At 52.3% G+C, this 229,957-nt stretch carries 214 protein-coding genes, 12 tRNA genes, 1 other RNA gene, 2 pseudogenes and 1 riboswitch (1 of these 230 cut by a window edge); of the genes and pseudogenes, 111 read left to right on the top strand and 118 right to left on the bottom strand.

Translation table 11 applies throughout. The features are described from left to right. On the bottom strand, positions 1-577 hold the 5' portion of the coding sequence (locus OGX66_RS10195; protein ID WP_049002024.1) for an adenosylcobalamin/alpha-ribazole phosphatase. It extends 35 nt beyond the left edge of the window; only the first 577 of its 612 coding nucleotides appear in the window; the start codon lies at positions 575-577; its stop codon lies beyond the left edge, outside the window. A 96-nt stretch (positions 578-673) separates the two neighbouring features. Between OGX66_RS10195 and cobD the strand changes: the two genes are divergently transcribed. Then, positions 674-1,768, top strand: a complete 1,095-nt coding sequence (gene cobD, locus OGX66_RS10190; RefSeq protein ID WP_061548856.1) for a threonine-phosphate decarboxylase CobD — start codon at positions 674-676, stop codon at positions 1,766-1,768. Here cobD and nadD read toward each other — a convergent pair. From nadD to leuS, 4 genes are read right to left on the bottom strand one after another with little or no spacing between them, the layout of a single operon-like run. Beyond that, complete coding sequence (nadD, locus tag OGX66_RS10185; RefSeq protein ID WP_088732472.1) at positions 1,743-2,384, bottom strand: nicotinate-nucleotide adenylyltransferase; 642 nt, start codon at positions 2,382-2,384, stop codon at positions 1,743-1,745. The two genes, cobD and nadD, sit on opposite strands and share 26 nt — an antisense overlap. 1 nt (position 2,385) lies before the next feature. Then, the gene (gene holA / locus OGX66_RS10180; RefSeq protein WP_057101290.1) at positions 2,386-3,417 is read right to left on the bottom strand and encodes a DNA polymerase III subunit delta; all 1,032 of its coding nucleotides are present in this window, start codon (positions 3,415-3,417) and stop codon (positions 2,386-2,388) included. Then, positions 3,417-4,016 carry an LPS assembly lipoprotein LptE gene (gene lptE / locus OGX66_RS10175; protein ID WP_048233265.1) on the bottom strand — a complete coding sequence of 200 codons (600 nt, stop codon included), beginning with the start codon at positions 4,014-4,016 and terminating at the stop codon, positions 3,417-3,419. The genes holA and lptE overlap by 1 nt, the downstream gene beginning before the upstream one ends. Before the next feature lie 14 nt (positions 4,017-4,030). After that, positions 4,031-6,613, bottom strand: coding sequence for a leucine--tRNA ligase (leuS, locus tag OGX66_RS10170; protein ID WP_048998184.1), 2,583 nt, complete (start codon positions 6,611-6,613; stop codon positions 4,031-4,033). A gap of 235 nt (positions 6,614-6,848) precedes the next feature. Here leuS and OGX66_RS10165 point away from each other — a divergent pair, with 235 nt between their 5' ends. Beyond that, positions 6,849-7,331, top strand: coding sequence for a zinc ribbon-containing protein (locus OGX66_RS10165; RefSeq protein ID WP_003022748.1), 483 nt, complete (start codon positions 6,849-6,851; stop codon positions 7,329-7,331). Positions 7,332-7,427: 96 nt separating this feature from the next. Here the strand turns inward: OGX66_RS10165 and rihA are convergent, their stop codons facing one another. From rihA to miaB, 10 genes are all read right to left on the bottom strand, one after another. After that, on the bottom strand, positions 7,428-8,363 hold the full coding sequence (rihA, locus tag OGX66_RS10160; RefSeq protein WP_003847389.1) for a pyrimidine-specific ribonucleoside hydrolase RihA: 936 nt from the start codon (positions 8,361-8,363) through the stop codon (positions 7,428-7,430). 116 nt (positions 8,364-8,479) lie between these two features. Continuing rightward, entirely contained in the window at positions 8,480-9,205 is a 726-nt protein-coding gene (gene gltL / locus OGX66_RS10155) for a glutamate/aspartate ABC transporter ATP-binding protein GltL (protein ID WP_003022754.1), read from the bottom strand. Continuing rightward, a complete protein-coding gene (gltK, locus tag OGX66_RS10150) occupies positions 9,205-9,879 on the bottom strand; it encodes a glutamate/aspartate ABC transporter permease GltK (RefSeq protein WP_003022757.1) in 675 nt (224 codons plus the stop codon). The genes gltL and gltK overlap by 1 nt, the downstream gene beginning before the upstream one ends. Next, a complete protein-coding gene (gltJ, locus tag OGX66_RS10145) occupies positions 9,879-10,619 on the bottom strand; it encodes a glutamate/aspartate ABC transporter permease GltJ (protein ID WP_058842514.1) in 741 nt (246 codons plus the stop codon). Before gltJ ends, gltK begins: the two co-directional genes overlap by 1 nt. A 159-nt stretch (positions 10,620-10,778) precedes the next feature. Beyond that, entirely contained in the window at positions 10,779-11,687 is a 909-nt protein-coding gene (gene gltI, locus OGX66_RS10140; protein WP_003022762.1) for a glutamate/aspartate ABC transporter substrate-binding protein GltI, read from the bottom strand. Positions 11,688-12,096: 409 nt separating this feature from the next. Then, positions 12,097-13,635, bottom strand: coding sequence for an apolipoprotein N-acyltransferase (lnt, locus tag OGX66_RS10135; RefSeq protein ID WP_136345844.1), 1,539 nt, complete (start codon positions 13,633-13,635; stop codon positions 12,097-12,099). 24 nt (positions 13,636-13,659) lie between these two features. Next, positions 13,660-14,538, bottom strand: a complete 879-nt coding sequence (gene corC, locus OGX66_RS10130) for a CNNM family magnesium/cobalt transport protein CorC (RefSeq protein ID WP_003847383.1) — start codon at positions 14,536-14,538, stop codon at positions 13,660-13,662. Between the two features lie 158 nt (positions 14,539-14,696). Beyond that, positions 14,697-15,170 carry an rRNA maturation RNase YbeY gene (ybeY, locus tag OGX66_RS10125; protein ID WP_003022773.1) on the bottom strand — a complete coding sequence of 158 codons (474 nt, stop codon included), beginning with the start codon at positions 15,168-15,170 and terminating at the stop codon, positions 14,697-14,699. Next, a complete protein-coding gene (locus OGX66_RS10120) occupies positions 15,167-16,213 on the bottom strand; it encodes a PhoH family protein (protein WP_003022776.1) in 1,047 nt (348 codons plus the stop codon). The genes ybeY and OGX66_RS10120 overlap by 4 nt, the downstream gene beginning before the upstream one ends. Positions 16,214-16,419: 206 nt before the next feature. Beyond that, positions 16,420-17,850, bottom strand: a complete 1,431-nt coding sequence (miaB, locus tag OGX66_RS10115) for a tRNA (N6-isopentenyl adenosine(37)-C2)-methylthiotransferase MiaB (protein WP_003847380.1) — start codon at positions 17,848-17,850, stop codon at positions 16,420-16,422. 145 nt (positions 17,851-17,995) lie between these two features. Between miaB and ubiF the strand changes: the two genes are divergently transcribed. After that, entirely contained in the window at positions 17,996-19,171 is a 1,176-nt protein-coding gene (gene ubiF / locus OGX66_RS10110; protein ID WP_136345846.1) for a 3-demethoxyubiquinol 3-hydroxylase, read from the top strand. Between the two features lie 120 nt (positions 19,172-19,291). Here ubiF and OGX66_RS10105 read toward each other — a convergent pair. The 12 genes from OGX66_RS10105 to nagB form a co-directional block, all read right to left on the bottom strand. Further along, positions 19,292-19,366, bottom strand: a tRNA-Gln gene (locus tag OGX66_RS10105). Between the two features lie 36 nt (positions 19,367-19,402). Then, positions 19,403-19,477 (bottom strand) — tRNA-Gln (locus OGX66_RS10100). Between the two features lie 43 nt (positions 19,478-19,520). Next, a tRNA-Met gene (locus tag OGX66_RS10095) sits at positions 19,521-19,597 on the bottom strand. 21 nt (positions 19,598-19,618) lie between these two features. Beyond that, positions 19,619-19,693 (bottom strand) — tRNA-Gln (locus tag OGX66_RS10090). A 37-nt stretch (positions 19,694-19,730) separates the two neighbouring features. Further along, a tRNA-Gln gene (locus OGX66_RS10085) sits at positions 19,731-19,805 on the bottom strand. Positions 19,806-19,828: 23 nt separating this feature from the next. Beyond that, positions 19,829-19,913, bottom strand: a tRNA-Leu gene (locus tag OGX66_RS10080). A 9-nt stretch (positions 19,914-19,922) separates the two neighbouring features. Next, positions 19,923-19,999 (bottom strand) — tRNA-Met (locus tag OGX66_RS10075). A 224-nt stretch (positions 20,000-20,223) separates the two neighbouring features. Next, positions 20,224-21,888: an asparagine synthase B gene (gene asnB / locus OGX66_RS10070; protein WP_003847376.1), complete on the bottom strand. Its 1,665-nt coding sequence runs from the start codon at positions 21,886-21,888 to the stop codon at positions 20,224-20,226. Between the two features lie 299 nt (positions 21,889-22,187). Next, positions 22,188-22,940, bottom strand: coding sequence for a ribonucleotide monophosphatase NagD (gene nagD / locus OGX66_RS10065; protein WP_003022792.1), 753 nt, complete (start codon positions 22,938-22,940; stop codon positions 22,188-22,190). A gap of 166 nt (positions 22,941-23,106) precedes the next feature. Then, positions 23,107-24,327, bottom strand: a complete 1,221-nt coding sequence (gene nagC / locus OGX66_RS10060; protein WP_003022796.1) for a DNA-binding transcriptional regulator NagC — start codon at positions 24,325-24,327, stop codon at positions 23,107-23,109. Between the two features lie 8 nt (positions 24,328-24,335). Beyond that, positions 24,336-25,484 (bottom strand): N-acetylglucosamine-6-phosphate deacetylase, encoded by a 1,149-nt coding sequence (gene nagA / locus OGX66_RS10055; RefSeq protein WP_003022800.1) that lies wholly within the window; start codon positions 25,482-25,484, stop codon positions 24,336-24,338. Positions 25,485-25,544: 60 nt separating this feature from the next. Continuing rightward, positions 25,545-26,345 carry a glucosamine-6-phosphate deaminase gene (nagB, locus tag OGX66_RS10050; RefSeq protein WP_003022803.1) on the bottom strand — a complete coding sequence of 267 codons (801 nt, stop codon included), beginning with the start codon at positions 26,343-26,345 and terminating at the stop codon, positions 25,545-25,547. Between the two features lie 342 nt (positions 26,346-26,687). On the opposite strand from nagB, the gene nagE reads away from it, so the two are divergent. The 4 genes from nagE (at position 26,688) to OGX66_RS10030 (ending at position 32,715) form a co-directional block, all read left to right on the top strand. Beyond that, complete coding sequence (nagE, locus tag OGX66_RS10045; protein ID WP_136345847.1) at positions 26,688-28,637, top strand: PTS N-acetyl glucosamine transporter subunit IIABC; 1,950 nt, start codon at positions 26,688-26,690, stop codon at positions 28,635-28,637. 186 nt (positions 28,638-28,823) lie between these two features. Continuing rightward, positions 28,824-30,491: a glutamine--tRNA ligase gene (glnS, locus tag OGX66_RS10040; RefSeq protein ID WP_003022809.1), complete on the top strand. Its 1,668-nt coding sequence runs from the start codon at positions 28,824-28,826 to the stop codon at positions 30,489-30,491. 435 nt (positions 30,492-30,926) lie between these two features. Next, on the top strand, positions 30,927-32,333 hold the full coding sequence (gene chiP, locus OGX66_RS10035) for a chitoporin ChiP (RefSeq protein WP_003835544.1): 1,407 nt from the start codon (positions 30,927-30,929) through the stop codon (positions 32,331-32,333). A gap of 49 nt (positions 32,334-32,382) precedes the next feature. Continuing rightward, positions 32,383-32,715 carry a ChiQ/YbfN family lipoprotein gene (locus OGX66_RS10030; RefSeq protein WP_003022817.1) on the top strand — a complete coding sequence of 111 codons (333 nt, stop codon included), beginning with the start codon at positions 32,383-32,385 and terminating at the stop codon, positions 32,713-32,715. A gap of 51 nt (positions 32,716-32,766) precedes the next feature. Here OGX66_RS10030 and OGX66_RS10025 read toward each other — a convergent pair whose 3' ends face one another. From OGX66_RS10025 to ybfF, 9 genes are all read right to left on the bottom strand, one after another. Beyond that, positions 32,767-34,062 (bottom strand): MFS transporter, encoded by a 1,296-nt coding sequence (locus tag OGX66_RS10025; protein ID WP_049003253.1) that lies wholly within the window; start codon positions 34,060-34,062, stop codon positions 32,767-32,769. A 53-nt stretch (positions 34,063-34,115) separates the two neighbouring features. After that, positions 34,116-35,255 carry a tricarballylate utilization 4Fe-4S protein TcuB gene (gene tcuB / locus OGX66_RS10020; RefSeq protein WP_049003255.1) on the bottom strand — a complete coding sequence of 380 codons (1,140 nt, stop codon included), beginning with the start codon at positions 35,253-35,255 and terminating at the stop codon, positions 34,116-34,118. Next, positions 35,242-36,645 carry an FAD-dependent tricarballylate dehydrogenase TcuA gene (gene tcuA, locus OGX66_RS10015; RefSeq protein ID WP_136345848.1) on the bottom strand — a complete coding sequence of 468 codons (1,404 nt, stop codon included), beginning with the start codon at positions 36,643-36,645 and terminating at the stop codon, positions 35,242-35,244. Before tcuA ends, tcuB begins: the two co-directional genes overlap by 14 nt. A 97-nt stretch (positions 36,646-36,742) precedes the next feature. Next, positions 36,743-37,669 carry a tricarballylate utilization LysR family transcriptional regulator TcuR gene (gene tcuR / locus OGX66_RS10010; RefSeq protein ID WP_016149789.1) on the bottom strand — a complete coding sequence of 309 codons (927 nt, stop codon included), beginning with the start codon at positions 37,667-37,669 and terminating at the stop codon, positions 36,743-36,745. Between the two features lie 129 nt (positions 37,670-37,798). Further along, complete coding sequence (gene fur / locus OGX66_RS10005) at positions 37,799-38,245, bottom strand: ferric iron uptake transcriptional regulator (protein WP_003022836.1); 447 nt, start codon at positions 38,243-38,245, stop codon at positions 37,799-37,801. Continuing rightward, positions 38,238-38,324 carry a ryhB-regulated fur leader peptide gene (locus OGX66_RS10000; protein ID WP_049259739.1) on the bottom strand — a complete coding sequence of 29 codons (87 nt, stop codon included), beginning with the start codon at positions 38,322-38,324 and terminating at the stop codon, positions 38,238-38,240. The genes fur and OGX66_RS10000 overlap by 8 nt, the downstream gene beginning before the upstream one ends. Positions 38,325-38,534: 210 nt before the next feature. Beyond that, complete coding sequence (gene fldA, locus OGX66_RS09995) at positions 38,535-39,065, bottom strand: flavodoxin FldA (RefSeq protein WP_003022839.1); 531 nt, start codon at positions 39,063-39,065, stop codon at positions 38,535-38,537. 155 nt (positions 39,066-39,220) lie between these two features. Continuing rightward, entirely contained in the window at positions 39,221-39,508 is a 288-nt protein-coding gene (gene ybfE / locus OGX66_RS09990) for a LexA regulated protein (RefSeq protein WP_003022842.1), read from the bottom strand. 128 nt (positions 39,509-39,636) lie between these two features. Continuing rightward, complete coding sequence (gene ybfF, locus OGX66_RS09985; protein WP_115489927.1) at positions 39,637-40,410, bottom strand: esterase; 774 nt, start codon at positions 40,408-40,410, stop codon at positions 39,637-39,639. 194 nt (positions 40,411-40,604) lie between these two features. Here ybfF and seqA point away from each other — a divergent pair, with 194 nt between their 5' ends. Further along, complete coding sequence (seqA, locus tag OGX66_RS09980; RefSeq protein ID WP_003022848.1) at positions 40,605-41,147, top strand: replication initiation negative regulator SeqA; 543 nt, start codon at positions 40,605-40,607, stop codon at positions 41,145-41,147. A gap of 24 nt (positions 41,148-41,171) precedes the next feature. Continuing rightward, positions 41,172-42,812: a phosphoglucomutase (alpha-D-glucose-1,6-bisphosphate-dependent) gene (gene pgm, locus OGX66_RS09975; RefSeq protein WP_136345849.1), complete on the top strand. Its 1,641-nt coding sequence runs from the start codon at positions 41,172-41,174 to the stop codon at positions 42,810-42,812. 100 nt (positions 42,813-42,912) lie between these two features. Here pgm and kdpE read toward each other — a convergent pair whose 3' ends face one another. Genes kdpE through kdpF form a run of 6 tightly spaced genes read right to left on the bottom strand, consistent with a single transcriptional unit; the run spans position 42,913 to position 50,694 of the window. After that, positions 42,913-43,590, bottom strand: a complete 678-nt coding sequence (gene kdpE / locus OGX66_RS09970) for a two-component system response regulator KdpE (protein WP_003022856.1) — start codon at positions 43,588-43,590, stop codon at positions 42,913-42,915. Continuing rightward, the gene (gene kdpD, locus OGX66_RS09965; protein ID WP_046669868.1) at positions 43,587-46,271 is read right to left on the bottom strand and encodes a two-component system sensor histidine kinase KdpD; all 2,685 of its coding nucleotides are present in this window, start codon (positions 46,269-46,271) and stop codon (positions 43,587-43,589) included. Before kdpD ends, kdpE begins: the two co-directional genes overlap by 4 nt. A gap of 10 nt (positions 46,272-46,281) precedes the next feature. Then, a complete protein-coding gene (kdpC, locus tag OGX66_RS09960; protein WP_032948832.1) occupies positions 46,282-46,848 on the bottom strand; it encodes a potassium-transporting ATPase subunit KdpC in 567 nt (188 codons plus the stop codon). 8 nt (positions 46,849-46,856) lie between these two features. Beyond that, positions 46,857-48,905 carry a potassium-transporting ATPase subunit KdpB gene (gene kdpB / locus OGX66_RS09955; protein WP_136345850.1) on the bottom strand — a complete coding sequence of 683 codons (2,049 nt, stop codon included), beginning with the start codon at positions 48,903-48,905 and terminating at the stop codon, positions 46,857-46,859. 20 nt (positions 48,906-48,925) lie between these two features. Continuing rightward, positions 48,926-50,605, bottom strand: a complete 1,680-nt coding sequence (kdpA, locus tag OGX66_RS09950; protein WP_136345851.1) for a potassium-transporting ATPase subunit KdpA — start codon at positions 50,603-50,605, stop codon at positions 48,926-48,928. Next, positions 50,605-50,694: a K(+)-transporting ATPase subunit F gene (gene kdpF / locus OGX66_RS09945; RefSeq protein ID WP_001670793.1), complete on the bottom strand. Its 90-nt coding sequence runs from the start codon at positions 50,692-50,694 to the stop codon at positions 50,605-50,607. The genes kdpA and kdpF overlap by 1 nt, the downstream gene beginning before the upstream one ends. 308 nt (positions 50,695-51,002) lie before the next feature. On the opposite strand from kdpF, the gene OGX66_RS09940 reads away from it, so the two are divergent. The 4 genes and pseudogenes from OGX66_RS09940 to OGX66_RS09925 all read left to right on the top strand — a co-directional run. Further along, positions 51,003-51,209: a YbfA family protein gene (locus tag OGX66_RS09940; protein ID WP_003022870.1), complete on the top strand. Its 207-nt coding sequence runs from the start codon at positions 51,003-51,005 to the stop codon at positions 51,207-51,209. Between the two features lie 89 nt (positions 51,210-51,298). After that, positions 51,299-52,252 (top strand): YbgA family protein, encoded by a 954-nt coding sequence (locus OGX66_RS09935; protein WP_003847351.1) that lies wholly within the window; start codon positions 51,299-51,301, stop codon positions 52,250-52,252. Between the two features lie 20 nt (positions 52,253-52,272). After that, positions 52,273-53,691, top strand: a complete 1,419-nt coding sequence (phrB, locus tag OGX66_RS09930; protein WP_136345852.1) for a deoxyribodipyrimidine photo-lyase — start codon at positions 52,273-52,275, stop codon at positions 53,689-53,691. Continuing rightward, positions 53,688-54,003: pseudogene (locus OGX66_RS09925) on the top strand (Rpn/YhgA-type helix-turn-helix domain-containing protein); the annotation flags it as partial. The gene phrB and the pseudogene OGX66_RS09925, both read left to right, overlap by 4 nt. 50 nt (positions 54,004-54,053) lie before the next feature. Here OGX66_RS09925 and dtpD read toward each other — a convergent pair. Then, entirely contained in the window at positions 54,054-55,535 is a 1,482-nt protein-coding gene (gene dtpD / locus OGX66_RS09920; protein ID WP_003847348.1) for a dipeptide permease DtpD, read from the bottom strand. Positions 55,536-55,824: 289 nt separating this feature from the next. Between dtpD and ybgI the strand changes: the two genes are divergently transcribed. The 8 genes from ybgI to nei are packed head-to-tail and all read left to right on the top strand — an operon-like array spanning position 55,825 to position 62,118. Next, a complete protein-coding gene (ybgI, locus tag OGX66_RS09915; RefSeq protein ID WP_003022887.1) occupies positions 55,825-56,568 on the top strand; it encodes a radiation resistance protein YbgI in 744 nt (247 codons plus the stop codon). A 15-nt stretch (positions 56,569-56,583) separates the two neighbouring features. Continuing rightward, positions 56,584-57,240 carry a 5-oxoprolinase subunit PxpB gene (gene pxpB / locus OGX66_RS09910; protein WP_003835457.1) on the top strand — a complete coding sequence of 219 codons (657 nt, stop codon included), beginning with the start codon at positions 56,584-56,586 and terminating at the stop codon, positions 57,238-57,240. Further along, the gene (gene pxpC / locus OGX66_RS09905; protein ID WP_032938517.1) at positions 57,234-58,166 is read left to right on the top strand and encodes a 5-oxoprolinase subunit PxpC; all 933 of its coding nucleotides are present in this window, start codon (positions 57,234-57,236) and stop codon (positions 58,164-58,166) included. Before pxpB ends, pxpC begins: the two co-directional genes overlap by 7 nt. Continuing rightward, positions 58,156-58,890 (top strand): 5-oxoprolinase subunit PxpA, encoded by a 735-nt coding sequence (pxpA, locus tag OGX66_RS09900; protein ID WP_044701024.1) that lies wholly within the window; start codon positions 58,156-58,158, stop codon positions 58,888-58,890. Before pxpC ends, pxpA begins: the two co-directional genes overlap by 11 nt. A gap of 53 nt (positions 58,891-58,943) precedes the next feature. Further along, positions 58,944-59,666, top strand: coding sequence for a DUF969 domain-containing protein (locus OGX66_RS09895; RefSeq protein WP_048233278.1), 723 nt, complete (start codon positions 58,944-58,946; stop codon positions 59,664-59,666). Further along, a complete protein-coding gene (locus OGX66_RS09890; RefSeq protein WP_088902591.1) occupies positions 59,663-60,658 on the top strand; it encodes a DUF979 domain-containing protein in 996 nt (331 codons plus the stop codon). The genes OGX66_RS09895 and OGX66_RS09890 overlap by 4 nt, the downstream gene beginning before the upstream one ends. A 9-nt stretch (positions 60,659-60,667) precedes the next feature. After that, positions 60,668-61,312 carry a pyroglutamyl-peptidase I gene (gene pcp / locus OGX66_RS09885; protein WP_088902590.1) on the top strand — a complete coding sequence of 215 codons (645 nt, stop codon included), beginning with the start codon at positions 60,668-60,670 and terminating at the stop codon, positions 61,310-61,312. Positions 61,313-61,326: 14 nt separating this feature from the next. Then, positions 61,327-62,118, top strand: coding sequence for an endonuclease VIII (nei, locus tag OGX66_RS09880; RefSeq protein ID WP_087879077.1), 792 nt, complete (start codon positions 61,327-61,329; stop codon positions 62,116-62,118). Here nei and OGX66_RS09875 read toward each other — a convergent pair. The 7 genes and pseudogenes from OGX66_RS09875 to OGX66_RS09845 form a co-directional block, all read right to left on the bottom strand. Continuing rightward, positions 62,115-63,161 (bottom strand): AbrB family transcriptional regulator, encoded by a 1,047-nt coding sequence (locus tag OGX66_RS09875; protein ID WP_048216696.1) that lies wholly within the window; start codon positions 63,159-63,161, stop codon positions 62,115-62,117. The two genes, nei and OGX66_RS09875, sit on opposite strands and share 4 nt — an antisense overlap. Positions 63,162-63,283: 122 nt before the next feature. After that, entirely contained in the window at positions 63,284-63,688 is a 405-nt protein-coding gene (locus tag OGX66_RS09870) for a DUF2251 domain-containing protein (protein ID WP_046669955.1), read from the bottom strand. Positions 63,689-63,764: 76 nt separating this feature from the next. Further along, positions 63,765-64,046 (bottom strand): bacteriocin immunity protein, encoded by a 282-nt coding sequence (locus OGX66_RS09865; RefSeq protein ID WP_046669877.1) that lies wholly within the window; start codon positions 64,044-64,046, stop codon positions 63,765-63,767. Between the two features lie 61 nt (positions 64,047-64,107). Beyond that, positions 64,108-64,446, bottom strand: coding sequence for a hypothetical protein (locus OGX66_RS09860; protein ID WP_003847324.1), 339 nt, complete (start codon positions 64,444-64,446; stop codon positions 64,108-64,110). Further along, positions 64,443-66,086: a type VI secretion system tube protein TssD gene (gene tssD, locus OGX66_RS09855; RefSeq protein WP_071684922.1), complete on the bottom strand. Its 1,644-nt coding sequence runs from the start codon at positions 66,084-66,086 to the stop codon at positions 64,443-64,445. The genes OGX66_RS09860 and tssD overlap by 4 nt, the downstream gene beginning before the upstream one ends. 220 nt (positions 66,087-66,306) lie before the next feature. Beyond that, positions 66,307-67,590, bottom strand: a complete 1,284-nt coding sequence (locus tag OGX66_RS09850) for a citrate synthase (protein WP_003831404.1) — start codon at positions 67,588-67,590, stop codon at positions 66,307-66,309. Positions 67,591-67,793: 203 nt separating this feature from the next. After that, a pseudogene (locus OGX66_RS09845) lies at positions 67,794-67,904 on the bottom strand (hypothetical protein). Positions 67,905-68,287: 383 nt separating this feature from the next. Between OGX66_RS09845 and sdhC the strand changes: the two are divergent. From sdhC to OGX66_RS09800, 9 genes are all read left to right on the top strand, one after another. Beyond that, complete coding sequence (sdhC, locus tag OGX66_RS09840) at positions 68,288-68,692, top strand: succinate dehydrogenase cytochrome b556 subunit (protein WP_003831406.1); 405 nt, start codon at positions 68,288-68,290, stop codon at positions 68,690-68,692. Continuing rightward, positions 68,686-69,033 carry a succinate dehydrogenase membrane anchor subunit gene (gene sdhD / locus OGX66_RS09835; protein ID WP_003022916.1) on the top strand — a complete coding sequence of 116 codons (348 nt, stop codon included), beginning with the start codon at positions 68,686-68,688 and terminating at the stop codon, positions 69,031-69,033. Before sdhC ends, sdhD begins: the two co-directional genes overlap by 7 nt. After that, the gene (gene sdhA, locus OGX66_RS09830; protein ID WP_003022919.1) at positions 69,033-70,799 is read left to right on the top strand and encodes a succinate dehydrogenase flavoprotein subunit; all 1,767 of its coding nucleotides are present in this window, start codon (positions 69,033-69,035) and stop codon (positions 70,797-70,799) included. The genes sdhD and sdhA overlap by 1 nt, the downstream gene beginning before the upstream one ends. Positions 70,800-70,814: 15 nt before the next feature. Further along, on the top strand, positions 70,815-71,531 hold the full coding sequence (gene sdhB, locus OGX66_RS09825; RefSeq protein WP_003022921.1) for a succinate dehydrogenase iron-sulfur subunit SdhB: 717 nt from the start codon (positions 70,815-70,817) through the stop codon (positions 71,529-71,531). A 403-nt stretch (positions 71,532-71,934) separates the two neighbouring features. Beyond that, on the top strand, positions 71,935-74,736 hold the full coding sequence (sucA, locus tag OGX66_RS09820) for a 2-oxoglutarate dehydrogenase E1 component (RefSeq protein WP_003022923.1): 2,802 nt from the start codon (positions 71,935-71,937) through the stop codon (positions 74,734-74,736). A 14-nt stretch (positions 74,737-74,750) separates the two neighbouring features. Next, entirely contained in the window at positions 74,751-75,974 is a 1,224-nt protein-coding gene (gene odhB / locus OGX66_RS09815; RefSeq protein WP_003022925.1) for a 2-oxoglutarate dehydrogenase complex dihydrolipoyllysine-residue succinyltransferase, read from the top strand. 90 nt (positions 75,975-76,064) lie between these two features. Beyond that, positions 76,065-77,231 (top strand): ADP-forming succinate--CoA ligase subunit beta, encoded by a 1,167-nt coding sequence (gene sucC / locus OGX66_RS09810; RefSeq protein WP_003022927.1) that lies wholly within the window; start codon positions 76,065-76,067, stop codon positions 77,229-77,231. After that, positions 77,231-78,100, top strand: a complete 870-nt coding sequence (gene sucD / locus OGX66_RS09805; RefSeq protein ID WP_003022929.1) for a succinate--CoA ligase subunit alpha — start codon at positions 77,231-77,233, stop codon at positions 78,098-78,100. Before sucC ends, sucD begins: the two co-directional genes overlap by 1 nt. Before the next feature lie 225 nt (positions 78,101-78,325). Next, positions 78,326-79,216 (top strand): PocR ligand-binding domain-containing protein, encoded by an 891-nt coding sequence (locus tag OGX66_RS09800; RefSeq protein ID WP_049014667.1) that lies wholly within the window; start codon positions 78,326-78,328, stop codon positions 79,214-79,216. Here OGX66_RS09800 and cobA read toward each other — a convergent pair. Further along, the gene (gene cobA, locus OGX66_RS09795) at positions 79,195-79,983 is read right to left on the bottom strand and encodes a uroporphyrinogen-III C-methyltransferase (RefSeq protein WP_003835432.1); all 789 of its coding nucleotides are present in this window, start codon (positions 79,981-79,983) and stop codon (positions 79,195-79,197) included. The genes OGX66_RS09800 and cobA overlap by 22 nt on opposite strands. A 405-nt stretch (positions 79,984-80,388) precedes the next feature. On the opposite strand from cobA, the gene OGX66_RS09790 reads away from it, so the two are divergent. Beyond that, entirely contained in the window at positions 80,389-81,291 is a 903-nt protein-coding gene (locus OGX66_RS09790) for a LysR substrate-binding domain-containing protein (protein ID WP_003022936.1), read from the top strand. An 82-nt stretch (positions 81,292-81,373) separates the two neighbouring features. Here OGX66_RS09790 and cobO read toward each other — a convergent pair whose 3' ends face one another. From cobO to glmS, 10 genes are all read right to left on the bottom strand, one after another. Beyond that, entirely contained in the window at positions 81,374-81,976 is a 603-nt protein-coding gene (gene cobO / locus OGX66_RS09785; RefSeq protein ID WP_003847316.1) for a cob(I)yrinic acid a,c-diamide adenosyltransferase, read from the bottom strand. Positions 81,977-81,985: 9 nt separating this feature from the next. Then, positions 81,986-83,638: a class I fumarate hydratase gene (locus OGX66_RS09780; protein ID WP_003835428.1), complete on the bottom strand. Its 1,653-nt coding sequence runs from the start codon at positions 83,636-83,638 to the stop codon at positions 81,986-81,988. Between the two features lie 60 nt (positions 83,639-83,698). Beyond that, the gene (gene glsA / locus OGX66_RS09775) at positions 83,699-84,700 is read right to left on the bottom strand and encodes a glutaminase A (protein WP_032942734.1); all 1,002 of its coding nucleotides are present in this window, start codon (positions 84,698-84,700) and stop codon (positions 83,699-83,701) included. Between the two features lie 125 nt (positions 84,701-84,825). Beyond that, positions 84,826-86,130, bottom strand: coding sequence for a dicarboxylate/amino acid:cation symporter (locus OGX66_RS09770; RefSeq protein ID WP_003022946.1), 1,305 nt, complete (start codon positions 86,128-86,130; stop codon positions 84,826-84,828). Positions 86,131-86,298: 168 nt separating this feature from the next. Further along, positions 86,299-86,616, bottom strand: coding sequence for a DUF4387 domain-containing protein (locus tag OGX66_RS09765; protein ID WP_008320068.1), 318 nt, complete (start codon positions 86,614-86,616; stop codon positions 86,299-86,301). Next, positions 86,613-87,983 (bottom strand): acyclic terpene utilization AtuA family protein, encoded by a 1,371-nt coding sequence (locus OGX66_RS09760; protein WP_003022951.1) that lies wholly within the window; start codon positions 87,981-87,983, stop codon positions 86,613-86,615. Before OGX66_RS09760 ends, OGX66_RS09765 begins: the two co-directional genes overlap by 4 nt. A gap of 3 nt (positions 87,984-87,986) precedes the next feature. Beyond that, on the bottom strand, positions 87,987-89,228 hold the full coding sequence (locus tag OGX66_RS09755) for a methylaspartate ammonia-lyase (protein ID WP_003022953.1): 1,242 nt from the start codon (positions 89,226-89,228) through the stop codon (positions 87,987-87,989). Further along, entirely contained in the window at positions 89,228-90,673 is a 1,446-nt protein-coding gene (locus OGX66_RS09750; RefSeq protein WP_003022957.1) for a methylaspartate mutase subunit E, read from the bottom strand. The genes OGX66_RS09755 and OGX66_RS09750 overlap by 1 nt, the downstream gene beginning before the upstream one ends. Before the next feature lie 18 nt (positions 90,674-90,691). After that, on the bottom strand, positions 90,692-92,080 hold the full coding sequence (glmL, locus tag OGX66_RS09745; protein ID WP_003831429.1) for a methylaspartate mutase accessory protein GlmL: 1,389 nt from the start codon (positions 92,078-92,080) through the stop codon (positions 90,692-90,694). Continuing rightward, positions 92,080-92,529 carry a methylaspartate mutase subunit S gene (glmS, locus tag OGX66_RS09740; RefSeq protein ID WP_003022963.1) on the bottom strand — a complete coding sequence of 150 codons (450 nt, stop codon included), beginning with the start codon at positions 92,527-92,529 and terminating at the stop codon, positions 92,080-92,082. Before glmS ends, glmL begins: the two co-directional genes overlap by 1 nt. Before the next feature lie 1,217 nt (positions 92,530-93,746). Here glmS and cydA point away from each other — a divergent pair. The 19 genes from cydA (at position 93,747) to pnuC (ending at position 105,753) form a co-directional block, all read left to right on the top strand. Next, the gene (cydA, locus tag OGX66_RS09735) at positions 93,747-95,315 is read left to right on the top strand and encodes a cytochrome ubiquinol oxidase subunit I (RefSeq protein WP_003022965.1); all 1,569 of its coding nucleotides are present in this window, start codon (positions 93,747-93,749) and stop codon (positions 95,313-95,315) included. A 15-nt stretch (positions 95,316-95,330) separates the two neighbouring features. Next, on the top strand, positions 95,331-96,470 hold the full coding sequence (gene cydB, locus OGX66_RS09730) for a cytochrome d ubiquinol oxidase subunit II (RefSeq protein ID WP_270921772.1): 1,140 nt from the start codon (positions 95,331-95,333) through the stop codon (positions 96,468-96,470). Between the two features lie 14 nt (positions 96,471-96,484). After that, on the top strand, positions 96,485-96,598 hold the full coding sequence (gene cydX, locus OGX66_RS09725) for a cytochrome bd-I oxidase subunit CydX (RefSeq protein WP_003022970.1): 114 nt from the start codon (positions 96,485-96,487) through the stop codon (positions 96,596-96,598). Then, a complete protein-coding gene (gene ybgE, locus OGX66_RS09720) occupies positions 96,598-96,891 on the top strand; it encodes a cyd operon protein YbgE (RefSeq protein ID WP_003022971.1) in 294 nt (97 codons plus the stop codon). Before cydX ends, ybgE begins: the two co-directional genes overlap by 1 nt. 150 nt (positions 96,892-97,041) lie before the next feature. Then, positions 97,042-97,446: a tol-pal system-associated acyl-CoA thioesterase gene (gene ybgC / locus OGX66_RS09715; RefSeq protein WP_003835413.1), complete on the top strand. Its 405-nt coding sequence runs from the start codon at positions 97,042-97,044 to the stop codon at positions 97,444-97,446. Then, positions 97,443-98,135 carry a Tol-Pal system protein TolQ gene (tolQ, locus tag OGX66_RS09710; RefSeq protein WP_003022976.1) on the top strand — a complete coding sequence of 231 codons (693 nt, stop codon included), beginning with the start codon at positions 97,443-97,445 and terminating at the stop codon, positions 98,133-98,135. Before ybgC ends, tolQ begins: the two co-directional genes overlap by 4 nt. A 3-nt stretch (positions 98,136-98,138) precedes the next feature. Then, on the top strand, positions 98,139-98,567 hold the full coding sequence (gene tolR / locus OGX66_RS09705; protein ID WP_003022978.1) for a colicin uptake protein TolR: 429 nt from the start codon (positions 98,139-98,141) through the stop codon (positions 98,565-98,567). 64 nt (positions 98,568-98,631) lie between these two features. Next, the gene (tolA, locus tag OGX66_RS09700; RefSeq protein ID WP_016149807.1) at positions 98,632-99,888 is read left to right on the top strand and encodes a cell envelope integrity protein TolA; all 1,257 of its coding nucleotides are present in this window, start codon (positions 98,632-98,634) and stop codon (positions 99,886-99,888) included. A 128-nt stretch (positions 99,889-100,016) separates the two neighbouring features. Then, on the top strand, positions 100,017-101,309 hold the full coding sequence (gene tolB, locus OGX66_RS09695) for a Tol-Pal system beta propeller repeat protein TolB (RefSeq protein ID WP_003022981.1): 1,293 nt from the start codon (positions 100,017-100,019) through the stop codon (positions 101,307-101,309). Positions 101,310-101,343: 34 nt separating this feature from the next. Beyond that, positions 101,344-101,862, top strand: coding sequence for a peptidoglycan-associated lipoprotein Pal (gene pal / locus OGX66_RS09690; protein WP_003022983.1), 519 nt, complete (start codon positions 101,344-101,346; stop codon positions 101,860-101,862). 9 nt (positions 101,863-101,871) lie between these two features. Beyond that, on the top strand, positions 101,872-102,663 hold the full coding sequence (cpoB, locus tag OGX66_RS09685; protein WP_088902588.1) for a cell division protein CpoB: 792 nt from the start codon (positions 101,872-101,874) through the stop codon (positions 102,661-102,663). A gap of 165 nt (positions 102,664-102,828) precedes the next feature. After that, a tRNA-Lys gene (locus tag OGX66_RS09680) sits at positions 102,829-102,904 on the top strand. Positions 102,905-103,041: 137 nt separating this feature from the next. Then, positions 103,042-103,117: transfer RNA gene (locus OGX66_RS09675), tRNA-Val, on the top strand. Between the two features lie 3 nt (positions 103,118-103,120). Further along, positions 103,121-103,196, top strand: a tRNA-Lys gene (locus tag OGX66_RS09670). A 45-nt stretch (positions 103,197-103,241) separates the two neighbouring features. After that, positions 103,242-103,317: transfer RNA gene (locus OGX66_RS09665), tRNA-Lys, on the top strand. A gap of 133 nt (positions 103,318-103,450) precedes the next feature. Continuing rightward, a tRNA-Lys gene (locus OGX66_RS09660) sits at positions 103,451-103,526 on the top strand. A gap of 22 nt (positions 103,527-103,548) precedes the next feature. Continuing rightward, a non-coding RNA gene (locus OGX66_RS09655) (RtT sRNA) lies at positions 103,549-103,682 on the top strand. Between the two features lie 281 nt (positions 103,683-103,963). Next, positions 103,964-105,007 carry a quinolinate synthase NadA gene (gene nadA / locus OGX66_RS09650; RefSeq protein ID WP_003837113.1) on the top strand — a complete coding sequence of 348 codons (1,044 nt, stop codon included), beginning with the start codon at positions 103,964-103,966 and terminating at the stop codon, positions 105,005-105,007. Between the two features lie 26 nt (positions 105,008-105,033). Further along, a complete protein-coding gene (gene pnuC, locus OGX66_RS09645; protein WP_003022990.1) occupies positions 105,034-105,753 on the top strand; it encodes a nicotinamide riboside transporter PnuC in 720 nt (239 codons plus the stop codon). On the opposite strand, the gene zitB is transcribed toward pnuC, so the two are convergent. Together zitB and OGX66_RS09635 are read right to left on the bottom strand one after the other, a co-directional pair. Continuing rightward, positions 105,750-106,691, bottom strand: coding sequence for a CDF family zinc transporter ZitB (gene zitB, locus OGX66_RS09640; RefSeq protein WP_286511464.1), 942 nt, complete (start codon positions 106,689-106,691; stop codon positions 105,750-105,752). The two genes, pnuC and zitB, sit on opposite strands and share 4 nt — an antisense overlap. Positions 106,692-106,804: 113 nt before the next feature. Next, positions 106,805-107,179, bottom strand: coding sequence for a YbgS-like family protein (locus tag OGX66_RS09635; RefSeq protein ID WP_003845358.1), 375 nt, complete (start codon positions 107,177-107,179; stop codon positions 106,805-106,807). A gap of 317 nt (positions 107,180-107,496) precedes the next feature. Between OGX66_RS09635 and aroG the strand changes: the two genes are divergently transcribed. Then, entirely contained in the window at positions 107,497-108,549 is a 1,053-nt protein-coding gene (gene aroG, locus OGX66_RS09630; RefSeq protein WP_003837108.1) for a 3-deoxy-7-phosphoheptulonate synthase AroG, read from the top strand. A gap of 67 nt (positions 108,550-108,616) precedes the next feature. On the opposite strand, the gene gpmA is transcribed toward aroG, so the two are convergent. The 7 genes from gpmA to modE form a co-directional block, all read right to left on the bottom strand. After that, complete coding sequence (gene gpmA, locus OGX66_RS09625; protein ID WP_003022999.1) at positions 108,617-109,369, bottom strand: 2,3-diphosphoglycerate-dependent phosphoglycerate mutase; 753 nt, start codon at positions 109,367-109,369, stop codon at positions 108,617-108,619. Positions 109,370-109,601: 232 nt separating this feature from the next. Further along, complete coding sequence (galM, locus tag OGX66_RS09620) at positions 109,602-110,642, bottom strand: galactose-1-epimerase (RefSeq protein ID WP_057102181.1); 1,041 nt, start codon at positions 110,640-110,642, stop codon at positions 109,602-109,604. Then, on the bottom strand, positions 110,636-111,784 hold the full coding sequence (galK, locus tag OGX66_RS09615) for a galactokinase (protein ID WP_003845362.1): 1,149 nt from the start codon (positions 111,782-111,784) through the stop codon (positions 110,636-110,638). The genes galM and galK overlap by 7 nt, the downstream gene beginning before the upstream one ends. A gap of 3 nt (positions 111,785-111,787) precedes the next feature. Continuing rightward, positions 111,788-112,834 (bottom strand): galactose-1-phosphate uridylyltransferase, encoded by a 1,047-nt coding sequence (gene galT, locus OGX66_RS09610; RefSeq protein ID WP_003837102.1) that lies wholly within the window; start codon positions 112,832-112,834, stop codon positions 111,788-111,790. A 9-nt stretch (positions 112,835-112,843) separates the two neighbouring features. After that, positions 112,844-113,860, bottom strand: coding sequence for a UDP-glucose 4-epimerase GalE (gene galE / locus OGX66_RS09605; RefSeq protein ID WP_003837100.1), 1,017 nt, complete (start codon positions 113,858-113,860; stop codon positions 112,844-112,846). Between the two features lie 217 nt (positions 113,861-114,077). After that, the gene (modF, locus tag OGX66_RS09600) at positions 114,078-115,550 is read right to left on the bottom strand and encodes a molybdate ABC transporter ATP-binding protein ModF (protein ID WP_088902587.1); all 1,473 of its coding nucleotides are present in this window, start codon (positions 115,548-115,550) and stop codon (positions 114,078-114,080) included. 67 nt (positions 115,551-115,617) lie between these two features. After that, the gene (gene modE, locus OGX66_RS09595; RefSeq protein ID WP_003023018.1) at positions 115,618-116,406 is read right to left on the bottom strand and encodes a molybdenum-dependent transcriptional regulator; all 789 of its coding nucleotides are present in this window, start codon (positions 116,404-116,406) and stop codon (positions 115,618-115,620) included. A 130-nt stretch (positions 116,407-116,536) separates the two neighbouring features. Here modE and OGX66_RS09590 point away from each other — a divergent pair, with 130 nt between their 5' ends. The 4 genes from OGX66_RS09590 to modC all read left to right on the top strand — a co-directional run bounded on the left by OGX66_RS09590 (position 116,537) and on the right by modC (position 119,409). Beyond that, positions 116,537-116,686, top strand: coding sequence for an AcrZ family multidrug efflux pump-associated protein (locus OGX66_RS09590; RefSeq protein WP_003023026.1), 150 nt, complete (start codon positions 116,537-116,539; stop codon positions 116,684-116,686). Between the two features lie 199 nt (positions 116,687-116,885). Beyond that, positions 116,886-117,659, top strand: coding sequence for a molybdate ABC transporter substrate-binding protein (gene modA, locus OGX66_RS09585; RefSeq protein ID WP_003023029.1), 774 nt, complete (start codon positions 116,886-116,888; stop codon positions 117,657-117,659). Next, positions 117,659-118,348: a molybdate ABC transporter permease subunit gene (gene modB, locus OGX66_RS09580; RefSeq protein WP_003023032.1), complete on the top strand. Its 690-nt coding sequence runs from the start codon at positions 117,659-117,661 to the stop codon at positions 118,346-118,348. Before modA ends, modB begins: the two co-directional genes overlap by 1 nt. 2 nt (positions 118,349-118,350) lie before the next feature. Beyond that, positions 118,351-119,409, top strand: a complete 1,059-nt coding sequence (modC, locus tag OGX66_RS09575; protein WP_003837092.1) for a molybdenum ABC transporter ATP-binding protein ModC — start codon at positions 118,351-118,353, stop codon at positions 119,407-119,409. On the opposite strand, the gene OGX66_RS09570 is transcribed toward modC, so the two are convergent. Continuing rightward, positions 119,410-120,228, bottom strand: coding sequence for a pyridoxal phosphatase (locus OGX66_RS09570; protein WP_270921773.1), 819 nt, complete (start codon positions 120,226-120,228; stop codon positions 119,410-119,412). Between the two features lie 165 nt (positions 120,229-120,393). On the opposite strand from OGX66_RS09570, the gene pgl reads away from it, so the two are divergent. Beyond that, on the top strand, positions 120,394-121,389 hold the full coding sequence (gene pgl, locus OGX66_RS09565; protein WP_003023041.1) for a 6-phosphogluconolactonase: 996 nt from the start codon (positions 120,394-120,396) through the stop codon (positions 121,387-121,389). A gap of 57 nt (positions 121,390-121,446) precedes the next feature. Here the strand turns inward: pgl and OGX66_RS09560 are convergent, their stop codons facing one another. After that, positions 121,447-122,397, bottom strand: coding sequence for a LysR family transcriptional regulator (locus OGX66_RS09560; protein WP_057063417.1), 951 nt, complete (start codon positions 122,395-122,397; stop codon positions 121,447-121,449). Between the two features lie 178 nt (positions 122,398-122,575). Here OGX66_RS09560 and OGX66_RS09555 point away from each other — a divergent pair, with 178 nt between their 5' ends. From OGX66_RS09555 to OGX66_RS09545, 3 genes are all read left to right on the top strand, one after another. Next, positions 122,576-123,628 (top strand): 4-oxalomesaconate tautomerase, encoded by a 1,053-nt coding sequence (locus tag OGX66_RS09555; protein ID WP_270921774.1) that lies wholly within the window; start codon positions 122,576-122,578, stop codon positions 123,626-123,628. An 82-nt stretch (positions 123,629-123,710) separates the two neighbouring features. Beyond that, entirely contained in the window at positions 123,711-125,144 is a 1,434-nt protein-coding gene (locus OGX66_RS09550; RefSeq protein WP_270921775.1) for an anion permease, read from the top strand. 188 nt (positions 125,145-125,332) lie between these two features. Next, a complete protein-coding gene (locus tag OGX66_RS09545) occupies positions 125,333-127,594 on the top strand; it encodes a hydratase (RefSeq protein ID WP_088902586.1) in 2,262 nt (753 codons plus the stop codon). Positions 127,595-127,646: 52 nt separating this feature from the next. Here OGX66_RS09545 and OGX66_RS09540 read toward each other — a convergent pair whose 3' ends face one another. Beyond that, positions 127,647-128,930, bottom strand: coding sequence for a putative acyl-CoA thioester hydrolase (locus OGX66_RS09540; protein ID WP_088903367.1), 1,284 nt, complete (start codon positions 128,928-128,930; stop codon positions 127,647-127,649). A 224-nt stretch (positions 128,931-129,154) separates the two neighbouring features. Between OGX66_RS09540 and hutI the strand changes: the two genes are divergently transcribed. The 5 genes from hutI (at position 129,155) to hutH (ending at position 135,467) form a co-directional block, all read left to right on the top strand. Next, positions 129,155-130,378: an imidazolonepropionase gene (gene hutI / locus OGX66_RS09535; RefSeq protein ID WP_003023053.1), complete on the top strand. Its 1,224-nt coding sequence runs from the start codon at positions 129,155-129,157 to the stop codon at positions 130,376-130,378. Next, positions 130,375-131,316: a formimidoylglutamase gene (gene hutG / locus OGX66_RS09530; protein WP_094544819.1), complete on the top strand. Its 942-nt coding sequence runs from the start codon at positions 130,375-130,377 to the stop codon at positions 131,314-131,316. Before hutI ends, hutG begins: the two co-directional genes overlap by 4 nt. Positions 131,317-131,403: 87 nt before the next feature. Then, positions 131,404-132,123, top strand: a complete 720-nt coding sequence (locus OGX66_RS09525) for a histidine utilization repressor (protein ID WP_003837073.1) — start codon at positions 131,404-131,406, stop codon at positions 132,121-132,123. 136 nt (positions 132,124-132,259) lie between these two features. Next, positions 132,260-133,945: a urocanate hydratase gene (gene hutU, locus OGX66_RS09520; protein ID WP_003837071.1), complete on the top strand. Its 1,686-nt coding sequence runs from the start codon at positions 132,260-132,262 to the stop codon at positions 133,943-133,945. Position 133,946: 1 nt separating this feature from the next. Next, positions 133,947-135,467 (top strand): histidine ammonia-lyase, encoded by a 1,521-nt coding sequence (gene hutH, locus OGX66_RS09515; RefSeq protein WP_088902527.1) that lies wholly within the window; start codon positions 133,947-133,949, stop codon positions 135,465-135,467. A 95-nt stretch (positions 135,468-135,562) separates the two neighbouring features. On the opposite strand, the gene OGX66_RS09510 is transcribed toward hutH, so the two are convergent. Both OGX66_RS09510 and bioA read right to left on the bottom strand, forming a co-directional pair. Then, positions 135,563-136,039, bottom strand: coding sequence for a kinase inhibitor (locus OGX66_RS09510; RefSeq protein WP_003845384.1), 477 nt, complete (start codon positions 136,037-136,039; stop codon positions 135,563-135,565). Positions 136,040-136,086: 47 nt separating this feature from the next. Then, positions 136,087-137,385 (bottom strand): adenosylmethionine--8-amino-7-oxononanoate transaminase, encoded by a 1,299-nt coding sequence (gene bioA / locus OGX66_RS09505; RefSeq protein WP_286511458.1) that lies wholly within the window; start codon positions 137,383-137,385, stop codon positions 136,087-136,089. A gap of 76 nt (positions 137,386-137,461) precedes the next feature. Between bioA and bioB the strand changes: the two genes are divergently transcribed. Genes bioB through bioD form a run of 4 tightly spaced genes read left to right on the top strand, consistent with a single transcriptional unit; the run spans position 137,462 to position 141,086 of the window. Then, a complete protein-coding gene (gene bioB, locus OGX66_RS09500) occupies positions 137,462-138,502 on the top strand; it encodes a biotin synthase BioB (RefSeq protein ID WP_003837062.1) in 1,041 nt (346 codons plus the stop codon). Next, the gene (gene bioF, locus OGX66_RS09495; RefSeq protein ID WP_270921776.1) at positions 138,499-139,656 is read left to right on the top strand and encodes an 8-amino-7-oxononanoate synthase; all 1,158 of its coding nucleotides are present in this window, start codon (positions 138,499-138,501) and stop codon (positions 139,654-139,656) included. Before bioB ends, bioF begins: the two co-directional genes overlap by 4 nt. Further along, positions 139,640-140,395: a malonyl-ACP O-methyltransferase BioC gene (bioC, locus tag OGX66_RS09490; protein WP_088902525.1), complete on the top strand. Its 756-nt coding sequence runs from the start codon at positions 139,640-139,642 to the stop codon at positions 140,393-140,395. Before bioF ends, bioC begins: the two co-directional genes overlap by 17 nt. Further along, positions 140,388-141,086, top strand: coding sequence for a dethiobiotin synthase (gene bioD / locus OGX66_RS09485; RefSeq protein ID WP_016149822.1), 699 nt, complete (start codon positions 140,388-140,390; stop codon positions 141,084-141,086). The genes bioC and bioD overlap by 8 nt, the downstream gene beginning before the upstream one ends. Here the strand turns inward: bioD and OGX66_RS09480 are convergent. Both OGX66_RS09480 and OGX66_RS09475 read right to left on the bottom strand, forming a co-directional pair. Continuing rightward, the gene (locus OGX66_RS09480) at positions 141,052-141,774 is read right to left on the bottom strand and encodes an ABC transporter ATP-binding protein (protein WP_003035181.1); all 723 of its coding nucleotides are present in this window, start codon (positions 141,772-141,774) and stop codon (positions 141,052-141,054) included. The genes bioD and OGX66_RS09480 overlap by 35 nt on opposite strands. Before the next feature lie 11 nt (positions 141,775-141,785). Next, the gene (locus OGX66_RS09475; RefSeq protein ID WP_136345716.1) at positions 141,786-142,133 is read right to left on the bottom strand and encodes a hypothetical protein; all 348 of its coding nucleotides are present in this window, start codon (positions 142,131-142,133) and stop codon (positions 141,786-141,788) included. Between the two features lie 410 nt (positions 142,134-142,543). Between OGX66_RS09475 and uvrB the strand changes: the two genes are divergently transcribed. Further along, entirely contained in the window at positions 142,544-144,565 is a 2,022-nt protein-coding gene (gene uvrB, locus OGX66_RS09470; RefSeq protein ID WP_003837055.1) for an excinuclease ABC subunit UvrB, read from the top strand. 122 nt (positions 144,566-144,687) lie between these two features. Here the strand turns inward: uvrB and yvcK are convergent, their stop codons facing one another. Continuing rightward, positions 144,688-145,596 (bottom strand): uridine diphosphate-N-acetylglucosamine-binding protein YvcK, encoded by a 909-nt coding sequence (gene yvcK / locus OGX66_RS09465; RefSeq protein ID WP_270921777.1) that lies wholly within the window; start codon positions 145,594-145,596, stop codon positions 144,688-144,690. 329 nt (positions 145,597-145,925) lie between these two features. Next, a riboswitch (molybdenum cofactor riboswitch) is annotated at positions 145,926-146,071 on the top strand. Between yvcK and moaA the strand changes: the two genes are divergently transcribed. The 6 genes from moaA to OGX66_RS09435 all read left to right on the top strand — a co-directional run bounded on the left by moaA (position 146,059) and on the right by OGX66_RS09435 (position 149,506). Next, positions 146,059-147,048, top strand: a complete 990-nt coding sequence (gene moaA, locus OGX66_RS09460) for a GTP 3',8-cyclase MoaA (RefSeq protein ID WP_032934386.1) — start codon at positions 146,059-146,061, stop codon at positions 147,046-147,048. (Overlaps the previous riboswitch by 13 nt.) A 19-nt stretch (positions 147,049-147,067) precedes the next feature. Continuing rightward, on the top strand, positions 147,068-147,580 hold the full coding sequence (gene moaB, locus OGX66_RS09455; RefSeq protein WP_003035187.1) for a molybdenum cofactor biosynthesis protein B: 513 nt from the start codon (positions 147,068-147,070) through the stop codon (positions 147,578-147,580). A gap of 2 nt (positions 147,581-147,582) precedes the next feature. Beyond that, on the top strand, positions 147,583-148,068 hold the full coding sequence (moaC, locus tag OGX66_RS09450) for a cyclic pyranopterin monophosphate synthase MoaC (protein WP_003035188.1): 486 nt from the start codon (positions 147,583-147,585) through the stop codon (positions 148,066-148,068). Continuing rightward, entirely contained in the window at positions 148,061-148,306 is a 246-nt protein-coding gene (gene moaD, locus OGX66_RS09445; protein WP_032948888.1) for a molybdopterin synthase sulfur carrier subunit, read from the top strand. The genes moaC and moaD overlap by 8 nt, the downstream gene beginning before the upstream one ends. Position 148,307: 1 nt before the next feature. Beyond that, complete coding sequence (moaE, locus tag OGX66_RS09440) at positions 148,308-148,760, top strand: molybdopterin synthase catalytic subunit MoaE (protein WP_032938561.1); 453 nt, start codon at positions 148,308-148,310, stop codon at positions 148,758-148,760. Positions 148,761-148,801: 41 nt separating this feature from the next. Continuing rightward, positions 148,802-149,506 carry a Bax inhibitor-1/YccA family protein gene (locus OGX66_RS09435; RefSeq protein WP_003831536.1) on the top strand — a complete coding sequence of 235 codons (705 nt, stop codon included), beginning with the start codon at positions 148,802-148,804 and terminating at the stop codon, positions 149,504-149,506. A gap of 100 nt (positions 149,507-149,606) precedes the next feature. Here OGX66_RS09435 and OGX66_RS09430 read toward each other — a convergent pair whose 3' ends face one another. The 3 genes from OGX66_RS09430 to OGX66_RS09420 are packed head-to-tail and all read right to left on the bottom strand — an operon-like array spanning position 149,607 to position 152,568. Next, complete coding sequence (locus OGX66_RS09430; protein ID WP_057102170.1) at positions 149,607-150,569, bottom strand: lysylphosphatidylglycerol synthase domain-containing protein; 963 nt, start codon at positions 150,567-150,569, stop codon at positions 149,607-149,609. After that, on the bottom strand, positions 150,569-151,810 hold the full coding sequence (gene clsB, locus OGX66_RS09425; RefSeq protein ID WP_003845400.1) for a cardiolipin synthase ClsB: 1,242 nt from the start codon (positions 151,808-151,810) through the stop codon (positions 150,569-150,571). Before clsB ends, OGX66_RS09430 begins: the two co-directional genes overlap by 1 nt. Further along, the gene (locus OGX66_RS09420) at positions 151,807-152,568 is read right to left on the bottom strand and encodes an endonuclease/exonuclease/phosphatase family protein (RefSeq protein WP_003035201.1); all 762 of its coding nucleotides are present in this window, start codon (positions 152,566-152,568) and stop codon (positions 151,807-151,809) included. Before OGX66_RS09420 ends, clsB begins: the two co-directional genes overlap by 4 nt. A gap of 131 nt (positions 152,569-152,699) precedes the next feature. Between OGX66_RS09420 and OGX66_RS09415 the strand changes: the two genes are divergently transcribed. Beyond that, the gene (locus OGX66_RS09415; RefSeq protein WP_003035203.1) at positions 152,700-153,110 is read left to right on the top strand and encodes a YbhQ family protein; all 411 of its coding nucleotides are present in this window, start codon (positions 152,700-152,702) and stop codon (positions 153,108-153,110) included. Here the strand turns inward: OGX66_RS09415 and OGX66_RS09410 are convergent. The 5 genes from OGX66_RS09410 to cecR form a co-directional block, all read right to left on the bottom strand. Next, on the bottom strand, positions 153,072-154,178 hold the full coding sequence (locus OGX66_RS09410) for an ABC transporter permease (protein WP_003837035.1): 1,107 nt from the start codon (positions 154,176-154,178) through the stop codon (positions 153,072-153,074). The genes OGX66_RS09415 and OGX66_RS09410 overlap by 39 nt on opposite strands. A 115-nt stretch (positions 154,179-154,293) precedes the next feature. Beyond that, positions 154,294-155,427 (bottom strand): ABC transporter permease, encoded by a 1,134-nt coding sequence (locus tag OGX66_RS09405; RefSeq protein WP_088902523.1) that lies wholly within the window; start codon positions 155,425-155,427, stop codon positions 154,294-154,296. Beyond that, positions 155,420-157,156 (bottom strand): ATP-binding cassette domain-containing protein, encoded by a 1,737-nt coding sequence (locus OGX66_RS09400; RefSeq protein WP_003845404.1) that lies wholly within the window; start codon positions 157,154-157,156, stop codon positions 155,420-155,422. The genes OGX66_RS09405 and OGX66_RS09400 overlap by 8 nt, the downstream gene beginning before the upstream one ends. Next, positions 157,149-158,144, bottom strand: a complete 996-nt coding sequence (hlyD, locus tag OGX66_RS09395; RefSeq protein WP_032938552.1) for a secretion protein HlyD — start codon at positions 158,142-158,144, stop codon at positions 157,149-157,151. Before hlyD ends, OGX66_RS09400 begins: the two co-directional genes overlap by 8 nt. Then, the gene (gene cecR / locus OGX66_RS09390) at positions 158,141-158,818 is read right to left on the bottom strand and encodes a transcriptional regulator CecR (RefSeq protein WP_088902522.1); all 678 of its coding nucleotides are present in this window, start codon (positions 158,816-158,818) and stop codon (positions 158,141-158,143) included. Before cecR ends, hlyD begins: the two co-directional genes overlap by 4 nt. A gap of 221 nt (positions 158,819-159,039) precedes the next feature. Here cecR and rhlE point away from each other — a divergent pair, with 221 nt between their 5' ends. The 4 genes from rhlE (at position 159,040) to OGX66_RS09370 (ending at position 164,879) form a co-directional block, all read left to right on the top strand. After that, positions 159,040-160,386 (top strand): ATP-dependent RNA helicase RhlE, encoded by a 1,347-nt coding sequence (gene rhlE, locus OGX66_RS09385; RefSeq protein ID WP_088902521.1) that lies wholly within the window; start codon positions 159,040-159,042, stop codon positions 160,384-160,386. A 96-nt stretch (positions 160,387-160,482) separates the two neighbouring features. Beyond that, the gene (dinG, locus tag OGX66_RS09380) at positions 160,483-162,633 is read left to right on the top strand and encodes an ATP-dependent DNA helicase DinG (protein WP_003837021.1); all 2,151 of its coding nucleotides are present in this window, start codon (positions 160,483-160,485) and stop codon (positions 162,631-162,633) included. 29 nt (positions 162,634-162,662) lie between these two features. Beyond that, positions 162,663-163,631: a DNA-binding protein YbiB gene (gene ybiB / locus OGX66_RS09375; RefSeq protein WP_003035227.1), complete on the top strand. Its 969-nt coding sequence runs from the start codon at positions 162,663-162,665 to the stop codon at positions 163,629-163,631. 162 nt (positions 163,632-163,793) lie between these two features. Continuing rightward, entirely contained in the window at positions 163,794-164,879 is a 1,086-nt protein-coding gene (locus tag OGX66_RS09370; protein WP_088902520.1) for a malate/lactate/ureidoglycolate dehydrogenase, read from the top strand. A 97-nt stretch (positions 164,880-164,976) separates the two neighbouring features. On the opposite strand, the gene ybiJ is transcribed toward OGX66_RS09370, so the two are convergent. The 5 genes from ybiJ to mcbA all read right to left on the bottom strand — a co-directional run bounded on the left by ybiJ (position 164,977) and on the right by mcbA (position 169,443). After that, the gene (gene ybiJ / locus OGX66_RS09365; RefSeq protein ID WP_003035231.1) at positions 164,977-165,237 is read right to left on the bottom strand and encodes a DUF1471 family protein YbiJ; all 261 of its coding nucleotides are present in this window, start codon (positions 165,235-165,237) and stop codon (positions 164,977-164,979) included. Positions 165,238-165,540: 303 nt separating this feature from the next. Then, positions 165,541-165,807: a DksA/TraR family C4-type zinc finger protein gene (locus tag OGX66_RS09360; RefSeq protein ID WP_003035233.1), complete on the bottom strand. Its 267-nt coding sequence runs from the start codon at positions 165,805-165,807 to the stop codon at positions 165,541-165,543. A 75-nt stretch (positions 165,808-165,882) separates the two neighbouring features. Further along, on the bottom strand, positions 165,883-166,560 hold the full coding sequence (gene ybiX, locus OGX66_RS09355) for a PKHD-type hydroxylase YbiX (RefSeq protein ID WP_088902519.1): 678 nt from the start codon (positions 166,558-166,560) through the stop codon (positions 165,883-165,885). A 43-nt stretch (positions 166,561-166,603) separates the two neighbouring features. Next, a complete protein-coding gene (locus OGX66_RS09350; RefSeq protein WP_088903361.1) occupies positions 166,604-168,889 on the bottom strand; it encodes a catecholate siderophore receptor Fiu in 2,286 nt (761 codons plus the stop codon). A gap of 293 nt (positions 168,890-169,182) precedes the next feature. Then, positions 169,183-169,443, bottom strand: a complete 261-nt coding sequence (gene mcbA / locus OGX66_RS09345) for a DUF1471 family periplasmic protein McbA (RefSeq protein WP_003035239.1) — start codon at positions 169,441-169,443, stop codon at positions 169,183-169,185. Positions 169,444-169,653: 210 nt separating this feature from the next. Between mcbA and rlmF the strand changes: the two genes are divergently transcribed. Next, the gene (rlmF, locus tag OGX66_RS09340) at positions 169,654-170,580 is read left to right on the top strand and encodes a 23S rRNA (adenine(1618)-N(6))-methyltransferase RlmF (RefSeq protein ID WP_088902518.1); all 927 of its coding nucleotides are present in this window, start codon (positions 169,654-169,656) and stop codon (positions 170,578-170,580) included. On the opposite strand, the gene ybiO is transcribed toward rlmF, so the two are convergent. The 6 genes from ybiO to rhtA form a co-directional block, all read right to left on the bottom strand. Beyond that, the gene (gene ybiO / locus OGX66_RS09335) at positions 170,577-172,814 is read right to left on the bottom strand and encodes a mechanosensitive channel protein (RefSeq protein WP_088902517.1); all 2,238 of its coding nucleotides are present in this window, start codon (positions 172,812-172,814) and stop codon (positions 170,577-170,579) included. The two genes, rlmF and ybiO, sit on opposite strands and share 4 nt — an antisense overlap. 118 nt (positions 172,815-172,932) lie before the next feature. Then, positions 172,933-173,655 (bottom strand): glutamine ABC transporter ATP-binding protein GlnQ, encoded by a 723-nt coding sequence (gene glnQ, locus OGX66_RS09330; RefSeq protein ID WP_003035246.1) that lies wholly within the window; start codon positions 173,653-173,655, stop codon positions 172,933-172,935. Beyond that, a complete protein-coding gene (gene glnP, locus OGX66_RS09325) occupies positions 173,652-174,311 on the bottom strand; it encodes a glutamine ABC transporter permease GlnP (protein WP_003035248.1) in 660 nt (219 codons plus the stop codon). The genes glnQ and glnP overlap by 4 nt, the downstream gene beginning before the upstream one ends. A gap of 137 nt (positions 174,312-174,448) precedes the next feature. Beyond that, positions 174,449-175,195 carry a glutamine ABC transporter substrate-binding protein GlnH gene (gene glnH / locus OGX66_RS09320; RefSeq protein WP_003837002.1) on the bottom strand — a complete coding sequence of 249 codons (747 nt, stop codon included), beginning with the start codon at positions 175,193-175,195 and terminating at the stop codon, positions 174,449-174,451. 365 nt (positions 175,196-175,560) lie between these two features. After that, positions 175,561-176,064 (bottom strand): DNA starvation/stationary phase protection protein Dps, encoded by a 504-nt coding sequence (dps, locus tag OGX66_RS09315; RefSeq protein WP_003035253.1) that lies wholly within the window; start codon positions 176,062-176,064, stop codon positions 175,561-175,563. A gap of 301 nt (positions 176,065-176,365) precedes the next feature. Then, positions 176,366-177,253: a threonine/homoserine exporter RhtA gene (gene rhtA / locus OGX66_RS09310; RefSeq protein WP_003035255.1), complete on the bottom strand. Its 888-nt coding sequence runs from the start codon at positions 177,251-177,253 to the stop codon at positions 176,366-176,368. A 353-nt stretch (positions 177,254-177,606) separates the two neighbouring features. Here rhtA and ompX point away from each other — a divergent pair, with 353 nt between their 5' ends. After that, complete coding sequence (ompX, locus tag OGX66_RS09305) at positions 177,607-178,122, top strand: outer membrane protein OmpX (protein WP_003035257.1); 516 nt, start codon at positions 177,607-177,609, stop codon at positions 178,120-178,122. A 64-nt stretch (positions 178,123-178,186) separates the two neighbouring features. Here the strand turns inward: ompX and OGX66_RS09300 are convergent, their stop codons facing one another. Both OGX66_RS09300 and mntS read right to left on the bottom strand, forming a co-directional pair. After that, positions 178,187-179,773, bottom strand: a complete 1,587-nt coding sequence (locus tag OGX66_RS09300) for a phosphoethanolamine transferase (RefSeq protein ID WP_270921779.1) — start codon at positions 179,771-179,773, stop codon at positions 178,187-178,189. A 276-nt stretch (positions 179,774-180,049) separates the two neighbouring features. After that, the gene (gene mntS / locus OGX66_RS09295; RefSeq protein ID WP_003035262.1) at positions 180,050-180,178 is read right to left on the bottom strand and encodes a manganase accumulation protein MntS; all 129 of its coding nucleotides are present in this window, start codon (positions 180,176-180,178) and stop codon (positions 180,050-180,052) included. Between the two features lie 186 nt (positions 180,179-180,364). Here mntS and mntR point away from each other — a divergent pair, with 186 nt between their 5' ends. Then, positions 180,365-180,838, top strand: coding sequence for a manganese-binding transcriptional regulator MntR (gene mntR, locus OGX66_RS09290; RefSeq protein ID WP_003035264.1), 474 nt, complete (start codon positions 180,365-180,367; stop codon positions 180,836-180,838). Then, entirely contained in the window at positions 180,835-181,944 is a 1,110-nt protein-coding gene (locus OGX66_RS09285) for an anion transporter (RefSeq protein ID WP_048241350.1), read from the top strand. The genes mntR and OGX66_RS09285 overlap by 4 nt, the downstream gene beginning before the upstream one ends. 94 nt (positions 181,945-182,038) lie before the next feature. Here OGX66_RS09285 and ldtB read toward each other — a convergent pair whose 3' ends face one another. Then, entirely contained in the window at positions 182,039-182,959 is a 921-nt protein-coding gene (gene ldtB, locus OGX66_RS09280; RefSeq protein ID WP_003845438.1) for a L,D-transpeptidase, read from the bottom strand. A gap of 232 nt (positions 182,960-183,191) precedes the next feature. On the opposite strand from ldtB, the gene OGX66_RS09275 reads away from it, so the two are divergent. After that, positions 183,192-184,787, top strand: a complete 1,596-nt coding sequence (locus OGX66_RS09275; RefSeq protein ID WP_003035269.1) for an ABC-F family ATPase — start codon at positions 183,192-183,194, stop codon at positions 184,785-184,787. Between the two features lie 143 nt (positions 184,788-184,930). Here the strand turns inward: OGX66_RS09275 and OGX66_RS09270 are convergent, their stop codons facing one another. The 4 genes from OGX66_RS09270 to OGX66_RS09255 all read right to left on the bottom strand — a co-directional run bounded on the left by OGX66_RS09270 (position 184,931) and on the right by OGX66_RS09255 (position 190,666). After that, the gene (locus OGX66_RS09270; protein WP_003035273.1) at positions 184,931-186,193 is read right to left on the bottom strand and encodes a DUF1479 domain-containing protein; all 1,263 of its coding nucleotides are present in this window, start codon (positions 186,191-186,193) and stop codon (positions 184,931-184,933) included. 153 nt (positions 186,194-186,346) lie between these two features. Further along, a complete protein-coding gene (locus OGX66_RS09265) occupies positions 186,347-187,162 on the bottom strand; it encodes a Cof-type HAD-IIB family hydrolase (protein WP_003836989.1) in 816 nt (271 codons plus the stop codon). 166 nt (positions 187,163-187,328) lie between these two features. Further along, positions 187,329-189,761, bottom strand: coding sequence for a glycyl radical protein (locus OGX66_RS09260; RefSeq protein ID WP_003845442.1), 2,433 nt, complete (start codon positions 189,759-189,761; stop codon positions 187,329-187,331). Positions 189,762-189,766: 5 nt separating this feature from the next. Next, complete coding sequence (locus tag OGX66_RS09255; protein WP_048998117.1) at positions 189,767-190,666, bottom strand: glycyl-radical enzyme activating protein; 900 nt, start codon at positions 190,664-190,666, stop codon at positions 189,767-189,769. 132 nt (positions 190,667-190,798) lie between these two features. On the opposite strand from OGX66_RS09255, the gene fsa reads away from it, so the two are divergent. Then, positions 190,799-191,461, top strand: coding sequence for a fructose-6-phosphate aldolase (gene fsa / locus OGX66_RS09250; RefSeq protein WP_049003174.1), 663 nt, complete (start codon positions 190,799-190,801; stop codon positions 191,459-191,461). 179 nt (positions 191,462-191,640) lie between these two features. Next, on the top strand, positions 191,641-192,570 hold the full coding sequence (locus OGX66_RS09245; RefSeq protein ID WP_088902500.1) for an Rpn family recombination-promoting nuclease/putative transposase: 930 nt from the start codon (positions 191,641-191,643) through the stop codon (positions 192,568-192,570). Positions 192,571-192,618: 48 nt separating this feature from the next. On the opposite strand, the gene moeB is transcribed toward OGX66_RS09245, so the two are convergent. Both moeB and moeA read right to left on the bottom strand, forming a co-directional pair. Further along, positions 192,619-193,368: a molybdopterin-synthase adenylyltransferase MoeB gene (gene moeB / locus OGX66_RS09240; RefSeq protein WP_049016251.1), complete on the bottom strand. Its 750-nt coding sequence runs from the start codon at positions 193,366-193,368 to the stop codon at positions 192,619-192,621. Further along, on the bottom strand, positions 193,368-194,603 hold the full coding sequence (gene moeA, locus OGX66_RS09235) for a molybdopterin molybdotransferase MoeA (RefSeq protein ID WP_044701113.1): 1,236 nt from the start codon (positions 194,601-194,603) through the stop codon (positions 193,368-193,370). Before moeA ends, moeB begins: the two co-directional genes overlap by 1 nt. Positions 194,604-194,778: 175 nt before the next feature. Between moeA and OGX66_RS09230 the strand changes: the two genes are divergently transcribed. From OGX66_RS09230 to gsiD, 6 genes are all read left to right on the top strand, one after another. Continuing rightward, positions 194,779-195,567, top strand: a complete 789-nt coding sequence (locus OGX66_RS09230; RefSeq protein ID WP_088902499.1) for an aminoglycoside adenylyltransferase family protein — start codon at positions 194,779-194,781, stop codon at positions 195,565-195,567. 192 nt (positions 195,568-195,759) lie between these two features. Further along, positions 195,760-196,725 carry a beta-aspartyl-peptidase gene (iaaA, locus tag OGX66_RS09225; RefSeq protein WP_003836974.1) on the top strand — a complete coding sequence of 322 codons (966 nt, stop codon included), beginning with the start codon at positions 195,760-195,762 and terminating at the stop codon, positions 196,723-196,725. After that, positions 196,712-198,583, top strand: a complete 1,872-nt coding sequence (gene gsiA / locus OGX66_RS09220) for a glutathione ABC transporter ATP-binding protein GsiA (protein ID WP_058842491.1) — start codon at positions 196,712-196,714, stop codon at positions 198,581-198,583. The genes iaaA and gsiA overlap by 14 nt, the downstream gene beginning before the upstream one ends. Positions 198,584-198,611: 28 nt before the next feature. Further along, entirely contained in the window at positions 198,612-200,150 is a 1,539-nt protein-coding gene (gsiB, locus tag OGX66_RS09215; protein ID WP_088902498.1) for a glutathione ABC transporter substrate-binding protein GsiB, read from the top strand. Between the two features lie 46 nt (positions 200,151-200,196). Beyond that, on the top strand, positions 200,197-201,117 hold the full coding sequence (gsiC, locus tag OGX66_RS09210) for a glutathione ABC transporter permease GsiC (protein ID WP_003836970.1): 921 nt from the start codon (positions 200,197-200,199) through the stop codon (positions 201,115-201,117). 2 nt (positions 201,118-201,119) lie between these two features. Beyond that, positions 201,120-202,031, top strand: coding sequence for a glutathione ABC transporter permease GsiD (gene gsiD / locus OGX66_RS09205; protein ID WP_094544822.1), 912 nt, complete (start codon positions 201,120-201,122; stop codon positions 202,029-202,031). A 55-nt stretch (positions 202,032-202,086) separates the two neighbouring features. Here the strand turns inward: gsiD and rimO are convergent, their stop codons facing one another. Continuing rightward, positions 202,087-203,412 carry a 30S ribosomal protein S12 methylthiotransferase RimO gene (gene rimO / locus OGX66_RS09200; RefSeq protein ID WP_003035305.1) on the bottom strand — a complete coding sequence of 442 codons (1,326 nt, stop codon included), beginning with the start codon at positions 203,410-203,412 and terminating at the stop codon, positions 202,087-202,089. Positions 203,413-203,641: 229 nt separating this feature from the next. On the opposite strand from rimO, the gene bssR reads away from it, so the two are divergent. Further along, on the top strand, positions 203,642-204,025 hold the full coding sequence (bssR, locus tag OGX66_RS09195; RefSeq protein ID WP_003845496.1) for a biofilm formation regulator BssR: 384 nt from the start codon (positions 203,642-203,644) through the stop codon (positions 204,023-204,025). Positions 204,026-204,127: 102 nt separating this feature from the next. Continuing rightward, the gene (locus OGX66_RS09190) at positions 204,128-205,225 is read left to right on the top strand and encodes a PQQ-dependent sugar dehydrogenase (protein WP_088902497.1); all 1,098 of its coding nucleotides are present in this window, start codon (positions 204,128-204,130) and stop codon (positions 205,223-205,225) included. A gap of 5 nt (positions 205,226-205,230) precedes the next feature. On the opposite strand, the gene OGX66_RS09185 is transcribed toward OGX66_RS09190, so the two are convergent. Then, positions 205,231-205,857: a glutathione S-transferase family protein gene (locus OGX66_RS09185; RefSeq protein WP_049003168.1), complete on the bottom strand. Its 627-nt coding sequence runs from the start codon at positions 205,855-205,857 to the stop codon at positions 205,231-205,233. A 328-nt stretch (positions 205,858-206,185) separates the two neighbouring features. Here OGX66_RS09185 and dacC point away from each other — a divergent pair, with 328 nt between their 5' ends. Continuing rightward, positions 206,186-207,388: a serine-type D-Ala-D-Ala carboxypeptidase gene (dacC, locus tag OGX66_RS09180; RefSeq protein ID WP_003035316.1), complete on the top strand. Its 1,203-nt coding sequence runs from the start codon at positions 206,186-206,188 to the stop codon at positions 207,386-207,388. 45 nt (positions 207,389-207,433) lie between these two features. On the opposite strand, the gene deoR is transcribed toward dacC, so the two are convergent. Continuing rightward, positions 207,434-208,192 carry a DNA-binding transcriptional repressor DeoR gene (gene deoR / locus OGX66_RS09175; protein WP_003836960.1) on the bottom strand — a complete coding sequence of 253 codons (759 nt, stop codon included), beginning with the start codon at positions 208,190-208,192 and terminating at the stop codon, positions 207,434-207,436. Between the two features lie 64 nt (positions 208,193-208,256). Then, positions 208,257-208,865, bottom strand: a complete 609-nt coding sequence (gene ybjG / locus OGX66_RS09170) for an undecaprenyl-diphosphate phosphatase (RefSeq protein WP_058842573.1) — start codon at positions 208,863-208,865, stop codon at positions 208,257-208,259. 298 nt (positions 208,866-209,163) lie between these two features. On the opposite strand from ybjG, the gene OGX66_RS09165 reads away from it, so the two are divergent. Continuing rightward, positions 209,164-210,396, top strand: a complete 1,233-nt coding sequence (locus OGX66_RS09165; protein WP_286511440.1) for an MFS transporter — start codon at positions 209,164-209,166, stop codon at positions 210,394-210,396. 28 nt (positions 210,397-210,424) lie between these two features. Here the strand turns inward: OGX66_RS09165 and OGX66_RS09160 are convergent, their stop codons facing one another. The 3 genes from OGX66_RS09160 to OGX66_RS09150 all read right to left on the bottom strand — a co-directional run bounded on the left by OGX66_RS09160 (position 210,425) and on the right by OGX66_RS09150 (position 212,837). After that, positions 210,425-210,706, bottom strand: coding sequence for a hypothetical protein (locus OGX66_RS09160; RefSeq protein ID WP_003035330.1), 282 nt, complete (start codon positions 210,704-210,706; stop codon positions 210,425-210,427). A 107-nt stretch (positions 210,707-210,813) separates the two neighbouring features. Beyond that, on the bottom strand, positions 210,814-211,629 hold the full coding sequence (locus tag OGX66_RS09155; RefSeq protein ID WP_003035335.1) for a Cof-type HAD-IIB family hydrolase: 816 nt from the start codon (positions 211,627-211,629) through the stop codon (positions 210,814-210,816). After that, entirely contained in the window at positions 211,629-212,837 is a 1,209-nt protein-coding gene (locus OGX66_RS09150) for an MFS transporter (RefSeq protein WP_003836950.1), read from the bottom strand. The genes OGX66_RS09155 and OGX66_RS09150 overlap by 1 nt, the downstream gene beginning before the upstream one ends. Positions 212,838-212,922: 85 nt before the next feature. Here OGX66_RS09150 and OGX66_RS09145 point away from each other — a divergent pair, with 85 nt between their 5' ends. Then, positions 212,923-213,471, top strand: coding sequence for a TetR/AcrR family transcriptional regulator (locus OGX66_RS09145; RefSeq protein ID WP_003035341.1), 549 nt, complete (start codon positions 212,923-212,925; stop codon positions 213,469-213,471). Between the two features lie 5 nt (positions 213,472-213,476). Here the strand turns inward: OGX66_RS09145 and OGX66_RS09140 are convergent, their stop codons facing one another. Further along, positions 213,477-214,391 carry a LysR family transcriptional regulator gene (locus OGX66_RS09140; RefSeq protein ID WP_003836947.1) on the bottom strand — a complete coding sequence of 305 codons (915 nt, stop codon included), beginning with the start codon at positions 214,389-214,391 and terminating at the stop codon, positions 213,477-213,479. Between the two features lie 102 nt (positions 214,392-214,493). Here OGX66_RS09140 and OGX66_RS09135 point away from each other — a divergent pair, with 102 nt between their 5' ends. Then, positions 214,494-215,408 (top strand): DMT family transporter, encoded by a 915-nt coding sequence (locus OGX66_RS09135; protein ID WP_270921780.1) that lies wholly within the window; start codon positions 214,494-214,496, stop codon positions 215,406-215,408. A 12-nt stretch (positions 215,409-215,420) separates the two neighbouring features. Here the strand turns inward: OGX66_RS09135 and OGX66_RS09130 are convergent, their stop codons facing one another. From OGX66_RS09130 to OGX66_RS09120, 3 genes are all read right to left on the bottom strand, one after another. Beyond that, on the bottom strand, positions 215,421-216,218 hold the full coding sequence (locus OGX66_RS09130) for an SDR family NAD(P)-dependent oxidoreductase (protein WP_103798143.1): 798 nt from the start codon (positions 216,216-216,218) through the stop codon (positions 215,421-215,423). A 165-nt stretch (positions 216,219-216,383) separates the two neighbouring features. After that, positions 216,384-217,595, bottom strand: a complete 1,212-nt coding sequence (locus tag OGX66_RS09125) for a multidrug effflux MFS transporter (protein ID WP_088902493.1) — start codon at positions 217,593-217,595, stop codon at positions 216,384-216,386. 484 nt (positions 217,596-218,079) lie between these two features. Then, the gene (locus OGX66_RS09120; protein ID WP_003035354.1) at positions 218,080-219,765 is read right to left on the bottom strand and encodes an aspartate:alanine antiporter; all 1,686 of its coding nucleotides are present in this window, start codon (positions 219,763-219,765) and stop codon (positions 218,080-218,082) included. 269 nt (positions 219,766-220,034) lie between these two features. Between OGX66_RS09120 and OGX66_RS09115 the strand changes: the two genes are divergently transcribed. After that, complete coding sequence (locus tag OGX66_RS09115) at positions 220,035-220,415, top strand: inner membrane protein YbjM (RefSeq protein WP_003035356.1); 381 nt, start codon at positions 220,035-220,037, stop codon at positions 220,413-220,415. A gap of 34 nt (positions 220,416-220,449) precedes the next feature. Here the strand turns inward: OGX66_RS09115 and OGX66_RS09110 are convergent, their stop codons facing one another. Further along, complete coding sequence (locus tag OGX66_RS09110; RefSeq protein WP_003035358.1) at positions 220,450-220,713, bottom strand: GrxA family glutaredoxin; 264 nt, start codon at positions 220,711-220,713, stop codon at positions 220,450-220,452. A 172-nt stretch (positions 220,714-220,885) separates the two neighbouring features. Here OGX66_RS09110 and OGX66_RS09105 point away from each other — a divergent pair, with 172 nt between their 5' ends. From OGX66_RS09105 to OGX66_RS09055, 11 genes are all read left to right on the top strand, one after another. Continuing rightward, entirely contained in the window at positions 220,886-221,176 is a 291-nt protein-coding gene (locus OGX66_RS09105) for a YbjC family protein (protein ID WP_003845523.1), read from the top strand. Beyond that, positions 221,160-221,882 (top strand): nitroreductase NfsA, encoded by a 723-nt coding sequence (gene nfsA, locus OGX66_RS09100; RefSeq protein ID WP_003836934.1) that lies wholly within the window; start codon positions 221,160-221,162, stop codon positions 221,880-221,882. Before OGX66_RS09105 ends, nfsA begins: the two co-directional genes overlap by 17 nt. A 59-nt stretch (positions 221,883-221,941) precedes the next feature. Continuing rightward, entirely contained in the window at positions 221,942-222,844 is a 903-nt protein-coding gene (gene rimK / locus OGX66_RS09095) for a 30S ribosomal protein S6--L-glutamate ligase (RefSeq protein ID WP_003836932.1), read from the top strand. A 90-nt stretch (positions 222,845-222,934) separates the two neighbouring features. Continuing rightward, positions 222,935-223,411, top strand: coding sequence for a type III secretion system chaperone family protein (locus tag OGX66_RS09090; RefSeq protein WP_003035368.1), 477 nt, complete (start codon positions 222,935-222,937; stop codon positions 223,409-223,411). 433 nt (positions 223,412-223,844) lie between these two features. Next, complete coding sequence (gene potF / locus OGX66_RS09085; RefSeq protein WP_003035370.1) at positions 223,845-224,957, top strand: spermidine/putrescine ABC transporter substrate-binding protein PotF; 1,113 nt, start codon at positions 223,845-223,847, stop codon at positions 224,955-224,957. 138 nt (positions 224,958-225,095) lie between these two features. Then, positions 225,096-226,229 (top strand): putrescine ABC transporter ATP-binding subunit PotG, encoded by a 1,134-nt coding sequence (potG, locus tag OGX66_RS09080; protein WP_003035373.1) that lies wholly within the window; start codon positions 225,096-225,098, stop codon positions 226,227-226,229. A gap of 9 nt (positions 226,230-226,238) precedes the next feature. After that, on the top strand, positions 226,239-227,192 hold the full coding sequence (potH, locus tag OGX66_RS09075; protein WP_003035374.1) for a putrescine ABC transporter permease PotH: 954 nt from the start codon (positions 226,239-226,241) through the stop codon (positions 227,190-227,192). Then, positions 227,189-228,034 carry a putrescine ABC transporter permease PotI gene (gene potI / locus OGX66_RS09070; RefSeq protein WP_003035376.1) on the top strand — a complete coding sequence of 282 codons (846 nt, stop codon included), beginning with the start codon at positions 227,189-227,191 and terminating at the stop codon, positions 228,032-228,034. Before potH ends, potI begins: the two co-directional genes overlap by 4 nt. A gap of 59 nt (positions 228,035-228,093) precedes the next feature. After that, positions 228,094-228,582 (top strand): YbjO family protein, encoded by a 489-nt coding sequence (locus tag OGX66_RS09065; protein ID WP_003035378.1) that lies wholly within the window; start codon positions 228,094-228,096, stop codon positions 228,580-228,582. A 41-nt stretch (positions 228,583-228,623) separates the two neighbouring features. After that, positions 228,624-229,751 carry a 23S rRNA (uracil(747)-C(5))-methyltransferase RlmC gene (rlmC, locus tag OGX66_RS09060; protein WP_044701666.1) on the top strand — a complete coding sequence of 376 codons (1,128 nt, stop codon included), beginning with the start codon at positions 228,624-228,626 and terminating at the stop codon, positions 229,749-229,751. 12 nt (positions 229,752-229,763) lie between these two features. Then, a partial coding sequence (locus OGX66_RS09055) for a hypothetical protein (protein WP_353655294.1) occupies positions 229,764-229,957 on the top strand: 194 nt, incomplete at its 3' end.

The following is a 229,957-nucleotide window of genomic DNA, read 5'->3' as shown; positions in this document are numbered from 1 at the left end:
GTACTTTCAGAACCGCAAAATCGTCGCAAAAATCAATCGCGCTCCAGCAACCTTGTTCGACGCGAAAATGCCACATTGCTGCTGCCGGCATGGACAACAAACGGGCGATCAACACGCTCAGTACACCCTGATGACTCACCACCAGCAGGTTTTGGCACATTTTGTAATCATCGAGTTGAGCAATGAAGCGTTCCACGCGCAGGGAAAATGCCTGAAAACCTTCGCCATTAGTGGGCGTCGCGTTCTGCCAGTCGTTACACCACACGGCGTAGTTTTCGGCGTCTTCGCGCGCCAGATCTCGATGGTGGCGCATTTCCCAGTCGCCAAAAAACATCTCATTGAGCTCAGGCATGTTACGCACAGGAATCTCGCGATCGGCTAAGATCAACTGCGTTGTATGGCGGGCGCGCTCCAGCTCGCTGCACAGAACGTTGTCGACAGGCACATTGCGTAACAGCGTACTCAGCGTTTGCGCCTGAGCTATTCCCCGTTCTGTTAGTGGTGTGGGAGCGTGGCCGCTATATAAACCCGCGACGTTGGCTTCGGTTTCGCCATGACGTACCAACCAGAGTCTCATTTTTTCCTCTCGGGGTTATTCGCACAAAACATGATGTTTGCCCTGATTGCGCAGAGATTTTTCACTAAAATACCTTTTTTTACGTGGAGCGGCACGATGTCTTTATTGAAGAGCGCGCATGGTGGTAATACCCGAGAAGCCGCCGAACTGTTGGGCGTCTCGCCTGAGCAATTGCTGGATTTTAGCGCGAATATTAATCCGCTGGGTATGCCAGCAGGTTTAAAACGCGCAATTATCGACAATATGGACTGCGCGGAGCGTTACCCGGATGTCGATTACGCGCAACTGCATGCAGCGCTGGCGGAGCATCATCAGATTCCGGCCTCGTGGATCCTGGCCGGAAACGGTGAGACCGAGTCTATTTTTACCCTGGTAGATGGCCTGAAGCCACGCCACGCGATGATCGTGACGCCTGGGTTTGCTGAATATCGTCGGGCGCTGCAATGGAGAGACTGTACGATCCATGAGTTTGCGCTGCGCGAAGGCGATGGCTGGCAGCTTACCGATGCGATCCTCGATGCGTTAACCTCAGAGCTGGACTGCCTGTTTCTCTGCACGCCCAACAACCCCACCGGGTTACTACCGGATAACCGCCTGCTACGTGAGATTGCCTCACGTTGTGAGCGGCTTGGGATCAATCTGATCCTTGATGAAGCGTTTATCGATTTTATTGCCGGGGAGCCGGGGTTTATTCCGCTACTTCGGGATAACCCGCATATTTGGGTGCTGCGCTCGCTCACCAAGTTCTATGCGATACCGGGGCTGCGTCTGGGGTATCTGGTCAACAGTAACGAGCAGGCCGTTGTACATATGCGCAGCCGACAAATGCCGTGGTCAATTAATGCGTTTGCTGCTCTGGCCGGCGAGATTATTTTACGCGACAGCGCTTATCAGCAGGCGACGTGGAAATGGCTGGAACAAGAGGGTGCGCGGTTTGAGCAACAGCTACAAAACCTGCCTGGCCTGACGGTGTATCCCGGCCAGGCAAATTATCGTTTATTACGCTGCGATCGCGCGGATATTGATTTGCAACGGATGTTGCTGGAACAGCATGTCTTGATTCGCAGTTGTGCCAATTACCCTGGGTTGGACGCGCGTTATTACCGAGTTGCTGTTCGCAGTCAGGAAGAAAATGACCGCCTGCTGGCGGCATTAAACAACACGCTTAGCGATACAACCCCTGCTGATTGATATAGTCAAGCACTGCGCCTGGCATCAGGTCGTCGCACGGCTCGCCTTTTTCCAGGCGCTCGCGAATGAGCGTGGCGGAGATGTTGAACCACGGCGTTTCGGCCAGGTAGATTTTTCCGCAAGGCAGGTTGTGCAGGTCATCCGGCGAATGAGTCAGGTGATCCTCCAGCCATTGCTGGTGCTTTTCCTGCGTCATTTCGAGAGGATAACCTGGACGTCGGCACACGATGAGATGGGTATTATCCAGAATCGTGTGGTAGTCGTGCCAGGAAGGGAAGGTCAGCAGCGAATCCTGACCAATGATAAACGCTAACGGCACGTTCGGGCCTTGTTCCTCGCGCCACTCTTTTAGCGTTTGCGCGGTGTAGGAGGCCGTGTCGCGTTTCAGTTCGCGTTCATCCAGGGAAAACAGCGGTTTATCAGCAATGGCCAGTTCAACCATGCGCTTACGTTGCTCACCGGACGCTTCAGGCTGCGCGCGATGCGGCGGCACGTTATTGGGCATGATGATGACCCGGGAAAGACCAATCAGATTCGCCAGAATTTCAACCGGTTTAAGATGACCATAATGCACCGGATCAAAGGTGCCGCCGAACATAGCCTGCAATGATTTCATATCAACCATCAATAAAAACATCGGCCAGTGATTTATGGCAGAGCAAAAGGGACAGTCCCTCAAGTTCCGCCCACACTGACTGACCATAGTCTTGTTTAAGCGTAATTTCCGTACGCGTTAACAGCGTTACCGCCTGACGCAACTGTGCCGGGTTCAGCCGGTTTAGCGCATCACCCATCATGCCCCGGCGATTTTGCCACACCCGGTGTTTATCAAACAACGTGCGCAAGGGGGTATTCGCCGACTGCCGTTTTAGGTTGACCAGCAACAGCAATTCACGCTGTATCGTACGCAGCAAAATAACCGGCTCACTGCCTTCCAGACGTAGCTGTTGCAGAATGTGCAGCGCGCGTTTGCTTTTGCCCATCAGCAACGCATCCACCCAGTGGAACGGGGTAAAGTGCGCTGCATCGTTAACGGCTTTCTCTACGCGAGGCAGCGTTAGTTTGCCATCAGGCCAAAGCAATGCTAACCGTTCCAGCGCTTGCGCCAGTGCTAACAGGTTACCTTCATAGCAATAGCACAACAGCTGATTGGCTGCGTCATCCAGTTGCAGGTTATTGAGTTTAGCCCTCGCGGCGACCCAACGCGGGAGCTGTGCTTGCTCCGGCGTCTGGCAGCTGACCTGCACCGCATTATTGGCAAGTCCGGTATACCATGCGGCGTTTTCCTGCGCTTTAGTCAGCTTGTTACCACGAACAATCAGCAGCAGGTCGTTATGTAGCAGTGTGACGAGTGAAGCAAGCTGTTCGTTAATGGCGGCATTGGGGCCATTTTCAGGCAGTTGCAGGAGCAGGGTTTGACGGTTGGCAAACAGGCTCATCGCCTGGCAGAGTGAAAAAATCTCTCCCCAGTCGGTGCTGTTGTCCAGAGTGAAGGCGTGGTGTTCTTCGAACCCTTGTGGGGCAGCAGCCTGACGGATGGCATCCTGGCTTTCCTGCAATAAGAGGGGATCGTTACCTAAGAGCAAATACGCCGCGCGCAGCCCTTCATTGAGCTGTGCGCGGAGTTGTTCAGGGTACAACTTGAGCATCAGTTACCCAGCGTGGTGGAGACACGCGCCGGAGATGACGCAGGCTCTGCGGCTTTTGTCGCAGCTGGCTTAGCATCATCATCAGCATTGGATGACAGAGTATCAGCCAGATGTACGCTTGGCAGCTTACGAATTAACTGTTCAGCAGCTTTGTCATACATCTCTTTGATGATCATGTCCTGCTCGTTATCCTTCGCCAGTGCAGCCTGTGGGTTGTCAAAGAACGAACGATAAACTTTGGCGCTGATTGGGTATATATCATGACCTGGAATCAGCACAGTAGCGCTAACGGACATCACCATCTGGTATTCAGCCGTTTGACCGTTCTGGAATACCGACGCCGTATCCTGCGAAATGCTGACCGCGCCAAGACGTAAGGATGTTACGTCTTTACGCATTGTACCGTCTTCAAGCAGCGTCACACCGTTCAGACGCAGCTGGTTACGGACCGCACGGCTTAACGGGCCGTTCGGATCGCCAGAGTTCAGGATCATGGTTTTCATTGAGGGTGGAACCTGCGTAGTACTACGCAGATGCCAGCCACACCCGGCGGTGACAAGCACCGCCAGAGATAACAACAATGTTGTCAGAAGTCGCACGCTTCCTCCCGCGCTTAGCCAACGACCAGATTGAGGAGTTTACCCGGTACATAAATCACTTTACGTACGGTAACGCCATCAAGATATTTTGCCACCAGATGCTCCTGGCCAGCACGTTCACGAACCTGCTCTTCAGTGGCATTTACCGGAACGGTAATTTTGCCACGGACTTTACCGTTCACCTGAACAACAACCAACGTCGAGTCTTCAACCATTGCTGCTTCGTCAGCTACCGGCCACGGCGCATTGTCGATATCGCCTTCGCCTTTCAGCGCCTGCCACATCGTGAAGCAAACGTGTGGGGTGAACGGGTTGAGCATGCGTACAACGGCCAGCAGCGCTTCCTGCATCAGGGCGCGGTCCTGCTCGTCTTCCTGCGGTGCTTTCGCCAGCTTGTTCATCAGCTCCATAATCGCCGCAATTGCGGTGTTAAAGGTCTGACGACGACCAATATCATCGGTCACTTTAGCAATGGTTTTATGCACGTCGCGACGCAACGCTTTTTGGTCTTCGCTCAACACATCAACGTTCAGTTCAGCTACATCACCTTTGGAGGTATGTTCGTAAACCAGCTTCCAGACACGTTTCAGGAAGCGGTTCGCCCCTTCAACGCCGGATTCTTGCCATTCCAGCGTCATATCAGCCGGAGAAGCGAACATCATGAACAGACGTACGGTGTCGGCGCCGTAACGTTCAACCATAACCTGCGGGTCGATACCGTTATTTTTCGACTTGGACATTTTGCTCATGCCGGTATACACCAGTTCATGGCCTTCTGCGTCCTGAGCTTTGACGATACGACCTTTCTCGTCGCGCTCAACGATGGCATCAACCGGAGAAACCCAGTTACGCTCACCGTTTGCACCAACGTAATAGAACGCATCGGCCAGCACCATACCCTGGCACAGCAGCTGTTTAGCCGGTTCGTCAGAGTTGACCATACCCGCATCGCGCATCAGCTTGTGGAAGAAGCGGAAGTAGAGCAGGTGCATGATGGCGTGTTCAATACCACCAATGTAGATATCAACCGGCAGCCAGTAGTTTGCAGCTTCTGGATCCAGCATCCCTTCGTTGTACTGCGGGCAGGTGTAGCGCGCGTAGTACCAGGAGGATTCCATAAAAGTATCGAAAGTGTCGGTTTCGCGCAGTGCAGGCATGCCGTTAACGGTGGTTTTTGCCCACTCCGGATCGGCTTTGATTGGGCTGGTAATACCATCCATAACCACGTCTTCCGGCAGAATAACCGGCAACTGGTCTTCTGGCGTCGGCAGTACGGTACCGTCTTCCAATGTCACCATCGGAATCGGCGCGCCCCAGTAACGCTGACGGGAAACACCCCAGTCACGCAGACGGTAGTTTACTTTACGCTCACCCACGCCAAGAGCCACCAGCTTGTCAGCAATGGCATTGAAGGCTGCTTCGAAGTCGAGGCCGTCAAACTCACCGGAGTTAAACAGTACCCCTTTTTCGGTCAGAGCTTGTTCGGACAGATCCGGCTCTGCGCCTTCAGCGGTCAGAATTACTGGCTTGATGGTCAGGCCATATTTAGTCGCAAACTCGTAATCGCGTTGATCGTGGCCCGGAACGGCCATGACTGCGCCCGTACCGTATTCCATCAGGACGAAGTTTGCTGCCCAAACCGGGATCTCTTCGCCAGTCAGCGGGTGAACGGCTTTAAAGCCCGTGTCGACGCCTTTCTTCTCCATGGTTGCCATTTCGGCTTCAGCAACCTTGGTGTTGCGGCATTCGTCAATGAAGGCGGCCAGTTCCGGGTTATTTGCAGCGGCTTTCTGCGCCAGCGGGTGACCTGCGGCAACGGCCAGATAGGTCGCACCCATAAAGGTGTCCGGACGGGTTGTGTAAACGGTCAGCGTGTTGTCGTAATCGTTCACATCGAAGGTGATTTCTACGCCTTCAGAACGGCCAATCCAGTTGCGCTGCATCGTTTTCACGGTGTCAGGCCAGTGATCCAGGTTATCCAGGTCACGCAGCAGTTCGTCAGCGTAAGCGGTGATTTTGATGAACCACTGCGGGATCTCTTTACGCTCGACTTTGGTATCACAACGCCAGCAGCATCCGTCGATAACCTGTTCGTTCGCCAGTACGGTCTGGTCATTCGGGCACCAGTTGACAGCAGACGTTTTCTTGTACACCAGGCCTTTTTTGTACAGCTCGGTGAAGAATTTCTGTTCCCAACGGTAATATTCCGGGGTGCAGGTCGCCAGCTCACGGCTCCAGTCGTAACCGAAACCCAGCATTTTGAGCTGGTTTTTCATGTATGCGATGTTGTCGTACGTCCACGGTGCCGGCGCGGTGTTGTTTTTAACCGCAGCACCTTCTGCTGGCAGACCGAACGCATCCCAGCCAATTGGCTGCAGTACGTTTTTGCCCAGCATGCGCTGGTAGCGGGCGATCACGTCACCGATGGTGTAGTTACGTACGTGGCCCATGTGTAGTCGACCAGAAGGATAGGGAAGCATAGACAGGCAGTAATACTTCTCTTTGCTCTCGTCTTCGGTAACTTCAAATGTGCGCTTCTCATCCCAGTGAAGCTGTACTTTGGATTCTATCTCTTCCGGGCGGTATTGCTCTTGCATGGCAGCCAGTGGTCCTGTTTTCAATACAGCTACAAACGTAGCTCTAGATGTGGTGTTTCAGATCCGCATAGCATAGCCCAAACGCCCGCGCCAAAACAGCCTTTCGCGCATTCAGCGTTGAATTCCCGCAAGGATAATTCTTGCACGAATTTACACACTCTGTGGACAGTCTTGCAAAGCGTAGCGTAAATAACGTCTATTATTATAGACAGTTAACGACCCAGGAGGCGAAGCGATGAACAAGGTTGCTCAATATTACCGTGAACTGGTAGCTTCACTGAGCGAACGTCTGCGTAATGGCGAACGCGATATCGATGCGTTGGTGGAGCAGGCGCGTCAACGAGTTATGCAGACCGGGGAGTTAACGCGAACCGAGGTGGAAGAGCTCACTCGGGCCGTCAGACGTGACCTGGAAGAGTTTGCTCTGAGCTATGAAGAAAGTCTCGATGAGGAGACAGACAGCGTCTTTATGCGGGTTATCAAGGAGAGTATCTGGCAGGAACTGGCCGATATTACCGATAAAACGCAGCTCGAATGGCGCGAAGTGTTCCAGGACCTCAGTCATCACGGTGTTTATCACAGCGGCGAGGTGGTCGGATTAGGTAATCTGGTCTGCGAGAAGTGCCACTTCCATTTAGCGGTTTACACCCCGGATGTGCTGCCGCTGTGTCCGAAATGCGGACACGATCAGTTTCAGCGCCGACCGTTTGAACCGTAATTGCTTATTGCCGGATGGCGACGCAAAGCGTCTTCTCCGGCCTGCAAATTGCACGATTTTGTAGGCCGGATAAGCGTTAGCGGCATCCGGCGTGTATTAGGCGTAAAACTTCAGCCGTTCTGCCAGCAAATCGACAAACCCCTGGCGATCAACATCCACCATCACGGTGGCGTTTGGCTTATTGCCGCTCAGGAAGTAGTAGTCCACCACGGTCATTCCCTGGGTATATTTACCCTGAGTTTCCACGCCAACCCAGCGTTCAACGGTGGTAAACAGTTCAGGTTTCAGCAGCCAGGCAATGGTACATGGGTCATGCAGCGGTGCGCCGATGAATCCCCATTTTTCGTCTTTGTGATATTCAAAGAAGAAATCGAGTAGTTCAGCAACGATCGTTGAAACAGGATTGCCAATAGCGCGGAACCGTTCGGTATCTTCACGATGTATTTGCGCTTTATGCGTCACGTCCAGACCAGCCATCACCACCGGAATACCCGACTGGAATACGATCTCCGCAGCTTCGGGATCCACAAAGATGTTGAACTCGGCGGCGGGTGTCCAGTTTCCGAGGCCCATTGCACCACCCATAATCACGATACGGTCGATTTTGGCGTGCAGCTCAGGATGGCTATTCAGTAGCAATGCCACGTTAGTTTGCGGGCCGGTGGAGACAATCGTCATCGGTTCCGGGCTTTCACGCAGGGTTTTCGCCATCAGTTCCACAGCGGTACAGTCTTGTGGCGCAAAAGTGGGTTCCGGCAGCGCCGGACCATCCAGCCCACTCTCGCCATGGACGTTATCGGCGATAATCAGATCGCGCATCAGTGGTTTCACAGCGCCACCGGCGACGGGAATATCTGTACGCTTGAGCAACGTTAGCATGCGCAATACGTTACGCAGCGTTTTGTCGGGAGTCTGATTCCCGGCTGACGAGGTTATCGCTTTCACATCCAGTTCAGGTGAGGCGAGGGCGAGTACAATTGCGATAGCGTCGTCATGACCTGGATCGCAATCAAACAGGATCGGAAGTGCCATTGTTGCTCCTTGTAAGTGGGACTTTGTGACAAGGTTAACGCTGGGCTGTATGTGTTTCGAGAGGCGAAGGGATAAAGCGTGAGGTGGCGCGCACATGGAGATGCGCGCCAGCAAGATTAGTGCAGGATTTTCGCGAGGAAGTCTTTGGCGCGGTCCGATTTCGGATTAGCGAAGAACTCTTCTTTCGGTGAGTCTTCAACAATTTTCCCTTCATCCATGAAGATCACCCGGTTCGCCACTTTACGCGCAAAGCCCATTTCATGGGTCACCACCATCATGGTCATCCCTTCATTGGCCAGTTCAACCATAACGTCCAGTACTTCGTTGATCATTTCAGGATCAAGCGCCGATGTCGGTTCGTCAAACAGCATGGCAATAGGATCCATACATAGTGCCCGGGCGATAGCGACACGCTGTTGCTGGCCCCCGGAGAGTTGGGCCGGGAACTTCTCGGCATGTGCCGACAGGCCAACGCGTTCCAGTAACTTTTGCGCTTTGTCGCGGGCCGGCTTTTTATCGCGCTTAAGCACTTTTACCTGCGCCAGAGTCAGGTTCTCAATGATCGACAGATGTGGGAACAGTTCAAAGTGCTGGAACACCATACCAACACGAGAGCGCAGTTTGGCCAGATCGGTTTTTTTATCATTCACCACGGTACCATCAACGGTGATGACGCCCTGTTGTACCGGCTCCAACCCGTTCACCGTTTTGATAAGCGTTGATTTACCTGAACCTGACGGGCCGCAGACCACCACCACTTCACCTTTTTTCACTTCCGTGGAGCAGTCGGTCAGCACCTGAAAGTGACCATACCATTTAGAAACATTTTTCAGGGTAATCATTAAACTGTCCTTTTCTTCAAATAGCTGACCAACAACGATGCGCTCAGACTGAATACAAAATAAACGGCGCCAGCAAACAGGATCATTTCAACCTGTGTGCCGTCACGCTCGCCAATGGTGGAGGCGGTACGGAAGAAGTCTGCCAGACTCAATACATAGACCAGCGAGGTATCCTGGAACAGTACGATGCCCTGGGTCAGCAGCAGTGGTACCATCGCGCGGAAGGCCTGTGGCAGAATGATCAGCTTCATCGACTGCCAGTGTGTCATCCCCAGCGCCAGCGCGGCGCTGGATTGCCCACGAGAAATACTCTGGATACCGGCACGGATAATCTCGGAATAGTACGCAGCTTCAAACATCGAAAACGCGACCATCGCTGAGATCAGGCGAATATCGGTTTTAGGCGACAGACCCAGTACGTTTTGCAAAAAGCCGGGCACAATCAGGTAGAACCACAGCAGCACCATGACCAGCGGAATAGAACGAAATACGTTGACGTAGCCTTTCGCAAACCAGGCAATCGGCGCGAAGCTGGACAGACGCATTACTGCAAGGATGGTTCCCCAGACAATACCAATGACGACCGCCGTAACGGTGATTTTCAGGGTGATGATCAGCCCGTCCAGCAGATACGGCAGGGAAGGGACGATAGAACTCCAGTCAAATTCGTACATTATTTGCCTCCCAAATTGCCAGGCAGGCGGATTTTGCGTTCGACGAGATTCATCACCAGCATGATGACGGCGTTAATCAGGACGTAGGCCAGCGTGATGGCGGTAAACGACTCCCATGCGTGGGCGGAGTAATCCAATAGTTTTCCCGCCTGCGCCGCCATATCGACCAGGCCGATGGTAGAGGCGATCGCGGAGTTCTTCACCAGGTTCATCATCTCTGAGGTCATTGGCGGAACAATCACGCGGTATGCGTTTGGCAGCAGCACATAGCGGTAGGTCTGCGGCAAAGTCAGCCCCATCGCCAGCGCGGCGTTTTTCTGCCCGCGAGGCAGGGACTGAATCGCTGCGCGAACCTGCTCACAGACGCGCGCGGCGGTAAACAGCCCCAGACAAAGCATGGATGAGAGGAAGAACTGAATGTTGGGATCCAGTTCCGACTTGAACCACATGCCAATGTTTTCCGGCAGCAGTTCAGGAATGACCAGATACCAGGTAAAGAACTGAACGATGAGCGGGACGTTACGAAACAGCTCAACGTATAGCGTGCCGATCCCGGAAAGGAAACGATTTGGGACGGTACGTAAGATGCCGAATAAAGAGCCTATGAGGAAAGCGATAATCCAGGCGGTGATAGATAACGCGACCGTGACCTGGAAACCACTCCAGAGCCAGCCGAGATAGGTGGTGTTGCCGAACGGGGCCTGTTGTAAAAAAATACCCCAGTTCCAGTCTATAGACATAAATCTACTCCAGAAAAAAAAGGGTAGCAGCGCTACCCTCGAAGATTGTTATTCGGCGTTTTGCGGTTTTCAGGCCTGATGGGGAACGACCATCAGGCTTATAGTCTGTCCGTGCCGAGTAGCAATCGAGAGGGAGGGGAAGCCTCCCATTTATTTTAGTTAGTTAAGCGCTTTATCATTCGGTTCTTTGAACAGGGCTTTCATCTCATCTGACAGTTCGAAATTCATGTTCAGGTTCTTCGGTGGAATTGGATTTTTAAACCACTTATCAAACCATTTCTCAGCTTCGCCTGAGGTCTGCGCCTTGGCGATAGTGTCATCCATCAGCTTTTTGAACTCAGGGTCATCTTTGCGCAGCATACAGCCGTAAGCTTCCTGAGACTGTGGCTTGCCAACGATCTCCCAGTTGTCTGGTTTCTTCGCTTTCGCGCGTTCGCCAGCCAGCAGGGCGTCATCCATCATAAAGGCAACGGCGCGACCGCTTTCCAGAGTACGGAAAGAGTCACCGTGGTCTTTCGCGCTGATAATGCGCATGTCCATTTTTTGTTCTTCGTTCAGCTTGTGCAGCAGCACTTCTGAGGTGGTACCTGAAGTCACGACCACGGCTTTGCCTTTCAGGTCAGCGAAATCTTTGACGTCGCCGCCTTTTTTCGCCAGCAGACGTGTGCCGACAACGAAAATGGTGTCAGAGAAGGCTGCTTGTTTCTGGCGCTCGACGTTGTTGGTGGTGGATCCACATTCAAAGTCGAAGGTACCGTTTTGCAGCAGCGGGATACGGTTTTGTGAAGTAATCGGGATCAGTTTTACCTGCAGATCGGGCTTGTTCAGCTTTTTCTTCACCGCTTCAACGATCGCGTTGGAGTAATCCTGTGAATAACCGACCACTTTTTGCTGATTATCGTAGTAAGAAAACGGTACCGATGATTCACGGTGACCGACCACGATCACGCCATTTTTGGCGATCTTATCCAGCGTGCTGCCTGCCGCGGGTGCTGCGTCTTCTGCGTGCGCCAGACCGGCGGACATTCCCATGACCAGCATGGCAGTGGCGAGCTTACGTAATTGCATATCCAACTCCTTTATCGTCTGCGCCAGGGACGCATTGATACCCATTGTGATGTTGTTATTGTTTGCTACTAAAACGTGCAGTCTTGTATGTGTTTGTTAACATTTAGTTTGGATGAATGTAAAGAATTTGCTGTGTTATTGTTTATTTTTGCGAAGTGCGCCGCACCATTTGGGGGCAAAAATATCTTGTTGCACTTTTCAGGTGCTACCGGCGCTCAACTTTGGTGCGACCAGGTTGCACATTCAGCCAAAACAGCGTTTGCCTTGTAGAACAAAGCAATAGACGTGCCAGAATGGTCTTTTGGAGGGGAGTTGGCCTGATAAGCGTAGTGCCATCAGGCAAGATGCAGCACAACTGCCGGATGGCGGCGTACCGCCTTATCCGGCCTGAATTTGATGGGGCACTGTTTTATTTGCGACGTTGGCGCAGGCTCATTACCACCGCACCAAAGCCAAACAGTGCGGTCAGCAGCCAGAGCGGCCAGTTACCGGTACGGGCATAAGGGGTCAGGCCCGTGGTTGGCGTCACGCTGGTGGTCAGAACCTGACGGGTAAACTGCGGGATCATCGCCTGAATCTCACCCTGAGGACCAATCACCGCCGTAATACCATTGTTGGTGCTACGCAACAGGGGGCGCGCCAGCTCAAGGGAACGCATCCGCGCCATCTGGAAGTGCTGCCACGGGCCAATGGACTTACCAAACCAGGCATCGTTGGAGATAGTCAGCAGGTAGTCCGTATCCGGACGGAAGTTATCCCGAACCTGTTCGCCAAGAATGATTTCGTAGCAAATGGCAGCCGTCAGCTTAAAGCCGTGCGCATGCAGCTGCGGCTGCACATAAGGCCCACGGCTGAACGAAGACATTGGCAGGTCAAAGAACGGCGCTAACGGTCGCAGGATTGATTCCAGAGGGACAAACTCGCCAAACGGTACCAGATGGTTTTTGTTGTAGCGGTTGCTGGAGTCGTAGCTGTATGGACTGTCTTTACCCAGTGTGATGATGGTGTTGTAGGTGTCGTAACGATTCTGTTTGTTCAGACGCGCGTCCACGATACCGGTAATCAGTGTGCTGTTTTTCGATTTCAGCAGGTCATCCATCATGCTCAGAAAACGCTGTTGGTTAATTTCCAGATCCGGAATAGCAGATTCTGGCCAGATGATTAGCTGTGATTTGCCCATCTCGGGTTGGGTGGCGTCGAGATAAATCTTCAGGGTGTTGAGTAACTGACCTTCATCCCATTTAAGCGACTGCGGAATGTCGCCCTGCACCATCGAGACCTGGGTGGTTTTTTCCGGCTCAAGCGTGTACCACTGGATATAGCGCAGTGGAAAAGGCAGAGCAAAGAGCACGAGTGCGGCAACCAGCGGCTTCCAGTTACGTGTCACCAGCGCCAGCGCCAACAGGCCGCTAACCATTATCAGCAGGAAGTTAATCGCCTCAACGCCCATTACCGGCGCCAGCCCCTTTAACGGACCGTCGATCTGGCTATAACCGAACTGCAGCCACGGGAAGCCGGTCAGTACCCAACCGCGCAGGAATTCCGTGATTTGCCAGACTACCGGCGCGGCAATTGCCACCCGCAGCCAGGTGGTTTTCGGCCACAAGCGCGCCAACACGCCGGCAAACAGACCGGTGTAGAGGGAAAGGTATGCGGCAAGCAGAACCACGAGGAAAATGTTAACCGGTCCGGGCATACCGCCAAACTGCGCGATACTGACGTAAACCCAGTTGATGCCTGAGCCAAACAGTCCCAGTCCCCAGAAATAGCCGATAGCGGCAGACTGGAGCGGACGGCGGTTGAAGGTGAGAGCCTGCAGGCCCATCAGCGAAACAATCGCAGCGGGCCAGATGTCATACGGTGAGAAAGCCAGTGTCCCGCAGGCACCGAATAATAACGCCAGCAGCAGGCGAATGCGCTGGCGTTCAATTAATGGGGCAAATGCCATGTAGTCTTAGATCCAGTTTCGGGTTTATTCGTCCAGTTTTGGCTGGGGTGAGTCGTCCGGAATTCTGACATGAACCTGAATAATACGGCGGCTGTCGGCCATTGCCACTTTAAACTGGTAACCATCAATGTCGATAGTTTCCCCACGCGCGGGCAGATGACCAAAGGCCTGCATGACCAGCCCGCCAATGGTATCGACTTCTTCGTCGCTAAAGTGGGTCCCGAAAGCTTCGTTGAAGTCTTCAATCGATGCCAGCGCGCGAATAGTCCAGGTGTGGCGACTGAGCTGACGGAAATCAATATCGTCTTCTTCGTCGTACTCATCTTCAATTTCACCGACAATCAGTTCAAGGATGTCCTCAATGGTCACCAGACCTGAGACACCGCCAAACTCGTCGATGACGATAGCCATATGATAACGCTGGGAGCGGAACTCTTTCAGCATGCGGTCAACCCGCTTGCTTTCAGGTACGACAACCGCCTGGCGTAACACTTTCTCCATGCTGAAGGCTTCGGCATCGCTGCGCATAAACGGCAGCAAATCTTTGGCCATCAGAATCCCTTCAATGTGATCTTTGTCTTCGCTAATCACCGGGAAACGCGAGTGAGCAGACTCGATAATGACATCGAGACATTCATCCAGGGTCTGGTTGCGTTTCAGGGTAATCATCTGAGAGCGAGGGATCATGATGTCGCGCACGCGTTGGTCCGCAATATCCATTACCCCTTCGAGCATATCGCGCGTATCTTCATCGATAAGGTCGTTTTGCCCGGAATCACGGATCAGCTCCAACAGTTCGTCGCGGTTTTTCGGTTCACCGTGGAAAAGTTGGCTCAGTAACAGGGAAAAAAATCCCTTTTTGCTGTTTAAGGTGTCACTACTGTGTGAATTGTCGTCGCTCATGGCGTCGTATGGGTTCTCATGTTAGTTAATACAAAGCGCGTCATGCGTATACTCAGCTGTTGACGGCATGTTTTGCCTGATGGCGCTATGCTTATCAGGCCTACGAAAGGCATGAATGTAGGCCGGATAAGGCGTAAGCGCCGCCATCCGGCAAGCTACTATTCTGCAATCTTCTCGGCAATGTACGGATCCTCATAGCCCAGAGCAAGCATAATCTCTGTTTCGAGGGATTCCATTTCCTCCGCTTCATCGTCTTCGATATGGTCGTAGCCGAGTAAATGCAAGCTTCCGTGCACCACCATGTGCGCCCAGTGGGCCTCAAGCGGCTTACCTTGTTCCTGCGCTTCTTTCTCGACGACCTGACGGCAGATGATCAAATCACCCAGCAGCGGCATCTCAATGCCCGGCGGGGCTTCAAACGGGAAAGAGAGCACGTTGGTGGATTTATCTTTCCCGCGATAGGTCAGGTTGAGCTCATGGCTTTCCGCGTCATCGACCAGACGAATGGTTACTTCAGACTCTTCCTGAAACTGCGGGATCACCGCATCCAGCCACCCCTGAAACTGACTTTCTGTGGGTAAACCGGATTCGTCTTCACATGCCAGCTGTAAATCGAGAATAACCTGACTCATTTTTGTTCCTGCTCCTGAGCTTCGCGCTTGCGTTCTGCAGCCTGCTCGGCTTTACGTTTCTGTTCTGCTTCTTCCCAGGCTTCATACGCCGTGACGATACGAGCCACCACCGGATGGCGAACCACGTCTTCGCTATGGAAGAAATTAAAACTAATCTCGTCGACCTCAGCCAGCACTTCAATGGCATGACGCAGACCGGACTTGGTGCTACGCGGCAGGTCAATCTGGGTGATATCGCCGGTGATAACCGCTTTGGAGTTAAAGCCGATACGGGTCAGGAACATTTTCATCTGTTCGATGGTGGTGTTCTGGCTCTCATCAAGAATGATGAACGCATCGTTGAGTGTACGTCCGCGCATATAGGCCAGCGGTGCAACTTCAATGACGTTACGTTCAATCAGCTTTTCAACCTTCTCAAAACCGAGCATTTCGAACAGCGCGTCATACAGCGGTCGTAAATAGGGATCGACTTTCTGGCTGAGATCCCCCGGCAGGAATCCCAGTTTTTCGCCCGCTTCCACTGCCGGACGGGTCAGCAGAATACGACGGATCTCCTGACGCTCAAGCGCATCAACCGCAGCGGCAACAGCGAGATACGTTTTACCCGTACCCGCAGGGCCAACGCCGAAGGTGATGTCGTGATCGAGGATATTCGCAATGTACTGTGCCTGGTTCGGCGTACGCGGCTTAATTACCCCGCGCTTGGTTTTGATGTTCACCGCTTTGCCAAATTCAGGCACGCTGTCTGCGCTTTGCTCAAGCACACGCGCTTCTTTGATCGCCAGATGAATTTGTTCAGGCTCGATGTCCTGTGTCTGACCGCGCATTGGGGCGGTATCGACGTACAGACTACGTAAAATATCTGCCGCAGCGGTGACGCAAATTGGGCGGCCGGTCAGTTTAAAGTGGTTATCACGGCGGTTAATTTCGATGCCGAGGCGACGTTCCAGCTGTTTGATGTTGTCATCAAATGGGCCGCAAAGGCTCAACAGGCGGGCGTTGTCTGCGGGTTCAAGGGTGATTTCGCGAGTGTCTATGTTCAAACTGTTCCTCTTATGCATGTCTCGCCGGACGCTGAACATTTACCGGCATCTAAGGAAATTATTCACGCCATGGGGGAAAGGCGCAAGCATTGCAATAAATATGGGGATGCCAGGGCTGATTACAAGGCCCGCCGGGACAGCGAGCCCAGAAGTGTAGGCCCGATAAGTGTAGCGGTATCGGGCCTTTTTTACGTCTTTCAGCAGGATTAAGGCTGATAAATACCAACACCCAGATCGTTTTCTTTGCGGGTACGCGCAATGACCGATTCAGGGGATTCTGCGATGCGCAGGCCCATTTCGTCTTCGGTACGCACCACTTTTCCGCGCAGGGAGTTCGTCCAGACATCGGTAATTTCAACATCCACAAACTTACCGACCATATCCGGGGTACCTTCAAAGTTCACCACGCGGTTATTTTCGGTACGCCCTGACAGTTCCATAATGCTCTTACGCGATGTGCCTTCAACCAGGATGCGCTGGGTCGTACCAACCATACGACGGCTCCAGGCCATAGCTTGCTGGTTGATACGCTCCTGTAGAATGTACAGACGCTGTTTCTTCTCTTCTTCTGGTACGTCATCAACCATATCGGCGGCAGGGGTGCCAGGACGCGCAGAGAAGATAAAGCTGTAGCTCATGTCAAAATTGACGTCAGCGATCAGCTTCATGGTCTGCTCGAAATCCTGCGTGGTTTCACCTGGGAAGCCAACGATGAAGTCGGAGCTAATCTGGATATCCGGACGCGCATCGCGCAGTTTGCGGATGATCGCTTTGTATTCCAGCGCCGTGTGGGTACGTCCCATCAGGTTCAGTACGCGGTCTGAGCCGCTCTGTACCGGCAGGTGCAGGAAGCTCACCAACTCTGGCGTATCGCGATAAACTTCAACGATATCATCGGTGAATTCGATCGGATGGCTGGTGGTGAAGCGGATACGATCAATGCCGTCGATTGCTGCTACCAGACGCAGCAGATCGGCAAAGGATCCGATCGTGCCGTCGTAGTTTTCACCACGCCAGGCGTTCACGTTTTGCCCCAGCAGGTTCACTTCACGCACGCCTTGGGCTGCCAGCTGGGCGATTTCAAACAGAATATCATCCGCCGGACGGCTGACTTCCTCACCGCGGGTGTAGGGAACCACGCAGTAAGTACAATATTTATTACAACCTTCCATGATGGACACAAACGCGCTTGGACCTTCAGCACGCGGTTCCGGCAGGCGGTCGAACTTTTCGATCTCCGGGAAACTGATATCAACCACCGGGCTACGGGTCGTGCTTCCACGCACTTTGTTGATCATTTCCGGCAGGCGATGCAGCGTTTGCGGCCCAAAAATAATATCGACGTAATGCGCACGCTGGCGAATATGATCGCCTTCCTGAGACGCAACACAGCCACCGACCCCAATGATGAGCTTGGGATTTTTCTCTTTTAACAGTTTCCAGCGGCCCAGTTGATGGAACACTTTTTCCTGAGCCTTCTCACGGATTGAGCAGGTATTCAGCAGCAGCACATCCGCTTCTTCCGCCACGTCAGTCAGTTGATACCCATGAGTGGCATCCAGCAGATCGGCCATCTTCGATGAATCGTATTCGTTCATCTGACAGCCCCAGGTTTTAATATGGAGTTTTTTGGTCATCGACTTGCTCTTGCGAAATTGTGGCTGAAATGCAGGGCGCATAGTGTACTGCTTTGGCGCGGTTGTGACCAGTATGACGGATGTCAGCCTCAAGGGGTAAAAAATCCTGTAAACTTACACAATACATGTAACTGGAAAATTGACCATGACAAATCAACCAACGGAAATTGCCATTGTCGGCGGGGGGATGGTCGGCGGCGCGCTGGCGCTGGGACTGGCGCAGCATGGATTTTCGGTAACGGTGATTGAACATGCCGCTCCTGCGCCGTTTGTTGCTGGCGGACAGCCTGATGTCAGAATTTCGGCCATTAGCTCCGCCTCCGTGTCGTTGCTGAAAGGGCTGGGCGTCTGGGATACGGTTCAGGGAATGCGTAGCCATCCTTACCGTCGTCTGGAAACGTGGGAATGGGAAAATGCCCATGTGATGTTTGATGCCGCCGAGCTTAAGCTGCCTTTGTTGGGCTATATGGTGGAGAACACGGTCCTGCAACAGGCGCTCTGGCAGGCGCTGGAAGTTCACCCTAAAGTTACGCTGCGCGTGCCGGCGTCGCTTCTCTCTTTGCATCAACATCACGATCGGCATGAACTTGAACTGGCAGACGGTGAAAAAATCAGCGCGAAGCTGGTTATCGGCGCGGATGGTGCAAATTCTCAGGTGCGGAAAATGGCCGGGATTGGCATTCATGCCTGGCAGTATGCGCAGTCCTGTATGTTGATTACCGTGCAATGCGAGCATTCGCCGGGAGACAGCACCTGGCAGCAATTTACCCCTGACGGTCCGCGCGCGTTTTTACCGTTGTTCGATAACTGGGCCTCGCTGGTGTGGTACGACTCACCAGCTCGCATCCGCCAATTGCAAGCGCTAAATATGCCGCAACTGCAGGCGGAGATCGCTAAACATTTCCCTTCACGACTCGGTAACGTTACGCCTGTGGCGGCGGGGGCATTCCCACTTACGCGTCGTCATGCGCTGCAATATGTGCAACCGGGGCTGGCGCTGGTAGGTGATGCCGCGCATACCATTCACCCACTGGCGGGGCAGGGCGTTAATCTGGGTTTTCGTGATGTCGATGCGTTGATTGATGTGCTGGTGAATGCGCGCAGCTACGGTGAATCCTGGGCCAGTCAGTCGGTGCTCAAGCGTTATCAGAATCGCCGTATGACTGACAATTTCATCATGCAAAGCGGTATGGATCTGTTCTATGCCGGATTCAGCAATAACCTGCAGCCGCTGCGTATTATGCGTAATCTCGGGCTCATGGCCGCAGAGCGCGCTGGCGTACTGAAACGTCAGGCACTGAAGTATGCGTTAGGGTTGTAGCTCGAGTGGTGCCTGATGGCGCTACACTTATCAGGCCTACAAGTCATGTAGGCCGGGTAAGTCTTGCCATCACCTGGCGTTAGAAAAGCAAAAAGCTCGCCGAAGCGAGCTTTTTTAATATGGCTGGGGTACGAGGATTCGAACCTCGGAATGCTGGTATCAGAAACCAGAGCCTTACCGCTTGGCGATACCCCAACGGGTGCACCCACAAAGTGGACGACTTTTTGAAATTGGCTGGGGTACGAGGATTCGAACCTCGGAATGCTGGTATCAGAAACCAGAGCCTTACCGCTTGGCGATACCCCAACAATTTTTTGGATTTACCGAACGAGTCGATACGTCCTTAATATGGTGGCTACGACGGGATTCGAACCTGTGACCCCATCATTATGAGTGATGTGCTCTAACCAGCTGAGCTACGTAGCCAGATACTATCATATTCTTCGATGGCTGGGGTACCTGGATTCGAACCAGGGAATGCCGGTATCAAAAACCGGTGCCTTACCGCTTGGCGATACCCCAATGACCGTTGCGGTGAACCGCTATATCGAAGAAAAAATGGCTGGGGTACCTGGATTCGAACCAGGGAATGCCGGTATCAAAAACCGGTGCCTTACCGCTTGGCGATACCCCATCCGTGCAACGCTTACGGGTGAATGGTGCGGGAGGCGAGACTTGAACTCGCACACCTTGCGGCGCCAGAACCTAAATCTGGTGCGTCTACCAATTTCGCCACTCCCGCAAAAAAAGATGGTGGCTACGACGGGATTCGAACCTGTGACCCCATCATTATGAGTGATGTGCTCTAACCAGCTGAGCTACGTAGCCATCTTTTTTTTCGCGTAACCTTATCGGCGTTGCGGGGCGCATTATGCGTATTGAGCCTTGAAGCGTCAACCCCTTTTTCATTGAAAATAGCTGGAATGTGACTGTTTGGTTAGGTTGCGAACAGCATGACGCAATATTCGGCAATTATTAGTTATTAATTGTTTTTTTGCACAGAAAACAGACATAAAAAAAGAGCCCCGCAGGGCCCTTTTCTAAGGATTAACTTATTTATAAGCGGACTGGTGTACGCCAACCGCACGACCAGACGGATCGTTCATGGTTTTAAACGCTTCATCCCATTCGATCGCTTTAGCGGAAGAACAGGCTACAGACGGTCCGCCAGGTACGCATTCCGCAGCGCTCGCAACCGGGAACAACTCTTCGAAAATCTCACGGTACAAATACGCTTCTTTAGATGATGGCGTGTTGTATGGGAAACGGAAGCTGGCGGTTTCCAGTTGTTGGTCAGAAACTTGTTCAGCAGCGACTTCTTTCAGTGTATCAATCCAGCTGTAACCGACACCGTCAGAGAACTGCTCTTTCTGACGCCATGCGACGCTTGCCGGCAGGTAGGACTCAAAACATTCGCGCAGAACGTGTTTTTCCATTTTGCCGTTGCCGCACATTTTGTCCTGCGGGTTGATGCGCATCGCCACATCAAGGAATTTCTTATCCAGAAACGGCACGCGTGCCTCCACGCCCCAGGCTGACATCGCTTTGTTGGCACGGGCGCAGTCGAACATATGCAGTGCCTGCAGCTTGCGCACGGTTTCTTCGTGCAGTTCTTTTGCATTTGGCGCTTTGTGGAAATAGAGATAACCGCCAAATACTTCGTCCGAACCTTCACCCGACAGCACCATTTTAATGCCCATCGCTTTAATTTTACGCGACATTAAGTACATTGGCGTCGAGGCGCGAATCGTCGTGACATCGTAAGTTTCGATGTGATAAATCACGTCGCGGATAGCATCCAGACCTTCCTGCACGGTGAAGTGGATCTCGTGGTGCACGGTACCCAAATGGTTTGCCACCTCTTGCGCAGCTTTCAGATCCGGAGCGCCTTCCAGGCCGACGGCGAAGGAGTGCAGCTGTGGCCACCAGGCTTCGCTACGTTCCTGATCTTCAACACGGCGTGCCGCGTATTTTTTAGTGATCGCGGAAATGACGGATGAATCCAGACCGCCGGACAGCAGTACTCCATAAGGAACATCAGACATCAGGTGGCTTTTAACCGCATCTTCCAGCGCCTGGCGCAGCTCGTTTTTATCGGTAACGTTGTCTTTGACTGCATCGTATTCAAACCAGTCGCGCTGGTAGTACTGACGAATTTCGCCGTCTTTACTCCATAAATAACTACCGGCCGGGAATTCTTTGATTGTGCGGCAGACAGGAACCAGCGCTTTCATTTCAGACGCAACATAGAAGTTACCGTGTTCGTCGTAACCCATATACAGCGGGATGATCCCAATATGATCGCGACCGATCAGATACGCGTCCTGCTCGCTGTCATACAGGGCAAAGGCAAACATGCCTTGCAGATCATCCAGAAACTCTGGGCCTTTTTCCTGATACAGCGCGAGGATAACTTCGCAGTCGGAACCGGTCTGGAACTGATAGCGATCGCCGTACTCAGCGCGCAGCGCCTGGTGGTTATAAATTTCACCGTTAACCGCCAGGATATGCGTTTTCTTCACGTTGTACAGCGGCTGAGCACCGGCGTTGACGTCGACGATGGACAGACGTTCGTGTGCCAGAATGGCGTTATCACTGGCGTAAATACCCGACCAGTCCGGGCCGCGATGGCGCATCAGACGAGACAATTCCAGGGCTTTTTTACGCAGCTCAACTGCGTCAGTTTTAATATCGAATACGCCAAAAATAGAACACATAACCTTCTCCGTTAACCTGTTGCGTGATGCTTTTTATGTTTGCTTGATAAAGAAAATGCCGCAAAGCGGAAGAGGGCGCAAGCGAATTGCGGGTCAGAAAATAAAAACTGCAATGGTCATTGTGGATTGGTGAAAAAAGATTACAGAATAGACGTGTTTATTGATGAATCGACAGTTTTATGGCGGTTTTATTGAATGGAGGGACTTCGTGGGGCGGATAAGACGATGACGCCGCCATCCGGCAATAACGCTGCATAATTGCCGAATAAGATGAACTCATGTCTTATCCGGCCTGCGAATCAAATCACATCAATTTCAGCAACAGACGGGTAAATCCAGCTTGGTCTGAACGGCATGTTGTCAATATCATCGAGCTTGGATACGCCAGACAGTACCAGGATAGTTTCCAGACCCGCCTGAAAACCTGCCAAAATATCGGTGCGCAGGTTGTCGCCAACAATGACGGTTTCTTCTGAGTGCGCCTGCATTTTGTTGAGCGCCGCGCGAATAATCCACGGGCTGGGTTTGCCGACATAAAATGGTTTACGACCTGAGATCTTCTCAATACCGGCACAGAGTGCTCCACAGGCGGGATAAAAGCCGCGACCGTGGGTATCCGGGTTAGTGGCGATAAAACGAGCGCCGTTGGCGACAAAATACGCCGCTTTATGCATCATGTCCCAGTTATAGGAACGCGTCTCGCCAACAATCACAAAATCGGGGTTCACGTCGGTAATGGTAAATCCAGCTTTATACAGTTCGTGAATTAACGCGCCTTCACCAACCACATAGGCCTTTTTTCCTTCCTGGCGACGAAGAAAATCAGCGGTAGCCATCGCGGAAGTATAAAAGACGCTATCAGGGACATTCACACCTGCGGTGGCGAAGCGGTTTGCCAGATCTTGCCCGGTCTGCGAAGGGTAGTTAGTCAGCAGGACTAACGGCAGACCTTTTTCCAGGATCCCAGTCAGAAATTCTGCCGCACCCGGTACAGCAACATTGTCGTGCATCAGCACGCCGTCGATATCACAAATTACATTCTTAATGGCCATGGACAATCCGACATTAAAAAAAGAAGGCATTACTATACACAAAATACACTACATCATTCGAGTCGCATCAAGGCGGCAAGTCTGCGAACCTCCGGAGCTTACTGAAGTAAGTGACCGGGGTGAGCAGATGCAGCTAACGCAGAGGCAGCTTGAAGGATGACGTGTATTAGCTTTCCAGCAAACGTTGCAGCAAAGTCCCGTTAAGCATTGCGCGTTTCACCAGCGCAAAGGCGCCAATGGCGGAGCGGTGATCCAGCGTGGACCGAACCACCGGTAAATTATGGCGAAACGCCTTCAACGCCTGCGTGTTGATACAGCTTTCTATTGCAGGCAGCAGTACTTTATCAGCCTCGGTAATTTCGCCCGCAATGACGATTTTCTGCGGATTAAAGAGGTTGATGGCGATAGCGATGGTTTTACCCAGATGGCGGCCAACATGCTCGATGACTTCTGCTGCCAGATTATCGCCTTTATTCGCTGCCTTACAGATGGCTTTGATACTGCAATCATCCAGCGTGAGCCGGCTTGGATAGCCTTGCTTTAGCAAGTTTTGTACGCGGTGTTCGATAGAGGCGTTGGCCGCAATGGTTTCCAGACAGCCGAAATTACCGCAGTGACAGCGCTCACCCAGCGGCTCAACCTGAATATGACCAATCTCACCGACGTTGCCATTGCGACCGATGAAAATGCGGCCATTGGAAATAATTCCCGCGCCGGTTCCGCGGTGCACTCGCACCAAAATGGAGTCTTCGCAATCCTGGCTTGCCCCGAAATAGTGCTCAGCCAGCGCCAGGCTGCGAATATCGTGACCAACAAAGCAGGTAACTTTGAAGCGTTTTTCGAGCGCTTCGACCAGCCCCCAGTTTTCGACCTGAATGTGTGGCATATAGCGGATGACGCCGCTTTCAGGATCGACAAGGCCTGGCAGGATGACAGAAATTGCGATCAGCTCGCGGATTTTCCGCTGACAGCTCTCAATAAAGATGGCAATGGTGTTGAGCAGCGCATATTCCAGCGTTTCCTGGGTGCGCTCCGGGAGAGGGTAATGCTCTTCGGCGACCACTTTACTGCTCATATCATAGAGAGTGAGCGTCGTATCGTGGCGACCCAGGCGTACGCCAATGGCGTGGAAATTGCGGGTTTCTGTGACGATAGAGATAGCGCGGCGGCCCCCGGTGGAGGCCTGCTGATCGACTTCTTTGATCAGCCCGCGTTCGATCAACTGACGCGTAATTTTGGTTACGCTGGCGGGGGCAAGCTGGCTTTGCTCGGCAATTTGAATTCGCGAGATTGGCCCATGCTGGTCAATCAGGCGATAAACCGCCGCGCTGTTAAGCTGTTTTACGAGATCAACATTACCTATTTGAGCTTGTCCGCCTGGTGTCATTCTTTCTCTTACTCAGTAACGACCTCGTTGCCATTAACGATGGTCTTGATAATTTTAAAGTCGTGCGTGAACGCAGTCAGGTTGGCTACTTTGCCTGGCGCGATGCTGCCGAGTTGTTTGTCGACGCCAATGGCGCGAGCAGGGTAGAGCGTTGCCATGCGCAGGACTTCGTCGAGAGCGATATTCGCATGTTCGACCAGATTGCGTACACCTTCAATCATGGTTAATGATGAACCGCTCAACGTACCGTTCTCATCAACACACAGTCCATTGCGGTAGTATATTGTTTTACCAGCGAAAATGAACTGTTCAATGTTTGCACCTGCTGGCGCGGTCGCGTCAGTGACCAGGCACAGCTTGTCGCCTTTCAGGCGCTTAGCATTACGAATGTTAACGTAATCAACGTGCAGGCCATCGGCGATGATACCGCAGTAGATATCGGCTTCATCAAGAATTGCGCCCGCCAGACCTGGTTCACGACCGGTAATGTACGGCATCGCGTTGAACAAATGGGTCGCAAAGCTGATGCCTGCGCGGAAACCGATTTTGGCTTCTTTGACCGTTGCATTGGAGTGACCCGCAGAAACCACGATACCGGCATTAACCAGTTTGGTGATGACCTCTACCGGGACCATTTCTGGTGCCAGTGTGACTTTGGTGATCACATCCGCATTATCGCACAGGAAATCAACCAACGCAGCGTCCGGCTGACGGACAAATCCAGGATTATGGGTACCTTTTTTCACAAGGTTCAGCCACGGGCCTTCAAGATGAAGTCCTAATGCCTGATTCGGGTGTTTCGCCAGGTATTCACGCATCACGCGAACACCCTGTTTCATCAGGTCATCGCTGGTGGTGATAAGCGTTGGTAAATAGTTGGTGCAGCCAGATTTTTCATTGGCTTTCTGCATGATTTCCAGCGTTTCAACGGTCACGGCTTCTGCCGTATCGTTAAACTGTACACCGCCGCAGCCGTTTAGCTGTACATCAATAAAACCGGGGGAAACAATGGCCCCATTCAGTGAGCGCTGTTCAATTCCTGACGGTAACTCAGCCAGTGGGCAAACGCTGTCAATCAGGCCATTGGCGACAACAATCGCATGGTCATCAAGAATTTCGTGACCGGTAAAGATCCGGCCCTGGGTTAAAGCATACATTCCGACCCCCGATTTCAAAAAATGCCGCCCTGCAACTCATCGACAGGGCGGAGACATCAATTACAGACCTTTAATATTTTCCGCTTCTAACTCGTTGAAGTATTTCAGCGTCTTCACTTTCAGTTCCATGGTGGAAGGCTCATCGCAGACCACAACGGCTTTTGGATGCAACTGCAGGCAGCTGATGGTCCACATGTGGTTAACGTTGCCTTCAACGGCGGCTTGCAGCGCCTGTGCTTTCTGGTGGCCCAGAACCAGGATCATCACCTCTTCGGCATCCAGCAGGGTACCCACGCCAACGGTCAGCGCATATTTAGGCACCTGGCTTACGTCGCCGTCAAAGAAGCGTGAGTTAGCAACACGTGTGTCGTGAGTCAACGTTTTGATACGGGTACGGGAAGCCAAAGAGGAAGCCGGTTCGTTGAACGCGATGTGACCATCGTTGCCTACACCGCCCATAAACAGGTGGATTTTACCGTAAGAACGGATTTTTTCTTCATACTGACGGCATTCTGCATCAATATCCGGCGCATTACCATTGAGGAGGTTGATGTTTTCTGCTGGAATATCAACGTGATCAAAGAAATTGCGGTGCATAAAGCTGTGGTAGCTTTCCGGATGCTCTTTCGGCAGGCCAACATATTCGTCCATATTGAAAGTAACAACATGCTTGAAGCTCACCTGGCCCGCTTTGTGCATTTCAACCAATGCTTTATAAGCTGTCAGCGGAGTACCGCCAGTCGGCAGGCCCAGAACGAACGGACGATCTGCCGTTGGTTTGAACGCGTTAATACGGTTAACGATATGGCGAGCAGCCCATTTGCCGACTTGTTCAGCGGTATTCAGGGGGATCAGTCTCATTCTTCACCTCAAAAGTAAATGTAAGCAATTGGCGGATTGAGTCTCTGTGCAGTATTAAGCGTAACCTGGTTTTGCATCGGTAAGGATCAATCCGTTTCGATTTTTTGAATGATAAAATAAGTTTTCGTAGTTAGCCAGTGTAAGGGAGGGTTGATAACGATATTTGGTGACTGAAATCACAAAAAACACGCGTTTAATTTGCGATACGAATTAATTTTTCACACACTCTGAATGTAGATGAATGGTTAATATCGTTGTTCCAGAATCTTGCTGTCAGGAATGGTCACACAATAAAAATATGGCTTCAAAGAAGCCTAATCGGGGTCTCGTAGGGGGAATAAAATGAATATTTTAGGTTTTTTCCAGCGGCTGGGTAGGGCGTTACAGCTCCCCATCGCTGTGCTGCCAGTCGCGGCACTGCTGCTGCGATTCGGCCAACCAGATTTACTTAACGTACCCTTCATCGCGCAAGCGGGTGGGGCTATCTTTGATAACCTCGCGTTAATATTTGCGATCGGTGTTGCTTCCAGCTGGTCAAAAGACAGCGCAGGTGCAGCAGCGCTGGCAGGTGCGGTCGGTTATTTCATATTGACCAAAGCAATGGTTACCATTAACCCTGCAATCAATATGGGCGTGCTGGCTGGTATCATCACCGGTCTGGTCGGCGGTGCCGTGTATAACCGCTGGTCTGGTATCAAACTGCCTGACTTCCTGAGCTTCTTTGGCGGCAAACGCTTCGTGCCGATCGCCACTGGCTTCTTCTGTCTGGTGTTGGCTGCTATCTTCGGTTACGTATGGCCACCGGTACAGAATGCCATCCATGCGGGTGGTGAGTGGATCGTGGGCGCTGGCGCGCTGGGTTCCGGTATCTTTGGTTTCATCAACCGTCTGCTGATCCCAACCGGTCTGCATCAGGTGCTGAATACTATCGCCTGGTTCCAGATTGGCGAATTTACTAACGCTGCAGGTACCGTATTCCACGGTGACATCAACCGCTTCTACGCGGGTGACGGCACTGCGGGTATGTTCATGTCTGGCTTCTTCCCGATCATGATGTTTGGTCTGCCGGGTGCGGCGCTGGCGATGTACTTCGCGGCTCCGAAAGCACGTCGTCCGATGGTTGGCGGTATGCTGCTGTCCGTTGCGATCACCGCGTTCCTGACCGGTGTTACCGAGCCGCTGGAATTCCTGTTCATGTTCCTGGCTCCGCTGCTGTACCTCCTGCACGCACTGTTAACGGGTATCAGCCTGTTCGTTGCAACACTGCTGGGGATCCACGCAGGCTTCTCCTTCTCCGCAGGTGCTATCGACTACGTGTTGATGTACAACCTGCCGGCAGCAAGCCAGAACGTCTGGATGCTGGTGGTGATGGGTCTGGTGTTCTTCGTTATCTACTTTGTGTTGTTCAGCGCGGTTATTCGTATGTTTAACCTGAAAACGCCGGGCCGCGAAGATAAAGAAGACGATATCGTTACTGAAGAAGCCAACAGCAACACTGAAGAAGGTTTGGCTCAACTGGCAACCAGCTACATTGCAGCGGTTGGCGGCACTGATAACCTGAAAGCGATTGATGCCTGTATCACTCGTCTGCGTCTGACCGTTGCCGACTCCGGTCGCGTAAACGATGCGATGTGTAAACGTTTAGGAGCATCGGGTGTCGTTAAGCTGAATAAGCAAACAATTCAGGTCATCGTGGGTGCGAAAGCTGAATCCATCGGCGACGAAATGAAGAAAGTTGTCGCGCGTGGCCCGGTGGCAGCAGCGTCTGGTGAAAGTGCGCCAGCAGCAGCGGCTCCGGCAGCAAAACCGCAGGCTGTAGCGAATGCAGTCACCGTTGAAGCGCTGGTTTCTCCGATTACCGGTGACGTAGTTGCGCTGGAGCAGGTTCCTGATGAAGCCTTCGCCAGCAAAGCTGTAGGCGACGGCGTGGCTGTGAAACCAACGGATAAAATCGTGGTTGCTCCGGCTGCGGGCACCATCGTGAAAATCTTCAACACTAACCATGCGTTCTGCCTGGAAACTGTTAAAGGCGCGGAAATCGTGGTCCATATGGGCATCGACACCGTCGCGCTGGAAGGTAAAGGCTTTAAGCGTCTGGTTGAAGAAGGTGCGGAAGTTACTGCAGGTCAACCGATTCTGGAAATGGATCTGGAGTTCCTGAACGCTAATGCACGTTCTATGATAAGCCCGGTTGTGTGCAGCAACAGCGATGATTTCGGCGCTCTGGTCATTAAAGCCGAAGGTCATGTGGTTGCCGGTCAAACACTACTGTATGAGATTAAAGGTAAGTAACTGCTCCTGAGTAAAGTGAGTTAAGTGCCTTAAGCGGCGGGGGATAGTCCTCCGCCGCTTTTTTTTGCAGCAATCGGCCCCAATATTTTCGTTTGATACGTATTTTACGTAACTAAGGGTTGTCAGTCTGCCTGGCTTATAAGATCATACTCCGTTATACGTTGTTTACGCTTTGAGGAATCCACGATGAGTGAGGCTGAAGCCCGCCCGAGTAACTTTATTCGTCAGATCATCGATGAAGATCTGGCCAGTGGTAAGCACACCACTATCCATACCCGTTTTCCGCCGGAGCCAAATGGCTATCTGCACATTGGCCACGCGAAATCCATTTGTCTGAACTTTGGCATTGCGCAAGATTACCAGGGCCAGTGCAACCTGCGTTTTGATGATACGAACCCGGTTAAAGAAGATATCGAGTACGTTGAGTCGATTAAAAACGACGTTGAATGGTTAGGTTTCCACTGGACTGGCGACATTCGCTACTCTTCGGATTACTTCGATCAGCTTCACGCCTATGCGGTAGAGCTTATTAATAAAGGGCTGGCGTACGTTGACGAACTGTCAGCGGACGAAATCCGCGAATACCGTGGCACGCTGACTCAGCCAGGCAAAAACAGCCCGTACCGCGATCGTAGCGTTGAAGAGAACCTGGCGCTGTTCGAAAAAATGCGTACCGGTGGCTTTGAAGAAGGTAAGGCCTGCCTGCGTGCGAAAATCGATATGGCTTCGCCGTTTATCGTGATGCGCGATCCGGTGCTGTACCGCATTAAGTTCGCCGAACACCACCAGACCGGCAACAAGTGGTGCATCTACCCGATGTACGACTTTACCCACTGCATCAGCGATGCGCTGGAAGGCATTACGCATTCACTGTGTACGCTGGAGTTCCAGGATAACCGTCGTCTGTACGACTGGGTGCTAGACAACATCACCATTCCGGTTCATCCGCGCCAGTACGAATTCTCGCGCCTGAATCTGGAATACACCGTGATGTCTAAGCGCAAGCTGAACCTGCTGGTGACCGACAAGCACGTTGAAGGCTGGGACGATCCGCGTATGCCGACGATCTCTGGCCTGCGTCGTCGTGGTTACACCGCTGCCGCGATCCGTGAGTTCTGCAAACGCATTGGCGTGACCAAACAGGACAACACCATTGAGATCGCTTCTCTGGAATCCTGCATCCGCGAAGATCTGAACGAAAATGCTCCGCGCGCGATGGCGGTTATCGATCCGGTGAAACTGGTTATCGAAAACTACCCGCAGGGCGAAAGCGAGCTTGTCACTATGCCTAACCATCCGAATAAACCGGAAATGGGCAGCCGTGAAGTACCGTTTAGCGGTGAAATTTGGATCGATCGCGCAGACTTCCGCGAAGAAGCGAACAAGCAGTACAAGCGTCTGGTGATGGGTAAAGAAGTACGTCTGCGTAATGCTTACGTGATCAAGGCCGAACGTGTTGAGAAAGATGCAGAAGGGAAGATAACCACCATTTTCTGCACCTACGATGCTGACACCCTGAGCAAAGATCCGGCCGATGGTCGTAAAGTTAAAGGCGTTATTCACTGGGTGAGCGCGTCCCATGCGCTACCGATTGAAATCCGTCTGTACGACCGTCTGTTTAGCGTGCCAAACCCAGGTGCGGCGGAAGACTTCCTGTCCGTTATTAACCCGGAATCGCTGGTCATTAAGCAGGGTTACGGTGAGCCGTCGCTGCAGGCTGCGGTTGCAGGTAAAGCGTTCCAGTTTGAGCGTGAAGGTTACTTCTGCCTGGACAGTCGTTATGCAACGGCTGACAAGCTGGTGTTTAACCGTACCGTTGGTCTGCGTGATACGTGGGCTAAAGCGGGCGAATAAGTCGCAACACATCCTCTCTAAACGCCGCTTTATGCGGCGTTTTTTTTCGCAAAAAAACCGTTTGACAGGCTCCGTTTGCGCAGCGAATTAATTACATGTCTGTAATAATAAATCGGCTGAATGTTTTTACGTTTAAATAACTTACCTCAATGTGAAATGGGCTGAAACCGATTTCATCTCTATGGAAAACAAGCGATTTTTTCATTTTTTCAACGCTTTTTTATCTCCCAATGAAAATGTAACAGAAAGCAATGAAATATGTGCGGTTGCTCATACTATTACATACTCGTTACAGAAAGAGATTGATAATTCGCGTCGCGAAAAATAGTCTATTCATTGTAGTCACTGAGGTTTTCTTGGCGCTACTTTTTTAATTTTTGTTTTTTCGCTGTCCGCTTATATCGGCAGCATTTTTATGTCAAAGAGGATTAACATATGCGTACGTTTAGTGGCAAACGTAGTACGCTGGCGCTGGCTATCGCCGGTATCACAGCAATGTCGGGTTTTGTTGTCGCTCCGCAGGTACACGCCGAAGGATTTATTGATGACTCAACCTTAACCGGCGGCATCTATTACTGGCAGCGTGAGCGTGACCGTAAAGATGTGACCGATCATGACAAATACAAAACCAACCTTTCTCACTCCACCTGGAACGCTAACCTCGACTTCCAGTCTGGTTATGCGGCCGATATGTTTGGTATTGATATCGCAGCATTTACCGCTATTGAAATGAACGAAAGTAGCGAAAGCGGCCATCCAAACGAAATCGCATTCTCTTCCAAAAATAAAGGCTATGACGAGGATTACTCCGGCGATAAGAGCGGGATTAGCCTTTATAAAGCAGCAGCTAAATTTAAATACGGCCCAACCTGGGCGCGTGCCGGTTACATTCAACCAACCGGGCAGACTTTGCTGGCACCGCACTGGAGCTTTATGCCAGGTACCTATCAGGGGGCTGAAGCCGGTGCCAACTTCGACTATGGTGATGCTGGCGCACTAAGCTTCTCCTATATGTGGGCTAACGAATATAAAGCGCCGTGGCACACCGAAGTCGATAAATTCTATCAGGCTGATAAAAAGACCAGCGTTGATTACCTGCATTCAATCGGCGCGAAATATGACTTCAAAAATAACCTGTTACTGGAAGCGGCATTTGGTCAGTCTGAAGGCTACGTCGATCAGTACTTCGCCAAAGCCAGCTACAAATTCGATTTAGGCGGTAACCCGTTTACTACCAGCTATCAATTCTACGGCGCACGTGACAAAGTTGACGATCGCACCGTGAACGATATTTATGACGGCACGGCCTGGCTGCAGGCGCTGACCTTCGGTTATAAAGTAGCGGAAGTGGTTGACCTGCGTCTGGAAGGCACATGGGTTAAAGCAGATGGGCAGCAAGGCTACTTCCTGCAGCGTATGACCCCGACCTACGCCTCATCAAACGGTCGCCTGGACGTGTGGTGGGATAACCGTTCTGACTTCAACGCCAACGGCGAAAAGGCAGTTTTCTTCGGCGCAATGTATGACCTGAAGAACTGGAACCTGCCGGGCTGGGCAGTGGGCGCGTCCTACGTTTACGCATGGGATGCCAAACCCGCTACCTGGCAGCTCAACCCGGATGCGTACTACGACAAAAACCGCACTATCGAAGAATCTTCTTACAGCCTGGATGCGGTCTACACCCTGCAGGATGGTCGTGCGAAGGGCACTATGTTTAAACTGCACTTCACCCAGTACGACAACCATTCAGATATTCCGAGCTGGGGTGGTGGTTACGGCAACATCTTCCAGGATGAGCGTGACGTGAAATTCATCGTTATTGCTCCGTTCACTATCTTCTAATGCCAATAGCGGCAGGCCGGGCGCCTGCCGCCTCGTTGAGGAACGTGCTATGAAAAAACTGATACTCATCGCCGTTATGGCATCAGGGCTGGTGGCTTGTACGCAATCCCCTGCACCGAAAGAAGACAGCCGTCTGAAAGAAGCCTACAGTGCGTGTATTAATACCGCTCAAGGATCGCCGGAAAAAATAGAAGCCTGCCAAAGCGTGTTGAATGTACTGAAGAAAGAAAAACAGCACCAGCAGTTTGCCAATGAAGAAAGCGTACGCGTGCTGGATTATCAGCAGTGTATCCAGGCTACGCGCACGGGTAACGATCAGGCCGTTAATGCTGATTGCGATAAAGTCTGGCAGGAAATTCGCAGCAAGAATGCCGCACAGTAATTCAAAAAATGAAAAAGACAACGGGCGGAGAATTTTCCGCCCGTTTGCATTTCAGAGCTTATTTTCCACTGGTTGATAACCCCGACTTAGCCGGACAAACAGCATTGCCGTGGCGGCGAGTCCGCAAAGTGCCGCGCACATCAGCCACCATCCCGGTGAGCTTTTATCCCCGGTTAGCTGAACCAGTGCCGTGGATATGACCGGCGTTAGGCCGCCAAAAATCGCCGTGGCAAGACTGAATGCCAGTGAAAAGCCCACCGTACGCACATAGACCGGCATCACCTCGGTGAGTGCGGCTACCATTGCCCCGTTATACATACCAAAAAAGAATGAGAACCAAAGCAGGACCAAGGTCATGCGTGTAAAATCTGGTGCGGCGGTGAGCCAGTGCATTACCGGCCAGGTGGTGATCAGAGCGAGTACGGTAATCCCCATTAACACCGGACGACGACCAATTCGGTCAGAAATGGCCCCGCCAATGGGCAGCCAGATAAAGTTAGAAATACCGACCAGCATGGTGACCACCAGGCTGTCGCGAGCGCTCAGGTGGAGTACAGCCCTGCCGTAGGTCGGGGTATAGACGGTGATGAAGTAAAATGTCGTTGTGGTCATCGCCACCAGCAGCGTACCTGCAGCGATAAGACGCCAGTTTTTGACGATAGTGGTGAAAATTTCCCGAGTGTCGGGGCGGTGCGTGCGTTGTAAAAATGCGTCTGTTTCCTGCAGCGAGCGGCGGAGCACGAAGATCAAAGGAATAATCATGCAACCAATAAAGAAGGGAATGCGCCAGCCCCATTCCGAGATCTGATCGTGTCCCAAAGTGGCGTTCAGACCGTAACCAATCAGCGCCGCTACCACAATGGCGACCTGTTGACTGGCCGACTGCCAACTGGTGTAGAAGCCTTTATTGCCAGGCGTGGCGATTTCCGAAAGATAAACCGAGACACCGCCTAACTCTACGCCTGCAGAAAATCCCTGTAATAATCGTCCAAGCAATACCAGCACGGGAGCCAGCAGGCCAATACTGTGATAGCCAGGTACCAGGGCTATCAGCAGGGTACCGCAGCCCATAATCGCCAGCGTCACCATCAGGCCTTTACGACGACCAATTCTGTCGATGTAAGCACCCAGCACAATGGCGCCAACGGGTCGCATTAAGAAACCCGAGCCAAAAACGGCGAAAGTTAACATTAGCCCGGCAAATTCACTCTCCGCGGGAAAGAAGGTCTTTGCAATATAGGTGGCGTAAAACCCGAACAGAAAAAAGTCGAACTGTTCGAGAAAATTACCGCTGGTTACCCGCAGTATTGCGCCGAAAGTTCCGGCGCGCGATGGTTGTTGTGTCATTGGGTCTGCTCCACTGTCTTATCATAATATTTATAGAGGTAAGAGTGTGCGGGTTAGTTGTCTGTGACCCCCGCCTGTTTGCCGCGCCGTTTCTCAATCGCCCACTTGAGTAAGGCTGCGCAGCGGTAAAATCCATGGGCAAATTTTCCGTAAGGAATGGTCAGAAAGAGCGCCATGACCACGCCGAGGTGAATGGCGAGCAAAATAGCCATCCAGGACGAGTCTCTTCCTGCCAGCAGGGCTAAACCGGTCAGACTGGTCAGCAGCAGCAGCAAAATAAAACCGCGATCCATCGGTTTTTGCCGTGCGTCGCCATGTAGCGGTGAGCGCTTGAGATTGAGCCATAGCAAGCCAGCCGGGCCGACAACCAGGCCAATGCCACCCAACGTGCCCAGCATGACCGGAACGCTGAAGAACGGATAGGGTGCTTCTATACCTGCGAAATAGTGATAGCCCGTCGCCACCACGGTGGCGGCAAAGCAGAGCAGAAAACCGTAGAAAGTGAAGTGATGAAAACGGCGCCGCATCAGAGTGAAGGCATCATCTGCTTCATTACAACCTTTACCGTGCCCACCATCGAGATACTTTAGTGTCAGCGCATCGTGTGAAGCTTCTGCAATTTCGACGGAACGTGGCATACCGGGAGAAATCTCGCGCCAGAAGCGGATAACGCCCGTCATCAGCAGACCTATCGCCAGAATAAATACCGAACCAAACATCCAGGCCAGCAGGTTATGCGGGAAAATTTGGTAGAAATCTCCGGCCAGCGGTGGATGGAGTAACGAGCCTTTTAACCCCATGGCGAGCAGTAAAAACAGGATCAGACCGAAAACCAGCGCCAGCGTCACGGTGACGCCTGCGCGACGATAAAGCGCTCCAAAGGCCGCGGGTTGCGCGTAGTGCTGATAGGTTTCAAGCCGGACTTCTGCCATCGCCTTCGGCACGTTGATGGCAAACTCATGAGGCGGGGCATACTGACAGGCGTGCAGGCAGGCACCGCAGTTATGGCACAAGTTTGCCAGATAATTGATATCCGCTTTACCGAATTCCAGGCGCTGCGTCATTGCCGGGAACACGGCGCAAAATCCTTCACAATAGCGACAGGCGTTGCAGACCTGCATCACGCGTTCAACTTCCGCTTCCGGTTCGGTGATAATTTGCGCGTCGATAATCAGTTTCTCAAGCTGCCTCATGACGAGTCTCCTTACGTGCGGCCAGCGCGGCTTCTTTTCCGGCAATACGGCCAAAAGTGGTACCGATTGACATGCCCACGCCTGCGGTGTAGCCCTTGCCCAGCACGTTGCCCGCCATCATCTCTCCGGCGACGAACAGGTTGCGGCTTGGCTGCCCGGCAAAGTGTACGGCAGCGCGTTCATTTACTTTTAACCCGAGATAGGTGAAGGTGATCCCTGGCCGCAGGGCATAGCCGTAGTAAGGCGGCTGGTCCAGTGGTCGCGCCCAGTGTGTCTTCGCGGGGGTTAACGCTTTTGTCGTGCAGTTATCCAGAATGGTATGGTTGAACTGGCCGGGCTGGCAGGCGTTGTTGTACTCCGTCACGGTGTGGGTAAAGTGTTCGCCATTCAGCCCCAACTGATGAGCCAGTTCCGCCAGCGTATTGGCCTGTGCGCCAGGAAAGACCGGAGGCATGAAGTGGCCGATGGCTTTACTGTCGATAATGGAGTAGCCAATCTGCCCGGGCTGTTGGGCGACCAGTCGTCCCCAAATGGCGTAGCGTTTGGGCCAGAAATCTTCGCCTTCATCATAAAAACGCTCAGCGTCACGGTTGACGACTATGCCGAGCGAAACACAGTCCACGCGGGTACAAATCCCGCCGTCATATAATGGCGCTCTGGCGTCAATGGCTACGCAGTGTGACTGGGAGGGTTCGCCGATGATGTCGGCTCCGGCATCGATCATAAATTTGAGCAGTACGCCCTGGTTAAAGCGCGTGCCGCGAATCAGAAAGTTATCTGCAGGCCATTCGCCGCGCTCGTTCTCTCCCCACGCTTCTCGCAGCCATTCGCGGTTTGACTCAAACCCGCCAGCGGCAAGCACGCAGGATTTCGCTGTAATACGCTCTTCACCTGCCAGCGCCGCCACGAACTCGCCATTACGCAGTTCAAGCGTCTGAACGGGGGTGTTATAGCGGATCTGCACTCCCAGTTTTTCTGCGCTGCGATAATAGGCATTCACCAGGGCCTTGCCACCGCCCATAAAAAAGGCGTTGGTTCGCGCCACGTGTAAAGCGCCAGAGAGAGGAGGTTGAAAATTGACGCCGTGTCGGCGCATCCAGTCGCGACACTGTGAAGAGGTGCGGATCACCAGACGAGCCAGGGCTTCGTTGGTATTTCCTTCCGTGACGCGCTGCAGATCTTGCCAGAACTCCTCTTCCGGATAGCTTTCCACCAGCACATCCTGCGGTGCATCATGCATACAGCGCAGGTTACGCGTGTGTTGGGAATTTCCCCCACGCCATTCCCGGGGAGCCGCTTCGAGTAGTAAAACGGAAGCGCCTTGCTCCCGGGCGGTAAGGGCAGCGCATAAGGCAGCATTGCCACCGCCAATCACCAGAACATCAACCATCGTATACTCCATTACCATTTAACTAATTGTTAAATTTGTAATTGAAATGTATGCGAACGGCTTGTGCTGGCGCTATGACGTAGTGCTAAAGAGGGCTTTAGTTATTGTAAAGGATGGCACCTGGCCAGCTTCCTGCTTCCACCAGTTGATGCATCACTTTCGTCAGCACCACGCGGGCTGCGAGGCCCGCCGGGGTGAGCTCATCGTCAGAGAGGCTCACCAGAAAGTTGGGGCGGCTAAGTATCGGATTATGGACGCCGATCACTCTTAGCGTCTCTTTATCGAGATGGGAAATCGCCGCTCCGGGTTGAAGAGTGGCGCCAATGCCACTGCGCACGGCGCGCATCAGCAGCGCCAGACCATCAATTTCTGTAGCGATCTCAATGTTCAGCGAGTGTTCCTGACAAATTGCTTCCAGCCTGCCGCGCAGACCGTGGCCTGGGCTGGGCATTATCAATGGAATACTCGCCAACTGGGCTGGGGCAATATTGTCATCGGTAATATCAGCCAGTAGGGCATGGGTCCCAATCAAAAACAGCCGTTCTTCGAGAATCGGTCTGGCACTCCAGCGCAGGATCTTTTCTTTTTGAAACACCACAGCCAGATCAATCTGGCGGGTATTAATCATCCGTTCCAGATTACCAGAGAGACTTTCCACCACATGCAGGCGAACATCGCTATAGCTTTCCCGCATGGCGTGAATAAAAGGCATACCGAGAACTGAAGCGGTACTGGGAGCCATGCCGACGCTGACGTGCCCGGAAAGCCGGGATTCACGCGCGGCGAGGATTGCATCGTCTGCGTGACGGAGCGCCAGCTGCGCCTGGGAGTAAAAAGCCAGTCCGGCGCTGGTGGGGGTCACGCCTCGCGAAGTGCGCTGCAGCAGGCGAATAGCGAGTTCGTTTTCCAGACGCGACATTTGCTGGCTGAGTGCCGAAACCCCGATATTGAGATCGAGCGCCGCGCTACCCATGCTGCCGGTTTCTACAATGCGCACAAAATAGCGTAGCTGGCGAAGTTCCATTTCGACTCTCCGGAAGGGGGCAATTGATTTTTACATTAAAGCAACACAGGAGCGGAGGGAAGGGGAAAAGGGCAGGTAATGCCCATAAAAAAAGCCAACCGGATGGTTGGCTTTTCAGAAAGCATTACATTATTTGCCGTCGTGGGCGTGCTCATCTTCGCGGCAATCGCCTTCGGCACAGTGACCGTAAAGATAGAGGCTATGGTTAGTTAAGCGAATGCCATGTTTAGCCGCAATCTCACGTTGGCGGGCTTCGATGGAATCATCGCTGAACTCGACCACTTTGCCGCAGTCAAGGCAGATGAGGTGATCGTGATGATGCTGTTGAGTCAATTCGAAGACGGATTTACCACCTTCAAAATTATGGCGGGTCACGATACCGGCATCATCAAACTGGTTCAGCACGCGATACACGGTCGCCAGACCAATTTCTTCACCCATATCGATCAGGCGTTTGTATAAGTCTTCCGCACTGACGTGATGGTTATCCGGTTCCTGAAGAACTTCCAGAATTTTTAAACGAGGAAGCGTTACTTTCAGGCCAGCCTTCTTTAATGCGGTATTGTTGTCAGTCATGCGGAATCTGTCCTGTAGCTAAACGATTCACTTCATTAACAGAAGTGACAGAAATTGCACTTGAGATAATGCGATTCATTATAGAACTGCCATGGCTAAATGAAAACTGCAAGTCTCTGGCATATATTGTTAATCAAAACGTGGTATCGCCGACAAACACACTGTGCAACACCCGATTGGCATCCAGCCATTGTACAGGGTCAGACGAAAAAGTTACAAATTTGTAGCAATTATTTTGATTGGTTTTATCTATTGATGCGGCGCAGATGGAAATCTGCGCCACACGAAATCAGGCATTAATGATTTCGTCGAGGTGCAGCTCTTCAGAGATCTGCTTAACCCATTTTTCTACGCGTTCTGCGGTCAGTTCAGGTTGGCGATCTTCATCGATAGCCAGACCGACAAAATGGTCGTCGTCAGCCAGACCTTTGGATGCTTCAAAGTGATAACCCGCCGTTGGCCAGTGACCAACGATGGTTGCGCCGCGCGGTTCGATGATGTCGCGAATGGTCCCTAACGCATCGCAGAAATATTCTGCGTAATCTTCCTGGTCGCCACAGCCGAACAATGCAACCAGTTTGCCGTTAAAATCAATGTCTTCGAGGGTAGGGAAGAAGTCGTCCCAGTCGCACTGCGCTTCACCGTAGTACCAGGTTGGGATGCCGAGCAGCAGAATGTCATACCCTTCGAGGTCTTCTTTGCTGCTTTTTGCAATGTCATGAACATCGGCAACGTCTTTACCAAGCTGTTTTTGAATCATTTTTGCGATGTTTTCGGTATTACCGGTGTCGCTGCCGAAAAAGATGCCAGTGATTGCCATGAGTAAAATAACCTCTTGAAACTTATTGAAATGGTGGTGGCGCATTGCCCACGGATAAGGGCAATCATAGCAGAACAGTCTGGCATGCGGAAACAGCAAACACGCAGGACTGCACTCTGTGCTACACGATTTATGATTTAGAGCAGAAATTCAGACTATGCCTGACCGCGCAATGCGCTGAGTTGGTTCATCAGCATCTCTTCGATGAGTTCACTGCGACTCATGTTGCGTGCCTCAGCCAGCTCGTTCAGAGCGTCAACGGCATCAGCGTTCAGTTTCAGTTCGACACGCTTAAGCCCGCGAACTTTGTCACGCTTAAGCTGATTACGTTTATTAATACGTAACTGTTCATCACGCGAGAGCGGATTAGTTTTGGGTCGTCCCGGGCGACGCTCCTGCGCGAACAGATCTAATGTCGTACGGTCCGTTTGTTCTTTGGCCATGATCTTGGTGACTTCGGGGAAACAATCAGCCAGGCGTCTGCCCGGATGGATAGCGCGCCATAATACATCAGCAGGGGAGACACGCCAACGCCCGCGCGCGTAATCGCGCGCAGACGCTGAGTTTTTAATCAGTTAGCCTGCTCGCTCAGATAACGACGGATGGCGCGCAGCACCGCCTCCGGTTTTTCGGCATGCACCCAATGCCCGGCGCCTGCTATAACGTGCGCACGAGCTTGTGGGAATTGCGCCAGTAGTTGTTCGCGATACGCTTCGGTAACATACGGTGAGTTGCCGCCTGGGATAAACAGCGCCGGGTGCTCCCACGCAGGAATGGTTTCCCAACCGACGATATGCGGATATTGATCCCACAATACGGGAACGTTAAAGCGCCACTCGCCGTCAACAAAGGATTTCAGCAGAAACTGGATAACACCTTCCTCTTGCAGGTGCTGGCGCATGACGCTTGCCGCCTGCTGGCGTGAGGACGCTTGTGCATCGGTTACGGCATTGATTGCCGCAAAAATCTCATCGTGGCGGCGAACATGGTAGTCAACGGGAGCAATGTCGATGGCGACCAGCCGTTCGACGCGTTCCGGAGCCAGAGCAGTCAGCGCCATGACGGCTTTTCCGCCCATCGAGTGGCCAATAAAGATCGCTTTTTCGATCTGCCGATCGTCAAGCGTATCCAGCAGATCTTGCGCCATGGCCTGATAATTAATCTCAGGTGAACGAGGGGAGAGGCCATGGTTTCGCATATCGACCTGGATGATGTCGTGGTCGGTTACTAGATCGCGTGCCAGGATCCCCAGGTTATCCAGGCTGCCAAACAAGCCGTGAACCAGGACGATGGGAGAATTATTGTGCAGGTTTTGCGCAGATTGCGCTCGGATATTCAATTTCATGGCAAAGTTCTTTTTTTCACACTCACGGGTTAGGGTATCATGTTGACCATTCTGCCACATGGCTGCAACAACTACGGTTACTCTGAGTTTTGCTGGCCACCAGGCTTGACGCTATCCGCTGTTGGGATTTGCCTTTACACTACGTGTGTTTACCCCGACAACTTGTATTCAGCTAAACACTGCACTGGATTAAGATGAAAACGATTGAAGTTGATGATGAACTCTATAGCTATATTGCCAGCCACACCAAGCATATTGGCGAGAGCGCATCCGACATTTTACGGCGTATGTTGAAATTTTCCGCCGCATCACAGCCTGTCACTCCGATAGTCAAAGAAGTCCGCGCTGTGCAACCTGTCGTGGAAGCCAAGCCGGTTAACCCCGTAAAAGATAAAGTGCGCGCGATGCGTGAGCTGCTGCTGTCCGACGAATACGCGGAACAGAAGAAAGCAGTAAATCGCTTTATGCTGGTGCTGTCTACACTCTATTCACTGGATCAAAACGCGTTCGCCGAAGCAACGGAATCGTTGCATGGTCGTACGCGTGTTTATTTTGCAGCTGATGAACAGACGCTGCTGAAAAATGGTAATCAAACCAAACCGAAGCACGTGCCAGGCACGCCGTACTGGGTGATCACCAATACCAATACCGGCCGTAAATGCAGCATGGTTGAACACATCATGCAGTCAATGCAATTCCCTGCGGAATTGATTGAAAAGGTTTGCGGAACAATTTAATCCTTGCATTAGAAGGACCAGGCAATGGCAATCCACAATCGTGCAGGTCAACCTGCGCAACAGAGTGATTTGATTAACGTCGCCCAACTGACGGCACAGTACTATGTACTGAAACCAACAGCAGGGAACGCTGAGCACGCTGTTAAGTTCGGTACGTCCGGACATCGCGGCAGTGCAGGTCGTCATAGTTTTAACGAGCCGCATATTCTGGCTATCGCCCAGGCGATTGCTGAAGAACGTGCGAAAAACGGGATTACTGGTCCGTGCTATGTGGGCAAGGATACCCACGCGCTGTCTGAACCGGCTTTTATCTCTGTACTGGAAGTGCTGGCGGCGAACGGCGTTGACGTCATCGTGCAGGAAAATAACGGCTTTACGCCAACCCCTGCTGTATCGAACGCTATCCTGGTCCACAACAAAAAAGGCGGCCCGCTGGCTGACGGCATTGTGATCACGCCGTCCCACAACCCGCCGGAAGATGGCGGCATTAAATACAACCCGCCAAACGGTGGTCCGGCAGACACCAATGTCACCAAAGTGGTGGAAGACAGAGCCAACGCGCTGCTGGCGGCCGGTCTGCAAGGCGTGAAGCGTATGTCGCTGGACGCTGCGCTGGCATCTGGTCATGTGAAAGAGCAGGATCTGGTTCTGCCGTTTGTTGAAGGACTGGCTGACATCGTAGACATAGCGGCGATCCAGAAAGCGGGTCTGACGCTGGGTGTCGATCCGCTGGGCGGTTCCGGTATCGAATACTGGAAGCGTATTGCAAAGCACTACAACCTGAACCTGACTATCGTTAACGATCACGTTGATCAGACTTTCCGCTTTATGCATCTCGACAAAGATGGCGCAATCCGCATGGACTGCTCCTCCGAGTGTGCGATGGCGGGGCTGTTGGCGCTGCGCGACAAGTTCGATCTGGCCTTTGCCAATGACCCAGACTACGACCGTCACGGTATCGTCACCCCGGCAGGGCTGATGAATCCGAACCACTATCTGGCGGTGGCGATCAACTACCTGTTCCAGCATCGTCCGCAGTGGGGCAAAGATGTTGCCGTCGGTAAGACGCTGGTGTCATCGGCGATGATTGACCGTGTAGTGAATGATTTAGGGCGTACACTGGTTGAAGTGCCGGTTGGCTTTAAATGGTTTGTTGACGGTCTGTTTGACGGCAGTTTTGGCTTTGGTGGGGAAGAGAGCGCGGGGGCATCTTTCCTGCGTTTCGACGGTACACCGTGGTCAACCGACAAAGACGGCATCATCATGTGCCTGCTGGCGGCAGAAATTACCGCAGTGACCGGTAAGAACCCGCAGGAGCACTACAACGAACTGGCTGCTCGCTTTGGCGCACCGAGCTACAACCGCCTGCAGGCAAGCGCGACCTCCGCGCAGAAAGCGGCGCTGTCTAAGCTGTCTCCGGAAATGGTGAGCGCCAGTACGCTTGCGGGCGACCCGATCACCGCGCGTCTGACGGCTGCACCGGGCAACGGCGCTTCTATCGGCGGTCTGAAAGTGATGACTGACAACGGCTGGTTTGCCGCGCGTCCTTCTGGTACGGAAGACGCTTACAAGATCTACTGCGAAAGCTTCCTCGGTGAAGAACATCGCAAGCAGATCGAAAAAGAAGCGGTTGAGATCGTCAGCGAAGTGCTGAAGAACGCGTAAACCGTAGGCCGGATAAGACGCTAGCGTCACTATTCGGCATGAATAATGAAAAAGCCGGACAACAAATACGCTGGTCCGGCTTTTTATATTCAACTTAACGTCATGGCATGAACCGATAACCAATCCCGGTTTCGGTCAGAAAATGACGCGGACGTGCCGGGTCCAGTTCCAGTTTCTGGCGCAGGTGTCCCATGTAAATTCGCAGATAGTGGCTGTGTTCGACGGCGTTTGGTCCCCAAACCTGATTGAGCAACTGGCGCTGCGTCAGTACCTTTCCGGCATTATTCAGCAGTACCGCTAACAGGCGAAACTCAATCGGCGTCAAATGAATCTCTTCATCACCACGATGTACTAGCCGGGCGGCGATATCTACTTTTACGTTGGAAAAATGCACCACCGGCTCGGGAGACGTGCCGCTGGCGTGGCGACGCAATGCCACGCGCAATCGCGCCTGTAGCTCGCCAATACCAAAGGGTTTACTGAGATAGTCATCGGCACCGGCATCCAGGGCGGCAATTTTATCACTTTCTTCGCTGCGGGCTGAAAGCACAATTACCGGTATCGCGCTCCATTGTCGCAGGTCACGAATAAAATCAATGCCGTCACCGTCCGGCAGACCGAGATCGAGAATGATGAGATCGGGTTTTCGCGTGGCGGCTTCCAGCAGACCACGTTGCAGCGTTTCCGCTTCATATACACGCAGACCATCGGCTTCCAGCGCGGTGCGCAGAAAGCGACGGATAGCCTGTTCATCTTCAACAATCAGTACGTTCGTCACATATCCTCATGAAAATCTTCAAGTTCAGGGGGGATTTCCTGGGGCAGTGTAACACGGAAACATGCTCCTCCCTGTGCGCGATTGTGGACGGAAATTGTACCGCCGTGCACGTCCACAATGGCCTGGCAGATTGCCAGCCCCAGCCCAACGCCCGGTACAGATGACTCTTTGTTTCCCCGGGAGAACTTGTCAAAAACTCGTTGCTCCATTCCCGATGGAATGCCAGGGCCATTATCCCAGACGTCCAGTTGCAGATGTTCGCCATCGACGCTGGCATCAATACCGATTTGCGCCGCTGGACCTGCGTATTTAACAGCGTTTTCCAGCAGGTTAATCAGCACCCGTTCAAATAGCGGGCCATCGACGTGGATCAGCGTCAACGGCGCGGGTAGCGACAAATTAATAGGAGCAGAGAGTCCTGGCTCCAGCATCTGCAGGGCACTACCGACCACCTCTTCCAGCGTTAACCACTCTTTCTTAAGATTAAAGCCGCCAGACTGAATTCGCGCCATATCCAGTAGGTTATTAACCAGTCGGGTCGTATTCAGGACGTGCTGGCGAATTTCGCTGGCCTGGCGCGCGTGCGGCGATCCTTCGCTTGCCAGATCCAGCGTTAAGATCTCTGCCTGACCAAACAACACCGTCAGCGGCGTGCGCAAATCGTGGGAAAGGGCGGCGAGCAGGGCATTGCGAATGCTTTCACGCTCGCTGGCAAACCGGGCCTGCTCTTCGCTGGCGGTGAGCGTCAGGCGTTCCAGCGCACTGGCGACCAGTAAAGTGAAAGTTTCCAGCAGGCGCTGCTGTTCGGGGATCATCAACTGGCGTAAATTTCCTGGTTCCACAACCAGCAACCCATGCGTTTTGTCGGCGCTTTTTAACGGTAAAATTTGATACGGCACACCGGGTAAGGTGTCAGTGCCTGCGCCGGCCGGTTGCCCTTTATCAAAGCTCCACTGGGCAATGGCGTCATCCCACGGCGTCATGCCCTGTTGATGAGTGAGAGGGGCCAGCTTACCGTTCTCACCGGGCAGTAAAACCTGGCTGCGGGCCTGGAACGTTGAGGCAATAAACTGTTCGCTGGTGGCGGCGATATCCTGCTGGCTCCGTCCGACGGCCAGCGCTTTCGACATCTCATATAAATGACGCGTACGCTGTTCACGATAACGCGCTACCCGTGCTTGATAACGCACTCCAGCGGTGAGATTACCGATAACCAGCCCTACCGTTAGCATCACGGCAAAGGTAAGCAGGTACTGGACGTCGGAAACGGCCAGCGTACCGCGTGGGGCAATAAAGAAGAGATCGAAGCTGGCAACGTTAATAAAGGTTGCCAGCACTGACGGCCAGCGTCCGTAAAAGAGGGCGATAACCACAACACCCAATAAATAGATCATCACCAGGTTGGCGGCGTCAAAGGCCATCAACCACTGCATGGCAATCAACGTAATGATGGCGCACAGCGCGACGGCAACCACGCAACCCTGAATTTGAACCCGCCACTTATCCTTAAAGGTGCGGCTATCTGCAGTTTGCAGCACAGGGCGCGAAGGTGGTTCGTCGAGCGCAACAATCATCAGGTCGAGATCCGGTGCGCGATGGGCCAGTTTGTCAGCAAAGGAATCACTGCGCCACCAGCGTCGCGTAGTCGGACGTCCGAGGACAATTTTTCCCAGATTATGCTCACGGGCGTAGCGGATTACTGCTTTGTCTTCAGCGGGATCGGAAAGGGTGGCGGTTTCTGCACCCAGCTCCTGGGCTAATCGCAGGGCGCTTAAAATTGCGCGGCGTTGTTTTTCGGGCAGTCGGTGCAGCGCTGGCGTTTCGACATACACAGCATGCCATACGCTGCCGAGGCGCGCTGCCAGACGCGCGGCGGCACGCACGAGCTTTTCGCTGCCGGTGTTGTGTCCAATACACAGCAATATGGCGTCGCGGGTATGCCAGACTTTCTCCTCTCCCGGACGTCCACGCCAGGCACGCATCTGATCGTCAACCCGATCGGCCGTGCGGCGCAGGGCCAGCTCACGTAGCGCGATCAAGTTACCTTTGCGAAAGAAATGCTCGATGGCTCTTTCCGCCTGACCGGCGATATAGACCTTGCCTTCGTTCAGGCGCTGGCGCAAATCGTCGGGGGGAAGATCGACCAGCACCACATCGTCAGCGGCATCGAAAAAAGGATCGGGGACGGTTTCGCGAACCTGAATGCCGGTGACGCCGCTGACCACATCATTGAGGCTTTCCAGATGCTGCACGTTGACGGTAGTAAAAACGTCAATACCGGCTTCCAGCAGCTCTTCAATATCTTGCCAGCGTTTAGGGTGGCGTGAGCCTGGCGCATTACTGTGCGCCAGTTCATCCATCAAAATGAGTGCCGGGCGGCGGGCCAGCGCCGCGTCGAGATCGAACTCGCTGATATGACGACCATGGCGCGCCTGTCGCTTTAGCGGCAGAATGCTGAGACCGTCCAGCAGCGCGGCGGTCTCTTTGCGTCCGTGGGTTTCCACCACGCCAATCAGCACATCTAATCCCTGCGCCCTTAGCCGCTGGGCCTCTGCCAGCATGGCCCAGGTTTTACCGACGCCTGCACACGCGCCGAAGAAAATTTTCAGTTTTCCCCGGTGCGGAGCGGTGGTCTGCTCCAGCAGGCGATCGGGGTCGGGGCGTAAGGGTTCGTTATGCATGTCCTTTTTCTCAGTGCTTATCCAGCGCTAAATTAAGTTCTACCAGGTTCACCACCGGTTGGCCGATAAAACTGACCAACGGCTTTTGCGTGTATTGTGCAACCAGGCGTGTGACCTCTTCAACGCTGAGGTTGCGAGCCTGCGCCACGCGGGGGATTTGCCAGGCCACCGCAGCTGGCGTCAGGTTGTTATCCAGCCCGCTGGAAGAAGCCGTTACCAGCTCTACCGGAACGGCAGGATTTGCCTGCGGGTTAGCGGCACGCAGCGCGGCAATCCGGCTTTGCAGCTGTTTATCCAGTTCCGGGTTGCTGGCTGCCAGATTGCTGCCGCCTGAAGCCATTGGATTATAGGGCATTTCCGCTGTGGCTGAGGGGCGTCCCTGAAAATAACCGGCAGCGGTAAACTGTTGCCCAATGAGCTCGGAGCCGCGAACAATCTGACCTTCGCGGAGAAGCGAACCGTTAGCCTGGTGGGGAAACCACCATTGCCCCAACGCAGTGGTCAGCAGCGGGTATGCCCCGCCGGTGATAAGCATCAGGAAAATCAATGTTGATAATGCAGGACGTAATCCACTCATCAGAAACCTCACACCAGACCCAGCAGGGTCAGCAGTAAATCAATTGCTTTGATACCGATAAACGGCACAACCAGACCACCCAAGCCATAGATCCACAAATTGCGGCGCAGCATCGCGGAAGCGGATAACGGTTTGTAACTCACGCCTTTCAGCGCCAGTGGGATCAGAAAGACGATAACCAGTGCGTTAAAGATAACCGCGCTGAGGATCGCCGAGTCCGGCGAATGCAGCCCCATCACGTTCAGCGCATTGAGCTGCGGGTAGGTGGCGGCGAACGCGGCCGGGATAATGGCAAAATACTTCGCTACGTCGTTGGCGATACTGAAGGTGGTCAGCGAACCGCGCGTCATCAGCATCTGTTTACCAATGTGCACCACTTCAATCAGTTTGGTGGGGTTGGAGTCGAGGTCCACCATGTTGCCCGCTTCTTTCGCTGCCTGGGTTCCGGAGTTCATGGCAACGGCCACATCGGCCTGCGCAAGGGCTGGTGCGTCGTTAGTTCCGTCGCCGGTCATCGCCACCAGACGACCTTCCGCCTGATACTGACGAATCAACGCCAGCTTGGCTTCCGGTGTGGCTTCGGCTAAGAAGTCATCCACTCCGGCTTCCGCGGCGATTGCGGCGGCGGTCAAACGGTTGTCGCCAGTGATCATCACCGTTTTGATCCCCATTTTACGCAGTTGGGCAAAACGCTCTTTAATCCCGCCTTTTACGATATCTTTCAGGGCAATCACGCCAAGTACGTGGGAGCCTTCAGCAACCACCAGCGGCGTAGCGCCAAGGCGTGCGACGTTTTCGACCTTCTGCTCAACGTCGGCGGGGAAGTGGCCGCCGTTGGCTTCGACGTGACGACGAATAGCATCGACCGACCCTTTGCGGATCATACGGTTGTCGATGTTGATCCCGCTCATCCGACTTTGGGCGGTAAACGGTACAAAGGTGGCGTGCAGCGATTGCACGTCGCGTATACGCAGATTAAAGCGCTGTTTAGCCAGAATCACGATGCTGCGGCCTTCCGGCGTTTCATCGGCCAGGGATGAAAGCTGCGCGGCATCGGCCAGCGTTTTTTCGTCCACGCCGTGGGCGGGCAGAAAATCTGAAGCCTGGCGGTTACCCAGCGTAATGGTGCCGGTTTTATCCAGCAGCAGTACATCCACGTCACCCGCCGCTTCTACTGCACGTCCGCTGGTGGCAATGACGTTCGCACCCAACATGCGGCTCATCCCGGCGACGCCAATCGCGGAGAGCAGCCCGCCTATCGTCGTAGGGATTAAACACACCAGCAGCGCAACCAATACCGTGACGCTGACCGCGCTACCGCCCCAGGAGGAAAACGGCCACAGCGTGGCCGTAGCCAGTAGAAAGACGATGGTCAGGGCTATCAACAGGATCGTCAGGGCAATTTCATTGGGCGTTTTACGCCGCTGTGCACCTTCAACCATGGCGATCATCCGGTCGAGGAACGTTTCACCAGGGTTTACGCTGCATTCGATAACCAACCAGTCGGAGAGGATGCGAGTCCCGCCAGTGACGGAGGCGAAATCACCACCGGATTCACGAATCACCGGCGCGGATTCACCGGTAATGGCGCTTTCATCTACCGACGCGCCGCCTTCGATCACCTCGCCGTCACACGGGATAATATCGCCAGCTTCCACCAGCACGATATCGCCTTTACGTAAATCATCGGCAGGGACGTGATCCATTGCCGCGCCGTATTTCGGCTCGCGAAGCTTGCGGGCAAAGGCGGTTTTTTTGACGCCTTTCAGGCTGTTGGCCTGAGCTTTACTGCGTCCTTCCGCCAGCGCTTCAGCAAAGTTGGCGAACAGAACGGTAATCCACAGCCACAGACTTATCGCACCGGTAAACCAAGGATTACCCGGCATATGGCCTGTTGCCATCGCCACGGTTAACAGGGTCGTTAACAGACTGCCCAACCAGACGATAAACATCACCGGATTACGCCATTGGGTATGTGGGCTTAATTTTTTCACGGCGTCCATCAGCGCCTGTGCGACCAGAGAGGGTTCGAACAGCGCCAGTTGCTTGCGACTCATAGTAATGTGCTCCGCATCACTCAGTGTAATGACAGGTATTCTGCGACCGGGCCAAGCGCCAGGGCAGGAACAAAGGTGAGAGCGCCAACCAGTAACACCGTACCGATCAACAACCCGACAAACAGCGCGCCGTGGGTAGGTAGCGTGCCGGAGCTGGCTGGCTGGATCTTTTTACTGACCAGCGATCCGGCAATCGCCATCACGGGAATGATCACGCCGAAGCGACCGAAGAACATGCATAAGGCCAGCAGGCAGTTCCAGAACGGGCTGTTGGCGCTTAACCCGGCGAAGGCGCTACCGTTGTTGTTCGAGGCGGACGACACGGCATACAGCACTTCGCTAAACCCGTGTGGACCCGGGTTAAGCATGGCGCTGCGGCCAGCTTCGGTCATCATGGCGATCGCTGTGCCGATCAGGACCAGCGCAGGGGTGACCAGAATCGCCAACGCGGTCATTTTCATTTCGCGCACGTCGATTTTCTTACCCAGATACTCTGGTGTGCGGCCAATCATTAACCCGGCGATAAATACCGCCAGCAGCACGAACAGCAGCATGCCGTACAGACCTGAACCCACGCCGCCGAAGACCACTTCACCAATCTGCATTAACCACATCGGCACCATGCCGCCCAGTGCGGTGAAGGAGTCATGCATAGCATCGACAGCGCCGCAAGATGCCGCTGTCGTCACGACGGAAAACAGACTCGTGGCCAGCACGCCAAAGCGGCTCTCTTTGCCTTCCATGTTGATATTGCTGTCTGCACCGAATGCCATCAGGTGTGGGTTGCCCTGAACTTCAGCCCACATCACGACGGCCACGCAGACCACAAAAATCAGTGACATGGCCCACAGCAGAGTCCGCCCCTGGCGACGATCGCCCACTACATCACCAAAGGCAAAACATAGTGCGGTGGGAATTAAGAAAATAGCCAGCATCTGGACCAGGTTGGTTAGCGCGGTTGGGTTTTCAAACGGATGCGATGAGTTGGCGTTAAAAAAACCACCGCCGTTTGTACCGAGCATCTTAATCGCTTCCTGTGAGGCGACCGGCCCCATTGGCAGCAGCTGTTTCACCCCTTCAAGGGTAGTGATGGGTTGATACGGCAATAGGTTTTGCAACGTACCTTGCTGAATGAAGAACAGGGCGATGATCAACGCGATGGGGACCAGGATCCACAGCGTAATGCGAACCAGATCGACCCAGGCGTTGCCCAAGGTGTTCATACTCTGGCGCGTGAAGGCGCGGGTCAGGGCAAAAATCACCGCAATCCCGGTTGCCGCTGACAGGAAGTTTTGTACGGTCAGCCCGACCATCTGGCTGAAGTAGCTTAAGGTGGTTTCACCAGCGTAGGATTGCCAGTTGGTATTAGTGACAAAACTTACCGCGGTGTTAAGCGCCAGATCCCACGAAAGCCCTGGCAGTTGCTGAGGATTTAACGGCAGCAGGTTTTGCGCCATCAGCATCGAAAACAGGACCAGCAGGCCCAGTACATTGAGTGCGAGGATCGCCAACAGATACTGCCGCCAGTTCATCTCCTGCTGTGAGATGCCCAGACCACGCCAGAGCAAACTCTCCACGCCAGTCAGGCCCGGCAGGGACGTATTATTGATCAGCCGAGCCAGCCCAAAGCCCAGCGGTCTGGCGATGACAAACAGCACCAGCAAGAAACTGGCAATGAGTAAAAATCCTTGGGCCGCCATCAGAACGCCTCCGCATTAATCAGGGCATACACCAAATAACCTAATAATAAAAAGACCAGCACAATGCCGGTTATCACGCCTGCACTCACGGTGCACCTCCAGTGGCATAAATGTGATAACCAGAGCGTAGATTTTTGCTTGCAAAGATTTCGCAAAAATCAGTGGGTGGGGTGTAAAAAAAGTATAAAAATGGCAAAGACCATTATTTAACTAATGATTAGTATTAATTTAACTTTTATGTAACTTAATTACAGTTTTTAGCTAAACGGAGCATCAATAGATAAAAATAAGTGGTCGGATGAGTAGCAAAATTACACACAAGGCGGTATTATTTTCATCAGTTAACCAAGTTTATTTTTCCGGTGCGATTCACCGAACAGATATATGGGAGAGGATTATGGACTTTTATAAAGAATATCCAGCACACATTGTTTTCTTGCGCCGTACCTTTGCCGTTGTGGCGGGCGTGCTGGCGCTGCCGGTCATGTTGTTCTGGAAAGACCGCGCCCGTTTTTACAGCTACCTGCACCGCGTCTGGTCTAAAACCAGTGATAAACCGGTGTGGATGGAGCAGGCTGAAAAAGCCACCTGCGATTTCTACTGATAGCTAATAAATCCCCAAAAGCCGCTGATATCAGCGGCTTTTTTGTTCATGATAGCTACACTTATCTCAGGAATGAGAAAGGAGCGATCATGAGCGAGAAAATCCCTGTTGGTATCAGTGCCTGTCTGTTGGGGGAGGCGGTTCGCTATGATGGTGGGCACAAGCGGCTGGCCTTTGCTGTGGAAGAACTGTCGCCGTGGGTCGCTTTCGAACCCGTATGCCCTGAAATGGGTATCGGGTTACCGGTCCCGAGACCTGCGCTGCATCTGGTCAAAGAGGGCGAGGCTGTCTCCCTGCGTTTTAGTGATAAGCGCGAGGGTGATTTGACAGACGTAATGACGGCTTTTAGTCAGCGACAAAGCGATCGTCTGGAGCATTTGTGTGGCTATATTGTCTGTGCAAAATCGCCTAGTTGCGGTATGGAACGGGTGCGGGTCTACGACGCGGAAGGCAAAAACAACCGTAAAGCGGGACGAGGGATCTTTACGTCTGTGCTGATGTCGACGTTACCCTGGCTTCCCGTGGAAGAGGACGGGCGTTTGCACGACCCGCAGATTCGGGAAAATTTTGTTGAGCGCATTTATGCCTTGCACGAGCTCAACGGTATCCGTCAGCAAGGGTTAACGCGCGGAGCACTAATCGATTATCACAGCCGTTACAAGCTATTACTGTTGGCCCATTCCCAGCCGGACTATCGCGAACTCGGGCGTTTTGTCGCGGCGATCGGCGAATGGCAAGATTTGCAGGCTTATTTTGTTGAGTATCGCTTAAGGCTGATGAGTTTGCTGGCGCATCTTCCCTCCCGGCGCAACCATACCAACGTGCTGATGCATGTCCAGGGCTATTTCCGTACGCAATTAAATTCTCGTCAGCGGCAGGAGCTGGCCTCTCTCATTGACGGGTATCGACGTTCGACTCAACCGCTGCTTGCGCCAATAACATTACTCAAACACTATATGGCGGAATATCCGGATGCTTATCTCTCCGGGCAGCGCTATTTCAATCCCTGGCCAGAGGCTCTGCGTTTGCGCTACGGGCGTTAAGTTTTTTCTTCAGGAGTGTTATGACCACCCATTTGGTCTGGTTTCGGCGTGATTTACGCCTGCACGACAACCTCGCGCTGGCGGCGGCTTGTCGGGATCGTTCTGCGCAGGTGCTGGCGTTATATATCGCTACCCCCGAGCAGTGGAAGGCCCACGATATGGCCCCGCGCCAGGCGGCATTTACCTGCGCGCAGTTGAATGCGTTACAAACAGCGCTGGCAGAAAAAGGCATCCCTTTACTGTTTTACGAAGTGGCTGATTTTGCGGCCAGCGTGGACACCATCAAAAGTGTCTGCCTGCAGCATGACGTCGGTCGATTATTTTATAACTATCAATATGAAATAAACGAACGCCAGCGTGATGCTGCCGTCGAAAAGTCCTTACCTCAGGTGGTGTGCGAAGGGTTTGACGACAGCGTGATCCTGCCCCCGGGGGCGGTGATGACCGGCAATCATGAGATGTATAAAGTGTTCACGCCGTTTAAAAATGCCTGGCTGAAGCGGATTAAAGACGGTATTCCAGAATGCGTTAGCGCGCCGAAAATGAGGGACAGCGGCGCTCTTGACGCACCGTTAACATCAATCACGCTGAGCTACCCGCAGCAAGATTTTGATGCGCAGTGGTTTTCGGCAGATGAAAAGTTGGCCATCGCGCAATTACGTCAGTTTTGCCAGCAGGCGGCGGGAGAATACGAGCAGCAGCGTGATTTTCCAGCGATTGACGGGACCAGTCGATTATCCGCAAGTCTGGCGACAGGCGGGTTATCGCCGCGCCAATGCCTGAATCGACTGCTCGCGGAGCAGCCGCAAGCGCTTGAGGGCGGCAGGGGTAGCGTCTGGCTGAACGAGCTTATCTGGCGTGAATTTTATCGTCATCTGATGACTTACCATCCGGCGCTGTGTCGGTATCAACCCTTTATCCACTGGACCGATCGCGTGCAATGGCAGAATAATCCGACGCATTTGCAGGCCTGGAAAACGGGTAGTACGGGCTACCCTATTGTGGATGCGGCGATGCGTCAGCTCAACGCCACGGGCTGGATGCATAATCGATTACGCATGATTACCGCCAGTTTTTTGGTGAAGGACCTGCTGATTGACTGGCGTAAAGGCGAACAATATTTCATGTCGCAACTGATTGATGGTGACCTCGCGGCCAATAACGGCGGCTGGCAGTGGGCAGCCTCAACCGGAACCGACGCCGCACCGTATTTCCGTATCTTTAACCCCACGACGCAGGGCGAAAAATTCGACCGTGACGGTGAGTTTATCCGCCAGTGGGTGCCGGAACTGCGCGACGTGCCGGGTAAAGCCATTCATGACCCGTGGTCGTGGGCAGAAAAAGCGCAGGTAACACTAAGTTATCCTCGCCCGATTGTGGATCATAAACAGGCAAGGCTGGCGACGCTGGCGGCATATGAGGCGGCGCGTAAGGGATAGCGCTGCTGGAATTAATGCAAAAACATATCCGTCAGCGGGATTTGATGGGGCTGGTAGAGCAACTGACCACGCTACTACTTACCGGATGCGCTAATGACACGCAACTGCAGGCGATGCTTAATTACATCCTACGATCCGGCGATTAATCTCGCTTTAATGAGTTTATGCAAAAAATGGCACAACGGATCCCCCAACACAGGAGAAGTTGCATTACGTATAGCGCAAACTATGCTGGAGCAGGGAATAGATCGCGCAATGGTACTACTAGTGACGGGGCTTACTGAAGAGGAACTCGCTGCAAGTTATGCGTAATTACCCGAAAAAACAGGCCCGAATAGTATTACATCATCGGGCCCTTACACTCAGGATTCTACCGCCAGCGGACGGTTTCTGAACTTAAGCGACTGGTACAGCCAAATCAGCAGCACCAACACCACGCAGGCCAGCGCGCCCCAGGTAATTTCGCTAAAGACATCAATATACGCATTGATGGAGTAGTTGATAGCGCCAGCAGCATCAAACGAGCCTTGCGACGTCTGATCGGCGATAACGCCTGCCAGATAGTTGGCGATGGCGCCGGACAGCAGCATATAAATGCCTGTTAATACGCCAGTCACCCCAGGGATCTCAATACGCGTAATTTGCGACATCGCCACCGGGTCGATAAACAGTTCGGCAAAGCCCATGACCGCCAGCCCCAATACCATCAGCGGCATGGAAGAGTGGCCGTAAGCTGCGGACCAGCGGGCGCTTAAGGTCAGAATGCAGAACCCTGCGCTCATTAAACCGAGGCCAAGGGCGAATTTACCCCAAATACGTACGGTACGATTGCCGCCAACGCTTTCTTTGATTACCCAGGCCAGCACGATACCGCACAGCATAACGGCAAAGGCGTTAACCGACTGGAACATCGCGGTCGGGACGGAATACCCCAAAATATCGCGATTTACGAAGCGGTCAATATACAGGCTAATCGAGCTGCCGCCCTGTTGAGCAAAGGCCCAGAACAGCAAGCTGAAGAAGGTCAGCGTGACGATAAGCCCCAATTCTTTGCGCTGCTTTTGGGTTTGCGCCTGACGGTAAATCTTCGCCAGAACCGCCAGACCAATAACCGTGGCAACAATCAGTGCGTAAACGGACCACTCTTTCCAGAACAGGACGGTAATCAGTAACGGTGCTGCAACCAGCAGAACTAACAGCCAGGCCCAGTTTGGCAGCATATACTTTTTCGCACACAGCACAGCCTTGTTGACGCCAGTGGTATGAGCGAAATGGCGATTACCGCATAAGAAAATCACCAACCCTGCCAGCATGCCAATCGCAGCCAGCGCAAAGCCCATCGCCCAGCTGTACTCTTCCTGCACGTATCCGCAGGCAATCGGTGCGATGATCGAACCGATGTTACCGGCTGCGTAGAGCAGAGAGAATCCACCGTCGCGACGCGGATCTTCAGGTTGATATAACTCGCCCAGCAGGCAACTAATGTTGGATTTAAACAGACCGTAGCCGCAGACAATGATCGCCAGCGACAAATAAAGGAACGCCGGAGCCATTTCGCTTGCGCCCAATACCAGATGTCCCACCGCCATTAAAAATGCGCCGATCATCACCGCCATTCGATTACCGAGCACTTTATCTGCCAGGTATCCCCCGAGAATGGGGGTGACGTAGACCAGTGAACAGTAGGCGCTGAACAGTTCATATGCGTGATTATCGTCGTACTTGAGCTGGTTAGTGAGATACAGGATCAGCAGCGCACGCATGCCGTAAAAACTGAAATATTCCCAGATTTGTAGCGCGACGACGTAATAAATCGCCCGTGGTTGAGATGCTTGTTTATTCATTATTTTCTCGAAGTAAATGCCTCGCGATAGGCTGAGCGTACTGCGCGAGCGTGTTTCCTTAAAGTTGTAACTTTGATACAGATCTGATTATTTTTGCAATATGCTGTCTGATTGCATAAATATTCATGAATTGGATCGCGTAGTGGTAAGCAAATCATGTTCAAAGCGGGTGTGATTGTTTCTTGATGTGTCAGTGAAATGGCTATCGACGAACGCAGGCGAGGACGCTATTTTAACCTAAGCTGTGTTGCTGATTAGGCAGGCAGAATTAATGACTACGAGGACGATGATGAAAAACACCGAACTGGAACAACTGATCAACGACAAACTGAACAGCGCCGCCATTAGCGACTATGCGCCGAATGGTTTGCAGGTTGAGGGCAAAGAGACGGTGCATAAAATCGTGACCGGCGTGACCGCAAGTCAGGCGCTGCTGGATGAGGCGGTGCGCCTGCAGGCCGATGCGGTTATCGTTCATCACGGTTATTTCTGGAAAGGCGAATCTCCGGTAATTCGCGGCATGAAGCGCCATCGTCTGAAAACGCTGTTGGAAAACGATATCAACCTGTATGGCTGGCACCTGCCGCTGGATGCTCACCCGGAACTGGGGAATAACGCGCAGTTGGCCGCGCTGTTGGGGATTACCGTGATGGGTGAGATCGAACCGCTGGTGCCATGGGGAGAACTCTCCATGCCGGTTCCGGGACTGGAGTTGGCATCGTGGATTGAAGCGCGTTTAGGCCGTAAACCGTTATGGTGTGGTGATACCGGTCCGGAAAAAGTTCAGCGCGTCGCCTGGTGTACCGGGGGCGGTCAAAGTTTTATTGATAGTGCAGCCCGATTTGGCGTCGACGCTTTTATCACTGGTGAAGTTTCAGAGCAAACCATTCACTCAGCCCGCGAGCAGGGGCTGCATTTTTATGCTGCCGGTCACCATGCGACCGAACGCGGCGGCATTCGCGCATTAAGCGATTGGCTTAATGAAAATACCGATCTGGACGTGACTTTTATCGATATTCCTAATCCAGCGTAATAAAGAGGGACGAAAGTGCAGCGAGCGCGTTGTTATCTGTTAGGTGAAACGGCAGTGGTTCTTGAACTGGAACCACCCATTACGCTGGCGACTCAGAAACGCATCTGGCGTCTGGCCCAGCGTCTGGTTGATGCCCCGAATGTACTGGAAGCTATTCCAGGCATGAACAATATCACGGTGACCTTGCGCGACCCGCAAACGCTGGCGCTGGATGCGATTGAGCGCCTACAACGCTGGTGGGAAGAGAGCGAAGCACTGGAGCCGGATTCGCGCTTTATTGAAATTCCTGTTACCTATGGCGGTGAGGCCGGTCCCGATCTGGCAGAGGTCGCCCGGCACAGCGGATTAAGTGACAAGCAGGTTGTGGAACTTCATGCGTCGGTTGATTACGTGGTGTGGTTTATCGGTTTTCAGCCGGGATTCCCCTATCTCGGGAGCTTACCTGAACAACTGCATACCCCAAGACGTGCGGAACCGCGTTTGCTTGTTCCGGCAGGTTCTGTCGGTATCGGTGGATCTCAAACGGGGATCTACCCGCTTTCCACGCCTGGCGGGTGGCAATTGATTGGGCGTACTTCCGTTTCGTTATTTGATCCAAAACGGGAGGAGCCGATTCTGTTGCGGGCTGGCGATACCGTGCGTTTTGTCCCGCAGAAGGAGGGGATATGTTAAACATCATCCGCGCTGGCATGTACACCTCAGTACAGGACGGGGGACGTCATAGTTTTCGTCAATCCGGAATCAGTCACTGTGGGGCGCTGGATAAACCGGCGCTGAACGTGGCTAACCTGCTGGTGGGTAATGATGCGAATGCCGCAGCGCTGGAAATCACGCTGGGGCAACTGGTGGTGGAGTTTGAAGCCGATGGCTGGTTTGCCCTGACCGGTGCCGGATGCGAAGCGCATCTGGATCGTACGCCCGTGTGGAGCGGATGGCGGTTACCGGTAAAAGCCGGGCAGCGCCTGACGCTAAAACGTCCGCTTCATGGCATGCGCAGTTATCTGGCGGTAGCGGGCGGTATTGATGTTCCTGAAGTGATGGGCTCGCGTAGTACCGATCTGAAAGTGGGCATTGGTGGGTTTGAAGGGCGTCTACTGCGTGATGGCGATCGACTGGCGATTGGCGTATCTACCCGGAAATTCAGCGAGCCGCAAGGTGTTAAGCAACTGATGTGGGGTAATCTCATTCGTGCGCTGCCCGGACCTGAATATCAGGAGTTTGATGAGGTATCGCAGGCTTCGTTCTGGCGCTCACCGTGGCAACTTAGCCCGCAAAGTAACCGTATGGGGTATCGTCTTCAGGGGCAGCCGCTGACGCGCACGACCGATCGCGAGCTGCTGTCGCATGGCTTGCTCCCCGGTGTGGTGCAGGTTCCACATAATGGCCAACCCATTGTGCTGATGAACGATGCGCAGACGACGGGCGGCTATCCGCGCATCGCCTGTATCATCGAGGCAGATATGTATCATCTGGCGCAGATCCCGCTCGGTCAACCGATTCATTTTGTGCAGTGTTCGCTGGAGGAAGCGCTGAAGGCGCGGTACGACCAGCAGCGTTACCTGGAACAGTTAGCATGGCGGCTTAACAATGAAAATTGATCTCAATGCAGACCTCGGTGAGGGATGTGTGAACGATGCAGCGTTGCTGCAATTGGTGTCATCGGCCAACATCGCCTGTGGGTTTCACGCAGGCGATGCGCAAACCATGCTCTCAAGCGTGCGCGAAGCGCTAAAAAATGGCGTAGCGATAGGTGCGCATCCCAGCTTTCCGGATCGGGAAAATTTTGGCCGTAGCGCCATGACCCTGCCTGCGCAAACGGTGTATGCGCAGACGCTGTATCAAATTGGCGCGCTGGCTGCCATCACGCGGGCGGAGGGCGGTGTGATGCATCATGTCAAACCGCATGGCATGCTCTATAACCAGGCAGCGAAAGATCCTCAACTGGCTGATGCGATTGCGAAAGCGGTTCATGCCTGCGATCCGTCGCTGATTTTAGTGGGACTGGCGGGAAGCGAACTGATTCGTGCTGGAGAACACTATGGCCTGGTAACGCGTCAGGAGGTGTTTGCCGATCGGGGTTATCAGGCCGATGGCAGCCTGGTGCCGCGTAGTCAGCCGGGCGCACTGATTGAGGATGAAGAGCAGGCGTTGGCGCAAACGTTAGAAATGGTGCAATCCGGCAGAGTAAAAAGCCAAAGTGGGACATGGGCGAGCGTGACTGCCCAGACGGTATGCATTCATGGGGATGGCGAGCACGCACTCGCTTTTGCCCGTCGCTTGCGTAGCGCCTTTGAAGCATGCAATATTCAAATTAGCGCATAAATTTATTCATACAAAACAATAATATATCACACAACAACATAAGGGATTTAATTATGGGAGAGGCTATTTCTCTCTGGCCATTGACGGGGATCGCCGTCATCGTGGTCGGATTTCTTTTACGTTTTAACCCGGTATTGGTGGTCATTATTGCCGGGATCGTCACGGGAGTGGCGGCGCATATGCCGATCGCCACTATTCTCGAGAAACTGGGTGAAGGTTTTCTTAACACCCGCAACCTACCATTTATCCTGCTGATCCCGCTGGCGGTTATTGGCCTGCTGGAACGTCACGGACTCAAAGAGCGTGCGCAGGCGTGGATTGCAAAAATCCGCAGCGCTACCAGCGGCCGCCTGCTGATTGTCTATCTGTTCATTCGCGAAGCGACCGCTGCATTAGGACTCACCAGTCTGGGGGGGCATCCGCAAATGGTGCGTCCGCTGCTGGCGCCGATGGCGGAAGGGGCCGCTGAGAAAAATCACGGCGAGATACCTGGGGCGGTACGCTATCGACTGCGCGCAATGTCAGCGGCGACCGATAACGTCGGGCTGTTTTTCGGTGAAGATATCTTTGTTGCTTTCGGCGCCATCATCTTCATGCATAACTTTATGCTGGAGTCTGGTGGGATCCAGACCGAACCGCTGCATATCGCCCTATGGGGGATCCCAACGGCAATTTGTGCTTTCCTGATCCACGGCACACGTTTGTGGCGTCTGGATAGCTATTTGCAACGTGAGGTGGCGAAAGCGAATGCCGCAGCGAAAGGGGAAGCGCAATGAATTTTCAACAAAGCTATCTCTACTGGCTGGCGGGCGCGGTATTACTGATTGTGGCCGTCATGTCCTGGCAGGATAAAGCGAACCCGCGTCGTTTCACCACTGGCCTGTTTTGGGGCATATACGGCGTACTGTTTCTGCTTGGCGACTGGACATTCTCGCTGTTTGGCGACAAGCGCGCGGTGCATATTGCCGTCGGTATTGCGGTGGTCATCCTGGCGCTGATCGCCGGTTTTGGCGGCGTGAAGCTGGGAAGTTACCATCAACGGACCCAGCAACAGCGCGAAGAAAGTGCCAGTCGCCTGGGCAACCGCCTTTTTTTTCCGGCGCTGGCGATCCCGGTGGTAACGGTTATTGGCGTGCTGATGTTCAACCATATTCCGGGCTTACAGGATGCGCTGTTTGGGCCGGGTAATCACGCCACGCTGGTGACGCTTTTTTCCATGACCGCAGGTTCGTTGATTGGCCTGTCGATGGCAATAAAAATGACCCATGAGCGGGTGCATCAACCGATCCAGGAGGCGCGCCGTCTGCTGGACTCCATCGGCTGGGCGTTCATCCTGCCACAGATTCTGGCTACGCTCGGGCTGTTGTTTACGGCAGCGGGCGTAGGCAGCGGCATTTCATATCTGACGCAGGAATATCTGGCGGTAGACAGTCGCTTTATCGCAGTGGCGGTGTACACCATCGGCATGGCATTGCTGACGATGGTCATGGGCAATGCGTTTGCTGCTTTCCCGATCGTGACCGCTGGGATTGGTATTCCAATTCTTGTACTGCAACACGGTGGTAATCCGGCGGTAATGGCGGCGATTGGTATGTTCTCCGGTTATTGCGGGACACTGATGACGCCGATGGCGGCGAACTTTAACATTGTCCCTGCTGCGCTGCTGGAACTACCGGACAAAAATGCGGTGATTAAAGCGCAGGTGCCAACCGGCATACTGCTGCTATTGGTCAACGTGTTCCTGATGTATTTCCTGATGTTCTTGTAAGGTGACAGGATGAAAACAGTACTCATCACGGGATTTGAACCCTTTGGCGGCGAATCAGTTAACCCTTCCTGGGAAGTGGTCTCGGGACTCGATAATGCTATCATCGGTGGATGCCGCGTCGTTGCCCGCCAACTGCCGTGCGTCTTTGGCGAGTCTCTTACCGTACTCAATGGCGCGATTGACGCGCTGTCGCCATCGCTGGTTCTGGCGGTGGGGCAGGCGGGTGGTCGCACGGATATCACCGTGGAACGCGTGGCGATTAACGTTGACGATGCGCGTATTGCGGATAATCAGGGGCAACAGCCGGTAGATGTGCCGGTTGTAGCCGATGGTCCAGCGGCATGGTTTAGCACGCTGCCGATCAAAGCGATGGTTATGGCTATGCGCAACGCGGGAATTCCGGCTTCGGTTTCCCAGACCGCTGGCACTTTCGTGTGTAACCACGTGATGTATGGCCTGCTGCATAAACTACGCGATGCACCGGCGGTGAAGGGCGGCTTTATTCACATCCCTTATTTGCCGCAACAGGCCGCACAGCATCCCGGGGCGCCAAGTATGGCGGCTGAAACAGTACGCCGGGCGCTGGAAGTCGCAATTGCCACCGCCTTGCAGGTGGAAAGCGATATCGCAGTGACGGGCGGCGCAACACATTAACAAAGGACAGTATTATGCCTGAAGGCCCGGAGATCCGCCGCGCGGCGGATAACCTGGAGGCGGCAGTCAAAGGCAAACCCCTGACGGAAGTCTGGTTTGCCTTTGAGCAGTTAAAACCGTATGAATCTCAACTAATTGGGCAGAGTGTTACCCAGCTTGAAACGCGAGGGAAAGCATTACTGACCCATTTTTCCAATGGCCTGACGCTGTACAGTCACAATCAGCTCTATGGCGTGTGGCGAGTGGTGGATACGGGCAACATCCCGCAGACCTCGCGGGTACTGCGCGTCAGTCTGCAAACACATGACAAGACAATTCTGCTCTATAGCGCGTCTGATATCGAAATGCTGACGCCAGAACAGCTCGCCATCCACCCGTTCCTGCAACGGGTAGGGCCGGATGTACTGGATTTACGTTTAACGCCCGATGACGTTAAAGCGCGTCTGTTATCTCCGCGTTTTTGCAATCGCCAGTTTTCTGGTCTGCTACTGGACCAGGCGTTTCTGGCGGGATTAGGTAACTACTTGCGGGTAGAAATCCTTTGGCAGGTTGGGTTGACCGGGCAGCATAAAGCGTCGCAGCTTAGTGATGAGCAACTGGATCAACTGGCACATGCGCTGCTTGATATTCCACGTCTGTCTTATAACACCCGTGGGCTGGTGGATGAGAACAAACATCACGGTGCGTTGTTTCGCTTCAAGGTCTTTCATCGGGACGGCGAAGCCTGTGAGCGTTGTGGTGGGACTATCGAGAAAACGATGCTCTCCTCGCGACCTTTTTACTGGTGTCCGGGATGTCAGCACTAAGCGGGCCGTTTTGGAGCGTGCACCGAAATAAACCGCGCGACTGCGGGGCCAGTTAACAAAATGCTGAACAGTCGCAGGGTTTGCATCGCCATGATGAGCGCCATATCAGCGTGGCTTCCTGCGGCGATCACCGCAACAGAATCCACTCCTCCAGGACTGGTTGCCAGATAGGCAGTGAGAAAATCTATCTGCATGTAATGCGCCAGTCCCCAGGCCATAGCGGCGCAGATCGCCATCAGTGAAAAAATGGACAACAGGATCTGCGGCAAAGGGCGCAGCGCCATTAAAAATATCTGCTTGTCAAAGCCCAGGCCGATTTGCCAGCCGATGGCCATATAGGCTATCGCCAGTAGCCATTCCGGCAGTTCAATCACCATCACTCCGCTTGCATTCAGCAAGGCACCCACCAGCATCGGCAATAGCATGACGCCAGAGGGAATTCGCAGTAAGCGTCCAGCCGTGCCGGCAACGGCGGCCAGCATCAGAGTGCTGAAAAGATTGCCGCTTAGAGGCGGAAACCAGATGATTTGTTCACTGACCGCCTGCGCCTGGTCGCCCATCACCAGACGGGTGACCATCGCCGCCGCGCCGACCACCAACAGTACGCGCAGATACTGCATAAACGCCACCAGTCGGATGTCGGCACCATAATCCTGCGCCATCGCCACCATTGCCGCTGCGCCGCCTGGTGACGAGCCCCATGCGCCGGTGTTACCCGGTAGATTACTGTAGCGAACCAGCAGCCAGCCGATTATCGCGCTGCTGATAAGGGTTGCCAGCAGGATAACAATCACCATCGGCCAGTGGGCTGCAAGGGTTGTGAAGATTGAACCGGTCAGATTTTGGGCAATCATGCAGCCGAGAATCGCCTGCGCGCCAAGAAATGTGCAGCGGGGAGGATGCAGAGAGATGCCGCGCAGACTGAAGATGATGCCGACGATCATCGAACCGAGCAGCAAGGGGCCTGGAAGATGAATAAGCAGAAAGAGCAGGGAAAGCAGGAGCGATAGCACAAACAACAGGCTCCACTGCAAAACAGGCATCCCATGCTCCTGAGTTATATGTTGCGTTTAACGTGTTGATACAGCATAGAGAAAAAGTCCGCTGAAAAAAATATCAAGTATCAATAAAAACGGACTAACCGGTGATCGGGTATTGATGCCTGTTATCTGAATAAATCATCGACAGCATCATTCCATGCATGCCCAAAGACAGACCATTCCTGACTGATTGTAGGTGGAAAACCGCTCCGGCAGTATCCATTTTTAGATTCAAAATCAAAGACACCGTGTGGGTAACCATTTATTAGCAACACACATTTCTTACTGTCTTCTGACCAACCGATCTTCACATCTGATGGGATATGCCCATCTGACACATCTTCTGCATTGTAAATATGCAGTGCATCTTTGATAGGATTTCCGTCAGCAGATTCATCAAGTGCATAGAAGTACCCGGTTTGACCATCATCTTCAAATACAGCCGTGTAAGAACCTTCTGGGGCCAAACTTTCTATTACCTGCTTTTCACCGACAATGAGTTGAGCTTGAACCGTAACCGTGATCGTCATTTTAAATTCCCACATGTATAAATATTCGTTGTTATATAATTTACACTGATAATTCGAGTGTTTGATTTGAAAATTTTTAGGTTGATTGTTTAAATGATGAGCGTCCATGGGACTTACGCCATCTTTTGATTTCATCAATGACGCCTTGTGGGCTGTCTTCCCTGTCATCCGGGGGATAAAAAATCAATCCATTACTTTCCGGATGGTCCACGATTTTATCGAAATGATCGACTAATGAGTCGATGTAAGATTCACGATCCATTTCTCCCTGGTAGCGCGGGTTTGCAGAGAATTCATTTAGGAAGTCTAAGAATTCGGATTCAGTGTAGTCTTCGAGTTTTTGCTTAAGATGATTCATATATTCACCTTTATAATAAGATGCTTTGCAGAGTGTTATTATTTGTTTTCTGAATGCTTATTCAACTTTTAAGACAAAAAGGTAACTGTTCTAAAACTATGTTTAACTTTTCAATTAACTCATTTTTATCCCATCCAGAGGATATTTTTATCATAGGGTGATCCCAGTCACTATTTTGTATCACTTGAATGATAAATTCACCACCTTCTTCAAATGAAGGATACCAACCAATGTCTACAACAACTCCATCATTTAAGGCTAGCTGAAATAAATCTTCATCTAATCGTGTTACCTCTTCCAACTCAGTTTTGTTGAAATCTAAAGCTGATATTTCGTCGTAAATATTCTCTACATTTTCGATATGATAGTTATTTCCTAAAATGCAGTAATTTGTTTTCATTTTGTTAATTTCCTGGCCTCATTTGAACCTATTGGATGAGAGTGAATAGTACCTTGTGATTCTTTGGTAACCACCCATTTCGTTTCCTTTCCTTTGTAAGCGCCTTGGACATTATTGAATTCTTTAACTTTCCAGTTTTGTCCATTAGTTGTTGGAGTACCATTCTCCCATACATCCTGGTCTACAGATTCGATATGGACTTCTGGTTTGAATTTTGCTGGACCAGACTTCGTATTTTTTATCACTTCCTCCCAGGGTCTATTTTTGGAAGGATAGTGCTTATGTCTATGAGTATAAGATGTTTTTCTCTCGCTGAGGTAAACATATATCGGCTGAATGCCTGAATCGGCCGGAAAGACCAGAATATAATCGTTAAAATCGGCGACATCGGGCACAAGGAACGGCGGCGTGGTGTATTCGTTTTTGCCATCCGGGATTGGTGTCACCAGAATGGTTGGCTGATCCAGCGGTGGAACATTGCTACCCGTATGTGTGGGTAAATCGCCGGTCGCAGGATTTTCCGGCGTCCATGTGATTAACGGCCCGTCTGCGTCGTGGGCAGGCGTAAATTCATAGCGATGATGTTCATCGTTCCACAGCATATTCGCGACGCGCACGTTTTCATAAGGAGTACCTTCGCCGGTATGCACGCCGTAGACTTGCGATTTACCGTGAATGTCGGTTCCCCAGAAAAAACGAACCCGGGTGGTGGCAGTGCCACCTACCAGCGCCTTTTTCCGCAGTTCTTCCTCATACCAGAACTCATCACGTCCGGGAACGCGTGCGCTGCCCGTACCCGCGGACGGAATATACAGCGCGGAAGCTAGCGCTCCGATATAAGGAACGCCGCGTGCGGCGCTGAGCATGCCACTGAGTGACCACTCGCCCCACACCTGCGTCAGCCCACCTAAGATCGGCAGCGCGGCCGAGGCTTCTGCGGGCTGTGCATATCCGCAACAATCATCGACGGAAGATTGTGCGAAAACCGCCATCTGTCCGAAGTTTTCAGCCGATTCTTCACGGCTCCCCGCGTCTGTACAGCCTTTTTCTTTCAGACAGGATTTAGCATAGACCGGCGTAACTGCTGGAATGTGTGGTGCAGGGGGAGAAGGGCGTTTCACTATGGGTTTTATCGTACTGACCGGCTGAGGGCGGGGTGGTATAAACAAACGGTTGTACTCAGCAGGCAATGCCAGGTAGTCAAACTCAGTGTTGGCAATCAGGTGTTTGCAAAGAATATAGTCATACGATACTGCAATTTCTTCGGTATCCAGCTCGTTTAGGGCCACATAGGTTTGTATGCTTTTTACCGATGCATTTCTTAATTGAATATAATAGAAGCGTTCCCATCTACCAAATCTGTTTATTCTCCATAAATCAATTTCAATAAACAGACGTTCATTATTATTGATGGCGTTAATCAATAATGGTGTGCTTTTATCAATTAGTTTTGTGAAGTTCAGTAGCTGGGTATTAATACCAGAATCAGTATTAGCTAATCCATTCGAAAGTGAAAAAACGAAAATCTCATCAGGATGGTTTTCCTGCCAGCGATTCCCTACTGACGCGGAAGTGCCGCAGCCGGAAGAAATATTTCCTTGTTGTTCACCTGTTATCTTCAGGTAAATAAGATCGCCCATGCCATTTAATCCAGAGATGTATTTTATAAGGCCGAATTAAATAGCTAATAAATTTAAAAATCAAATTATGCATTGGCGATTGATGCTATATAAAAGGGGGTGCATGTCTGAAATGTATTATGGGACGAATTGGCTGATGAGAATAATATTAATGAGATGAATGCGGTAATTTGAGCAGGGTCTGAGAAAAGCCACCGGAATTACCCGGTGGCCTGAACAATTAACGCTTAATATCAGATTTAAAATCGCGCTTGTCGTAGCCGGTGTACAGCTGACGCGGACGGGCGATTTTCATGCCGTCGGTGTGCATTTCGTTCCAGTGTGCAATCCAGCCAACGGTACGCGCCATGGCGAAGATAACGGTGAACATGGAGGACGGAATCCCCATCGCTTTCAGGATTATGCCGGAGTAGAAGTCTACGTTCGGGTAGAGTTTCTTCTCGATGAAGTATGGGTCGTTGAGCGCAATGTGCTCAAGTTCCATCGCCACTTCCAGCAGATCATCTTTGGTGCCCAGTTCTTTCAGCACTTCGTGGCAGGTTTCACGCATGACGGTAGCGCGCGGGTCATAGTTTTTATAAACACGGTGACCAAAGCCCATCAGGCGGAAGGAATCATTCTTGTCTTTCGCGCGGCGAACAAATTCCGGAATGTGTTTAACAGAGCTGATTTCTTCCAGCATTTTCAGTGCAGCTTCGTTTGCGCCGCCGTGTGCCGGTCCCCACAGGGAAGCGATACCAGCCGCGATGCAGGCAAACGGGTTAGCGCCAGAAGAGCCCGCGGTACGTACGGTAGAGGTTGAGGCGTTCTGTTCGTGGTCAGCGTGCAGGATTAAGATACGGTCCATGGCGCGTTCCAGAATCGGATTCACTTCGTATTTTTCGCACGGCGTAGAGAACATCATGTTCAGGAAGTTACCGGCGTAGGAGAGATCGTTACGCGGGTACACGAACGGCTGCCCGATGGAATACTTGTAGCACATCGCTGCCATGGTTGGCATTTTGGACAGTAGGCGGAAGGCGGCGATTTCACGGTGACGCGCGTTGTTTACATCCAGCGAGTCATGATAAAACGCTGCCAGCGCTCCGGTGACACCGCACATAACGGCCATCGGGTGAGAGTCGCGGCGGAAACCGTGGAACAGACGCGTGATCTGCTCGTGGATCATGGTATGGCGAGTGACTGTGGTTTTGAACTCGTCGTACTCTTCCTGCGTCGGTTTTTCGCCGTACAGCAGGATATAACACACTTCCAGATAGTTGGACTCGGTCGCCAACTGGTCAATCGGGAAGCCGCGATGCAGCAAAACACCTTCGTCACCGTCGATGAAAGTAATTTTGGATTCGCAGGATGCGGTAGAGGTAAAACCTGGGTCAAAAGTAAACATCCCTTTTGAGCCAAGGCTACGAATATCAATAACGTCCTGACCGAGCGTACCTTTCAGCACATCCAGTTCAATAGCAGCATCACCATTTAGAGTGAGTTTTGCTTTAGTATCAGCCATTTACGGTCTCCTTAGCGCCTTATTGCTTAAGACTGCCGGAACTCAAATTTGCCTTCGTGCATCAATAAACCGTTACCAGTTTGTTATTTGGCTCGCCGCTCTGCGAAAGAGGGGATGACCTGGGTACAGAGCTATGGGCGCTTGCAGGTAAAACGGTCTTTTTATGGCGAATAAACTGCAAATCAAGAACTTAGCAATCCGAATTATTTAACCTGTCTATCACTAATAACTGTCCTGAAGGTATTGGTCAATACTTCCACACTGTTACATAACTAAATCTCCGGTGAAAGAGTGACCCCATAACTTTTACGCATTATATGCTTTTTCTGGTGTCGTTTGTAACAACTTTGTTTAATGATTGTCAAATCAGATGATTAAAAATTAAAATAATGTTGTTATCGTGACCTATGTCACTGTTCGGGATAAAACCCGACAAACTATATGTAGGTTAATTGTAATGATTTTGTGAACGTCCTATACTGCCGCCAGGTCTCCGGAATACCCTGCAATCCCGAGCCAACCAGCGTTGTAACGTGTCGTTTTAGCATCTGGAAGCAGTGTTTTATATGACGCGTAGTTATAGTAAGGACGCTGTCTGACCCGCACGCAGACCGGAGGAAGGAAATCCCGTCGTCTTTCAGGCTACAGGTGTCTTCATCTTCTGTACCCGAAGTCTAAAGGGAATAATAAGAACAGCATGTGGGCGTTATTCATGATAAGAAATGTGAAAAAACAAAGACCTGTCAATCTGGATCTGCAAACGATCCGGTTCCCAATCACGGCGATAGCGTCCATTCTCCATCGCGTATCCGGAGTGATCACCTTCGTGGCGGTCGGGATTCTGTTGTGGTTATTGGGTACCAGCCTTTCCTCCCCTGAAGGTTTCCTCACCGCGTCATCCATTATGAATAACTTCTTTGTGGAGTTAATTCTGTGGGGGATCCTGATTGCGCTGGCATATCACGCCGTAATGGGCATTCGCCATCTGTTGATGGATTTTGGCTATATCGAAGAAACCCTCGAAGCAGGGACACGCTCCGCCAAAATTTGTTTCGTTATTATTGTCGTGCTTTCACTTCTCGCAGGAGTCCTCGTATGGTAAGCAACGCCTCCGCATTAGGACGCAACGGCGTACATGACTTCATTCTGGTCCGTGCTACCGCTATCGTTCTGACGTTATACATCATCTTTATGGTCGGTTTCTTCGCCACCAGCGGCGAGCTGACGTATGAAGTCTGGACCGGTTTCTTCTCATCGGCATTCACCAAAGTCTTCACCCTGCTGGCACTTTTCTCCATCTTGATTCATGCCTGGATCGGCATGTGGCAGGTGTTGACCGACTACGTTAAACCTCTGGCTGTGCGCCTGATTCTGCAACTGGCTATCGTTGTTGCGCTGGTGGTTTACGTCATTTATGGATTTGTTGTGGTGTGGGGTGTGTAATGAAACTGCCAGTCAGAGAATTTGATGCTGTTGTGATTGGTGCCGGCGGCGCAGGTATGCGCGCGGCGCTGCAAATTTCCCAGAGCGGGCAGACTTGTGCGCTGCTCTCTAAAGTGTTCCCAACCCGTTCCCATACCGTATCCGCGCAGGGTGGCATCACCGTTGCGCTCGGTAATACCCATGAAGATAACTGGGAATGGCACATGTACGACACCGTTAAAGGGTCGGACTACATTGGTGACCAGGACGCTATTGAATATATGTGTAAAACCGGTCCGGAAGCGATTCTGGAACTGGACCACATGGGGCTGCCGTTCTCTCGCCTCGACAATGGCACAATTTATCAACGTCCGTTTGGCGGCCAGTCGAAGAACTTCGGCGGTGAGCAAGCGGCACGTACTGCGGCAGCGGCAGACCGTACCGGTCATGCGCTGTTGCACACGCTGTATCAGCAGAACCTGAAAAACCATACCACCATCTTCTCAGAATGGTATGCGCTGGATCTGGTAAAAAATGCCGATGGCGCGATTGTCGGTTGTACCGCGCTGTGTATTGAAACCGGTGAGGTAGTTTACTTCAAAGCCCGCGCCACCGTGCTGGCGACCGGCGGTGCTGGCCGTATTTATCAGTCCACCACCAATGCCCACATCAATACTGGTGACGGTGTTGGTATGGCTATCCGCGCTGGCGTGCCGGTGCAGGATATGGAAATGTGGCAGTTCCACCCAACCGGTATCGCCGGTGCGGGCGTTCTGGTCACAGAAGGCTGCCGTGGTGAAGGTGGTTATCTGTTGAACAAACACGGCGAGCGCTTCATGGAGCGTTATGCCCCGAATGCGAAAGACCTGGCGGGTCGTGACGTGGTGGCGCGTTCCATCATGATCGAAATCCGTGAAGGTCGCGGCTGCGACGGCCCGTGGGGTCCGCACGCTAAGCTGAAACTCGACCACTTGGGTAAAGAAGTGCTGGAATCCCGTCTGCCGGGCATTCTCGAACTGTCCCGTACCTTTGCTCACGTTGACCCGGTTAAAGAGCCGATTCCGGTTATCCCAACCTGCCACTATATGATGGGCGGTATTCCGACCAAAGTTACTGGCCAGGCGCTGACTGTGAATGAGCAGGGCGAAGATGTGGTGATCCCGGGACTGTTTGCGGTAGGCGAAATCGCCTGCGTATCGGTTCACGGCGCCAACCGTCTCGGCGGCAACTCGCTGCTGGACCTGGTGGTGTTTGGTCGTGCGGTGGGTCTGCATCTGCAGGAATCTATCGCTGAGCAGGGTGACCTGCTGGATGCGACCGAAGATGAAATCGATGCTTCTCTGGCACGACTGAACCGCTGGAACGGTAACCGTAACGGTGAAGACCCGGTGGCGATTCGCAAAGCGCTGCAAGAATGTATGCAGCATAACTTCTCGGTTTTCCGCGAAGGCGATGCGATGGCGAAAGGTCTGGAAGAGCTGAAAGCGATTCGCGAACGCCTGAAAAATGCCCGTCTGGACGATACCTCCAGCGAGTTCAACACCCAGCGCGTTGAGTGTCTGGAGTTGGATAACCTGATGGAGACCGCGTACGCCACTGCAGTCTCTGCAAACTTCCGTACCGAAAGCCGTGGCGCGCATAGCCGCTTCGACTTCCCGGAACGAGATGATGAAAACTGGCTGTGCCATTCCCTGTACCTGCCAGAATCGGAATCCATGACGCGACGTCAAGTCAATATGGAACCGAAGCTGCGCCCGGCATTCCCGCCGAAGATTCGTACTTATTAATGCGGAGACAGGACAATGAAACTCGAGTTTTCAGTTTATCGCTATAACCCGGATGTTGACGACGCTCCGCGTATGCAGGATTACACCCTGGAGGCGGAAGAAGGACGCGACATGATGCTGCTGGATGCATTGATGCAGCTGAAAGAAAAAGATCCGTCTCTGTCGTTCCGCCGCTCCTGCCGTGAAGGGGTCTGCGGCTCCGACGGTCTGAATATGAACGGCAAAAATGGACTGGCCTGTATCACACCTATTTCTGCGCTGAATCAGCCGGGCAAGAAAATTGTCATTCGCCCGCTGCCGGGTTTACCGGTTGTGCGCGATTTGGTGGTAGACATGGGGCAATTCTACGCACAGTATGAGAAGATTAAGCCTTACTTGTTGAATAATGGGAAAAATCCGCCGGCTCGTGAGCATTTACAAATGCCTGAGCAGCGTGAGAAGCTCGATGGGCTGTATGAATGTATTTTGTGTGCATGCTGCTCAACGTCCTGCCCATCATTCTGGTGGAATCCGGACAAGTTTATTGGCCCGGCAGGCCTGCTGGCCGCGTATCGCTTCTTAATTGATAGCCGCGATACCGAGACCGACAGCCGCCTAGAAGGTTTAAGTGACGCTTTCAGCGTATTCCGCTGTCATAGCATCATGAACTGCGTCAGCGTATGTCCTAAAGGACTGAACCCGACGCGCGCCATCGGCCATATTAAGTCGATGCTGCTCAAACGTAGTGCGTAAGATTTTGTAGTGGTTGCCGGGGAAGTGATTCCCCGGTAGTACAGGAAACCTCTAAAAACTGCCATATGAGTAGTAATAATCGAGATGTTCAGAGCGAGACAAGGCCGCAACGCAGTCGTAGCCTGAACAGCGAAGATTATTAGACAGTTTTTAAAGGTTCCTTAGCGGACGCAGATGACACGACAGTCCGCAACAAGTGAACCCCGGCACGCACATCGGTGTGCGTGGTAGTATCCACGGCGAAATACTCGTCATAGTTCACGTTGCATGTGCGTTGGCTGCACTTGCTCACCCTGGTCACTTACTGGATGTAAGCTCCCTGGGATTCGCAAGCTTGCCACCTTCCTGAAACGCGATCTATTTAGAGTATTAAATAAGCAGAAAAGATGCTTAAGGGATCACGATGCAGAACAGCGCTTTGAAAGCCTGGTTGGACTCTTCTTACCTCTCTGGTTCTAACCAGAGCTGGATAGAACAGCTCTATGAAGACTTCTTAACCGACCCTGACTCGGTAGATGCTAACTGGCGTTCGACGTTCCAGCAGTTACCTGGTACCGGAGTCAAACCGGATCAACTCCACTCAAAAACACGTGATTATTTCCGTCGGCAGGCGTTGATTACTCCACGTTACTCTTCTTCTATCTCCGACCCTGATGCCAATGTGAAGCAGGTTAAAGTCCTGCAGCTCATTAACGCCTACCGTTTCCGCGGTCATCAGCATGCGAATCTTGATCCGCTGGGACTGTGGCAGCAAGAAAATGTGGCCGATCTGGACCCGTCTTTCCACGATCTGACCGATGCGGATTTCCAGGAAAGCTTTAACGTAGGTTCTTTTGCCGGCGGCAAAGACACCATGAAGCTGAGCGACCTGGTTGTTGCGCTGAAACAAACCTACTGCGGCCCGATTGGCGCCGAGTATATGCACATCACCAGCACCGAAGAAAAACGCTGGCTTCAACAGCGCATCGAGTCTGGCCGCGCCGCGTTTAGTAGCGAAGAGAAAAAACGCTTCCTGAGCGAACTGACCGCAGCTGAAGGTCTGGAACGTTATCTGGGCGCGAAGTTCCCGGGCGCGAAACGCTTCTCGCTGGAAGGCGGTGATGCGTTAATCCCAATGCTCAAAGAGATGATCCGCCACGCAGGTAACAGCGGTACCCGTGAAGTGGTACTGGGCATGGCGCACCGTGGTCGTCTGAACGTTCTGGTTAACGTACTGGGCAAACGCCCGCAGGAACTGTTCGACGAATTTGCGGGCAAACATAAAGAACACCTCGGTACTGGCGACGTGAAGTACCACATGGGCTTCTCGTCTGATATCGAAACCGAAGGCGGTCTGGTACACCTGGCGCTGGCGTTTAACCCGTCACACCTGGAAATCGTTAGCCCGGTGGTTATCGGCTCCGTACGTGCACGTCTGGATCGTCTGGACGAGCCGAGCAGCAACAAAGTACTGCCAATCACCATCCACGGCGATGCGGCGGTAACCGGGCAGGGCGTGGTTCAGGAAACCCTGAACATGTCGAAAGCGCGTGGTTACGAAGTGGGCGGTACCGTTCGCATCGTCATCAATAACCAGGTGGGCTTTACTACCTCTAACCCGTTGGATGCGCGTTCTACTCCGTACTGCACCGACATCGGTAAGATGGTTCAGGCGCCAATCTTCCACGTTAACGCGGATGACCCGGAAGCGGTCGCTTTCGTGACGCGCCTGGCGCTGGACTTCCGTAATACCTTCAAACGCGATGTGTTCATCGATCTGGTGTGCTACCGCCGTCACGGCCACAACGAAGCCGACGAGCCGAGCGCAACCCAGCCGCTGATGTATCAGAAAATCAAAAAGCATCCGACCCCGCGTAAAATTTACGCTGACAAGCTGGAAGCGGACAAAGTCGCCACGCTGGAAGATGCGACCGAAATGGTCAATCTGTACCGTGATGCGCTGGATGCTGGTGAATGCGTGGTGAAAGAGTGGCGTCCAATGAACATGCACTCCTTCACCTGGTCGCCGTACCTCAACCACGAGTGGGACGAAAGCTACCCGAACAAGGTTGAGATGAAGCGTCTGCAGGAGCTGGCAAAACGCATCAGCACCGTGCCTGAAGCCGTTGAAATGCAGTCGCGTGTTGCCAAAATTTACGGCGACCGTCAGGCCATGGCCGCAGGCGAGAAGCTGTTCGACTGGGGTGGGGCAGAGAATCTGGCTTACGCCACGCTGGTGGACGAAGGCATTCCGGTTCGTCTGTCGGGTGAAGACTCCGGTCGCGGAACCTTCTTCCACCGTCACGCGGTCATTCATAATCAGGCGAACGGTTCAACCTACACGCCGCTGCAGCATGTGCATAACGGCCAGGGCACGTTCCGCGTATGGGACTCCGTGCTGTCTGAAGAAGCGGTACTAGCGTTCGAGTATGGTTATGCCACGGCAGAACCGCGCACGCTGACCATCTGGGAAGCGCAGTTCGGCGACTTCGCCAACGGTGCGCAGGTGGTTATCGACCAGTTCATCTCTTCTGGCGAGCAGAAATGGGGCCGTATGTGCGGTCTGGTGATGCTGCTGCCGCACGGCTACGAAGGTCAGGGTCCGGAGCACTCCTCCGCGCGTCTGGAACGTTATCTGCAACTTTGCGCTGAGCAAAACATGCAGGTTTGCGTCCCGTCTACCCCGGCACAGGTCTACCACATGCTGCGTCGTCAGGCGCTGCGCGGTATGCGCCGTCCGCTGGTGGTGATGTCACCGAAGTCGCTGCTGCGTCATCCGTTGGCGGTGTCTACGCTGGACGAACTGGCAAATGGCACCTTCCTGCCAGCCATTGGCGAAGTCGATGAACTTGATCCGAAAGGCGTGAAGCGTGTCGTGATGTGTTCTGGTAAGGTTTATTACGACCTGCTGGAGCAACGCCGCAAGAACGACCAAAAAGATGTTGCCATTGTGCGCATCGAACAGCTCTATCCGTTCCCGCATAAAGCGGTGCAGGAAGCGCTGAAACCGTTTGCTCATGTACATGATTTTGTCTGGTGCCAGGAAGAGCCGCTCAACCAGGGCGCATGGTACTGCAGCCAGCATCATTTCCGTGAAGTAATTCCATTTGGGTCAGCTCTGCGTTATGCAGGTCGCCCGGCCTCTGCCTCTCCGGCAGTAGGGTATATGTCCGTTCACCAGAAGCAGCAACAAGATCTGGTAAATGACGCGCTGAACGTCGATTAAATAAAGGATAAATAATGAGTAGCGTAGATATTCTTGTTCCCGACCTGCCTGAATCCGTAGCGGATGCAACGGTTGCAACCTGGCACAAAAAACCGGGCGATGCAGTACGTCGTGATGAAGTACTGGTAGAAATCGAAACTGACAAAGTGGTACTGGAAGTACCGGCATCAGCGGACGGTATTCTTGATGCGGTTCTGGAAGATGAAGGGACAACCGTCACTTCTCGCCAGATCCTTGGTCGCCTGCGTGAAGGCAACAGCACCGGTAAAGAAACCAGCGCTAAGTCTGAAGAGAAAGATTCTACTCCGGCACAGCGCCAGCAGGCGTCTCTTGCTGAGCAGAACAACGATGCCCTGAGCCCGGCGATCCGTCGCCTGCTGGGTGAGCATAACCTCGAAGCCAGCGCTATCAACGGCACCGGTGTCGGCGGTCGTATCACGCGTGAAGATGTTGAAAAACATCTGGCGAAAGCCCCGGCTGCGAAAGCCGAAGCAAAAGCGCCGGCAGCAGCACCTGCACCACAGGCTCAACTGGGCGCGCGTGGCGAAAAACGTGTTCCGATGACCCGTCTGCGCAAACGCGTAGCCGAGCGTCTGCTGGAAGCGAAAAATTCCACCGCCATGCTGACCACCTTCAACGAAGTCAACATGAAGCCAATCATGGACCTGCGTAAGCAATACGGTGATGCGTTCGAGAAACGCCACGGTATCCGTCTGGGCTTTATGTCTTTCTACGTGAAAGCGGTAGTTGAAGCGCTGAAACGCTATCCGGAAGTGAACGCGTCCATCGACGGCGATGACGTGGTTTATCACAACTACTTTGATGTCAGCATGGCGGTCTCCACGCCGCGTGGCCTGGTCACGCCGGTCCTGCGTGATGTGGATCTGCTGGGTATGGCAGACATCGAGAAGAACATTAAAGAACTGGCAGTTAAAGGTCGCGACGGCAAGTTGACGGTTGAAGATCTGACGGGCGGTAACTTCACCATCACTAACGGTGGTGTGTTCGGTTCCCTGATGTCCACGCCGATCATCAACCCACCGCAGAGCGCCATCCTGGGTATGCATGCCATCAAAGATCGTCCGATGGCGGTAGACGGCAAGGTTGAAATCCTGCCGATGATGTATCTGGCGCTGTCTTATGACCACCGTCTGATCGATGGTCGTGAGTCAGTAGGCTTCCTGGTAACCATTAAAGAGTTGCTGGAAGATCCAACACGTCTGCTGCTGGACGTGTAGTTAATAAGAGTATCACCTGCCCCGTAGGTCTGGATGCCTATCAGACCTACGGGTAAAAGATAACGATTACCTGAAGGATGGACAGAACACATGAACTTACATGAATATCAGGCAAAACAACTTTTTGCCCGCTATGGCTTACCGGCACCGGTGGGTTATGCCTGTACTACTCCGCGTGAAGCAGAAGAAGCCGCTTCAAAAATCGGCGCTGGCCCGTGGGTAGTGAAATGTCAGGTTCACGCTGGTGGCCGCGGTAAAGCGGGCGGTGTGAAGGTTGTGAACAGCAAAGAAGACATTCGCGCTTTTGCTGAACACTGGCTGGGTAAACGTCTGGTGACTTACCAGACAGACGCTCATGGCCAACCGGTAAATCAGATTCTGGTTGAAGCCGCGACCGACATTGGTAAAGAACTTTACCTCGGCGCAGTTGTTGACCGTAGCTCCCGTCGCGTGGTCTTCATGGCCTCTACCGAAGGCGGCGTGGAAATCGAAAAAGTAGCGGAAGAAACCCCGCACCTGATCCACAAAGTGGCGCTCGATCCGCTGGCAGGCCCGATGCCTTACCAGGGACGCGAGCTGGCGTTCAAACTGGGTCTGGAAGGTAAACAGGTTCAGCAGTTCACCAAGATCTTCATGGGTCTGGCGACTATCTTCCTGGAGCGCGACCTGGCGCTGATCGAAATCAACCCGCTGGTTGTCACCAAACAGGGTGACCTGATCTGCCTCGACGGCAAACTGGGCGCTGACGGCAACGCGCTGTTCCGCCAGGCTGACCTGCGCGAAATGCGCGACCAGTCTCAGGAAGATCCGCGTGAAGCGCAGGCTGCGCAGTGGGAACTGAACTACGTTGCGCTCGACGGCAACATCGGTTGTATGGTTAACGGTGCGGGCCTGGCAATGGGCACCATGGACATCGTTAAGCTGCACGGCGGCGAACCGGCTAACTTCCTCGACGTTGGTGGCGGTGCGACCAAAGAGCGTGTAACCGAAGCGTTCAAAATTATCCTCTCTGATGACAATGTTAAAGCCGTACTGGTTAACATCTTCGGCGGTATCGTACGTTGCGACCTGATCGCCGACGGTATCATCGGCGCGGTAGCAGAAGTAGGTGTAAACGTTCCGGTCGTGGTACGTCTGGAAGGTAATAACGCTGAACTCGGCGCGAAAAAACTGGCTGATAGTGGCCTGAATATTATTGCAGCGAAAAGTCTGACGGATGCAGCTCAGCAGGTTGTTGCCGCAGTGGAGGGGAAATAATGTCAGTTTTAATTAATAAAGATACCAAGGTTATCTGCCAGGGCTTCACCGGTAGCCAGGGGACATTCCACTCCGAACAAGCGATTGCTTACGGTACTCAGATGGTTGGCGGCGTAACGCCAGGTAAAGGCGGCACCACGCACTTGGGCCTGCCGGTGTTCAACACCGTGCGTGAAGCTGTAGAAGCGACTGGCGCTACCGCCACCGTTATCTACGTTCCGGCACCGTTCTGCAAAGACTCCATACTGGAAGCAATTGATGCTGGTATCAAACTGATTATCACCATCACCGAAGGCATCCCGACGCTGGATATGCTGACCGTGAAGGTGAAGCTGGATGAAGCTGGCGTGCGCATGATCGGCCCGAACTGCCCAGGTGTGATCACCCCGGGCGAGTGCAAAATCGGCATCATGCCGGGCCACATTCACAAGCCGGGTAAAGTGGGTATCGTTTCCCGTTCAGGTACCCTGACCTATGAAGCGGTTAAGCAGACTACCGACTACGGTTTCGGCCAGTCCACCTGTGTGGGCATCGGTGGTGACCCGATCCCAGGCTCTAACTTCATCGACATCCTGAAGCTGTTCCAGGAAGATCCGCAGACCGAAGCGATCGTCATGATCGGTGAAATCGGCGGTAGTGCAGAAGAAGAAGCCGCTGCATACATTAAAGATCATGTAACCAAGCCGGTTGTGGGTTACATCGCGGGTGTGACTGCACCGAAAGGTAAGCGTATGGGTCACGCGGGTGCGATCATCGCAGGTGGGAAAGGTACGGCGGATGAGAAATTCGCTGCGCTGGAAGCCGCAGGCGTGAAAACTGTTCGTAGCCTGGCCGATATCGGCGAAGCGCTGAAAACCGTTATTAAGTAATAAATAAAAAACAGCCCTGACTCTCTGCGTAGTCAAGGGCTGGTCCCGTTTCGACATGGTTGGCCATCTGATGATGGCCTTTTTTTATTTTTAGTTATCTGAATCTTGCAAATTACTCATAATCATCTGCATAAATGAGATTATTTTTTGCGGTGAACATCATTCTTTCTCTTGATTAAATTCTGCATATTACCGGCTTTAATTTCATTAATGCCGGAGGATACCGTGTCGTTGAAAATTCAGGATGATTACCTACAACGTTTTTTCTCAATAGCAAAGGTATTTTCCAGTGCGACTGGATTAGCCACCGTCGTGGTTGATGTTACCGGAAAAATTCTCTCGGATTGTCATAATTTTAATTCGTTCTGCACATTAATGCGGGCGGATGAACGCTATTGTGTGAGTTGTCAAAAGTGTGACAAGTATTGTGCTTTTGAAGGATTAAAACACCTTAAACCCAGAATACTCAGCTGTCATGCGGGGCTAAGTCTGTTTTCTATGCCATTAATTCGCGAGGGGAATCTGTACGGTTTTATGCTCTGTGGGCAGGTGCGGGCAAAATATCAGGAATATAAAACTATCATTATTGATAATGAATACTCATGGATGGATGAACCAAAAATAAAAACTGAATGGAGTAAGGTGGCGGTAGTCGATAATAATACGCTGGTGGCATCAGCAAATTTATTGAATTTTATTATTGATAATTTTGAGACAGAACAACAATCTGATGAGATTGTTATCCCAGCGACCAGTTACATGCGTCATTATTTTACAGAGCCTTCCCGACACGAGAAAAAGCTACTGGCAGCGTTGCGTTATATCGATGAAAATTTGTATGGTGAATTATCCCTTGAATCCGTAGCAGCTCACGTCTGCTTAAGCGCAAACTATTTCAGCCGTTTTTTTAAGAAACGGCAGGGCGTTAACTTTAAAACCTGGGTGAATCAGAAAAAAATGCAAAAAGCGGGGGAGTTATTGCACGATCCCGTTCATTCCATAGACAGCATTGCCCGGAAACTCCAATACGCACAAACCAGCTACTTTTGCCGCGTTTTCCGGGCGGCGCATCAAACGTCGCCCCAGTCTTTTCGTCATGCCAGACTGTCACAGTAAAGGTTTTCTGGCAGCTTGAAGGCTTCAGGGATAAAAGAGAGCCGATCGCTCAGGGTAACCACATCACCAATCACTATCAGTGCAGGGGGAAGGATGTTAGCTTCCTGCGCCTTGCTCAGTAGTGAACCGAGCGTACAGGTCAGTCGGCGCTGATTATCGCGGGTGGCAGACATAATTAGCGCTGCAGGCGTATCTGCTGATTTTCCACCCATCAATAATTCCTCACAGATAAACGCCAGATTGGCGATGCCCATGACGATAACCAGCGTACCATTCAGTTTTGCCAGTTGACGCCAGTCCTGCTGTTGGTTGCCCTCCCGTGTATGGCCGGTCACGACGTGAAATCCCGAGGCGAAATCGCGGTGTGTTACCGGAATCCCGGCATAGGTCAGGCCACCAATGGTTGAGCTGATACCCGGCACCACTTCAAACGGGATGCCCGTCTCGACGAGATCCTCAACTTCTTCAGCCCCGCGTCCAAAAACATACGGATCGCCACCTTTCAGGCGTACAATATTATTGTGAGTTTGGGCATACTGGACAAGCAGCGCATTGATTTCATCCTGGGGTACACAATGGAAGCCTGGGTTTTTGCCGACATTGATAAGCAGGCAATCTGGTAATGCCCATTCCAAAATTTTAGGATTGACCAGCCGATCGTAAATAATGACGTCAGCCTGTTTAATGCACATCATTGCTTTGAGGGTGAGCAATGAAATATCACCGGGACCTGCCCCAACGAGCCAGACCTTTCCGAAAGTTTTCACATTGTGTCCTTTATCACGTCTAACAAAAAAAGGCAGAAACTACATCAAGGAATGATAAAAAGCAGTCGTTTGCCCGTAAGTTATAACGTGAAATTATCCAAAATTATCGCATTGATAATATTGATTAATCTCGCAAAGTTTTTTCTGCAATAAACAAGATGACTTGAAAAATTATTAAGAACTTATTGGCACTATTTGCTTAAGTTTAACCTTATTTAAATTGTGTTTATTGTTTCCCTTAAGTATTATTGGTTAATATTTACCCGTCATCAGTGTGAGTAAATCATGGATTGGATCAATGACATCAATGGATAAAATAAAATATAACTCTCGATGCTTATCTGGGTGTCTTGAATTATTTTTTATAAATTAAACTATTTTTGTACGCTGCAAATGGAAGAGGTTATGAGAGGAAAAATACCCAAGACGGAGTTGCTGGTAACTTTTGAAGTGGTTGCGCGTCACGAAAGTTATACCCGGGCAGCTGAAGAGCTGGCTTTAACACAAAGTGCTGTTTTCCGCCAGGTAAATGCACTGGAGGATTTTCTCAATACCGCGCTATTTAATCACGCCAAAAAACGCATTTTTTTAAATGCGGCTGGCAAACACTATTTAAGCATCGTTAAAGAAACGTTAAATAAGCTTGAACGAGATACGACGACGATAATGACCTGGCAGCCGACGGTACAGGTTATTGAGCTGGCGGTGAATCCGACGTTCAGCACGCACTGGCTGATCCCAAACCTGCGGGAATTTAACAAACTTAATCCTGATATTATCGTGAACATTCATTCCCTGGCGAATATTGGTGATTTTCTCAATCGAGAGTATGACGCGGCAATCATGCGCGAAGACTTTTATTCGCCATGGTCAGGGGTTGAGTACCTGTTTGAAGAGGAGATTCTGCCGGTATGCAGTCGCTGTTTGCTGGCCGAACCGGAACGAAAACTGGCGGTAAACGAATTACTAAACGAATTCCCGCTATTGCACCAAAGCACGCGTATCAAAGGTTGGCAGGAATGGTTTGCGCTGTCAGATGTCAGCAGTCCGCTGGTGAATAAAGGTCCGAGATTTGATTTGTTATCGATGCTGATCGCGGCGGTCCGCTCTAATCTGGGCGTTGCGCTGCTCCCGCGTTTTGCCATTCAGCACGATCTGGACAGTGGCGATATGGTCATTCCTTGCGATGTTCCGATGCGTACCGGAAATCGATTTATTATGACATGGCGTGAAGAAAAATCGGAATCCGAGCATTTACAGATTTTCCGCAACTGGTTGCTCAGTAAGTCCGTAGTATCGGCTGCCTGAGGGTGGCTTATGCCTTATCAGGCCTACAACGATGGGTAGGCCGGATAAGACGCGTTAGCATCGTTATCCGGCAAAAGAACGGCTACCAGTCGATCCCAATCTGTGCCTGAATACCGCGGTCAAACGCGTGTTTGACCGGGCGTATTTCACTGACCGTATCGGCCAGTTCCAGTAACAGCGTATGGCATCCGCGTCCTGTGACGATAACGCTCTGACCGGCAGGACGATTTTCGATGGCGTTGATAACCTCTTGCGTATCCAGATAGTGGTAAGCCAGCATGTAGGTGAGTTCATCCAGCACCACTAGATCGTAATGCGCATCAGCCAGCATGCGCTTACTTTCCTGCCAGACAACCGTTGCCGCTTCGATATCTGCTTGCCGATTTTGGGTTTCCCAGGTAAATCCGGTACCCATAATATGGAATTCGACGCCGAGCGGTTGCAGTGTGTTGTACTCACCATTATCCCACTGACCTTTAATAAACTGCGCGATGCCAACGGTTTTTCCGTGACCCACTGCGCGCGTTGCCGTGCCAAAGGCTGCGGTGGATTTTCCTTTTCCGTTGCCGGTGAAGACAATCAGGATCCCTTTCTTCTCCGTTGCAGCCGCTACGCGGGTATCAACCTGCTCTTTTAGCTTCTGCTGACGCTGACGGTGTCTGTCGTTATTGGCGCGCGCTTCCATGGAAACTCCTTAATGCCCTGCCGGACAAGTTGCGCAGCGATGCTGCTGCTCGAACTGGCTGAAGAAGTTATTACCTTTGTCATCCACTAATACGAAGGCGGGCATATTTTTAACTTCCATCATCCACACCGCTTCCATTCCCAGTTCTGGATATTCAAGACACTGCAGACTCTTCACGTACTGTTGCGCCAGTAGGGCGGCGGCACCGCCAATGCTGCCGAGGCTAAATCCACCGTGTTTGTGACAGGCATCAGTGACCTGCTGGCTGCGGTTACCTTTGGTGAGCATAATGAGGCTGCCGCCTTGTGCCTGGAAAGCATCGACATACCCATCCATGCGCCCGCCGGTGGTGGGTCCCATTGAGCCACAGGCCTGATTTTCCGGGGTTTTGGCTGGACCAGCATAGTAAACGATATGCTTTTTCATGTATTCCGGCATCGGTTCACCGTTATCCAGTCGCGCTTTGATGTTCGCGTGAGCGATATCGCGAGCCACAACGATCGGGCCGCTTAACGACAGACGTGTACCAATGGGCAAGGCGGAGAGATCATGCAGGATCTCGCGCAGCGGACGGTTCAGATCCAGTTGTACGGTCTGGGCGCCGTTTTCTACCCGGTGAGAATCGGGGATAAATTTGCCCGGATTATGCTCGAGTTTTTCCAGCCAGATACCGTGTTTATTAATTTTGGCTTTAATATTGCGGTCGGCAGAGCAGGAGAGGGCCATCGCGATTGGGCAGGAGCCGCCGTGGCGCGGTAAGCGAATTACGCGAATATCGTGGGCAAAGTATTTACCGCCAAACTGCGCCCCGATGCCAAACTCACGGCTGGCATTGAGCAACTCGGCTTCCAGCGCCGTATCACGGAACGCCTGGCCCAGCTCGTTCCCGCTGGTGGGCAGATTATCGTAATATTTGGTTGAAGCCAGTTTGGCGACTTTCAGCGTCTGGTCGGCGGATAAGCCCCCAACCACAAAAGCGATGTGATACGGCGGGCAAGCGGCTGTACCCAGTGATTTCATTTTTTCGATCAGGAACGCGGTGAGCTTTTCCGGCTGCAGAATGGATTTGGTTTCCTGGAATAACGCCGCCTTATTGGCAGAACCGCCGCCTTTGTTGACGAACAGGAATTTATATTCATTGCCCGGCGTGGCGCTGATGTCGATTTGTGCCGGCAGGTTTGTCTGAGTATTGACCTCGGTATACATGTCCAGCGGGGCATTTTGCGAGTAACGCAGATTGTTTTCGGTGAAGGTGGTATACACGCCTTTGCTTAAGGCTTCGGCGTCATCGCCGCCGGTCCAGACATGTTGCCCTTTGCTGGCCACAATGGTTGCCGTCCCGGTGTCCTGGCAGTTAGGCAGTACACCTTTAGCTGAAACCTCTGCATTGCGCAGCAGCTGCAATGCGACGTACTTATCGTTACCGCTGGCCTGTGGGTCGTGCAAAATGCTGGCAATCTGTTTTAAATGTCCGGCGCGCAGGAAAAATGAAGCCTCATAAAACGCCTGCTGTGCTAACAAGGTTAACGCTTCCGGTGCAACCTTGATAACTTCCTCTCCGTCTAACTCCGTTACCGTAACGTGCTGGTTACTGAGTAATTCATATTCGGTACTATCTTTACTCTGAACAAAGAGTTCCTGCCAGACAAATGGTTTAGACATGTTTACTTCTCACCTCTTCGTATTGTTTGCCGGATAAGCAATGTGCCATCCGGCGTAAAGTTATTTGGCTAAAAAGACGTTGGCTTTTGTCGCTTCGGCGACATATTCGATAGTTTTCTGGGCACGAACGCTGTTTCCGGCTTCATCAAGCGGCGGAGAATAGACCGCAATCGCATATTCGCCTGGGACGACGGCAACCATGCCGCCGCCGACGCCGCTTTTCGCCGGAATGCCAACGGTGTACAGCCATTTACCGCTGCCGTCGTAGAGTCCGGCAATTGCCATTTCTGCCAGTACCTGTGGAACATATTTCTCATTCAGCAACTGTTTGCCGTTGAACGGAGATTTGCCTTTGTTCGCCAGTACGGCACCCATTTTGGCCAGTTGCTCAACGGTGATATCCACCGAGCACTGGCGGGTATAAATTTCAACGGCTTCGTCAGTGTTGCCATAGAAGCTGTTATAGGATTCCATCAGTTTGGCCAGCGCCTGATTGTGCTGGTTGGTTTCCATTTCAGATTTGAAAACCGGTTCGTTTACGGTGAGAGTGGCGTCGGCCCAGACGTTCAGGTTGTCGAGGATTTTGTTCCAACGATCGGTTTTGTCTTTGGCTTCAATCAGGCTAACGGTGCTCATGGCCCCGGCGTTTACCAGTGGGTTTTCAGGCGCGCCTTTGGTCAGTTCAACGGCCAAACCTGAGTTGAACGGCATGCCGGTGGCATTGGCGCCAAGTTTATCCAGCACTACCTGTGGACCGTGCTGCTCCATGGCGAGCGCCATGGTGAACACTTTACTCAGGGATTCCATTGGGAAAGGTTTGTTAACATCGCCAACCTGGTAGATCTTGCCGTCCACCGTCGCAATGGTGATGGCAAAATTTTTCGGGCTATAGGTCGCCAGAGCAGGGATGTAGTCGGCGACTTTTCCATCGTTATTACTTTTGTACTTCTGATGAGCCTGTTCTATCAGCTTGGCGTAGTCGGGCGTGGTTTGCGCGAATGTGGTTGCGCTAAACAAGACACTGAAAGAAAAGAGACTCACGCCGAGAATTGTTTTATTCATTATGCATTCCTGTTGGTGTGCTCATCTTGATGCCGGATGGCGGCGTACCGCCTAATCCGGCCTACGGATAGTTAAACGTTATGTAGGCCGGATAAGCGCAAGCGCCATCCGGCAATAACGTAGTATCAGGACAAAGCGACTTCCGTTTCGGTAACCGGGCGTTCCTGTTCCGGTGACTTCACTGGCGCAGTTCCACGGCAACCCTGGCCGAAGTGTTCGCCTTCCCAACGGCCCACAATGGCAGCGCCCATGGCGTTACTCATGACGTTGGTAGCGGAACGACCCATATCGAGGAACGGATCGACGCCCATCAGCAGGATCAAACCCGCTTCCGGAATGTTGAACTGGTTCAGGGTAGCGGCGATAACGACCATCGAGGCACGCGGTACACCCGCCATCCCTTTAGAAGTCAGCATCAGAATTAACAGCATGGTAATTTGCTCGCCCATGCTCAGTTCGATGTTGCACGCCTGAGCAATAAAGACGGTGGCAAAGGAGCAGTAGGCCATGGAGCCGACCAGGTTAAAGGAGTAACCGATAGGCAGAACGAAGCTGGCGATTTTTGAGGAAACGCCGAATTTTTCCAGCTTGTCCAGCGTACCCGGGAAGGCGGCTTCAGAGCTTGAAGTGGTAAAGGCCAGCAGAGCGGGTTCGAGGATTGATTTAGTTAACCGTGCGATGCAAGGCCCGACGATCATAGTAGACAGGCCAATCAGGATCGCCCACAGCATACCCAGCGTCAGGTAGAACTCACCCATGAAGATCCCGGCGCTAACCATCACACCCAGACCACGTTCGGCAATCAGACCTGAAATAGCGGCAAAAACGGTCAGTGGCGCAAACAGCATGACGTAACCCGTCAGCTTCAGCATCACGTGCACCAGTGAATCCAGCACTTTCACAATAGGGTCGGCTTTTTCACCAATCGCAGCGAGGCTGCAACCAAGGAAGATGGAGAACACGACGATCTGCAGAATTTCGTTACGCGCCATCGCATCGACAATACTGGTCGGTACCGCGTGTGAGATGAACACTTTCAGCGTGAATGGCTCTGACTTAACGGCGGCAACAGCGCCGACATCATGTGGCACAAAGTTGATACCTGCGCCTGGCTGGAAGATATTTACGATAACCAGACCCAGCGCGATTGACAGCAATGACGCGCAAATAAACAGGAAGAAGGTTTTCGAAAATATACGTCCCAGCGTTTTGGCATCGCCCATTTTGGCAATACCCACAACCAGAGTTGAAATAACCAATGGTGCGATAATCATTTTCACCATACGTAAGAATATAGTGGTAAAAATGGAAATGTCTGCTGCATAAGATTTTGCTGTTTCAGCCGCGGCCATATTATTTATGGCCACCCCGGCAATCATGCCGAGTATCAGGCCTAATATGATCATCTTCGTTAAACTTATTTTCTTCATGTGTACTCCATCGGATAAAGGTTGGTAATTGGAATTGTGTAGGGTGGCGTGCGTCTGAGCCTGGACAGCAGCTTAGACGCACGCCTGTTGTGACCAACCGCATGAATAATTCGAAGCACTGTGATACAGCTGAATTCTGTGCCCCAATGGTTGTTATTGTGTTTTTTGTTACAAGTCGAACTCAATACTTAATAATGGTGCGTGTTGCTGTGCACCATAAACATCATTGTCACCGACGTTACCGGAAATAATATCGCGCGGCATGACGATTTTTACGGCATTCGCCGGATCGAACCATACAATATTGTGAATAAAGTCAGGTTTAACGTTATATAAACCGGCAATAAGCTGCGGTGTTAATTGCTCTGAGCGTTTTACGCGCTGATAATCTTCCCGGGTTTTAAATAAAATATCTAAAACCAGTTCGTACGGTCCGGCGTTTTTCGAGCGAATAACTTGTGCCAGTGAACAAATTGAGTGTTTCATGCCTGAACTCCTTCTGGCGTCACCTGTTCAATGTGGAAATCAAAACGCAGCGCATCACTCGCTTCAATCAGGTGATAGATCGAGAACTCATACACCGGCCCACTCTGAATATCAGATGGCGAGAACGGGAAGGCGAGGTTGCCCGCAGTCGCAATGCGATTTTCATAGCCGTAGTGCAGCAGGGTAGAGCGCACCAGCGAGCAAACGCTGTTGGCTATGTCCTGCGTCGGCGCAACGACATCCAGTAAAATTCCCAGTTCATGGCCCGCAGTTTTCATCGGCTCATGGTTGCCCATCACACCGTTCTTACCGTACAAGTGGAACGTCATGCGGATACTGTCGTCATTCAGGGAGAGGTTACGTGCAACGCTTGCCTGTACCTCTTCAAGAATCGTGTCAATCCCGGCAATCATAATCGGGTCGCGTGTTCCGGCGATGGTCAGGCAACGGAAGCCAACCTGGCGTGCACCTTCCAGTTTCAACGCATACGGTGTTTCTTCATGGCGTGAACCGCTGACATACACTTCACCCTCGTTAACCTGGGTAAAGGTGCACGCTTTTAGGTTCAGCACACCGCCTGGCCCTGGCAGGAAGTAAGGATCTGACTTCTCGTACAGGGTGTGCGCCGCAGCAGAAGTTTCAGTGAACTTACGCTTGGGATTGAACGCCTTCAGCGTAAAGCCGTTGTCGTCGATAATCCCCATCGCACAATCGGAGCCGGAGCCAGGGGTGGCGGCAATGGCAGCACACTCAAGGATCTTACCGCAATGAAGCGCCAGACCTTCATCAAAGCCCTGCATAATCGGCAGCGCGGCGAAGCAGGCCGGATCGTAGGCTCGTCCGCCCAGGACCACCTGTGCACCGGCTTTCAGCGCACGCTGGAAAGGCTCGACGCCCATCTGCGCGACAATGTAGGTGCTCTCTTCAATGGCCTCGTGAGTCAGTTCAGGCACAAAATCGAGCGCGGTGATTTTGCCGTTATCCAGTGCCTGATGAACGATTTCTTTGTCGACATCAGACGGAATTAGCGCCATTGAGAAAGACAGTTTTTCTTCCTGCGCGATCTCATGGATTATTTGGCGACACCACTCCAGATGCGGAGCTGCGCCAGAACCACCGGCTGTGCCGATCACTACCGGGATGTTGTTCTTAACGCCTGCCACAATCATATAGCGCAGATCGCGTTTCACACCGGCCCTGTCAGTAAAGGGTTTACCTGCCCCCAGGTAGTGGGGGCCAGGATCGGAGGAACCTGCGTCAACAGCAATAAGATCCGGTGACTCTTCCATGGCTTTACGAAAACTTTCTTCCGGGAAGCCATAACCCAGGATAGCCGTAGGCGATAAGATCTTAAATGTGCGTGCCATCTCTTAATCCTTAGTTTGCAACAGCGCGATGGTGCGGTTCATTTCGTTAAACACGATGTTGAGACCTTCATCGAAACCCATACCCGGTTTGATCAGCATGCGCATTGGACGCGCGGCCAGCGCGACGTGTACGCAGGTACGAGCACTGATTTCCGTTTCGTTACAGGTACCGCCCTGATAGGCTTCCATTCCGTGTTTGTTGCAATACAGCACTGCATCAACGATGTTGTGAATACCGCCCAGATCCGGGGTTTTAATCTGCACCATGTGGCAGCTGCCCGCGTCGGTGAAGTCCACGATGTCCTGATAGGTGTTACACCATTCATCCGCAACGATTTTCACGCCGGAACCCAGACGAGTCAGCTCCTGAGTGATCTCGGTTAACATGCGGATCTGATCCGGCTTGTTACCGGCATCAACCGGGCCTTCAATGTACAGCGGTAGACCTTGAGCTTCGGCTTCCAGGCTGGCGATGTATTCGGCGCAACGCACTGGATCCATATCGAAGATCAGACCAATGGTGCCGTAGACATCAATATGCAGCGTCGGGTGATAGCTTTCGTTGGTGCGCAGGCTCAGGATACGGTTAGACAACCAGCGGACGTACTCACGCAGTTTTTCACCTTTAAAGCCCAGCTTCTCTTCAACGTTATTGATCAGGGCATGCGGCAGGACATCCACACCTTTGAGGATCATCTTGTCGACGGCGATATAACGGTCGTCGCCGCTCTGACCAAATAACGGAATGGCTTCCGGAACGCATGGCAGTTGCCATTCATCACAAACCACTTCGGCTTTCAGACGACCGGTAGCCAGTGCCGCCGCGTCGAGCAGTGCCTGAGACAGACCATAACGTACGGCGGTATGCAGCAGATGGCCGTCAATACGCAATTCATCAAAGAAACGGGCGTTGGTCAGGAACGAATCAACGTCACGACCTTCCAGCAACGGCTTGATGTGGTCGTTGAGGAACGGAATGAAGTTTTCAGCCAGGAACAGCGGGTCACGACCGCCTGCACCTGAATATTGCACCGCTGCGCAATCGCCCACAGCTACCGCGCCGTTTTCCAGAATCAGTTGTACGGAAACACATTCACCCGCCTGACGAACAGAGGTAAATCCAGGCGTGACCGGATCGCCGGTGTAGATAAACCCGTCATGACCGGCGCCATTTTTGATGGCCTGCTGATCGTCAAAATAAAATGAGGAGTAGCCAGCGGTGAAAAGGGCCTTTTTGATTTTCATTATGGTCTTCCTATTAATTTACTGTGGGATACGGCGTTGATGTCATCAATGACCATCTGGAAAGAAGGCTTGCGGCCTTCAAAATGTGCGCGCTCTGCGACATAGTCGTGGTGCAGGGCGAGAATATCTTTCGGCAGCGGCACGGCACCGGCTTCAAGAATACGGATTGCGCCTGTGTTATCGCGAACAGGCAGGATCTTACCGGCGTTACAGGCGGCAGGAGCGAAAGGTACATCCAGCACGCCAGCTTCAAAGGCCAGCACCGTACCGCGCGCAATGTCGCCATTGCCCAGTTCGAAGACTTTCTTCAACACCGCGCGGACTTCGCTCTTAATCAGGTCAACTTCCTGCTCCACGGCAGCGCACTGCGGGAATTTCTGGTCGCTGACCATGTTGAGCATCTGGCGTGACGCTTTCAGACCCTGGGCGTTAGCTGCCGCGGTTGGGATACCGAACGCTTCGTGCGGGCTTTTGGTGATCACTTTTGTAGCACCCGACATACCAGCAACCGCTGCACCCCAGGCGATAACGGAGAAGGCTTTCGCTTCATCTTCCGGGAATCCGCCCATCCACTGGTGGAAAACGGTGCTCAGTTCGTAATCATCGAAGCCATGGTTATGGAAGTATTCGTGGGACAGTTCACGCAGCGCCTGAATAGCGGCGATATCCTGCGTCAGGCTACCGACCTGGCCGTAGCCGACGGTAATGGATTTCACGCCTTGTTCCAGCGCCAGCAGACCTTCAATAATCGCCACCGAGTGGGACATAAACGGCGGGATCAGGGTACCGGTCAGCGGGCCAAACGGCTCACGGTTGATGCGAATGCCGTTCTCTTCGTACAGACCCATCAGACGGTCGCAGTACTGCCAGTCGCGAATGGATTTTTCCAGGGTGACGCGTTTGGCGTAAGGGATGTTGTAGGAGATACCGCCGCCTTCGTAGCTGGTGAAGCCACTGGCCATGGCGATTTCTGCCAGCAGGCGCGCATCCGGCGTACCGTGGCGAACCTGGATCGGTTTTTCCAGCGATTCAGTCATCCGGCGGCAGGCAGCAACCCCGTGATTGACGACTGGTAAACCATTCAGCTTGGAAGTACCTGCTTCGATGGATTTCTGGATCCCGACAGCGGCTTCTTCATAGCGGTTCAGACGGGTATAGGCATCGATAGTACTCGGCAGGAGGTCGCACTCTTCCTGCAATGTTTTGAGCAGCGCAATATGCTCATCCATTAATGCTACGCCTGCACGCGGCTGGCTCAGGGTTTTACCTTCCTGATCGGCTTTCAGCAGGGCAAGGGAGAAGCGTTTTTTATCTGGAATTGATTGCTGGTACTTCACGCCATCTTCGAAGTTCTCAACGTCTTTGCCGGTTTCCCAGGTTTGTAATACCTGATGCCTTTCGGTCATGAATTCGTCATGGGTCAATTTTTTATTTCGAAGTTCCATTCGTAGCTGCCTTAAGTTTTATAGGGTTAAACACTGAATGCTGGTGCGAGCAGCGGCTTGCGGGTACAGCCTGGCGACGTTTGCCAGAAGCGGGAGCAGGCCATTTGAATCGCGGTAATACTCAAACTGATTCGGTAACAGAATTCTTTTCCCCTGGTCGTCCAGCTCCCGGTATTTGAGCCAGTTATGGATATCGAACTGGCTGGCGCGAGAGAGCCATCCCCCTGAACCGACGACTTTGCGTACGGTGGTGAGATCGCGACCCATCTGTAAATCCACGTTACCCACGCAGGTGCAAACCTGCTTTTTAGTGCCCGCGTGGCGCTCAGCGGCATAGCCCACGCATAAACCTGCCAGCAGGGTGTCGAAATATTTCTCTTCCTCACTGAGTGGCAGGTAATCCGGTTGCCCTACCAGATGGCGCAGGTAGCGATAAAACGCTTCCTCGCGCTGTGGTTGTTGGGCGAAGATGACTTTCACCATATCCTGCGTGCTTTCTCCCACCACGACGGCGGAAACGCGCATGCCCAGGTCGCCTTCTACTGTACGTTTGACGAACGGTTCAGGAACACCATGCAGGACGGTATCGGGGGAGAGGGTATTCGCGCTGGCCGAATAGACATCCGTGGTGGCTCCGCCCATATCAATCAGCATGAATTCCTTCCATGCGCTGTCGTAATCGCTAATGGCTTTGACTAACTCATAGACCGTCCATGGCGTCGGCATTGGCTCTTCGCCTGTTTCGCCAACAATGACGTCCAGACCTTTGCCTTTGACAATACGTGACAAGAACACATCACAAATCGCCTGGCGTGCGGCAAACGGATTCGGGTGATCGAGGTCAGGCAGAATGTTGTCTACCGTGGTCAAATCCTTATGTCCCAGAATCGTTTGTATTTCGTCCTGAATGTCCCGGTTTCCGGCGTAGATAATGGCGCAATCAAGCTTTGAGCCTGCCAGCGCATGCGCATTCGCCAGGCCGTAACTTTCTTCGCCACCGTCTGTACCGCCGGTAAACAGCAGAATATCTGGAGGGGATGACTCCAGCTCCTGGATGTCATGACGGTTCAGCTTGTACGAATAATATTGCGCGATTTTCGCTCCTGCCGAATGGGCGGTAACTTTTGCCGATTCCAACGTAATGGAAGGCACCAGCCCCATTGCTGCAACGGCAAGCCCACCTTTCGCTGAGGAGGAGTATTTCAACTGCACTTCACCACTTTTCAGTAACGGGCGAGCATCGGCAACATTCAGCACCTGATTCAGGCTGGCAAAAAAACCGTCTGCCAGATGATGTGTGGTGGTTGGGGTCAGGACATGGTTTACCAGGGTTAATTCCTCGCCTTCATGGGCGAAGAGGGCTGCCTTGGTCCATGTCGAGCCGATATCGACAGAAACTGTTTGCATCAGATGGCCTCTTCCAGGCAACGCTGTTCGAGGCCATTGTGTTGGTGAATATCATTAGTGATAAGCGCGCAAACATCTTCCAGATCGTGACTGGGGGCGAAGACCCGGTTAAAGCCCATCTCTTTAAACTTTACTTCCACATCGGCGAAGTCATGTTTACCGACGACCAGGTTGCCGCCGACGTACAGCAGAATGTCGCCAAGGCCGCGTTCGATGCAGCGCTCACGTAATCCGAGGCAATCAATGTCGCCATGACCGTAGATAGAGGACACCACGATGGCATCGGCGCCTGTTTCAATCGCAGCATCAATATATTCATCCTGGCTCACCATCACCCCGAGGTTGATTACGTGAAAATCATGAGCGGTAAAAACGCGATCCAGAACTTTATTACCTACTGCATGGCAGTCAGCACCGATGACGCCAATAACAAGTGTAGATTTCTTCATGGGTAATCCTCTGTAGGGCTGATGGTCAATAAGTGAAATTATTTTCTAATATTTAGAACATGGATTGTGACAACCTCTTAATAGGGTTGGAGTTTCTGTGGAAGCGAAAAAGGAAGCAATTGATCTATTTTCAAAATATCCTGAGAAAAATGATTGTTATATTTGGTTGTTATAAAATCCCTTTATAATCAGTAGGATGTATCATATTCTCTTGGCCGGTTTTAATTTATTAGAAAAATGGGTAATAAATTACTTGCCATGTTTGTGATCGAAATCTTATTTTGTTATGCGCGCCATTTATGTCGTGTTTTTAATAATTTCAAAAATCACAATTACTAATTAACTTGTGAACGACGTAACGGTTTTTTATTTTTTAATCTTATATGTCACAATTCATTTTTGTTAATTTTAGGATAAAAATGATAATGAAATGTTTGTGGCATATTTAATCTTTGCCACATAAGTGCAGAGTGGGCGTTAAAGATAACTTTCAGTGATGATTTAAGCGAAACGCCAGCGTTTTCTCGCAGAACACCAAACGCAATGCATCGGTCAATGTGGAACGTTTTCTCTTCCAGCTGAGATAGTTACATCTCGGTGTTAATTATAAGTAAAATTTAAATGAATAATTTGTATGAAATAACAAGTCCATGACTTGCTAAACAAAAAACTGTGAGCTACCTAGCATTAGTGATTCTTTATCCGCTATCAATTTTGTCAGCCGGGCTGGTTAAAAGATCGTGTACATTTAAATAAATATCCTATCATTTGTAGTAACGGCAATTACTCATTGAAAAACATGTTGTTAACATCGCATTCACTAGTCATGCGAGTGTTAAACACTATTAACATTAAATTTGAAAATTGATTTAAATCAATGTTTAAAACTTGGAAAACAGCATCAAAAGAGGTTAAATTGCTGCAGATCAAATTGGTCTGAAAGTGGTAAATTAGCTATAAATTGATCACTATCGAAAAATGCAAATTTGTCTCGATAAAAACCTGTTTATTGTAAGGATTTTACGGCGTAATATAATTGCGGGATCAATTTGAGTGTTTTATTAACATGTTTGTAACCTTTCTCCATTGTCCTTTCTTCACAAGAGAAGAAAGAGTAGCGGCGTAAGGAAGCAGATAAATTTGTATTGGGGCATGCGTGTGACCCTTTCTAACGGGGTTCACTCTCGGAGTCTTCATGCGATGAGCAAGGAGTCATGATGTTAGATATAGTCGAACTGTCGCGCTTACAGTTTGCCTTGACCGCGATGTACCACTTCCTGTTTGTGCCACTGACGCTCGGTATGGCGTTCTTGCTGGCCATTATGGAAACGGTCTACGTCCTTTCCGGCAAACAGATTTATAAAGATATGACCAAGTTCTGGGGCAAGTTGTTTGGTATCAACTTCGCTCTGGGTGTGGCTACCGGTCTGACCATGGAGTTCCAGTTCGGGACTAACTGGTCTTACTACTCCCACTATGTAGGGGATATTTTCGGTGCGCCACTGGCGATCGAAGGTTTGATGGCCTTCTTCCTCGAATCCACCTTTGTAGGTCTGTTCTTCTTCGGCTGGGACCGTTTGGGTAAAGTCCAGCATATGTGTGTCACCTGGCTGGTGGCCCTGGGTTCTAACCTGTCTGCGTTGTGGATTCTGGTTGCGAACGGCTGGATGCAGAACCCAATCGCAGCGGATTTCAACTTCGAAACCATGCGTATGGAGATGCTGAGCTTCTCTGAACTGGTGCTCAACCCGGTAGCACAGGTGAAATTTGTTCACACTGTGGCATCTGGTTATGTATGCGGCGCGATGTTCGTTCTGGGTATCAGCTCCTACTATATGTTGCGCGGTCGTGACTTCGCGTTTGCTAAACGTTCTTTTGCCATCGCTGCCAGCTTTGGTATGGCTGCCATTCTGTCTGTTATCGTTCTGGGTGATGAATCCGGTTACGAAATGGGCGACGTGCAGAAAACCAAACTCGCAGCGATTGAAGCAGAATGGGAAACTCAGCCTGCACCGGCTTCCTTTACGCTGTTCGGTATTCCGGACCAGGATGCGCAGGAAAACCATTTTGCGATTCAAATTCCTTATGCGCTGGGCATCATCGCCACCCGCTCTGTTGATACACCGGTCATTGGTCTGAAAGACCTGATGGTGCAGCACGAAGAGCGTATCCGTAACGGGATGAAAGCGTATCAGTTGCTGGAAGAACTGCGTGCTGGTACTACCGACCAGGCCGTTCGCGACCAGTTCAACAGCATGAAGAAAGACCTGGGTTATGGTCTGCTGCTGAAACGCTATACGGATAACGTCACCGACGCGACCGAAGCGCAAATTCAGCAGGCAACGAAAGATTCTATCCCTCGCGTTGCGCCGCTGTACTTCGCTTTCCGTATCATGGTGGCATGCGGCATTCTGATGCTGGCAATTATCGCGGTGTCCTTCTGGACTGTGCTTCGTAACCGTATCGGTGAGAAAAAATGGCTACTGCGCACAGCGCTGTACGCGATTCCTCTGCCGTGGATTGCTATTGAATCCGGTTGGTTTGTCGCAGAGTACGGTCGTCAACCGTGGGCGATTGGTGAAGTGTTACCAACAGCCGTAGCGAACTCTTCGCTGACTGCTGGCGACCTCATCTTCTCGATGCTGTTGATTTGCGGCCTGTATACCCTGTTCCTGGTGGCTGAACTTTATCTGATGTTCAAGTTCGCACGCCTTGGGCCGAGTAGCCTGAAAACCGGTCGTTATCACTACGAGCAGTCCACTGTGACTTCTCAGCCGGCACGCTAAGACAGGAGTCGTCAAATGATCGATTATGAAGTATTGCGTTTTATCTGGTGGCTGCTGGTTGGCATTCTGCTGATTGGTTTCGCGGTCACTGATGGCTTCGACATGGGGGTGGGCATGCTCACCCGTTTCCTCGGTCGTAATGATACCGAGCGTCGAATTATGATTAACTCCATCGCCCCGCACTGGGACGGTAACCAGGTTTGGCTCATCACCGCGGGTGGCGCACTGTTCGCTGCCTGGCCGATGGTGTATGCCGCTGCGTTCTCCGGTTTCTATGTGGCGATGATCCTGGTACTGGCGTCTTTGTTCTTCCGTCCGGTCGGTTTTGATTACCGCTCCAAGATTGAAGACATGCGCTGGCGCAACATGTGGGACTGGGGCATCTTCATTGGTAGCTTCGTGCCACCGCTGGTGATTGGCGTGGCGTTCGGCAACCTGCTGCAAGGGGTTCCGTTCCACGTAGATGACTACATGCGTTTGTACTACACCGGTAACTTCTTCCAGTTGCTGAATCCGTTTGGTCTGCTGGCAGGTGTCGTGAGCGTTGGGATGATCATCACCCAGGGTGCGACCTATCTGCAGATGCGTACGGTAGGTGAACTGCATCTGCGTGCTCGTGCAACTTCACAGGTTGCGGCGCTGGTGACTCTGGTCTGCTTCGCGCTGGCCGGTGTATGGGTGATTTACGGTATTGACGGTTATGTTGTGACCTCAGCCCTGGATCATCATGCCGCCTCCAACCCGCTGACCAAAGAAGTGGCTCGTGTGGCTGGCGCATGGATGGTGAACTTTAACAATGCACCTATCCTGTGGCTGGTTCCTGCACTGGGCGTGGTTCTGCCGCTGTTGACCATTCTGACTTCTCGTATGGAGAAAGGGGCCTGGGCATTCGTCTTCTCTTCACTGACGTTAGCCTGCATCATCTTGACTGCCGGTATCGCAATGTTCCCGTTTGTGATGCCATCCAGCACCATGATGAACGCAAGTTTGACCATGTGGGATGCAACGTCCAGCCAGCTGACGCTGAATCTGATGACGTATGTAGCTTGTGTGTTCGTACCGATCATTCTGCTGTACACCTGCTGGTGTTACTGGAAGATGTTTGGTCGCATCACTAAAGAAGATATTGAAAGTAACACCCACTCTCTGTACTAAGTAAGGAGCTTAAAATGTGGTATTTCGCATGGATTTTGGGAACGCTTCTTGCCTGTGCATTTGGGATAATCACAGCGCTGGCGCTTGAGCACGTTGAATCAGGCAAAGCCGGACAAGAAGATAGCTAATGACCAACATTATCGCGATGTTATACAACGCGATGGACAAGCGCCCCTTGCGGGCGCTTTCATTTGTGCTGGCAATCGTATTGGCCGGCTGCATATTCTGGGATCCGTCACGTTTCGCGGCCAAAACCAGTGAGCTTGAAATCTGGCATGGTTTTCTGCTGATGTGGGCGGTCTGCGCAGGCATCATTCACGGCGTTGGCTTTCGTCCTCGTGCCGTACACTGGCAGGGTATCTTCTGCCCGCTGATCGCGGATATCGTCCTCGTTGTTGGTCTGTTTTTCTTCTTCTTTTGAATAAGAAACATCCTTAAATATTTATGGGCTTGCATAAGCCCATAATTTTTTACTCTCCGTTTACTTTCCCCCATTCCAAAGCACCATTCCCGCGCGTATAGTAGCGAAGTTTGAAAGCACTAACCTTTTGTTGCATTACCGGGATGTAAAGTGAATACAACGCTGTTTCGATGGCCGGTTCGTGTCTACTATGAAGATACCGATGCCGGTGGGGTGGTTTACCACGCCAGCTATGTCGCTTTTTATGAAAGAGCGCGCACAGAGATGCTGCGTCATCATCACTTCAGTCAGCAGGTCCTGTTGGCTGAACGTGTAGCCTTTGTGGTGCGCAAAATGACCCTCGAGTATTTTGCGCCTGCCCGGCTCGACGATATGCTCGAAGTTCAAACCGAAATTACGTCAATGCGTGGCACCTCTTTGGTTTTCACGCAACGCATTGTCAACGCAGAGAACACCGTGCTGAATGAAGCCGAAGTTCTGATTGTTTGCGTTGATCCACTCAAAATGAAGCCTCGTGCGCTTCCCAAGTCTATTGTCGCGGAGTTTAAGCAGTGACTGACATGAATATCCTTGATTTGTTCCTGAAGGCAAGCCTTCTGGTTAAACTTATCATGTTGATTTTGATTGGTTTCTCAATCGCATCCTGGGCCATTATTATCCAGCGGACCCGTATTCTTAATGCTGCTTCACGTGAAGCCGAAGCATTTGAAGACAAGTTCTGGTCCGGCATTGAATTGTCGCGCCTGTACCAGGAAAGCCAGGGGCGTCGTGATAATTTGGCTGGCTCAGAACAAATTTTTTACAGCGGGTTCAAAGAGTTTGCTCGTTTGCATCGGGCAAATAGCCACGCGCCGGAAGCGGTCGTTGAGGGGGCTTCCCGTGCGATGCGTATCTCGATGAACCGTGAGCTGGAAACGCTGGAAACGCATATTCCATTCCTCGGAACCGTTGGCTCCATCAGCCCGTATATCGGTCTGTTCGGTACCGTTTGGGGGATCATGCACGCATTTATCGCGCTGGGCGCGGTAAAACAGGCGACGCTGCAAATGGTTGCACCGGGTATCGCGGAAGCGTTGATTGCAACGGCTATCGGTCTGTTTGCGGCAATCCCGGCGGTTATGGCCTACAACCGTCTGAACCAGCGCGTGAACAAACTGGAACTGAATTACGACAACTTTATGGAAGAGTTCACCGCGATTCTGCACCGCCAGGCGTTTACCGTTAGCGAGAGCAACAAGGGGTAAGCCATGGCCAGAACGCGTGGACGAGGTCGTCGCGAACTCAAGTCCGAAATCAATATTGTACCGCTGCTCGACGTACTGCTGGTGCTGTTGCTGATCTTTATGGCTACCGCACCGATCATTACGCAGAGTGTGGAAGTCGACCTGCCGGATGCGACCGAATCGCAAGCCGTCAGCAGTAACGACGAACCCCCGGTCATTATTGAAGTTTCCGGTATTGGGCAATACAGCGTGGTGGTTGAGAAAGATCGTATGGATCAACTGCCGCCGGAGCAGGTTATCGCGGAAGCGAAAAGTCGCCTGCAGACCAATCCGAAAACGGTCTTTTTAATCGGTGGTGCGAAAGACGTGCCTTATGATGAAATAATTAAAGCGCTGAACTTGTTACACAGTGCAGGCGTAAAATCGGTTGGCTTGATGACGCAGCCAATCTGATGACGGCGTTTTGCTGGCTTGAAAGATAGCACGTAACAGGCGAACAGTTTTTTGGGAACCGAGAGTGTCAAAGGCAACCGAACAAAACGACAAGCTCAAAAGGGCGATAATTATTTCAGCGGTGCTGCATGTCATTTTATTTGCAGCGCTGATCTGGAGTTCGTTCGATGAGCACATTGATGCTTCAGCCGGCGGCGGTGGCGGTTCGTCCATCGACGCCGTTATGGTCGATCCTGGCGCCGTTGTGCAACAGTACGACAGGCAGCAGCAACAGCAGGCAAGCGCGAAACGTGCTGAAGAGCAGCGTGAAAAGCAGGCGCAGCAGCAAGCTGAAGAACTTCGCGAGAAACAGGCAGCTGAGCAAGAGCGACTGAAGCAGCTGGAAAAAGAACGCTTAGCCGCGCAGGAAAAAGTGCGCGAACAGGCGCAACAGCAGAAGCAAGCTGAAGCCGCCGCCGCGAAAGCGCAAGAGCAACAGAAACAGGCTGAAGAAGCTGCGGCGAAGGCTGCTGCAGACGCGAAGGCTAAAGCTGATGCACAGGCGAAACAAGCGGCAGATGCCGCGAAGAAAGCCGCTGCGGACGCACAGAAAAAAGCTGAGGCGGAAGCTGCTAAAGCCGCTGCTGATGCGAAGAAAGTTGCCGAAGCACAAGCTGCTAAAGCTGCCGCGGACGCTGCGAAGAAAGCACAGGCTGAAGCCGCTAAGCAAGCAGCAGCCGAGAAAGCTGCCGCTGAGAAAGCAGAAAAAGCCGCCGCCGCGAAAGCGGCCGCTGCTGAAAAAGCGGCGGCTGATAAGAAAGCCGCAGCGGAAAAAGCAGCAGCAGACAAAAAAGCTGCAGCCGAGAAAGCCGCTGCCGATAAGAAAGCTGCGGCAGATAAAGCAGCAGCTGCTAAAAAGGCTGCGGCCGAAAAAGCCGCTGCAGCCTCTGGCGTTGACGACTTGTTGGGTGACCTGAGCTCCGGTAAGAATGCACCGAAATCGGGCGGTGGAGCGAAAGGAAACGGCCAACCGGCGAAAGATAGTGGTACAAGTGGTGCCAATGGCGGTGCATCTGGTGCTGATATCAGTGCTTACGCATCTCAAATTCGTAATGCGATCCAGAGCCGTCTGTATGGTGCAGATTTGTATGCAGGTAAATCTTGCGTATTACATATCAAGTTAGCACCCGATGGTCTGTTACTGGATGTGACCGAAGAGGGTGGGGATCCAGCATTGTGTCAGGCTGCGCTGACGGCTGCGAAAACCGCCAGAATTCCTAAACCGCCTAGCCAGGCAGTTTATGAAAAAGTAAAAGATGCCAAACTGGACTTCAAACTGTAATAACGACCCCTGAGAAATCAGGGGAAACGGTCTAAGGTTGATACTGAGTTGTGGTAGTTTTGTGTATTTGAGTTTGTTAACATTCTGCTAAATTATCGTGGGCTTTCCGTCCAGATAAGGGAGATATGATGAAGCAGGCATTACGAGTAGCATTTGGTTTTCTGATGCTGTGGGCAGCGGTGCTGCACGCAGAAGTACGTATCGAGATCACCCAGGGGGTGGACTCGGCGCGCCCGATTGGTGTTGTCCCCTTCCAGTGGGCAGGACCGGGTGCTGCACCTGAAGATATCGGTGGTATCGTAGGTGCTGACCTGCGTAACAGCGGTAAATTTAACCCGTTAGACCGTTCTCGTCTGCCTCAGCAGCCTGGTACCGCGCAGGAAGTTCAACCTGCCGCTTGGTCTGCGCTGGGCATTGATGCCGTAGTCGTCGGCCAGGTTACGCCGAACCCGGATGGTTCTTACAGCGTTGCCTATCAGCTGGTTGACACCGGTGGCGCACCGGGTACCGTACTGGCACAGAACACTTATAAAGTGAACAAGCAGTGGCTGCGTTACGCGGGGCATACTGCAAGTGACGAAGTGTTTGAAAAACTGACCGGCATTAAAGGTGCATTCCGTACCCGTATCGCTTATGTTGTTCAGACCAACGGTGGTCAGTTCCCGTACGAATTACGTGTGTCCGACTACGATGGTTACAACCAGTTCGTGGTACACCGTTCTCCGCAGCCGCTGATGTCTCCGGCGTGGTCTCCGGACGGTTCAAAACTGGCGTACGTAACCTTCGAGAGTGGTCGTTCTGCACTGGTTATTCAGACGTTGTCTAATGGCGCGGTTCGTCAGGTAGCGTCGTTCCCACGTCACAACGGTGCGCCTGCGTTTTCTCCGGATGGCAGCAAACTGGCGTTTGCCCTGTCTAAAACCGGTAGCCTGAACCTGTATGTCATGGACATTGGTTCCGGTCAGATCCGTCAGGTGACGGATGGTCGTAGCAACAACACGGAACCGACCTGGTTCCCGGACAGCCAAAACCTGGCCTTTACATCTGACCAGGCCGGTCGTCCACAGGTATATAAAGTTAACGTCAACGGCGGTGCTCCGCAGCGCATTACCTGGGAAGGTTCGCAAAACCAGGATGCGGATGTGAGCAGCGACGGTAAATTTATGGTAATGGTAAGTTCGGCCAACGGTCAGCAGCACATTGCCAAACAAGATCTGGTAGCGGGTGGCGTACAAGTTCTGTCGTCAACGTTCCTGGACGAAACGCCAAGTCTGGCACCTAACGGCACTATGGTAATCTACAGCTCTTCTCAGGGGATGGGATCCGTGCTGAATTTGGTTTCTACAGATGGGCGTTTCAAAGCGCGTCTTCCGGCAACTGATGGACAGGTTAAATTCCCTGCCTGGTCGCCGTATCTGTGATAATAAATAATTGATTAATAAAGGAATCATTGAAATGCAACTGAACAAAGTGCTGAAAGGGCTGATGATTGCTCTGCCTGTTATGGCTATTGCAGCGTGTTCTTCTAACAAGAACGCCAGCAATGACGGCAGCGAAGGCATGCTGGGTGCCGGCACTGGTATGGATGCAAACGGCAGCGGCAACATGTCTTCTGAAGAGCAAGCGCGTCTTCAGATGCAACAGCTGCAGCAGAACAACATCGTTTACTTCGATCTGGACAAGTACGATATCCGTTCTGATTTCGCTGCAATGCTGGATGCTCACGCTAACTTCCTGCGTAGCAACCCGTCTTACAAAGTCACCGTAGAAGGTCATGCGGACGAACGTGGTACTCCTGAGTACAACATCTCCCTGGGTGAGCGTCGTGCGAACGCCGTTAAGATGTACCTGCAGGGTAAAGGCGTTTCTGCTGACCAGATCTCCATCGTTTCTTACGGTAAAGAAAAACCTGCAGTACTGGGTCATGACGAAGCGGCTTACGCCAAAAACCGTCGCGCCGTACTGGTTTACTAAGAGAATTGCATGAGCAGTAACTTCAGACATCATCTGTTGAGTCTGTCGTTACTGGTTGGCATAGCGGCCCCTTGGGCCGCTTTTGCTCAGGCGCCAATCAGTAGTGTCGGCTCAGGCTCGGTCGAAGACCGTGTCACTCAACTCGAGCGTATTTCTAACGCTCACAGTCAGCTTTTAACCCAACTCCAGCAACAACTCTCCGATAATCAGTCCGATATTGATTCCCTGCGTGGTCAAATTCAGGAAAATCAGTATCAGTTGAACCAGGTTGTTGAACGCCAGAAGCAAATATTGTTGCAGATTAATAATCTTGGCAGCGGTAGTGCGCCTGCGGCGCAGTCTGCAGGTAGCGATCAGAGTGGGGCAGCAGCAACCCCTACGCCTGATGTGGGCGCAGCGGCAGCGTCAGGAGCCCCGGCGCAGACTGGCGATGCGAACACTGATTACAATGCGGCCATTGCTCTGGTGCAGGATAAATCCCGCCAGGATGATGCGATTGAAGCATTTCAGAACTTCATCAAAAAGTACCCAGACTCGACTTACCTGCCAAATGCGAATTACTGGCTGGGTCAGTTGAATTACAACAAGGGGAAAAAAGATGATGCAGCGTTCTATTTTGCTTCAGTAGTTAAAAACTTCCCGAAATCACCAAAGGCTGCAGACGCGATGTATAAAGTCGGCGTCATCATGCAGGACAAAGGTGACACAGCAAAAGCTAAAGCCGTTTATCAGCAGGTTATCACTAAATACCCTGGCACTGATGGCGCGAAACAAGCGCAAAAACGCCTTGGCGCGATGTAATGAACACCATGCGACCAGAAATCGTGTTAATTCTGGTCGCGTCGTGTGATTCCTAAGCAGTTGAGTTATTTACATCGAAATTTTTGTTGCGCTAAAATCTGAAATCAGTAATATATGCCGCCGTTGCCAAGGGATATCAAACAGCCCGAAAGCGGCAAAAAAAGTGGGTCGTTAGCTCAGTTGGTAGAGCAGTTGACTTTTAATCAATTGGTCGCAGGTTCGAATCCTGCACGACCCACCAATCGCTAAGGTGGAATGCGATTGTAAAACGTGAAGGATAACGTTGCGTAAGCAACGGCCCGTAGGGCGAGACGAAGTCGAGTCATCCTGCACGACCCACCACTAACTCAGTTAGTAAGTAGTATCCAGCGTAGTATCGGGTGATTAGCTCAGCTGGGAGAGCACCTCCCTTACAAGGAGGGGGTCGGCGGTTCGATCCCGTCATCACCTACCACTCGGGGCGTTAGCTCAGTTGGTAGAGCAGTTGACTTTTAATCAATTGGTCGCAGGTTCGAATCCTGCACGCCCCACCAATTTATTGGTGGTACCGAGTAAAAATTTTCAGGTTATACCCGAGCGGGTCGTTAGCTCAGTTGGTAGAGCAGTTGACTTTTAATCAATTGGTCGCAGGTTCGAATCCTGCACGACCCACCAATCGCTAAGGTGGAACGCGATTGTAAAACGTGAAGGATAACGTTGCGTAAGCAACGGCCCGTAGGGCGAGGCAAAGCCGAGTCATCCTGCACGACCCACCATCCTGAAAGTATAAAGAAGTAAACCCCATAAGGGGGCGTTAGCTCAGTTGGTAGAGCAGTTGACTTTTAATCAATTGGTCGCAGGTTCGAATCCTGCACGCCCCACCAGTGTAAAAAAGCGCCCTAAAGGCGCTTTTTTGCTATGTGCAGGATTTCATGATTCGAACCTGCAGCAGGTTCGGGTCGAACGAAGTGAGACAACGGAGCCGTTTACGGCGATGGCCCGAAGGGCGAGCGTAGCGAGTCATCCTGCACGCCCCACCAGTGTAAAAAGGCGCCCTAAAGGCGCCTTTTTGCTATGCGCAGAATCAACGATTCGAACCTGCTTGCCTGATGCGCTTCGCTTATCAGTCCTACAGACGACACTATTCACGTAGGCCGGATAAGACGTCAGTCGCCATCCGGCATTCATCACACGCAATTATTGTGACTTTCTTACGCCAATCCGCTATCTTGTTTAGCATATAAAACAAATCTAACCGAATACGGCGTGCGTCACGCTTTTAATCGGTTATTTCGTTAAGCTAGTAAAACGAGAAAGCAAGATGAGCGTGATGTTTGATCCAGAAGCAGCAATTTATCCGTTTCCGCCGAAGCCAGCCCCGCTGAGTGTGGATGAAAAGCAATTTTATCGTGAAAAAATCAAGCGCCTGTTGAAAGAGCGTGATGCCGTTATGGTCGCGCACTATTACACCGATCCTGAAATTCAGCAATTGGCCGAAGAGACCGGTGGCTGTATTTCTGATTCTCTGGAGATGGCGCGGTTCGGCTCAAAACATTCTGCCTCTACGCTGTTGGTTGCAGGAGTGAGGTTTATGGGGGAAACCGCCAAAATCCTCAGCCCGGAAAAGACCATCCTGATGCCGACCTTACAGGCGGAATGTTCATTAGATCTGGGTTGTCCGATTGATGCTTTCAGCGCGTTTTGCGATGCGCATCCTGATCGTACCGTGGTGGTTTACGCCAATACCTCCGCTGCCGTTAAAGCGCGGGCGGACTGGGTCGTCACGTCCAGTATCGCGGTAGAACTTATTGAGCACCTTGATAGTTTAGGTGAAAAAATCATCTGGGCTCCGGACAGACATCTGGGCAACTACGTGCAAAAACAGACCGGTGCAGACGTTCTTTGTTGGCAGGGGGCCTGTATCGTCCACGACGAATTTAAAACTCAGGCTTTAACACGCATGAAGGGGCTTTACCCTGATGCTGCGGTGTTGGTGCACCCGGAGTCCCCTCAGTCTATCGTTGATATGGCTGATGCGGTTGGCTCAACCAGCCAGTTAATCAACGCAGCTAAATCGTTACCGCATCAACAACTGATTGTGGCGACTGACCGGGGCATTTTTTACAAAATGCAGCAGGCCGTTCCGGATAAAGAATTGCTTGAAGCGCCGACGGCTGGCGAGGGGGCAACCTGCCGCAGCTGTGCGCATTGTCCGTGGATGGCGATGAACGGCCTCAAGGCTATTGCTGAGGGCCTGGAACAAGGCGGAGCGGCTCATGAGATACATGTTGATGCTGCGCTGCGAGAAGGGGCGTTGTTGCCGTTAAACCGCATGTTGGAATTTGCGGCTACACTTCGAGCTTAATTAATTTTTTTGCTCTGGGGGAAAAGATGGACTTTTTTAGCACGCAGAACATTCTGGTACATATTCCGATCGGCGCTGGCGGTTACGATCTGTCTTGGATCGAAGCTGTGGGGACGATCGCCGGGTTGCTGTGTATTGGTCTGGCGAGTCTTGAGAAAATAAGCAATTACTTCTTCGGCCTGATAAACGTCACGCTGTTTGCGATTATCTTCTTTCAGATCCAGCTCTATGCAAGCCTGTTGCTGCAAGTTTTCTTCTTTGCCGCCAACATCTACGGCTGGTATGCCTGGTCCAGGCAAACTAACCAGCATGAAGCGGAACTGAAAATTCGCTGGCTGCCGTTACCAAAAGCGATCGGCTGGCTGGCGGCTTGCGTGGTAGCGATCGGTCTGATGTCGGTCTATATCGATCCGGTCTTTGCATTCCTGACCCGCATTGCGGTGAACATTATGCAGGCATTAGGATTACAGGTTGTTGTGCCTGAGTTGCAACCCGATGCATTCCCGTTCTGGGACTCCTGCATGATGGTGTTGTCGATTGCGGCGATGATCCTGATGACGCGCAAATACGTCGAAAACTGGCTGCTGTGGGTGATCATTAACGTAATAAGCGTAGTGATTTTCGCCCTACAAGGCGTATATGCCATGTCGCTGGAGTATATGATCCTGACGGTTATCGCCCTGAATGGTAGCAGGATGTGGATTAACAGCGCGCGTGAGCGGGGTTCCCGCGCGCTGTCCCATTAATGGTGATGATGTGAATGGCCGGACACGCCTTGGTACAGGTGGCAGTCCGGCCCATTGCACGGCTGATACTCCATCTGGATCGTCGCGTGTTCAATCTGGTAGTGGTGGATAAGGAAATGCTGAATACGTTCCAGCAGGGCATCATAATCGTGCGGCGGGATCACCTGCACATGCAGCGTCATTACCGGTTTTTCACCCACCATCCAGACATGGACATGGTGTACATTGCGGACTTCGGGGATATCCCGGCTGAGATGGCGCTGCAGTGCGGCAATATCCAGCGTCAGCGGGGCACCTTCCAGTAATTCATTAACGCTATCCTTTAACAGTCGCCAGGCGCTGCGCAGTACCAGCACGGAAACCAGAATCGAGAGAATCGGGTCCGCAGGCGTCCAGCCCGTCCAGATAATAATAAGCGCAGCGATGATCGCCCCGACCGAGCCGAGTAAATCGCCCATCACATGTAGTGCCGCAGCGCGGACGTTCAGGTTTTTCTCCTCACTGCCGCGATGTAGAACCCAAAAAGCCAGCACGTTGGCGAGTAAACCCGCGACAGCTATAACCATCATCATGCCGCCTGCTACGGGGCGGGGCGTATGGAAGCGCTCAATGGCTTCCCAGACGATTAAAATAGTGATCACGACCAATGCGATGGCATTAACAAACGCGGCCAGTGTCGTGAGCCTCAGCCAGCCGAAGGTGTGTCGTATTGTGGGCGGTCGATGGGAAAACCGGACGGCCAGCAGCGCGAAAAGGAGCGCTGCGGCATCAGTGAGCATATGCCCGGCATCAGCCAACAAGGCCAGTGAACCTGAAAGTATTCCACCTACCACTTCAACCAACATAAATCCGGCTGTAATGCAGAATGCAAACATCAAGCGGCGGGCATTATTGTCCTTGGGTTGCTCAGAGGAATTATGAGTATGCGAGTGCGCCATTATGCCATCCCTTTGTTATTCTCATCTTTACTGTATGCCATCATACCGTTTTTGGGATGATAAAATTAAAAAGGAGAGCTATTGCTCTCCCGTTATTAGCTTTATTTTCAGCGTTACTGCGTAGTGCCATCAGTTTTTGTCTCGGCATCATTATTAATGCCGTTTCCGGTCTGAACCTTCTTATTCACATCAGGGCAGCGACCGTCCTTACACATGGTGTTTTTGTGCATCTCGTCTTTGGTCATCCCTTCATGGTTCATTGATGAACCGTTCGGGTGCAGCATTGTGCCACCCGAATTCACGTTACTGTTGTCGACATTATTTGGTGCCACGTTTTCGCGTGCGTCTGGGGCGACCTGACCGGCATCCGCCGAGGAATTTGCCTGGCCGTTATTGGACTGCGTATTGGTTTCAGCAGCCAGCGCCGCGCCGCTGGCGAGGCTGAGTGTAGCGGTAAGAAAGAGTGAAGCCAGCTTTGTCATATGCATAATATGCTCCTGTTATGGTCGATATGTCGGATAACGTCTTCCAACAGTGCATGTGCCAGTTACATCATTAATATGTGGTTAATAGTTTTGCCTGAGAAATCAAACCCAGCATAGAATCTTGAAATTTATGAAAATTAAAGCTGTTACAGTTATAAATTGTAGGTTGGATCTCGTTTTTCGCTACTTTATTGCGTTTTTTTGGCCAATTCCAGGATTAATCCGTCCAAAGTGTAAAACCCCGTTTACACTTTATGACTGAAGATATAGATTGGAGGGATTGCATTCATTTATATAAGTATGGCAACGCTGGAATAATCATGAATTATCAGAACGACGATTTACGCATTAAAGAGATCAACGAGTTATTACCGCCAGTCGCATTGCTGGAAAAATTCCCCGCTACTGAAAATGCCGCAAACACGGTGGCTCATGCCCGTAAAGCGATTCATAAAATTCTGAAAGGAAGCGATGATCGCCTGTTAGTGGTAATTGGGCCGTGCTCTATTCATGATCCGGCAGCCGCTAAAGAGTACGCCGCCCGCCTGCTGGCGCTGCGCGAAGAGTTAAAAGGCGAGCTTGAAATTGTCATGCGCGTCTATTTTGAAAAACCGCGAACCACCGTCGGCTGGAAAGGGCTTATCAACGATCCGCATATGGACAACAGCTTCCAAATCAACGATGGGCTGCGCATTGCACGTAAATTGCTGCTGGATATCAATGATAGCGGATTGCCGGCTGCGGGTGAGTTCCTCGATATGATCACGCCGCAATACCTTGCCGATCTGATGAGCTGGGGCGCGATTGGGGCTCGTACCACTGAATCTCAGGTACACCGCGAGCTGGCATCAGGTCTGTCTTGCCCGGTTGGTTTTAAAAACGGTACCGATGGCACGATCAAAGTTGCGATTGATGCAATCAACGCAGCAGGGGCGCCACACTGCTTCCTGTCTGTAACCAAATGGGGTCATTCGGCGATCGTAAATACCAGCGGTAACGGCGATTGCCATATTATTTTGCGCGGGGGCAAAGAACCTAACTACAGCGCTCAGCACGTTGCCGATGTGAAAGAAGGTCTGATCAAAGCAGGGCTCTCTGCACAAGTGATGATCGACTTTAGCCATGCCAACTCCTGCAAGCAGTTCAAAAAGCAGATGGATGTTGCGAAAGACGTTTGCGGGCAAGTCGCTGGTGGAGAAAAAGCGATTATTGGCGTGATGATCGAAAGCCATCTGGTCGAGGGTAATCAGAACCCGGATAGCGGCGAGCCGCTGACCTACGGTAAGAGCATCACCGACGCCTGCATTGGCTGGGAAGACACCGATGCGGTGCTGCGCCAGTTGGCGGATGCGGTAAAAGCGCGTCGCGGTTAAAACGTTAGCTTTCCAGAAAAATAAAAAAGCGCGGATAATCCGCGCTTTTTTATGTGTCGCGAAGAAATTACTTTGCTTTACCCTGGTTCGCAACGGCCGCAGCTTTTGCGGCGATCTCGTCAGCGTTACCCAGATAGTAGTGTTTGATCGGTTTGAAGTTTTCGTCGAACTCATATACCAGCGGTACGCCGGTCGGAATGTTCAGTTCAAGGATCTCATCTTCGCCCATGTTATCCAGGTATTTAACCAGCGCACGCAGAGAGTTACCGTGAGCGGCGATAATCACACGCTCACCGCTTTTCATGCGCGGCAGAATGGTTTCGTTCCAGTAGGGGATAACGCGATCGATGGTCAGCGCCAGGCTTTCGGTAACCGGTAACTCTTTGTCGGTCAGCTTCGCATAACGCGGATCGTGACCCGGATAACGCTCGTCATCTTTGGTCAGTTCCGGTGGCGTTACCGCAAAGCCGCGACGCCATTGTTTAACCTGCTCGTCACCGTATTTTTCAGCGGTTTCAGCTTTGTTCAGACCCTGCAGCGCGCCGTAATGACGTTCGTTCAGTTTCCAGGATTTCTCAACTGGCAGCCAGGCCTGATCCAGTTCGTCCAGTACGTTCCACAGGGTGTGAATGGCACGTTTCAGCACAGAGGTATAAGCAAAATCGAAGCTGTAGCCTTCCTCTTTCAGCAGTTTACCTGCCGCTTTTGCTTCGCCCACACCTTTCTCGGACAGATCAACGTCATACCAACCGGTAAAACGGTTCTCGTTGTTCCACTGACTTTCACCGTGACGTACCAGAACCAGCTTAGTTACAGCCATACACTCACTCCTATAAATCATATTTAATGATAATAATTCTCATTATATTGCCGTAATGCGTCAGCGGCAATCCTTACGCATAACCATAGCGAAAATAGCGCCACAGTGTAAGGTTCTTGTGAACTCAAGGTTGCGATTTTGTCTTTGAACGGTGGGGATTTGAGCGGTTCTACTGTGATAAACAAGCAACAGGCCCGATACGTTACGTCATCGGGCCTGGGAGGGGGAACGATTAGGCTGGAATAAACCGGTATTCCGTCACGCTGGCATACTCTTCGCCAGGACGCAGGAAGCAGTCTGGCTGCGGCCATTCCGGATGGTTCGGGCTGTCCGGCAGGAACTCGCTTTCCAGTGCCAGACCTTGCCAGTCGGCGTAGGCATCAGGACCACGGGATGGCGTACCGCCGAGGAAATTCCCGGAATAAAACTGTAATGCCGGGGCGGAGGTGTAGACCTCCATCTGCAGTTTTTCATCCTGGGACCACAGTCGAGCGACCGGCGTATGCGTATTGCCCTGTGCCTGGAGCAGGAAGGCGTGATCGTAACCTTTTACCTTGCGCTGATCGTCATCGGCAAGAAATTCACTGCTGATGATCTTAGGCGTACGGAAATCGAAAGTGCTACCAGCGACGGATTTCAGTCCGTCGTGCGGGATGCCCATTTCATCAACCGGCAAGTACTCGTCGGCGAGGATTTGCAGCTTGTGTTGGCGCACATCCGTTTTGTCACCGTCGAGGTTGAAATAAACGTGATTCGTCAGATTCACCGGGCAGGGCTTATCGACCGTGGCGCGGTAGGTTATCGAAATACGATTATCGTCAGTCAGGCGATACTGCACGGTAGCGCAAAGATGGCCAGGAAAGCCCTGATCGCCATCGTCGGACGTTAAGGCGAACAGCACCTGGCGGTCATTTTGATTGACTATCTGCCAGCGACGTTTGTCGAAACCGTCCGGCCCGCCGTGCAGCTGGTTGTCGCCCTGACTTGGTATTAATTCAACGGTTTCGCCAGCAAAGGTATAACGGCTGTTGGCGATACGATTAGCGTAGCGACCAATCGAAGCCCCCAGAAATGCAGCCTGTTCCGGGTATTGTTCCGGGCTGGCGCAACCGAGTAATGCTTCGCGCACGCTACCATCGCTGAGCGGAATACGCGCAGAGAGTAGGGTCGCGCCCCAATCCATCAGCGTGACCACCATCCCTGCGTCATTGCGCAGGGTGAGCAGGCGAAACGGCTGACCGTCCGGAGCCTGCACGGGGATTTCGTTTAACATTGTCCGGCTCCTTGAGAAGGTTTGCAGACGTAGAATGTTTCTTTAATTCCAGTTTTTGCTTCGTACTGCTCAGCGACAGCTTGCTGTACGGCTGGCACCAAATCTTGCGGGATCAGCGCCACTATACAGCCGCCGAAGCCGCCGCCGGTCATGCGTACACCGCCTTTATCGCCAATGGTCGCTTTGACAATCTCAACCAGCGTATCAATTTGCGGCACGGTAATTTCAAAGTCATCGCGCATTGAGGCGTGAGATTCCGCCATCAGTTGGCCCATACGCAGCAGGTCGCCTTTTTCCAGCGCCTGTGCTGCTTCAACGGTACGCGCATTTTCCGTGATCACGTGGCGAACGCGTTTGGCGACGATCGGATCCAATTCGTGGGCGACGGCGTTAAACGCTTCAAGGTTAACATCACGCAGCGCTGGCTGCTGGAAGAAACGCGCGCCGGTTTCACACTGTTCGCGACGGGTGTTGTATTCGCTACCGACCAGCGTACGTTTAAAGTTACTGTTGATGATCACCACCGCTACGCCCTCAGGCATAGAAACTGCTTTGGTGCCAAGCGTTCGGCAGTCGATCAGTAGCGCATGATCTTTCTTACCAAGTGCCGAGATCAACTGATCCATAATGCCGCAGTTACAGCCGACAAACTGGTTTTCAGCTTCCTGACCGTTCAGGGCAATCTGCGCGCCGTCGAGCGGCAGATGATAGAGCTGCTGGAATACCGTACCCACAGCGACTTCCAGCGAGGCAGAAGAACTTAACCCCGCGCCCTGTGGGACGTTACCGCTGATCACCAGATCAGCACCGCCAAAGGCGTTATTGCGCTTTTGCAGATGTTTCACTACGCCACGCACGTAGTTTGACCACTGCTGGCTGTCGTGGGCGATAATCGGCGCATCAAGCGAGAACTCATCAATCTGATTGTCGTAATCAGCGGCGATCACGCGGACTTTTCGATCGTCGCGTGCCGCACAACTGATAACGGTTTGATAGTCGATGGCGCAAGGCAGAACGAAGCCGTCGTTATAATCGGTATGTTCGCCGATCAGGTTTACACGACCCGGTGCCTGAATAGTATGGGTGGCAGGGTAGCCAAATGTTTCTGCAAACAGAGATTGTGTTTTTTCTTTCAGACTCATTATTTAAACTCCGGATTCGCGAAAATGGATGTCGCTGACCGCACGCAGTCGTTCAGCCGCTTGTTCTGCCGTCAGGTCGCGCTGGGTTTCTGCCAGCATTTCATATCCGACCATAAATTTACGCACAGTCGCGGAACGCAGCAGCGGCGGATAAAAGTGTGCATGCAACTGCCAGTGTTGGTTTTCTTCACCGTTAAACGGTGCGCCGTGCCAGCCCATGGAGTAGGGGAATGAACACTGGAACAGATTGTCGTAACGACTGGTCAGTTTTTTCAACGCCAGCGCCAGGTCAGCACGCTGTTCGTCGCTCAAATCGGTAATACGCAGCACATGCGCTTTCGGCAGCAGCAGCGTTTCGAACGGCCACGCGGCCCAGTAAGGCACAACCGCCAGCCAGTGCTCGGTTTCTACGACCGTACGACTGCCGTCCGCCAGTTCGCGCTGGACGTAATCAACGAGCATCGGTGCGCCTTGTTCGGCGAAGTATGCTTTCTGCAGGCGATCTTCACGTTCGGCTTCGTTAGGCAAAAAGCTGTTGGCCCAAATTTGTCCGTGTGGGTGCGGGTTCGAGCACCCCATCGCTGCGCCTTTATTCTCAAATACCTGCACCCAGGGATAGGTTTTCCCTAAGTCTTCGGTCTGCTCCTGCCACGTTTTTACGATTTCTGTCAGTGCAGGGACGCTGAGTTCCGGCAACGTTTTGCTGTGATCGGGTGAGAAGCAAATCACGCGGCTGGTACCGCGCGCGCTCTGGCAGCGCATCAACGGATCGTGACTGTCCGGCGCGTCGGGGGTATCGGACATCAGCGCCGCAAAGTCATTGGTAAAGACATAGGTCCCGGTGTAATCCGGGTTTTTGTCGCCGGTAACGCGCGTATTGCCAGCGCACAGGAAGCAGTCCGGGTCATGTGCAGGTAGTACCTGCTTAGACGGAGTTTCCTGCGCCCCTTGCCACGGGCGTTTGGCGCGATGCGGTGATACGAGGATCCACTGCCCGGTGAGCGGGTTAAAACGGCGGTGTGGATGATCGACAGGATTGAATTGCGTCATGATTGGTCCTTAATCCGAATATCCCTGTGGGTGGCGTGACTGCCAGTGCCAGGTATCTTGTGCCATTTCATCCAATGTGCGGGTCACGCGCCAGTTGAGCTCGCGATCGGCTTTGCTGGCATCAGCCCAGTAGGCTGGAAGATCGCCTTCACGGCGCGGGGCGAAGTGGTAATTCACCGGTTTACCACAGGCTTTGCTGAAGGCGTGGACCACGTCCAGCACGCTGCTGCCGATGCCTGCACCGAGGTTATAAATATGCACACCCTGAATGCCTGCCAGTTTTTCCATGGCGGCAACGTGGCCGTCGGCGAGATCCATCACATGGATGTAGTCGCGTACGCCGGTGCCATCTTCAGTAGGGTAGTCATTGCCAAATATGGCAAGAGACTCGCGGCGGCCAACGGCAACCTGCGCGATGTAAGGCATCAGGTTGTTTGGAATACCTTGCGGATCTTCCCCCATATCTCCTGACGGATGAGCGCCAACAGGGTTAAAGTAGCGCAGCAGGGCAATGCTCCAGTCGGGCTGAGCTTTTTGCAGATCGGTCAGGATCTGTTCCACCATCAGCTTGCTTTTGCCGTACGGACTTTGTGGCGTGCCGGTGGGGAAGCTTTCAACGTAAGGAATTTGCGGCTGATCGCCATAGACGGTCGCGGAGGAGCTGAAAATGAAGTTTTTCACGTTGGCTGCGCGCATTGCATTCACCAGACGCAGAGTGCCGTTGACGTTGTTGTCATAGTACTCCAGCGGCTTGGCAACGGATTCTCCAACGGCTTTTAAACCGGCAAAATGGATGACCGTATCAATGGCATGATCGTGCAGAATTTCGGTTATCAGCGCTTCGTTACGGATGTCTCCTTCCACGAAGGTCGGATGCTTGCCGCCTAAACGCTCAATGACGGGCAGTACGCTGCGCTTGCTGTTGCAGAGATTATCCAGGATCACCACCTCGTGACCGTTTTTCAGCAACTGCACGCAAGTGTGGCTTCCAATGTAACCGCTACCACCTGTAACCAATACTCTCATAATTCGCTCCGTTAAGCCTATGGTATGCAATAACCATAGCATAACAAAGATGCGAAAAGTGTGACACGGAATAAATTAGTGGAATCGTTTACACTCCAAGATTTTCACTCGACGCTGCTAGTTAATTTATTATAAATCATTATGTTAGGTTGTTATTACAGCGATTGTCTGAAAAAAAAGCAGAAAAAAGGGCGTGATAAACGCCCTGGCATGAAAATTAACGCAGAGAAGTTTGTCGATAGCCGTAGATATCTCCCTCGGGTACAAACTCTAGCCGATGGGTAATGCAGGCCGGGGCATCTTCGGCGTGATGAGAGACGAACAAAAGCTGAGTTTCGCCTTCACCGATCAGGACATCCACAAACCGACGGATCAGTTGGCGGTTGAGCGGATCTAATCCTTGCAAGGGTTCATCGAGGATCAGCAATGTAGGATGTTTCACCAGAGCACGAACAATCAATGCCAGCCGCTGTTGTCCCCAGGAAAGACTATGAAATGGCGCATCCGCGGTACGTTTATCGATGCCAAGAATATCCAGCCACTGTTGTACCAGCTTGTGCTGCCTGTCGGAGACGGCCTGATAAATGCCGATTGAATCGAAATAACCGGAGAGAATAACGTTGCGAACTGTTGTACTTACCCGGTAATCCAAATGCAGGCTGCTGCTGACATAGCCAATGTGTTTTTTGATATCCCAGATAGTTTCACCGCTGCCCCGGCGTCGGCCAAACAGGGTCAGGTTGTTGCTATATCCCTGGGGATGATCGCCGGTGATTAAACTGAGCAGGGTTGATTTCCCCGCACCGTTGGGGCCGACGATTTGCCAGTGTTCCCCCGGATTTACCCGCCAGCTCAGATGATGCAGGATAGGGCGATCGTTATACGAGACGGTGCCATCGTTAAGCACAATGCGCGGCTCGTTATCTGACAATGTGTGGCGTACTGAAGGCTCATCCGGCTCGGGTAACTGGATGCCTTCCAGCCGCTCGCTATGGGCAAGCTGAGCGATTAATGCCTGTTGCAGAAGGTCGATTTTTGCGCCGGTTTCCGTCAGTGTGCAATCGGCAAGCACGCCGGCAAACTGCACGAATTCGGGAATTTCATCAAAGCGATTAAGCACCAGTACCAGCGTTAAGCCGGCCTGGTGTAGCTCATCGAGCAGTTCTGCTAACTGGCGGCGGGACGCGACGTCCAGCCCGTCAAAGGGTTCATCAAGGATCAGCAAATCTGGCGTGGACATTAATGCCTGGCAGAGCAGAGTTTTGCGTGTTTCACCGGTGGAAAGGTATTTGAAACGCCTGTTGAGTAAGGCTGAAATGCCAAACTGCTGCGCCAGCGCAGCGCAGCGGGCGGGATCGTTGACCTCATCCTGAATGATTTCTGCGGTGGTGCGCCCTGTGTCGTCTTCACCGGGACTAAGAAGATCGGTGTTGTTCCGCTGCCACTCGTCGCTGACCAGCTTTTGGAGCTGCTCAAAGGAGAGTCGGGTAATACGTGTGAACTGGCAGCGGCGTTCGCCTTTCAGGAGCGGCAACTCGCCCGCCAGCGCGCGGGCCAGCGCAGATTTCCCGCTACCATTAGAGCCAACAAACGCCCAGCTATCACCCGCGTTTAACGTCAACGCATCTAACTGGAGCGTTTTTGTGTCGCTAAGACGAAACATGCCTTGCGAAATTTGCAATGATGACATTTTGTATCCCATTATTTGCAGCGATGAATAACAGGGATACGTGTTCTTCGGGTTGATGTCAATCAACTCAGCACAGCGTGGCGATAATCACTCTATCAGCATTAAAATATGCTGTGACGTTAGCGCCTTCAGTTAATGTGTGGGTCTGATCTATCGGCAACGTCGCGCAGAGCGTCTGGCCATCTGGCAACGTCATCAGCACTTCACACTGTTCCGCACCGCGTTCAATATGGCTAATCGTGCCCTGCAACTGGTTATCGGCAGCCTGAGCGATAGCGTCGTCCTGAGTGATTCCCACCCACGGCGCTTTCAGCAGAATCAGTACTTCTTTGCCTTCCTCAAGACCCAGACGCTCGCCGCTTTGCGCAGTGATTGCCACTTTCAGGCGCGTTTCGCCATCGGCCAGCAGGACGTCAACATGCTGCTGGACCTGATCGTGGTCGCGAGCGGTAATGGTGCCAAACCACTGGTTACGGGCGCTGGTTTGCAGTGAAAAACGCGAGATAGCTGCCAGCAGGCTGTTGAGCGGTAGCGCATCGTCATCGCTCAAAACATCAAAAGCTTTTTGTTGGATTTGCGCCAGTAAATCATATAACTGGATTAAACGTTGGCCATAGCGCGTTAACACCGCGCCACCGCCGCCTTTACCGCCTGTGGCACGTTCAACCAGCGTCTGCTCGCTGAGCTGGTTCATTTCGTTAATCGCATCCCAGGCGCTTTTGTAGCTGATACCTGCATCCTTCGCGCCCTGACTGATGGAACCGGAAAGAGCAATATGCTTAAGCAGAGAAATGCGACGGGGATCAGCAAACAGTTTTTGCTGAAGTTTCAGCGTAAGAAGGATTTCGGCCTGCATCACAAGCTCCTGGCAAAAAAGGGTATTGTGACGGAAAACCGTGCCTGAGCAAAGCCGACCGCACAAAAGGGGAGTGCTTTTCTGCGTTATGTGGTTAGAATACAACTAAGGACTAAATCTGGAGTTGACCATGTTAGAGTTATTGAAAAGTCTGGTATTCGCCGTAATCATGGTACCTGTGGTAATGGCCATCATTCTGGGTCTGATTTACGGACTGGGTGAAGTGTTCAACATTTTCTCCGGTATCGGTCAGAAAGACCAGTCCAGACAGAATCATTGATTCCCCAAACGCCCGCTCAGTCGGGCGTTTATATTTTTTGCCTTCCTACTCGTTTTCTCTCGCTACAGTTTCTCAAGATCCTACTTTCCCTGCCGATATTTTCTTTGTGTAACCTCTAATTGGTATCAATAACCACTGGGAAAATCCTGGTTTACTCGTTATATTTGCGCCTACATAACGAAACGCAAAGGAGTTACAGATGGCACGTACATGGTTACGCTTGTTTGCAGGGGCAACTCTTTCTCTTACTGTTGCCGGACATGCGCTGGCGGATGAAGGAAAGATTACCGTTTTCGCAGCGGCTTCGCTGACCAACGCGATGCAGGACATTGCAACGCAATATAAAAAAGAGAAGAACGTTGATGTTGTCTCCTCTTTTGCTTCTTCTTCCACACTGGCGCGTCAGATTGAAGCAGGCGCACCGGCCGATCTGTTTATTTCTGCCGATCAGAAATGGATGGACTACGCGGTAGACAAGAAGTCGATTGATACCGCAACGCGTGAAACGCTGTTGGGTAACAGCCTGGTGGTGGTTGCACCGAAAGCCAGCGCACAGAAAGACTTCACCATCGACAGCAAAACCAACTGGACCAGTCTGTTGAACGGTGGACGCCTGGCTGTTGGCGATCCGGAACATGTTCCGGCAGGCATTTATGCCAAAGAAGCGCTGCAAAAACTGGGTGCATGGGATACCCTGGCCCCGAAACTGGCTCCTGCTGAAGACGTGCGCGGTGCGCTGGCGCTGGTAGAGCGTAACGAAGCGCCGCTGGGGATCGTCTATGGTTCTGACGCCGTCGCCAGCAAGGGCGTAAAAGTTGTGGCGACCTTCCCGGAAGATTCGCACAAAAAAGTGGAATACCCTATCGCGATTGTTGATGGGCACAAAAACGCAACGGTTAGCGCGTTCTATGATTACCTGAAAGGACCGCAGGCTGCTGAAATCTTTAAACGTTATGGATTTACGACCAAGTAATGATACTGACCGATCCTGAATGGCAGGCCGTTATACTGAGCCTGAAAGTTTCTTCCCTGGCCGTGTTGTTTAGTCTGCCATTTGGGATCTTCTTTGCCTGGCTACTGGTGCGATGCAAGTTCCCAGGCAAAGCGCTGCTCGACAGCGTACTGCATTTGCCGCTGGTTCTGCCGCCTGTGGTGGTGGGGTATCTGCTGTTGGTCTCTATGGGACGGCGCGGATTCATTGGCGAATGGCTGTACGACTGGTTTGGCATCACTTTTGCCTTTAGCTGGCGTGGGGCGGTGCTGGCCGCTGCGGTGATGTCCTTCCCGCTCATGGTGCGGGCTATTCGTTTGGCGCTGGAAGGTGTCGACGTCAAGCTGGAGCAGGCGGCCCGCACACTTGGAGCCGGACGCTGGCGCGTCTTTATGACCATTACGTTACCGCTGATGCTGCCCGGCATTATTGTTGGTACGGTGCTGGCGTTTGCGCGTTCCCTTGGGGAATTTGGTGCAACCATTACCTTTGTTTCCAATATTCCTGGTGAAACCCGCACCATTCCTTCGGCGATGTATACCCTGATCCAAACTCCTGGCGGCGAAAGCGCGGCGGCGAGGTTATGTATCATTTCAATTGTGTTGGCGCTGATTTCGCTGCTGATTTCTGAATGGCTGGCGCGTATTAGCCGTGAGCGGACGGGGCGATAATCATGCTTGAACTTAATTTCTCTCAGACGCTGGGGACGCATTGTCTGACGCTCAACGAAACGCTGCCAGCGAGCGGCATCACCGCTATTTTTGGCGTTTCCGGTGCGGGAAAAACCTCACTGATTAACGCCATCAGTGGTCTGACGCAGCCGCAGTCCGGGCGCATCGTGCTCAACGGTCGGGTCTTAAACGACGTCGAGAACGGTATCTGTTTAACGCCGGAAAAACGCCGGGTGGGCTATGTTTTCCAGGATGCGCGCCTGTTCCCGCACTATAAAGTGCGCGGCAACCTGCGTTACGGAATGGCGAAAAGCATGGCCGGACAGTTTGATAAGCTGGTGGCGTTGTTGGGCATTGAACCGCTGCTTGACCGTCTGCCAGGCGGTCTTTCTGGCGGTGAAAAGCAGCGTGTCGCCATCGGTCGGGCGCTGCTGACCGCGCCTGAGTTATTGCTGCTTGATGAGCCGTTAGCCTCTCTGGATATACCGCGTAAACGCGAACTGCTGCCTTATCTGCAACGCCTGGCGCGGGAAATTAATATTCCGATGCTGTACGTCAGCCACTCGCTTGATGAGATTTTGCACCTGGCAGATAAAGTGATGGTGCTGGAAAACGGGCAGGTCAAAGCGTTTGGTTCGTTGGAAGATGTCTGGGGCAGCAGCGTGATGCACCCCTGGCTGCCTAAGGAACAGCAAAGCAGTATTCTGAAAGTCAGCGTGCTGGAACATCATCCACACTACGCGATGACCGCGCTGGCGCTTGGCGATCAGCATCTATGGGTCAACAAGCTGGAGCAACCGCTGCAAACCGCGCTGCGTATTCGTATTCAGGCCTCTGATGTTTCACTGGTTCTGCAGCCGCCGCAACAGACCAGTATTCGTAATGTTCTCCGGGCAAAAGTCGCGCAATGCTATGACGATAACGGTCAGGTGGAAGTTCAGCTTGAGGTGGGCGGTAAGACGCTGTGGGCGAAGATCAGCCCATGGGCCAGGGATGAACTGGGTATCAAACCTGGCCTGTGGCTGTACGCGCAAATTAAGAGCGTATCGATTACCGCCTGATTACAGCAGGTGAGAGTAGATAAATTTCGCGATGCTGTCGGTGGTGTTATCACCAATCACGATGTTGGCGCGTGCTTTGACCGCGTCATCCGCGTTGCCCATCGCCACGCCAGTGCCTGCGGCTTCCAGCATGCTGATATCGTTAAAGTTATCGCCAAAGGCAATCACGTTTTCCATTGACCCGCCCTGTGCTTCTATCCACTGGGTCAAGCGTCGTCCTTTACTGTTGCCTTTACGGGCAATGTCGACCTGATCGTGCCAGGACCATTCACACTCCAGCCCCAGTTGTTGCTCGACATACCGGCCAAACTGCTGCAGTTTCGGAATATCTTCGTCGGTCAGAGCAAATTTCCAGACGGCGTTAACGTCATGCGCCGCCTGCGCCAGCGAAGGAACCTGGGTGAAGGTCGGGCGCTGTTCCGGCGGCAGCGTTTGTGCCCAGTTAGCAGTACGCACTACATGCCCGGTAGGGCGCTCATACAGCATGGCCTCATCCACATACATCAGCCCGTGGATCTGATGTTCATCCAGCATTTCGATCAGCTGTAATGCCTGGTCTACCGGAAGGGGATCGGATTCCAGCACCTTTTTTGCTTGATAATCATACAAATAGGTACCGTTACAGCAAATTGCAGGTGTATCCAGCGCCAGTGCCTGATAAAAAGGATGAATAGCAACGTGATGGCGACCTGTGACAATGATAAGTTGGTAGCCTGCTTCTCTGGCGCGCGCGAGCGCTTCGAGAGAGGATGGCAGCAAGGTTTTTTTCGGGGTCAAGAGGGTACCGTCTAAATCCAGGGCAATCACGCGTGCGGTCATAGGTTTATCCAGATTAAGGTTGAGAATTATGTCTGTTGGAATGGTACACCGAGACGGGAGCCGGACAAAATTCTGAGCCTTAATTAAGCATTCACCGTTAAAAGCGTCTACCTTAGGCGTGTGTCAGGCAATTGCAGCCACCTGCCAAAAAGCAAAGGAGTATTCATGAAGCAAACCGTTTATACCGCCAGCCCTGAAAGTCAGCAAATCCACGTCTGGAGCCTGAATCACGATGGTTCTCTGACGCTGACACAGGTGGTTGATGTGCCGGGTCAGGTACAGCCGATGGTCGTCAGCCCGGATAAGCGTTACCTCTATGTTGGCGTGCGCCCGGAGTTTCGCGTGTTGGCTTATCGTATTGCGCCTGATGACGGTGCGCTGACCTTCGCGGCAGAGTCTGCGCTGCCGGGTAGCCCGACGCATATTTCTACCGATCATCAGGGACGTTTCGTGTTTGTGGGTTCTTATAACGCTGGCAGCGTGAGCGTCACGCGTCTGGAAGATGGTCTGCCGGTGGAACTGGTTGACGTGGTTGAGGGTCTGGATGGTTGCCACTCAGCCAACATCTCTCCGGATAACCGTACTTTGTGGGTTCCGGCGTTGAAACAGGATCGTATCTGCCTGTTTGACGTAAGCGATGATGGCCATCTGGTCGCGCAGGAACCGGCTGAAGTGACTACCGTGGAAGGCGCGGGCCCGCGTCATATGGCGTTCCATCCGAATAAGCAATATGCCTACTGTGTGAACGAGCTGAACAGCTCTGTTGATGTCTGGGAGCTGAAAGATCCGTACGGCAAAATTGAGTGTGTGCAGACGCTGGATATGATGCCTGCAGATTTCGCTGATACCCGTTGGGCAGCAGATATTCATATCACACCTGATGGGCGTCATCTGTATGCCTGTGATCGCACCGCCAGCCTGATTACGGTCTTTAGCGTGTCTGAAGACGGTAGCGTGCTGACTAAAGAGGGTTTCCAGCCTACCGAAACTCAGCCGCGTGGTTTTAATATCGATCACAGCGGAAAATACCTGATTGCCGCCGGGCAAAAATCGCACCATATCGCGGTGTATAAGATTGCAGGCGAACAAGGACTGTTGACAGAGAATGGTCGTTACGCGGTAGGACAAGGCCCGATGTGGGTGGTGGTTAACGCGTACTAAAACGTCAGGTGTTACAAACGATCCGCAATCTTTTGAAGATTGCGGATTTTTTTATGTTCATTCAACAAGCGGTAAATTTTCATGACGTTCAGCAACGGATGTCCAAAGACAGTCTTTGTCATCTGCCCATAAATTAAGCAGAAGAGAGAAGAAACGTTCAGCGGGAGGTGAGAGAATAGCGTCTTTACGCCGAATAACTCCCAGCGTGCGTCTAATAACAGGCTCAACCAGTGGGATACCTGTCAGGGTGGGATGCGGCGTTTGCGGCATTGCTAACCCTGGTAACGCGGAAACGCCCAGTCCAGCTTCAACCAGACCCAGCGAAGTGGACAGATGACGAACCTCGTAAAACCAGTTCAACTTCCACGGTTTATCGGCCAAATGTTGTTCAATCAATAATCGGTTACCGCTTGAGGAGCGAACGCCTATCAATTTGTAATTCAGCAATTCCTGCCACTCCACCAACTGTTTATTGGCGAGTGGATGATCGCGCCGACAGGCCAGAACAAACGGTTCATTAACCAGTGGAGTGAACTCGATAGAGGAATTTGTGATGTTGTTCATATTTATTCCAAAATCAGCCTCATTGCAAAGTACGGATTCCATACAATTATTCGTACCTTGTTCAATAATTCGCACTTTGATATTGGGATACCGCTCATTAAATTTTCCTATTGCCAACGGCAAGAAATAGAAAACTGCGGTAGGAATACAGGATAATGTCACTATGCCATGATGATGAACATTCACATCGCTAATATTAAAAATAGTTTCATCTAATGCCCTGATTAATTCTCTGGCTTCAGGTAAAAGCATTTTTCCCGCTTTTGTTAATGTGACTTTGCGAGTTGTTCTTTCAAAGAGTTGAGTGTGTAAATACTCTTCCATCTTTTTAATTCTGCGTGTTAATGCAGGTTGCGTAATATTAAGTAACTTGGCGGCATTGTTAAAAGAATCGGACTCTGCCAGTGTGACAAACGCCTTCATGCTTGATAATTCGTGTTTCATTCTGACTCCGGACTAAATCGGGGAAGCCCCTGTCTAAGATGAAAGTGTTCAGTGTATCTGCAATTCATAACTTTTAATTAATAAAAATAAATCACTAATCACGAAAATGAAGTCATTAGTCACCCTAATCATGACATGCAACCATGTACATAGTGAAAATAATATCGAGAGCATAATCATGAAAAAAATACCTTGCGTTATGATGCGCGGAGGAACTTCAAGGGGCGCATTTTTATTAGCACAAGATCTACCACAAGAAGAAAAACTGCGTGATGAAGTATTGATTAAAATTATGGGTTCTGGCAATGCGCTGGAAATAGACGGCATTGGTGGTGGCAATCCGTTAACCAGCAAAGTAGCGATCATTAGTCGTTCAAACGACCCGAAAGCTGATATCGATTATTTATTTGCTCAGGTATTGGTGCATGAGCAACGGGTCGATACCACGCCGAACTGCGGCAATATGCTTTCCGCCGTTGGCGCGTTTGCTATCGAAAAGGGATTAATTAATGCCGCAACGCCGACCACCCGCGTTTGTATTCGCAATGTAAACACCAACACGTTTATCGAAGCTGATATACAGACACCAAACGGCGTTGTTGAGTATGAAGGAACAGCAAGAATTGACGGTGTCCCGGGAACATCGGCCCCGATTGCATTGACATTCCTGAATGCTGCAGGTTCTAAAACCGGGCATATTTTTCCAACGGGCCAACACATCGATTATATCAACTCCGTTCCCGTGACCTGTATGGATATGGCGACACCTGTCGTAATTATTCCTGCCGAATACCTGGGGAAAACGGGTTATGAATCCGCGCAAGATTTAGATGCAGACCGCGAATTATTGGCGCGCATCGAGTCTATTCGTTTACAGGCCGGTGAAGCTATGGGCCTGGGAAATGTCAGTAATAAGGTTATCCCTAAACCTATTCTCATCTCGGCACCTCAGCACGATGGCGCAATTAATGTTCGCTATTTTATGCCGCATTCTTGCCATAAAGCACTGGCAATTACCGGGGCGATAGCGATCGCCAGCAGTTGCGCCATTAACGGTACCGTTACGCGTCAGGTAACGGCAGGCGCGCATTACGGGAATATCACTATCGAACATCCAGGCGGCGCTCTTGATATTTATTTAACCAATGAAGGGGATGAGCCTGAAACTATCAGAGCTTCGGTTATTCGCACCGCCAGAAAAATATTCGCCGGTGATGTTTATCTTCCCTGACAGCATTGGCCACATGTTGCTGTGATTATGGAAAATCGAAAAACATTCTGTATTGCTTGTACAGATTATTCAGGACCCCAAAATGAACGTTAAATCATTATGGAAGCTAATATTAATATTGGCCATCCCTTGCATTATAGGACTTATGCCAGCACCGGCAGGATTAAGTGAACTGGCCTGGGTGCTATTTGGTATTTATCTCGCAGCCATTGTCGGGCTGGTGATCAAACCGTTTCCTGAACCGGTGGCATTATTGATTGCTGTTGCCGCTTCAATGGTGGTTGTCGGAAATTTAGGCAGCGGCGTACTTAAAACCAGCAGCGTGCTGAGTGGCTATGCTTCCGGTACGACATGGCTGGTGTTCTCCGCGTTTACTTTAAGCGCTGCTTTTGTGACGACGGGACTGGGCAAGCGAATTGCCTATATTCTGATTGGTAAAATAGGTAACACCACGCTTGGCCTGGGCTACGTGACCGTATTTCTTGACCTGGTATTAGCCCCGGCAACACCGTCAAATACTGCGCGTGCGGGAGGCATTGTCTTGCCCATCATCAATAGCGTGGCGGTGGCGTTAGGCTCTGAGCCGGACAAGAGCCCCCGCCGCGTCGGCCACTACCTGATGATGACGGTGTATATGGTCACTAAAACGACCAGCTATATGTTTTTTACTGCGATGGCAGGAAACATTCTGGCATTGAAGATGATCAACGATATCTGTCAGTTACAACTAAGCTGGGGAGGATGGGCTCTTGCAGCTGCTTTGCCTGGACTGGTTATGCTGTTGGTAACGCCTTTAGTCATCTATTTTATGTATCCACCTGAAATTAAAAAGGTTGATAACAAAACTATCGCCAAAGCCGGGCTTCAGGATTTAGGGCCAATGAAAGGGCGCGAAAAAATGCTGCTGGGCATTTTCGTCCTCGCGCTATTAGGATGGATCTTTAGTAAAACTCTCGGCGTTGATGAATCAACGGTTGCCATTGTAGTAATGGGTACGATGCTTTTGTTTGGCGTAGTCACCTGGGATGATGTGGTTAAAAATAAGGGCGGCTGGAATACCTTAATCTGGTACGGCGGTATTATCGGTTTGAGTTCGCTGTTATCGAAAGTGAAATTCTTCGATTGGTTAGCCGAACTCTTCAAGAATAACCTCGACTTTGGTAACCACGGCAACGTTGCGTTCTTTGTTATTCTCTTTTTGAGCATTATTGTTCGTTATTTCTTTGCCTCTGGCAGCGCCTATATTGTGGCAATGATGCCGGTATTTGCCATGCTGGCGAACGTTTCTGGTGCACCACTGATGTTAACTGCATTGGCATTACTCTTTTCTAACTCTTACGGCGGTATGGTTACCCATTATGGCGGCGCCGCGGGACCGGTTATTTTTGGCGTTGGATATAACGACATCAAATCGTGGTGGCTGGTCGGCGCAATGCTGACGTTCTTGACGTTCCTCGTCCATATTACGCTGGGTCTTTGGTGGTGGAATATGTTGATTGGCTGGAACATGCTCTAACTATACCCGTCATACTTCAAGTTGCATGTGCGTTGGCTGCGCTCGCTCACCCCAGTCACTTACTGGAGTAAGCTCTTGGGGATTCGCTCCCTTGCCGCCTTCCTGCAACTCGAATTATTTAGGGTATAAATTACATCGTTCATTGGTTGTCTGTGCTCTGGTTGGAGCACAGCAATGTGGAGTATCTAATGATTAAATTATATGAGAAAGGGATTTACCTCTCCGGTAATAATGAAATTATCGCTGAGGATGAGGTGTCTGAACCAATCTGTAAAGAAGATGCGAAAAAAGGAACTATCGCGTGGTCGATTCTCTCAGCGCATAATACGTCCGGTGACATGAATAAGCTAAAAATTAAGTTTGATTCATTAGCATCACACGATATTACCTTTGTCGGTATTATTCAGACCGCTAAAGCATCAGGAATGGAGCGCTTTCCTTTACCGTACGTTCTGACGAACTGCCATAACTCATTATGCGCGGTAGGGGGAACCATTAACGGTGACGATCATATGTTTGGTCTGTCTGCGGCACAGCGTTACGGCGGAATCTTTGTGCCGCCACATATTGCTGTCATCCATCAGTACATGCGTGAAATGATGGCCGGGGGCGGCAAAATGATCCTCGGCTCAGACAGCCACACGCGTTACGGCGCATTAGGCACGATGGCGGTAGGAGAAGGGGGCGGTGAGCTGGTCAAGCAGCTGTTAAACGATACCTGGGATATTGATTATCCTGGCGTTGTTGCCGTTTATCTGACCGGCAAGCCTGTTGCGGGCATCGGCCCGCAGGATGTGGCTTTGGCTATCATTGGCGCAGTGTTTAAAAATGGCTACGTCAAAAATAAGGTCATGGAGTTTGTCGGCCCTGGCATTCGCCATCTCTCAACGGATTTTCGCAACAGCGTTGATGTAATGACCACCGAAACCACCTGCCTGAGCTCTGTCTGGCAAACGGATGATGAAACTCGCAGTTGGCTGGCATTACATGGTCGCGAACAGGATTATCGCCCGCTCAACCCGCAGCCGATGGCCTGGTACGATGGGTGTATTCATGTTGATTTGAGTGCGGTTAAGCCGATGATTGCGCTGCCATTCCATCCAAGTAATGTCTATGAGATTGCTACACTCAATGAAAATCTGACGGATATTCTCCGGGAGATTGAAGTTGAATCTTCGCGAATCGCGCAAGGTAAAGCCAGCCTCTCGTTGTTGGATAAAGTGGAGAACGGACGCTTAAAAGTACAGCAGGGGATCATTGCTGGATGCTCGGGCGGCAACTTTGAAAACGTGATTGCTGCGGCGCAGGCATTACGTGGTCAATCCTGCGGTAATGATGCTTTCTCGCTGGCTGTCTACCCCTCGTCACAGCCGGTGTTTATGGATTTAGCGCAGAAAGGTGTCGTTGCGGATTTACTGGGAGCGGGGGCCGTCATCAGAACCGCATTCTGTGGTCCATGCTTTGGTGCGGGCGATACGCCAATCAACAATGCTCTTAGCATCCGCCATACCACGCGCAACTTCCCTAACCGTGAAGGCTCGAAACCGGGCAATGGTCAAATGTCAGCCGTTGCGCTGATGGATGCGCGATCAATTGCGGCTACGGCAGCAAATGGAGGATTCCTCACTGCCGCGACGGATCTGGACTGCTGGGAAGCTGTACCTGATTATGCGTTTAATCCTGCGCCATATAAGAGCCGCGTATACCAGGGGTTTGTTAAAGGGGCCACGCAACAGCCGCTCATTTACGGCCCGAATATTAAAGACTGGCCGGAACTGGGCGCGTTAACAGAAAATATTCTGCTGAAAGTGGCCTCAAAAATACTTGATGATGTGACAACGACGGATGAGCTTATCCCGTCCGGAGAAACCTCTTCGTATCGTTCCAATCCTTTGGGGCTGGCGGAATTTACCCTTTCCCGACGCGATCCCGGCTATGTTGGCAGAAGCAAGGCGGTCGCTGAACGGGAAAAACAACGTCAGGCGGGTGACGTTAGCGAACTGGCGTCCGTTTTCGCACGCATCCAGCAGATTACCGGTCAGGAAAACACGCGACCACTGGAGACTGAGATTGGCAGCATGATTTATGCCGTCAAGCCTGGTGATGGTTCTGCGCGCGAGCAGGCGGCAAGCTGTCAGCGAGTGATCGGTGGGCTGGCAAATATCGCCCAGGAATATGCCACCAAGCGTTACCGTTCCAATGTGATCAACTGGGGTATGTTACCGCTACAAATGGCTGAGAAACCCTCTTTTGAAGTCGGGGACTATATCTATATTCCCGGTATTCGCCGTGCGCTGGATGAGTGCAGTCGCGAGATAAAAGCGTACGTTCTTCATGCTGATGGCGCGATGAGTGAAATCAGCTTGTATATGGAAAGCCTGACCGCCGAGGAGCGTGAGATTATTAAAGCGGGGAGTTTGATTAACTTTAATAAATCGCGTTTGGTGTAACGCCATAAAAAAGGTCGCCAGCGTAAATATGGCGACCTTTTTTACTCTGGGATTACTGCTTCGGCTCGGCAACCACTTTGCTACCAATACCGCGGTTGTTGTATTCCCACATGCGGTTGAAGTTGGTGTCGTTCAGGTTGCGCTGGATTTCACCTTTGTCATCTTCCGCACCGGTATTACCGGCAAACGGGCGTTTTGCGATAACGCTGTCAGCCCATGGTTTTGCCATGTTAAAGCCTTCGTTAATCACGCTGTCACGGATAACGACCTGACCGTTAGTGTTGGAATCGACATCCAGCGATCGGCCTAACTGCGCCACGCCATCGCCGCTTGCCGTGAAGCGGCTATTAATCGCCAGGAAACCGTAGTAGATGTTTGACAGAGTAGCCGGTGCGAACACGTAACCTTCCTGCTGCGTACGGGAATTCACAACACGGAAATCGGTGTTCTCGAACACCACTGCGCCACGACCAGAAACGATATCCACATCACCTTCAATGTAGCTGTTGGTTACCAGCGTGCGAGGCTGACGATCGTTTTCCAGACGGTTTTGTACGCCGCTGTTGGTTACAAAGAACGTATTCTGACGACCCAGAATATTGACCTTGTTGATCTGCACTTTATCACCATCGGTACGCAGTGCAACGGCCGGGTGGTTGCCTGCATCAACGCTATCACCCAGGTTGTTTTCGATGGTCAGGTTCTGCAATTGCAGACCGTTGTTTTGCGACCAGACGACGGCAGAACACATCACACCAATATTTGTGCCACGTTTGTTCTGGCAATTATCAAACATATACCACGCAGGTTTACCCGGCATATATTTACCGCCTGGGTTCACCGTACGACGCCAGTCTGCGGTGCTCATGTCACCGTCAATGGCCTGGCCAATTTTTACATCCAGCGGTTTTTCGCCCATACCGTACAGCGTCAGGCTACCCGTTGCTGCCGGGATGTATACCGTGCCCTGATACTCGCCCGGCATAATCGCGATGTACTGACGTTTGTTCGTACGTTTGATGATTGCCGCATCCACCGCAGCCTGAATGCTGGTATGGGTTACGCCCTGAGTGCCTGCCGGGCCAACGACGAAGTCAGGTTGTGCAGGCAGAGAAATTGAAGAAGGGCTCCATGGCGCGGTGTTTGGCGTCAGCGCGGAAAAATAGTGCGCAGCAACGAAGTTTTTCGCTTCATTGGCCGACAAGATCGGGCGCGAAGAGGTACCTGGCGCGGTCTGAGCGGAAGGAATTTGATCGGGCGGCGTAGAGCTACAGGCGGTCAGCGTCACGCCAAAAGCCATTGCCAGCGCCAGACGGGAAACTGATGATATATTCACAGGTTGCTCCGGGCTTTGAAAGTTATCCATTAAAGCCTGCTTTTTTATACTAAGTTGAGCGAAACGGGAAGGCGAAAAGGTAAAAAGTTGTTTTTTATCGCAGCAATGTCTGGCGCGGAGAGTCTTTATATCACAAATAGATAACAATTATGGCTCTTCAGGTTGACAACATCCCTATAATCAAAAATAAATGTCTATACAACCTATGACAAGTGGTGAGTCGAATGCAGCAATTCTTCCCTGATGATGTTATCTGGCGCAATGTTCGTCTGGCGACTATGGATCCTGAACGTGGTACCCCATATGGGCTGGTGGATGGTCACGCGCTGATCGTCCGCCAGGGCAAGATTCGCGATATCGTCCCGGAATCATCGTTATATCTCACACATGACAATACTTTTGATATGCAGGGCCGGCTGATTACGCCTGGCCTGATTGATTGCCATACGCATCTCGTCTTTGGCGGAAACCGCGCAGGTGAATGGGAGCAGCGGTTAAATGGTGTCTCCTACCAGCAGATAAGCGCTCAGGGTGGGGGGATCAATGCCACCGTATCGGCGACCCGCAGCGCCACGGATGAACAACTCTTACACGTAGCTCATCAGCGGATGGAACAGCTGATCAAAGAAGGTGTTACGCTGTTGGAAATAAAATCCGGCTACGGCCTGGATTTGCCGACAGAAGAGAAAATATTGCGCGTGGTGGCAGCGCTGGCGGCAGAGAATATCGTTGAAATCAGCCCGACGCTGTTGGCTGCGCATGCGACGCCAACGGAATTCAGGGATGATCCTGACGGCTATATTACGCTGGTGTGCGAGACCATTTTGCCGCAGCTGTGGGAACAAGGGCTGTTTGAGACCGTTGATCTGTTCTGTGAAAGCGTTGGTTTTTCGTTGGCGCAGAGTGAGCGGGTGTTTCAGGCTGCGCAGGCGCTGGGCATCCCGATTAAAGGCCATGTCGAACAACTGTCATTGCTTGGCGGCGCACAGTTGGTAAGCCGCTACCACGGGCTATCCGCCGATCATATTGAATACCTCGATGAAGCAGGCGTGGCGGCAATGAGCCAAAGCGGTACGGTCGGCGTGCTGCTGCCCGGCGCATTCTATTTCCTCAAAGAGCAGCAGCGCCCACCGGTAGCGTTGCTGCGTCAATATCAGGTACCGATGGCGGTAGCGACAGATTTTAACCCCGGTACCAGCCCGTTTATCAGCCTGCACTGGGCGATGAATATGGCCTGCGTCCAGTTTGGCTTAACGCCGGAAGAAGCATGGGCGGGCGTAACCCGTCATGCGGCCCGGGCGCTGGGGCGTCACGCCACCCACGGTCAATTGAAGGCCGGGTTTGTGGCCGATTTTGTGGTGTGGGATGCCACACTTCCTGTTGAGATCCTGTATGAACCAGGACGCAACCCGCTCTACCAACGCGTATTCAAAGGACAAATAGCATGACTCACTGGCAACCTGCTTCACCTGCGCTATGGCAGGGACGTGATGACCGGGCCGAATCGCCGAATGCGCTGCGCCTGTTTCAGACTATCACCCAGAGCCCGACGTTTAGCCCAGAAATGTATCGCGAGCAGATAGCGTTGCTCGGGTTTGCCTGCGACGAAGGTGTTAAACGTAATCAGGGGCGCACGGGAGCTGCCGGAGCGCCCGATGTGCTGCGCAAGGCGCTGGCGAATTTAGCCAGCCACGATGGGCATCATCGACTGGTGGATCTGGGCAATATTGTGGCGCAGGCCCCCGATCTTGAAGGCGCGCAGCAGGCGCTACGCAATGCAGTACAGCGTTGTCAGCAGGAAAATATGCGCACCTTTGTTCTGGGGGGCGGACACGAAACCGCATATGCCCATGGCGCAGGTGTGCTGGACGCGTTCCCGCAGGCGAGAGTGGGGATAGTCAACTTCGATGCGCATCTCGATTTGCGCCATGCCGGGCAGGCTACATCCGGTACGCCGTTTCGCCAGCTGGCGCAGCTTTGCGATGAACAACAGCGTGAATTTCACTATGCCTGTATCGGCGTCAGCCGGGCGGCAAACACCCAAGCGCTTTGGGATGAGGCCCAGCGGCTCGGTGTGACCATAGTGGAGGATCTGCATTGTGATACGGCGCAGGCGCAGTTAGCGCAGTTCATTGCCAATCTGGATGTCATCTATCTGACAATCGACCTCGACGTGCTGCCGGTGTGGGAAATGCCCGGTGTGTCGGCCCCCGCCGCGCTTGGCGTACCGTTGGCGACGCTGCTGAGACTGATTGAGCCTCTGTGTCGTAGCGGTAAACTACAGGCGGTGGATATGGTTGAATTTAATCCACGCTTTGACGATGATGGCAGGGCGGCGCGGGTTGCGGCGCGATTAGGCTGGCAAATCGCCCACTGGTGGCACTGACATACCTGATGGCGTTGCGCTTATCAGGTTCGGGTAATGCCTGTAAACTGTACCCACTCACATTTTCAGCTTAAGGAAGGCTCACGCATGCTCCCATCCCGTTCTGCTCCGGCTCCTTTTTACGAAAAGGTCAAACAGGAGATCAGCGAAAAAATTGCCAGCGGTATCTGGCAGCCTCACGATCGCATTCCGTCTGAGGCAGAGCTGGTGGCGCAGTATGGTTTCAGCCGCATGACCATCAACCGGGCGCTGCGTGAGTTAACGGATGAAGGTTTACTGGTGCGTTTGCAGGGCGTGGGGACGTTTGTCGCCGAGCCAAAAGGTCAGTCCGCGCTGTTTGAAATTCGTAGCATCGCGGATGAAATTAACGCCCGTCAGCATCAGCACCGGTGCGAAGTGCTGACGCTGGAAAGAACCCGGGCAAACGCGCAGCAGGCTTTGGTATTAAACGTCAAAGAAGGCACCTCTATTTTTCACTCTGTCATGGTGCACTACGAGAACGATCTGCCGGTACAGATTGAAGATCGCTGCGTGAATGCCGAAATTGTGCCCGAGTATCTGGGGCAGGATTACAGCCAGACCACGCCGCACGCATACCTTTCACTGATAGCCCCCTTGACCGAAGGTGAGCATATCGTTGAAGCGGTACGCGCCAGCGCCGAAGAGTGCGCGCTGCTGAACATCAAAGAACACGATCCCTGCCTGCTGATCCGCCGCAAGACCTGGTCCGCGTCATCCATTGTCTCTCATGCCCGTTTGCTGTTCCCTGGTTCCCGCTATCGACTGCAAGGGCGGTTTATGTCCTGATACAGGAGATGAAAACCGTGATTGCTGACGCAATATAATAAAAATGTATCTTAATTGTTAAAATCATCCTTGCGGTGACTTGTATAGACAAGTATATGTTACTTATCTATCCGACGTTCGCGAGGAGTTTTCTGTCATGTCCCATAGCAAATATCGTCAGCAGGATATTCGTGCCCCACGCGGCACCACGTTAACGGCCAAAAGCTGGCTGACTGAAGCGCCGCTGCGCATGTTAATGAATAATCTGGATCCCGATGTGGCGGAAAATCCGCATGAGCTGGTGGTTTACGGCGGGATTGGCCGCGCCGCACGGGACTGGGAATGCTATGACGCCATCGTCAACGCGCTGACCAAACTGGAGACCGATGAGACGCTGCTGGTCCAGTCCGGAAAACCGGTAGGCGTATTCAAAACTCACGACAACGCACCGCGCGTGCTGATTGCCAACTCCAACCTGGTGCCACATTGGGCTACCTGGGAACATTTCAACGAACTGGACGCCAAAGGGTTGGCGATGTACGGCCAGATGACCGCCGGGAGCTGGATCTACATCGGCAGCCAGGGCATCGTGCAGGGGACTTATGAAACCTTCGTTGAGGCCGGGCGTCAGCATTATCAGGGTAACCTGAGCGGGCGCTGGGTATTGACCGCCGGACTGGGCGGTATGGGCGGGGCGCAGCCGTTAGCCGCTACGCTTGCGGGGGCGTGTTCGCTGAACATTGAATGCCAGCAAAGCCGAATCGATTTCCGTCTGCGTACCCGTTACGTGGACGAGCAGGCGACATCGCTTGACGATGCGCTGGCGCGTATCGACAAATACACTCGCGAGGGTAAAGCGGTCTCCATTGCGCTGTGTGCGAACGCCGCCGACGTTGTGCCGGAACTGGTGAAGCGCGGTGTGCGCCCGGATATGGTCACCGACCAGACCAGCGCCCACGATCCGCTGCATGGTTATCTGCCGTCTGGCTGGAGCTGGGAAGAGTATCAGGCAAAAGCGGTGTCCGATCCGCAGGGCACGGTGCAGGCGGCGAAACGTTCAATGGCAACGCACGTTGAGGCGATGCTGGCGTTTAGCAAAATGGGCGTGCCAACGTTTGATTACGGCAACAACATTCGCCAGATGGCCAAAGAGATGGGCGTGGAAAATGCCTTTGATTTCCCCGGCTTCGTACCTGCTTATATTCGACCGTTGTTCTGTCGCGGCATTGGCCCGTTCCGTTGGGTGGCGCTGTCCGGCGATCCGCAGGATATTTATAAAACAGATGCCAAAGTGAAAGAGATCGTGGCAGATGATAAGCACCTTCATCACTGGCTGGATATGGCGCGTGAGCGGATTAATTTCCAGGGTTTACCGGCGCGTATCTGCTGGGTCGGCCTGGAGTGGCGTCAGAAACTAGGGCTGGCGTTTAATGAAATGGTGCGCAGCGGTGAAGTATCCGCGCCGATTGTTATTGGCCGTGACCATCTGGACTCAGGTTCTGTTGCCAGCCCGAACCGCGAAACTGAAGCTATGCGCGACGGTTCAGACGCCGTATCCGACTGGCCGCTGCTGAACGCGCTGCTTAACACCGCCAGCGGCGCGACCTGGGTGTCGCTGCATCACGGTGGCGGGGTCGGTATGGGCTTCTCTCAGCATGCCGGGATGGTGATTGTTTGCGATGGCACCGATGAAGCCGCGGCGCGTATCGCCCGGGTCTTACATAACGATCCGGCGACCGGGGTGATGCGTCACGCCGACGCCGGATATGACATTGCGGTGGAATGCGCCGTCGAAGAAGGGCTGAATTTGCCGATGGTTGCCGCGACGCAGGAGAAACGCTGATATGAACACCATGACACTCACGCCGGGCCATCTGAGTTTTATCCAGCTACGTGAAATCTGGCAGCAGCCGGTCAAACTGAGTCTGGATGCCGGGGCGATCGATGCTATTAACGCCAGCGTCGCCTGCGTCAATAATATTGTCGATGAAGGCCGTACGGCGTATGGCATTAATACCGGCTTTGGCCTGCTGGCCCAGACCCGTATCGCCACGGAAGATTTGCAGAATTTGCAGCGTTCGCTGGTGCTTTCCCATGCGGCAGGTGTCGGCGAGGCGCTGGACGACGCGATGGTGCGTCTGATTATGGTGCTGAAAATCAACAGCCTGGCGCGCGGTTTTTCCGGTATTCGCCTGAGCGTGATTGAAGCGCTGATTGCGCTGGTGAATGCCGAGGTGTATCCGCTGATCCCGGCGAAAGGCTCCGTGGGGGCATCGGGTGACCTGGCGCCACTGGCGCATATGTCTTTGACGCTGTTGGGAGAAGGGAAGGCGCGCTGGCAGGGTGAATGGCTCCCGGCGACCGAAGCGCTGAAAAAGGCCGGGCTGGAGCCGATAACGCTGGAGGCAAAAGAAGGGCTGGCGTTGCTCAACGGCACCCAGGCTTCGACGGCCTTTGCGCTGCGTGGGCTAATTGAAGCTCAGGAACTGTTTGCGTCTGCAACGGTGTGCGGGGCGCTGACCACCGAAGCCGTGCTGGGTTCCCGTCGTCCGTTTGATGCCCGTATTCACGCCGCGCGAGGGCAGCGTGGGCAGATTGATGCCGCAACGCTGTATCGCCACGTATTGACCGACACCAGCGCGCTTTCGCAGTCGCATCATAACTGTGAGAAAGTGCAGGATCCGTATTCTCTGCGCTGTCAGCCACAGGTGATGGGGGCATGTCTGACGCAAATGCGCCAGGTGATGGATGTTCTGCTGGTGGAGGCCAATGCGGTTTCCGACAACCCGCTGGTATTTGCCGAAGAGGGGGATGTCATTTCTGGCGGCAACTTCCATGCTGAACCGGTGGCGATGGCAGCAGATAATCTGGCGCTGGCGATTGCGGAAATCGGCTCGTTATCGGAGCGACGCATTGCGTTAATGATGGATAAACACATGTCGCAACTGCCGCCGTTTTTGGTGAAAAACGGTGGGGTGAACTCCGGCTTTATGATTGCTCAAGTCACGGCTGCCGCGCTGGCGAGTGAGAACAAAGCGCTGGCGCATCCGCATAGCGTAGACAGTTTACCGACGTCCGCCAACCAGGAAGATCACGTATCTATGGCTCCGGCGGCGGGGCGCAGACTGTGGGAGATGGCAGCAAATACGCGCGGCGTGATTGCCGTAGAGTGGCTGGCGGCGTGTCAGGGGATTGACCTGCGCGAAGGGTTAACCTCAAGCCCGCTGCTGGAGCAGGCGCGCCAGGCTTTACGCGAGCAGGTTGCTCATTACACGCAGGATCGCTTTTTCGCCCCGGATATCGAGTGCGCGACCGAACTGTTAGCGCAAGGAACATTGCTGAAATTGCTGCCTGAATTTCTCTAGAGAATTGCCTGATGGCGACGCTGACGCGTCTTATCAGACTTACGGTCGGCTTTGTAGGCCGGATGAGGCTAAGTCGACATCCGGCATAACAGAACTTAGCTAAATATTGCGGTAACAGAAGCGCTGGCGAGCGAGTGGAAATGGACGTTAAATCCAACCATCGCGCCGCTGGCGTCCTCATCGACATCAATACGCTCCACATCCAGTGCGTGAACCGTAAAGATATAGCGGTGGTTTTCCCCCTTCGGCGGCGCAGCGCCACCATAACCGGCTTTACCAAAATCCGTGCGTGTTTGCAGCACGCCTTCCGGCAACGCAACCAGCCCCGAGCCGTAACCTTGTGGTAAAACTCGGGTATCTGCAGGCAGGTTAACCACCACCCAGTGCCACCAGCCGGAGCCGGTTGGCGCATCAGGATCGTAACAGGTCACGACAAAGCTTTTAGTCCCGGCGGGCACGTCATCCCATGCCAGGTGCGGGGAAATATTATCCCCGTCATATCCCATGCCGTTAAAGACGTGGCGATGAGGAAGCTTTTCGCCATCGCGCAGATCGTTACTGATTAGTTTCATGCTGACTCCTCTCGTTAGCCAAAAAGTGTAGCCAGAAACCGTAGAGCTTACCGCTGATTAATCGCTAAAAATGTTGCATTGCGTACAGCCTCGTTGACGGCCTGCGTCAGGCTGCGCAGTTGTTCGGGCTTGATGATGTACGGCGGCATCAGATAAATGAGCTTACCAAACGGTCTTACCCACACGCCCTGTTCGACAAAGAACTTCTGTAACGCGGCCATATTCACCGGATGCGTGGTTTCTATCACGCCGATGGCACCAAGCACGCGCACGTCGGCGACCCAACGGGAATCTGCCGCCGGGGCGAGTTCTTCACGCAACTGCGCTTCAATGGCCGCGACCTGCGAGCGCCATTCGCCGGTTTCGAGCAGCGACAGGCTGGCAGAGGCGACGGCGCAGGCCAGTGGATTACCCATGAAAGTCGGGCCGTGCATAAAACATCCGGCTTCACCGTTGCTGATGGTTTCCGCAACCAGGCGCGTGGTCAGGGTGGCGGAAAGGGTCATCGTTCCGCCGGTTAACGCTTTGCCAAGGCACAAAATGTCCGGAGTGATATCAGCGTGCTCACAGGCAAACAGCTTGCCCGTGCGACCAAATCCGGTGGCGATTTCATCGGCAATCAGCAAAATGCCTTCCCGGTCACACATCTTACGGATGCGCTTTAACCACTCAGGATGGTACATGCGCATGCCGCCAGCGCCCTGCACAATCGGTTCAAGGATCACTGCCGCAATTTCGTGGCGATGTGCGGCCATCAGACGGGCAAAAGGCACCATATCCAGTTCGTCCCATTCGCCGCCCATCCGACTTTGCGGAGCGGGTGCAAACAGGTTATCAGGCAGATAACCCTTCCACAGACTGTGCATCGAGTTGTCAGGATCGCAGACCGACATCGCGCCGAAAGTATCGCCGTGATAACCGTTACGAAATGTCAGGAAACGCTGACGGGATTCACCTTTGGCCTGCCAGTATTGCAGCGCCATTTTCATCGCGACTTCCACGGCGACCGAACCAGAATCCGCGAGAAAAACGCACTCCAGCGCCTCGGGCGTCATCGCCACCAACTGGCGACACAGCGCAATAGCCGGGGCATGGGTAATGCCGCCAAACATCACGTGCGACATGGCATCAATCTGCGTTTTCATCGCGGCATTCAGCTGCGGGTGATTGTAACCGTGGATTGCCGCCCACCAGGATGACATGCCGTCAATCAGCTTCTCACCGCTGGCTAATATCAGTTCACAACCTTCGGCACGCGTCACCGGATAAACCGGCAGCGGGGAGGTCATGGAGGTGTAAGGGTGCCAGATATGGCGTTGGTCAAACGCAAGATCGTCCGTTGTCATAATCGACTTGTAAACCAAATTAAAAAGATTTAGGTTTACGAGTCTACACCAAACTAACAACGAAACGTATACCAATATGGCTCATTCTTCTCGCTGGACAATGTCGCAAGTCACCGAATTATTTGAAAAACCGCTGCTGGATCTGTTGTTTGAAGCGCAGCAGGTTCATCGTCAGCATTTCGATCCGCGGCAGGTACAAGTTAGTACGCTGTTGTCGATTAAGACCGGTGCTTGCCCGGAAGACTGCAAATACTGCCCGCAAAGTTCCCGCTATAAAACCGGACTGGAAACGGAACGTTTGATGGAAGTTGAACAGGTTCTGGACTCTGCCCGTAAGGCGAAACAAGCCGGTTCAACGCGGTTTTGCATGGGCGCGGCGTGGAAGAACCCTCACGAACGCGATATGCCGTACCTGGAACAAATGGTTCAGGGCGTGAAAGAACTGGGGCTGGAAGCCTGTATGACGCTGGGCACGCTGGACGAATCTCAGGCCCAGCGCCTGGCCAATGCGGGTCTGGACTACTACAACCACAACCTCGACACCTCGCCGGAATTTTACGGCAATATCATTACCACCCGTTCGTATCAGGAGCGCCTGGATACGCTGGATAAAGTGCGTGAGGCGGGCATTAAAGTTTGCTCCGGCGGGATTGTGGGGCTGGGTGAAACGGTGACCGACCGCGCGGGTCTGCTGCTGCAATTAGCGAATCTGCCGACGCCGCCGGAAAGCGTGCCGATCAACATGCTGGTGAAAGTGAAGGGCACGCCGCTTGCCGATAACGACGACGTAGATGCTTTTGATTTTATTCGTACTATCGCCGTCGCGCGCATCATGATGCCGACCTCATACGTACGTCTTTCTGCCGGGCGCGAGCAGATGAACGAACAAACCCAGGCAATGTGCTTTATGGCCGGGGCCAACTCGATTTTCTACGGCTGCAAACTGCTGACCACGCCGAACCCGAACGAAGATAAAGATTTATTGTTGTTCCGTAAGCTGGGTCTTAACCCGCAGCAAACGGCGGTACTGGCGGGTGATAACGAACAGCAACAACGTCTGGAGCAGGCGCTGCGTACCCCGGATACCGACGATTACTACAACGCGGCAACCGTATGACCTGGCAGCAAAAAATCGACGATGCGCTAACGGCGCGTCGTCGTGCTGATGCGTGGCGTCGGCGCTATGCAGTGACACAGGGTGCTGGTCGCTTGTTACAGGCTGGCGGTCGTCAGTATCTGAATTTCTCCAGCAACGACTATCTCGGCTTAAGCCACCATCCGCAAATTATCTGCGCGTGGCAGCAGGGCGCTGAGCGTTTTGGCGTCGGCAGTGGCGGCTCGGGCCATGTCAGCGGTTATTCCGTTGCGCATCAGGCGCTGGAAGAAGAGCTGGCGCAGTGGCTCGGCTATTCCCGGGCGCTGTTGTTCATCTCCGGTTTTGCCGCTAATCAGGCAGTGATAGCCGCATTGATGGAAAAAGACGATCGCATTGTCGCCGACAGGCTTAGCCATGCCTCGCTGTTGGAGGCTGCCAGCCTTAGCCCTGCTGTTTTACGTCGCTTTACCCATAACGATCCGCAACATCTGGAGCGTCTGCTGACTTCCCCCTGTCCGGGGCAGCAACTGGTGGTCACTGAAGGCGTATTCAGCATGGATGGCGATAGTGCGCCACTGGCAGAAATCCACGCGGTGGCGAAACGGCAGGGCGCGTGGCTGCTGGTGGATGATGCGCATGGGATTGGCGTAAGCGGTGAGAAAGGGCGCGGCTCGTGCTCTCGACAACAGGTGAAACCTGAGCTGCTCGTGGTGACGTTTGGCAAAGGGTTTGGTGTCAGCGGTGCGGCGATCCTGTGTTCTGATAGCGTGGCCGACTATCTGTTGCAGTTTGCCCGCCATCTGATCTACAGCACCAGTATGCCTCCGGCGCAGGCGCAGGCCTTACGCGCCGCGCTGGCGGTGATCCGCAGCCGTGAAGGCGATGAACGCAGGGAAAAGTTAGCGATGCTGATCCAGCGTTTTCGCGCTGGAGTGAATACTACGGATTTGACGCTGGCGCATTCAGATAGCGCTATTCAACCGCTGATCGTTGGCGACAATCATAAAGCCCTGCAACTGGCACAGACGTTACGGCAACAGGGATGCTGGGTGACGGCAATTCGCCCACCAACGGTGCCCACCGGTACGGCCAGATTACGGCTGACTTTGACCCAGGCGCATGAGGTGCAGGATATCGATCGTCTACTGGAGGTGTTGCATGGTGCAGGTCAATAAACAGGCGATTGCCGCCGCGTTTGGCCGCGCTGCCACCTACTATGAGCAACACGCAGAGCTGCAACGTCAGAGTGCCGATGCGTTACTGGCACAACTCGATGGCCGGGCGTTCTCAAGGGTTTTGGACGCGGGCTGTGGGCCTGGGCGTATGAGTCGCTACTGGCGGGAGCAGGGGAGCGAGGTCTGCGCGCTGGATCTGTCGGCGCAAATGCTGGCTGAAGCGCAGCGTCACGATGTTGCCCATCACTATCTGCTGGCGGATATCGAAGCCATTCCGCAGGCCGCTGCCACTTTCGACCTGGCCTGGAGCAATCTGGCCGTGCAGTGGTGCAGCGACCTACGCGGTGCGTTAAGCGAGCTATACCGGGTGGTGCGTCCTGGCGGAACTGTGGCGTTTAGTACCCTGGCGCAAGGTTCGATGCCGGAACTTCGTCAGGCGTGGCGAACAGTTGATGACCGGGAGCATGCCAACCGTTTTTTGCCCGTGGAGCAACTGGAAAACGCGCTGTGCGGCTGGGACGTTGAATACCAGTCTCATGCCGTCACGCTGTGGTTTTACGATGCGCTGAGCGCCATGCGCTCGTTGAAGGGTATTGGCGCGACGCATTTGCATGATGGACGCGAGCAGCGTGTGCTGACCCGCTCGCAACTGCGTCAGCTACAGCTCGCCTGGCCCTGTCAGCAGGGGAAATATCCGCTGACCTATCATCTTTTTTTGGGAGTGATTCAACGTGACTAACACGTATTTTGTCACCGGGACGGACACCGAAGTAGGTAAAACTATCGCCAGCTGTGCGTTGCTTCAGGCGGCGGGACAGTTGGGATTGCGAACCGTCGGCTATAAGCCGGTGGCGTCAGGCAGTGAAATGACGGATGAAGGTCTGCGAAACAGCGATGCGCTGGCTCTACAGCGCAACAGCGTTGTAGCCGTGGATTATGCAGCCATCAATCCGTATACCTTCGCGGAACCTACCTCACCGCATATCATCAGTGCTGACGAAGGGCGCCCCATTGAGGCCTCCGTGATGTCTGCGGGCTTACGCTTGCTTGAAGAACAGGCTGACTGGGTATTGGTGGAAGGTGCAGGCGGATGGTTTACGCCGCTTTCGCCAACGCTGAGTTTTTCTGACTGGGTAAAAGAGGAACAACTGCCGGTGATTCTGGTGGTTGGCGTTAAGCTCGGTTGTATCAATCATGCCATTTTGACCGCCCAGGCGGTGCAGCAGGCTGGGCTGACGCTCGCCGGATGGGTTGCCAATGATGTGACGCCCCCCGGCAAGCGTCATGCTGAATATATGGCGACGCTAAAGCGTGCGCTTGCGGCTCCGCTGCTGGGGGAAATTCCCTGGCTGGCAGAAGAGCCGGAGCAAGCATCGACAGGTCGTTATATCGATCTTAGCGTTTTGTCTCTGGCATCCACCAGTCGTTGATTAGCGGGTCGCTGAATTGTGTTATTTGCCCTTGAGCCACGTTGCGGCCACGATGTAACAAGCAATAGCAGTCGGCGACCCGACGAATGAACGGCAGGCTCTGCTCCGCGAGCATAATGGTGATGCCAAGCTCCTGGCTTAGCCTCACAATCAGATTCCCCAGTTTGTGGATATACGCCTGGCCTGTTCCTCGTGTGGGCTCATCGAGGATCAGCAGACGCGGGCGAGTGACCAACGCGCTGGCGAGTGCAAGCTGGTGCTGATTTTCCTCCGACAATGCCACCCCTTTGGCCTGACGCAGTACAAACAGCTGTGGAAACAGGCGGTAAATATCGCTGCTGTTCATTGCTTCGCTTTCCTCAACCGCCTGGCGCGCAATGTGCAGATTTTCCTCTACCGTCAACTGCGAAAAAATTCGCCGCTCCTGTGATACACAGTTAATACCTAGTGCAATGCGCTTTGCCGCCGGAATCTGAAGCAGATCGCAAGGTGGTGCGCCAGCCTGATGCCAGAACATGGTTCCGCTCTCAATCGGTAAATTGCCGATGATGCAATTGGCAAGCGTAGTCTTTCCCATCCCTGGAAGACCCAGCACGGCGGTACATTTACCGGGCAACAGGTCGAGATCGACATCCCAAAGCGAGTGTTGATTACCGTAATAGTGATTCACTGCACGAAGACTCAACATAGATTTCTCCCTCATGATGATATCCGCCTCGCGGACTGGTGGTCGGGAGAAAACTGCAAATCTCTTGCCAGAAGCGGAATTGGGGAAAAATACAGCAGGATGGCGTGCAGCGCTGGCGGTAAATTCTTACTGACCGCATTCCTGACATTGTTTTGTGCACATTGGCAGTGCCTGGTGGTGTCGTGATGGTGCAGGCAGGAAAATGATGAAAATGCGAGCAAGATCTCGGCCATCCGAGGTCGCTTCGTTAGCTGATAAATATCAAAAAATAGCGATAATTTTTTTTTATCCCACCAGAAAAGACCATCAGGACGTTTTTGCCAGGCTACAGTCCATACGGGCTGGAGGCAGTTATCCACTATTCCTGTGGATAACCTTGTGTATTAGGGTTAGAAAACACAATGTAAGCGAGAGAAGACGCGGCCTGCGACTAAATTGATGCGAAAGACGGCTCGAGATAATAATCATTAGATTACAGGATGTTAGATAAATGCAATGGCTGTCGCAGAAGTGTCATGCGTTGCCACAAAACTTTCATCGAGTAGCTTGACAAATGTTAAAAAAGTCATTGGTTTGGGGATAACACATTTTTGCTGGTGTTTTATCTTGCCTGCGGACAAATTTTAGCCTGTAGCCACGGCCATTTTGCTGGGGTAACAGAAATATTCTGGCGCGTTACTGTTTTTTCATCCAGTATATTTTACTGGCAAAATATACTGCTGCGAGTAAAATTACACACCTGCCCGCCCATTGCTTCAGGTAGCTGCTCATGAGTAAACCGTTCAAACTAAATTCCGCTTTTAAACCCTCTGGCGATCAGCCTGAGGCGATTCGTCGCCTGGAAGAAGGTCTGGAGGATGGTCTGGCGCATCAGACGCTACTGGGGGTGACAGGGTCGGGGAAAACATTCACCATCGCTAACGTGATTGCGGACTTGCAGCGTCCTACCATGGTGCTGGCCCCCAATAAGACACTTGCTGCTCAGCTGTACGGTGAGATGAAAGAGTTCTTCCCGGATAACGCGGTGGAGTATTTTGTCTCTTACTACGACTATTATCAGCCGGAAGCCTACGTACCCAGTTCTGACACCTTCATCGAGAAAGATGCTTCGGTCAACGAACATATTGAGCAGATGCGCCTGTCGGCAACCAAAGCGCTGCTGGAACGTCGCGATGTCGTTGTCGTGGCGTCGGTTTCCGCGATTTATGGTCTGGGTGACCCGGATCTGTACCTGAAAATGATGCTGCACCTGACGGTGGGGATGATTATCGACCAGCGTGCGATCCTGCGTCGTCTGGCGGAGCTGCAATATACCCGCAACGATCAGGCATTCCAGCGCGGGACCTTCCGCGTGCGCGGTGAAGTGATCGACATTTTCCCGGCAGAATCCGATGACATCGCGCTGCGCGTGGAACTGTTTGATGAAGAGGTCGAACGTTTATCGCTGTTTGACCCGCTGACCGGACAGGTCGAATCCACAATTTCGCGCTACACCATCTATCCTAAAACGCACTACGTGACGCCGCGAGAACGTATCGTGCAGGCGATGGAAGAAATCAAAGTTGAGCTGGCAGAGCGGCGTAAAGTCCTGTTGGCAAATAACAAACTGCTGGAAGAACAGCGCTTAAGTCAGCGTACCCAGTTCGATTTGGAAATGATGAATGAGCTGGGTTACTGCTCGGGGATTGAAAACTACTCCCGCTATCTGTCCGGGCGCGGCCCTGGCGAGCCGCCGCCGACGCTGTTTGATTACCTGCCTGCCGATGGCCTGCTGGTGGTGGATGAATCCCACGTGACTATCCCGCAAATTGGCGGCATGTATCGCGGTGATCGGGCGCGTAAAGAAACCCTGGTCGAATACGGATTCCGTCTGCCGTCGGCGCTGGATAACCGTCCGCTCAAATTTGAAGAGTTCGAGGCGCTGGCTCCGCAAACTATCTACGTTTCGGCGACGCCGGGCAACTATGAGCTGGAGAAATCCGGTGATGAAGTGGTCGATCAGGTGGTACGACCGACCGGCCTGCTGGATCCGGTCATTGAGGTGCGTCCGGTGGCGACGCAGGTTGACGATCTGCTGTCGGAGATCCGCACCCGTGCGGCGATTAACGAACGTGTGCTGGTCACCACGCTGACCAAACGGATGGCAGAAGACCTCACAGAATACCTCGAAGAACATGGCGAGCGGGTGCGTTATCTGCACTCTGACATCGATACTGTGGAACGCATGGAAATCATTCGTGACCTGCGTCTGGGCGAGTTTGACGTGCTGGTGGGTATCAACCTGTTACGTGAAGGTCTGGACATGCCTGAGGTCTCCCTGGTGGCGATTCTGGACGCAGACAAAGAAGGGTTCCTGCGTTCTGAACGTTCGCTTATCCAGACCATCGGTCGTGCGGCGCGAAACATCAACGGTAAGGCTATTCTCTACGGCGATAAAATTACCGCCTCAATGGCTAAAGCGATTGGTGAAACCGAACGTCGTCGTGAGAAGCAGCAACTCTACAACGAAGAGCACGGTATTACGCCGCAGGGCCTGAATAAGAAAGTAGTCGATATTCTGGCGCTGGGTCAGAATATTGCGAAGACCAAGGCGAAAGGCAAAGGGAAGTCACGCGCAGGCGCGAAGTCTGAAGTTGTGGAACTGGATATGACGCCAAAAGCGCTGCAGCAGAAGATTCACGAGCTGGAAGGGCAGATGATGCAGCATGCGCAGAATCTTGAATTTGAAGAGGCAGCGACGATCCGCGACCAGTTGCATCAACTGCGCGAGTTGTTTATCGCAGCATCGTAAGAGTGTGCCGGATGCGGGGTAAACCCCTTATCCGGCCTACGGCAAAGATCGCGTTCGTAGGTCGGATGCCGGAGCAGAGCGTTTTGTAGGCCTGATAAGCGCCGCGCATCAGGCAAATCCGTTTAGCCTAGCGCCTGCACCGCTTTCTCCAGCGCACTATGCAATAGCTGGCGGTCATGGCGGTATGGAATATCGCTGGCTTCCAGCACTTCCTGAATGACAACGCGGTCGGTAACGGCGGATGCATCCACTTTCGGCCCCACAACCACCGCATCAATCACTTTCTTCCCGACGTACTGTTCAATAATGGCCAGCTTATCGCTAAGCGTCAGGCTGGCTGCTGGCAGGCTTAATTCGCGCCCAAGATTGCCTATATAGACCATCGGAGCCGGTGTGCGACGTAATGCCTGTGACATTTCATTGAGTAACAGAATCGGCATCAGGCTGGTGTAAAAACTGCCAGGTCCTATCAGAATCAAATCCGCTTCGGCGATAGCCTCAACCGCCTCCCGCGTGGTGGGGACTTTTGGCGACAGCATCAGTTCCTGAGGCGGGACGGTGAGCTGATCGATATTGACTTCGCCATAAACTTCATGTCCCTGATCGTCTATAGCCATCAAATCCACCGGCAGCTCCGACATCGGAATTAAATGCGCATCGACCTTCAACAGGCTTCGAATTAAATTGATGGCTTCCAGAGGCCGCACGCTGAGGTGATCGAGCGCTTTTAACATCAGATTTCCGAGGTTATGCCCGGAAAGTTCGCCATTACCCCCAAAACGATACTCAAACATGGCGGATGCAACGCTGGGTTGGGTAATTAACTGGTTCAGACAGTTACGCATGTCTCCCCAGGCTATCCCTCCTTCAGAGCGACGAATACGACCTGTCGACCCGCCGTTATCCGTGGTGGTGACGATACCCGTCAGGCGGGAACCTAATGGGGAAAGAGAGGAGAGAACGCGTCCTAATCCATGCCCTCCGCCGAGAGCGACAACGCGGTCCAGATCTGCCAGCGAGCGAGTGCGCATATATTTTCCTGATATCAATTGATCGGCGTTACAGTAACGTAAATAGCGTGTTTTCAGCAATTATCCAGTCGGCATCTGCCGTAATTTTTTTCTGCGGTCTACTCCTTTCTGGCGAGATCCACCTGATGGCAAGATGATGTATATCAATGCAAAACTGTGATTTTTGCTTATTCTGTAGCGAAATTGCACGATCATGTCGTTATGTATGTATTTATATAGCGAAAGTGTACATGGCAAAAGCGTCATTTACACGCTAGTATCGGCATAACCACTAAGTACTCTTAATAATTTGAGTTGCCGGAAGCCAACGCATCTGCAACACGAAGTATGACGAGTATAAACACTCTAGCCTCTGCACCTGGGTCAAATGATACGGTGCTTTGGCCGTGACAAGACTTGAAAAAGTTTGTCACCAGGGCGCAGGAAGAAATGACTACGTCTCCCGTATTTGGAAAGGTGTACATGGGCTCTCAACTTACCGATGCTTTCGCACGTAAGTTTTACTACTTACGTTTGTCGATTACCGATGTGTGTAACTTTCGTTGCACCTACTGCCTGCCGGATGGCTATAAGCCCGGTGGGGTCACCAATAACGGCTTTCTGACCGTTGATGAAATTCGCCGTGTCACGCGCGCGTTCGCCAGTCTGGGAACGGAAAAAGTGCGTCTGACAGGGGGCGAACCTTCACTGCGTCGCGACTTTACGGACATTATCGCCGCCGTGCGCGAAAACGACGCCATCCGTCAGATTGCGGTAACCACCAATGGTTATCGTCTGGCGCGAGATGCTGCTGCCTGGCGCGATGCCGGACTGACCGCGCTCAACGTCAGCGTCGACAGCCTGGATGCCCGTCAGTTTCATGCCATTACCGGGCAGGACAAGTTTCAACAGGTGATGGCAGGCATTGACGCCGCCTTTGATGCGGGTTTTGAAAAAGTGAAAGTCAACACCGTGCTGATGCGCGACGTAAACCATCATCAACTGGACACCTTCCTTGCGTGGATCCAACCTCGGCCAATCCAACTGCGTTTTATTGAACTGATGGAAACGGGCGAGGGCAGCTCTCTCTTCCGTAAACACCATATCTCCGGACAGGTACTTCGCGATGAGCTGCTGCGTCGCGGCTGGATCCACCAGATCCGACAGCGCAGCGACGGCCCGGCTCAGGTTTTCTGTCATCCTGATTATGTTGGTGAAATTGGTCTGATCATGCCTTATGAGAAAGACTTCTGCGCCACCTGTAATCGTCTGCGCGTTTCCTCTGTTGGCAAGCTTCATCTGTGTTTATTTGGTGAAGGCGGCGTAAGCCTGCGTGATTTGCTGGAAGATGACGCTCAGCAGCCGGCGCTGGAAGAACGTATTTCAGCCGCGCTGCTGGAGAAAAAGCAGACCCATTTCCTGCATCAGAACAATACCGGTATTACGCAAAACTTATCTTACATTGGCGGCTGATCGCTAAAAGGAGTTTTTCATGAGTCAGGTAAGCGCTGAATTTATCCCGACACGCATTGCTATTCTTACTGTTTCCAACCGTCGCGGCGAAGAAGATGACACCTCCGGCCATTATCTGCGTGACTCGGCGCAAGAAGCGGGTCATCAGATTGTCGATAAGGCGATTGTCAAAGAAAACCGTTACGCCATCCGCGCCCAGGTTTCTGCCTGGATTGCCAGTGATGATGTACAGGTAGTGCTCATTACCGGCGGTACCGGGTTAACCGAAGGGGACCAGGCGCCGGAAGCGCTGCAACCGCTGTTTGACAGAGAAGTTGAAGGGTTTGGCGAAGTCTTCCGTATGCTGTCGTTTGAAGAGATTGGCACCGCGACGCTGCAATCCCGCGCGATTGCCGGAGTGGCCAATAAAACGCTGATTTTCGCCATGCCGGGTTCGACCAAAGCGTGTCGTACCGCCTGGGAAAATATCATTGCGCCGCAGCTTGATGCCCGTACGCGTCCGTGTAATTTCCACCCACATTTGAAGAAATAAGTATGTCGCAACTGACTCATATTAACGCCGCTGGCGAAGCGCATATGGTGGATGTCTCCGCCAAAGCGGAAACTGTACGCGAGGCGCGTGCTGAAGCATTCGTGACTATGCGTAGCGAAACTCTGGCGATGATTATCGATGGCAGCCACCATAAAGGTGATGTATTCGCCACGGCGCGTATTGCGGGTATTCAGGCCGCCAAACGTACCTGGGATCTTATCCCGCTGTGCCATCCGCTGATGCTGAGTAAGGTGGAAGTCAATCTTCACGCTGAACCGGAGCACAACCGCGTACGGATTGAAACGCTGTGTCGCCTGACCGGTAAAACCGGCGTTGAAATGGAAGCGTTAACGGCGGCCTCCGTGGCGGCGTTGACCATCTACGATATGTGCAAAGCGGTGCAAAAGGATATGGTGATTGGTCCGGTGCGTCTGCTGGCAAAAAGCGGCGGCAAGTCCGGAGATTTTAAGGTAGATGCGCATGATTAAGGTTCTCTTCTTTGCTCAGGTACGCGAACTGGTAAACACCGATGCGTTAGAGGTTGCCGCCGAGTTTGCAACGGTAGAAGCGCTGCGCAAGCATCTTGCGGCAAAAAGCGATCGCTGGGCGTTGGCGCTGGAAGACGGCAAGCTGCTGGCGGCGGTAAATCAGACGTTGGTCAGTTTTGATCATCCTCTTAACGCGGGTGATGAAGTCGCTTTCTTCCCGCCCGTAACCGGAGGCTAAAATGACTGAAACGCGAATTGTTGTTGGCCCTGCGCCGTTTCGCGTCGGGGATGAGTATCCCTGGCTGGCAGAGCGCGATGAAGATGGCGCGGTAGTCACTTTCACCGGTAAAGTGCGCAATCACAATCTCGGTGACAGCGTTAAGGCGTTAACGCTGGAACACTATCCGGGAATGACCGAAAAAGCGCTGGCGGAGATTGTCGACGAAGCGCGTTTGCGCTGGCCGCTGGGTCGGGTGACGGTGATTCATCGCATTGGCGAACTGTGGCCGGGTGACGAAATCGTGTTTGTTGGCGTGACCAGTGCGCATCGCAGCAGCGCGTTTGATGCCGGGCAATTCATTATGGATTACCTGAAAACCCGCGCGCCGTTCTGGAAACGCGAGGCCACGCCGGAAGGTGAGCGCTGGGTTGATGCCCGCGACAGCGATAAGCTAGCAGCAAAACGCTGGTAGAGTACAATTGTTGTAGGCTCATACTGATTCAGGAGATTGTCATGGACCGATTCCCACGATCCGATTCTATTGTACAGGCCCGTTCCGGCCTGCAAACGTATATGGCGCAGGTGTACGGCTGGATGACCTGCGGACTGTTGCTGACGGCGTTTATCGCCTGGTATGCGGCAAATACGCCCGCGGTGATGATGTTTGTCTTCTCCAGCAAAATCACCTTCTTTGGCCTGATCATCGCTCAACTGGCGCTGGTGTTCGTCCTGTCCGGCATGGTGCAAAGGCTGAGCGCGGGTATGGCGACCACGCTGTTTATGCTCTACTCGGCATTAACCGGGCTGACGCTATCAAGCATTTTTATCGTCTATACCTACTCGTCTATCGCCAGCACCTTTGTGGTTACCGGAGGGATGTTCGGGATCATGAGTTTGTATGGCTACACCACCAAACGTGATCTGAGCGGCTTCGGCAATATGCTGTTTATGGCGCTGATCGGTATTGTACTGGCCTCACTGGTTAACTTTTGGCTGAAGAGCGAAGCGCTGATGTGGGCGGTGACCTATATCGGGGTGATTGTGTTTGTTGGTCTGACCGCCTATGACACGCAGAAGTTGAAAAATATCGGTGAGCAGATTGACCTGCGCGACAGCTCCAATCTGCGTAAATACGCGATTCTTGGGGCCTTAACGCTGTATCTGGACTTCATCAACCTGTTCCTGATGCTGCTGCGTATTTTCGGTAATCGTCGTTAATTCTCTGTTGCCGGATGGCGCTTCGCTTATCCGGCCTACCGCTTGGTATCGAAAGTAGGCCGGATAAGGCGTTACGCCGCAGCCGGCACTATATACACCATCATTTCGCCATCGCCTTCTCGTTTTTTACCCGCAACTTTTTTGCCCGACTCTCCAGCAGCAAATAACACACCAGTGCCAGCAGCAGCGGAATAAAATAGTACAACACGCGATACGCGAGTAGGGCAGCAATGATCGTTCCCTGAGACGTGTCCTCTCCTGCCAGCAGCGCCATAAACACCGCTTCCAGCACGCCGATCCCCGCCGGAATATGCACGATTACGCCGGCAATACTGCTCACCAGCAGCACGCCCAGCACGAAGAAATAATCGATATTCTGACCGAGCAACAGCCAGATAATCGCCCCCATTACCATCCAGTTCGCACTGGATATCGTCATTTGCGCGAGGGCAAATTTCCAGGAGGGCAGCACCAGTTTTTGGCCCTTGATGGTGATCTGACGATGTTTAGCGAAGGCGCAAAACCACAGATAAACAACAATAATCAGCAGCAGCGCAATGCCTAAGATGCGCAATGTGCCTTCATCGATATACCAGTGTGCGGGCAGTTCGACGACGCCGAAGGTAAATATAAAACCGCCCAGCAGAATATAGCCCAGCCAGTTAGTGGTAATACTCAGCGAAAAAATCCGCGTTATTGTGCCCCCCGGCAATCCGAGGCGCGAGTAAAGGCGATAACGCATCCCAATACCACCCACCCAGGTGCTCAACGTCAGGTTGAAGGCGTAACAGATAAATGACACCAGCATGACCTGGCGTTTTGCCAGTTTGTGGCCGCAGTAGTAGCGCCCGAGCAGATCATAACAGCCGTAAAGTAAATAACTGACGATCACCAACCCCACGGCGCTGAGCAGGGCGATCCGATTGTAATCGCGAATTACCGTCCACACTTCCTGCCAGTTGACCTTGCTGGCATAAACAACCAGCAGCACGATCACCGCAATAAAAAACAGCCATGTGAGGATCTTTTTCGCTAACCGCCAGCGTCGGTGGCTTTTTGCCATCAGGTTTTCCCTCCTGCATCCTCAGTTTGTATACGGTCTTGAGTTTCCAGAGCAGGCTGCGCGGGCGGCTCTACCTCGGCCAGATGCGGGGTATGCGCCGGCAGCCAGCCGACCAGCGCCGGGAAGTGGCGTAAAAAGTGGAAGGCCAGTACGCTCTTGGTCAGGTTCCACCAGGTGCGTTTTGGCAGCATGGATTCATCAACCCGCTTGCAGTCCTGCGCAATAATAGGATTCAGGTTGTCACGCAGGGTCTGATTAAACGTGCGGTCATGAATAATCAGATTTGCCTCCAGATTCAGTGACAGGCTCAGTGGATCAAGATTGCTGGAACCCACCGTCGCCCAGTGATCGTCCATCAGCGCCACTTTGCCATGCAGAGGTTTACGGCGGTATTCATAGACATGGACGCCGCCTTTTACCAGATAGTTGTACAGCAGGCGGGCGCCCACTTTCACAATCGGCATATCCGGTTCACCTTGCACGATGAGTTTTACCCGCACGCCCCGTCGGGCCGCTTTACGCATGGCATGCAGAAAGCGATAGCCGGGAAAGAAGTAGGCATTGGCGATGATCACTTCCCGCCGTGCCTGGGTCAGCATTTTCAGATAGTGGCGTTCAATATCATCACGATGTTCTTCGTTATCGCGCCAGACAAACAGCGCCTGCGCTTCGCCGGGTCGATGATTGTCGATTGCCCGGTGATGACGTCGCCACCAGCGTCGTACAGCGCTCTGTCCGGGCAAGTTTTCCAGCACGAATTTCAGAATGTCAGCAACGACTGGACCTTCAACGCGCACGGCGTAATCCTGCTTGGCCTCCGGACCGTAATCAGACATGTGTTCAGCGGAGTAATTGATGCCGCCAACAAAGGCAACACGATCATCAATGACCACAATTTTGCGATGCATACGGCGAAAGAGATTAGTGCGCATCCCGAACAGACGCGGACGCGGATCGTAGTAGCGGAAAACAACGCCGGCTACGGTGAGCTCTTCGACAAAACTGTCGCTAAGATCCGGCGAGCCGTAGCCATCCAGCAGCACCTCTGCTTTGATTCCTCGCCGGGCGGCTTCGAGCAACGCGGCATGCAGCTGTTTTCCTACCGCATCTTCAAACCAGATAAAGGTCTCGAGGATTATTTTTTGCTGTGCCTGTTCAATGGCGTCAAAGACGGCGGGGTAGAATTGATCGCCGTTTTCCAGCAGTTGAATTTGATTGCCTTCACGCCAGCCATATTTCATAAATGAATCTCCGCACTCAGAGGGGCATGATCGGACAAATGTCGCCAGTGACGCAGCGCCAGCGTCGTTGGGGTACTGGCATTCGCGTTTTTCACATAGATCCTGTCCAGACGCAGCAGGGGAAACTGCACCGGAAATGTTCGCGCCGGGCGGCCGTGGGCGCGGGTAAAAATCTCGTCAAGGCCAGCTTTGGCTTTCAACGGGCGATTGGCCGTTTGCCGCCAGTCGTTAAAATCCCCGGCAATCACCACCGGCTCCGCGTCGGGCAGGGCGTTAACCCAGTCTGCCAGCATCGCGAGCTGAGCCTGGCGGTGAGCTTCACGCAGGCCGAGGTGCACACACATCACATGGATGGGGTGGGAGAGCATTGGCGGTACGATTCGGCAGTAAAGGACTCCGCGCTTTTCACTCGCGCCGACCGAAACATCACGATTTTCATAATGCTCAATGGGATACCGCGACAGCACAGCATTACCGTGATGTCCCTGCGGGTACACGGCGTTACGCCCGTAGGCGAAGTCGCTCCACATCGTGTCCGCCAGAAATTCGTAGTGGCTGGTATCCGGCCAGTTCTCAATGTGCAGCGAATGAGCTTCGTGCGCACCCATCACTTCCTGTAGGCATACAATGTCTGCACCGACCGTTCTGACGGCCTCCCTTAGCTCAGGTAAAATAAAACGCCGGTTGAAGGCGGTGAACCCTTTGTGAGTATTAATGGTGAGCACATTGAATGAAAATTGAACTCCCGATCCGCTCATGAGCCTCCCGTTGGCGTCACTTCCTAAATAAAATAGTGTAGTCATCGTCACAAAAAGATGCAGTGTTGCGGAATTTTCCGTAAAGTCCGGTACTCTGAACAATTAGTTGAAAATCCTTCAGGAGAAAAGCCATGAGGTGGCAACAACGTGTTCGTGTCGCAACGGGTCTAAGTTGCTGGCAGATTGTGTTGCATTTACTGGTAGTGGCGTTGCTGGTAATGGGCTGGATGAGCGGCACGCTGGTGCGCGTCGGCCTGGGATTATGCGTCGTTTACGGCGTAACGGTTTTATTAATGCTGGCCTTGCAACGTCACCATGAACAACGCTGGCGTGATGTCGCTGATGTGCTGGAAGAGCTGACTACCACGTGGTATTTCGGTGCCGCAATGATCGTGCTGTGGTTGCTGTCGCGCGTGCTGCAAAACAACGTCTTGCTGGCACTGGCGGGTCTGGTGATCCTGGCCGGACCCGCCGTGGTCTCGTTGCTGGCGAAAGACAAAAAGCTACATCACCTTACGTCGAAACATCGCATACGCCGCTGAGCCGGTTGTGGCCGCTATCACCAACAGCGGCCACAAACTTCCCCAGACAATCTGCAGACTCGCATCTTTCAGGTAAATCTGTTTCGTGATGTCCGTAAAATGGCGGATCGGGTTTATCCACGTCAGATTCTGCAACCAGACCGGCATGTTTTCGACCGGTGAGACGTAGCCCGAGAGTAAAATCGCCGGCATCATAAACACAAATACGCCGATAAACGCCTGCTGCTGGGTGGCGCACAGCGATGAAATCAGCAGACCAAAGCCGACCAGCGACAGCCCGTAAATTACCATTGTGAAATAAAACAACCCCAGTGAACCGGCAAATGGAATGTCATAAGCCCAGATACCAATTGCCAGCACAATGGTGGCCTGAAAAGTAGCCACAATCAGCGCGGGCACAGCTTTACCGATGAAAATCTGCCAGGTGGTAAGTGGGGAGACCAGCAGCTGATCCAGCGTACCTTGCTCGCGCTCGCGAGCAACCGAAAGCGAGGTGACGATCATTACGCCGATAGTGGTGATCATGGCGATCAGCGACGGCACCACGAACCATTTATAATCCAGATTCGGGTTGTACCAGTTACGCACGACCAGCTCGCTGTTGTTTGGTTTCGGCTTGCCGTCCATCAGCTCCTGCTGATACGTCTTAACGATTTGCTGCAGGTAATTGGCGGCAATTTGCGCGCTGTTGGAGTTACGCCCGTCGAGGATAATCTGCATGGGGGCCTGCTGGAAGGTGTCCAGGTTGCGCGAAAAATTGGCCGGGAAGCGCACCAGCAGCAGGGCTTTTTGCGTATCGATGGTAGGCTTAATCTCCTGTGGGCTTTTCAGCAGCAGAACATGCGTAAAAGCGCTGGCGCGGGCGAAGCGCTGGGTAAGCTCAACCGAATGTTTACCGTTGTCTTCGTTATAGATAGCGATCGTGGCGTTGGTGACTTCCAGCGTTGCCGCGAACGGGAACAGGATCACCTGAATCAGCACCGGTAAAATCAGAATGGCTCGCGTCTGCGGTTCGCGTAATAGCGATTGCAGCTCTTTGCGAATTAATGTCCATAAGCGATGAAACATGCCCGTCCTCTCAGTCCAGTTTGTAGGCCTGATAAGCCAAGCGCATCAGGCATAATGCCGGATGGCGGCGCGAACGCCTTATCCGGCCTACGGCTACAATTATCCATACACATATTTAATCCAGCAGACGTTTGGTTTTAAGCCACGTCAGGCCAATAAACATCACCGCCGAAGCGATTAAAAACAGCACGTTAATAATCAGCACCACCGGAATATTTCCCGCCAGAAACAGGCTTTGCAGGGTACTGACGAAATAACGAGCCGGAATAATGTAGGTTACCGCCCGGATAATCGCGGGCATGCTGTCTATCTGGAAGATAAAACCTGACAGCATAATCGAGGGCAGGAAAGCGGCGTTCAGCGCGACCTGCGCGGCGTTAAACTGGTTGCGGGTGATGGTGGAAATAAGCAACCCCATGCCAAGCGTACTGAGCAGAAACAGGCTGGTAATGAAAAACAGGATCAGCAACGAGCCGCGATAGGGCACGCCAAGAATAAATACCGACACCAGCATACACAGCAGCATCGCCAGCATGCCGAGGAAATAATAGGGGATCAGTTTACACAACAGTAATTCGACGCGGGTAACTTCGGTAGAAAGCAGTGCCTCCATGGTTCCGCGTTCCCATTCGCGCGCCACCACTAATGAGGTGAGGATCGCGCCAATCACCGTCATGATGATGGTTACCGCCCCGGGAATAATAAAGTGCTGGCTGATGGCCGCCGGGTTAAACCAGTAGCGTGTTTGCACGTCGATCATAGGCTCGAACGATTCCCCACGATCTTCCGCCCGCTGTTGCTGCCAAATCTGCCAGATGCCTTCGACATAACCCTGCACAAAGTTGGCGGTATTGGGTTCGCTGCCATCGGTGATCACCTGGATCGGTGCCACGTCATTAGGTCGCGCCATCTGCTGGGCAAAATCCACAGGGATCACCACCAGCCCACGAATGCGCCCGGCCTGCATTTTCTCAATCAATTCCTGCCGGTTATCGCTGATGGTGGCGTCAATATACGGCGAACCGGTCATAGTATGGGTAAAATCCAGCGCCTCTTCGCTTTGCTGTTCGAGCAAAATCCCGACCCGCAGCTTGCTGGAGTCGAGGTTTATCCCGTAGCCGAAGATAAACAGCAGCAGCAGCGGGATCACCACCGCAATCAGCCAACTGCTGGGGTCGCGAACGATCTGGCGCGTCTCTTTCACGCACAGCGCACGTACGCGACGCCAGGAGAGAGCGGAGTTACTCATGCGTATGCTCCTTATCCCAGTCATTGATTAGCGTAATGAACGCCTGCTCCATGGTCGGGTCCGGAGTGTCGCTGTCGGCAGCCTGAGCTTTCAGGTCGTCCGGTGTTCCGCTGGCAATCAGTTTGCCGCGATACACCAACCCGATGCGATCGCAGTATTCCGCCTCGTCCATAAAGTGGGTGGTCACCATCACCGTGACGCCTTTTTCCACCATGCTGTTGATATGCAACCAGAACTCACGACGGGTGAGGGGATCGACCCCGGAAGTGGGTTCATCAAGGAACAGAATGTCGGGTTCATGCATCAGCGAGCAGGCCAGCGCCAGACGCTGCTTAAACCCCAGCGGCAGTTCGTCGGTGGCGTGGGAAGCGATACTCTTCAGGCCAAATGCCTCGCTCATTCGATCGATTTTCTCCTTCTGCGCCCGACCACGCAGGCCGTAGACGCCGGAGAAAAAGCGCAGATTTTGTTCAACCGTCAGGTTACCGTACAGGGAGAATTTCTGCGCCATATAACCCAGATGCTGACGCGCTTTGCCGGAGCTGACTTTCAGGTCCATATCCAGCACCAGCGCTTTGCCGGAAGTGGGGACCAGCAGGCCGCACATCATTTTAAAGGTGGTGGATTTGCCGGCACCGTTGGGTCCTAACAGACCAAAAATCTCGCCACGCTGTACGGAAAAGTCTACGTGGTCGGTCGCGGCAAAATCGCCAAACTTCTTGGTCAGAGCTTTGGCTTCGATCACCGTTTCGCCAGGCGTGCCTTCTACGGTATGCAGGATAGCGCCCAGCGGGGATTCCGATGTTCCGGCTCCGCCGAGTAAATCGATAAAGGCATCTTCGAAGCGGGGTGCAGTTTCATTGATGGTTATCTGCGGCATGCCGTCAGCGTTTTGGATCTGCTGAGCTGTCGCCTCTTTTTTCAGGATTAAACGGACGGATTTCCCCTGAATCATTCCGTCGCTGACCAGCGGTAGTTTTAACGCGCGTTGCAGCAGTCGGCGGTTATTTTCCTGCGGACTGCTCATCAGGAAGCTGCGACCAGCCATGGTTTGCGTAAGCTGAGTAGGATCGCCCTGGTATAACAATTCGCCTTCGTTCATCAGCAGCACATCACGGCATTGCTCTGCTTCATCCAGATACGACGTACTCCAGAGGATCAGCATGCCGTCTCCGGCCAGTTCGTGGACCATTTGCCACAGTTCGCGACGGGAAATTGGGTCGACACCCACACCTGGCTCATCCAGCAGCAACACTTTGGGTTCGCCGACCAGCGTACAGGCTAGCCCGAGCTTCTGCTTCATGCCGCCGGAAAGTTTGCCGGCCAGTCGTCCGGTAAATGGCCCCAGCGAGGTAAACTCCAGTAGTCGGGCAAAGGTTTTTTCTCGCGCCTCACCGGTGACGCTGCGCAAATCGGCATAGAGATTGAGGTTCTCCATGACGGTCAAATCTTCATACAGACCAAATTTCTGCGGCATATAGCCTAGCACTGCGTGCAGCGCGCTGTCGTCTTTGATGGGGTCAAAACCAATCACCGCAGCACTTCCGGCATCAGGTTTTAATAATCCCGCCAGCATGCGCATCAGCGTGGTTTTGCCCGCGCCGTCCGGCCCGACAAGCCCGGTCACGTAGCCCGCATGCACGATACAGTCGAGCGGGGCGACGGCCGGTTTTTCCATTCCAGCAAAGTTTTTCGTCAGCCCTTTAAGCGTAATGACGGCGTCATTCATGCCGTGCCTCATCGCCAAATTTTATCGTTACCGGCATTCCCTGACGTAGCGCATCGTCCGCGTCGGTTACGACAATTCGCAGGCGATACACCAGATCGGTGCGCAGATCAGGAGTCTCGACCGTTTTCGGCGTAAATTCGGCGGTTGGTGACACAAAGCCGATTTTGCCGTGATACGGTTTGTCCGGGCGACCGTCGGTATAGAGCAGGATCTCACGTCCTGGCTGCGCCTGGCTCAGATTGCGTTCGTCAACGTAGGCGCGGACCCATACCGGACGCGTGAGCGACAGCGTCAGTACCGTGCTCCCTTCGTTCAGCATGCTGCCGGGTTCAACCGCGCGGGTGAGAAGCGTGCCGTCAGATGGCGAGGTCAGCGTGGTATCATGCAAATTAAGCTCTGCCTGTGCCAGCTCTGCCTGAGCTTGTTCGAGCGTGGCTTTTGCCTGTTCGATGTCCTGCACACGATTACCGCTGCGATATTGCGTGAGTTTATCCTGTGCGGATTTCAATGAAGCTAACGCCTGATCGCGAGATGAACGCGCATTTTCCAGATCGTTGGCAGAAATGGTACGGCTTTTCCACAATCCTACCTGCCGATTGTAAAAATTCTGCGCGTAATCATAGGCGGCCTGCGCCTGTTTGACTGCCGCCGCGGTTTGCGCGATCTCTTCTTCGCGATACCCTGCCAGCATCAGATCGTATTGCGCCTGCGCGGCGGCAACGTTGGCTTTTGCCTGCATCAATGCGTTTTCATACGGTGCGCGGTCCAGTTTACCCAGTACCTGACCGGCGGTAATCGCATCGCCTTCATCAACCGCCAGCGAGGCCAGTCTGCCGCCGACGCGAAAACTCAGGTTGACGCTACGGATATCGACATTGCCGTATAGCGTCAGGCTGTTATCTTGCCGACTCTGATACCACCACGTTCCACCGGCAATCACGGCAACGAGGGCCGCGATAACCAGCCCGAGAACGACAGGTTTTTTCATGACTCCAGACTCCTTTGCGTTAAACCTTGCAGAATAAGATCGATGTGACAGGTGATCGTTTGGTCAATCAGCGCGGTTTTATCCTCATCAAATTGTGACCAGCCCGTACGCAACAGAATGGTTTCTTTCCCCAGACGAAAAGCCAGCACCTCGCCGAGTATGGCGTGGGTATGCAGAATCATTTGGGTATCGTTGACATCGCCGCCGGTATAGGCGGCAATCAGGCGCGTCAGGTGTGTATGCAGCGGATTGATAACCTGGTCGTGCACCAGTTGATAAGCCGCAGTGGGGGAAAGCTGTTCACGCGAGATAAATTTGCTCAGGTTAACGGTGTCGTCCTGGGTTAACAGCATGATCATATTTTTGCAGGCGCGCAGGATCAGTTCACGCATCGCGCCACGATCCGGTTCTGGCTGAGCGAATAAACGCTCGGCCTCTTCAGCGTGCGGACGAAACTGTGAGCCGATAAAATCTGCAATCCACTGGGCGCAGGCGAGATATAAATCCTCTTTTGAGCCAAAATAGTAGGTGATAGCCGCAATGTTTTGCCCGGCCTGTGCAGCGATATCGCGCGTCGTGGCGTGCAGACCATACTCGCCGAATTGCGCCAATGCGGCGGCAATGAGCTGGTTCTTCGCCTGTTCACCTTTGGTTGTCATGGTGGGTGTATTCATGGCACGACTCTGATCTTAATCAATCGATTGATTAAGATTATGACTGATGTGCAGCCTTGTCCAGTCCGGACGGTTATTTTCCAGTGAAGGGATAATTTATGCGGCACATCACAAAAACTGCTACACTCCGCCCCTTCATGACATTGTGGTTTTTGTCATCTCTATTGTATGTATCTCCCTGAAAACGACACCGGTAACGGTCAGGGCGGTTCGGAGTTGTTATGTCTTTTGATTCCCTTGGTTTAAACCCTGAAATTTTACGTGCCGTTGCCGAGCAGGGTTACCGTGAACCTACCCCTATTCAGCAGCAGGCTATTCCTGCCGTGCTGGAAGGCCGCGATCTGATGGCCAGCGCCCAGACCGGTACGGGGAAAACGGCAGGTTTTACCCTGCCGCTGTTGCAGCACCTGATTACCAATCAGCCGCATGGTAAAAGCCGTCGTCCGGTTCGTGCACTGATCCTCACGCCAACCCGTGAACTGGCGGCCCAGATTGGCGAAAACGTCCGTGATTACAGTAAGTATCTGAATATTCGCTCGCTGGTGGTCTTCGGCGGCGTCAGCATTAACCCGCAGATGATGAAACTGCGTGGCGGTGTGGATGTACTGATTGCCACCCCGGGTCGTTTGCTCGATCTGGAGCATCAGAATGCGGTAAAACTGGATCAGGTGGAGATCCTGGTACTGGATGAAGCTGACCGCATGCTGGATATGGGCTTTATTCACGATATTCGTCGCGTTCTGGCAAAACTGCCGGCAAAACGTCAGAACCTGCTGTTCTCGGCAACGTTCTCTGATGACATTAAATCGCTGGCCGAAAAACTGCTGCATAACCCGCTGGAAATCGAAGTGGCGCGTCGTAATACCGCGTCCGAGCAGGTAACTCAGCACGTTCATTTCGTCGATAAAAAACGTAAACGTGAACTGTTGTCACAGATGATTGGTCAGGGCAACTGGCAGCAGGTGCTGGTGTTTACCCGTACCAAACATGGCGCGAACCACCTGGCAGAACAGCTGAATAAAGACGGCATCCGCAGTGCGGCAATCCACGGTAATAAATCTCAGGGGGCGCGTACACGTGCGCTGGCTGATTTTAAATCCGGTGATATACGCGTGCTGGTAGCGACCGATATTGCCGCGCGTGGTCTGGACATTGAAGAGTTACCGCACGTGGTGAACTACGAGCTGCCAAACGTCCCAGAAGATTATGTGCACCGTATTGGTCGTACCGGGCGTGCCGCTGCTACCGGCGAAGCGTTGTCTCTGGTGTGCGTCGATGAACACAAGTTGTTGCGTGACATCGAGAAGCTGCTGAAAAAAGAGATCCCGCGTATTGCAACGCCAGGCTATGAGCCAGATCCCTCCATTAAAGCTGAGCCGATCCAGAATGGTCGCCAGCAGCGTGGCGGCGGTGGTGGTCGCGGGCAGGGCGGAGCAGGGCGTGGCCAGCAGCCGCGTCGTCAGGATGGCGGTGCGCCAAAAGCGAAGCCGCGTAATGGCGAAGGCAAACCGGCAGGCGATAAGCCTCATCCGCCGCGCCGTCCGCGCAAACCGTCCTCAGCGCAGTAATTGCGAGCCCGGCCGAAAGGTCGGGCTTTTCTTTTTGCGACACGGGATATAAAGTGCCACAATAGTGGCTGTTTATACAGTATTTCAGGTTTTCTCATGGCACTTACGGCTGCGTTAAAAGCGCAAATCGCCGCCTGGTATAAGGCGCTTCAGGAACAGATCCCCGACTTTATCCCCCGTGCGCCGCAGCGGCAGATGATTGCTGACGTCGCGAAAACGCTGGCAGGTGAAGAAGGGCGGCATCTGGCGATTGAAGCGCCGACAGGAGTGGGGAAAACCCTGTCGTATCTGATTCCCGGTATTGCCATCGCGCGTGAAGAGCAAAAAACGCTGGTGGTCAGCACCGCCAACGTCGCTTTGCAGGACCAGATCTACAGCAAAGATTTACCGCTGCTGCGCAAAATTATCCCCGACCTGCGTTTTACCGCCGCGTTTGGTCGCGGACGCTATGTCTGCCCGCGTAACTTAGCGGCGCTGGCCAGTACTGAACCCAATCAGCAGGATCTGCTGGCTTTTCTCGACGATGACCTGACGCCCAACAACCAGGAAGAACAAAAGCGCTGCGCCAGGTTAAAAGGCGATCTCGACAGCTACAAGTGGGACGGGCTGCGCGATCACACCGATATCGCCATTGACGACGGACTCTGGCAGCGTCTGAGCACCGATAAAGCTAGCTGTCTGAATCGCAACTGTCACTACTATCGTGAATGCCCTTTTTTTGTCGCCCGCCGGGAGATTCAGGAAGCTGAAGTGGTGGTGGCTAATCATGCGCTGGTGATGGCGGCGATGGAAAGCGAAGCCGTTTTGCCGGAGCCGAAAAACCTGTTGCTGGTACTTGATGAAGGCCACCATTTGCCGGATGTCGCGCGCGATGCGCTGGAGATGAGCGCGGAAATCAGCGCCCCCTGGTATCGGCTCCAGTTGGATCTGTTTTGCAAATTAGTGGCGACCTGTCTGGAACAGTTTCGCCCGAAAACTACGCCACCGCTGGCGAATGCCGAGCGTCTGAACGGTCACTGTGAAGAGCTGTATGAACTGATTTCATCACTCAATAACATTCTTAATCTGTATATGCCTGCTACTCAGGAGGCGGAACACCGCTTTGCGATGGGCGAACTGCCTGCAGAAGTGATGGAGATTTGTCAGCGTCTGGCAAAGCTTACGGAAATGCTGCGCGGGCTGGCGGAACTGTTCCTCAACGATCTCAGCGAAAAAACCGGCACTCACGATATTGTGCGTCTGCATCGGGTTATTTTGCAGATGAACCGGGCGCTGGGCATGTTTGAGGCGCAAAGCAAACTGTGGCGGCTGGCATCGCTCGCGCAGTCGTCAGGCGCGCCGGTGAGTAAATGGGCGACGCGCGAGGTGCGTGACGGGCAAATCCACATCTGGTTCCACTGCGTGGGGATCCGTGTGAGCGATCAGCTCGAACGACTGCTGTGGCGTAGCGTCCCGCATATTATTGTCACTTCCGCAACGCTGCGCTCGCTCAACAGCTTCTCGCGTTTGCAGGAGATGAGTGGTCTGAAGGAAAAAGCAGGGGATCGGTTTGTCGCGCTGGATTCACCGTTTAATCACGTTGAACAGGGCAAAATCGTCATTCCGCAGATGCGCTACGAACCGTTAATTGATAACGAAGAGCAACATATCGCGGAAATGGCAGCCTATTTCCGCGAACAGCTGGAAAGTAAAAAGCATCAAGGGATGCTGGTACTCTTTGCCAGCGGTCGGGCGATGCAGCGTTTTCTTGAGCATGTTACCGATCTGCGCCTGCTGTTGTTGGTGCAGGGCGATCAGCCGCGCTATCGACTGGTAGAGTTGCACCGCAAACGGGTGACCAACGGCGAGCGCAGCGTGCTGGTTGGGCTGCAATCTTTCGCTGAAGGTCTGGACTTGAAAGGCGACCTGCTGACCCAGGTGCATATTCACAAAATTGCTTTTCCACCGATCGACAGCCCGGTGGTGATCACCGAGGGCGAGTGGTTGAAAAGCCTGAACCGCTACCCCTTCGAGGTGCAGAGCCTGCCCGCGGCGTCGTTCAATTTGATCCAGCAGGTTGGGCGACTCATCCGTAGCCATGGCTGCTGGGGAGAAGTGGTTATTTATGACAAACGTTTATTGACCAAAAACTATGGTAAGCGTTTACTGAACGCGTTACCCATATTTCCGATAGAGCAACCTGCTGTGCCAGACGTTATAGTAAAACCAAAAGAAAAAGCGAAACCCACGCGCCGCCGTCGGCGTTAACGATGCGAGCAACAGGCAAGGAGTTATCGATGGATTACCGCAAAATCATTAAAGAGATTGGGCGAGGAAAAAATCACGCGCGTGACCTGGACAAGGATACTGCTCGCGGACTGTATACCCATATGATGAACGGCGACGTACCTGACCTTGAGATGGGCGGGGTGCTGATTGCGCTACGTATTAAAGGCGAAGGCGAAGCGGAGATGCTGGGCTTTTACGAAGCGATGCAAAACCACACCATTCGCCTGACTCCGCCGGTTGCCAAACCCATGCCGATTGTCATTCCCAGCTACAATGGTGCACGCAAGCAGGCGAATTTGACGCCGCTGCTGGCGATTTTACTGCATAAGCTCGGTTTCCCGGTAGTAGTGCACGGCGTCAGCGAGGATCCAACCCGCGTGCTGACAGAAACCATTTTTGAACTGATGGGGATTACGCCAACGCTGCATGCCGGGCAGGCGCAGGCAAAGCTGGATGGTCATCAGCCGGTGTTTATCCCGGTGAGTGCGCTGTGCCCTCCGCTGGAGAAACAGCTGGCGATGCGCTGGCGCATGGGCGTGCGTAACAGTGCGCACACGCTGGCTAAATTAGCCACGCCGTTTGCTGAAGATGCGGCGCTGCGTCTTTCCAGCGTTTCCCACCCGGAATACGTCTCGCGTGTGGCGAAGTTCTTCGGCGATATCGGTGGGCGCGGCCTGTTGATGCATGGTACCGAGGGCGAAGTGTATGCCAACCCGCAGCGCTGCCCGCAGATAAGCCTGATAGATTCATCCGGTGTGCGAGTGTTACAGGACCGACAAAGCGAGATGCCTGACGAGCCGGTACCGCTGCCGGTGGCAAAAGATCCGGAAACCACCGCGCGCTGGATTGAGCGTTGTCTGGCTGGCAGTGAGCCGGTCCCGGCATCGTTGAAAATTCAGATGGCCTGCTGCCTGGTGGCAACCGGTGAATCCGCCTCGCTGGCCGAAGGACTTGCCCGCGTCGAGCAAAGTTTCTGATTTATTTGTTATCCCGACGGGCCTTTTACCTGGTCTGTCGGTTTTCTCTTTTCGGCAACGTGAAATTTCTGCACGTTTATTGACCTCCTGAGCGCCGTGGCGCAGCATAGTTTGTTGAAAAATAAGAAACACAACAAACACGCGACACAACAGGAGATAACAATGAACAGTGGACATCGCTTCCATGTGCCAACGCTGCACGCCTTTATCCAGGCTGTTTTTCACCAGATGGGAAGCAATGATCAGGAGGCGCGGCTGGTGGCCGATCATCTGATAGCCTCTAACCTCGCCGGTCACGACTCCCACGGCATCGGTATGATCCCAAGCTATATTCGTTCATTCTCGCTGGGGCATCTGCAAATCAACCGTCATGCCAAAGTGGTAAAAGATGCGGGGGCGGTGATTACGCTTGATGGCGATTGTGCCTTTGGTCAGGTGGCGGCTCACGAAGCCATCACGCTGGGGATTGAAAAAGCTCGTCAGCACGGTATCGCCGCCGTGGCATTACATAATTCGCATCATATCGGACGTATTGGCTACTGGGCGGAGCAATGCGCGGCTGCAGGTTTTGTCTCAGTGCATTTTGTGAGTGTGGTCGGGATCCCGATGGTTGCACCGTTTCATGGCCGCGATAGTCGTTTTGGCACTAACCCCTTCTGCGTTGTTTTTCCGCGTAAAAATACCTTCCCGCTATTGCTCGACTATGCAACCAGTGCCATCGCTTTTGGCAAAACCCGTGTGGCATGGCATAAGGGCGAGCCGGTAGCTCCTGGATGTCTGATTGATGTGGAGGGGATGCCTACAACCGATCCTGCGGTAATGCAGGTTTCTCCGCTGGGATCGTTGCTAACCTTTGCCGAGCACAAGGGGTATGCGCTGGCGGCGATGTGCGAAATTATGGGTGGTGCGCTTTCAGGGGGTAAAACCACACATGAAGAGAGCCAGCAGACCAGCCCGGACGCCATCATCAACTGTATGACCACTATTATTATGAATCCGGAACTGTTCGGCGCGCCGGACTGCGACAACCAGGTCGCAGCATTTGCTGAGTGGGTGAAAGCGTCCCCGCATGCTGAAGATGCCCCGATCCTGTTGCCAGGTGAGTGGGAAGTGAATACTCGCGAGGAACGGCTGGAACACGGTATTCCGCTGGATGCAGGAAGCTGGCAGGCGATTTGCGAGGCGGCGCTGCAAATAGGCATGCCGGACGCCGTGTTGCAGGAATTCCGTCAACGACTTGAACACTAAGCAAAAAAAAGCCCGTCCAGTGGCGGACGGGCAAACAAAGGGTAACAAACAGGGTCAATGAGGGTTGGAGCATTGGGTCGTACAGGTAATCTTTCGGTTATTTATAGATAACCGCGGTGCCGCTCATTTTGTCTTTACCGACAGCGGAAGTGATGCTGTAACCAGTTGCGCCAGCAGCAGCCGCTTTCTCAGCCAGTTTGGCTTCCAGGCCATCCAGTGTGGTGGCGCCATCAGCAGAAACTACACCAATTTTATTCATGCTTTGTGCCTGAGTGGAGGAAACCGGCTCGGCAGCGAAAACGCCAAATGACAGGGTAGACAGGGCGATGGCAGCAACAGCAAATTTGATATTTTTCATGATTAATCTCTCGCAGGGTTGTTCTGTTAGTAGTCAGTGTTCTTTAAGAAGACGTTGTTTCGTCGATGTGATAAGTATCACGTTTTTTTTGGTGAGAGAAAATCGAATAGAATTGACGACATCAATCAAAAAAATTGAATGACAAATAACTTATTGAATATTAATAAATTCAGACGAGGGATTTACAGTTCTTGTCATTGCGCTTTACAGAGAAACCAACAACGGCACATTTTGCCACACAGAGTGCGAAAAAGCGTGCTCGTAAAGGAAATCGTATGCGCTGAAACTTTTGGTAAAGATGAGTCAACGTAGCTGGCTATCTTTCGAACCTCTGCGATTATATCCTGAAAATGCCGCGCTATGTGAATCTTTATCCTGTTGGCAAGTGATGCACAAGCGTACCCCAGGTACGGCCTCACGTCTGGCCTGAGGGATAGGATTGCCACATTCTTCGCATTCATACAGACTTTCCCCCGTCGGTAACTCACCGCGGGCACGGGCAACAGCATCTTCAATAGTATTGTTGATCTGTTCGTTTACAGCGTCGTCATTTGCCCATCCGGATGCCATGTGTACCTCCTGCAGATGTATACAGACTAAGTATAGCGAAGATGATGGCTGAGAAACGACCATGCGCCAGCAGTATCAGATTTCAGACCATTCGCGCAGCAGGTTATGGTAGAGATTGAGTAATGACAGGATCTCGTTGCTCTCTCCATGACGAGCCTTCAGGGATTGAATGTTTTTATCCAGTTCAAAAAGCATGGCGCGATTTTTGTCGTCACGGATCATCGATTGTACCCACATAAAGGACGCCACACGAACGCCATGGGTTACTGGCGTGACGCAGTGCAGGCTGCTGGAAGGGTAAAGCACCAGATCGCCTGCCGGAAGCTTCACCGCATGCTGGCCGTAGGTGTCATTAACCAGCAGCTCTCCGCCTTCATAATCATCCGGATTACTCAGGAATAAGGTTGCGGAAAGGTCTGTGCGCATCCAGCCGTTCTCCGGATGGCTACGCACCGCACCGTCAACGTGAAAACCGTAGGTCTCGTTGTCCTGGTAGCGATTAAACAGCGGTGTGGAGAGCGTTTTCGGTAGTGCCGCGGCGAAGAAAAGCGCGCTGTTATTTACCGCAGTCTGTACCGCCTGTTGTAAAACGTCGTAGCGTTCACTTTGCGTATTCACCTGCTGGTTGTTTTTAACCTGCGCCCCCTGAGCGCCGGTGGTTGCGCGGCCATCAACCCAGTCGGCAGCGTCCAGTTGTTCGCGAAACCAGGCGACATCCTGCGCCGACAGAATGCCGGGAATGTGGTACATCATCAGTGTTTCTCCTGAAAGTGGGGCTTTCGCCCCACGCGATGGATCAGAAATGCATATTGGCGGTGAGCAGGAAGGTTCTTGGCTCGCCTGGATGATAACGGTATCCACTCTTGTTTATGGAGGATACATAATCGGTGTCGAACAGGTTATAGACGTTTAGCTGGAAATCGAGATTGCGATTCACGCGATAGCCCAGTTTGGCGTCTGCGACCCAGTAACCTTCAGTGTAGGATGGCGTACCCACGGCGCCGTCCGAACCGCGATGCATACTGCCCACGTAGCGTGCGCCCGCGCCAACGGAAACATCGTCGGTTGCCTGATACTGGCTCCACAGCGTGAACGCATGTTCCGGTGTATACGGCAGGGATGAGGAGCCATCCTGAGCAACATTTTTACCGCTGTGGATGGTTGCGCGTTGCTGGGTGTAACCCCCAATAATCTGCCATGCGGGGGTGATGTTGCCTGCTACCGAGAGCTCGTAGCCTTCAACGCGTTTCTCCCCGTACTGGGACCAGGTTCCGTCGTCGTTCTGCTCAACCTCATTCTCAATATCCGTGCGGAAAATTGCGGCGGTTAACAGCAGGCGCTTATCCAGCACCTCCCATTTGGTGCCAATCTCGCTGGTTTTCGCTTTCTGCGGTTTGAAGTCGGTACGGTTTGCGCTGTTACCGCTTCCGCCCTGAGCAAGGGCAAAGTTGCTGCCGCCCGGCGGTTGCTGAGAAACGGCATAGTTAATGTAGACATTGCCGTTATCGGTCAGGTGATACAGCGCGCCCGCTTTCCAGTTCACCAGATTGCCTGATTTGGCAGTATCCACAGTGGTGACCGGGGAACCTTTGGCGACGCCTGTCGGACATGCCACTGCACCACGGCCAGAAGCGCCGCAAGCGGTGGCGCTGTCATATTCAGTGCGGTAATTGTCGAGGCGAATACCACCGTTCAGCTCAAACTCACGGGTAATTTGTAGCGTATCAAAAGCGTATACGCCAAAGGTATCGGTTTGCCCGTTAGCGTTGGCGCCGTTACGCGATAATCCGCCGATATTCACGTCGCTGTTGGGATGATAAATATTAACCGGCGGCGGGGTAATCGGGGCTACGCCATAGTTGGTTTGTGTTTCGCGCGTCAACTCCACGCCGGTGCTGATGTCGTGACCGATGGATCCCGTGTAAAACTTTGAGGTCAGGTTGGTCTGGTTGGTCAGGATTTTGTTACTGACATCTTTGGTATTTGCCAGGCGTGACCATGTCCAGGTGTCGACGCTGCTGGTGGGTTGCGTAATATTAGACGCACCGCCCATCACCGCCGTCATCAGATAATCCTGTTTAATGCGCGACCAGCGGGTGGTGTTGCGAATCGTGGTGCTGTCGCTCAGGTCATGTTCAAAACGCATCGTCGCGGTATCGGTCGTCGAATCGTCGTAATCCGAGTTGGTGCCGTAGAAGTTATGCGTATCAACTTTTCCTGAATGATTCAGTGCAGACGTCCCTGCGGAAGGCGCGGAGTAACCTGGCAGGCCGATGGTGGGAATGCCTCCATCCGGTGTGTTGTGTTGAGTAACGTGCAGATAGTTCAGATACAGTCGGTTCTCGGTGCCTAAGCCAAAAGCAAGTGAGGGGGCCACGCCGTAACGTTCATTCTTAACATTATCGCGACCGGCATCATGTGTTTTTTCACCCATCAGGTTTAAACGTGCGGCGGTGGTCTCGCCGATAACCTGGTTGATGTCCAGCGTACCACGGCGGAACCAGGCGCTACCGACGCTGGCCGACGCATCGATTCCTGAGTCGGTACGCGGCTGTTTGCTGATCATATTGATAGAGCCAGTCGGTGCGCTACGTCCATAGTCGGTACCGGAAGGACCTTTAATCACTTCGACCTGTTCGGTATTGAAGGTATCGCGCGTGACGCTGCCGATATCACGAACACCGTCGATATAAATACTGTTCGAAGTATCCGCGCCACGCATATAAACCGCATCACCGGTAGTGGAGTTGCCGTTTTCACCAGCGAAAAACGCGCCAACGCCCGGTACGTTTTTCAGCGCATCGGTCAAATTTGTTGCGCCTTGATCCTTAATCACCTGCTCAGAAATCACCGTCATGGTGCGGGTGGTATCCGCCACCGGGCGGGAGAATTTAGGGTCGGCAGACTGTGTTGGGGCGTACAGCGAAGGTTTGGCCGCTTCAACGACCAACGTATCTTCTTGTTTTTTATCCTGATCGCCTGCTGCGACAGCCTGGGCTACCGGAGACAGGCCAATGCACAGACCGGCAAAAAAAGTCAGTGAATGAAAACTACTGGACGGCAAGTTGCGATTTTTATCCATTTTAATTAATGACTTATTATTTTTTGAGTAGACGGTTTCACTCACGCGAAGGGACATCTCTGTGGATGTTGTACCCTGCAGGTCTCGCGAAAATGAATGTGTAATTGATAATGATTTTAATAATCATTTCTAATCAGTTCGACGTTTTAACATTCATTAATTCAAAAATAAATACATTTATTTACATTGGATTCAAAATGCTAACACATTGATTACAAATTGAGCTGCAATGAAGTGAACAGCGCGCACATAACTGCATTCGGGATGAATGCAGTTAGGCTAAGGAAGGGGAGTTATTTATAGATAGTTGCGGTGCCGTACATCTGATTTTTACCGCCAGCAGAATTAACGACAAAGCCTTTTGCTCCTTGCTCTTTCGCTTTCTCTGCCAGCTTGTCTTCAAGGTCGCTCAGGTTAGAGGCGCCGGTAGCGGATACTGTGCCGGAAGCTTGTAGCTGACCGGTAGCTGGGCTGGTGTATGGCTGTGCAGCAAAGGAGGCAAATGTCATGCCGGTAAGTACGGTAGCGGCAAGTAATGTGAGGCATTTTTTCATGGTGATATCCTCTGAAAAACAACAGGTGTGCCTGATAAGTTTAGGTCGTCAGCGGATGACATTTACCGCAAAAAACTGGTGATGAACTGTCTGTTTTTCGAACAATCAGCAAAGCGTCAAACAGGCGTAAAAAATCAAATTTCCTTGTTGTGTGTGTTTACCGCGTGGCGTTATGCGGGTATCTTACGCCGCTGTTAAAAGGAGAATGCTATGTCCGCCCAGAAACCGGGATTACACCCACGCAACCGCCACAATGGCCGTTATGATCTTGCGACTTTATGCCAGGTTACCCCAGAGCTGACGCAATTTCTCACCCTCACGCCCGGCGGCGAGCAGAGTGTTGATTTCGCCAATCCGCAGGCAGTAAAGGCGCTCAATAAAGCACTGCTGGCGCATTTTTATGCGGTGAAAAACTGGGATATTCCGGACGGTTTTTTGTGCCCGCCGGTGCCTGGTCGTGCTGACTACATTCACCACCTGGCCGACCTGTTGGGGGAAACCAGCGGAACCATTCCGGCAAATGCGAGCATCCTGGACATAGGCGTAGGGGCAAACTGTATTTATCCGCTGATCGGCGTGCATGAATACGGCTGGCGATTCACGGGCAGTGAGAGCAGTAGCGAAGCGTTTAACAGCGCTCAGGCGATCATAAACGGCAATCCGGGGTTAACCCGTGCTATTCGTCTGCGTCGTCAGAAAGATGCTTCGGCAATCTTCAACGGTATCATTCACAAAAATGAGCAGTATGAAGCCACATTGTGTAACCCGCCATTCCATGATTCTGCGGCCTCAGCCCGCGCAGGAAGCGAGCGTAAACGTCGTAATCTGGGGCAAGATAAAGATGATGCGCTGAACTTTGGCGGACAACAGCAGGAGCTGTGGTGTGAAGGCGGCGAAGTAGCGTTCATCAAAAAAATGATCGTCGAAAGCCGGGCTTTTGGCCGTCAGGTTATGTGGTTTACCACGCTGGTTTCTCGCGGCGAGAACTTGCCTCCGCTGTACCACGCATTAACGGATGCGGGCGCGGTGAAAGTGGTCAAGAAAGAGATGGCCCAGGGGCAAAAGCAGAGTCGCTTTATTGCCTGGACCTTTATGGATAACGATCAGCGTCGTCGTTTTATGGCGCGTAAACGCTAAAGCGTTGGCTCGGTTGGCGGCAGCGGTTCGCTTGCCGCAGACGTTGGGCCATACCCTGGTGCAGGCAACACTTGATAGGTCTGTACCGGGGCGCGTATGTTGGCCAGATCGAAGTATTTCTTCACCTGGCTGTCGAGCGCAAAACGTACCGTCCACTGCTTCAGCGGCAAGGTGGTAAACGAGACCCGTAGTGTGAATGCCGTATTGGTTAATCCTACAATCCCGGCAAACGACGGCTCGCCAATAATCAGCCCGCGAATATCATCTTTTTCCATCACCGCAGCAACCGCATCTTTCAACGCCTGATTCGCTTTATCCGCATCCTCATGGCGGTCTACGTCGTAATTGGCGACGACCGATCCAATTCCCCGCACAAAGTTGGCGAAGGTCGTTATCGATGACCAGGGAATGATATGGTACGCCCCGGTGTCCTGACGCACGCCCACAGAACGGATGGACATCCGTTCAACCGTACCGGTGAGTGGGCCAATGGTCACTAGGTCGCCGGTGTTCATGCCATTTTCAAACTGAATAAAAATCCCGGTAATAATATCTTTTACCAGCGTTTGCGAGCCGAAAGAGATAGCCAGCCCCAGCGCCCCGGCCCCGGCCAGTAAGGGGGCGATATTGACGCCGATTTCCGACAACACAATCATGATGGTGATCGTGCTGATAATCACCGCCAGTGCGTTGCGAAACAGTGTCAGTAGGGTGCGGGTACGCGCGCTGGGTAGCGGACGACCGTGGATATCGGAAGCCAGACGATTTTCAATCAGACTGGCAAGGATTGTCCAGCCGATGGCGGAGAAGAATAAAATCAGCGCGATACGGATCAGGATATCCACTGTTTTTTCTCCTGCGCCGTAATGCAGCCAGTTCCAGAAGTCGAACAGTCCCCAGGCATTCAGTAGCAGCATCACCGCAACGCACACCGTCAGGATCCTGGCTACGCTTAACGCTGTCGACAGCCAGCCATTCAGACGCTTTTGTAGTTCCGGATAGCTGCGCTGGGTGTGTGGCGAAAGGGTAATAGTTTTGGCTATCCAGCGGGAAAACATGCCGGAAACAAAGGCGGCAATTCCAATGATTACCAGGCTGCGCAGCGTAGCGCCCATCATGAATTTCAGGCTGTTGCCCGGATCAAACAGCGAAAAGAAAAACAGCACAATGAAATAGGCGCTGGCCAGCCAATGCCATACCAACGCAAAAGCACGAATAAACAGACTGAAAAAAGCGAGGGATCTTTCCGCCAGATTCAGCAAATGCTGCGTTATCTCTTTCTTGTTTCTGAAAATCAGGTACAGCGCCCATAGCGTGATACATAACATGATGATGACGTTGGCCATCGCGCCGACCTGCACATTGACCTGATTCGAGATAATGGGTACGGCAACGATAAGCCCGTAGCCAATCAGGCTGCTCAATGAACTCAAACGGCGATTCCAGTAGCGTGCGCCAGCATCCTGAATGTTAAACGGGCGCAGCTCGGCCACCGTTGGGCAAAATATCAGGCGCAAAATGGCCTTGAAGAATTCAATCAGGGCGAAGGCATTGAGAAACAGGCTTTGCTGAAAGGCGATCGTGCGACTGCCAGCGTTCATTTTGTCGCTCAGTATCTGCCCGACAAATAATGTCAGCGCCAGCAGAAGCAAATCAATAATGAATGCGCCAACGATCATCGCCGGAAGCTGAAGCCAGTTGCTGCGTTCGCGGTTTTTGCGTCGCGCCCATTGTCCCATTTTGCGATACAACGGTAGCGCGCACAGGCGAACCAGCCAGAAAAAACCGAACACTGACACCGCCAGCATTAAAAAATGCGTCAGAGCATTGGTGAACGTTTGCGGATTAAAGGTCTTATGCGGGGCATCGGTAATATTGCGATAAAGCTGGGCAAAGCGGCTGGAGAGCGCCTCACCGTAGTGGCGGGTGACGTCCGTGACGTTTTCCAGTACCGTTTTTTCTTCCGTTAACGTGGGCGGGACAATGGTTGGCACCGGCTCGGCAGGAGGGGCAGTGGCCACTTTGCGTAACTGACCGATCAGCTCCTGACGCGAGGCGTCATTTTCCAACACATCGGCCAGTGCGCCGTAAGCCGCTTTTTTCTGTTCAATATCCGGCTCTTTCGCCGCTGTGGTTTGCGCGTTGGTTGATGTTGGCGTGGTGACGCCAGGTATCGTCACCGCCTGAGTCGGGAAACTCAACAGACAAACAAAAATGAACAGGATCCCGCGCATGACTCCTCCCATGAGAAAATAAATTCAAAAGGATAAGTATAGATGTCAGGGCGGGAGAGAATTGAAATGAGAGGATTCTGGTGAAAAACCTCCCTTCGGGCGAAGGGAGGCAGAGCTATCAGGAAACGTGCTGCAAGAATTCCTGTAAGCGTTGGCTGGGCGGATTTTCAATCAGGGCCTGCGGATTACCGTCTTCGGCAATACGACCCTTATCAATGAAAATCAGGCGTGAAGCCACTTTTTCGGCAAAACCGATTTCGTGGGTCACAATCACCATGGTCATCCCTTCTTCCGCCAGATCCTGCATAACTTTCAGAACCTCATGACGCAGTTCCGGGTCCAGCGCAGAGGTTGGCTCATCAAACAGCATCATTTTCGGCTTCACCGCCAGCGCACGGGCAATAGCCACACGCTGTTGTTGACCGCCGGACAGCTCAGAAGGGTAGTGATGCGCGCGCTCGGCCAGACCCACTTTCGCCAGCAGTTCTTTCGCCAGTTTCTCGGCCTGTTCTTTATTCGCCCCGCGTACGCGCTGCGGCCCGAACATGACGTTTTCCAGCGCCGTCAGATGCGGGAACAGATAGAACTGCTGAAATACCATCCCGGCTTCCTGGCGAATTAACCGCTCGTCTACCTTCGGATCGTTCACTTTCAGACCGTCGACGATCAGATCGCCAGAGGTTATCTCTTCCAGTTTGTTAATGCAGCGTAGCAGGGTAGATTTACCGGATCCTGACGGCCCGATAATCACCACTACTTCACCCTGTTGAATGTTCAGGTCAATATTGTGCAGCACCTGGGTTGGACCAAAGTGCTTAGAAACGTTTTTAAATTCAATCACAGGATTTTCATCCTTCTTTCCAGACGACGCAGAATGAAGCTCAGCACCAGCGTAATGATCAGATAGAACACCGCAACGGCGCTCCAGATTTCCAGTGCGCGGAAGTTACCGGCAATGATTTCCTGGCCCTGACGGGTCAGTTCAGCGACGCCAATGACAATAAACAGCGAGGTATCTTTAATGCTGATGATCCACTGGTTGCCCAGCGGCGGCAGCATACGACGCAGCGCGAGAGGCAAAATAACGTGGCGAATAGTCTCTGTGCGTGAAAGTCCAAGTGCCAGTCCGGCTTCGCTGAATCCTTTATGGATTGAGAGCACCGCACCGCGAGTGATTTCCGCAATATAGGCACCGGAGTTGATCATGATGGTGACAACGGCGGCGCTAAAGGGGTCAATGCGTAAATCGTTAAATGCCATTGGTAGAGCGAAGTAAATAAACATTACTTGCACAACGATTGGCGTACCGCGAATGACTTCGATAAACACCAGCGCTACGTGGTTGGCGATCCAACCGCCGAAAGTGCGCGCAAACCCTGCTGCAAGTCCGATTATCAGACCGCCAGCCAGACCGAGGACCGAGATCCACAGGGTCATTTTGGCGCCTTCAATCAAAAGCGGGATGGCGGGCCAGATGGCACTCCAGTCAAACTGCATATGTCGTTCCTGTTACCGTGGTGTAAATATTCAAATGCCCGTTTTGCCGGATGTGCTGGGCTTATCCGGCTTACAGGTCTCAAAAATCCAGGCGTAGGCCCGGTAAGCATCACGCCACCGGGCAACGCTACCGGTTATTATTTAGGTTCAGTACCGAACCATTTTTTGTAGATTTCGTTGTAAGTACCGTTCTCTTTCAGCGTTTTCAGCGCGCCGTTCACTTTCTCACGCAGGTCGTCGCTGCCTTTCGGGAAGGCGATGCCGTACTGCTGGGCTTCCAGTGATTCGCCTACAGCTTTGAACTGACCATTGCCAGCTGTTTTGATGAAGTAAAGAATGTTTGGTGTGTCGTGCAGCACGGCGTCTGCGCGGTTGGTGCCCAGTTCCATATAGGCGTTATCGATGTTCGGGAACTGACGCAGGTCTTTGGTTTTGATATTCGCTTTCGCGTAATCAACGGAACCGGTGCCGCTCTTAACTGCAACGACTTTACCATCCAGATCTTTTACGCTTTTGACGTCGTTGTTATTTGCTTTCACCATCACTAATAGACCGCTTTTGTAGTAGCCATCGGAGAAGTCGATCGCTTTTTTACGCTCATCTGTGATGGTGATACCCGCCAGCGCCAGGTCGACGTTTTTGGTTTGCAGAGCCGGGATGATGCCGCTGAAATCCATTGGTTTCAGTTCATAATCCAGTTTCAATTCTTTGGCGACGGCAGCCCACAGATCCACATCAAAACCAACGTATTTGTCACCCTGTTTGAATTCAAACGGTACAAACGCGGTGTCGGTTGCGACAACCAGTTTCTTGTCTGCGGCATGGGAAGACACCGCAAAAGCCAGGGTAAGTGCAGCCAGTGAAACTTTTAATACAGACTTCATAGGATTTCCTTTTATATCCACGGGGCGATCCCCTGCGAGAACATATGGCTTAATGAAAGAATCGTGCCAATTTTGCAACTCATTGTTTTAACAAGAGGGTATCTCGTTTCTCTGCACAATAAGTAGGGCAAAGCGAGTAATTTGCACTGTTTTGGGGCACTCATTTGGTGCGAACCAGCCATGGTGCAAACGGTATGACTATTTAGCGTAAAAATTGTTGATAAAACAATCTTTCGTTAACGATTGTGTGAGGTGATTATTACAAATAATTTACTTTGGAGTGACGAACGATCAATGTTATGCACCATAGATGTGCAAAACCCCCGCCGGAGCGAGGGTTATATAGGTAATTCTTATGTCTGCTGTTACTCAATGTTGGCTTCGATAAACCACAGGAATTTATCGAGGTCGCGAGAAGCTGCGGTAAAGATATCTGCGGTATCTTCGTCTTTTGCTTCGCTAATAGCCTTACGTACGCTGTTTGCAACTACGGCATAACGTTCAGCCAGTTCTTTTAAGTGGTCCTGTACGCTATGGATATCCAGCGGGTAACTTTTCAGAGGCGTTTTGCTATTAATAACCTGAGTTGTGCCCAGTGCCACTCCGCCCAACTGTACGGCGCGTTCAGCCATCGTGTCGAGGTGATCGGTCAGGGCTGTACGGAAGCCATCCAGCATTTCATGTACCGCAATGAAGTTTGCGCCGCGCATGTTCCAGTGAGCCTGTTTGGTGATCAATGACAGGTCAATGAACTGGATTACTTGCTGATTCAGCAGTTCTACGGTCGCTTTCTTTTCGCTATCAGACACATCGTTGCGGGTATAAAGGAGAGCGGATGCTTTTGTTTTTACCAGTTTCGCGGTACTCATATTTTCATATCCTCTTGATATTTATGTCCCAACTCTTCAACGGAATTAAGTATAGCGCTAAATTTGGATTTTTTTTTCCGGTGTTGCCTATTACTTTAATAGCGAAGAAAGGATAAATATAAAATACCTAATAAAATCAATGCATTGATTGTTGTGTTTCTTGCGCGGTGTTATTTTTATGTTAATTTTGAGATTAATGAAATATGCGGATGAGAAAATTATATTTTTTAGAATTATTATCACGCAGATTTACAATTGGATATTCTGCATGATTATGCAAACCATGCAGAATATTACGTGGTTAATTCACGTCGACTTGTTTTATTTGTGGCTCTTTACGAATAGTGAGCGTGGAGCCCATTGATGCGACGATAATGGCACCCAGAGCGAGTGTCTGGATAAGCGTCAGCGTTTCACCGAGGAAGATCATTCCGGAAACTGCTGCCAGGGCAGGTTCCATACTCATCAATGTACCGAAAGTACGCGTCGGCAGGCGCGTCAACGCAATCATCTCCAGTGAATAGGGAAGTGCAGTAGAGAGGACTGCAATGGCCAGGCCTAACGGCAGAATGGACCAATGCCACAGGGCATCACCAGCCTGGATCGCGCCGATTGGCACAAATACCAGTGCTGCAATTAATGACCCTACTGCGACGGTTGCCGGACCGTGTTCCGCCCCGGCTCGCTGCCCGGTAAGAATATAGATGGCCCAGCAGGCACCAGCCCCCAGCGCTAGCGCAGCACCGGTTAAATCGACGTGAGAAACGTCCTGACCTAATGGCAGCAGGAACCACAGTCCGAGTACAGCCAGTGCAACCCAAATGAAATCCACCGGGCGCCGGGATGAAAACAGCGCTACCGCCAGCGGGCCGGTAAATTCCAGCGCCACGGCAATTCCCAGTGGTACGGTCTGGATTGACAGATAGAAGAGATAGTTCATCCCGCCCAGAGACAGGCCATAAAACAGAAGGGGCAGGCGCTGTTCTTTGGCGAATCGCAAACGCCAGGGTTTAAAGAAGGCGATAAGGATGAGGGTGCCCAACGCAAGGCGCAACGCGGTAACGCCCGGCGCGCCGACGAGCGGGAACAGCGATTTCGCCAGAGATGCTCCGCTTTGAATGGAGGACATAGCAATTAGCAAAACCAAAATAGGCAACCAGACTGGCGCTTTACGTGACGACCCCGGCATCCTTTCTCCTGTCAAATTATGTCAATAGAAGTAAAACAGCGAGTGTAATGGAAATACACACATGTGGTTGAGTATTCGTTGAAAAAAAAATTGCTCAGTTCCGTACAATGGCATGAAAATGATGGATTAATAATCTGTGTGATTAGGAATAATCTGGATGAATGTGCCATATTGTGCGCGCAATAATGGCATTTTACGTTAGAAAAGTGATGTTAATTGAAAGAGATAGCGGATTTCTGAAATGTTCTGTTACATGAAAGACCCCGTTAGACATCGCTAATCGCAAAGAGTTTCCCATCAATTTTTGGTATATTTAAAACTTAAGATTTACTTGAAGCACATTTGAGGTGGTTATGAAAAAAATTGCATGTCTTTCAGCACTGGCCGCTGTTCTGGCTTTCTCCGCAGGTACTGCTGTAGCTGCTACTTCTACCGTTACCGGTGGTTACGCTCAGAGCGATGCTCAGGGCGCAGCGAACAAAATGAACGGTTTCAACCTGAAGTATCGCTACGAGCAGGACAACAACCCGCTGGGTGTTATCGGTTCCTTCACTTACACTGAAAAAGATCGTACCGATGCTTCTGGCGACTACAACAAAACCCAGTACTACGGCATCACTGCTGGTCCGGCTTACCGTCTGAACGACTGGGCAAGCATCTACGGTGTAGTGGGTGTTGGTTACGGTAAATTCCAGAACGCAGCATCCCCGGCTGACAACCACACCACCAGCGACTACGGTTTCTCTTACGGTGCTGGTCTGCAGTTCAACCCGATCGAAAACGTTGCTCTGGACTTCTCCTACGAGCAGAGCCGTATTCGTAGCGTTGACGTTGGCACCTGGATCGCTGGCGTGGGTTACCGCTTCTAATCACTTCGGTGATATGAAAAATCCGCCTCTCGGGGCGGATTTTTTTTGCCTGCAATATGAGCTGTTAACGAGATTTGGTTTCGAAGATGTCGGTACCAAGGTGGTTGTAGTCCACCTTCTGCAGCTTAAAGTTGGTGATGTACACCGGCCCGGCTTTTTTCTCTGAGATAAAGCGGTAGCTGTTGGTGATTTCTTTTGCGCTGATCCCTGTCCACTGCGAGAAAAAGCTGAGGAAATCATTGGCGGATCGACGGGCCTTAATCACCCGATGCGCTTTATCATCACTCGAAAGCACCATGAAAGGTACCTGGAAATTTTGCTGGAACTGATCGTCATGCGCCAGGTACTGCACCTCTTTTCCCCGTTCTTTAAACGCGAGGCCATGATCGGAGAAATAGACCATCGAGAAGCTGGTACCGCTATTACGTAGCTGATCGTATAGCTGGCGCAGTAGGTCATCCGTTTGCGTCATGGTGTACAGGTAGCAAGACGTCTCTTTTGACTGGACGAAAGCCTCGTACTTACCCTGCGTACGGTCGCAGGCCTGCGGATGTGAGCCCATTAAATGCAGTACAATAAGCTGCGGCTGAGTGCGCTCGGTTGCCAGCACCTGAGCGGTCATCTTCAACAGCGCTTCGTCACGGGTATTTTTATCCGCTTCGAAGTCACCGTTCTTGAGGAACTGAACTTCATCAGCGCGTTTTGCAATGCTGGCGATGGCCGTGTCGTATTCACCAATTTGTCCCTGATTGGAAAACCACCATGTCTGGAAACCCGCGCGGTTGGCCAGGGTGACAAAGTTATCCTGGAACTGGGGCTTATTGTCGATCACCCGATTCAGCGTCAGGCCGAGTGATTTTTGCGTTGAACCGCTGGCAGCAATGTAATCCGCAAAGATGTAGCCGTTAACGGAGCTGGCAAACGGGGTGTTATCCCAGTGGCCGCCAAACGCGCCTAACGCATCGCGGCGGGCGCTTTCGCCGATCACCACGACGTAGGTGTGATACTTCGGCTTCACGGCGGTTACGGTCCAACTGTCTTTCACGCTCGACAGCTTCGCCATACGCTCTTGTTCGTCGAGCACTTCGTTGTTATTGACGATCACGTCCTTGGCAAAGCGGAATACCGGATAGCCAGTGTCTTTCAGCTTGAACACGCCGCCCCAGGCCAGGTTTTGTACCGGGGTAACAAAGAATGCGACAACGCTGAACAGCAAACAAACGCTGTCGAACTTGTTCCAGCCACGCTTTTGTTCATCTTTTTTACGACGTACGGCGATAACGCCGAGGGCGAAAATAAACACCCCAACCAGATAACTGTACCAGGGGAAGATGGTCAGGATTTCGGTGGACTCTTCCATATTGGTTGAGTGCAGCGCCAGCAAGGTATTGAAGTTCGGTGAGCCGTAAGCCTGGCCGAACGGAAAATACATTGCCGCAATCAGCGAGCAAATGCCAATCAGCACTTTCTGCGCGCGTGGCGCGCTGCGCCACATCAGCATTAATATACAGGTGAAAGCAACGCTATAGAGCAGGCTAAGCGGATAGCCCAGCGCAAGGTTGATCAGCAGAGACTGTAAGAAATAGAGGCCAGTCCACGGACTAATCGCCCGGCTACGAGCAATGATTGAATCTTTGAGGGTTAAATTCATATGCCACTGTTACAAAAACGCCATGTGCTTACCCTGGCGCTAAGGGTCATTGCCTGCCTGAGAGAGCGAGAAGAGGGATAGGGTCCGCATCCGCGAGCCGCAATATACGCAGGGCTGCGAAAAGATAGAGTGTGCGCAAGAGAAGGTCAACTACTACAAAGAAATTGTTTTGCGAGGGACGTGGCAAAACTGACAAAAAGAAGGGTTATTGAGATGAAAACCACCACCGTACCCGGATGACGGCAGGAAAATGAAGCGGCGTACCGCGACGCCGCATTATTTTTCTGAAGGTTTATCCTTCTCTGGTTTGCTGTTAATCATGTCACACAGCATAGAGATCAGCATCAACCGTACTTTAAAGGGAGAGTGGCTAAACACGCGTATACACCTCTTAAATTCATTCATGTAAACCTCCTGACTTCACGATCCCATCAATCCTTGAGGGATGTCTTTATTATATACAGATATAGCACAGGCTATATTATATAGCTATTGCTAAAACGTTAATTTTTTGTGCCCGCGCAACTCTGGTTTACAATGAGTGCTCTCTAATCAGATGCCGTTAACGCGTCACAGTAACGAGGAAGCAGAATGAGTCGTCGCGCAGGTACGCCAACAACAAAAAAAGTGACGCAATTGGTGAATGTCGAAGAACACGTTGAAGGATTTCGTCAGGTCCGGGAGGCGCATCGCCGTGAGCTGATTGATGACTACGTAGAGCTGATTTCCGATCTCATTATTGAGGTAGGTGAAGCGCGCCAGGTGGATATGGCCGCACGGCTTGGGGTTTCCCAGCCGACGGTTGCTAAAATGCTTAAGCGTCTTGCTTCAGTCGGATTGATTGAAATGATCCCCTGGCGAGGCGTGTTTTTAACCGCAGAAGGTGAACGACTGGCTCAGGAAAGTCGGGAGCGTCATCAGATTGTGGAGAATTTCCTGTTGATGTTAGGTATCAGTCCGGAAATTGCCCGTCGCGACGCGGAGGGGATGGAGCATCACGTCAGTAAGGAAACGCTGGAGGCTTTTAGCCGGTTTACGCAACAGCAAGGAACAGGCTCTGAATGAGTTTTCCTTTATTACGCGCCTTACAGCGCGATCGTTTTTTCCAGCTGTTAATCATCGTTGGGGTTGTACTGAGCCTGTTCACGCCATTTACACCTCGGTCGTGGCCGGGAGCGATTGACTGGCACACAATTATCACGCTCAGTGGCCTGATGTTACTGACCAAAGGCGTGGAGCTAAGTGGTTACTTCGATGTGTTAGGGCGCAAGATGACCCGCCGTTTCAAAACAGAGCGCCAGCTGGCGATATTTATGGTGCTGGCGGCGGCGTTGTTGTCGACGTTTCTGACCAACGATGTTGCGCTGTTTATTGTTGTTCCGCTGACCATCACTCTGAAAAAATTGTGCGCTATTCCGGTGAATCGCCTGATTATCTTTGAGGCGCTGGCGGTTAACGCCGGATCGTTGCTAACGCCAATAGGCAATCCACAAAACATTCTGATGTGGGGACGCTCAGGCTTATCGTTTACCGCGTTTACCTGGCAAATGGCGCCGCTTGCGGGGGCCATGATGCTGACGCTGGTGGTGCTGTGCTGGTTTAGTTTCCCGAATAAAGCATTGCATTATCACACCGGTACGCGCGCACCTGACTGGCAACCGCGTCTGGTGTGGGGCTGTCTGGTGTTGTATATCATCTTCCTTGCAGCACTGGAGTTAAAACAAGAGCTGTGGGGTCTGGCGATTGTGGCGGCAGGGTTCATGGTGCTGGCTCGCCGCGTGATCCTCAGCGTAGACTGGACGCTGCTGTTGGTGTTTATGGCGATGTTCATTGATGTGCACTTGCTGACGCAGCTTCCGGCCCTGCAGGGGATAACCCACCAGATTGGCGCGCTTTCAGCGCCGGGACTTTGGCTGACCGCCATTGGCCTGTCTCAGTTTATCAGTAATGTGCCCAGTACGATTTTGCTGCTGAACTACGTCCCGCCAACGCTGCTTCTGGCCTGGGCGGTCAATGTGGGCGGCTTTGGGCTGTTGCCAGGATCGCTGGCGAATCTCATTGCGTTACGGATGGCAAACGACCGCCGGATCTGGTGGCGTTTTCATTGGTATTCGGTACCGATGCTGATATGGGCGGCGCTGGTGGGTTATGGTTTGTTGCTGATGATGTAATTGATGTGGTGTGCCGGATGGCGGCTGGCGCCTAATCCGGCCTACAGTGTTGGTAGGCCCGATAAGCGTAGCGCCATCGGGCATGTATAGCTGATTAGTTCAGGCGAACCGGCATACCAGAACGGTTCTGTACTGCCTGCTCAACGACGGCCTGATCGACGTCAGGCTGACCGGTGATGCTGGTAATGCTCTTGGTCAGGGTAATCGGTACAATTTCCCCGCCTTCGAACTGTGCTTCAGTCGTAGACAGCGGGTTATGTACTTCGATGTAACGGCTACCGTCTGGTTCGGTAGTGGCTTTTACCGGCTCATCAATAAACTGTACACGGGTGCCGACCGGCACATTTTCAAACAAGAATTTGATGTCGTCGTTACGCAGACGTACGCAACCGTGGCTGACACGTAAGCCGACGCCGAAGTTAGCATTGGTACCGTGGATAGCATACAGTCGACCGATATACAGCGCGTACAGTCCCATCGGGTTATCCGGACCAGCCGGAACAACGGCTGGCAGCGGCTCGCCTGCAGCGCGGTATTCCGCATGCATTTTCGCCGTTGGCGTCCAGGTTGGGCCTGCTTTTTTACGTTCTACTTTGGTGGTCCAGTTGATTGGTGTGTCTTTGCCCAACTGGCCGATACCGATCGGCAGAACAATGACGGTGTTGGTGCCTTTCGGGTAGTAGTACAGACGCATTTCAGCGCTGTTGATAACAATACCTTCATGCACGGTATCCGGCAGGATTAACTGCTGAGGAATGTTCAGCACGGTGCCGCCTTTCGGCAGGAAGGTATCCACGCCCGGGTTGGCTTCCAGCATGTTAGACAGACCCATCTGATACTCTGCCGCAAAATACTCCAGCGGTTGGGTGTTGCCTTCAGGAATAGTAATGACCTGGTTTTGGCCAATCAAACGGCTACCATCGGTCGGCAGCGGGTACGTGACGGCTGAAGCGGTATTACAAAAACCAACTATTGCAAGTGCCGCCGCGAAAAGCGTTGTTAATTTCATATTCATATTCATGTATGCGAGATTCAGTGCCAGGCAGGCTAGTGGGTTGAGATTTATGTAGTGTTGGGCACGCATTATATGTGCAATCTGAGCAACAAGGAATTCGGATGTGTACTAAATCACATTTTTTTCCTTTTGTTTTCACTTTATCCCTTCCGCATGAAGACGCGATCTTCTTGCAGACTTATGGCATAATAAGCGGTTTGTCACATATTTCTTTCTCTTTCAGGATACGCCAGTGTTAGTTTCCAGCAACGTCACCATGCAGTTCGGCAGTAAGCCGCTGTTTGAAAATATTTCCGTCAAATTTGGCGGCGGCAACCGTTACGGCCTGATTGGCGCGAACGGTAGCGGTAAATCCACTTTTATGAAAATTCTCGGCGGCGACCTCGAACCGACGCTGGGTAACGTTTCCCTCGATCCTAACGAGCGTATCGGTAAGCTGCGCCAGGATCAATTCGCCTTTGAAGAATTCACCGTGCTTGACACCGTGATCATGGGTCACGCTGAACTGTGGGAAGTGAAGCAGGAGCGCGATCGCATTTACGCCCTGGCTGAGATGAGCGAAGAAGACGGCTATAAAGTTGCTGATCTCGAAGTTCAGTATGGCGAAATGGACGGCTACTCTGCGGAAGCGCGTGCGGGTGAACTGCTGCTGGGCGTAGGTATTCCGGTAGAACAGCATTACGGCCCGATGAGCGAAGTCGCGCCCGGCTGGAAGCTGCGTGTGCTTCTGGCGCAGGCGCTGTTCTCTAACCCGGACATTCTGCTGCTCGACGAACCAACGAACAACCTGGATATCGACACCATTCGCTGGCTGGAGCAGACGCTGAACGAGCGTGACAGCACCATGATCATCATTTCGCACGACCGTCACTTCCTGAACATGGTCTGTACACACATGGCGGATCTGGACTATGGCGAACTGCGTGTTTATCCGGGTAACTACGACGAATACATGACGGCGGCAACCCAGGCGCGTGAACGTCTGCTGGCCGATAACGCCAAGAAGAAAGCACAGATTGCCGATCTGCAATCCTTCGTCAGCCGCTTTAGCGCCAACGCGTCTAAATCTCGACAGGCGACCTCTCGTGCGCGTCAGATTGATAAGATCAAGCTCGACGAAGTGAAAGCGTCCAGCCGTCAGAACCCGTTCATCCGCTTCGAACAGGATAAGAAACTGTTCCGTAACGCGCTGGAAGTGGAAGCGCTGGCGAAAGGTTTTGATGAAGGTCCGCTGTTTAAAAACTTCAACCTGCTGCTGGAAGTAGGGGAGAAGGTTGCCATCATTGGTGCCAACGGCGTGGGTAAATCCACCATGCTGAAAACGTTGGTTGGCGATTTGCAGCCGGACAACGGTACCGTTAAGTGGTCTGAAAACGCCCAGGTGGGTTACTACGCGCAGGATCATGAATACGAGTTTGAAAACGATCTGACCGTCTTCGAATGGATGAGCCAGTGGAAACAAGAAGGCGATGATGAGCAGGTTGTGCGCAGCTTCCTTGGCCGTCTGCTTTTCAGCCAGGACGATATCAAGAAACCTGCAAAAGTGCTCTCCGGTGGTGAAAAAGGACGCATGCTGTTCGGTAAGCTGATGATGCAGAAACCGAATATCCTGGTCATGGATGAACCGACCAACCACCTGGATATGGAATCTATCGAGTCGCTGAACATGGCGCTGGAAATGTATCAGGGCACGTTGATCTTTGTTTCTCACGACCGTGAGTTCGTCAGTTCCCTGGCGACCCGCGTGATTGAGATTACGCCGGAACGCGTGATCGACTTCACCGGCAACTACGAAGATTACCTGCGTAGTAAAGGTATTGACGGTTAATTCACCCGTCGTCTTTCGTGTTACAGGTGTGTTGGCTGCACCTGTTCACCCCGGTCACTTACTTATGTAAGCTCCCGGGGATTTACAGGCTGGTCGCCTTCCTGTAACGCGAAATACCTAGGGAAAATTGTGTAAGCTACATATTAAATAATCCCCAGCGCGCGTTTACCGTGGATATTCAAATCCTCCAGCGTGAAGCGTCCTTCCCAGTTAGTTTCATAATCCTCTCGCGGGAAATCACCCGGCGATGCGCCTTTTTCCAGCGCAGCTTTCACTTTGTGGGCGTAGGCCAGATTTTTTTCGCACATCGGGGCGGCAGGGATATACATAACGTTACCCCAGCCCTGCTGATTTTCTACAGGCGCGACGGAGTGAATCACATCGCAATGCCACCACACGGAGTCTCCGGCGTCCAGTTGTGGAATGCTGGTTAACGCTTCAATCAGCAACGGATGCCATTGCGCAGAAATCGGCAGGACTCTGCCGGGCGCTACGCCGCAAAGCTCATCTTCCGGCACATCGTCAAGCAATGGGCGTAACAGCACATACGCCATCGCTTCAGGAATCGGAACCACGTGCAACAATCCCTGACCTGGCAGCATATCGGACAACGCAGTCCAGCCCTGGAAGGTACGGAACACTGAACATTTGGTGGTGTTATCCACCGTGTACTCTTCTACTTCGGTGCGATGCGCAGCCTGCCATGGATCGTAATCTGCCAGCTTGCCATTGAAAACATGAGCAAATACCTGCTGATACGCAGGCAGCAGCCAGCGTTCCAGCGCGCCGGAATCCGTATGCGCGCCCAGCCCTTTGGAGGTGGTTCCCGGCGGACGGCGGCGTATACGGTCAGGGTAGATAACGCTGACATCCGGGTTAAACCATTGTTTACCTTCGCTTGAAAATGTCCAAAGACGATTGAGGAACGACTGCGCATTGGCCATTTCTTCACTTTGGCGGGCCTGCATCTGCGCCTGGGACCAGTAAATGGGGTAGATTTCAGGTCGCGATGCGCTCAGGGTGCCGAAGAAGTTATCGCCTGGCCCTTTGTAGACGTCATCAAAATGGTTGCGATCCAGGTAATCAAGCATCGACTGATCCCATGCCAACGCCTGTTCGCGGGGGAAATGCCCTTTAATGACTGCGCATCCGCGACGCTTAATTTCTTCACGCTGCTCTGCACTCACGCGACCCGCTTTGATATCCGCATAGGACAACACAGGCCATACCGGGGAACCTTGCGCTTTGAGAGCGTTGATTTCCGCCACGCGGGTGGCAATGGCATCGCTCAGCTGATTGAAGATCAACTGAACATCCCCAAGCTGTGCCCGCAGTTGCTGTTTCATCTGACGGATTGCCGCTTTGTGATCGGCGGGCAACGTGTCGCTGGTAAAAGTAAAAGCCATAACCACCTCGCATTAATCTTCATTCGAAACTAAATTTGATTGCAAGTGACAATATAAGTTAAAAATTGGTTAATGCAAGTTTAAAAACCTGCTGGTGTGAGCAAAATAGAAAAAGAGTGAAAACCGGGATGAGGGATACCCCGGTTGGCAGGATCAGACGTTAAAAGGTGAAGTGTTATCCAGCACTGCCTGAATTACGTTCAGCGCGCCTTGATGGTTATTGTCATCGGTCTGATAGCGGGCAATCGCTTTGATGCTCTCTGCCGCATTGGCCATGGCGAAAGAGTAGTGCGCCATCTTCAGCATTTCCGCGTCATTGCCACTGTCGCCAATGGCGACCACGTTTTGCGGTGACAGGTTCCAGCGTTTTAGCAGACGGCTGATTCCGTTGGCTTTATGTAAGCCTGGAATGATCAGGTCGATAAACCCAAAGCCGCTGGTGACGGGCTTCATAATGCCGTCTAGAGCAGAATGAAGGTGATCGATAACCAGCGGGATCTGTTGGTCCGGTAAATTCAGCGAGAACTTGAACAGCACATCGTCGATATCCTGATAATCCTTTACGGGTTTCAGGCGGTGGTAGTGTTTTGACATCAAACCGACAAAGGACTCTGGGGCATTTTCGCTCACGTAGGCGCTTTGCAGTCCACAGGCCACAAAGTTGAGCTGCTTATCTTTGAGCAGTTCGCCAATGACAATGCGTGATTCGTGGCGCGTAAGTTCGCCGTGAAACAGCTGTTTGCCATGTTCAAACACCAGCGCCCCGTTCTCGGCGACAAAAGAGATCTCATCTTTGAGCTGCGGGAAAAAGGAGATCAACTGGTAATACTGGTTGCCGCTTGCCACGACAAATTCAATATCTCGTTTCTTCAGTTCCTGATACTGCGCCATAAAGCGTGCACGATCGTATTGCTTGGCGTCGTCGAGAAAAGTTCCGTCCATATCGGTGACGATAACTTTGATGGTCATATATGCTCCTGGCTCATAACTGCGACCAGAAACATTTTAATAACAATGTGAACTAAAGCACAAATTTAATTTCGAATGAAAGTAAAACGCCAGGTGGCAACTTCGCCTTACCCGGCTAAAGGGGAGTATGTAAGCCCGGTAAGCGCAGCGCCACCGGGCGGGAGGGCTACAGCATATGTTCAGTGCGCGCGATGATATCGTCCTGTGCATCCGGTGAGAGAGCGGTGAAGAAGGCGGAATAACCCGCTACACGCACCACCAGATCACGGTACTGATCCGGGTGTTTTTTGGCTTCCAGCAGCGTTTCACGAGAAACGATGTTGTACTGAATATGCCAACCTTTGTGCTCTTCAAAGAAGGTACGCAACAGAATCATCAGCTTTTGTTTGTCAGACTCATTTTCCAGCGTGGCCGGGTTCAGCTTCTGATTTAACAGCACGCCACCGAGAATCGAACCGGTCGGCAGTTTACCCACCGAGCCAATTACCGCAGTTGGGCCGAGATGGTCCGTACCGGAAGCCGGGCTTGCGCCTTCTGCCAGTGGAGTGTGTGCTTTACGGCCATCCGGCGTTGCCATCGTTGCTGCGCCAAACGGCACGTTTGCAGAAATAGACGAGGTCCCGGCGTAGTAATTGCCGCCAACCGGGCCACGTCCGTAACGCGGATTATGATACTGTTTCAGTTCATCGATATAAGTCTGATAAGCGCGGGCCAGCAGCGTATCAACGCTATCGTCATCGTTGCCGTATTTTGGTGCGCCGTTGATTAGCCGTTGGCGTAACTGCTCATGGGTCAGACCGTCAAAATCATCGGCCAGCGCGGCGGCCAGTTGTTGTTGACCGATAGCGCCCTGTTCAAAGACCAGTTTCTTCACTGCTGCCAGGCTGTTGCCGAGGTTGGCGATACCCACCTGCAAACCTGATACCCAGTCATACTTCGCGCCGCCTTGCTTAATGCTTTTCGCGCGTTCGATACAGTCGTCTACCAGCGCGGAGCACAGAATATCGTGTACGTTCTCTTCCAGCATGGTGTCAACGACATACTCGATTTCAATGGATTTACGCGTGTAGTAGCGAATCTGTGTATCCCAGGCATCCATCACTTCATCGAAATTGTTGAAGTTGCCAGCTGAGAGCGCTTTTTCCTGCGGCAGGAAGACTTTGCCGCTGGTGGCATCGCGTCCGCCTTCCAGCGCCGCCAGCATCACGCGGGCAAAGTTAATAAAGCTCATGCCGGTGCAGCGGTAGCCCCATTTGCCGCCAACGGCGGTTTCGATGCAACCAATCGCTGCATAGTCATAGGCGTCTTGCGGTTCAATGCCCAGCTTAATGAATTCCGGAATGACGATTTCATCGTTGTTAAAGGCTGGCATCCCGAAGCCGCAGCGGATCACCTGCACGCAGGCATCAAGGAAGTCATTACTCATCCCCGCGTGATAACGCACGCTCAGGTTCGGCTGAGTAGAACGCAGGCGACCACATGATTCCAGAATGGCGTAGGAGAGCGGGTTGACGGCATCCATCGCCTGACCGCTGACCAGGTTCTGGCCACCTATGGTTACGTTCTGATAGAGCGGGCTGCCCGCTGAGGCTTTCGAATGGGAGCCGGAACGGATTTTGTTCACTTCCAGCAGTTTCAGCCAGCAGCTGTGCAACAGCTCAATGGCGTGCTCACGATCGAGGCTCTGATTCAGTTCTACGTCGCGACGGTAGAACGGGTAGAGGTACTGATCCATACGGCCAAACGACACTGAGTGACCGTTAGATTCAATTTGCAGAATCAACTGGATGAAATAGCACAACTGCAACGCCTGCCAGAATGTTTTTGGTGGCTCATGGGCAATCACATCACAGTTTTCCGCCATGGTCAGCAGTTCATCACGACGGCTGGTGCGCGTTTCTGTGGACGCCATTTTACGCGCCAGCGCGGCAAAGCGCTCAATGTGCAGGCTGACGGCCTCCAGCACGATATCAATCGCTTTCAGGAACTGATCGCCGTGGAGATCGTCCAGACACGTCAGATTGATGCGGGAGCGACGTTCATCGACCTTGTGGCGCAGGCCGTCGAGACCTTTTTCCAGTAGTAGCGGGAAGTTCACCGCCAGGTGTGCGTCGCCGGAGGTCATATTACCTTCGGCTTTGATAATGCCGGTTTCCAGCAGCCCTTTCTGCTCGTCAGTGAACATCCCGTAGCAGCGATCCTGCACGGTCTGACCACGCCACCACGGACACACCTCGTGTAAGACGCGTTTATTCTCTTCGCTTACCGCAAAGCCTGCGCCCGGTCTGTCGGCGAGGTCGTCGATCTCTTTTTCAATCCAGGAGACGGTGTATTCCGGGAAGATCGGCGCGGCGCGCACTTCGCTTGCCTGGTTACCGATAATCAGTTCGTCATGCTTGATCCAGATGGTGCGTTCCGCCAGATGATGGGCCAGCGCCAGCGCGCGGCGTACCGGGATCGGCTTATCCAGGTGTTGCTGATACATCTCGGTATAGTGCTGGGCGCGCTCGGTACAAACCGGCGGTTTCACGATGTGGATCAGGGCTGTTTTATGCGCTTTGATACGATCGCTGAGTGTGTCCAGTTTCAGAGTGGTCATGGCGATTATCCTCGTAGGGTCGCGGTTAAACCTTTAAGGCTGGCATACTGCTGGGCAAATTCGAGCAGTGCAGGCGCATCAAGCGGTTTATCCGGTGCGTTGTAGGGTTGACTGAGTAAGTGGTATTTGTTGATACCAAGGGTGTGGTAGGGCAAAAAATGAATCTCCCCGACGTGAAGCTCGTCGGCAGCAAAATCGGTAATAGCCTGGATGGCGGCTTCGTCAGCGTTGAATCCCTGAATCAGCGGTACGCGGATAATCATTTTTTTACCAGCTGCGGCCAGTTTTTTTAGATTTTCCAGCACACGAGAGGCGCTGCCATCGGTCCACTGTTTAAACGGCGCATCCGCCACGTGTTTTAGATCGGCCAGAAACAGATCGACGTCAGATAATGATGGTTCAATATATTTCCACGGGACATGCAGGCAGGTTTCCACTGCGGTATGAATGCCGGCGTCGTGGCTGGCTTTGAGCAAAGAAGCCGCCAGCTCTGGCTGCATAAACGGTTCACCACCGGACAGGGTGAGGCCCCCTCCGCTGCGATCGTAAAACGGTTTATCACGCAATACGGTCGCCATGATTTCGTCCACGCTTTTTATCTCTCCACAGACGGTTAGCGCCTGCGTTGGACAGCAGTGGGTCAGCGCCGTCAGATCGTCATCGGTCAGTTTTTCGCGATGAATCAGCAACCCGCTTAGTGCCCGCTCAATTACTGCGGGTGCTGCCTGAACACAAAGATCGCAACCATCAAGGCACAGGCGTGCGTCATAGAGCAGATCCTGCGTACGGGCGCGACTTTCCGGATTCTGGCACCACCGACAGCCCAGGGAGCATCCCTTAAGGAACACCACAGTACGGATCCCGGGACCATCATGCGTGGAATAGCGCTGGATATTGAAAATCATAAGCGACCTCTTTTCTTTCGTATAAAGATTAAATTACTTTCGAATGAAAGTTATATTGACGTGCGTCAACTAACCGTGAGGTTTCGCCGTGTTACCTTTTATTCATGCTAATTAATCGTTTGAGGAAAGGTTATGGAACTCTATTTAGATACGTCTGATGTTGATGTGGTAAAAGCTCTGGCGCGCATTTTCCCGCTGGCAGGGGTGACCACTAACCCGAGCATTGTGGCGGCGGGGAACCAGACGCTGGAAGTACTACTGCCGCAACTGCAGGAAGCGATGGGAGGACAAGGCCGTCTGTTTGCTCAGGTGATGGCGACCACTGCCGAAGGGATGGTTAGCGATGCGCGTAAGCTGCGGGCAATCATTGCTGATATCGTGGTCAAAGTGCCGGTAACAGCAGAAGGTCTGGCGGCTATAAAATTGCTGAAAGAAGAAGGGATCCCGACGTTGGGTACTGCGGTATACGGTGCAGCTCAAGGGTTATTGGCTGCACTGGCAGGTGCGGAATATGTTGCGCCATACGTTAACCGCGTGGATGCGCAAGGAGGGGATGGCATTCAGACGGTGACCGACCTGCAGACGTTACTGAAAATGCATGCCCCGCACGCCAAAGTACTGGCAGCCAGTTTTAAAACGCCGCGTCAGGCGCTGGATTGCCTGCTGGCAGGCTGCGAGTCCATCACGCTACCGCTGGACGTTGCTCAGCAGATGATTAGCTCTCCGGCAGTTGATGCTGCCGTCGCGAAGTTTGAGCACGACTGGCAGAGCGCATTCGGTCGCACATCTATTTAAACGAGAGTGCCGGGATGTAGCCCCGGCATTATTGCGTACATGATTCCGTCAAAATGAATGTGTTGCAGTTGTACGCTTTTATCTGCGAATCCCCCTCGTAAAACCGACAAAGTCGGCATGCGACCCGTCATCATGGCAGGTACAGTCGTGTCATCATGTTAATCAGGTGACGGACCGCCATGAAAAAATCACCCACATCCACGCCGCACGATGCGCTATTTAAAACGTTTTTAAAATACCCGGAAACGGCGCGCGATTTCATTGAAATCCATCTTCCCTCCACGCTACGAACGCTGTGCGATTTTTCGACATTAAAGCTGCAACCGACCAGTTTTATCGAGGATAACTTACGTGCATATTATTCCGATGTACTTTGGTCGATGAAAACCAGTGAAGGGCACGGCTATATTTATGTCGTAATCGAACATCAAAGCCGCCCGGATGTTCATATGGCATTTCGCCTGATGCGTTATGCGATAGCGGCAATGCAAAATCACCTCGACGCCGGGCATAATACGTTACCTTTAGTTGTGCCGATGCTGTTTTATCACGGAATCGATACACCTTATCCCTTCTCTCTATGCTGGCTGGATGAGTTTGATAATCCAACACTTGCACGTCAGCTCTACCTGTCAGCTTTTCCGCTGGTAGATATTACCGTTGTTCCAGATGAAGAAATTATGCAGCACCGACGCATTGCTCTTCTGGAACTGATTCAAAAGCATATTCGTCAGCGCGATTTGATGGGGTTGGTGGACAAGCTGGCCGCGCTGTTGGTTACCGGAAGCGCTAATGACAGCCAGCTAAAAGCGCTGTTTAATTACCTGCTAATCCAGCACGGTCACAAACCGCGCTTTGGACGATTTATGCGCAAGCTGGCGCAGCGGGTACCCGAACACAAGGAGAGTACAATGAATATTGTGGAAAAAATACGTAGGGCAGGACAGCGAAAGGGGATGCGGGAAGGAATGCAAAAAGGCTTGGTTGAAGGCCGCCGCGAGGAAGCGTTACGCATTGCTCACTCAATGCTGGACGATGGTCTCCCACGGGCGGTCATCGTGAGGATTACTGGGCTTTCTGAAGATGACGTTAAATCACTGACGTATTGAACGTATATTAATTCAGCCCCGGATAACAAACGCCGCCGGGGCTTTCGTTTATTGCCCGCAGACCTCGCACCCCGGATTACGCATCAGCTTCATTTCGCGAAACTGGCAGGTCATGGCATCGTACATGACGATTTTTCCGGATGCCGGTTTACCGTAGTTTGCCAGCAGCTTAATGGCTTCCATCGCCTGTAACGAGCCGATCACGCCGATCAGCGGGGCCATCACTCCGGCTTCTACGCAGGTCAGGGCGTTTTCACCGAACAAACGGCTCAGGCAACGGTAGCAGGGCTCGCCTTCCTGATACGTAAAGACGGTAATTTGCCCTTCCATGCGAATTGCTGCACCGGAAACCAGCGGAACTCTGGCGGCAAAGCATCCGGCATTCAGCTGATTGCGGATGCTGACGTTATCCGTACAGTCCAGCACCAAATCGTGTTCGGCAATAAGCGCGTGAATCTCGCTATCGTCCAGCAGCGCATTCACCGGCGTAATGGCGATATAAGGGTTAATCCGCGTTAGCGCGTCACGAGCGGATATCACTTTTGGTTGCCCTACGGTTGCATCGCTGTGCAGCGTCTGGCGTTGGAGGTTCGACACGGAGACCGTGTCAAAGTCGAGCAGGGTTAAATGCCCGACGCCAGCACCAGCAAGGTACTGGGTTGCAGCACATCCCAGTCCCCCCAGACCAACGACCAGTACCCGCGCATCTTTGAGCGCTTCCTGACCTTCGAAATCGAAGCCGCGCAGAATGATTTGCCGGTTATAGCGCATCATCTCCTGGTCGCTGAGTTCTGCCATTACAGACCTCCAAACAGTGCGTTAAATGGCTCAACTTCAACCCATTCTCCGACCTCAACGTTACCGCGATCGCGCTCCAGCACAATAAAGCAATTGCCCTGGCTAAAGGAGCTAAAAATATGCGAGCCCTGGTGCCCGGTGGTAGTGACTTCCAGTTCGCCTTCCGCGGTACGCTGCAATACACCACGCTGAAAATCCAGACGCCCTGGCGTTTTCTTCAGGCGTGAAGCGGTGCGCACGCGCTGGCGCGGAGGCAACCCACAGGCGGTGTTGCCGCTGAGTTTCGCCAGCAGCGGTTGTACCAGTTGATAAAAGGTGAGGGCAGCAGACACCGGGTTACCCGGCAGGCCGCAAAACCAGCTGTTGCTCAGTTTGCCAAAGGCGAACGGTTTACCGGGTTTGATAGCCAGCTTCCAGAAGGCAATTTCTCCCAGCTCTTCCAGAATGGTTTTGGTGTAATCCGCTTCGCCTACCGAAACGCCACCAGAGCTGATGACGACGTCGGCCTGGCTGTCGGCTTCGATAAATGCGGCCCGCAGCGCGTTGGGATTGTCGCGAATAATCCCTAAGTTGATCACCTCGCAGCCCAACTGCTGCAGCATCAGGTGAACGGTCAGACGGTTTGTGTCATAAATCTGCCCGTCGCCCAGCGGCTGACCCGGCAATTGCAGCTCATCACCGGTGGAGAACAATGCCACGCGGACTTTACGCACAACGGGGACCTCGGCAATACCGAGCGAAGCCAGCACGGGAAGCTCGGCGGTTGTCAGACGAGTTCCTGTGGGGAATACCACCGCGCCGTTTGCAATATCTTCACCGCGCAGACGAATATTTTGTCCGCTGCGGACGTCGGCGGTAAAACGCACACCGTCGTCAGTTTGTTCCGTTTGCTCCTGCATTACCACGGCTTCACAACCGGCAGGCACCGGGGCTCCGGTCATAATACGGATGCAGGTTCCCGCAGGCCACTCGCCGTGAAATGGCTGTCCAGCAAAGGCTTTGCCAGCCACCGCAAGAGGCTGGTCTGATTGTAAATCGGCTAATCGCACCGCATAGCCATCCATTGCCGAGTTATCGAATCCCGGCACATCAATCGGGGAGACGACGTCGGTGGCCAGAATGCGGCCAAAGCATTGAACCAGCGGCAGCGTTTCGACGGCGGTGAGTGGGGTAATACGCGAAAGCATCTGAGAAAGAGCCGTTTCAAGCGGCATCAGTCCGGCGGTAAATTCCATGAGAAGACTCCTGCGGGGCAAAATCGAATCCGCTCATTATGTCAGAAAATGGACGCGGACAGTATGCTACCTCAGGCTTAGGATCAGATCTGATACAGGTTTTCTGCCAGAGATTAGCGCTACAGGAAAAATGCAGTATAGACTCATGATTTCTGCTTTTTCTCCAGGAGGCTAAATGTCTGCGACTATCCCGGATTCAATTCGACGGCAGGTGAATGCCGCCAGTGCACTGATTGCGCGGATTATCGAGGGCGACCTGGTTGCTGTTCATTTGTATGGCTCTGCTGTTGAAGGTGGCTTAAAGCCCCAAAGCGATATCGATTTACTGGTTACCATTAGGCAGCCACTTAATACCCGGCAAAGAAAAGATCTGATGCAGGGTTTTCTGGAAATATCAGCCCCGCCTGGTAGCGTTGATAGATATCGGGCGCTGGAAGTGACCATCGTGATCTATTCACAACTTGTACCCTGGCAATTCCCACCGTCAAGAGAAATGCAATTTGGCGAATGGTTGCGTGACGATATTCGCGCGGGAATTGTTGAACCGACACAGGTGGATCCTGATCTTTCCATCCTGCTGACCCAGGCCAGGCGCGCCAGCGTAGCGTTGTTCGGTGAAGCCGCTGAGACGTTATTCAACGTCATTCCTTTTAGCGATGTTGTGCAAACATTTCGGCATATTCTTGATATGTGGCAGAAAACGGGCGATTTAGAGGGTGACGAGCGAAATATCATCCTTACTCTGGCGCGTATTTGGTACAGCCTGGTTACGGGCAATATTGTCGCTAAAGATGAAGCCGCCTCCTGGCTTATACCGCAATTACCCGTTGAGTATGCTGACACGCTGCAAGCCGCGCGTGCGGAATACCTGGGGTTAACCAAAAAGAACTGGGCTGCGTCTATGCCGTCTGTTGAACGCTTTGTGTTTTATGCAAAAAAACAGATTGCCGATCGGCTTGAATAATATATTCAACGATGTTGGAAGATCCCCTTTCTGATTAACTCATCTAAATAACCTGATGGGATGGGGGGGTGAGGTACGGGCCTTAACCTTTACATGACGTCTGCATCTTTCTATATTCAAAAATCGAATCAATAAGTCACAGAAATTCTGATATTTATAACCCCGGTACCTGCCACCTAATGGACGAAAAAAATGGGTAAAGCAGTCATTGCAATTCACGGCGGCGCAGGGGCTATTACCCGTTCGCAGCTGAGCCAGGAGCAAGAGTTGCGTTATATACAGGCGCTGTCGGATATCGTTGAAACCGGCCAGCGGATGCTTGAAGACGGTCGTAGCGCACTGGATGTCGTTACCGAGGCCGTGCGCCTGCTGGAAGAGTGTCCATTGTTTAATGCCGGAATTGGCGCGGTGTATACCCGTGATGAAACCCATGAGCTGGACGCCTGTGTGATGGACGGTAATACGCTGAACGCAGGCGCCGTCGCCGGGGTAAGCCATCTGCGAAACCCGATTCTCGCGGCACGCCTGGTAATGGAACACAGCCCACACGTCATGATGATAGGTGAAGGGGCTGAAAACTTTGCCATTGCGCAGGGTATGGAGCGCGTATCAGCGGATATTTTCTCGACGCCAGAACGCTACGCTCAACTTCTGGCGGCGCGAACAGCGGGTGAAACGGTGCTGGACCATAGCGCGAGCCCGCTGGATGAAAACAACAAAATGGGTACCGTGGGTGCGGTCGCGTTAGATATGTTTGGCAATCTGGCGGCAGCAACATCGACCGGCGGGATGACCAATAAATTACCGGGGCGGGTGGGTGACAGTCCGTTGGTTGGCGCAGGCTGTTATGCCAATAATGCAAGTGTGGCAGTCTCCTGCACCGGAACCGGAGAAGTCTTTATTCGTGCTTTGGCGGCCTATGACATTGCGGCGTTGATGGACTACGGCGGTCTGAGTTTATCCGAAGCGTGTGAACGCGTAGTGATGGAAAAATTACCGGCGCTTGGCGGCAGCGGCGGTTTAATTGCTATCGATCATGAAGGCAATGTCGCTTTGCCGTTTAACAGCGAAGGCATGTACCGCGCCTGGGGATACGCAGGTGATACGCCAACCACCGGTATTTATCGGGAAAAAGGAGATAGCGTTGCCACACAGTGATGAGCTTGATGCCAGCGATGTGCTGGCAGTCAGCAATCTGAATATTGCCTTTGAACAGGAGCAGCAGCGTGTCAGCGCAGTGCGCAATCTGTCATTTCGCCTGAAGCGTGGCGAAACGCTGGCGATAGTCGGCGAGTCTGGTTCTGGTAAGTCGGTGACCGCCTTGTCGCTGATGCGTCTGATTGAACAGTCCGGCGGCGAGGTGAGCTGCGATGAAATGCTCCTCCGACGCCGTAATCGACAGGTTATTGAGCTGGGTGAACAGAGCGCATCACAAATGCGTCACGTGCGCGGTGCGGATATCGCGATGATCTTCCAGGAGCCTATGACATCGCTTAATCCGGTGTTTACCGTGGGCGAGCAAATTGCCGAGTCTATCCGCTTGCACCAGGGTGCCAGTCACGAAGAGGCGATGGTAGAAGCGAAGCGAATGCTCGATCAGGTGCGTATCCCCGAGGCGAAGGCGATTTTATCGCGTTATCCACACCAGCTTTCCGGCGGTATGCGCCAGCGGGTGATGATCGCCATGGCACTGTCGTGTCGCCCTGCGGTTTTAATTGCTGATGAGCCGACAACCGCGCTGGATGTCACCATTCAGGCGCAGATCCTGCAACTGATAAAAGTGTTGCAGCAGGATATGTCGATGGGAGTGATCTTTATTACCCACGATATGGGCGTTGTGGCGGATATTGCCGACCGCGTGCTGGTGATGTATCAGGGCGAGGCGGTAGAAACCGGCAGCGTTGAGCAGATTTTTCACGCTCCCCAGCATCCTTATACTAAAGCGCTGCTGGCAGCCGTGCCGCAGCTTGGGGCAATGAACGGGCATGAACTTCCGCGCCGTTTCCCGCTTATTTCATTACACGATCCCAGCCATGTAGAGCCACAGACCGAACAGGATACCGTGGTTGAAGGCGAGCCAATTTTGCAGGTACGTAACCTGGTGACGCGTTTTCCTCTGCGTAGCGGCATTCTAAATCGCGTAACTCGCGAGGTGCATGCAGTGGAAAACGTCAGCTTTGACCTGTGGCCGGGAGAAACGCTCTCGCTGGTGGGTGAGTCGGGCTGTGGGAAATCCACCACCGGGCGGGCGCTGTTGCGCCTGGTTGAGTCTCAGCGTGGGGAAATCATTTTCAACGGACAGCGTATTGATACCCTTGCTGCCAGCAAGTTGCAGCCGCTGCGTCGGGATATTCAGTTTATCTTCCAGGATCCGTATGCCTCGCTCGATCCACGTCAGACGGTGGGATATTCCATTCTGGAGCCGCTACGGGTGCATGGGTTATTGCAGGGGGATGCGGGGTCAAAACGAGTTGCATGGCTGCTGGAACGCGTAGGATTGCTGCCTGAGCATGCCTGGCGCTATCCGCACGAGTTTTCCGGCGGTCAGCGTCAGCGTATCTGTATTGCACGGGCATTGGCACTCAATCCCAAAGTGATTATTGCCGATGAATCTGTCTCGGCGTTGGATGTTTCAATTCGTGGGCAAATTATCAACCTGTTGCTCGACCTGCAGCGGGAAATGGGAATTGCATACCTGTTTATTTCCCACGATATGGCGGTGGTGGAACGGATCAGTCACCGTGTGGCGGTGATGTATCTCGGGCAAATCGTTGAGATTGGCCCCCGACGCGCGGTGTTTGAAAATCCGCAACATCCGTATACGCGCAAACTGATGGCGGCAGTACCAGTTGCCGATCCATCGCATCACCGACCACAGCGTGTGCTGTTGTCGGATGATATCCCCAGCAATATCCGCAAGCGCGGCGAAGAGATTTCCCCCGTGTCGTTACAGTTAGTTGGCCCGGAACATTATGTTGCGCGTGGGCAACCAGAAAATGCGCTTTCACGTTTATAACAGGCAGACAGGGTTTAAGGAGAATAACATGACAAAAATTGTTGCTCGGAAATGGCTGGTTGCTGTGGGAGTGGCCTCTGCGCTGGCCGCATCGCCTGGCTGGGCCGCCAAAGACGTGGTGGTAGCGGTAGGATCCAATTTCACCACGCTTGACCCCTATGACGCGAATGACACATTGTCGCAGGCGGTAGCGAAGTCGTTTTATCAGGGACTGTTTGGTCTTGATAAAGAGATGAAGCTGAAAAATGTGCTGGCAGAGAGCTATACGGTTTCTGATGATGGCCTGACTTACACTCTTAAGCTGCGTCAGGGCGTGAAATTTCAGGATGGCACCGACTTCAACGCCGATGCGGTTAAAGCCAACCTCGACCGCGCCAGCAATCCGGAAAACCGTCTGAAACGCTACAACCTGTATAAGAATATCGATAAAACCGAAGTCGTCGATCCGTCGACGGTGAATATTACGCTCAAACAGCCATTCTCTGCTTTTATCAATATTCTGGCACATCCGGCAACGGCAATGATTTCTCCCGCCGCGCTGGAGAAATACGGTAAGGAGATCGGTTTCCACCCTGTGGGGACCGGGCCGTACCAGCTTGATACCTGGAATCAGACAGATTTTGTGAAGGTTAAGAAGTTCGCGGGTTACTGGCAGGAAGGGCTGCCAAAGCTGGATACGATTACCTGGCGTCCGGTGACCGACAACAACACGCGTGCGGCCATGCTGCAGACCGGGGAAGCGCAGTTTGCCTTCCCGATCCCTTACGAGCAGGCGGCGTTACTGGCGAAGAACAAAAACCTGGAACTGGTGGCCAGTCCGTCTATTATGCAACGTTATATCAGCATGAACGTCACGCAAAAACCATTCGACAACCCGAAGGTGCGTGAAGCGCTGAATTATGCCATCAACCGCCAGGCGCTGGTGAAAGTGGCGTTTGCGGGTTATGCCACGCCAGCAACGGGCGTTCTTCCTCCGTCGATAGCCTATGCGCAAAGCTATACGCCATGGCCATACGACCCGGCGAAAGCGCGCGAACTGCTGAAAGAAGCAGGTTATCCGAACGGTTTTACCACCACGCTATGGTCTTCGCATAATCACAGTACCGCGCAGAAAGTGCTGCAATTTACCCAGCAGCAGCTGGCGCAGGTGGGAGTTAAGGCTCAGGTAACAGCGATGGATGCCGGCCAGCGCGCGGCGGAAGTTGAGGGTAAAGCGCAGAAAGAGAGCGGGGTGCGGATGTTCTACACCGGCTGGTCTGCCTCTACGGGGGAAGCTGACTGGGCGCTGTCACCGCTATTTGCATCACAAAACTGGCCGCCAACACTGTTTAATACGGCGTTCTATAGCAATAAGCAGGTGGACAGTGATTTAGCGGCAGCGTTGCAAACCAACGATCCGGCGCAGAAAGCGAAGCTGTACAAGGATGCGCAGGATATTATCTGGAAAGAGTCGCCGTGGATCCCACTGGTAGTGGAAAAACTGATTTCGGCGCACAGCACCAGATTGACCGGGTTCTGGATTATGCCGGATACCGGATTTAGCTTTGATGATGCGGATTTAAAATAAGCTATTCATTCGGCCCCGCTAACCAGGGGCCGGCGAAGGGAGTGTGATGCTTAACTATGTTTTCAAGCGCCTGCTGGGGTTGATTCCAACTCTGTTGATTGTTGCGGTGCTGGTGTTTTTATTTGTTCACCTGTTACCCGGCGATCCGGCCCGGCTGATTGCCGGACCGGAAGCTGATGCCGAGGTGATTGAACTGGTACGCAAGCAGTTGGGGCTGGACCAACCGCTGCATATTCAGTTCTGGCATTACATGACCAACGTGTTGCAAGGCGATTTTGGCACGTCGATGGTTTCTCGTCGCCCGGTTTCCGAAGAGATAGCCAGCCGTTTTATGCCGTCGTTATGGCTGACAATTGCGAGTATGGCATGGGCTGTGTTATTTGGTATGACGGCGGGGATCATTGCAGCCGTATGGCGCAATCGCTGGCCGGACAGGTTGAGTATGACGCTGGCGGTCACCGGGATCTCGTTCCCGGCGTTTGCGCTTGGCATGCTGCTCATGCAGATATTCTCCGTTGAGCTCGGTTGGTTACCCACCGTTGGCGCTGACACCTGGCTGCACTATATCCTCCCGTCTATTACGCTGGGCGCGGCGGTGGCTGCGGTGCTGGCCCGGTTTACCCGCGCCTCGTTCGTCGATGTGCTCAGCGAAGACTATATGCGCACCGCGCGGGCTAAAGGGGTGAGTGAGACCTGGGTGGTGTTAAAACATGGTCTGCGTAACGCAATGATCCCGGTGGTCACCATGATGGGACTACAGTTTGGCTTTTTGCTTGGTGGATCAATCGTGGTTGAGAAGGTGTTCAACTGGCCTGGGCTTGGGCGACTGCTGGTTGACTCCGTCGAAATGCGCGACTACCCGGTGATTCAGGCCGAGGTACTGTTGTTTTCTCTGGAGTTTATTCTTATCAACTTAGTGGTGGATGTGCTTTACGCCGCCATTAATCCGGCTATCAGGTACAAGTAAGGATGCGACTTTTTAACTGGCGCCGACAGGCGATTTTGAATGCAATGCCCCTTGTTAAGCCAGAGCAGATACGCACACCGTGGCATGAGTTCTGGCGTCGTTTTCGTCGACAGCACATGGCGATGTTCGCTGGGCTGTTTGTATTGCTCCTGATCATGGTGGCGATTTTTGCTCGCTGGTTGACGCCATTTGATGCCGAAAATTACTTCGATTATGACCGTTTGAATGATGGGCCGTCGATGCTGCACTGGTTTGGTGTCGATTCTCTGGGACGAGATATCTTTAGCCGCGTGCTGGTTGGCGCCCAAATCTCGCTGGCGGCAGGAGTCTTTGCCGTGTTTATTGGCGCGGCGATTGGCACAGTGCTGGGTCTGCTGGCGGGATACTACGAAGGTTGGTGGGATCGGCTGATTATGCGTATCTGCGATGTGCTGTTCGCCTTTCCCGGCATTCTGCTGGCGATAGCCGTGGTCGCCGTGCTGGGCAGCGGCATTGCGAACGTGATTATCGCCGTGGCCATTTTCTCCATTCCTGCTTTCGCGCGCCTGGTGCGCGGAAATACACTGGTGCTGAAGCAACAGACGTTTATTGAGTCTGCGCGCAGTATTGGTGCCAGCGATACGACCATCATTTTTAACCATATCCTGCCGGGTACGGTTTCATCGATCGTGGTCTTTTTTACCATGCGAATTGGCACGTCGATCATCTCTGCCGCGAGCCTGTCATTTCTGGGATTAGGCGCACAGCCGCCGACGCCGGAGTGGGGGGCAATGCTTAATGAAGCGCGTGCTGACATGGTGATCGCGCCGCACGTGGCGATTTTCCCGGCGGTAGCGATATTCCTGACGGTGCTGGCGTTTAACTTACTGGGAGATGGTCTGCGCGACGCGCTGGACCCGAAGATAAAAGGATAAATTACAGGCCGGATAAGACGTAACGCTTATCCGGCCTACGGTTGAGTTACGCTTATTAAACGCGTGAACCCCACAGATCGTATTCATCTGCGTTTTCGACCTTCACGCGGATGATATCACCAGGTTTCACCTTGGTTTCACCATTCAGGTATACCGCGCCGTCGATTTCCGGAGCATCAGCCATGCTACGACCAATTGCGCCTTCTTCGTCAACTTCATCAACGATAACCAGAATCTCGCGGCCCACTTTCTCTTGCAAACGTTCAGCAGAGATCTGCTGTTGCAATTGCATAAAGCGGTTCCAGCGTTCTTCTTTCACCTCTTCCGGGATTTGATCCGGCAGGTCATTAGCGCCAGCGCCTTCTACCGGGCTGTATTTAAAGCAGCCCACGCGATCCAGACGAGCTTCTTTCAGGAAGTCGAGCAACATCTGGAAGTCTTCTTCCGTTTCACCCGGGAAACCAACAATGAAGGTGGAGCGCAGCGTCAGTTCAGGGCAGATTTCACGCCACTGCTTGATGCGCGCCAGCTGTCTGTCTACGGAGCCTGGGCGTTTCATCAATTTAAGAATACGCGGGCTGGCATGCTGTAACGGGATGTCCAGATACGGCAGGATTTTCCCTTCTGCCATCAGCGGGATCACGTCATCAACGTGCGGGTAGGGGTAGACGTAATGCAGGCGCGTCCAGATCCCCAGTTTTGATAACTGTTCGCACAGATCAACCATGCTGGTTTTGACCGGCTCGCCGTTATGGAAACCGGTACGATGCTTCACATCCACACCGTACGCAGAGGTATCCTGAGAGATTACCAGAATCTCTTTCACGCCCGCATCGACCAGACGTTTGGCTTCGCTGAGGACGTCGCCAATCGGACGGCTCACCAGATCGCCGCGCATGGATGGAATAATGCAGAACGTACAGCGGTGGTTACAGCCTTCAGAAATCTTCAGATAGGCGTAGTGGCGCGGAGTCAGCTTGACACCCTGCTCAGGAACCAGGCTCAGGAACGGATTATGCTTTGGTTTGGGTACGTAATGATGAACGTGCTCCAGAACCTGCTCGTAGCTATGCGGCCCGGTGATTTCCAGCACCTTCGGGTGGACTTCACGGATTTGATCGACTTTCGCGCCCAGACAACCGGTGACGATCACCTTGCCGTTTTCGTTCAGCGCTTCGCCGATTGCTTCCAGGGATTCCTGAACCGCACTGTCGATAAAGCCGCAGGTATTAACGATAACCATATCCGCGTCGTCGTAGCTTGGCACGACATCATAGCCTTCGGTACGAAGTTCGGTCAGGATGCGCTCAGAATCGACGAGGTTTTTCGGGCAGCCGAGGGAGACAAAGCCGATTTTCGGCTGGTGGGTTACATTGCTCATAGCGTAAAAAGTGTTCAGTTATTGGAATATTCAGGGCAGGGATTCTACAGAGTTCTGAACAAAAATTGTATCGCAATCTCATACCATCAGCGGCCTGCCGGGCGCGGAATTAAAGATTATTTGTAAATTATGTTAATTTTAAGTGATGGATTGATCCTGGACACGACTTTGTTCAAAAAACAACCATACTATTAAGTTGCACCATAGTTGGAAAGAGGAGGAACAAAGTATGGTTGTTGACAGACTGAGAACCGATCTTCTCAACAAATTGATAAACGCCCGTATCGAACTTGCCGCTTATCTGCTGTTGAGAAAGGCGAAAGGCTACATGTCAGTCAGCGAGAGCGATCGTCTGCGTGATAATTTTTTTGCACTGAATCGCGAATTGCACGAACAATCACAGCTTCACGGTATGCATCTTGATCAGGAAGAGTGGAATGCCCTTCATCGTGCTGAAGGGGCGTTAGCCGCCGCCGCTGTTTGTCTTATGAGTGGACACCATGATTGTCCAACGTTTATCGCCGTTAACGCAGAGAAACTGGAAAACTGCCTGACAACGCTGACGCTGAGTATCCAGAGTTTGCAATCTTACCCAACGCTGGAACACGTCTGAATCAGGGGGAGGGCGCTCCCCCTTTTCGTTAAGATTATGTAAATATGACGGGGTGATTCCCCTTGCTGGCTACGCTTTATGCAGAGCCATTAAGGAGGTGTTATGCGTCTACTCTTTCTCTGTGCTATCCCACTTGCGCTATTTTCCTCTTATGCCATCGCGGTAAAAGTGGAAGTGCTGCAAACCAAACTCGATCATCCATGGTCACTGGCTTTTTTACCCGATAACCGAGGTATGCTCATTACGCTCAAAGGTGGGCAGCTTCGACTCTGGCAGCCTGATAAAGGGCTTTCCGACCCGCTAACCGGCGTACCAAAAGTCTGGGCGAATGGTCAGGGCGGATTGCTTGATGTGGTGTTAGCTCCGGACTTTGAACGATCCCGTCGGGTGTGGCTAAGCTTCGCTGAAGCCGACCGCGAAGGCAAAGCGGGCACCGCGGTAGGCTACGGGCGATTGAGTGACGATCTCAAACATTTGCAAGGGTTTCAGACCGTTTTTCGCCAACAGCCAAAGCTTTCCACCGGAAACCATTTTGGTGGACGTCTGGTATTTGATGGCAACGGCTATCTGTTTATTGGCCTGGGGGAGAATAATCAACGCGCTACCGCCCAGGATCTGGATAAGCTGCAGGGCAAGGTCGTACGGCTTACCGATGAGGGCAAAATTCCACCGGATAATCCGTTTGTGAACATGGCGGGAGCGCGGGCAGAGATTTGGTCGTATGGCACCCGCAACCCGCAGGGTATGGCGATGAATCCGTGGAGTGATGTGTTGTGGCTCAATGAGCATGGCCCACGCGGAGGCGATGAAATTAATATCCCCGAGAAAGGGAAAAACTACGGTTGGCCTATCGCGACTTGGGGTGTTAACTACAGTGGTTTGAAAATTCCCGAAGCAAAAGGTCAAATTGTTGCTGGCACGGAACAACCCATCTTTTACTGGGAAAAGTCGCCAGCGGTCAGCGGAATGGCTTTTTATAATAGCGATACCTTTCCACAGTGGCGGCAGAAGTTGTTCATCGGCGCGTTGAAAGATAAAGAAGTGATCGTACTGAGCGTTAAAGGGAATACGGTCACTGAGGATGGTCGTCTGTTGCAGGAAAGGGGGCAACGGATCCGTGATGTGCGCGTCGGACCAGATGGTTATATGTACGTGTTAACCGACGAGTCCGACGGGGAATTACTAAAAGTGAGTCCCTGATTTGTTTAGCTGACCGGGATCATCACGATTTTTTGAAACGCCGGGCGCTCGGTCAGTTGCTGATACCAGCGTTCCAGATGCGGGCGCGGGGTCCAGCTCAGGCCAACGTTGAACAGGTTATAGATAAACGGTGCCACAGCGATATCCGCCGTGCCAAATTCAGCCCCGGAGAACCATGACTGGTCTGCCAGCGCGTTATCCAGAATGGCAAACAGGTTATCGCAAACTTGCTTACTGGCCTCAATGGCCGCTAGATCGCGCTGATCGGCAGGTGTTCTGACCAGGCCAAATAAGATAACCCGATGCGCGGGGCTTAGCGTCTGATTTGCCCAGTCCATCCATTTTTCGCCGACGGCGCGCGCGGCCGGAGCGTCAATCCACAAACGTTTTTGTCCGTACTGAGCGGCCAGATAGCGGACAATGGTATTGGATTCCCACAGAACAACGTCCGTTTCATCATCGCGTAGCAACGGGACCAGTCCGTTCGGGTTTAGTGCCAGATAGTCGGCATCGCGGTTACCGCCATGCTGTCCGCCCGCCAGAATTTGGTTATACGGCAGTTCCAGTTCCTCGAGCGTCCACAATACTTTTTTTACGTTGGTCGAGTTATTGCGACCCCACAGTGTAATCATAGTAACCCCGCAAATTAATTGAGCAGCTTTATGGCTGCAGATGCCATCTGACTAGCTCACATGGTGGGGTAAACCTAATATTTACGCAACAAAGTCTAAAAAAATCGTGCCAGGAGCAGCGCAGCGCGGCGTTATTGCATAAACTTTAAAAACTTTACCAACTTACGGTTTCTTTAAGCTCGTTAGTGCGTTATTACTCACCGCACTTATTTTACACGTCATCCATCAGACTTTTTCTGCATGGATTGGTCGAGGTCGCTTGGCCGGTTTTGTGTAAACACGGTGTGGTATGACGTGGTTTTTTGGAATGGATACTCGGGTGGCATTTATGACGCAATACTTCTCTTCACTTCGCAGCTTTGCTGCAGGTTCTGCACTCTTAATCCTTTTGGCGCCGACCGTACAGGCGGCGGAGCAACCGACGGCCCCGCCGAGCGTGGACGCGCGCGCGTGGATTCTGATGGATTACGCCAGTGGCAAGGTGCTGGCGGAAGGTAATGCTGATGAGAAACTGGATCCTGCCAGTCTGACCAAAATCATGACCAGCTATGTGGTTGGGCAGGCGCTGAAGGCCGGAAAAATTAACCTCAACGACATGGTCACCGTGGGCAAAGACGCCTGGGCGACCGGTAATCCAGCCCTGCGCGGTTCGTCGGTCATGTTCCTCAAGCCCGGCGATCAGGTTGCGGTGTCAGATCTGAATAAAGGCGTTATCATTCAGTCAGGTAACGATGCCTGTATTGCACTCGCTGATTACGTTGCCGGCAGCCAGGAATCCTTTATTGGTCTGATGAACGGCTATGCGAAAAAACTGGGGCTGACCAACACTACTTTCCAGACGGTGCACGGCCTGGATGCGGCAGGACAGTTCAGTACCGCACGTGATATGGCGCTGCTCGGGAAGGCGTTAATTCACGATGTGCCAGAAGAGTATGCTATTCACAAAGAGAAAGAATTTACCTTCAATAAAATTCGTCAACCGAACCGCAACCGTCTTTTGTGGAGCACCAACCTGAACGTGGACGGTATGAAAACCGGGACCACTGCCGGGGCGGGATACAACCTGGTGGCTTCCGCAACCCAGGGCGATATGCGCCTGATCTCCGTGGTGCTGGGGGCGAAAACCGATCGCATTCGTTTTAATGAGTCAGAAAAGCTGCTGACCTGGGGCTTCCGCTTCTTTGAAACTGTTACGCCGATCAAGCCGGATGCGACTTTCGTTACTCAGCGCGTATGGTTTGGCGATAAGAGTGAAGTGAATTTGGGGGCCGGAGAAGGCGGTTCTGTGACCATCCCGCGTGGCCAGCTCAAAAACCTGAAGGCCAGCTTTACCCTGACTGAACCACAGCTAACTGCACCGCTGAAGAAAGGTCAGGTTGTGGGCACTATCGACTTTCAGTTGAACGGAAAATCCATTGAGCAACGTCCGTTGATGGTGATGGAAGATGTGCAAGAGGGTGGTTTCTTTAGCCGCATGTGGGACTTTGTGATGATGAAATTCCACCAGTGGTTTGGTGGTTGGTTCTCTTAATCTTACCTATTGCCGGATGGCGCAATCGCCGTCCGGCAGTATCTCTTAATACTTCAGCGTGATACGTTGCGCTTTAGCGTACTCAACAAACTCATCGTCAGGGCGGTTATCACTGATGATGGTATCAAAGCGTTTTAATTCCCCCATCCTCGCAGGCCGCACCTTGCCAAACTTGCTGTGATCGACCACCAAAACGTGATGCTGCGCCATCGACATTGCCCAGTGCTTCACCGGCAGTTCTTCCAGATTAAAACAGGTCGCGCCTTTCTCGATATGAACGCCTGCCGCGGAATAAAAGGCGATATCCGGACACAGATTGTTCAGCGTTTCCTGGAAGTCGAGCGGTTTAAAAATCGCGTTACTGGCATGGAATTCGCCACCACACAGAATGACGCGGCACTGCGGTTTTTCCTGCAGCACCAGAAACGTATTCAACGAGTAGCAGATTGCGGTGAAGGGCAGTTCATTGTCGATCGCTTCAATGATCCACGGTGTGGTAGTACCGCAATCGAAAAAGATGGTCTGATGCGCCTGCACGAGACTCGCCGCCAGCTGGGCGGCGCGACGTTTTTCATCAACCAGACGGGATTTTTGATCGCTGATTAAATAATGGTTAGCGCTGCGGGGTTCCAGAACAATATAGCCCCCGAGCAGTACGACGGGAGCATCATGATTATTCAGGTCGCGACGAATGGTCATCTCAGACACGCCCAGCAACGTTGCGGCTTCTTTGAGGTGTAATTTATCGCTGCGTTTCAGCGCCTGCAGTAATTGACCAATACGCTCGTCGCGTCGAGTTTCCATAGTTCCCCTGGAGAATAGAATAAGTGCTCAGTTTCGCGCTTAATACTACTCTTTTTACCGTGGGTTAGTCACGTACCCAACCTTTACGGATGGGGAGGGCGAAGCAGGCGCGATAGCAAGTTTGCAAGCCGAGGTACAGGGTCTCGCCAAAGCGCTGCCAGATCATCTGGGCGCTCAGACAGCCGATCAACCCAGCCAGTAATCCGCCCAGCATATCCAGCGGCCAGTGTACGCCAAGGTAAACCCGCGACCAGGCAATCGCCACGGCAACGACCATCAGCAGAGCGCCCGTCCACAGGCGATGCCAGAACAGGAAGGCCAGTGCAAAGGTAAAGATAACCGTACCGTGGTCACTCGGGAAAGAATCATCTGCCGCATGATGCAGGAAGTTGTAACCGATGTGGTTTACAAACGGGCGATCGTGAGGGAACAGATGTCCCATCAGCCAGGAAATCGTCAGACCAACTATCAACGCAATGGCCATTTTGATGACCAACTGGCGCTGGAGCGTAACCTGACCACGCGGTCCCCAAAGCCAGAGCACAACGGCTAACAGCGGCACAATGCTGATCAGATCTTTGGCAATGAAAATGGCGAGCGAAATTGCCCATTGCGCAGAGTCGGGTGTTGCATTGATCAGGTAAAAAAGTGAGTTGTTCAGATTTTCCAGCATAACGTCCAGACTCAGTGTAATCGTTAAAAAGGCCCATGGGAGCGAGAGCATAAAATTGCTTTCACGGGATAAAAAGCGGTCTTGTCTTATTTGTCTGCTAAATGACTATTTTTAAGACAATTAATGAGACTTATTGAGCATGATAGCGGTCTCAACTTAAATTAACCTTAAAGCAAAATCTTCTTGAGCAAATGAATGTAAAAATGTGCGCATTTTGCTTTCAAATCACATAATTCACTATCACCAGTACGGCGCATTTATTACACTTTGCGCGATTTTTCTATAGCTAAGAGACTGCATGCAGAACCGTTTATCTTCAGGCGCCCGTTTGGGGCGTCAGGCATTACTTTTCCCTCTCTGTCTGGTGCTTTACGAATTCTCTACTTATATCGGCAACGATATGATCCAGCCTGGAATGTTGGCGGTGGTGGAGCAATACAATGCCGGATTAGATTGGGTACCCACATCCATGACTGCCTATCTGGCTGGCGGCATGTTTTTACAGTGGTTGTTAGGACCGCTATCGGATCGTGTTGGGCGTCGTCCGGTAATGTTAACCGGCGTGCTCTGGTTCATCGTGACCTGCCTTGCGACCCTGCTTGCACAGAATATTGAGCAATTTACTTTCCTGCGTTTTTTGCAGGGGATAAGCCTGTGCTTTATTAGTGCGGTGGGTTACGCCGCCATTCAGGAATCCTTTGAAGAAGCGGTCTGCATAAAAATTACCGCGCTGATGGCAAACGTGGCGCTGATTGCGCCGCTGCTGGGTCCGTTGGTAGGCGCAGCCTGGGTACATGTTCTGCCGTGGGAAGGGATGTTTATCCTGTTTGCTGCTCTGGCGGCCATCTCCTTTTTTGGTCTGCAACGCGCGATGCCGGAAACGGCAACCCGGCTGGGTGAAAAGCTGTCCATTAAAGAGCTGGGCAAGGATTATAAGTTGGTGCTAAGGAACGTGCGTTTCGTTGCAGGCGCACTGGCGTTGGGTTTTGTCAGCCTGCCGTTACTGGCGTGGATTGCGCAATCTCCGATTATTATCATCAGCGGAGAACATCTCAGTAGTTACGAATATGGCCTGTTGCAGGTGCCGATTTTTGGTGCGCTGATTGCCGGTAACCTGGTGCTGGCGCGTCTGACTTCGCGAAAAACCGTGCGTTCGCTGATTATCATGGGCGGCTGGCCAATTGCCGTTGGCCTGATTATTGCCGCTGCGGCCACGGTGGTGTCATCTCATGCATATCTATGGATGACGGCGGGTTTGAGTATCTATGCGTTTGGCATTGGCGTGGCGAATGCGGGGCTGGTGCGCCTGACGCTGTTTGCCAGTGAAATGAGTAAAGGTACGGTTTCTGCCGCAATGGGTATGTTGCAGATGCTGATTTTTACCGTTGGTATCGAGCTGAGTAAACACGCTTATCTGCTGGGAGGCAACGGCTTGTTCAGCTTGTTCAATCTGGCCAGCGGGGTGCTGTGGCTGATTCTTATGGTGATCTTCCTGAAAGATAAACGGGTAGGGGATTCCCGGGAAGGCTAAAGCCCGGTAGCCCGGGCCTGGCAGAAACTTAGTGGTGATCGTCAATCTGATGTTCGATGATCATGCCTTCACCGACGCTGGCAACATGTCGCGCATAAGGATGTGCGCGATAAACAGGAGCCGGGGCAGGAGCCGGGGCAACATACACCGTTTGTGGCGCGGTAGTCACGTTGACCGCCTGAGGCACGCTGACGGAAGAGGGCACGATCACCACTTTATAACCGCTTGGTACATCAACGGTAACGCTTTGTGCAAATACTGACCCTGCAAAACCCAGCAACAATGTCGCCATCAGTACACTTTTCTTCATAATCCGCTCACCTGAAATATTCACTGGAAGTAATAATCCAGTGGGTTAATTTGAGGCGGATTATGAATAGATCATGCCATCATTTTGTTGCCGTCTGTGCTGAGGCGTTAATGCGTAAACGGTGCTTCATTCTTTAACACGCGGTCGATAATATCCAGGACGCCCTCTTCGTTGTTCGATCCCGCGCGATATTTCGCCGCCTTGATAACCGGCTCATGGGCGTTGGCCATTGCAAAACTAAATCCCGCCTGGCGCAGCATTTCAATATCATTTCCACCATCGCCAAACACAACAACCTCATCGTCGTTAATATTCCAGCGTTGTTGCAGCAGTCGCAGACCATTTGCCTTATGCACGCCAGGAATAATTAAATCGATGCTCCCGTAGCCGGTATGCACCGGCACCATAATGTCGCCAATCGCCTCGTGGAGATCGGCCTGCACCTGTGGGATTCTGTCGTCGGAAATATTCAGCCCGAACTTGAAGAAAACGTCGTTAAGATTGTCAAAATTATCTACAAATTCGAGACGATGATAATACATGGCGGAAACAGCTTTATGTTCATCGCTGTACTGCTTCAGCGTGTAGGCGCTGCTTTTACCACAGGCAATGATATCAATGTCTGTACGGGTCAGCAGATGTTCAACGATGGCCTGGAAATCATCCTTTGCCAGTTCGCCGTTAAAAACATCTTCACCTTCACTGACTACCCAACCGCCGTTTTCGGCAACAAATGAGATCTCACTGGCCAGTTCGGGGAAAAAGGAAATCAACTGATAATATTGATTGCCGCTGGCGACCACAAAGCGGATCCCTTGTTCTTTCATCTGGCGGTATTGCGCCATAAAGCGCTCACGGTTATAGGTTTTTTGGTCACTTAAAAATGTGCCATCCATGTCGACCGCAATTAATTTGATGCTCATTAGCTGTTCTCCATCACCGTGGTATTTTTGAGATCCGGTTTCGCCACCGCTTTCGCGACGATGGCGGCAACAAGCACCAGCGCCAGCACCACCAGCATAGCGCTGCGCAGGCCGTAGTGTTCACCCAGGTAGCCCAGCAGCGGCGGTCCAACCAGGAACGCCAGATAGCCGGTTGTTGCGACAACGCTGACGCGGGTTGGTGCATCGGGACCGGTGTCGCTGGCGGCTGAAATGGTCAGCGGGAAGCCGAGTGATGCACCGAGTCCCCACAAAATAACGGAAACACCCGCCACCCAAGAGCTGTCGACAAAAATAATCAGGCTAATCCCGAGAGCGCCCATCAGCGCACTGGCGCGCACCACCGTGACGCGGCTGTAGCGGTCGATGAACCAGCCGCCAGTAAAGCGGCCAACGGTCATACCCAGCGTAAATCCGGCATAAATCAGAGAGCCTGATGTTGGGCTAAACCCATGACCGTCCACCATCAGCAGCGGAAGCCAGTCGTTGGCGGAACCTTCAGCAAATGCCATTGCGAGCACCACGACGCCAATCAGCAATAACTGAATATCGCGATAAAAAGGCAGTCCTTTTTCACCGGAGGGAGAACCATCAGCGGCATTTTTACCCGTGCCGTCAGGAATTGCTTTGATGGCGATAAAGATAGGAGTGATAGCTACCAGCGCCGCCAGCAGAATATGCGCGTTTGCCGGGACGCTGAAGGCGGTAAGCATCATCCCGACTCCTGCGCCCGCCAGCGTACCCAGGCTGTAAAAACCATGCATCATCGGCAGCACGGTTTTATTCATTTCGCGTTCAACCGCCGCACCTTCGACGTTGATGGCCACTTCTGCTGCGCCAAAACTGGCGCCAAACACGGCCAGACCAAATGCGAAAAGCCAGGCGGAATGCAGCCAGAGCGCCACGCTGAGGATAGCCATCCCAATGACCGCACATGACATGGTAGTGCGGATCACTTTGCGCGTGCCAAATCGTTTCACCAGCCAGGCCGAACAAAGAATGCCACTCATCGAACCAATAGAGAGTCCAAACAGCACCGCGCCCATTTCGGCGGTAGAGATTGAGAGGATATCTCTGATGGCAGGGGTACGCGTTGCCCAGGAGGCCATTAATAATCCTGGTAAAAAGAAGAACGTGAACAGCGCCCAGGTGCGACGTCTTAAGGCTTTGCGTGATGAGATGCCAGTCATGAATTCGAGCCAAAGAAAAGAGGAAAGAAGACAACATTAGCAAGGTTGTGTACATTTGTACACAAATGCAAGAAGAGGAAATGCAGTGCGACGTGCAAACGATCCGCAGCGGCGGGAAAAAATAGTTCAGGCCACCCTTAAGGCGATAGTAATCCATGGTATTCATGGGGTTACACATCGTAAAATCGCTATGATTGCCGAGGTGCCACTGGGCTCAATGACCTATTATTTTGCAGGAATAGATGATCTGCTGTTGGAGGCATTCAGCTGTTTTACGCATACTATGTCTCAGCAGTACCAGGATTTTTTTGCCGACGTTGCTGATGCGCAGGCGGCCTGCCATGCGATTACCGATATGATTTACGGCTCCCAGGTCACAACGCCTGATAATATGGAGCTTATGTATCAGCTGTATGCTTTCGCCAGCCGTAAACCAGCGTTGAAAACGGTGATGCAGAACTGGATGCTACGTAGCCAACAAACGTTAGAGCAGTGGTTTGATCCGGTTACGGCGCGGGCGCTGGATGCGTTTATTGAAGGAATGACGCTGCATTTTGTCACGGATAAAAAACCGCTGCAGCGAGAAGATATTCTGATGATGGTGGAGCGTATTGCCGAATTGCCGCAGAGATAAAATCCTCAAAATGGTTTGTCGAGGCGGGTAACGGCCTGACGTAAAAAATCAATGACTTTTACCGCCTCTGGCGTCAACGGTCGGGCGGCTATTTTTACCGTCCCGACATCCATATAAGTAATAAAATCATCAATCGTTCTGTGCATGACGCGCAGACCATCCAGTGACCACGGGCGATACACCAGGTCGGATAAAATGGTTATCCCTCTACCTTTTGCAACCAGACTTCTTATTGCTTCAAAAGAGTTGCTGCGAAAACTGATATTGGGCGTATAGCCACGCTGCTGCCAGTAATCGATGATTACGTCAGGGTACTTATCGGTTTCCAGTAGTAAAAATGGTAGTTTCTCGACGTCTATTAAACGGATCGATGCCTGGCTCTGTAGCGGATGCCCAATAGACGTCCACAGGCGGCGCTGTGAACGAATAAATGTTTCGATCTCCAGGTCGTTATCATGGTTGATATTTGAGGTCAGAAGCAGGCAAAAATCGACCTTTTGTTCCCGTAGCGCCTGTACCAGTTCCGGTGCAGTAGCTTCATAAAACACGATCTCCAGCAAAGGGAAACGTCGTTCAATATCGTTGAGTATATCCGGAATAAGATAGGCAGAGAGCGTTTCAGCAATGCCTATGCGCACCGTGCCGGTGAGAATTTCGCTCCTGTCATGCAGGGCGTCAATAGCCGAGTGGCTACTGTTGATGATGTTGCAGGCATGTGCCAGAAAGCGCTCGCCCTCAGCGGTGAGCTTCACACCTTTGGGATAACGTACAAATAGCTGCACGTCTAATGCTTCTTCCAGGTTCCGCATGGCAATGGTCATTGATGACTGAGAAATATGACAGCGTGCAGCAGCTTTGGAAATTTGTAATGTTTCTGCAAGCGCGATGTAAAACTCAAGTTGCCTTAGCGTAAATTTCATAGTTTTAATCTATGCAGATGGATAAAAACGTTATATTAGCATTCATTCTCACGCCGCCGTAGCCTTGTGGTCATACCGTACAACTGACAATAAGGCGCAAATATGCCCTATCTTTTACTCAGTCTGGCTGCCTGTTTTTGGGGTGGAAATTATGTGATTGGTCATCTCTTGGTCGCTGAAGTTAATCCCATCGTTTTATCAGCGGCACGCTGGGTATTTACCGCATTATTATTGATGACGCTCTATTTTCGTCAGGTCACAGAGCAATGGCCGGTGATGAAAAAATCCTTTGGTACTATCGTCTTCCTTGCGCTTTGTGGTCAGGTTCTTTTCCCCTTAACGTTGTATATCGGCTTGCAATATACAACCTCGCTTAATGCCGCGATTTATATGTCCACCACCCCGGCGCTCGTACTGTTAATCAATAAGTTCTTTTTTAAAGAGCGGATTTCTGCGCGAAATATAGCTGGTGTGATCCTGAGTACTGTTGGTGTTATATGGCTGGTGTCGCAGGGTGATATGATAAATGCGCGGGTATTTGCGCATCTGAATCAGGGCGATTTCTGGACCATGGGGTCAGCGTTAAGTTGGGCCGTCTATTGTGCTTTTTTACGCATTAAACCGCGTGAGGTAAAGGGAAACGCCTTTGTCGCAGTGAGCGCGCTGTTAGGTGCGATTGTACTTATTCCGGTACTGGCTTTGGAGTTGATACGCAATGGTATGCCGGGATGGAATAGCTATGCCAATACAGGCGTTGTGACTGGGCTGGCATACCTTGTTATTTTTCCTTCGTGGCTGTCATATCTATTATGGAACAAAGGGATTAGCGCCATTGGCGCAACGCGTGGAGAGATCTATTCACACTTGATCCCATTGAGTGGCGGATTATTTAGTGTGATGTTTTTGCACGTCACTCTGCATTCATATCATCTGGTGAGCGCGTTGGTTATTATGTGCGGTATAGCATTGTGTTCCCGTCCGAGTGCAAAAAATGGCTCGCAGCAGCGCGTGGCGTGAAAAGCGGGTAAATTAGCTTATGGTGGCGCCCCCGGTAATATTTACCACTGTGGCGGTCATGGCGCTGGCATGGTCTGAAGCGAGAAAGGTTGTAACCTCAGCGATTTGTGCAAGCGTAGGCAGGCGCGCGAGCATGGTACTTTGCGCCGCCCCCCCTAACCATTGATCGACGGTTAAACCCATTGACTGTGCTTTAGCGGTGAAAATTTCTCCGGTATAGGAGCCAGCCGCTACAGCATCCACAATCGCATGCGACCGCACGCCGACGACACGAATGTTTATTGGTCCCGTCTCGCTGGCGAGCGCCTTAATAAAAGCCTCTGTTCCTGCACAGCCGACGATATGGCCGAGATGCCCGGGCATCGCCATCGGGGCTGCGGGCGCAACGATGGTGAGAATAACGCCCGCTCGATTGCCGCCCATGTGCGGCGTTACGGCTTTTGCGATATTGAACTGCGCCGCAAAAAAAGGGGTGATACCGCTCATAAACTCAGAGAGGGATAATGCATCGATGCGCTTGCCCTGTTCGTGCATAAATCCCGTTGCGTTAACCACCACATCTATTCCACCGGTTTGCTGTACAAGGCGGGTAACTTCCTTCGATGCGTTGTGCTCGTCGAGTACATCGGTGATAAAGGTTTCGACTGTACCACCCGCCGTTCGGATGCCACTGGCGGTCCAATCCAGCTTTTCCTGACGGCGCGCGCCCAGATACACATGGGCCCCTTCGCGCGCCATAGTATGCGCAACTGCACTACCAATAGCGCCGCTGCCACCGAAGATCATTGCGACTTTGCCTGAGAGTAACATAGCAACCCCATCACCATTTAGCACCGAGTAAAGTATGTGCCATAACGGGCATGCTGCAAATTTGAGAAAGCGTTTCCGGGGAACCTCACTCAGCGATGAAAAATCAGGTTATGTCGGGGACATTGCTGCTATAGATCTTATAGCAGCAATGTCTATCAGCTCATTTTAACGCCGATCAGTTACTGTAAGTGTTTGATATTTCTTTAACATGTATATCATTATCAAAATTATCAAAAGCAAGTACATCATCCAGATGCTGGTATTTAGCTCAATTAAAAAACTACCGACACCTCCGATGACTGACGGAATAACCAGCGAGGCGGCTCCCATCAACGCAGAGGTCGCTCCCAGGTTGGTGCGCTGACTGGACATGGTCAGGTAGGTATAGAGTGATTCGAACATCCCTCCAGCAAACATCAGGATAATAAAGAAGAATATAAAAATATTGACGTGATAACTAAGTATTATTAATGGAATACACAGTACAATAAATGAGGCGATGATTTTCAGCCACGAATTCAAAATTTGCGGCGCAGACCTTTTCTTAAGAAGTTTACCTGATAATGCAGCCCCCAGCAGTAGGAAGCCTCCAATAATTGATGAAAGCACACCAAATTGCGTTGATGAGTATCCAAACGTAACCATAAAAATAAATGGGGAGGCTGTGACATAGCAATAAATCAGCGAAAATGACAGACCAAGAGACAGACAAGGTAGATAAAATCGAGGTTGTTTGCTGATCTCTTTATACGTATTAAATGATGATTTTAATGAATAGGCAACCCTTCTCTCATGGCTGAGTGTTTCAGGGAAGTTAAAATAAACGTATATTAACGTTATAATAGCATAGCCACATATCATTAAAAAAATTGCGCGCCATCCCCATAAGTCATTAATTACCCCTCCCAGCAGGGGCGAAGCAATGGGAACGACACCTTCGATAGTGATGATGATGGCATACAGCGTCGCGGCCACTGAACCACGAGTTACATCTCGAACTGCGCTGATTGCTGTAACCAGCGTTATTGATATAGAAAGACCTTGTATGACACGGATCGCCAGAAACATAACCAGACCGGTTGAGAGCGTGAGACAATATGTTGTCACGCCATAAATAACCGCACCTGTAAGCATAATTTTTCGCCGGCCAATAGCATCAGATAATGGACCAAAAATTAGCTGTCCAAAACCAATGCATAGGGTATAAACCATAATCGACAACTGCGTGGTTGAGACATTTTTTTTAAATTCTTTTGCGATGTCGGGAATTGAAGGTAAATAAGTGTCCACTCCCAGAATTCCCATTATCGTCAACATGGCCAGGCCGACAGTAAAGTAAATTATGTTCTTTCTATGAATAACAGTTTGCAGCTTCATTACTTATCACCATGAGTAAATTAAAAGCATGAAAAAGTTCACTATTTAAATAGAGATGTTGTGGATAATTATCGTGTAGGCAATAAAACAGAGTTGAAATGAACTGTCAAACTTTCGACTCAAAAAATTGAGATATGAGTCACAGGTATATAGCCATAATTTTCGATGGTAGGGTTCCAGTTAAATTTAATTGTGTTTGATTGCCAGGCAGCACGAGGAACCATAAGTACACTGACTTCGAATACGGGCATACTGCTGGTGTTGGTGTTGGTGTTGGTGTTGGTGTTGGTGTACGTGATTGATTTTTTCAGTAGTAAATTTCAGGCAACAAAAAACCCATCAACCTTGAACCAAAACGGCGGGGTTGATGGGCTCCACAAATTGGGGACATCAAAGAAAAGCAGTGGCAATAGTTATGACTGACGCCTTGAAGAAAAGTTCTGCTTACCTGCAAAAAATTTTCGTTTAAGGGTAAATTTCAGCGCTAACCAAGGCCAGGCCAGACAATGACGATGAGTGTCCCCGCTAATGTCAGCAGAACGTTGGCTATCGCGTAGGTCCCGGCATAGCCTAACGCAGGGATGTTGCTGCGTGCGGTGTCGCTGATGATTTCCATTGCCGGAGCACAGGTACGTGCGCCCATCATGGCGCCAAACAGCAGGGCGCGGTTCATGCGCAATACGTAAGCACCAAACAAGAAACAGATAACAACCGGAACCAGGCTGACTACCAGACCGGCAATCAACATTTGACCACCGACGGCCCCCAGCCCATTACCAATCCCACTGCCTGCGCTTAAACCGACGCCAGCCATGAATACCATCAGGCCAAATTCTTTCACCATGTTCAGCGCACCCTGTGGGATGTAGCCAAACGTTGGATGGTTGGCTCGCAGGAAGCCCAGCATGATACCGGCGAACAGCAGTCCAGCCGCATTCCCGATGCCGAAGCTGAAATTACTGAACTGGAAGGTGATCATCCCGATCATCAGACCGATGATAAAGAAGGCGCAGAAGGCCAGCAGATCGGTCACCTGACTGTGAATCGAAATGAAGCCGATACGATCGGCAATGGTTTTCACGCGGCGAGCATCACCGCTGACCTGCAATACGTCACCTTTGTTGAGCACGACGTTGTCATCAATAGGCATTTCAATCTGGCTGCGGATCACGCGGTTCAGGAAACAACCGTGGTCGGTCAGTTTCAACTGAGCCAGGCGACGACCAACGGCATTGTGGTTTTTCACTACAATTTCTTCAGTGACGATGCGCATATCGAGCAGATCGCGATCGAACACCTCTTTACCGTTACGGAAGCTGGGATCGAGGCGGGCATGGGCGTCCGGATAACCCACCAGGGCTATCTCATCGCCCATTTGCAGCACCGCGTCACCATCCGGGTTGGCAAGAATGCCGTTGCGACGGATACGTTCAATGTAACAACCGGTCTGACGATAAATACCCAGTTCGCGCAGATTTTTACCATCGGCCCATGCCACCAGCTCCGGGCCAACGCGATAGGCGCGAATCACCGGGAGGTAAACTTTACGATTGGCGTCAGTATCCAGGCCCCGTTCACGCGCGATTTGTTGGGCGCTGGTTTGCAGGTCCTGATGCTGAAGTTTCGGCAAATAGCGCGCACCAACAATCAGACTGACCAGACCAATCAAATAGGTGAGGGCGTAACCCAAGCTCAGGTTATCGAGAGCGCTTGAAAGTTGTGTCCCTGACATTCCTGAATGGCGCAAGGTGTCACCTGCGCCGACCAGCACCGGCGTTGAGGTCATCGAGCCAGCCAGCATACCAGCCGTCAGGCCGATGTCCCAGCCAAATAGCTTACCCAGCCCCAGGGCGATCAGCATTGCGCTACCGACCATCACCAGGGCAAGCATTAGATAATTTTTCCCATCGCGAAAAAAAATCGAAAAAAAGTTGGGGCCGGCTTCGACGCCGACGCAAAAAATAAACAGCATAAAGCCGAGATTTAATGCATCGGTGTTAATACTAAAGTGCTGCTGACCTAATAATAGGGAGACCACTAAAACGCCAATGGAATTACCGAGTTGGACTGAACCCAGACGCAATTTGCCCAGACACAGGCCCAGAGCCAGGACCACAAATAATAACAGGATGTAATTCCCATTTAACAAATCTGCGACGTTTATATTCACGGAGACTAACTTCTTGTTTACTAGTAAGCTATTGAAAGAAATGGCAATTTACGCTAATGTTTTTGCCAGAAATTAAGGGGCGATAGCATCGTACACAGCCCCGAATAATGCAGCATAACAATATATGCGGCTAGTTTAATCTCATTACGTATCAACGGCTATAAGAATCGTGTGGGTGTGTTTTTGGCATGGAATGCCGAGTTACTTTATCTGACTGGACGCCTGCGGGCGAAAAGAGTGTTCGATAGAGAATGTGTCAGGAGGAACGATTGAAACATAAGCAAAGTTGGGCGAGTGCGGTCTGCTGCTTTGTGCTCTTTATTGTGGTGTGTCTTTCATTAACGCTGAACGTGAAAGGGGCATTCAGAGCAGCAGGGCATCCTGAGGTCGGATTGTTGTTTTTTATCTTACCTGGTGCTGCAGCAAGCTTTTTTTCCCATCGTCGGGAAGTACTCAAACCCCTTCTTGGTGCAATGTTGGCGGCGCCGTGCTGCCTGTTACTGATGCGTTTCGTTTTTATGCCGACGCGTTCATTGTGGCAAGAGCTGGCGTGGTTGTTTAGTGCGGTGTTTTGGTGCGCGCTTGGCGCATTATGTTTTTTATTTATCAGTAGCTTATTCAATCAGCATCAACGGCGGAAAAAGAACTGATGACGCCCTCAAGCTGAGGGCGTAGAAACAGCTATCAGGCGAACAGATTCATATTCTCTTTTGCCCATGCTTCAAAATCCGTGCAGCCGCCGATGTGTTTTTGATCGACGAAAATCTGCGGAACGGTTTCAACTGGCTTACCTACTGTTTTTTCCAGATCTGCTTTGGTAATTCCTTCAGCATGGATATCAATGTAGCGGAAGTTAAAATCGTCATGCTCACTGCTTAATTTTTCTGCTAATTCTTTTGCGCGCACGCAATACGGGCACCCTGGGCGACCAAAAATAACGGCAAACATCTCTTTCTCCTCGAACTTATCAGGCCGGATGGCAATACTTGTTATGATGCCGCGATTTGTGACGGATGGAAAGCAGGTTCAGCCTGTTGCTTTGATATCCTCAAGCTATATCTGTTAAACACGGCAAGCCGGAACGTTTTATAATGAAAGCCATTTCGCCGGGAGGCCGCGTATGCGCACAATTGGTGTATTACCCAAAAGCGTATTGATGCTGGAAATAATTGGGATGGTTTTGTTATCGCTGGCGCTGCTATCGCTTAACGATTACCTCACCTTGCCCGCACCGCTTAACAGCCCGTTAGCTTGCGTGGTGATGATATTTCTGGGCGTACTGCTGATGCTCCCTGCTGCGGTGGCGTTGATGTGGCGTATTGCTCAACTGCTGGCACCGCAACTGATGTCACGCGCACCCGGTGATTCAACTGATTTAGACAGAGACAAAAGAGATGACACCAACCATTGATTTACTCCGCAGCCACCGTTCCATTCGCCATTTTACCGATGATGCTATTTCGGATGCACAGCGTGAGGCGATTATTGCCGCCGCTCAGGGAACGTCAAGCTCCAGTTTTCTACAGTGCACGACGATCGTTCGTATAACGGATAAATCTCTGCGTGAATCGCTGGCTACCTTATCTGGCGGCCAAAAGCATGTGGCGCAGGCCGCTGAGTTCTGGGTGTTTTGCGCTGATTTTAATCGTCATTTGCAGATTTGCCCTGATGCGCAACTTGGGCTGGCGGAACAGCTGCTGCTGGGCGTGGTTGATACTGCAATGATGGCGCAAAATGCGTTGACGGCGGCAGAGTCGCTGGGACTTGGCGGCGTATTCATTGGCGGTTTGCGTAACAATATTGAGCCGGTCACCGAACTGCTGAAGCTGCCGCAGCACGTTCTGCCGCTGTTTGGTTTGTGCCTTGGCTGGCCTGCGGATAACCCGGATATCAAGCCGCGCCTGCCAGCGTCGCTTGTTGTGCACGAAAACCAGTATCAGCCGCTCGATACAGACGTTTTGTCGCAGTATGACGAACAGCTTGCGCAGTACTATCTGACCCGCGGCAGCAATACGCGTCGTGACACCTGGAGCGATCACATTCGCCGTACCATCATTAAAGAAAGTCGCCCCTTTATCCTGGAATATTTGCATAAACAGGGATGGGCCACGCGCTAAAGATTTTAACCCAGTGTATGATACGCCAGCTTTTACCAGGTCATTCAGAGAGGTGCAGGGTGAAAATTGCCATTTTGTCCCGGGACGGAACGCTCTATTCTTGTAAACGCCTGCGTGAAGCGGCGATGCAGCGCGGTCACCTGGTTGAAGTTATCGATCCCCTTTCTTGCTATATGAACATCAGTCCGGCGGCATCTTCTATTCATTACAAGGGCCGTCAGCTTCCCCATTTCGACGCGGTGATCCCGCGGATTGGTTCTGCGATTACCTTTTATGGGACGGCGGCGCTGCGCCAGTTTGAGATGCTGGGTAGCTATCCGTTGAATGAATCGGTAGCGATTACACGAGCGCGCGATAAGCTGCGTTCGCTGCAGCTGCTGGCGCGTCAGGGAATTGATTTACCCATCACCGGGATAGCTCACTCTCCCGACGATACCAGCGACATGATTGACATGGTTGGCGGTGCGCCGTTGGTGGTGAAACTGGTTGAAGGCACCCAGGGTATTGGCGTGGTGTTGGCGGAAACGCGGCAGGCTGCAGAAAGCGTGGTAGATGCCTTTCGTGGGTTGAATGCCCATATCCTGGTTCAGGAATATATCAAAGAAGCGAAGGGGCGCGATATCCGCTGTTTCGTGGTGGGCGACGAAGTAGTGGCCGCCATTGAACGACGGGCTAAAGAGGGCGATTTTCGTTCTAATCTCCATCGCGGTGGTGTTGCGACTATTGCGAGTATCACGCCGCGCGAAAGAGAAATTGCGCTCAAAGCCGCCCGGACTATGGGCCTGGACGTTGCAGGCGTTGATATTCTGCGCGCTGATCGAGGGCCACTGGTCATGGAGGTCAACGCGTCTCCGGGGCTGGAAGGAGTGGAGAAAACCACCGGGATAGACATAGCTGGCAAGATGATCCAGTGGATCGAACGTCACGCTACGCCTGAATTTTGCCTTAAAATCGGCGGCTAAGCGCAATATCGATTGCGATCGTGGTATGACACGCTCTTTTTGCGTAAGCTGTGCCGGTATTTTTTTCATCAATAGAGGTCGCACATTATTATGACATCACTGGTCGTTCCCACTCTGGATACGTTGCGTCAATGGCTCGACGACCTGGGCATGAGTTTTTTTGAATGCGATACCTGTCAGGCGCTGCATTTACCGCACATGCAGAATTTTGACGGCATCTTTGATGCAAAAGTTGATTTGGTCGATAACGTCATTCTGTTTTCCGCGATGGCAGAAGTCAGACCTTCTGCACTGCTGCCGCTGGCCGCCGATCTGTCCGCGATCAATGCCAGCTCACTGACGGTGAAAGCTTTTCTGGATATGCAGGATGATAATCTGCCAAAACTGGTGGTTTGCCAGTCTTTATCCGTTATGCCGGGCGTGACGTTTGAGCAGTTTGAATGTTTTGTTCGCCAGAGCGAAGAGCAGATATCGATGGTGATCCTTGAAGCCGGTGCGCATCAGCTGTTATTTAATGCTGAAGAAGATGCGCAGAATAGCACCGCTGAAATTCATTTCCTCCATTAATTCTTCCTGAATCTGGACATATATTGCGCAGCCGCTGCCAGAGCGGTTGCGTATTGCCCGTTTTTATTCTGTATTTAACCTTTCATTAAAGAATTATTCACCTCTATTCAGCGCCTTCCGCTTTACGTCATAGACAATTCCTGCATAAAAAATTGATAAAAGACGTTTTTTAATCTGGGCTATATCCACAATTCCTGGCTAAAGTTATTCTTGCGAAGCTTACCAACGTCATCATTTAAACAGCCCCTTGTGACCTGTTCTACGGCCACAATGTATGTTGAATGCCTGGACGGATGCCAGCGAGCAATAGCGGCGTGAGGAGAGGTCTCTCTTTACATCGGTGCCGCATGAAAGAATATGCACGTTTCTTGCATATCATTAGAGTGTGACATTTTTGTTCGTTTGTTAACGAACTTTCAGAAGGAAAGAGATTATGACCGCCTTAAATAAAAAATGGTTATCAGGCCTGGTTGCGGGTGCTCTGATGGCCGTCTCTGCCGGCACGCTCGCTGCTGAACAAAAAACGCTGCATATATATAACTGGTCTGATTATATTGCCCCGGACACGGTGGCTAATTTTGAAAAAGAGACCGGAATTAAAGTCATCTATGACGTATTTGATTCCAATGAAGTGCTGGAAGGTAAGCTCATGGCTGGCAGTACCGGCTTTGACCTTGTCGTTCCATCCGCCAGCTTCCTTGAGCGTCAACTGACCGCGGGCGTATTCCAACCGCTGGATAAGAGCAAATTGCCGGGCTGGAAAAACCTTGATCCTGAACTGCTGAAGTTGGTGGGCAAACACGATCCGGACAACAAGTTTGCGATGCCGTATATGTGGGCTACGACCGGTATTGGTTACAACGTGGATAAAGTTAAAGCTGTGCTGGGGCCGGATGCGCCGGTTGACAGCTGGGATTTGATCCTCAAGCCAGAAAATCTGGAAAAACTCAAAAGCTGCGGCGTCTCTTTCCTTGATGCCCCCGAAGAGGTGTTCGCCACGGTGCTGAACTATTTGGGTAAAGATCCAAACAGTACCAAAGCGGATGATTACACCGGACCGGCAACGGATCTGTTGTTGAAACTGCGACCGAATATTCGCTATTTCCACTCTTCGCAGTACATCAACGACCTGGCAAACGGTGATACCTGCGTTGCAATCGGCTGGGCTGGGGACGTATGGCAGGCAGCAAACCGTGCGAAAGAAGCGAAAAATGGCGTCAATATCTCCTTCTCAATTCCTAAAGAAGGTGCAATGGCGTTCTTTGACGTATTCGCGATGCCTGCCGATGCGAAAAACAAAGACGAAGCCTATCAGTTCCTCAACTACCTGCTGCGCCCTGATGTGATTGCGCATATCTCCGACCACGTTTTTTATGCCAATGCCAACAAAGAAGCGACGGCTCTGGTCAGCCCTGAAGTTCGTGACAACCCGGGTATTTACCCGCCTGCGGATGTGCGAGCTAAGTTGTTCACACTGAAAGTACAGGATCCGAAGATCGATCGTGTACGTACCCGCGCATGGACGAAGGTAAAAAGCGGGAAATAAACCGATGTTTGGGACATGATCCGGCAGGATTTGTGCCTGCCGGGCAGCGTTGAGCCTGGACACATATAACCCGGCAATACGCACCGTTATGGTGCGTTATTTGCACCGTTTCTTTGTTTTATGCCGGAGAGCACCTGAGTGAATGATGCAACCCCACGCCCACAAGCGAAAATCCGCAAGGCGCTGACCCCGCTGCTTGAAATTCGCAATCTGACCAAGTCATTTGACGGTCAGCACGCCGTTGATGACGTCAATCTTACTATCTACAAAGGTGAAATATTTGCTCTGCTCGGCGCTTCCGGCTGTGGCAAATCGACACTGCTGCGGATGCTGGCGGGATTTGAACTGCCGACTACCGGGCAAATCATGCTTGATGGCGTCGATTTAGCGCATGTCCCGCCTTATCTGCGTCCAATTAATATGATGTTTCAGTCCTACGCCTTGTTTCCGCATATGACTGTCGAGCAGAACATTGCCTTTGGTCTCAAGCAGGACAAACTGCCGAAGGCTGAAATCGCCAGTCGGGTGAATGAGATGCTGGGACTCGTGCATATGCAGGAGTTCGCTAAACGCAAACCACATCAGCTTTCTGGCGGCCAGCGTCAGCGCGTGGCATTGGCGCGCAGCCTGGCAAAACGTCCAAAACTGCTGCTGCTGGATGAACCAATGGGGGCGCTGGATAAAAAACTCCGAGACCGCATGCAACTGGAGGTAGTGGATATCCTGGAACGCGTCGGTGTGACCTGCGTGATGGTGACGCACGATCAGGAAGAAGCCATGACGATGGCGGGTCGTATTGCGATCATGAATCGTGGAAAATTTGTCCAGATTGGTGAGCCAGAAGAGATCTACGAGCATCCGACCACGCGTTATAGCGCAGAGTTTATCGGTTCGGTAAACGTTTTTGAGGGACTGCTGAAAGAACGTCGGGAAGATGGTCTGGTGATTGAGTCTCCAGGACTGGTGCATCCGCTGAAAGTGGACGCCGATGCTTCTGTTGTCGATAACGTCCCGGTGTATGTTGCGCTGCGTCCGGAAAAAATCATGCTCTGCGAAGCGCCTCCGCCAGAGGGTTATAACTTCGCGGTAGGCGAAGTGGTGCACATTGCCTATCTGGGCGATTTGTCGGTGTACCACGTACGTTTGAAAAGCGGTCAGATGTTGAGCGCCCAGCTACAAAATGAGCATCGTTATCGTAAAGGGTTACCAACCTGGGGTGACGAAGTCCGTTTATGTTGGGATGCGGACAGCTGTGTGGTGTTGACGGTTTAAGGAGCGAAGATGAGTACACTTGAACCTGCGGCACGCGTGGATAACGCGGGGCGATTCAGGCTGTTTATGTCGCGGCTGCAAATGAAGCACGGGCGCAAGCTGGTGATCGCGCTGCCGTATGTGTGGCTGTTGCTCCTGTTTCTGCTGCCTTTTCTGATCGTCTTCAAAATCAGTTTGGCTGAAATGGCGCGCGCTATTCCACCCTATACTGACCTCGTTTCATGGGCTGACGATCAGTTATCCATCACGCTCAACTTAGGCAACTTCCTGCAACTGACGGACGATCCGCTCTATTTCGATGCCTACCTGCAATCGTTACAGGTGGCGGGAATTTCGACAATCTGTTGTCTGCTGCTGGGATACCCGCTGGCATGGGCAGTCGCGCACAGTAAACCCTCAACGCGTAATATTCTGCTGTTGCTGGTGATCCTACCGTCCTGGACCTCGTTTTTAATTCGCGTGTATGCCTGGATGGGGATCCTGAAAAACAACGGCGTCCTGAACAACTTTCTGATGTGGCTGGGTGTCATCGACCAACCGTTGACTATTTTGCACACCAATCTGGCGGTCTATATCGGCATTGTTTACGCCTATTTGCCCTTTATGGTGCTGCCGATTTATACCGCGCTGACCCGTATTGATTACTCGCTGGTGGAAGCGGCGCTGGATTTAGGTGCCCGACCGCTGAAGACTTTCTTTAGCGTGATTGTGCCGTTGACCAAGGGCGGGATTATTGCCGGGTCAATGCTGGTGTTTATTCCGGCTGTTGGCGAGTTTGTGATCCCTGAGCTGCTGGGCGGCCCGGACAGCATCATGATTGGCCGTGTGCTTTGGCAGGAGTTTTTCAATAACCGCGACTGGCCGGTGGCTTCTGCTGTCGCCATTATTATGCTGCTGTTACTGATTGTGCCGATCATGTGGTTCCACAAATATCAGCAAAAAAGCGTGGGGGAACACGGATGAATAACTTACCAGTCGTTCGCTCGCCGTGGCGTATTTTTATCCTGGTAGTTGGCTTTACCTTCCTGTACGCGCCGATGCTGATGTTGGTTATCTATTCGTTTAACAGCTCGAAGCTGGTGACGGTTTGGGCAGGGTGGTCAACGCGTTGGTATGGCGAGCTTTTTCACGATACCGCGATGATAAGCGCCGTAGGCATGAGCCTAACGATTGCCGCAGGCGCTGCGACGATGGCGGCAATCCTTGGTACCATCGCCGCCGTGGTAATGGTGCGCTTTGGTCGTTTTCGTGGTTCGAATGGTTTCGCCTTTATGATCACCGCGCCGCTGGTTATGCCAGATGTCATTACCGGTTTGTCGCTGCTGCTGCTGTTTGTAGCGTTGGCTCACGCCATCGGCTGGCCGGCTGATCGCGGAATGCTGACCATCTGGCTGGCGCACGTCACCTTCTGTACAGCGTACGTAGCGGTGGTGATTTCTTCACGTTTGCGCGAACTGGATCATTCCATTGAGGAAGCTGCGATGGATCTTGGCGCCACGCCGCTGAAGGTCTTTTTCGTCATCACGCTGCCGATGATTATGCCGGCGGTGATTTCCGGTTGGCTATTAGCCTTCACGCTGTCACTCGATGATCTGGTTATTGCCAGCTTTGTCTCTGGTCCTGGCGCCACAACGTTACCGATGCTGGTGTTCTCCAGCGTACGTATGGGGGTGAACCCGGAGATCAACGCGCTGGCAACGCTGATTCTTGGTGTGGTAGGAATTATCGGATTTATCGCGTGGTATCTGATGGCGCGAACAGAAAAACAACGGATCCGCGATATCCAACGTGCAAGACGCGGCTGAAAAAACTAAAATCTGCCAACCTGTCTATACGGCGCAGCTGTGGTGGTTGCGCCGTTTTCATGGAAGACGACGCGTTGGGATTTTTTAAGAAATCATCCACATCACATGCTCGCTTAAACGTCCCTGCTTTGGTGCAGGTGGCGGCGCTGGCTATTATTATGATCCGCTGTCTCGATCTGTTGATGATTTTTAATACGCTTGGGTTTCGTGGAACCAGTGAGTTTATTCATCGCAGTGTGCAGACCTGGAATTTGACGCTGGTGTTTCTGGGCAGTCTGGTGCTGCTATTTATCGAAATTTACTGTGCATTTTCGCTGGTAAAAGGACGGAACTGGGCACGCTGGATCTATCTGTTGACCCAGATTATCGCCAGCGTCTATCTGTGGGCTGCTTCGCTGGGCTACGGATATCCCGAACTGTTCAGTATTGCGGGGGAGTCCAGACGCGAAATCCTGCATACGCTGGTGATGCAAAAACTGCCGGATATGCTGGTATTGCTGCTACTGTTTGTTCCTGCGTCCAGCAGGCGGTTCTTCCGTTTGCAATAACGTGTATAATCTTGGCCCCCGGTTAATTTGTAGGTCTTTGTATGCAGTGCGCACTTTATGACGCCGAACGCTGTCGCTCCTGTCAGTGGATAACACAGCCTGTCGCCGATCAACTCTTCGCTAAAACAGCCGATCTGCAGAATCTGCTGGCCGATTATCCGGTCGGAGAATGGTGCGCGCCGGTCAGTGGTCCGGAAAGCGCGTTTCGCAATAAAGCCAAAATGGTGGTCAGCGGCAGCGTGGAAAAACCGTTGCTGGGGATGTTGCATCGTGACGGTACGCCGGAGGATTTGTGCGACTGTCCGCTCTACCCTGAGTCTTTTGCGCCCGTATTTTCCGTTCTTAAGCCGTTTATCGCCCGAGCAGGATTAACACCCTATAACGTTGCGCGTAAACGCGGGGAACTGAAATATTTGCTGTTAACGGAAAGCCGGTTCGATGGCGGCATGATGCTGCGTTTTGTCCTGCGTTCTGAAGCAAAACTGGCACAGCTGCGCGCGGCGCTGCCCTGGCTGCAGGCACAACTCCCACAGTTAAAAGTGATCACTGCCAATATTCAGCCGGTGCATATGGCGATTATGGAAGGGGAGACAGAAATCTTCCTGACGGAACAACAGGCGCTGGCGGAACGCTTTAACGATGTACCGTTGTGGATCCGCCCACAGAGCTTCTTCCAGACTAACCCGGTGGTGGCGGGGCAGTTGTATGCCACGGCGCGCGACTGGGTGCGTCAGCTTCCGGTTAATCACATGTGGGATCTGTTTTGCGGCGTTGGGGGTTTTGGTCTGCACTGCGCTACACCGCAAATGAAACTGACGGGGATTGAAATCGCGCCAGAGGCGATTACCTGCGCGAAGCAGTCGGCGCAGGAACTTGGGTTGCAGAATCTGCATTTTCAGGCGTTGGATTCAACTCAGTTTGCTACCGCTCAGGGCGAAGTTCCGGATCTGGTGCTGGTGAATCCGCCGCGTCGCGGGATTGGGAAACCGCTGTGCGATTTTCTTTCCCGCATGGCACCGCGTTTTATTGTTTATTCCAGCTGTAATGCGCAAACCATGGCGAAGGATATTCGTGAGTTGCCTGGGTATCGAATTGAACGCGTTCAGCTTTTCGATATGTTCCCGCACACCTCGCATTATGAAGTGTTAACGCTACTCAGCCGACAATAATTGCTATGCCTGATGGCGCGCAGCTTTCAGGCCTACAGGTTGTTCGTCATTCGTAGGCCGGATAAGGTGCTTGCACCGCATCCGGCAAATCAATATGCGAAAAAAAAGCCCGTACTTGCGTACGAGCTCTTCTTTAAATATGGCGGTGAGGCGGGGATTGACTCGCTTCGCTCGCCCTGCGGGCAGTCTGTTCGCTGCGCTCTCAG

Origin of the sequence: Citrobacter sp. Cf072, assembly GCF_030334485.1 — a bacterium.
GTDB classification, from domain to species: domain Bacteria; phylum Pseudomonadota; class Gammaproteobacteria; order Enterobacterales; family Enterobacteriaceae; genus Citrobacter; species Citrobacter freundii.
This window is presented reverse-complemented; position numbering and strand designations above follow the sequence as displayed.

Excerpts from the sequence above, each read along its gene's own strand:
- OGX66_RS10025 (WP_049003253.1), bottom strand. The coding sequence starts at position 34,062 with ATGACACAACAACCATCGCGCGCCGGAACTTTCGGCGCAATACTGCGG.
- dinG (WP_003837021.1), top strand. The coding sequence starts at position 160,483 with ATGGCACTTACGGCTGCGTTAAAAGCGCAAATCGCCGCCTGGTATAAG.
- iaaA (WP_003836974.1), top strand. The coding sequence starts at position 195,760 with ATGGGTAAAGCAGTCATTGCAATTCACGGCGGCGCAGGGGCTATTACC.
- OGX66_RS10030 (WP_003022817.1), top strand. The coding sequence starts at position 32,383 with ATGAAAAAACTGATACTCATCGCCGTTATGGCATCAGGGCTGGTGGCT.
- cpoB (WP_088902588.1), top strand. The coding sequence starts at position 101,872 with ATGAGCAGTAACTTCAGACATCATCTGTTGAGTCTGTCGTTACTGGTT.
- fldA (WP_003022839.1), bottom strand. The coding sequence starts at position 39,065 with ATGGCAATCACTGGCATCTTTTTCGGCAGCGACACCGGTAATACCGAA.
- nagA (WP_003022800.1), bottom strand. The coding sequence starts at position 25,484 with ATGTATGCTTTAACCCAGGGCCGGATCTTTACCGGTCACGAAATTCTT.
- ybfF (WP_115489927.1), bottom strand. The coding sequence starts at position 40,410 with ATGAAATTGAATATCCGAGCGCAATCTGCGCAAAACCTGCACAATAAT.
- OGX66_RS09135 (WP_270921780.1), top strand. The coding sequence starts at position 214,494 with ATGCCCTATCTTTTACTCAGTCTGGCTGCCTGTTTTTGGGGTGGAAAT.
- mntR (WP_003035264.1), top strand. The coding sequence starts at position 180,365 with ATGAGTCGTCGCGCAGGTACGCCAACAACAAAAAAAGTGACGCAATTG.
- OGX66_RS09265 (WP_003836989.1), bottom strand. The coding sequence starts at position 187,162 with ATGACCATCAAAGTTATCGTCACCGATATGGACGGAACTTTTCTCGAC.
- tcuA (WP_136345848.1), bottom strand. The coding sequence starts at position 36,645 with ATGGTTGATGTTCTGGTGATTGGCGGTGGCAATGCTGCCTTATGCGCT.
- nei (WP_087879077.1), top strand. The coding sequence starts at position 61,327 with ATGCCTGAAGGCCCGGAGATCCGCCGCGCGGCGGATAACCTGGAGGCG.
- kdpA (WP_136345851.1), bottom strand. The coding sequence starts at position 50,605 with ATGGCGGCCCAAGGATTTTTACTCATTGCCAGTTTCTTGCTGGTGCTG.
- OGX66_RS09125 (WP_088902493.1), bottom strand. The coding sequence starts at position 217,595 with ATGAAGCTGCAAACTGTTATTCATAGAAAGAACATAATTTACTTTACT.
- OGX66_RS09560 (WP_057063417.1), bottom strand. The coding sequence starts at position 122,397 with ATGAAACACGAATTATCAAGCATGAAGGCGTTTGTCACACTGGCAGAG.
- nfsA (WP_003836934.1), top strand. The coding sequence starts at position 221,160 with ATGACACCAACCATTGATTTACTCCGCAGCCACCGTTCCATTCGCCAT.
- asnB (WP_003847376.1), bottom strand. The coding sequence starts at position 21,888 with ATGTGTTCTATTTTTGGCGTATTCGATATTAAAACTGACGCAGTTGAG.
- OGX66_RS09400 (WP_003845404.1), bottom strand. The coding sequence starts at position 157,156 with ATGAATGACGCCGTCATTACGCTTAAAGGGCTGACGAAAAACTTTGCT.
- sdhD (WP_003022916.1), top strand. The coding sequence starts at position 68,686 with ATGGTAAGCAACGCCTCCGCATTAGGACGCAACGGCGTACATGACTTC.
- hutH (WP_088902527.1), top strand. The coding sequence starts at position 133,947 with ATGAACACCATGACACTCACGCCGGGCCATCTGAGTTTTATCCAGCTA.
- OGX66_RS09110 (WP_003035358.1), bottom strand. The coding sequence starts at position 220,713 with ATGTTTGCCGTTATTTTTGGTCGCCCAGGGTGCCCGTATTGCGTGCGC.
- OGX66_RS09890 (WP_088902591.1), top strand. The coding sequence starts at position 59,663 with ATGAATTTTCAACAAAGCTATCTCTACTGGCTGGCGGGCGCGGTATTA.
- OGX66_RS09415 (WP_003035203.1), top strand. The coding sequence starts at position 152,700 with ATGAGGTGGCAACAACGTGTTCGTGTCGCAACGGGTCTAAGTTGCTGG.
- OGX66_RS09350 (WP_088903361.1), bottom strand. The coding sequence starts at position 168,889 with ATGGATAAAAATCGCAACTTGCCGTCCAGTAGTTTTCATTCACTGACT.
- tolB (WP_003022981.1), top strand. The coding sequence starts at position 100,017 with ATGAAGCAGGCATTACGAGTAGCATTTGGTTTTCTGATGCTGTGGGCA.
- OGX66_RS09750 (WP_003022957.1), bottom strand. The coding sequence starts at position 90,673 with ATGGAACTTCGAAATAAAAAATTGACCCATGACGAATTCATGACCGAA.
- nadA (WP_003837113.1), top strand. The coding sequence starts at position 103,964 with ATGAGCGTGATGTTTGATCCAGAAGCAGCAATTTATCCGTTTCCGCCG.
- kdpB (WP_136345850.1), bottom strand. The coding sequence starts at position 48,905 with ATGAGTCGCAAGCAACTGGCGCTGTTCGAACCCTCTCTGGTCGCACAG.
- cobO (WP_003847316.1), bottom strand. The coding sequence starts at position 81,976 with ATGGAAGCGCGCGCCAATAACGACAGACACCGTCAGCGTCAGCAGAAG.
- modF (WP_088902587.1), bottom strand. The coding sequence starts at position 115,550 with ATGTCATCATTGCAAATTTCGCAAGGCATGTTTCGTCTTAGCGACACA.
- OGX66_RS09405 (WP_088902523.1), bottom strand. The coding sequence starts at position 155,427 with ATGAGTAACTCCGCTCTCTCCTGGCGTCGCGTACGTGCGCTGTGCGTG.
- rhlE (WP_088902521.1), top strand. The coding sequence starts at position 159,040 with ATGTCTTTTGATTCCCTTGGTTTAAACCCTGAAATTTTACGTGCCGTT.
- galK (WP_003845362.1), bottom strand. The coding sequence starts at position 111,784 with ATGAGTCTGAAAGAAAAAACACAATCTCTGTTTGCAGAAACATTTGGC.
- OGX66_RS09550 (WP_270921775.1), top strand. The coding sequence starts at position 123,711 with ATGAACGTTAAATCATTATGGAAGCTAATATTAATATTGGCCATCCCT.
- bioA (WP_286511458.1), bottom strand. The coding sequence starts at position 137,385 with ATGACAACGGACGATCTTGCGTTTGACCAACGCCATATCTGGCACCCT.
- OGX66_RS10165 (WP_003022748.1), top strand. The coding sequence starts at position 6,849 with ATGAACAAGGTTGCTCAATATTACCGTGAACTGGTAGCTTCACTGAGC.
- gltJ (WP_058842514.1), bottom strand. The coding sequence starts at position 10,619 with ATGTCTATAGACTGGAACTGGGGTATTTTTTTACAACAGGCCCCGTTC.
- sucD (WP_003022929.1), top strand. The coding sequence starts at position 77,231 with ATGTCAGTTTTAATTAATAAAGATACCAAGGTTATCTGCCAGGGCTTC.
- moaD (WP_032948888.1), top strand. The coding sequence starts at position 148,061 with ATGATTAAGGTTCTCTTCTTTGCTCAGGTACGCGAACTGGTAAACACC.
- OGX66_RS09160 (WP_003035330.1), bottom strand. The coding sequence starts at position 210,706 with ATGAAGAAAAGTGTACTGATGGCGACATTGTTGCTGGGTTTTGCAGGG.
- corC (WP_003847383.1), bottom strand. The coding sequence starts at position 14,538 with ATGAGCGACGACAATTCACACAGTAGTGACACCTTAAACAGCAAAAAG.
- ybjG (WP_058842573.1), bottom strand. The coding sequence starts at position 208,865 with ATGCTGGAAAATCTGAACAACTCACTTTTTTACCTGATCAATGCAACA.
- nadD (WP_088732472.1), bottom strand. The coding sequence starts at position 2,384 with ATGAAATCATTGCAGGCTATGTTCGGCGGCACCTTTGATCCGGTGCAT.
- modA (WP_003023029.1), top strand. The coding sequence starts at position 116,886 with ATGGCACGTACATGGTTACGCTTGTTTGCAGGGGCAACTCTTTCTCTT.
- zitB (WP_286511464.1), bottom strand. The coding sequence starts at position 106,691 with ATGGCGCACTCGCATACTCATAATTCCTCTGAGCAACCCAAGGACAAT.
- ybgI (WP_003022887.1), top strand. The coding sequence starts at position 55,825 with ATGAAAAACACCGAACTGGAACAACTGATCAACGACAAACTGAACAGC.
- sucC (WP_003022927.1), top strand. The coding sequence starts at position 76,065 with ATGAACTTACATGAATATCAGGCAAAACAACTTTTTGCCCGCTATGGC.
- sdhC (WP_003831406.1), top strand. The coding sequence starts at position 68,288 with ATGTGGGCGTTATTCATGATAAGAAATGTGAAAAAACAAAGACCTGTC.
- OGX66_RS09270 (WP_003035273.1), bottom strand. The coding sequence starts at position 186,193 with ATGGCTTTTACTTTTACCAGCGACACGTTGCCCGCCGATCACAAAGCG.
- OGX66_RS09570 (WP_270921773.1), bottom strand. The coding sequence starts at position 120,228 with ATGACCGCACGCGTGATTGCCCTGGATTTAGACGGTACCCTCTTGACC.
- fur (WP_003022836.1), bottom strand. The coding sequence starts at position 38,245 with ATGACTGACAACAATACCGCATTAAAGAAGGCTGGCCTGAAAGTAACG.
- pnuC (WP_003022990.1), top strand. The coding sequence starts at position 105,034 with ATGGACTTTTTTAGCACGCAGAACATTCTGGTACATATTCCGATCGGC.
- mcbA (WP_003035239.1), bottom strand. The coding sequence starts at position 169,443 with ATGAAAAAATGCCTCACATTACTTGCCGCTACCGTACTTACCGGCATG.
- bssR (WP_003845496.1), top strand. The coding sequence starts at position 203,642 with ATGGTTGTTGACAGACTGAGAACCGATCTTCTCAACAAATTGATAAAC.
- dps (WP_003035253.1), bottom strand. The coding sequence starts at position 176,064 with ATGAGTACCGCGAAACTGGTAAAAACAAAAGCATCCGCTCTCCTTTAT.
- glsA (WP_032942734.1), bottom strand. The coding sequence starts at position 84,700 with ATGAATAAAACAATTCTCGGCGTGAGTCTCTTTTCTTTCAGTGTCTTG.
- OGX66_RS09850 (WP_003831404.1), bottom strand. The coding sequence starts at position 67,590 with ATGGCTGATACTAAAGCAAAACTCACTCTAAATGGTGATGCTGCTATT.
- OGX66_RS09875 (WP_048216696.1), bottom strand. The coding sequence starts at position 63,161 with ATGCCTGTTTTGCAGTGGAGCCTGTTGTTTGTGCTATCGCTCCTGCTT.
- gltI (WP_003022762.1), bottom strand. The coding sequence starts at position 11,687 with ATGCAATTACGTAAGCTCGCCACTGCCATGCTGGTCATGGGAATGTCC.
- tssD (WP_071684922.1), bottom strand. The coding sequence starts at position 66,086 with ATGGGCGATCTTATTTACCTGAAGATAACAGGTGAACAACAAGGAAAT.
- hutU (WP_003837071.1), top strand. The coding sequence starts at position 132,260 with ATGTCCCATAGCAAATATCGTCAGCAGGATATTCGTGCCCCACGCGGC.
- OGX66_RS09140 (WP_003836947.1), bottom strand. The coding sequence starts at position 214,391 with ATGAAATTTACGCTAAGGCAACTTGAGTTTTACATCGCGCTTGCAGAA.
- odhB (WP_003022925.1), top strand. The coding sequence starts at position 74,751 with ATGAGTAGCGTAGATATTCTTGTTCCCGACCTGCCTGAATCCGTAGCG.
- glnS (WP_003022809.1), top strand. The coding sequence starts at position 28,824 with ATGAGTGAGGCTGAAGCCCGCCCGAGTAACTTTATTCGTCAGATCATC.
- OGX66_RS09765 (WP_008320068.1), bottom strand. The coding sequence starts at position 86,616 with ATGAAACACTCAATTTGTTCACTGGCACAAGTTATTCGCTCGAAAAAC.
- tolR (WP_003022978.1), top strand. The coding sequence starts at position 98,139 with ATGGCCAGAACGCGTGGACGAGGTCGTCGCGAACTCAAGTCCGAAATC.
- cydB (WP_270921772.1), top strand. The coding sequence starts at position 95,331 with ATGATCGATTATGAAGTATTGCGTTTTATCTGGTGGCTGCTGGTTGGC.
- pxpA (WP_044701024.1), top strand. The coding sequence starts at position 58,156 with ATGAAAATTGATCTCAATGCAGACCTCGGTGAGGGATGTGTGAACGAT.
- OGX66_RS09410 (WP_003837035.1), bottom strand. The coding sequence starts at position 154,178 with ATGTTTCATCGCTTATGGACATTAATTCGCAAAGAGCTGCAATCGCTA.
- OGX66_RS09150 (WP_003836950.1), bottom strand. The coding sequence starts at position 212,837 with ATGACTGGCATCTCATCACGCAAAGCCTTAAGACGTCGCACCTGGGCG.
- OGX66_RS09545 (WP_088902586.1), top strand. The coding sequence starts at position 125,333 with ATGATTAAATTATATGAGAAAGGGATTTACCTCTCCGGTAATAATGAA.
- OGX66_RS09780 (WP_003835428.1), bottom strand. The coding sequence starts at position 83,638 with ATGTCTAAACCATTTGTCTGGCAGGAACTCTTTGTTCAGAGTAAAGAT.
- holA (WP_057101290.1), bottom strand. The coding sequence starts at position 3,417 with ATGCTCAAGTTGTACCCTGAACAACTCCGCGCACAGCTCAATGAAGGG.
- hlyD (WP_032938552.1), bottom strand. The coding sequence starts at position 158,144 with ATGAAAAAACCTGTCGTTCTCGGGCTGGTTATCGCGGCCCTCGTTGCC.
- galE (WP_003837100.1), bottom strand. The coding sequence starts at position 113,860 with ATGAGAGTATTGGTTACAGGTGGTAGCGGTTACATTGGAAGCCACACT.
- OGX66_RS09285 (WP_048241350.1), top strand. The coding sequence starts at position 180,835 with ATGAGTTTTCCTTTATTACGCGCCTTACAGCGCGATCGTTTTTTCCAG.
- galT (WP_003837102.1), bottom strand. The coding sequence starts at position 112,834 with ATGACGCAATTCAATCCTGTCGATCATCCACACCGCCGTTTTAACCCG.
- ldtB (WP_003845438.1), bottom strand. The coding sequence starts at position 182,959 with ATGAATATGAAATTAACAACGCTTTTCGCGGCGGCACTTGCAATAGTT.
- OGX66_RS09190 (WP_088902497.1), top strand. The coding sequence starts at position 204,128 with ATGCGTCTACTCTTTCTCTGTGCTATCCCACTTGCGCTATTTTCCTCT.
- OGX66_RS09525 (WP_003837073.1), top strand. The coding sequence starts at position 131,404 with ATGCTCCCATCCCGTTCTGCTCCGGCTCCTTTTTACGAAAAGGTCAAA.
- rlmF (WP_088902518.1), top strand. The coding sequence starts at position 169,654 with ATGTCCGCCCAGAAACCGGGATTACACCCACGCAACCGCCACAATGGC.
- OGX66_RS09860 (WP_003847324.1), bottom strand. The coding sequence starts at position 64,446 with ATGAAAACAAATTACTGCATTTTAGGAAATAACTATCATATCGAAAAT.
- ompX (WP_003035257.1), top strand. The coding sequence starts at position 177,607 with ATGAAAAAAATTGCATGTCTTTCAGCACTGGCCGCTGTTCTGGCTTTC.
- OGX66_RS09105 (WP_003845523.1), top strand. The coding sequence starts at position 220,886 with ATGCGCACAATTGGTGTATTACCCAAAAGCGTATTGATGCTGGAAATA.
- uvrB (WP_003837055.1), top strand. The coding sequence starts at position 142,544 with ATGAGTAAACCGTTCAAACTAAATTCCGCTTTTAAACCCTCTGGCGAT.
- ybeY (WP_003022773.1), bottom strand. The coding sequence starts at position 15,170 with ATGAGTCAGGTTATTCTCGATTTACAGCTGGCATGTGAAGACGAATCC.
- clsB (WP_003845400.1), bottom strand. The coding sequence starts at position 151,810 with ATGAAATATGGCTGGCGTGAAGGCAATCAAATTCAACTGCTGGAAAAC.
- modE (WP_003023018.1), bottom strand. The coding sequence starts at position 116,406 with ATGCAGGCCGAAATCCTTCTTACGCTGAAACTTCAGCAAAAACTGTTT.
- OGX66_RS09185 (WP_049003168.1), bottom strand. The coding sequence starts at position 205,857 with ATGATTACACTGTGGGGTCGCAATAACTCGACCAACGTAAAAAAAGTA.
- bioF (WP_270921776.1), top strand. The coding sequence starts at position 138,499 with ATGACCTGGCAGCAAAAAATCGACGATGCGCTAACGGCGCGTCGTCGT.
- hutI (WP_003023053.1), top strand. The coding sequence starts at position 129,155 with ATGCAGCAATTCTTCCCTGATGATGTTATCTGGCGCAATGTTCGTCTG.
- tcuB (WP_049003255.1), bottom strand. The coding sequence starts at position 35,255 with ATGAGGCAGCTTGAGAAACTGATTATCGACGCGCAAATTATCACCGAA.
- hutG (WP_094544819.1), top strand. The coding sequence starts at position 130,375 with ATGACTCACTGGCAACCTGCTTCACCTGCGCTATGGCAGGGACGTGAT.
- OGX66_RS09065 (WP_003035378.1), top strand. The coding sequence starts at position 228,094 with ATGGAAGACGACGCGTTGGGATTTTTTAAGAAATCATCCACATCACAT.
- OGX66_RS10000 (WP_049259739.1), bottom strand. The coding sequence starts at position 38,324 with ATGAATCGCATTATCTCAAGTGCAATTTCTGTCACTTCTGTTAATGAA.
- ybfE (WP_003022842.1), bottom strand. The coding sequence starts at position 39,508 with ATGGCCAAAGAACAAACGGACCGTACGACATTAGATCTGTTCGCGCAG.
- pgm (WP_136345849.1), top strand. The coding sequence starts at position 41,172 with ATGGCAATCCACAATCGTGCAGGTCAACCTGCGCAACAGAGTGATTTG.
- OGX66_RS09155 (WP_003035335.1), bottom strand. The coding sequence starts at position 211,629 with ATGAGCATCAAATTAATTGCGGTCGACATGGATGGCACATTTTTAAGT.
- kdpD (WP_046669868.1), bottom strand. The coding sequence starts at position 46,271 with ATGCATAACGAACCCTTACGCCCCGACCCCGATCGCCTGCTGGAGCAG.
- modB (WP_003023032.1), top strand. The coding sequence starts at position 117,659 with ATGATACTGACCGATCCTGAATGGCAGGCCGTTATACTGAGCCTGAAA.
- OGX66_RS09260 (WP_003845442.1), bottom strand. The coding sequence starts at position 189,761 with ATGACCACTCTGAAACTGGACACACTCAGCGATCGTATCAAAGCGCAT.
- sdhB (WP_003022921.1), top strand. The coding sequence starts at position 70,815 with ATGAAACTCGAGTTTTCAGTTTATCGCTATAACCCGGATGTTGACGAC.
- OGX66_RS09430 (WP_057102170.1), bottom strand. The coding sequence starts at position 150,569 with ATGGCAAAAAGCCACCGACGCTGGCGGTTAGCGAAAAAGATCCTCACA.
- gsiC (WP_003836970.1), top strand. The coding sequence starts at position 200,197 with ATGCTTAACTATGTTTTCAAGCGCCTGCTGGGGTTGATTCCAACTCTG.
- ybiB (WP_003035227.1), top strand. The coding sequence starts at position 162,663 with ATGGATTACCGCAAAATCATTAAAGAGATTGGGCGAGGAAAAAATCAC.
- moaC (WP_003035188.1), top strand. The coding sequence starts at position 147,583 with ATGTCGCAACTGACTCATATTAACGCCGCTGGCGAAGCGCATATGGTG.
- ybiO (WP_088902517.1), bottom strand. The coding sequence starts at position 172,814 with ATGCGCGGGATCCTGTTCATTTTTGTTTGTCTGTTGAGTTTCCCGACT.
- ybiX (WP_088902519.1), bottom strand. The coding sequence starts at position 166,560 with ATGATGTACCACATTCCCGGCATTCTGTCGGCGCAGGATGTCGCCTGG.
- OGX66_RS09870 (WP_046669955.1), bottom strand. The coding sequence starts at position 63,688 with ATGACGATCACGGTTACGGTTCAAGCTCAACTCATTGTCGGTGAAAAG.
- OGX66_RS09755 (WP_003022953.1), bottom strand. The coding sequence starts at position 89,228 with ATGAAAATCAAAAAGGCCCTTTTCACCGCTGGCTACTCCTCATTTTAT.
- OGX66_RS09790 (WP_003022936.1), top strand. The coding sequence starts at position 80,389 with ATGAGAGGAAAAATACCCAAGACGGAGTTGCTGGTAACTTTTGAAGTG.
- ybiJ (WP_003035231.1), bottom strand. The coding sequence starts at position 165,237 with ATGAAAAATATCAAATTTGCTGTTGCTGCCATCGCCCTGTCTACCCTG.
- potF (WP_003035370.1), top strand. The coding sequence starts at position 223,845 with ATGACCGCCTTAAATAAAAAATGGTTATCAGGCCTGGTTGCGGGTGCT.
- OGX66_RS09165 (WP_286511440.1), top strand. The coding sequence starts at position 209,164 with ATGCAGAACCGTTTATCTTCAGGCGCCCGTTTGGGGCGTCAGGCATTA.
- rlmC (WP_044701666.1), top strand. The coding sequence starts at position 228,624 with ATGCAGTGCGCACTTTATGACGCCGAACGCTGTCGCTCCTGTCAGTGG.
- lnt (WP_136345844.1), bottom strand. The coding sequence starts at position 13,635 with ATGGCATTTGCCCCATTAATTGAACGCCAGCGCATTCGCCTGCTGCTG.
- ubiF (WP_136345846.1), top strand. The coding sequence starts at position 17,996 with ATGACAAATCAACCAACGGAAATTGCCATTGTCGGCGGGGGGATGGTC.
- nagC (WP_003022796.1), bottom strand. The coding sequence starts at position 24,327 with ATGACACCAGGCGGACAAGCTCAAATAGGTAATGTTGATCTCGTAAAA.
- OGX66_RS09865 (WP_046669877.1), bottom strand. The coding sequence starts at position 64,046 with ATGAATCATCTTAAGCAAAAACTCGAAGACTACACTGAATCCGAATTC.
- pxpC (WP_032938517.1), top strand. The coding sequence starts at position 57,234 with ATGTTAAACATCATCCGCGCTGGCATGTACACCTCAGTACAGGACGGG.
- OGX66_RS09895 (WP_048233278.1), top strand. The coding sequence starts at position 58,944 with ATGGGAGAGGCTATTTCTCTCTGGCCATTGACGGGGATCGCCGTCATC.
- yvcK (WP_270921777.1), bottom strand. The coding sequence starts at position 145,596 with ATGCGCACTCGCTCGCTGGCAGATCTGGACCGCGTTGTCGCTCTCGGC.
- rhtA (WP_003035255.1), bottom strand. The coding sequence starts at position 177,253 with ATGCCGGGGTCGTCACGTAAAGCGCCAGTCTGGTTGCCTATTTTGGTT.
- glmL (WP_003831429.1), bottom strand. The coding sequence starts at position 92,080 with ATGCAAACAGTTTCTGTCGATATCGGCTCGACATGGACCAAGGCAGCC.
- sucA (WP_003022923.1), top strand. The coding sequence starts at position 71,935 with ATGCAGAACAGCGCTTTGAAAGCCTGGTTGGACTCTTCTTACCTCTCT.
- OGX66_RS09245 (WP_088902500.1), top strand. The coding sequence starts at position 191,641 with ATGAAAAAATCACCCACATCCACGCCGCACGATGCGCTATTTAAAACG.
- OGX66_RS09480 (WP_003035181.1), bottom strand. The coding sequence starts at position 141,774 with ATGTTGAGTCTTCGTGCAGTGAATCACTATTACGGTAATCAACACTCG.
- OGX66_RS09510 (WP_003845384.1), bottom strand. The coding sequence starts at position 136,039 with ATGAAACTAATCAGTAACGATCTGCGCGATGGCGAAAAGCTTCCTCAT.
- gsiB (WP_088902498.1), top strand. The coding sequence starts at position 198,612 with ATGACAAAAATTGTTGCTCGGAAATGGCTGGTTGCTGTGGGAGTGGCC.
- OGX66_RS09255 (WP_048998117.1), bottom strand. The coding sequence starts at position 190,666 with ATGATTTTCAATATCCAGCGCTATTCCACGCATGATGGTCCCGGGATC.
- ybgE (WP_003022971.1), top strand. The coding sequence starts at position 96,598 with ATGACCAACATTATCGCGATGTTATACAACGCGATGGACAAGCGCCCC.
- OGX66_RS09590 (WP_003023026.1), top strand. The coding sequence starts at position 116,537 with ATGTTAGAGTTATTGAAAAGTCTGGTATTCGCCGTAATCATGGTACCT.
- cobD (WP_061548856.1), top strand. The coding sequence starts at position 674 with ATGTCTTTATTGAAGAGCGCGCATGGTGGTAATACCCGAGAAGCCGCC.
- OGX66_RS09090 (WP_003035368.1), top strand. The coding sequence starts at position 222,935 with ATGACATCACTGGTCGTTCCCACTCTGGATACGTTGCGTCAATGGCTC.
- moeA (WP_044701113.1), bottom strand. The coding sequence starts at position 194,603 with ATGGAATTTACCGCCGGACTGATGCCGCTTGAAACGGCTCTTTCTCAG.
- dtpD (WP_003847348.1), bottom strand. The coding sequence starts at position 55,535 with ATGAATAAACAAGCATCTCAACCACGGGCGATTTATTACGTCGTCGCG.
- OGX66_RS09370 (WP_088902520.1), top strand. The coding sequence starts at position 163,794 with ATGAACAGTGGACATCGCTTCCATGTGCCAACGCTGCACGCCTTTATC.
- miaB (WP_003847380.1), bottom strand. The coding sequence starts at position 17,850 with ATGACCAAAAAACTCCATATTAAAACCTGGGGCTGTCAGATGAACGAA.
- bioC (WP_088902525.1), top strand. The coding sequence starts at position 139,640 with ATGGTGCAGGTCAATAAACAGGCGATTGCCGCCGCGTTTGGCCGCGCT.
- modC (WP_003837092.1), top strand. The coding sequence starts at position 118,351 with ATGCTTGAACTTAATTTCTCTCAGACGCTGGGGACGCATTGTCTGACG.
- moeB (WP_049016251.1), bottom strand. The coding sequence starts at position 193,368 with ATGGCAGAACTCAGCGACCAGGAGATGATGCGCTATAACCGGCAAATC.
- cydX (WP_003022970.1), top strand. The coding sequence starts at position 96,485 with ATGTGGTATTTCGCATGGATTTTGGGAACGCTTCTTGCCTGTGCATTT.
- nagE (WP_136345847.1), top strand. The coding sequence starts at position 26,688 with ATGAATATTTTAGGTTTTTTCCAGCGGCTGGGTAGGGCGTTACAGCTC.
- OGX66_RS09940 (WP_003022870.1), top strand. The coding sequence starts at position 51,003 with ATGGACTTTTATAAAGAATATCCAGCACACATTGTTTTCTTGCGCCGT.
- sdhA (WP_003022919.1), top strand. The coding sequence starts at position 69,033 with ATGAAACTGCCAGTCAGAGAATTTGATGCTGTTGTGATTGGTGCCGGC.
- OGX66_RS09300 (WP_270921779.1), bottom strand. The coding sequence starts at position 179,773 with ATGAATTTAACCCTCAAAGATTCAATCATTGCTCGTAGCCGGGCGATT.
- seqA (WP_003022848.1), top strand. The coding sequence starts at position 40,605 with ATGAAAACGATTGAAGTTGATGATGAACTCTATAGCTATATTGCCAGC.
- OGX66_RS09555 (WP_270921774.1), top strand. The coding sequence starts at position 122,576 with ATGAAAAAAATACCTTGCGTTATGATGCGCGGAGGAACTTCAAGGGGC.
- nagB (WP_003022803.1), bottom strand. The coding sequence starts at position 26,345 with ATGAGACTGATCCCCCTGAATACCGCTGAACAAGTCGGCAAATGGGCT.
- OGX66_RS09770 (WP_003022946.1), bottom strand. The coding sequence starts at position 86,130 with ATGAAGAAAATAAGTTTAACGAAGATGATCATATTAGGCCTGATACTC.
- kdpC (WP_032948832.1), bottom strand. The coding sequence starts at position 46,848 with ATGAGTGGATTACGTCCTGCATTATCAACATTGATTTTCCTGATGCTT.
- pcp (WP_088902590.1), top strand. The coding sequence starts at position 60,668 with ATGAAAACAGTACTCATCACGGGATTTGAACCCTTTGGCGGCGAATCA.
- glmS (WP_003022963.1), bottom strand. The coding sequence starts at position 92,529 with ATGAAGAAATCTACACTTGTTATTGGCGTCATCGGTGCTGACTGCCAT.
- moaA (WP_032934386.1), top strand. The coding sequence starts at position 146,059 with ATGGGCTCTCAACTTACCGATGCTTTCGCACGTAAGTTTTACTACTTA.
- OGX66_RS09435 (WP_003831536.1), top strand. The coding sequence starts at position 148,802 with ATGGACCGATTCCCACGATCCGATTCTATTGTACAGGCCCGTTCCGGC.
- mntS (WP_003035262.1), bottom strand. The coding sequence starts at position 180,178 with ATGAATGAATTTAAGAGGTGTATACGCGTGTTTAGCCACTCTCCCTTT.
- gltK (WP_003022757.1), bottom strand. The coding sequence starts at position 9,879 with ATGTACGAATTTGACTGGAGTTCTATCGTCCCTTCCCTGCCGTATCTG.
- pal (WP_003022983.1), top strand. The coding sequence starts at position 101,344 with ATGCAACTGAACAAAGTGCTGAAAGGGCTGATGATTGCTCTGCCTGTT.
- glnH (WP_003837002.1), bottom strand. The coding sequence starts at position 175,195 with ATGAAGTCTGTATTAAAAGTTTCACTGGCTGCACTTACCCTGGCTTTT.
- chiP (WP_003835544.1), top strand. The coding sequence starts at position 30,927 with ATGCGTACGTTTAGTGGCAAACGTAGTACGCTGGCGCTGGCTATCGCC.
- phrB (WP_136345852.1), top strand. The coding sequence starts at position 52,273 with ATGACCACCCATTTGGTCTGGTTTCGGCGTGATTTACGCCTGCACGAC.
- moaB (WP_003035187.1), top strand. The coding sequence starts at position 147,068 with ATGAGTCAGGTAAGCGCTGAATTTATCCCGACACGCATTGCTATTCTT.
- dacC (WP_003035316.1), top strand. The coding sequence starts at position 206,186 with ATGACGCAATACTTCTCTTCACTTCGCAGCTTTGCTGCAGGTTCTGCA.
- pgl (WP_003023041.1), top strand. The coding sequence starts at position 120,394 with ATGAAGCAAACCGTTTATACCGCCAGCCCTGAAAGTCAGCAAATCCAC.
- cydA (WP_003022965.1), top strand. The coding sequence starts at position 93,747 with ATGTTAGATATAGTCGAACTGTCGCGCTTACAGTTTGCCTTGACCGCG.
- deoR (WP_003836960.1), bottom strand. The coding sequence starts at position 208,192 with ATGGAAACTCGACGCGACGAGCGTATTGGTCAATTACTGCAGGCGCTG.
- rihA (WP_003847389.1), bottom strand. The coding sequence starts at position 8,363 with ATGGCACTTCCGATCCTGTTTGATTGCGATCCAGGTCATGACGACGCT.
- OGX66_RS09635 (WP_003845358.1), bottom strand. The coding sequence starts at position 107,179 with ATGCATATGACAAAGCTGGCTTCACTCTTTCTTACCGCTACACTCAGC.
- galM (WP_057102181.1), bottom strand. The coding sequence starts at position 110,642 with ATGTTAAACGAAATCCCCGTGCAGGCTCCGGACGGTCAGCCGTTTCGC.
- gpmA (WP_003022999.1), bottom strand. The coding sequence starts at position 109,369 with ATGGCTGTAACTAAGCTGGTTCTGGTACGTCACGGTGAAAGTCAGTGG.
- moaE (WP_032938561.1), top strand. The coding sequence starts at position 148,308 with ATGACTGAAACGCGAATTGTTGTTGGCCCTGCGCCGTTTCGCGTCGGG.
- bioB (WP_003837062.1), top strand. The coding sequence starts at position 137,462 with ATGGCTCATTCTTCTCGCTGGACAATGTCGCAAGTCACCGAATTATTT.
- gsiD (WP_094544822.1), top strand. The coding sequence starts at position 201,120 with ATGCGACTTTTTAACTGGCGCCGACAGGCGATTTTGAATGCAATGCCC.
- OGX66_RS09230 (WP_088902499.1), top strand. The coding sequence starts at position 194,779 with ATGTCTGCGACTATCCCGGATTCAATTCGACGGCAGGTGAATGCCGCC.
- gltL (WP_003022754.1), bottom strand. The coding sequence starts at position 9,205 with ATGATTACCCTGAAAAATGTTTCTAAATGGTATGGTCACTTTCAGGTG.
- aroG (WP_003837108.1), top strand. The coding sequence starts at position 107,497 with ATGAATTATCAGAACGACGATTTACGCATTAAAGAGATCAACGAGTTA.
- OGX66_RS09420 (WP_003035201.1), bottom strand. The coding sequence starts at position 152,568 with ATGAGCGGATCGGGAGTTCAATTTTCATTCAATGTGCTCACCATTAAT.
- leuS (WP_048998184.1), bottom strand. The coding sequence starts at position 6,613 with ATGCAAGAGCAATACCGCCCGGAAGAGATAGAATCCAAAGTACAGCTT.
- glnP (WP_003035248.1), bottom strand. The coding sequence starts at position 174,311 with ATGCAGTTTGACTGGAGTGCCATCTGGCCCGCCATCCCGCTTTTGATT.
- fsa (WP_049003174.1), top strand. The coding sequence starts at position 190,799 with ATGGAACTCTATTTAGATACGTCTGATGTTGATGTGGTAAAAGCTCTG.
- OGX66_RS09130 (WP_103798143.1), bottom strand. The coding sequence starts at position 216,218 with ATGTTACTCTCAGGCAAAGTCGCAATGATCTTCGGTGGCAGCGGCGCT.
- potH (WP_003035374.1), top strand. The coding sequence starts at position 226,239 with ATGAGTACACTTGAACCTGCGGCACGCGTGGATAACGCGGGGCGATTC.
- rimO (WP_003035305.1), bottom strand. The coding sequence starts at position 203,412 with ATGAGCAATGTAACCCACCAGCCGAAAATCGGCTTTGTCTCCCTCGGC.
- OGX66_RS09935 (WP_003847351.1), top strand. The coding sequence starts at position 51,299 with ATGAGCGAGAAAATCCCTGTTGGTATCAGTGCCTGTCTGTTGGGGGAG.
- OGX66_RS09760 (WP_003022951.1), bottom strand. The coding sequence starts at position 87,983 with ATGGCACGCACATTTAAGATCTTATCGCCTACGGCTATCCTGGGTTAT.
- nagD (WP_003022792.1), bottom strand. The coding sequence starts at position 22,940 with ATGGCCATTAAGAATGTAATTTGTGATATCGACGGCGTGCTGATGCAC.
- potI (WP_003035376.1), top strand. The coding sequence starts at position 227,189 with ATGAATAACTTACCAGTCGTTCGCTCGCCGTGGCGTATTTTTATCCTG.
- cecR (WP_088902522.1), bottom strand. The coding sequence starts at position 158,818 with ATGAATACACCCACCATGACAACCAAAGGTGAACAGGCGAAGAACCAG.
- OGX66_RS09360 (WP_003035233.1), bottom strand. The coding sequence starts at position 165,807 with ATGGCATCCGGATGGGCAAATGACGACGCTGTAAACGAACAGATCAAC.
- tcuR (WP_016149789.1), bottom strand. The coding sequence starts at position 37,669 with ATGGAACTTCGCCAGCTACGCTATTTTGTGCGCATTGTAGAAACCGGC.